Consider the following 228,087-nt stretch of genomic DNA (forward strand, 5'->3'; position numbering starts at 1 on the left):
CAGCGACGGTCCGGCCGAGGTGTGCACGATGGGCACGGCGTAGGCGACGGCGAACACCACGGCCAGTGCCAGCAGCGGCCGCTGCGTCTGCTGCTCCCACCGGTCCCGCACCGATTGCTGATCCATGCCCGCATCGTAAAGAGCGGGCAGGGGCGGCGGGACCGTCAGGCCCGCCGCCCCTGCCCGTCTGTCCGTCCGGTCGGCCGTCTGTCCGGCCGGCCGGGACCGGCGGCTACGCGTCGCCGCCCGCCGCCCCCGGATCGGCCGACGCCACGTCCAGCAACTGGTACCGGTCGATGGCCTGCTTCAGCGCCGACCGGTCGACCTTGCCGTCCTTGGCCAGCTCGGTCAGCACCCCGAGCACCACCGACTGCGCGTCGATGTGGAAGAAGCGGCGCGCGGCCCCACGGGTGTCCGCGAAGCCGAAGCCGTCCGCGCCCAGCGACTGGTAGCGCCCCGGCACCCAGCGCGCGATCTGGTCCGGTACCGACCGCATCCAGTCGGAGACGGCCACGAACGGCCCCTGCGCCCCGGTCAGCTTGCGCGTCACGTACGGCACGCGCTGCTCCTCCTCCGGGTGCAGCAGGTTGTGCCGCTCGACCTCGACGGCCTCGCGCCGCAGTTCGTTCCAGGAGGTCGCCGACCAGACGTCGGCGCGCACGTCCCACTCCTCGGCGAGGATCCGCTGCGCCTCCACGGCCCAGGGGACGGCCACGCCCGAGGCGAGGATCTGCGCCGGGATCGACCCCGAGGTGCCCCGGCTGAAGCGGTGGACGCCCTTGAGGATGCCCTCGACGTCCACGTCCTCCGGCTCGGCCGGGTGCTGGATCGGCTCGTTGTAGACGGTCAGGTAGTAGAAGACGTCCTCGCTGTCCGGGCCGTACATCCGGCGCAGGCCGTCCTGGACGATGTGCGCGATCTCGAAGCCGAACGCCGGGTCGTACGCCACACAGCCCGGGTTCGTCGAGGCGAGCAGCTGCGAGTGCCCGTCGGCGTGCTGCAGACCCTCACCGGTCAGCGTCGTACGGCCGGCGGTCGCGCCCAGCACGAAACCGCGCGCCAACTGGTCCGCCATCTGCCAGAACTGGTCGCCGGTGCGCTGGAAACCGAACATCGAGTAGAAGACGTACACCGGGATCAGCGGCTCGCCGTGCGTGGCGTACGCCGAGCCGGCCGCGATCAGCGAGGCCGTGCAGCCCGCCTCGGAGATCCCGTCGTGCAGCATCTGGCCGGTCGGCGACTCCTTGTAGGCGAGCAGCAGCTCACGGTCGACCGACTCGTACTGCTGGCCCAGCGGGTTGTAGATCTTCGCGCTCGGGAAGAACGAGTCCATGCCGAAGGTGCGGTACTCGTCCGGCGCGATCAGCACGAACCGCCTGCCCAGCTCCTTGTCCCGCATGAGGTCCTTGAGGAGCCGCACGAAGGCCATGGTCGTGGCGATGGACTGCTGGCCGGAGCCCTTCTTCACCGACGCGTACGTCTTGTCGTCGGGCAGCGGCAGCGGCCGGGCGCGCACGACCCGGGTCGGGACGTACCCGCCGAGCCCCTTGCGCCGGTCGTGCATGTACTGGATCTCCTCGGAGTCGCGCCCCGGGTGGTAGTACGGCGGCGCGCCGCCCTCCAGCTCCTTGTCGGAGATGGGGAGGTGGAGCCGGTCGCGGAAGCCCTTGAGGTCGTCGACCGTCAGCTTCTTCATCTGGTGCGTGGCGTTGCGGCCCTCGAAGTTGGGCCCGAGGGTCCAGCCCTTGACCGTCTTCGCCAGGATGACCGTCGGCTGGCCGGTGTGCTCCACGGCCGCCTTGAACGCCGCGTAGATCTTCCGGTGGTCGTGGCCGCCGCGGCCCAGGTGCAGGATCTGGTCGTCGGTCATGCCCTCGACCATCGCGCGCAGCCGGTGGTCGTCGCCGAAGAAGTGGTCGCGGATGTACGCGCCGGACTCGGTGGCGTAGGTCTGGAACTGACCGTCCGGGGTGGTGTTCATCTTGTTGACGAGCACGCCGTCGCGGTCCTGGGCGAGCAGCGGGTCCCAGGTGCGGTCCCAGATCAGCTTGATCACGTTCCAGCCGGCGCCCCGGAAGACCGACTCCAGCTCCTGGATGACCTTGCCGTTGCCGCGCACCGGGCCGTCGAGCCGCTGGAGGTTGCAGTTGACGACGAAGGTCAGGTTGTCCAGGCCCTCACGGGCGGCGATGGTCAGCTGGCCGAGCGACTCGGGCTCGTCCATCTCGCCGTCGCCGAGGAAGGCCCACACGTGCGACTTCGAGGTGTCGGCGATCCCGCGCGCGTGCATGTAGCGGTTCATCCGCGCCTGGTAGATCGCGCCGATCGGCCCGAGGCCCATCGACACGGTCGGGAACTCCCAGAAGTCCGGCATCAGCCGCGGGTGCGGGTACGAGGAGAGCCCGTGCGGCGCCTTCGACTTCTCCTGGCGGAACGCGTCGAGGTTCTGTTCGCTCAGCCGGTCGAGCATGTACGCGCGCGCGTAGATGCCGGGGGAGGCGTGACCCTGGAAGAAGACCTGGTCGCCGCCGTCGCCCTCGTCCTTGCCGCGGAAGAAGTGGTTGAAGCCCACGTCGTACAGCGACGCCGAGGAGGCGAACGTGGCGATGTGGCCGCCGACGCCGATCCCGGGCCGCTGCGCGCGCGAGACCATCACGGCCGCGTTCCAGCGGGTCGCGTTGAGGATCTTCCGCTCGATCTCCTCGTTGCCCGGGAAGAACGGCTCGGCCCGCGTGGGGATGGTGTTGACGTAGTCCGTGCTGCGCATCTCGGGCACGGCCACGCGCTTCTCGCGGGCCCGTTCGATCAGGCGCAGCATGAGGTAGCGGGCCCGCTCCCGGCCGCGCTCGTCCACTGCGGCGTCGAGGGAGTCGAGCCACTCCTGGGTTTCCTCGGGGTCGAAGTCAGGAACCTGACTCGGAAGGCCGCCAATGATGATCGGGTTGCGATCGGATCCGGAAGCCACGATGGTCCTTACCTGTCAGAGGGGCTGTGGGGCTGTGGGGCATGTACGGCAGGCTGGTGTCCCGTTCGTTCTCCCGTACCTGCACCGCCCCCATCGTGTACCTAGGCGCCGCAAACGTCATCTCTACCCCGAGGTAACCGGCACCTGTCCGAGTCTCGTACCCTTGGATGGTTCTCAAATACGCAAACGGGGCACATAGGTGTGGTGCACGTCACCTACCGTTCCGATCGCGTGCCTGGAGTTGCGGCGACACCGCCAGGATCGTCACCGTTTCGGCGGTCCGAACCGCCGGGTACTTGCGCGATCCGTCCCGCCCGTGTGGACTACGGCCAATGCTTCGCGCACGCGCGTGGCTGAGTTATTCCCGAAACATGATCAGGAGGCAACCCGTGAGCGCGACCGCGGACCACGCGGAGGAGCGGACGAGCCCTGCCGTCAGGCTGGGGTTCCAGCCCGAGCAGGTGGTCCAGGAGATCGGCTACGACGACGACGTCGATCAGGAGCTCCGCGAGTCCATCGAGGAAGTCATCGGCAGCGACCTGGTGGATGAGGACTACGACGACGTTGCCGACGCCGTGGTGCTCTGGTTCCGCGACGATGACGGCGACCTGACGGATGCGCTGGTGGACGCCACCACGTACATCGAAGAAGGCGGCTCGATCCTCCTCCTGACGCCGAAGACCGGCCGGACGGGATACGTGGAACCGAGCGACATCTCCGAAGCCGCGACGACGGCGGGCCTGTCGGCCAGCAAGAGCGTCAGCGTGGGCAAGGACTGGAGCGGCAGCCGGCTGGTGACGCCCAAGGCCGCCAAGTCCAAGAAGTGACCTCGTCCCCCGAAGTGACCTCGTCGAGGTAGCGGAGATCCGCGACGACCTCTCGACCCCCGTGGACGGGCCGATTCCCATCGGCCCGTCCACCGGTGCGTGGGGGCCGCTGCGTAGGGTGGTTCCCGGCGTTCCGGGCGGGTTCTCACCCGAATGCCGCAACCGGCTCCGGCGAAGCCCCAGGAAAGGGTTCCAGACGATGGCGATCCAGGTCGGCGACAAGGCCCCCGACTTCGAACTCAAGGACAACCACGGCCGTTCCGTGAAGCTGTCCGACTTCCGCGGCAGCAAGAACGTCGTCCTGCTCTTCTACCCCTTCGCCTTCACCGGTGTGTGCACCGGCGAACTGTGCGAGGTGCGCGACAACCTGCCGAAGTTCTCCGAGCGCGACACGCAGGTGCTCGCCGTCTCCAACGACTCCATCCACACCCTGCGCGTCTTCGCCGAGCAGGAAGGCCTGGACTACCCGCTGCTGAGCGACTTCTGGCCGCACGGCGAGGTCTCCCGCGCCTACGAGGTCTTCGCCGAGGACAAGGGCTGCGCGGTGCGCGGCACCTTCGTCATCGACAAGGAGGGCGTCGTGCGCTGGACCGTCGTCAACGCGCTGCCCGACGCCCGCGACCTCGGTGCCTACGTCTCGGCGCTCGACGCGCTCTGATCCCGGTCGCCCCGGCCGCCCCGACCCCATCGAACGCCCCGCACCCGGTGCCGGGCCGGGGCCGGCACCCGGTGATTCTTCGGCTCCAGGGCCTGCGGGGGGCGGGAACCCCTCACTAGGATCGAATCGTTGATCCGATATCCGACGCACGAGGGGCTCCCCGCCCCCGGACACCAATGGAGGACTCGTGGGAGTCAGCCTCAGCAAGGGCGGCAATGTCTCGCTGACCAAGGAGGCCCCGGGCCTGACCGCGGTCATCGTCGGTCTGGGGTGGGACGTGCGCACCACGACCGGCACCGACTTCGACCTGGACGCCAGCGCGCTGCTGCTGAACAGTTCCGGCAAGGTCGCCAGCGACGCCAACTTCGTCTTCTTCAACAACCTCAAGAGCCCCGACGGCTCCGTCGAGCACACCGGCGACAACATCACCGGTGAGGGCGAGGGCGACGACGAGCAGATCAAGGTCAACCTCGCGGGCGTACCGGCCGAGGTCGAGAAGATCGTCTTCCCGGTCTCGATCTACGACGCCGAGAACCGCCAGCAGTCCTTCGGCCAGGTGCGCAACGCGTTCATCCGCGTCGTGAACCAGGCCGGCGAGGCGGAGATCGCGCGGTACGACCTGAGCGAGGACGCCTCGACGGAGACCGCCATGGTCTTCGGCGAGCTGTACCGGCACGGCGCGGAGTGGAAGTTCCGGGCCATCGGCCAGGGCTACGCCTCGGGCCTGCGCGGCATCGCGCAGGACTTCGGCGTCAACGTCTGAGCCGATCCCCTGGGACGCCGTCTCCCGTGACCTGACGGCTTCGTCCGGCGCCGCACCGTTTACGGGCGGCGCCGGACGCGCAGGACAACCGAAGAAGCACGACCAAGGGGAGGACCAGCACATGGGTGTCACGCTCGCCAAGGGAGGAAACGTCTCCCTGTCCAAGGTCGCGCCGAATCTCACTCAGGTGATGGTCGGCCTCGGCTGGGACGCGCGCTCCACGACCGGAGCCCCCTTCGACCTGGACGCCAGCGCGCTGATGTGCACCGGCGGACGGGTCATGGGGGACGAGTGGTTCGTCTTCTACAACCAGCTCACCAGCCCCGACGGCTCGGTGGAGCACACCGGCGACAACCTCACCGGTGAGGGCGACGGTGACGACGAGTCGCTCCTCGTCGACCTCGGCAAGGTGCCCGCCCAGTGCGACAAGATCGTTTTCCCCGTCTCCATCCACCTGGCCGACGAGCGCGGCCAGGCCTTCGGCCAGGTCAGCAACGCCTTCATCCGCGTCGTCAACCAGGCCGACGGCCAGGAGCTCGCGCGGTACGACCTCAGCGAGGACGCCTCCACCGAAACGGCCATGATCTTCGGCGAGCTCTACCGGTACCAGGGCGAATGGAAGTTCCGTGCGGTGGGTCAGGGGTACGCGTCAGGACTTCGGGGCATCGCTCTAGACTTCGGAGTCAACGTTTCGTAAAGCCGCGTACGGCGCGGGGGAAACCCACCCCCAGGTTTCGCTTGGGGGGACCGGGGCCCAGAGACAGGATTGGGTAACCAGTGGTTCTGAAAACCTTCGGGTGGTCGTTCGCGGTCACCGCGCTCGGCCTCGTCGCAGCGGTGTTCTACGGGGGGTGGACCGCTTTCGGTGTCGTGGCGATCCTGTCCATCCTCGAGATCTCGCTGTCCTTCGACAACGCAGTCGTCAACGCCGGAATCCTGAAGAAGATGAACGCCTTCTGGCAGCGCATCTTCCTCACCATCGGCATCCTGATCGCCGTCTTCGGCATGCGGCTGGTCTTCCCCGTCGTCATCGTCGCGATCAGCGCCCAGCTCGGTCCGATCGAGGCCGTCGACCTCGCCCTCACCGACAAGGACCGCTACCAGGAACTGGTCACCGACGCGCACCCCGCGATCGCGGCCTTCGGCGGCATGTTCCTGCTCATGATCTTCCTGGACTTCATCTTCGAGGATCGGGACATCAAGTGGCTCGGCTGGCTGGAGCGCCCGCTGGCCAAGCTGGGCAAGGTCGACATGCTGTCGGTCTGCATCGCCCTGATCGTCCTGCTGGTCTCGGCCATGACCTTCGCCACCCACGCACACCAGCACGGCGGCACACACGTCGACAAGGCCGAGACCGTCCTGCTCTCCGGCATCGGCGGCCTGATCACCTACATGATCGTGGGCGGTCTCTCCGGCTACTTCGAGGGCAAGCTCGAGGAGGAGGAGGAACGCGAGCACGAGGAGGAGGAAGAGGCCAAGCGCACCGGGAAGAAGAAGTCCCCGGTCCTCCTGGCCGGCCAGGCCGCCTTCTTCATGTTCCTCTACCTCGAGGTCCTGGACGCCTCCTTCTCCTTCGACGGCGTGATCGGTGCCTTCGCCGTCACCAACGACATCGTGCTGATGGCACTCGGCCTCGGCATCGGCGCCATGTACGTCCGGTCGCTCACCGTCTACCTGGTCCGCCAGGGCACCCTCGACGACTACGTCTACCTGGAGCACGGCGCGCACTACGCGATCGGCGCCCTCGCCGTACTCCTGCTCGTCACCATCCAGTACGAGATCCACGAGGTCATCACCGGCCTCGTCGGCGTCATCCTGATCGCCTGGTCCTTCTGGTCCTCCGTGCGCCGCAACCGGGCGTTGGCGGCGGCAGGGGGAGACGCGGGCTCGGACGACAAGACCGAGGTCTCGTCCGGAGTGTGATCAGCTTCCCGGTGAGGAACGCTCTGAGCGGGGCGGTCGTCGAGGACGAGTCCTCGGCGCCGTCCCGCCGGTCGTTTCCGGGGGGACTGTGCGGTCAGACGTTTTTCGGGCGTGGAACTTGGGGGCGGTAATGGGCTTCTTCGACGGACTCCGGCCGGGTCGGGCCGCCGACTTCGACTCGGGCAGTGCGGCGAGCAACGCGATAGAGCTGACCAAACGGCACAGCCAGGTCTCGCTCACCAAGCAGGGCGCCGCCACCGGGCACCTGCGCGTCAACCTGGCCTGGCGGATGCGCACCTCCGACTTCGGCGGCTCCCCGCGGGAGAGCCTGCTGCGCCACCCCCTGAAGGCGCTGCGCCCGCCGGAGGTCATGGGGCACAGCCAGAGCATGGTCAACGTCGACCTGGACCTGGGCTGCCTGTACGAGCTGGCGGACGGGACCAAGGGCGTCGTCCAGCCGCTCGGCGGCCTGCTCGGCGAGATCAACGCGGCGCCGTACGTGAAGCTGAGCGGTGACGACCGGTTCGGGTCGGGGTCCGGCGAGACGATGTATGTCAACCTGGACCACCGGGACGACATCAAGCGGCTGCTGGTGTTCGTCTACATCTACGACCAGACGCCGGCCTTCGACCGCACGCACGCGGTCGTCACGCTCTACCCGAGCAACGGGCCGCGCATCGAGGTGGGCCTCGACGAGCGTCACCCCCAGGCCCGCTCGTGCGCGGTGGTGATGATCGAGAACGTGAAGGGGGAGCTGACGGTCCGGCGCGAGGTGAGGTTCGTGTACGGGTTCCAGGGCGAGCTGGACCGGTTGTACGGATGGGGACTGCAGTGGGGGCGGGGCTACAAGACGAAGGCGGAGCGCTGACTTCCGGCCGCCCCGGCTGCCCCTGCCACCCCGGCCGCGCGCGGTGCGCGCAGCGCCCTCGCCGCCCCCGCGGTCCGCGCCGCCCTCACCGCCCGATGAACTGTGGGCCCTGCGGCGGCATGCGGAACTCCGCGGCGGGGGCCGCCCCGGCCGGCTGGGCGTCCGGGTAGCCGTAGCCGTACGTCGGCAGGGAGGCCGGGTAGCCGTAGGCCGCGGCGGGCTGCTGCGGGACGGCCGTCGTGGGCTGCTCGGGCGGCAGCGGCTGGGAGGCACTGGGCGTGGAGCCCGGCTCGGCGTCGGCGGCGGCCTCCTCCGACTCGTCCACGGAGATGCCGAAGTCCGTGGCGAGGCCCTTGAGGCCGTTGGAGTAGCCCTCGCCGAGCGCCCGGAACTTCCACCCCTCCCCGCGGCGGTACAGCTCGCCGCAGATCAGCGCGGTCTCCTCGCCGGTCTCGGGACGGATGTCGAAGGTGGCCAGCGGCTCACCCTCGGCGGCCGTGTCGTACAGCAGGATGCTGAGGGCCCGTACGCGGTCGAAGGCGACGCCGTCCGCCGAAGCGACCAGCAGAATCTGGCTGACGTCGGACTCGACACCGGCCAGATCCGTCTGGATGGTGTCGGTGAGACCCTCGGCGCCCTGCTTCTTGCCGAGCCGCCAGACCTTCCCGGAGGGGTGCCGGGGCTGGTTGTAGAAGACGAAGTCCTCGTCGGATCGCACGCGGCCCTCGGGGCCGAGGAGCAGCGCGGAGGCGTCGACGTCCGGGACCCCCTGCCCGGGTGTCCAGCGCAGCACGGCCCGCACCGTGGTGGTCTTCAGCGGGACGTTCGACCCTTTCAGCATCGCGTGCGTCATGCGCTCATCCTGCCCTCTCGGTTCTGCTCACGACAATGCGGGTACACGGCAACCGGTGGTCCGTAGCGGACGAAGCCGGGCCGTGCCGGGTTGTGTCGCTCTGCGTTACCTGAAGTTCATGACCGGCGGGAACCCACGACACGGGTCTCTACGTACTATTACCGGCCACCTCTTGCCGAATCCACACGCTCGACTTGCACCACGGGGGAGATATATGCGTCATTTCGGGCACCTTGCCCCTGAGGTGCGGCAGCGCCTGTTCCACCGGGAGCCGTGCGCGTTCGACGCGGACTCGCCGGCCCGGACGCTGTCCGCCGCCCTCGGGGCCACGCTCTACAGCCCGGCCACCCGGCCCCGGCTGGCCGAGGACATCCTGAAGCAGACCGGGCGTGGCGTGGTGTCCATGGTGCTCTGCCTGGAGGACTCCATCGGTGACGAGGACGTGGCACGGGGCGAGGAGAACCTCGTCCGCCAGTTCGCCGACCTGGCCGCCCGCCCCGGCGTGGAGCCGCCGCTGCTGTTCATCCGCGTCCGCACCCCCGAGCAGATCCCGGACCTGGTCCGGCGCCTCGGCCCGGCCGTCCGGCTGCTCAGCGGGTTCGTGTTCCCCAAGTTCACCGAGGAGCGCGGCATCCCCTTCCTGGAGGCCCTGGCCGCCGCCGAGCTGGCGAGCGGCCGGCGGCTGTTCGGCATGCCCGTCCTGGAGACGCCCGAGCTGATGTACCGCGAGTCGCGGGTGGACGCCCTGGAGGGCATCGCCCGCGCCGTCGAGAAGTACCGCAGCCGCGTCCTCGCGCTGCGTCTCGGCGTCACCGACTTCTGCTCCTCCTACGGTCTGCGCCGGGCGCCCGACATGACCGCCTACGACGTCCAGATCGTCGCCTCCGTGATCGCCGACGTGGTGAACATGCTGGGGCGGGCGGACGGCACCGGGTTCACGGTGACCGGGCCGGTGTGGGAGTACTTCCGCGTCCCCGAGCGCATGTTCAAGCCGATGCTGCGGCACAGCCCCTTCCTGGAGGGACAGGCCGTCGAGCTGCGTGAGAAACTGATCGAACACGCGATGGACGGACTGCTGCGCGAGATCTCCCTCGACCACGCCAACGGTCTGCTGGGCAAGACCTGCATCCACCCCTCGCACGTACCGGCGGTGCACGCGCTGTCCGTGGTCAGCCACGAGGAGTACAGCGACGCGGCCGACATCCTGCGGCCGGAGCGCGGTGGCGGGGGCGTGATGAGGTCGGCGTACACGAACAAGATGAACGAGGTGAAGCCGCACCGGGCCTGGGCCGAGCGGACGATGCTGCGCGCCGAGGTCTTCGGCGTCGCGCGCGAGGACGTCAGCTTCGTCGACCTGCTCACCGCGGGCATACCCGGCTGAACCTCGCCCCACCTCCTCACGACATAGGGACGCATGAACAACGCAGTGAACAACGGGGTCTGGTCCGGGAGCTGGGTCGCCGAGCGGCTCGGCGTCCACCTGGTGGGCGACGACCGGCTGACCGATCTGCTGGGGCTGGCCCTGCGCCGCAACCCCAAGCGGGCCCACCTGCTCGTCTCCCACGTACTGGGCAAGCACGTCCCCCAGTCGCCGTCGGTGGTGTACGGCCACGGCCTCACCCTGGGCCGCCGGGTGGCGGAGCTGCTCGGCGAGGAGGCCGCCGAGGCCGTCGTCCTCGGGTACGCGGAGACGGCCACCGGTCTCGGGCACTCCGTCGCCGACGGCGTCGGCTCGGCGCCCTACCTGCACTCCACCCGGCGCCCCGTCCCCGGCGTCGTCCCGGCGGGCGGCTTCGAGGAGTCCCACTCGCACGCCACCTCCCACCTGCTGCTGCCGGAGGACCCGGCGCTCCTGGTCGGCGACGGCCCGCTCGTCCTCGTCGACGACGAGTTCTCCACCGGCAACACCGTCCTGAACACCATCCGCGACCTGCACGAGCGCTACCCGCGCCGCCGGTACGTCGTCGTCGCCCTCGTCGACATGCGCTCCCCGGCCGACGCGGGACGCCTGGAGGCCTTCGCCCGCGAGATCGACGCCCGCGTCGACCTGGTGACGGCGGCCTCGGGCACGGTCCATCTCCCGGAAGGGGTGCTGGAGAAGGGCCGGGAACTGGTGGCGCGCCACGAGGCGGACTCCGCGCGGACGCGGGACGGCTCGGCCGGTGGCGTGGGACCGGCCCCCGCCGGCGAGCACCCGGACGACGGCCGCACCCGGCCGCGGCCCGCACGCGTCGATCTGCGCTGGCCCCGCGGCCTCCCCGACGGCGGCCGCCACGGCTTCACCCCGCAGCACCGCGCCCGGCTCGAGGACGCCCTGCCCGCGATGGCGGCACGGCTCGCCGAGGCCCTTCCCGAGGGCGCGCGCCGCGTGCACGTCCTCGGCTTCGAGGAGCTGATGTACGCGCCGCTGCGGCTGGCCCGCGAGCTGGAGCAGGTCACGGCCGCCGAGGTGCGCTTCTCCACCACCACCCGCTCACCCGTCCTCGCGGTCGACGACCCCGGTTACGCGATACGCAGCCGGATCGTCTTCCCCGCGCACGACGATCCGGCCGACGGCCCCGGCGAGCGCTACGCCTACAACGTCGCGGGCGCCGGCTTCGACGCCGTGGTCGCCGTCGTCGACTCCGTCGCCGACACCCCGGCGCTGCACGCACCCGGCGGTCTCCTCGACCGGCTCGCCGCGCACAGCCCGCACGTCGTCCTCGCGGTCGTGCCCAGTTACGTCCCCGAGCCGCTGTACGTACCCGAAAGGCCCGCCATGCTGCCCGACCCCCTTCGTGGTCCCGCCTTCTCCTCGTACGCGCCCGAGGAGGTCGGCTGGCTGCTCCAGGACCTCTCCGACGTGACGCTGGAGGCGCCGACCGAGGAGCGCGAGGAGGCCATCCAGAGCGGCGGCGCGCACTACGCGGAGTCGCTGCCGGTGGAGTACCAGCCCAGCGAGCAGTACCAGGCGCTGTTCCACACGGCCCTGGAGGCGTCCGCGGCCCGGCTGGCGCAGGCGGTCGGCGCGGTGACGGAACTGGTGATCGCCGAGCGCTCCCCCCGCCCGGTGCTCGTCTCCCTGGCCCGCGCCGGCACCCCGGTGGGCGTGCTGATGCGCCGCTGGGCGCAGTACCGGCACGGCCTGGAGCTGCCGCACTACGCGGTGTCCATCGTCCGCGGCCGGGGCATCGACGCCAACGCGCTGCGCTGGCTGGCCGAGCACCACGACCCGGCGGACGTCGTCTTCGTCGACGGCTGGACCGGCAAGGGCGCGATCACCCGAGAACTGGCGGTGGCCATCGAGGAGTTCGAGGCGGCCGGCGGCGCGGCCGGCTTCGACCCGGAGATCGCGGTGCTGGCCGACCCGGGCTCCTGCGTACGGACGTACGGCACCCGGGACGACTTCCTGATCCCGTCCGCCTGCCTCAACTCCACCGTGTCCGGCCTGATATCGCGGACCGTGCTGCGCGCCGACCTGGTCGGACCGGACGACTTCCACGGCGCGAAGTTCTACCGCGAGCTGGCCGGTACGGACGTGTCGCGCGCCTTCCTGGACGCCGTCTCGGCCCGCTTCCCGGAGGTCGCGGACGCCGTGGACGGGGCGGTCAAGGAGCTGCTCGCCGCCGACCGGGCGCCGACCTGGGAGGGCTGGGCGGCGGTCGAGCGCATCAGCGAGGAGTACGGCATCCACGACGTGAACCTGGTCAAGCCGGGCGTCGGCGAGACCACCCGGGTGCTGCTGCGCCGGGTGCCGTGGAAGATCCTGGCGCGGGCCGGGGCGAGCGCCGACCTGGACCACGTCCGGCTCCTCGCCGACCAGCGCGGGGTCCCGGTGGAGGAGGTCGGCGACCTGCCGTACTCCTGCGTGGGGCTGATCCACCCGCAGTACACGCGCGGCGCGACCGGTGCCGACGGCAAGGCGGTGACCCTCTGATGCCGGTGCTGGTGGCGAGCGACCTCGACCGTACGCTCATCTACTCCGCGGCGGCCCTCGCGCTGACCATGCCCGACCCGCGGGCGCCCCGGCTGCTGTGCGTGGAGGTGCACGAGAGCCGTCCGCTGTCGTACCTGACGGAGACGGCGGCGCAGCTGCTGACCGATCTCGGGGACGCGGCGGTGTTCGTGCCGACGACCACCCGGACCCGCAAGCAGTACCAGCGCATCAACCTGCCCGGCCCGCCCCCGAAGTACGCGATCTGCGCCAACGGCGGGCACCTGCTGGTCGACGGGGTGTCCGACCCGGACTGGCAGGCCGTGGTGAACGCGCGGCTGGCCGACGAGTGCGCGCCGCTCGCGGAGGTGCAGGCGCACCTCGCGGCCTTCGCCGACCCGCTCTGGCTGCGCAAGGAGCGCATCGCCGAGGACCTGTTCGCCTACCTGGTGGTGGAGCGCGAGCTGCTGCCCGAGGAGTGGGTGAAGGAGCTGGCGGCCTGGGCGGAGAACCGCGGCTGGACCGTGTCGCTCCAGGGCCGCAAGATCTACGCCGTGCCCAAGCCGCTGACCAAGAGCGCGGCCGTGCGCGAGGTGGCCCGGCGCACCGGCGCCGAGCTGACGCTGGCGGCCGGCGACTCCCTGCTCGACGCCGATCTGCTGCTGGTGTCGGACCGGGGCTGGCGCCCCGGTCACGGCGAGCTGCACGAGGCGGCCTGGACGGCACCGCAGGTCACGGCGCTGCCCGAGCGCGGGGTGCTGGCGGGGGAGCGGATCCTGCGGGAGTTCCTGAAGGGCGTCCGCGAGAAGTAGGGCCTGTCGCCCGGATCAGGTCGCAGGGCGGCGGCAGGCCCTGGGTGTCAGCCGCAGCAGCCCCCGCCGCAGCAGCCGCCCCCGCCGCCCGCCTTGGGTGCGGGGGCGGAGACCGTGCCGCCGACGGCTACGGTGGACAGGAGCTTGACCGTGTCGTCGTGACCGGCGGGGCAGTCGGCGGGCGCGGCGGACTCCGCCATGGGACGGCTCAGTTCGAAGGTGTTGCCGCAGGTCCGGCAGCGGTACTCGTAGCGAGGCATGCGGACAGATTAATCCCTCTATGTGAGCAACCGGCTCCCGCTGTTTCGGCGGGGTTCACTTCTGTCGATTTCTTATGTGGAGAAGTTGCGAAGGGCGCTGGTAATTTGAGGGCGCCGCGATGAACCGCGAGGTTGGGGGATTCAGGGTTTGCTGCCGCCGCGACGGCAACCATGTCAGACCCTCGTACGTCTGTACGTCTGCCTACGCGAGCAATACCTAGTGCGGAGGGAGACATCGTGACCCAGGCGGGGCAGGGGGAGGAGCCCCAGGAGCCGGCCGACGCCACCATGCAGTTGAAGGTTCCCGCCTCTTTCAGGGCGGACGAGACCATGCAACTGCGGGTGCCTCCGGAGGGCATACCGGGCAGTGCGGACGGGCCGGTCATACCGGACCCATCCGGCAATTCCTCCATATCGGGAGACCGGCGGAAGGGCAGAAAAGCCCCCCGCCCCTCCGCGCGTTCCCGGTTCACCGCCGCCGTCGGCCCCCGGCTGGCCCCCCTCGTCGCCTTCCTCGCCCCGTACGTGACGCGCCTGGCGGCCTTCCTCGCCCCGTACGCGCGCCGGATGCGCCCGCAGTACCCGCGGCCCGGCCGCACCGACTGGCGCCGCTGGATACCCTCCTGGCGGCAGTCACTCGGAGGCGTCCTCGCCTCCCTGGGCCTGAGCACCCTCTTCCTGGCCGTCGCCTACGCCGCCACCGACGTCCCGGACAACCTCAACACCTACGCCACCCAGCAGGACAACGTGTACTTCTGGGCCGACGGGACCCCCATGGCCCGCACCGGCTGGGTGCAGCGGCAGGCGATGCCGCTGAAGGACATCCCCGAGGACGTCCGCTGGGCGGTCCTCGCCGCCGAGAACGAGAGCTTCTACAGCGACCCCGGCATCTCCTTCAAGGGCATCAGCCGCGCCGTCTTCCGCACCTTCGGCCAGGGCGACACCCAGGGCGGCTCCACGATCACCCAGCAGTACGTCAAGAACGTCTACCTCAACCAGGACCAGACGGTCCGGCGCAAGTTCACCGAAGCGATGATCGCCCTCAAGCTCGACAACCAGATGAGCAAGGACGAGATCCTCGAGGGCTACCTCAACACCAGCTGGTTCGGCCGCGGCACCTACGGCATCCAGCGCGCCGCCCAGGCCTACTACGGCAAGGACGTCAGCGAGCTGAACGCCAGCGAGGCGGCCTTCCTCGCCGCCCTGCTCAAGGGCGCCGGACTCTACGACCCCACCCTGAGCAGCGCCAACCGCGCCCGTGCCACGGAACGCTGGACGTGGACCCTGGACCGGATGGTCGCCATCGGCAAACTCTCCAGGGCCGAGCGGGCCGGCTACACGAAATTCCCCGAGCCGCTCAAGAGCAATCCGCTGTACGACACCGGTGAACAGAGCGACTACCTCGTCGAACTCGCCTCCCAGTACGCCAAGAAGTCCGCGAAGATCAGCGACAAGGACTTCGACCTGGGCGGCTACCAGATCTACACGACCTTCGACAAGGACCGCGAGACCCAGCTCACGGACGCCGTCACCAAGGCCCGCGAAAAGACCCTGAAGGAAGACCCGAAGAACGCCAGGACCGCCCACTACGGCGCCGCCTCGGTGGCCGCCGACGGACGGATCCTCGCCGTCTACGGCGGCCCCGACCACCGTACCCAGGGCTACAACGAGTCCAACGCCACCACCGTCCCGGCCGGCTCCGCCTTCCTGCCCTTCGTCTACGCCGCCGGCCTGGAGCACGGCGTCCACAAGGCGCGGGACGGCGAGGCCACCCCGGTCACCGGGGAGTCCGTCTACGACGGCGACGACGACGTGCCGGTGACCACGCCGGAGGGGCCGTACTGGGACCGCAGCGGCAAGAAGGTCGCCGCCAGCAACGACGGAGACAAGTCCTACGGACAGATCTCCCTGCACCGGGCGCTGGCCCTGTCGGTGAACACGCCGTTCATGCAGCTCGGCATGGACACCGGCCTGGACAAGGTGCGCGACACCGCGAAGGCGGCCGGACTGCTGCCCTCCAGCCTCGGAGCCCAGGTGCCCGCACTGTCCCAGGGCAGCTCCACCCCCAGCGCCATCCGCATGGCCAGCGGCTACTCCACCTTCGCCGCGGCCGGCAAGCACACCGAGCCGTACTCCGTGCGGCAGGTCACCCACAACGGCACCAAGGTCCCGCTGGCCCTCCCCAGGCCGGCCCGCGCGATCGGCGCCGACACGGCCGAGGAGGTCACCTCCGCCCTCACCGACGCCTTCCGCACCGCCCACCCCGGCGCGGCACCCGAGGGCGCCCAGGTGGCCGGGAAGGCCGGGACCACCCAGGACGACAAGGCCGCCTGGTACGTCGGCACCCACAAGGCCGTCTCCACCGCGGTCGTCGTCTACCGCATCGACCTGGCGAAGAGTCTCGAACCGCTGCCGCTGAAGGGCATCGACGGCACAGCGGACGACAGCGTCCCCTACGGCATCTGGTCCAGAGCCATGAGCCCGCTCGGCTGACCCCAGGCCGCACCGCAGTCCCCGAACCCCTCGAGAATGAGCCGCACATGACGCCACCGTCGGGCCGCCGCCGCAAGGCCCGGGCAACGAACCGCCCCGCCGCCGCCCACCCGGGCTTCCTGAGCCTGGCGGCCTTCCTCGTCGTCGCCTCGCTGGTGGCGGGCTACCTGGTGCTCAGCCGCACGGACAACACCGCGCCGACCGCCTCCGCCGGCAAGGGGGGCAAGGCGACGGCGTCGCCGGGCGAGGAGCCGGAGTGGGACGGCAAGACCAAGGTCCTCGGGGACGGCTCCACCTCGTACACCGGCCCGCAGAAGGGCGGCCTCAAGCCCCTCCCCCTCAAGCCCGGTGAGAAACCGCCCCAGTTCGTCGTCTTCTCCTGGGACGGCGCCCTGGCCGGCGACGACGGGCTGTTCACCCACTACCGGGAGATGGCGCGGGAGTACGACGCGCACATGACCTTCTTCCTCACGGGCATCTACCTGCTGCCCAAGAGCAAGGCCGACCTCTACAGCCCGCCGCAGCACCCCAAGGGGTCCGCGGCGATCAGCTTCCCCACCGACGAGCACGTCCGCACCACCCTGGAGGACCTCGCCAAGGCCTGGGAAGAGGGGAACGAGATAGGAACCCACTTCAACGGCCACTTCTGCGGCGCCAAGGGCGGCGGCGACTGGAGCGTCGAGGAGTGGAAGAGCGAGATCGACCAGTTCTTCGGCTTCGCCGAGAAGTGGAAGACGAACACCGGCTACACCGACATGGACCCGCTGCCCTTCGACATCAGGAAGGCGGTGGTGGGCGGCCGCGCCCCCTGCCTGGAGGGCCAGGCCAACCTGCTGAAGGCCGCCAAGAGCTACGGCTGGCGCTACGACGCCAGCTCGGCCGGCGACTTCCAGATCTGGCCCACGAAGAAGAACGGCATCTGGGACTTCCCGCTCCAGATGCTCCCCTACGAGGGCGGCAAGTACCAGGGCCTGTCCATGGACTTCAACTTCCTCTACAACCAGTCCGAGGGCGAGACCGAGGGCGACCCGGCCAAGTACCCGCAGTGGCAGCAGGAGACCCTCGACACCTACATGGCCGGCTTCAACCGCGTGTACTACGGCAGCCGGGCCCCGCTGTTCATCGGCAACCACTTCGAGGAGTGGAACGGCGGCATCTACATGAAGGCCGTCGACGAGGTCATCAGGACCGTGTGCGTGAAGAAGGACGTCAAGTGCGTGTCCTTCAAGGAACTGGCCGACTGGATGGACGTGCAGACGCCCGCCACCCTGGAGCGGCTGCGCACCCTCGACCCCGCCCAGTCGCCGGACTGGTCGACCGTCGTCCAGTAACCGGGTTGACACGGGGCGGCGTTGTGCAGTGACGGTCCTATAACTCCCGTGCCCGGACTGCCGCCCCCTCTTCACACGAGCCACACACGGCATGCAAAGATGCGCTACCCCGGCATCCAGCCGCCGGGGCAAGAGGGGAAGCATCAGTGAAGTCAAGGAAATTGAGCCGTACGCGGCGCCGCGCCGCGATACTCGGGGCGGCCGCCACCTCCGTCGTCGCAGGAGTGGCCCTGCTGCCCAACTGGAGCGCCGGCGCAGCGGTCGTCGACGATCCCAAGGTGGACGCCAGGACCAAGGCCACCTTCCAGCGCCTCGCCGACGCGGTCTTCACCGACCGCACCGAAGCCCTGGTCGACGGCAAGCGGGACAAGCACGGAAAGCCGCTGACCGACGGCTTCTCCGGTGACGTCAAGCTGTCCTCGAAGCAGAACCGTGCCGAGGACGCCGCGCTGTCCTCGCTGGACCAGCGCAAGGAGCGGCTCGCCCAGCTCGGCGAGAAGTACAGCAAGGGCAGCACCACCGTCACCCTGGACGCCACGAACGTGAAGGGCCGCAAGGCCAAGGTCGCGGTCACCGAGACCACGACCCTCACCTACGAGAAGGTCCGCGGCGACGAGCCGAAGGCCACCGGGTTCCAGGCACACCACGAGCTGACGTTCACAGCCGACCGGCACGGCGACTGGCAGCTCACCGGCATCCGCGACACCGACGAGGGCCTCGCGGTGAACCAGACCGCCAAGCCGTCCGTCGCGCCGATGGTGGCCACCACCACCAGCACCACGCCGTCGGCCCCCAAGGCGTCGACCTCCTACCCCGGCCCGGCGAACGCGAAGAACTTCACCGCCAGCGGCCTCGACTACAAGGCCATGGCCGCCTACGCCAAGCAGTACTGGTCGAACTACAACCCCGCCTACCCGAACTACAACGGGCAGGGCGCGGGCGGGGACTGCACCAACTTCGTCAGCCAGGCCCTGAAGGCCGGCGGCTGGAAGCACGTGCCCGGCTACGTGTACGACTACACCCGGTGGTTCGGCAACGCCGACATCCAGTCGCACTCGTTCGTCGGCGTCAACGAGTGGTCCTGGTTCGCCCAGAACTCCAAGCGGACGACCCCCCTCGCCAACGTCTACCAGATGGACGTCGGCGACGTCCTCCAGGTCGACTTCGACAAGGACGGCTCCAAGGACCACACCATGATCGTCACGTCCCGCAGCCGGGGCGTGCCGTACGTGACGTACCACTCCACCAACACCTACAGCAGGTCGGTGGCGAGCATCGTCGCGTCGTACCCGACCGCCGCGTACTACGCCTACCGCACCTGACGGGTGCGGCACCCGGTCAGGTCCCCGACGGGCCCTGACCGGGCCGGGACGTCCGCGGGGACGCCTCCCGGGACGTGATCCGGGGCGCTCCCGGGTGCCCCGCCGGGAACTGCTCCCGCCGCTCCTGGTGGCGATCCCGGTCCTCCGCCAGGTCGGGGTGACGGGCCCGCCAGTACGGGTTGTCGTGCGGCAGGGCCGAGCCGACCCTGCCGTACATCCCGAACACCAGCAGCAGGATGCCGATCACGAAGCTGAGCATGCAGTTCTGGATCTCGAACGCCAGGAAGTTGTAGTCCGTCTCCAGCAGCCCCATGTTCAGGAAGCCGCTGGCTATGAACAGCACGCCGAGGACCATGTTCAGCGTGGAGGCGAAGTTCCCGCCGATCACCATCCCGACCAGGAGCAGCAGACCGACGGCGACCGACAGCCAGCTGAGCGCGCCGTTGGTGTTCAGGCTCCAGACGGTGTCACCGCCGGTGTCGAAGAAGCCGATCCGGTCGATGATGCCGAGGATCCCGAAGGCCAGCAGCCCGAGGCCCATCAGACCGGCGCCGATCCGGTAGACCATGTTCAGACGGTGATCGACGGGCAGGTGGTCGTCCAGCCTGATCCGTCGCCGGGTCTCCGAGTGCGTGAGGTGGGTGGCCATCTCCGCCTCCCTCCGGAAAGCGTTGCGCGAGCCGAGTCGTACGCACCTCCAATATCCGCCCGACGCGCGCCGGCGGCAACGCCGGCGGTGCTGGGCGGGCCGCGCTCAGTGTCCGGCGCCGCGGTCCTCGCGGATCCGGGTCACCACGCCGGACACCGTGTGCCGGACGGCCTCCGTCTCCGTCAGGAAGTGCCAGTAGTCCGGGTGGCGGCCCTCCAGCGTGGCGATCGCCCGCTCCAGCCGGGCCACCGCCTCGTCCAGCGGCCGTGCGTCCCGCGGGTCCGGGGTGTTGCGCCCGGCCATCGCCAGCCGCTGCGCGTCCCGGATCGCGAAGCGGGTCCGCTCGATCTCCTGCCGCGGGTCCTTCTGCACGGCGTTCAGCCTGGTCAGCCGGTCACCGGCGGCCGAGACGGCCTCGTCGGTGGAGTTCAGCAGGGCGCGCGCCGTCGACAGCAGCGCGGTGGCGTCCGGCCAGCGCTGGGCGTCGCGCGCGCTCTGCGCCTCGGCGAGCTTGGCCTCCGCCCGCCGGACGTGCTCCACGGACTGGTCGGGGACGTGCTGGAGGTCCTGCCAGCAAGCCGCCGTGAAACGCCGGCGCAGCTCGCTCAGGATCGGCTCGACCTGCCCCGACCGGGTCGTCAGCGCCTGCGCGCGCGTCCGCAGGGACACCAGCCGGTGGTCGATCTCGGCGGCCTTCTCCGGCAGCCGCTCGGCCTCCGTCCGGACCGCCCGGGCCTCGCGGGAGACCCGCTCGGCGCGCTCCAGGGTGCCCGGCACGCCGTGCTGTCCCGCGCCCTGGTTCAGCTTGGTCAGCTCCGGGGCGAGCGCGGCCAGCCGGGCGGCGAGGTCGTCCGCCTTCAGCCCCGTCTCCCGGACGGCGTCCAGCGCGTTCGACGCGGCCAGCAGGCTCTGGCGGGCCCGCTCCACGGCGGGCGCCAGCCGGGCCAGCTGGGTCTCCGCCTTGCCCAGCAGCGGCCCGAGACCGTCGGTGAAACGGTCCAGCTCGCCCTTGACGCGGACCAGTTCGTCCTTCGCGCGGGCCAGCTCGCCGCGCGCCCGCGTGGCGGCGGAGGCCTCCAGGTCGTCCCGGTCCAGGTCGTGGGCGTCGACGGCCTGGATGTACTGGTGGCTGGCTTCGTCGATGCGCCGGCCGAGGGCCTCGAAGTCGGCCATCGCGCGCCGGGCGGCCGGCGAGGCGTCGACCGCCGTGATCGTCTCGATCGAGATCCGCAGGTCCCGCTGGGCGGTGTCCAGTTCGTAGAACGCGGCCGCCGCGGCGTCCTTCGCGGCCTGGGCCTCCGCCCGCTGGCCCTCCGCCCGTCCGCCGAACCAGCGGCGGGTGCCGCCCCCGGCGAACGCGGCGGGCAGCAGGAGGAGGGCGGCGAGCGGGAGGGCGGCGAGTGCGAGGGCGTCGCCGAGCACCCGCGGACGCGCGTGCGGCACCGACGGCGAGTACGGCTGCGCTGGTGTCGCCGTCACATCCCTCTCCCGTGCTGTGATCCGCCCTGCCCGGTGTCATTCTCCCACCGGTTAATGACGAACACACGGGCCGGTTAGTTCGCGTTCCGCACGGTGACTTTCCCGTCGCCGGTGCGGGCGGACACGACGTGCTCGCTGGAGTCGTCACGCGGCACGGACACGTCGACCGAGCCGTCCCCGGTGTGCGTCGTGACCTTGTAGGCGGCCCGCGGCAGCTCGATCGACACCGACCCGTCGCCGGTGACCGCCTCCACCCGGTCCGGTACGGCCTCCAGACCGAGGCGGACCGAGCCGTCCCGCGTGTGCGCGCTGACACGGCGCGAGGAGACCCGCGCCCGCACCGAACCGTCGCCGGAGCGCAGTTCCAGCGGCCCGCTGGAGTCGGTGACCCGTACCGAGCCGTCGGTCGTGCGGATACTCAGGGCGTCCCGGAAGCCCCGCGCGCGGACGCTGCCGTCGTCGTCCTCGACCTTCACGGCGACCCCGCGCGGCACCTCGACGCGGTGCTTGGCCGAGCAGTCTGCGACCACGCCCGAGCAGTGCATCCGCAGCACCAGCCGGTCGTCCTCCATCGACCAGGTGACCTCCGGCTCGTCGCCGACCACGACCGAGCCGTCGAACCAGCGGGTGACCCGGACCGTGCCCTCGCGGTACTCGTCCGACGCGACGATCTCCAGGGCCGAGTCGTCGGAGTCCACGGTGAGGGTGGCGCCCGCCAGCGCGAAGGTCCGGTGTTCGGGACGGGCGTCGTCCCCGGCGGAGGAACACGCCGTCCCGGTGGCGGCGAGCGCGACGACGGCACCCGCGGCGAGCACCGTACGGACCTGGGCGGTGAAACGGGCCATGATGATCTCCCCCTGGGACGGCCCCCGGGGGCCCGTGTGGATGCCGCTGTTCCCGACCCGTACGACGCTAGACAGCGGCGGTCCGCCGGACGATCCGGCGCACTCCCGGATCCGGGGTGGGGATAACCCCCGGGCGCCGCCCCGCACCCTTCGCCGTCGATACGGGTTTGCGGGGCACGGCCCCGGACAATGTAGGCTGTCGACTCGTCCTGGGTGCGTAGCTCAGGGGTAGAGCGCCTGCCTTACAAGCAGGATGTCGGCGGTTCGAAACCGTCCGCGCCCACCAGGCAGTGGGGGGGGGGGGGCGGGCGGGGGGCGGGGCCCCCGCGCCCCGCCCCCCCGGGCCGCCCCCCCCCCCCCCCCCCCCCCCCCCCCCCGGGGGGGGCGCGGGGGGGGGGGGGGGGCCGGGGCCCCCCCCCCCCACGTCACGGGCGCGCGCCGCACCCCGCCGGTCAGGCCTCCTCGTCGGGCGGGGCCTCGTGGGCGTGCTTGAGGCGCATGCGGGCCTCCACGCGGTCGGCGGCGGCCACCTCCGCCCAGAAGCGGTGGCCGGACACGAACACGGCCAGCTCGTGCTCGCGCCGGCGGAGCTTCTCCACCTCGGCCTGCTCGTCGGCCGTCCAGCCGGGGGAGGCGGGGCGCTCCACCTTGCGCCAGCCGCCGTCGTCGCTGAAGCCGTCCAGCGGCTCGACCGACCAGGGCAGCCGCTTCAGCAGGGCCGACAGCTCGGTGCGGACCTGATGCAGCTCCTCCTGACCGGCGCGCAGGTCGCTGGGAAATTCATAGGTCGTAGCCACACGGCAATGGTACGCCTGTTCGATTTTGAGTCGCGAGTTTCCCAGGGTGGTTCATCCGTTCGAATGAACCAGGGGGCACTGTCGGACCCCTGTCCTACGGTGGCGGCATGGACGTCACCGGTGTGCGGCAGGAGCGGCAAGTGCGGTTGGTTCCTTGGGCGGAGGGCGACCTCTGGCTGCTGGAGCGGAACAACAGCCCGGAGATGACCGGTCATCTGGGCGGCCCCGAGTCGGCGGCGCAACTGATCGCCCGTCACCGGCGTTACCTGGAGCTGGACTCGGGGCGGATGTACCGGGTCGCACTGGCCGGGAGCGGCGAGACCGTCGGGTCGATCGGCTACTGGGAGCGGCCCTGGCAGGGGGAGCCGGTCTGGGAGACGGGATGGGCAGTGCTGCCCGAGTTCCAGGGCCGGGGGCTGGCCGCGCGGGCGGCCCGTGCGGTCGTCGAGGTCGTCCGGCAGGGCGCGCGGGACACCGGTGGGCCCCGGACCCTGCACGCCTTCCCGGCCGTGGACCACCCCGCCTCCAACGGGGTGTGCCGCAGGGCGGGGTTCACCCTGCTCGGCCGGTTCGACTTCGAATACCCGAAGGGGCACTGGATCACGTCCAACGACTGGTACGTCGACCTCGGTCACTGGCCCGCTTCCCGCAACTCCCCCACCAGGCGCGCCGCCACCGGCACCGGCACCCCGTGAAGCTCGGCCGCGCGGAGCAACGCCCCGCCGATCGAGTCCAGTTCCAGGGGGCGGCCGGCCTCCGCGTCGCGCTGCATGGACGACCTGGTGGCCGCCGGGAAGGCGTCGTAGCGGGCGAGTGCCGCCGCCGGGTCGGCGGGGGCGCCGCAGGCGCGGCTCACCGCGGCCGTCTCCGCGACCAGGGCGGTCAGGTCCTCGCGATGACGCGTCCGGACCTCGCCGAGGGGCAGTGCGTGACGGGTCGTCAGGAGGGCGAAGGGGGCGAGGAACGCCATCTTCGCCCAGAGCGCGGCCGTCTCGTCCGGCAGGACCCGGGTCGTCGGGCCGGCCTCCGACAGCGCCCGCGCGAGGCCGTCGAGTCGCGGGCGGGGGACCCGGTCGCCGGTGAGGTCGATCTCCGCGAAGGGGCTGGTGTGCTCGATCACGCCCGCGGCGACGCGCGTGGACTCGACGCGGATGACGGCCGGGGCTACCGACTCCGGACCGTACCGGGCGCGCAGGGACGCCGGGTGCTCGACGCCGTTGAGGAACGGCACGAGAAGGGCGTCGCCGACGGCCGCGGCCGGGACGCGGGCCAGTGCCGCGTCGAGGGCGGTGTGCTTGACGGTGATCAGGACGGCGTCGACGGGAGTGCCGAGTGCGGTGTCCGCCGCGACGGGCGCGGTGAAGTCGCCGAACCGCGCGCTGCGCACCCGTACGCCGTGGGTGCGCAGACGGGTGGCCGTGTCCTCGCCGGCCAGGCAGATCACGCGGTGGCCGGCGCGGGACAGGAGCCCGGCGAGGAGACCGCCGATGCCGCCGGGGCCGAGGATCGCCAGAGTGAGCTTGTTCGTCATGGTGCCGCTGTTCCTCTCGTCGGTCGGCCCCGGACCCGGTGGCCGCCTCGGGGTGATCATGGCAGGAGGCGGGGGAGGGGGGAAGGGGCGACGGATCGGGCCGGGTGGGGCGAGACTGGGGGCATGTGCCGGAGTATCAAGACGCTTCGTCCGCCCGCGCTGCCCGAGGAGGCCACGGAGGACGAGATCAGGGCCGCCGCCCTCCAGTACGTGCGCAAGGTGTCCGGCTTCCGGGCGCCGGCCCCGCACAACCGTGAGGTCTTCGACCGGGCGGTGGAGGCCGTGGCCGGGGCCACGGCGGAACTGCTGGCCGGGCTGGAGGTACGCGGAGCCGCGCCACGCGCGGCCGCGCCGGGCGGGGGCTGACCTCGGGGGTCGACCGCGTCGCGCCGGGCGGTGACCGTGCGGGGTCGGCCGCGCCGCGCCGGGGCCGGGGCCGCGGCGGTGCTGCGGTCGGGACGGGTGGTGACCGTGCGAGGGGCGGCTGCGCCGGGGGCGTGGTGGCCTGCGGCCGGGCGGTGACCGTGCGGGTCGGCCGTGCCGCGCCGGGGCCGGGGCCGCGGCGGTGCTGCGGTCGGGACGGGCGGTGACCGTGCGGGGAGGGCTGTCCCGCCGGGTGCTTCACGTGTCCCGGCGCCGACGGCCGCCTCCCCCTCCCGGCTTCGCCCGGCCGGGAACTCCGGTGCCCGCCCGTGTCGTCGCGGGGGCGGGCGGCCGCGGGACGGCCGGTGCTCCCGGTGCCGGCACGCCGACCCGGCCCGTCCGGGGGTGCCCCTGGGGGAGGTCGAGGGCCGGGCCCCCGGCGGCTACGCCGGCTGCCGGCGCATCAGGTACGCCGCTCCCGAGCCCGCGGCGAACAGGGCCAGGAAGGACACCCCCGCCGCCAGCCAGGTCGCCCCGAGCCAGTGCGCGCCGAAGTAGCCGAGGGCGACGCTGTAGGCGGCCCAGGAGAGACCGGCCAGGGCGGACCAGGGCAGGAAGTCGCGGACGCGGCGCTGTGCGGCGCCCGCGATGAGTGAGACGACGGACCGGCCGGCCGGTGCGAACCTGGCCAGGACGACGAGCGCGCCGCCGCCCTCGGCGATGGCCCGGCCGAGACGTTCCTGCGCGGTGGTCAGCCGCCGGGAACGGGAGATCGCGCGGTCCAGCCGTGCCCCGCCGCGCCGGGCGAGGCGGTAGGCGGCCAGATCGCCGAGGACGGAGGCGGTCGCCGCGGAGAGGATCAGCGCGAGGATGTCGGGCACCTCGTGCGGCAGCCGCCCGGTCGCCGCCCCCGATCCCGCGGCCGCGGCCGTCGCCGCCGTGATGACGAGCACGCCGCTGGGCAGCACCGGCAGGAACACGTCAAGGAGGACCGACAGGGCCACCAACGCGTAGATCCATGGGGCGCCGATCAACGCCCCCACACTCTCGAACACCGCGGAACTCCCCGTCGTCTCCCCCGTGCGGCCGAACCGTGCCGCTGTGTCGCGGGGGAGCGGCAGGTGCGGCCAATGACAGCCATACAGCGTACGCCCGAGGTGTGACAGGAGCTTCACGGGGGGCTCGTGTGTTCACCACGACGTGTTCACACGAGTGCGGTCCGTACGCGCCGCGGGCGCGCTCCCCGCGGGCCGGGGTGCGCGCCCGCCGGCCGGGGTGCGCGCGAGGTCAGGCGGCGACGGTGGCCTGCTCGGTGGCCGACTTCCGGTCCGAGGCCGCGCGCCGGGCGAACAGCCGGTCCACGCCGAGCGCGCCGGAGCCGGTGAACACCAGGAGCAGGAAGGCCCAGCAGAACATGGCGGAGGCCTCGCCGCCGTTCTCCATCGGCCACAGCGCCGTCGGCTGGTGGACGTCGAAGTACGCGTACGCCATCGAGCCCGAGGCGAGGAAGGCGGCGGCCCGGGTGCCGAGGCCGAGCAGCACCAGGCTGCCGCAGACCAGCTGGATCACGGCCGCGTACCAGCCGGGCCAGGTGCCGGCGTCGACGGTGCCGCCGTCGGTGCCGGCCGCTCCGCCGAGGACGCCGAAGAGCGAGGCGGCGCCGTGGCAGGCGAAGAGCAGGCCGACGACGATGCGGAACAGGCCGATCGCGTACGGCTGTGCGCTGTCGAGACGAGCGGACATGTGAGGGGTACTCCTTCGGTGGCGGACGTGCGGCGTGCCGTGGGGCGGGCAGGCCGCGTGGGGACGGCGGTACCGAACGAGTGACCTACGCTAGGCGGACCTCGATGATGCTTGCAAGTTCAACATTTGGCCATGGCTTGGATTCCGCCGGTGGCGCCGTCTCCGGCGCCGCCGCGCGGTGACGGCCGGGCGACCTTTACCGGGAGGTCAGTTCGGACTCCGTCACGAGGGCGAGCCCTTCGCCCTCACGGGCCTGTTCCAGCCGCAGCCGGGCCGAGCGTCCGCGCAGCGTCAGCGTCATCAGCTGGTTGCCGAACCAGGGGCCACCGGTCCTGCGCCAGTCCACGGGCGGCCGCGGCGAGCGCCCGTGCCGCCGGAAGCGGCGCCCGAGCGCGCGGGCGAGGGCGCTCCACCCGAAACGGAAGCCCAGTCTCATCGACCGGGGGATGGAGTTGTGGACCGGGGAGCAGGTGAGTTGCAGCACCCGCGCGTCGGGGGCGTCGCCGGGCCAGCGCGTCTCGGCCACGTAGGCGTGGTGCACGTCCCCGGACAGCACGAGCACGCTCGCCGGCGCCTGCGGTCCCGTGCCCACCTCGGCCAGCAGGCCGGTCAGGTCGGCGAAGGACTCCGGGAACGCCGCCCAGTGCTCCAGGTCCGCCGCCCGCCGCACCTTCTCCCCGAACCGCGCCCAGCGCGGCCCGCGTTCACCCCGGCACAGGGCCGCGTTCCACGCCTCCGCGTCGTGCACCAGGTGCGGCAGCAGCCAGGGCAGCGAGGTGCCGACCAGGAGGTGGTCGTACGACCCCGGCGCGTCCAGGGCCTGTTCGCGCACCCAGGCGGCCTCGCCCGGGTCGAGCATGGAGCGCTCGTCCTCCTTCAGGACCCGGGCGGCCCGTGAGTCCACCATCAACAGCCGCACCCGTCCGAAGTCGCGCCGGTAGCTCCAGCGCACCGAGGCGGGTTCGCTGTCGGCCCGGCGGGCGAAGTCGCGTACGAGGCCGGTGGCGTCGGAGGTGTCCCGGACGGCCGCGTAGAGCGGGTCGGCCGCCAGGGCGGCGGGGGAGAGGTTCCCGAGGTGCTGGTACACCCAGTACGACATCAGGCCGCTCAGGATCCGCTCGTGCCACCAGTCGGTGGCCCGCATGTCGGCCAACCACGCGGCGGAGGTGTTCCAGTCGTCGATGACGTCGTGGTCGTCGAAGATCATGCAGCTGGGCACGGTGGACAGCAGCCAGCGCACCGTCGGGTCGAGCCAGGACTCGTAGTACAGCCAGGTGTACTCCTCGTAGTCGGCCACCTGCCTGCCCGGCGGTTCGTCCGGGTCGCGGCGGGCCGCGATGCGCTCCCCGGTGGCGTCCGAGGTCTCGTCCGCGTAGACCTGGTCGCCGAGCAGCAGCAGGACGTCGGGCCGCTCGCCCTCCGGGTCGGCGGCGATCCGCTCCGCCAGGCTGTCCAGGGCGTCGGGTCCCACCGGGTCGTGCTCGCCGGCCGGGGGCGACGCCCACCGGCAGGACCCGAAGGCCACCGTCACGTCCGCGTCGCCGGCCGGGGTGCGGATGGCCGAGGGCGGGAAGCGCGAGTCGGGGGGCGGCCACGCGCGCGTGTCGTCGAGGAACACCTCGTACGAGGTGGCCGTGCCCGGCGTGAGGCCGGTGACCGGGATCAGGGCGTAGTGGTGGTCCGCCACCCGGAAGGTGCGGGCCGTGCCGCCGGAACCGTCCGCGCACCGCACCTCGGCGGAGCACGGACGGCTCGCCTCGATCCAGACCGTCGCGGACGTGCCGTCGGCGTACCTCAGCAGGGGTCCCAGCCGTAGTTCGGCCACGTGATCGCCTCCTCCGTCGTCCCGTACGGTACGGAACGCCGGAGGAGGACGGGGAGATTTCCGCACGGATTTCCGGATCAGCAGCTCGCGAGGTGGCTGGTGAGGGCGCTCTTCTCGGCGGAGTCCACGGAGAGGCCGTAGTAGTACTTCACCTGGACCCAGGCGCGGACGTACGTGCAGCGGTAGGCCGTGCGCGAGGGCATCCAGGTGGCGGGGTCCTGGTCGCCCTTGGCCTGGTTGACGTTGTCGGTGACCGCGATGAGCTGCGGGCGGGTGAGGTCGTTGGCGAAGGCCTGGCGGCGGGCGGTGGTCCAGCCGTCGGCGCCGGAGTCCCAGGCCTCGGCGAGCGGCACCAGGTGGTCGATGTCGAGGTCGGAGGCGGCGGTCCAGGTGGCGCCGTCGTACACGGAGTACCAGCTGCCGCTGGTGGCGGCGCAGGCGGAGTCCTGGACGACGTTGGTGCCGTCGCGCTTGAGGACGACCTCGCGGGTGTTGCAGGTGCCGGACTGGGTGATCCAGTGCGGGAACAGGTCGCGGTCGTAGCCGGTGCGGTCCTCGGCCGTCACGGTGAGCGAGGCGAGGTAGGTGCGGGCGGTGGCGGCGCTGACCGGGGTGGGGAGGGCGGCGGAGGCGCTCGGGGAGTTGAACAGGGCGACGGAGGCTATCAGTCCGGAGAGCGCCGCGAGTATGCTGACCCGTCGACGCGCGTAGACCTTCGACATGCGTGACATGCGAACTCCCTTGAGGGGTGGGGGTGTTGCGGTGCGAGCGAGGGAATGCTCGCGGGGCCGCGTTGCGGGGAGGTGTGCGCGCGGTAAGAAGTTAGTGACGTGGACATGACACTGCAAGGTGTGTGGCGGGACTTTCGGTCCGGCGGCCCGGCCCCGGGGGCCGGTGCGAGGGTCGCGTACCATGGACGGCGCAGAAGGGGAGTAGCTCTTCGCCGGACCGTCGACATACTGCTCAGCTCGTCTGAGCCGGCGCCCGGAGGCGGACCGTTCCGCGGTCGGCCAGCGAGACCTTCGGCAAGCAGTGCACCTCCGTGCCGTACGGCACGGAGCAGACGTGTGCTGCCGTGCCGAGGCGTCCTGCGCGAAGGAAGCAGCACTCTCGGTGGGGCGGCCCCCGACCGATTGAGGACCCTTGATCAGCCTGACCGTGACGGCGCTCGTCTTCGGCGTCGTCTTCCTCGCCGAACTGCCGGACAAGACCGCCCTCGCCGGCCTCGTCCTCGGCACCCGCTACCGCGCCTCGTACGTCTTCGCCGGTGTCGCCGCGGCCTTCGCGCTGCACGTCACGCTCGCCGTCGCGGCCGGCAGTGTGCTGACCCTGCTGCCGCAGCAGATCCTGCACGTGCTGACCGGCGTGCTGTTCCTGGGCGGCGCGGCCGTGCTGCTCAGGAACAAGCACGAGGACGACGAGGAGATCCGCAAGCCCGAGAACCAGTCCTTCTGGAAGGTCTCGGGGGCCGGCTTCATGCTCATCCTCGTCGCCGAGTTCGGCGACCTGACGCAGATCATGACGGCCAACCTCGCCGCCCGCTACGACGACCCGCTCTCCGTCGGTCTCGGTGCGGTGCTGGCGCTGTGGTCGGTGGCTGGGCTCGGCATCGTCGGCGGAAAGGCCCTGATGAAGCGGGTGCCGCTGAAGCTGATCACCAGGATCGCGGCGGCGCTGATGCTGGGCCTCGGGGTGTGGAGCCTGTGGGAGGCGGCCACCGGCTGAGACCCGCGCGGAGCTGAACGGACGGTGAACCTTCCCGGGGGCGGCTGGCGCGAGGGCCCGACAGTTTTGTACCGTGAGGAAACAAAGTGGCTCCCGCCCGTTCTCCCTGACCGGCGGGCGGGGCCGCCTTGTTCCCCGCGTGCCCGCGCACGTGCCCGTCCGCACTGGGAGTCGCCGATGCCGGCCGCCGTGTCCCCCACCGTCCTGACCGCCCGTGCCCTCCTCCTCGACATGGACGGCACCCTCGTGAACTCCGACGCCGTCGTGGAACGCGTCTGGCGGCGCTGGGCCGAGCGGCACGGGCTCGACGGCGACGAGGTCATGAAGGTCGTCCACGGCCGCCAGGGGCACGCGTCGATGGCCGTCCTGCTGCCTCACCGCCCCATGGAGCAGAACCTCGCCGACAACGCCCGGATGCTCGCGGAGGAGACCGCCGACCTGGACGGCGTCGTCCCCGTCCCCGGCGCCCCCGGCTTCCTCGCCGCCCTGCGCGGCGTCCCGCACGCCCTGGTCACCTCGGCGGACGCCCCCCTGTCGACGGCGCGCATGGCCGCGGCGGGCCTGCCCCTGCCGGAGATCCGCGTCACCGCGGAATCGGTCGGCGCGAGCAAGCCGGACCCCGAGGGTTTCCTGAAGGGCGCGGCCGAGTTGGGCGTGGACCCGGCGCAGTGCGTGGTGTTCGAGGACTCCGGGGCGGGCATCGCGGCGGGGCGCGCCGCGGGCATGCGGGTGGTGGGCGTCGGGCCGCGGGCGGTCGCGCACCGGCCGGACGCGGTGGTGGAGGACCTGACGGGCGTGCGGGTGGAAGCGGCCGGGACCGAGGTGCGGATCCACGTGGGGTGAGGCGGGCGGACCCCCCGGGGCGACCCGCCCCGTGCGGCGGCGCGCGCTCCGGGGGACCGGGGGCGGTGCCCCTCACGGGGCCGACACGGAGAACCGGCGGTCGCGAACCCCGGCGACGCCCGTACTGATGTCCCCGTACCGGCACCCGTGCTGACGCCCCCGCTGAAGCCGGCGCCGGCACCGGAGGCCGCGCGGCCCTGTCCGGCCGCCCGTCGCCGGACGGGTCCTCAGGGTTCCTTCGTCTCCGACTCCAGCCGTGTCCGGGTCGTCGCCCCGTACGTGCCGAGTTCGTCACCCTGGATGCCCCGCGACCACTGGTAGTTGCGCAGGGCGTCCTCGACCCGGTTGCTGAACACCCCGTTCGCCTCGTCGTTGTAGAGGTACACCTGCCGCAGCCGCAGCTGGAGTTCGGTCACCTCCGGTCCCCGGTCCCCGCGGCGCAGGACGGTCGCTTCGTCGCTGCCGCCGTCGGCCCCGTCCCCCGGGGCCAGGGACGGCGTGGCCTGGGTGGCCGACGCGCTCGGGCTCGGCTCGGTGGTGCGGGAGGGTGACGGGGAGGCGCTCGACTCCGTGGCGGAGGGCGACGGGGAGGCGCTCTCGGAGGGCGACGGCGAGGCGCTCGACGCCGAGGGGGACGCGGACCGGCTCGTGGACGGCGACGCCGGGGGCGCGCTGGTCGAGGTGTCGGGAACGGCCGCCCGGACCCCCTCGGGGGCGGCCTGGTCCCGGGCCGGCGGCTCGTAGGAGAACATCCCGCTCGCGAACCCGGCCGCGGCGATCACGGCGACGGCGGCGCCGGTGGACGCGATCAGCAGCGTGCGGCGCCGGCGTCCGCGCGGGGCCCCGTCGTCGTACGGGCCGCCCCCGGTCTCCCCGCCCGCCTCGAACAGGCTCAGGTCGGTGTCGCTGGGCACGGAGCCGGACGGCGCGAGCGGTGTCGGCACCGGAGCCGTGGCGGACGGGGGGACGGCCCGCAGGGGCATCGTCGCGTCGGACACGGCGATCCCGTCGGGCACGGCGGCCGTCGGCAACGGCATCGTCGCGTCACCGGCCGCCGCCTCCCCGGCCTCCGGGCGGGCGTCGGACCCGGCTCCGGCTCCGGTTCCCTGCCCGAGTTCCACGTACGGCCGTATCCGCAGGGGATCGAAGTCCTCCGCCGCCGCCACCTCCGCCTCACGGGTGTCGCGCAGGGCGTCGGAGGCCTGCCGCGCGCAGGCGCAGGACGGGGTGTTGTCCGCCGCCCTGGGCGCACCGCACCGCGGACACGGATGCCCGTGCCGCTGCGGCCGCACCGGTTCCCCCGGTCGCCCCTGCCCGTCCGTCGGATCGTTCACCCGTTCGCCCCTCCCCATCCAAACTCCAAGGATTATGCAGATCCTCCACACAACCGGCTGTCCGCCACCCCCGGAACGGAAGGTTCCGGCAGGACTCGACAGGCCATAACGGGACACAGCGATCACCATGGAGAGGTCCACGCGAGCTGCAGGAGGCATCCATGGCCTTGGACGCGCAGGCCCTGACGGGGGATCCCCGCCAGGAGCACGTGCCCGGCAACGTCCTCGTGTCGATCGGCGCGCTGCTGCTCGGCCTGCTGCTCGCCGCCCTCGACCAGACGATCGTGTCGACGGCGCTGCCCACGATCGTCAGCGACCTGGGCGGCCTGGACCACCTCTCCTGGGTGGTCACGGCCTATCTGCTGGCATCGACCGCCGCGACCCCGCTGTGGGGCAAGCTGGGCGACCAGTACGGGCGCAAGACGCTGTTCCAGATCGCCATCGTGATCTTCCTGATCGGCTCGGCGCTGTGCGGGACGGCGCAGAACATGCCGCAGCTCATCGGCTTCCGCGCGCTGCAGGGCCTGGGCGGCGGCGGACTGATCGTGCTGTCGATGGCGATCGTCGGCGACATCGTCCCGCCCCGTGAACGCGGCCGCTACCAGGGCCTGTTCGGCGCGGTCTTCGGCACGACCAGCGTCCTCGGCCCCCTCCTGGGCGGCCTCTTCACCGAGCACCTGAGCTGGCGCTGGGTCTTCTACGTCAACCTCCCGCTCGGCGTCGTCGCGCTCGGCGTCATCGCGGCCGTCCTGCACATCCCGCGCAGGTCGACCAAGCACGTCATCGACTACCTCGGCACCTTCCTCATCGCCTCGGTCGCCGCCTCCCTGGTGCTGGTGGCCTCCCTGGGCGGCACCACCTGGGCCTGGGGCTCGCCGCAGATCGTCGGACTCGCGGTGCTGGGCGTCGTCCTGGCCGTCGTGTTCGTGGCCGTGGAACGCAGGGCCGCGGAACCCGTCCTGCCGCTCAAACTGTTCCGCATCCGCACCTTCACGCTGTCCGCGGTGATCAGTTTCATCGTCGGCTTCGCGATGTTCGGCGCGATGACCTACCTGCCGACCTTCCTCCAGGTCGTCCAGGGCGTCTCGCCCACCCTGTCCGGCGTGCACATGCTGCCGATGGTGGCCGGTCTGCTGCTGGCGTCGACGGCGTCGGGGCAGATCGTCAGCCGCACCGGCCGCTGGAAGGTGTTCCCGGTCACCGGCACCGCCGTGACGGCCGTCGGGCTGCTCCTGCTGCACCAGCTCGACGAGAACAGCTCCACGGCCGAGATGAGCGCGTTCTTCTTCGTCTTCGGCACGGGGCTCGGTCTGGTGATGCAGGTCCTGGTCCTCATCGTGCAGAACGCCGTCTCCTACGAGGACCTCGGCGTCGCCACCTCCGGCGCGACCTTCTTCCGCTCCATCGGAGCCTCCTTCGGCGTCGCCGTCTTCGGCACGCTCTTCACGACCCGCCTCGGCGACAAGCTCGCCGACGCCTTCCGGGGCGTCGACCTCCCGCCCGCCGTGTCCCTCGACGCGCTGGAGGCCGACCCGCGCGTCATCGCCGACCTGCCGGCCGCACTGCGCCCACCGGTCCTGCACGCCTACGCCTCGTCCATCACGGACGTCTTCCTGTACGCCGCCCCGGTCGCCGTCCTCGGCTTCGTCCTCGCCTGGTTCCTCAAGGAGGACCCGCTGCGCGCCTCGGTCACCGCGCCGGACGTCACGGAGACGCTGGCCAGCAACCCGGTCGAGCGCTCCTCGCACGACGAGGTCTGCCGGGCCCTGTCCGTCCTCGGCACCCGCGAGGGCCGCCGAGAGATCTACCGGACGATCACCGAACGGGCCGGCTACGACCTGCTGCCCGCCACGAGCTGGATGCTGCTGCGGATGAAGCGCCACGGCAGCGTCGAGCCGAGCCGGCTCGCCGAACGCGGCCCCGTCCCGCTGCCCGTGATCCTGGAGGCCGTCCGGCAGATAGAGGAACGCCGGCTCGCCGTGCGCGAGGGCCTCGACCTGGTGCCGACCGACGAGGGCCGCGAGGCCGCCGAACGTCTCTCGCGGGCCCGCGAGGAGTCGCTGGCCGAACTGCTCGGCGACTGGTGGGGCCCGGACCGCCCCACCGACCTGACGCAGCTGGTGAAGGAGCTGAACGACGAACTGTGCGGCTCCGACCGCGAACAGCCGCACGGAGAACGCCCGGTGACCCGCTTCAGCTGAGTCGCCTGCTTCGACCGAGGCGCCCGGTTCAGTTGAGCCGCCTGCTTCGGCCGAGGTGCCCGGCGCCGCCGGGCGCGCAACCGGATACGCGCTGCCGGGACGACGGGGGGTCCCGCCTCTCCCGTCCGTCCGGCGCGCCCGGCACGACACGGATGCCGTTTGTCCGCCGCGGTCCGGGCAACCCGGACTGTGAGCCGGCCCGAGGGGCCGAAACACCGGAAGGCAACCATGTCCACAGGCGTGATCATCGCTCTGATCGTGATCGTGGCGGCCGTCCTCGCCGTCGCGGCCGTCCTGGCCGTACGGGCCCGAGGGTCGTCACATGGAGGACGGGGCCTGAAGCGCCGCTTCGGGCCCGAGTACGACCGGGCCGTGGCTCGGCACGGCGGGGACGTCAAGGCGGCCGAGCGGGAACTCGGCGGTCTGGTGGAGCGTCACGGCGGGCTGCGGGAGCGGCCGTTGGAGCCCGCCGAGCGTGAGCGGTTCGAAGCCCGCTGGGCCGCGGCCCAGGAGCGCTTCGTCGACTCCCCGCGCGAGGCGGTCGCCGAGGCGGACCGGATCCTGTCCGAGGCCGCCGGCGCCCGCGGCTACCCGGACGGCGGACAGTACGACGAGCAGGTCGCCGCGCTCGCCGTGCACCACGCCGACCACGTGCAGGGCTACCGCCACGTGCACCACGTCACCCGCTTCCACCAGGACGGCGGCGCGCGGGGCGGCGAGGCCCCCGGCACCGAGGACCTGCGGGCCGCCATGGTCGAGGCCCGCGCCCTCTTCGACGACCTGGTGGGCGAGGGCCGCCACCGGGCACTGACGACGACCCGGCCCACGGAGGACCGGCGGGCCGCGCGCCACGAGGGCGGCTCCGGGATCCACCTGCCGGGCTTCCACCGGCACCAGACCAAGGAGGGGTGAACAGGCATGGCCGACGTGACTTCCGGCGGCGAGTACCGCCGCGCGGCGCAGGAGCAGGAGCAGCCTCGAGTCGTACCGCTGGGGGAGAGCCAGGGGTACGGCCAGGAGCCGGGACCGGGAACGGAACAGGGGCGGGCGCAGGGACAGGGGCTGGGACAAGGGCGGGGGCAGGGGACGCGGAGCCCGGCGGCCGAGCCCGCCGACCCGGCCGTCAGTCCCTCCGCCAACCCGTCCGTGGACCCGGTCACCGGTGACCGGGACCCGCGGGCCGCCGCGTCCGGCGGCGTTCCGGCCGGGGCCGTCGAGGACAGCGGTGGCTTCGGCACCTCCCGGGGTACCGGCGCCCCTCACGGCACCCACGGCACCTCCCGGGGCACCGGTGCCGCTCATGGCGTCCACGACGCCGACGGCGCCTCGCTGCTCCCGCACGACGAGTGCGACAAGCTCTCCGAGCGGATGCGGCACGCGGTCGCCGGGTTCGTGGACCGGCCCCGTGACGCGGTCGAGGAGGCCGACCAGGTCCTGGAGGAACTCGCCGCCCGCTTCACCGACGCCGTGAACAGCCGCCGCCGCACCCTGCGCGGCTCCTGGCAGCTCGCGGACGGCAAGAAGGGCGCGGCCGCCGAGACCGCCGGGACCGCCGACACCGAGCAGCTGCGGCTGGCCCTGCGGGACTACCGCGAACTGACGGACCGGCTGCTGCACCTGTAGCGGCCGGGACTCCCCGGGGTCCCTCCTCTGGAGCCGGAGGGTCCTTCGTCCGGATCAGGCCGGAGCCCGGCCGGATCCGGACGAAAGACCCTAGCCGTCCCCGGCCGCCGCCCGGCGCTCCCGCCACTGCCGTACGACCTCTTCGACGTCGTACGGCTTCATGCCCAGCGGGGGGCCGGGCGGCGGCTTGAACATCATGTCGCGGAGCTTGACGTTGACATCCGTGACGATCTTCCGGACGGTCCGCTCCGACGGCGCCGCGTACGCCGCGGCCAGGGCGTCCTCCGCCTCCTTGCGCAGGGCCAGCGCGGGAGGCAGGACCGAGAGTCCCTCACGTGCCATCTTGCGCCTGACCCACCACAGTTCGTCGTAGGGGCTCTCGAGCTCCGGGTCCAACGGTCTTCCCGCGCCGGCAAGTTGATCGAACTCACCGCGCCGCTCCGCGTCCTGGATCTGCTTGTCGACCCAGGACTCGAACGGGACGCCGGGTGGCTTTCGCTCGGTCATGCGTCCATTGTGCCGGACGCGGCGGGGCCGGGCGATTTAGTATGCGGCGGCTGTGCACGCACAGTTCGGACGCCGTCGGACAGACATCTCTTGAGGAGCGCACGTGCTCGAACTCACCATGGCCACCGTCTCCGGGACGGAAGAGGGTGCCACGGCCGGCATGCTCATGGCTGACGCGCCCAGCGAGCCGGGCGCCGTGCTGCGGGTGGGGCGGGACAAGTCCGTGTGCCGCCTCGTCACGCCCGAGGAGTGGCTGTTCGTCTCCCGGGTCCACCTGGAGTTCCTGTGCGGCCCCGAGGGCGTCTGGCAGGTCAGTTGGCTGCGCGGCTCCCAGCCGGACCCGTCCTCCGAGGTCCGGCTGGTGGTCGGCGAGTACGCCCAGACCATCGCCTACGGCGGGATCGTGCAGCTCCCGCGGGGCGGCAACGGGGAGATCGTCATCACGGACCGCACCGGCCCGCGCAGCGTCAACGTGGGCTTCTACCACGAGGCCTGAGGGCGGGGCCTGATCCCACCGGTCCGGAGGAGCCGGGGGCGGAAGGCGGGGCGGAGGTCCGGGGCGGGGATCCAGGGCTCACGCCAGCACGCGTGCCAGGGCGAAGCCGTCGTAGCCCTTGGCGCCCACCGTCTGGATCGCCGTACCGCTCAACCTCGGGTGCGCGCCGATGAGTTCGAGCGCCTCGCGGCTGCCCCGCACGTCCTCCGCGTCGCTGTCCGCGTCCACCACCCGGCCGTCCCGTACGACGTTGTCGACGACGATCAGGCTGCCGGCGCGGGTGAGTCGCAGCGCCCACTCCACGTAGCGGGCGCTGTTGACCTTGTCCGCGTCGATGAAGACCAGGTCGAAGGGCGGCGGGTTCTCGTCCGCCAGCAGCGGCAGCGAGTCCAGGGCCGCGCCCACCCGGACCTCGACCCGCTGGTCGAGGCCCGCCCGCGCGATGTTGCGTACGGCGACCTCCGCGTGCCTCGGGCTGTACTCCAGGGAGACGAGCCGGCCGTCGGCCGGGAGCGCCCTGGCCAGCCAGATGGTGCTGTACCCGCCGAGTGTGCCGATCTCCAGGACGGTGCGGGCGCCCTGGATCTCCGCGAGGAGCTGGAGCAGCTTGCCCTGGTTCGCCGTGACGTTGACCCCCGGCAGCCCGGCCGCCTCGCTGTCGCGCAGCGCGGCCGCGGTCACCTCGTCGTCCGGGGCGAGGTGGGCGGTGACGTAGGCGTCGACGGCGTCCCAGATCCGCGACCCGTCCATGATCCGCGACTCGTCCATGCGCTCTGCCTCCCGGTCACGACGGCACTCGTCGGAAACGCTGATCAGTTCGTCAACGCCGCGCACCGCGCCCGAGTTCCCGTCCGCCCGGACCCCGCGGGACCGGCGGCGGCGGGAACCGGCCGGTCAGCGCCCTCACCGGCCCCCGTCGCCCGGTCCGGCCCGGCGGATCACCACGCGGCCCGCGGGCTCGGCCCCCGCCCCGCGCACTATCGTCTTCCGGACAAAAGGAGAACGGACGTCAGGTGAAGGCGGGACGGCCCGCGTCTTCGTCGGGGGGTGCCGCGAGCCTCATAGGGTGGGTGAGGAGTGCTCGTGAAGCGACCCCACGAGGGAACGCGTGGGACCTACGGGGCGGGAGGCCTACGAGGCGTGGCGAATGCGGAGCACAGCGGGCAACCGGCGAAACCCTTCGGAGCGACCGCGGCCGGCACGGCGGGAGCACGCCTGCGCGTGGCCCGCCTCGGCCTCTGGCTGGTCGCGGCCGTCCTCGCCGTCCGGCAGGTGGCCGTCGTCCTCGGCCCCCCGCGCGGAGAGCGGCTGACGGACCTGGAGACCTGGGTCGGACCCGACGGCGTCCTGCACGTCAACGGTTCGCTCTACGACTCGACACGCTTCACCGGCACCCCGTTCGGGGGACTCGTCCTCAAGCCCCTCACCCGGGCGGCCGAACAGGCCCTCGGCTGGGGCTGGACCTTCGGCACCCTGCTGCTGGTCGTCGCGCTCGGCCTGGTCGTCGCGCGGGCCCTGCCGCAGCCGGTGAGCAGACGCACCTCGCTGCTGGCCGCGCCCGTCGCGATCAGCCTGCTGATGCTGTCCCTGCCCGTCCGCAACACCCTCTGGCTCGGCCAGACCAGCATCATCCCCGTCCTGCTCGTCCTGCTCGGCTGCTTCGTCGTGCGGGGACGGCACGCGGGCGGCGCGCTGATCGGCCTGGCGTCGGCCCTGCAGCCGACCGTCCTGCTGTTCGCCCCGCTGCTGTGGTTCACCGGCCGGCGCCGGGCCGCCGCGACCGCGGGCGCGTCGTTCCTGGCCTGCACGCTGCTCGCCTGGGCGGCGATGCCGCACGACTCGTACACCTACTGGGTCCACCACATGGCCGGCGCGGGCCTCGGCGGCGAGGCGGACGCCCTCGGCAACCAGTCCCTGCACGGCGCCCTGCTGCGCCTCGGCCTGTCCGGTCCGCCGGAGATCGCGCTGTTCCTGACGCTGGGCGCGGCCGTGGCCGTCCTCGGCGTCCGCCGGGCGGTGCGGTACGCCCGCGACGGCCAGCTCCTGCTCGCGGTGTCGATCACCGGCTGTGCCGCCATCGCCGTGTCCCCGACGACCTGGCAGCACCAGCTCCTGTGGCTCCTGCCTGCGGTGGTCGGCCGGGTCGGCAGGCGGGCCTCGGACCGTTACGTCTGGCCGGTCGCCGTCGTCCTGGTCATGACCCTCCCGGCGACGATGATGCTGCCCGACATGGCGGCCCTGTACCCCCTGCGCGACAACGTCGTCCTGCTGACCGCGCTGGCCGCCGCGACGGTCGTGCCCTTCCTGCCGCGCACCTCCCCGTACCACCGCACCCCGGTCCCGACGGAGTACGCCGCCCCCGTCCCGGCCCGCTGGAAACGCGTCCCGCCGCCGTTCCCGCGCCGGGTCCTCACCCGCCCCAACCTCCTCCTGGAACTGCTGCTCATCCGCGTCACCTACGCGGCGTACCAGCAGGTCCGGCTGGCGGCGACGGGCGGCACGATCTCGGGCGGACGGCAGCGGGCGGAGGCCCACGGCCGGCAGATCCTCGACATCGAGCGCTTCCTCCGCATCGACATCGAGCTCTGGGCCAACCACGCGGTCGTCGAGATCGGCCGGCTCCGCGACTTCTTCGACTTCTACTACACGTCGTTCCACTTCGCGGTCCCGCTGTCGGTGCTGGCCGTCCTCTACTGGCGCCGCCCCGTGGACTACCGCTGGGCCCGCTCCTCCCTCGGCCTCGCGACCCTGCTCGCCCTCGTCGGCTTCTGGCTCTACCCGCTGGCCCCGCCGCGCCTGATGCCCGGCCTCGGCGTCGTCGACACCGTCCACGGCGTGCAGGACTTCACCCAGCCCGACTACGGCACGCTGACCTCCCTGACCAACCAGTACGCGGCGATGCCCTCCCTGCACTTCGGCTGGTCCCTGTGGTGCGGCATGGTGATCGCGATCGTCGCCCCGAAGGGGTGGATGAAGGCCCTCGGCCTCCTGCACCCCCTCTTCACGGCCTCCGCGATCGTGGCCACCGGCAACCACTGGGTCCTCGACGCGGCGGGCGGCGCCGTCGTCGTCCTCGCCGGCTTCGGACTGGCGTACCTGCTGCAGGGACCGCGGGCGGGGGCGGCGAAGGCGCCGCCCCCGGGGGAGGGCCGCCGGGTGGAACCGGAGAGGGAAGGGGCGGAACGTACCTGAACGGGGCCGGGTCCGGGTCAGTTCGGGCTATCTGCAGGCGGGCCTCGACGGCCGCAGCTTCCGATGCTTCAGCCCGTTCAGGATCAGGCGACCAGCGACGGCGGCGCGATCGTCCGTGCTCGGTCGTAGAGGTCGCGGGCCACCGGGTTCTTCAGGTGAGGGCGCAAGAGGCCGAACATCGACTTCACGCGGTCGTCGGCGCGGCCGGACTGCACCTTGGGGTAGTCGTCGAGGGCCTGGTGCCAGGTTGCACAGGCCGCTTCCAGGTGGCCGAGTTCCAGCTGTCTCTCGGCCGGTAGGCCGCGACGGTGTACCCGGGAGCGTTGGTAGGAGCTGGGGCGAAGCCGGTCCGTTCGTTGCATGGCTTCGACGGCTCCCGCCTTGTCGCCGAGTTCGTAACGGACCTGGCTGACGTGGTAGTTGAGCGAAGAGGGGTCGTACGAGCCGAACGCCGTGCCGCGTGACTCGGCGCGGTCCATGGCCGCCTCGGCCTCCCTGATACAGCGCAGCGCGCCGGTGCGGTCGCCGGTCCGCGCGGCGGCGTGTGCCTGCTGGCCGACGAGGAAGGCCAGCATCCGGGGGCCGGCTTTCGGGGAGGCGGCGGCAGCGGCATCGGCCAGTTCCGTGGCCTTTGCCCCGTGGTGAAGGTCGACAGCCTGGACGCTCATACCTCGCAGGGTGGTGCAGTACGTCAGGTGGTCCTCGGCAGCGCCCGCCAGTTCCAGGGCCTTGACGTAGTAGCGCTGCGCGAGACCGTGCAGTCCTTCGTCCACGGCCACCCTGAGGGCTCACCGGTCCAACTGCTTACACGGTGGCCCGATACACCCGGCGGTGACCGGCAAAGGCGCTTTGGGAAACCGTGCTGGACATGCGTGAGGCGACGGCCCCCGGGGATCGGGGGGCCGCCGCCTCACGCGTGCGGGGTCGGCTCGGCTCAGTACCAGCCGTTGGCCTGCCAGAAGGACCAGGCGCCGGCCGGGCTGCCGTAGCGGGAGTTCATGTAGTCGAGACCCCACTTGATCTGGGTCTTGGCGTTGGTCTTCCAGTCGGAGCCGGCCGAGGCCATCTTGTTGCCCGGCAGGGCCTGGACCAGGCCGTAGGCGCCGGACGAGGAGTTGGTGGCGTCGACGTCCCAGTTGCTCTCGTGCTGCACGATCTTGCTGAACGCGTCGAACTGCGCGGCGTCCGGGATCATCTGGTGCGCGATCGCCTTGGCCTGGGAGGCGGAGGTCACGGTCGCGGCCTGGGCGGGAGCCGCGGACAGCGCCATGCCGGCGGTCGCGGCGGCCAGGGCGGCGGCGGTGAGGGCCTTCTTCGGGGAAGCGATGCGGCGGATGACGGAGACGGACACGGAGAACCTTTTCCTTCGGGGGCAGATGCGTCGCGGTGCATGCCGGAGTCACGCGGTGCGTGGCCGCACCGCGTGATGTGCGGCGGGGGCTGCATGCGTCGGCGCCGGGGGCCCGGGGGCTCGTCGGCACCGTGCGACGTCATCCAGAGAAACAGGCTCGGAGGGGGTCCGCAATGACCCCTTTTACTAGTTGTGGCCGCATGTGGGGTGAAGACCCTCGGTGTGACCTGGCTCTCAACGTGCAGGTCAGGACGGCAATCTGCATGGACATGGCGTCCGAAATATCCCACTAGGGCGGATAGTAGGTGATGCGGGTCATGTGGGGTGCTTCACCGGACGGGGGTCCTCGAATGTGACCGCGGTCTCGAAGGCCGCGCGCCGGGTGGCTCTGCGTAGCGCCCTGAGCACGGCCGGACCCAGCGTCAGCGTCAGCACGACGGTGACGACGGCCCGGCCCAGGTCCCAGCCCAGCGAGGTGGCCGCGCAGTACGCGAGGAAACGGGCCAGGTTCTCCGGTACGGCCGCCTCCGGATCGAAGGAGATGCGCGAGGCCAGCTCGCCCAGGAACGGCCAGCCCGCCATGTTCATCGCCGTGCCGTAGGCGAAGGCGGCCAGGAAGCCGTAGACCGCGAGCAGGGCCAGTTCGCCCCGGCCGCGCAGCCGGTCCGGGCCCGGCAGCAGGCCGGCGCCCATCGTGAACCAGCCCATGGACAGCATCTGGAACGGCATCCACGGGCCCACCCCGCCCGTGAGCAGGGCGGACGCGAACATCGTGACCGAGCCCAGCACGAAGCCGAAGCCGGGGCCGAGGACCCGGCCGCTGAGCACCATCAGGAAGAACATCGGCTCGATGCCCGCCGTACCGGCCCCGATCGGGCGCAGGGCGGCGCCGGTCGCCGCCAGCACGCCGAGCATCGCGACCGCCTTCGCGCCGAGCCCCGACTCCGAGATGGTCGCCGCCACCACCGCGACCAGCAGCACCAGCAGCCCCGCGAACAGCCAGGGGGCGTCCTGCGCGTGCGCGTTCAGCGCCGAGGCCGGCGGGGCCAGGAACGGCCAGGCGAAGGCGACCACCCCGACCGCGCCGACGAGCCCGAGCGCGGCCACGGAACGGGGGCCCAGACGGACCGCTCGCGCCTGCCGGGCCGGCGCCGCGCCGGATCGGTGGGCCGCGGTCACCGCAGCGCCTCCCGCACCTGGGCGACGGTCAGCCACTCCTGCGGGGCCAGGATCTTGGTCACCTGCGGGGCGAAGGACGGGGAGGAGACGATCACCTCGGCCGTCGGGCCGTCCGCGATCACCTCGCCCTCGGCCAGCAGCACGACCCGTTGGGCCAGCTCCGCCGCCAGCTCCACGTCGTGCGTGGCCAGGATGATCGCGTGCCCCTCGGCGGTCAGCCCGCGCAGGATGCCGACCAGGCGGGTCTTCGCCGCGTAGTCCAGGCCGCGGGTGGGCTCGTCGAGCAGGAGCAGCGGCGGACGGGCGGCCAGCACGATCGCCAGCGCCAGCGTCAGACGCTGGCCCTCGGACAGGTCGCGGGGGTGGGTGCCGTCGGAGATGCCGGGGAGCAGGTCGCGGACGAGGGCGCGGCAGGTGCCGGGGGCGGCCCGCGCGTCCCGGTCGGCGGCCGCGCACTCGGCGGCGACCGTGTCGGCGTAGAGCAGGTCGCGGGGCTCCTGCGGGACGAGGCCGACCCGGCGGACGAGGTCGCGGGGCGCGGTGCGGTGGGGGAGCGCGCCGCCCGTCAGGACCGTGCCTGAGGACGGCTCGACCAGACCCACGAGGGTGTTGAGCAGGGTGGACTTGCCGGCGCCGTTGCGGCCCATGAGGGCTACGGTCTCGCCGGGGGACACCGTCAGGTCGACGTTCCGCAGCGCCTGGACCCGGGCGCGGCGCACACCGAGGGAACGGACCTCCGCCGGGGGCGCGGACGCGGCCGGGACGGGTGCGGCGCGCCGGCGCAGGCGGGCGAGCGCCGGGCGCGGCACCGGCGGCCCGGCGGTCGCGGCCGGGGCGTGCTCCGGCTCGTGGCCGGCCGGTCGGCCGCGCGGGTCCCCCGCCGGAACCGGTACGGCGCGCCGGCGCCACCGGGGCAACGCCGGGTGCGGTGCCGGTGCCGGTGGCTCGGCGACGGCGGGCGGGGTGTGCCCCGGTTCCCGCCCGGCCAGCCGTCCGCGCAGCTCAGCCGCCATGCGCCGGGCGTCGCGGACGGTCAGCGGCAGCGGGGACCAGCCCGCCAGCCGGCCCAGCTCCACCACCGGCGGACACACCGGGGACACGGCCATGATCTCGGCCGGGGTGCCCAGCACCGGGGCGGCACCGGGCGCGGGCAGCAGGGCGACCTGGTCGGCGTACTGCAGGACGCGTTCCAGACGGTGTTCCGCGAGCAGGACGGTCGTACCGAGGTCGTGGACCAGGCGGAGCAGGACGGCGAGCACCTCCTCGGCGGCGGCCGGGTCGAGCGCGGAGGTCGGCTCGTCCAGGACGAGGACGCGGGGGTGCGGGGTGAGGACCGAGCCGATCGCGACGCGCTGCTGCTGGCCCCCGGAGAGCGTGGCGATCGGACGGTCCCGCAGGCCGGCCAGGCCGAGCAGGTCGAGGGTCTCCTCCACGCGGCGGCGCATCACCGCTGGAGGCAGGCCCAACGACTCCATGCCGTAGGCGAGTTCCTCCTCCACGGTGTCCGTGACGAAGTGCGACAGCGGGTCCTGGCCCACCGTCCCCACCACGTCGGCGAGTTCGCGCGGCTTGTGGGTGCGGGTGTCGCGGCCGGCGACCGTCACCCGGCCGCGCAGGGTGCCGCCCGTGAAGTGCGGGACGAGACCGCCGACCGTGCCGAGCAGCGTCGACTTGCCGACCCCGGACGGACCGGCGAGCAGCACCAGTTCCCCTTCCGGGATCTCGAAGTCGACGTCCCGCACGGTGGCTTCGGGGCAGCCGTCGTACGTCACGGAGACGTTCTCGAAGCGGATCACGGCGACGGCTCCTTCGGGAGCGGGGCGGGGAGGAGGGCGGGCAGCAGGCCGACGAGTACGGCCGCGGCGGGCCACAGGGGGAGGGCGGGCGCCGTGAGCGGGATCACGCCGGGGTGCAGGGCCGCCGGGTCGGCGGAGGCGGCGAGCGTCAGCAGCGCGGCGACCGCGGCACCGGACCCGGCGACCAGCCAGGCCCGCGGGGTCCAGCGGTCCGGGCGGTAGCGGGTGCGCGGCGAGCGGCGCCCGCCCAGCCGCAGACCGGCGAGCGCGGCGGCGACGCCCGCGACGAGCACCGGCAGCCCGTACGTGCCGCCCGCCGCGGTGAGCAGGCCGTACGTCCCCGCGCAGACGCCGAGCAGGCCGCCCAGGGTGAGGACGGCCGTCGTACGGCGGACGCGGGAGGGGACGTCGGCGGTACGGCCGTAGCCGCGGGCGTCCATGGCGGCGGCGAGGGCGACGGAGCGTTCCAGAGCGCCTTCCAGGACCGGGAGCGCCACCTGGAACAGGCCGCGCAGGCCCCGGTCCGGACGGCCGCGCAGCCGGCGGGCGGCCCGCAGCCGCTGGACGTCGGCGATGAGGTACGGCGCGAAGGTGAGCGCCACGACGACGGCGACCCCCGCCTCGTACAGGGCGCCGGGGAGGGCCTTCAGGAGACGGGAGGGGCTCGCCAGGGCGTTCGCGGCGCCGACGCAGACGAGGAGGGTGGCCAGGCGCAGACCGTCGTACAGCGCGAACACGACACCCTCGGCGGTGACCCTGCCGCCCAGCCGGATGCCCTGCGCCCAGTCGGGGAGCGGGACTTCGGGGAGGGTCAGGACCACGTGCGTGCCGGGGACGGGGGAGCCGAGGACCACGACGAAGAAGAGGCGGACCGCGAGGACGGCCAGGGCGAGGTGGAGGAAGGCGGAGTAGGAGCGGGACCAGGGGGTGTGGGGGCGGCAGGTGAGGACGACGTAGGCGGAGGTGGCCAGGAGGAGGGCCAGCAGGAGCGGGTTGGTGGTGCGGGTCGCGGCTGTGCCGAGGCCCAGGGCCCACAGCCACCAGGCGCCGGGGTGGAGCGGGGACGCGGGCGCGCTCGCCGGCGTCGGCCGGGTGCGGTGTTCGGTGGGACGGACGCGGTTCCCGGTGGGACGGACGCGGTTCCCGGCGGGGGCGGGCGCGCTCGCCGGCGTCGGCCGGGTGCGGTGTTCGGCGGGAGGGGTGCCGTTCCCGGCCGGGCGGGTACCGCTCCCGGGGCGGGAGCCCTCAGTCATTCCGGCGCCGCCGGGCCTGCCACACCGCCGCCGAGGCCAGGGCGGCGACCAGCGCACCGCCCGCGTAGACGCCCACGGACGGGCCGCCGTCGGCCCCGTCGTCCGCAGCGGCCGACGGGGCCGACGGGGAAGCCGAGGGCTCCGCCGCGGGGCTGTCCTGCTGCTCGTCCCCGTCCGTCGTCACCTGGTCCCCGCAGCCCTTCCGCGGGTACCCCGCGATCGCGCACAGCAGCGCGTTCGTGTCGTAGCGCAGGGGCTTCGCGGTCGAGGCGAGGGCCTCGGCCGTGGTCGCGTCGTCCGGGACGCGGGCGCAGGCCGTGCGGGCGGCGGGCGGCCTCTCGCCGGACGGCGCGTCCGCGGCGGTGCCGAAGTCGAGGACCAGGGCGACCCGCTTCATGCCGTCCCGCTCCGGGGTCCGCGCGCAGACCGACGCGAACGAGGCGGTGCCGCGCGGCCGCGACGCGTCCTGCGAGTCCGCGCTGACCGCGAAGCGGAAGCCCTGCACGGCGCCGTCGGAGGGGCGGGCCGTGGCGGGGCCCTCGGTGGCGTAGACCCAGCGGTCGCCGTCGCGGTCCCAGAACGACCAGTAGCGGTAACCGGCCGCCCCGGCCGCCCCGGCCGGGCCGGTGCCGGCCAGAGCCAGGAACAGCGCGGCGGCGAACAGGGCGGTGAGACGGCGTGTCACGGCTGCTGCTTCCTGCGGCCGCTGATCAGGAAGCCGATGCCGACACCGGCGACGAGGAAGACGCCGACGGTCCACCAGACGCCGAAGCCGTCCTCGGGGTCCTCCTCCGCCCCGTCCGTGTCGTCGGCCTCGCCGGCCTCGTCCGCGGTGCCCTCCTTCGCGGAGTCGGTGGCCTGCGGGGCGGGGCCCGTCGCGTTCAGAGCGGCGACCAGGTCCGTGCCGCCGAACGCGCGCGGGTCGGTGCCCGTCGCGTGGGCGGCGAACACCAGCTGGGCCCAGGCGGCGGGGCCGCTCTGCTTCGCCCAGGCGGAGGCGTTGCGCTGAAGCCAGGCCAGCGGCTTGCCCGCCTGCCCGGCGCCGCCCTGCGCGGCGAGCGCCACCACGGCGTCGGCGGTGTTGCCGTAGTCCGGCTGGTTCTCGGCGCCGGGGAGCACCGAGGTCAGGTACCCGTTCTTCGCGACGGCCTTCGCCAGGTGGGCGGCACCGTTGGCGGCGGCCTGCCGCGGGGTGTCGGGGGCGGCACAGGCGGCGTCGTCCGCCTTCTTCCCGGCGCCGGCCGCCAGGCCCGCGCCGAGCGCGCCGAGGACGCCGGCGGCCGTCGCGTCCGCGTTGGCCGTCAACGTGCCCTGCTTGTCGGGCTGGTAGGCGAAGGCGCCGCCGTCGTCACAGGGCAGCGCGAGCCCGACCAGGGCGTCGTACGGCGACTTCCCGCCCTTGACGACCTCCGCGGGCTTCTCCCCGGCCGCGGCCAGCGCGCCGACGACGACGGCCGTCGAGTTGGTGTCGCTGGCGCCGCCGGGGGTGTACCCCCAGCCGCCGTCCGCGTTCTGCACGGACTTCAGCCAGCCGACGGCCTTCTTTGCCGCGGCCTCGTGGCCGCCGAGGGCCGCGAGGGCCTGTACGGCGGCGGCCGTGCTGTTGGTGTCGACCATCGACTTGGCGTCGCAGGCCGTGGCGGGATCGGCGCGGAACGCGGCGAAGGAGCCGTTCGCGCACTGCTGGCCGGTCAGCCAGTCCACGGCCTTCTCCGCCGGCCTCACCCCGACCGTGTCCTGGGCGAGCAGCGCGAGCGACTGGCGCCAGACCCCGTCGTACGTGGGGTCGGTGGTGCCGTACAGACCGGACGGGATCGCCACGGACGGGGTCGGCGACGGGGACGCGGCCACGGCGGGCGTGGCGGCGCCGATCACTGCGGTGGCGGCCAGGACGGCGGCGCTGCGGCGGACGTTCATGATCGGCGGGTGCCTCTCCCTGTCAGGGAGCCGGGCAGCGCGGGACATCCCGGCGGCCCGGCTCCGCATACCTCGACGGTGCCCGTGCGGCGGCGGCGCCGGCGCACGTGAGCCGGTCACGTTCCGTCCGGGGCGGTCCGGCCGGCCGTGGAGGGGGGTCTGCACGGCTCACGGACAGGGGTCTCCCCGGGGCGAGCGGAGCCGAGGCCCGGGGAAGGGTCAGCGCCGGAACTGCACCGGCTTTCCCCCGTACGGGTGTGATGACGACTGGGCCACTGTACTCGGCCGTAGGAAAGGCCCTGAGGGCCGCCTGTGGGGCCCGTGAGCACGGGCGGGCGCCGGGGTGAGCGGCGGTGAGCCCTGGGAGGAGAGAGGCGGTGAGTGGTGGTGAGCCCAGGGGGAGCGGCGGTGAGCCCTGAGGGGGCCCTACTCCCGTCCCCCCGGATCCGGCACGTCGATCAGGCGGCAGGCCGTCTCGATGTCGACGCGGACCTGGGCGATGGAGGCGCGGCCCGAGAGCCAGGTGATGAGGGCCGAGTGCCAGGTGTGTTCGATGACGCGGACCGCGGAGAGCTGGTGCGGGGTGGGGTCGGCCAGGCCCGTCGCGTCGAGGATGATCGCGGTGGTCTGGCGGGAGACCTGGTCGACCTCGGGCGAGACGCTGCGGTCGGCGAAGGTGAGGGCGCGGACCATCGCGTCGGCCAGGTGGGGCTCACGCTGGAGGGCCAGGAAGGCGCGCATCAGGGTCTCCGCGACGCGGGCGGCCGGGGTGTTGCCCACCGGGGGCTTCTTCCGCAGCGTGCCGTGCATGCGCTCCAACTGGTCCTGCATCGTGGCGACCAGCAGGTGCACCTTGGACGGGAAGTAGCGGTAGAGCGTGCCCAGGGCCACCTGGGAGGACTCGGCGACCTCCCGCATCTGCACCGCGTCGAACCCGCCCCGGCTCGCCAGTCGCGCGCTCGTGTGCAGGATGCGGCGGCGGCGGGCCTCCTGCCGCTCGGTGAGGGGGGCGGCGGAGGGGTGCCGGACGCTGGTGTCCACCTTGTCCCCGTTGGCTTGCGCAGGCATGGGTCCCGTTCCGTGACGGTCGGTGAGGGCGCGGGATCGCTCAGCGGACACAGGGCGCCGGGCCGTGGCGCGAATCACCTGATCCACTGCTCACAGCGTCCTTACCTGCCGGTAGATTCGGAGCCTCCCGGACGATCAAGTCTGAAACTTGTTCTAGATTAGCGTCCCGTCGTAGTCTCGCGGGACAGTGCAGGCAGAAGGGGGCCCGGAGTGACCGCTGAGGCCAGTCAGGCGGGGTCCCAGGACCTCGCCGCGGACGGCGGGCGACCGCTCGACATCGCGCTCCTCACCTACAAGGGAAACCCGTTCTGCGGCGGCCAGGGCGTCTACGTCCGCCACCTCTCCCGTGAACTGGCCCGGCTCGGCCACCGCGTCGAGGTCATCGGCTCCCAGCCCTACCCGGTCCTCGACGGGGGCCACGACGGCCGGCTGTCCCTCACCGAGCTGCCCAGCCTGGACCTCTACCGCCAGCCCGACCCCTTCCGCACCCCGAGGCGCGACGAGTACCGCGACTGGATCGACGCCCTCGAGGTGGCGACGATGTGGACCGGCGGCTTCCCCGAACCGCTGACCTTCTCCCTGCGCGCCCGCCGCCATCTGCGGGCCCGCCGCGGCGAGTTCGACGTCGTGCACGACAACCAGACCCTCGGCTACGGCCTGTTGGGCGACGTCGGCGCACCCCTGGTCACCACCATCCACCACCCCATCACCGTCGACCGGCAGTTGGAGCTGGACGCCGCCGAGGGCTGGAAGCGGCGCGCCTCGGTGCGCCGCTGGTACGCCTTCACCCGCATGCAGAAGCGCGTCGCCCGCCGCCTGCCGTCCGTGCTCACCGTCTCCGGGACCTCCCGCCAGGAGATCGTCGACCACCTCGGGGTCCGCGACGACCGCATCCACGTCGTCCACATCGGCGCCGACACCGACCTGTTCGCGCCCGACCCGTCGGTGCCCGTCGTGCCGGGCCGCATCGTCACGACGTCCAGCGCGGACGTGCCGCTCAAGGGCCTGGTCTTCCTCGTCGAGGCGCTGGCCAAGGTCCGTACCGAGCAGCCGGACGCCCACCTCGTCGTCGTCGGCAAGCGCCCGCAGGAGGGCCCCGTCGCCGCCGCGGTGGAGCGCTACGGCCTCGACGGCGCCATCGAGTTCGTCAAGGGCATCTCCGACGCCGAACTCGTCGACCTGGTCCGCTCGGCGGAGGTCGCCTGCGTGCCCTCCCTCTACGAGGGCTTCTCGCTGCCGGCCGCGGAGGCCATGGCGACCGGCACCCCGCTCGTCGCCACCACCGGCGGCGCCACCCCCGAGGTCGCCGGACCCGACGGGCAGACCTGCCTGGCCGTACCGCCGGGCGACGCGGGAGCGCTGGCCGCCGCGCTGGGCCGGCTGCTCGGCGACCCGGCGCTGCGGGCCCGGCTGGGCGCGGCCGGACGCCGGCGGGTGCTGGAGCGGTTCACCTGGGCGCGCGCCGCCGAGGGCACCGTCGAGCGGTACCGCGAGGCCGTCGAACGGGCCGGCGACGGACGGTCCCGCCCGTCCCGCGCGCGGCCGGCACCCCGCACCTCCGCCTCCCCCTCCGCCTCCGCCTCCCCCTCCGCGGACGTCGTCCCCGACGCCGACGTCGCATCCGATCGCGAAAGCAGGGCCACGTGCTGACCGTCGACTTCTCCCGGTTCCCGCTCGCCCCGGGCGACCGTGTCCTGGACCTCGGCTGCGGGGCGGGACGCCACGCCTTCGAGTGCTACCGGCGCGGTGCCCAGGTCGTGGCGCTGGACCAGAACGGCGAGGAGATCCGCGAGGTCGCCAAGTGGTTCGCGGCGATGAAGGAGGCGGGTGAGGCCCCCGAGGGCGCCACCGCCACCGCGATGGAGGGCGACGCCCTCGCGCTGCCCTTCCCCGACGAGTCCTTCGACGTCGTCATCATCTCCGAGGTGATGGAGCACATCCCCGACGACAAGGGCGTCCTCGCCGAGATGGTGCGGGTCCTCAAGCCCGGCGGCCGCATCGCGATCACCGTCCCGCGCTACGGCCCCGAGAAGGTCTGCTGGACCCTGTCCGACGCCTACCACGAGGTCGAGGGCGGTCACATCCGCATCTACAAGGCGGACGAACTGCTCGCCAGGATCCGCGAGGCCGGCCTGCGGCCCTACGGCAGCCACCACGCCCACGCGCTGCACTCGCCGTACTGGTGGCTGAAGTGCGCGTTCGGCGTCGACAACGACAAGGCGCTGCCGGTGCGGGCGTACCACAAGCTGCTGGTCTGGGACATCATGAAGAAGCCGCTGGCGACCCGGGTCGCCGAACAGGCGCTGAACCCGCTGATCGGCAAGAGCTTCGTGGCGTACGCGACCAAGCCCCACCTGCCCCGGGTGGACGCCAAGTGACGACTCCCCGGACGGAACACCTGGTCCTGCCCGGGGTCCTCACCGCCGAGCAGGCCGTCGAGACCGTCCGCGGCATCCTGGCCGAACAGCGGGAGGACGGCGCGATCCCGTGGTTCCGCGGGCACCACCTCGACCCGTGGGACCACACCGAGGCCGCGATGGCGCTGGACGCGGCGGGCGAGCACGAGGCCGCCGGGCGGGCGTACGAGTGGCTCGCCCGGCACCAGAACGAGGACGGTTCCTGGTACGCCGCCTACGCCGACGGTGACTTCGCCGACGTCACCGACCGCGGCCGGGAGACGAACTTCGTCGCCTACGTCGCCGTCGGCGTCTGGCACCACTACCTGTCCACGGGCGACGACACCTTCCTGGACCGCATGTGGCCGGTCGTCCACGCGGCGGTCGAGTACGTGCTGCGGCTCCAGCAGAGCGGCGGACAGATCGGCTGGCGCCGAGACGACGACGGCACGCCCACCGCGGACGCGCTGCTGACCGGCTCCTCCTCCGTCCACCACGCGCTGCGCTGCGCCCTGGCCATCGCCGAGCAGCGCGAAGAACCGCAGCCGGACTGGGAGTTGGCGGCGGGCGCGCTGCGGCACGCGATCCGCCGGCACCCGGAGCGGTTCCTGGACAAGTCCCGCTACTCCATGGACTGGTACTACCCGGTCCTCGGCGGCGCGCTCACCGGCGTGGAGGCCAAGGCCCGCATCGAGGAGATGTGGGACCGGTTCGTCGTACCGGGTCTCGGCGTGCGCTGCGTCGTGCCCAACCCGTGGGTGACCGGCGGGGAGTCGGCCGAACTCGCCCTGGCGCTCTGGGTGGTGGGCGAGTCCGACCGGGCGCTGGAGATCCTCCAGTGGATCCAGCGGCTGCGCGACCCGCAGTCCGGGCTGTACTGGACGGGGTACGTCTTCGAGGACGCGGCCCTGTGGCCGCAGGAGTTGACGACGTGGACCGCCGGGTCGCTGCTGCTCGCGGTCGCCGCGCTGGGCGGGCACGAGGCCACCTGCGCGGTGTTCGGCGGCGACCGCCTGCCGACGGGGCTGGACCCCGACTGCTGCGGCTGAGACGGTCGCCGGTGAGGTCTGCGGGAGGTCGGGCGAGGCCTGCGGGAGGTCAGTGGCGGACCCGGTTCGCGATCGCGTGCCCGACGAACAGGTACACGACCGCCGCCAGGCCGTAGCCCGCCACGACCCTCGCCCACGCCTCGTCGAACGTGAACAGGTCGTACGACCAGCCCGCCAGCCAACGGGCCACGTCGTGCACGAACTGCACGAGTTCGTTGCCGCGGTTGGCGTCCAGCAGGTACATGACGATCCAGAGGCCCAGGATGAAGGCCATCACGTCGGCGACGACGGCGATGGCCGTGCCTGCCGAATGGGAACCGTTCCGGTATCGAGGGGACATGCAGTCCGGCTTGCCGTTCGTGACGGGATGAAACACGGCCCGTTCACGACTTCTCCGCTCTCCGCTCTCCGCCGGCAAGTCTCTTGACGGTGCGTCAGGTGCAAAGAGGGGCGACCGTACGGCAACGGCCCCCCGCCCGCGAGGGCGAGGGGCCGCAGGACGCGGGGTGCGGACTCGGTCAGCCGCGCTGGATGCCGGAGGTGTCCCGCAGCACGCCGCGACGACCGTCCTGGGTCTGCGCCACCAGGCCCTGGGCGCCCTGCTCGACGGCCAGGTACCAGGTGCCCGGCGCCAGCTCGGCGATCGGCATGGGCGCGCCGTCCTCCGCGTACAGCGGACGCGGCACCGGCACGGCGAACCAGAACGGCGAGAAGTCGGCGGCCGGCGGCTGCGCCGGAGCGGGCTGACCGCCCGTGAACGGCGGCTGGCCCGGCTGCTGACCCTGCTGCGGCTGCCCGCCGAACGGCGACGGCTGCTGCTGCGCGCCCGGGTAGCCGTAGCCACCGGGCGGCTGCGCGCCGTAGGGCAGCGGCGCCGGCGGCTTCGGGGCCGGGATCAGCGCACCCTGGAGGGCCGGGACCACGGAGGTGGCGACGGCGCCGCCGGCCAGCACGAGCGTCGCGATGAAGCCGAGGATGAGACCGGCCCCCCGTTCCACGTCCGCGCTGCCGAAGGTGTCACTGAACGCGCCCAGCGGGTCGATGATCGACCAGAACGCCGTCCACGCGGCGAACACCGTCAGCGCGACCCCGAGCTGTCCGAGGTCCAGGCCGACGATCTTGCGCGGCTGGGGCAGCGCGCGGGCGAGGACGATCAGGGCCGCACCGATGATGCCGCCGACGTACATGCTCATCAGCAGACCGAGGTTGTCCCAGGCCGTGGGGACGTCGCCGCCGGAGCCGTCGAACGTGTCCAGGAACGACGCGATGAACAGCAATACCGCTGCTCCGATCACCACGCCGTCGCCTCGAGTGAGGGAGCGGATATTCACTTCAGGTCCTTCGTCAGTCGTCTCGTCGTCGATACACGCGTCGGTAGAGGCGTCGCTGTCACCATGTCGCCGTCAGGCCCGGGTGGGAAGCGCGGAGGTGACCCCTCATGGTGGGGACGACACTATCGTCCACACGATCGGGCTGTCCCCGGGGATCAGCGCGTCGGTCACCGTCCGCGCAGGAAACTCACGATTCCCTCAGAGATCCCCTGCGCCGCCTTCTGCCGCCAGGCGCCGCTGGTGAGCAGTGCCGCGTCCTTGGTATCGCGCATGTTCCCGCACTCGATGAACACCTTGGGAACCGTTGACAGATTGAGACCGCCCAGGTCCTTACGCGTGACGAGACCGGTGCCGTCCCCGACGTAGTCCGAGGGCGAGGTGTCCGTGGCGTCCGCGAAGCCGCCGGCGACCAGTTCCCCGAGTTCCCGCGAAGGACCCACGATGGCACGGGTGTCGGCGGCGCCCGCGTGCACCGCGCCCGGCAGGATCACGTGGAAGCCGCGCTGCCCGGCGCCCGCCCCGTCGGCGTGCACCGACACGACGGCGTCCGCGCGGGCCGAGTTGCCGATCCGGGCCCGCTCGTCGATGCAGGGCCCGTAGGGACGGTCGGCGTCCTGCGTCAACTTCACGGTGGCGCCCCGCTGTTCCAGCAGGGCGCGCAGCCGGTGCGCCACGTCGAGCGTGAACGCGGCCTCGCTGTAACCGGAGTCGGTGGCGGTGCCGGTGGTGTCGCACTCCTTCTTGTGGGTGCCGATGTCCACCTGGCGGCTGATCTCGGCCGTGTGAGTGGAGTTGGCGGGATTGTGGCCCGGGTCGATGACGACGACCTTGCCCGCGAGAGTCCCGGCGCCGCCGGGCGCGGACGCCGTCGGGGACCGCGCGGCCGAGGCGCCGGGCTTGCCGTCCGGGTCACCGCCGGCCGAGGCCGTCCCTCCGGCGCCGGAGGCCGCGACCCGGCCGGGCCCGCTGTCCTGCGACCCGCCCAGCGCCTCCCACGCCAGCCAGCCCAGCAGCGCGCCCGGCACGAGCACGGCGAGCAGCACGGTGAGCGTGCGCCGCAGCGGGGAGCGGCGGGGACGCGGGGGATCGAAGTCGGGGCCTACGTACGACACGCCTGCCACCCTAGGGCCTGTCGTGACCTTCCCGCCCGCCCGCGCGTCTCGGTCCGGGGTGCCGCACGTGGCCTCCTCCCCCAAGAGAAGGTCAAGATTTCGTTAGTGTGCCGAAGCATCGGAATAGTTGCTCGTGCATACGAGGTTCAAACTGCACGTACCTGCACGGCCAAGCTGCACGTACCCGCGCGGTTCAGCCGTTCACCCGTCCACTCCCAGGCCTGGAGGCCTCGCTTCATGACGCACACGTCGACCGACCGGCCCGGACGCAGGGCGGGCGGTGCCGTCGTCCCGGTGCTCGCCTTCGCGGGCATCGTGGTCGCGGTGATGCAGACCCTGCTGGTGCCGGTCATCAAGGACCTGCCGCAGCTGCTGGACGCCGCCCCCAGCAACGCCACCTGGGTCCTCACCTCGACCCTGCTGTCCGGCGCCGTCGCCACGCCGATCATGGGCCGCCTCGGCGACCTGTACGGCAAGCGGCGCACGCTGGTCCTCAGCCTCGCCGTGATGGTCGTCGGCGCCCTGGTCAGCGCCGTCACCAGCGACCTGCTCACCATGATCGTCGGCCGTACCCTCCAGGGCTTCGCGATGGGCGCGATACCACTCGGCATCGGCCTGATGCGCGACATGCTGCCCCGCGAGAAGCTCGGCTCGGCGATGGCGCTGATGAGCTCCTCCATCGGCGTCGGCGGCGGCCTCGCCCTGCCCGCCGCGGCCCTCGTCGCCCAGCACGCCGACTGGCACGCCCTCTTCTACGGCGCCGCCGGTCTCGGCGTCCTCGCCATCGTCCTCACCCTGCTCGTCGTCCCCGAGTCCCCGGCCCGCGCCGAGGGCTCCTTCGACCTGCCGGGCGCGCTCGGCCTCTCCGCCGGCCTCGTCCTGTTCCTGCTGCCGATCACCAAGGGCAGTGACTGGGGCTGGTCCTCGGGCCTCACGCTCGGTCTGTTCGCCGCCTCCGTCGTCGTCCTCCTCCTGTGGGGCCTGATGGAGCTGCGCGTCAAGGCGCCGCTGGTCGACCTGCGCACCAGCGCCCGCCCGGCGGTCCTGTTCACCAACCTCGCCTCGATCATGGTCGGCGTCTCCTTCTACGTCGTCTCCCTCGTCCTGCCCCAGCTCCTCCAGCTGCCCGAGAGCACCGGCTACGGCCTCGGCCAGTCGATGGTCACCGCCGGCCTCCTGGTGGCACCGCTCGGACTGACGATGATGATCACCGCGCCGGTCTACGCCCGCCTCTCCGCGAAGCACGGCCCCAAGGTCACCCTGATCCTCGGCCTGCTGATCATCGCGATCGGCTACGGCGCCGGCCTCGGCCTGATGAGCGCCGCCTGGCAGAGCCTCGTCATCTCGGTCGTCCTGGGCGCGGGCATCGGCCTCGCCTACTCCTCGCTCCCCGCGCTGATCGTCGGCGCGGTCCCGGCCTCGGAGACGGGCGCCGCCAACGGCCTCAACACCCTGATGCGGTCCATCGGCACGTCGGTGTCCAGCGCCGTCATCGGCATGGTGCTGGCCAACACCGCGAACGACGTGGGCGGCGTGGCCGTCCCGACCATGCACGGCTTCCGGGTCTCCTTCCTCATCGCCACCGCAGCCGTCGCCGTGGGCCTGCTCCTCGCCCTGTTCCTGCCCCGCCGCACCCCCGCGGCGACGCCGCAGCTGCGTGCCAGCAGCGAGGAGGACGCCAACCTGGCACACGCCGAGGCGGTCCTGCGGGGCTTCAGGGGCCGGGTCCTGGACGCCGACGGCGCCCCGGTCGCCCACGCCAAGGTCACCCTCATCGACCACCGCGGCCGTCAGGCCGGCGCCACCCTCTCGCAGGCGGACGGCAGCTACGCCGTCGCCGTCCCGGCCCGCGGTTCCTACGTCCTGGCTGCCAGGGCCGGCGGCCACGGCCCCCTCGCGTCCGCCGCGACCCACGCCGGCGACGGACGCCCGGTCGACCTGGACCTGGCGCTGCCGGGCGAGACGGTCACCGCCTGACCGCACCCCGCCGCATCCCCCCCCGCACCCCCCGTCGCTCCTCCGGCGGGGGGTGCGGCACCATGGGCGGGCCCAGACGCACGTACGACCGGAAGGACCCCCATGCCCGCGGCACCCGAGCCCGAGATCCTGGCCGCGTTCGAGGCCGCGAAGGGGTTCATGCCCCTCGACGAGGGGCTCGCGCTGTACGCCGCCGCCGTGGAGGCGTCCGGTCTGGGGCTGCCGCTGCTGGAGGTGGGCACCTACTGCGGCCGTTCGACGATCCTGCTCGCGGACGCCGCCCGGCGGGCCGGGGTCACCGCGCTCACCCTCGACCACCACCGGGGCAGCGAGGAGCAGCAGCCGGGCTGGGAGTACCACGACCCGGAGACCGTCGACCCCGAGATCGGCCTGATGGACACCCTGCCCGCCTTCCGCCGCACCCTGCACCGGGCCGGCCTCGAGGAGCACGTGGTGGCGCTGGTCGGCCGGTCCCCGCAGATCGCCGCCTTCTGGAACTCGCCCCTCGGCCTGGTCTTCGTCGACGGCGGCCACACCGACGAGCACGCCGGCTCCGACTACGAGGGCTGGGCCCCGCACGTCGCCGAGGGCGGCCTGCTCGTCATCCACGACGTCTTCCCGGACCCGGCCGACGAGTTCACCGGCCAGGCCCCCTACCGCGTCTACCTGCGCGCCCTGGAGTCCGGCGCCTTCACGGAGGTCTCGGACACCGGCTCCCTGCGGGTCCTGCGCCGCACGGGCCCCGGCCTCTAGGTGTGCTGTTCGGACAGGTGGGTGACGCGGCTGGCTGGTGGTTGGCCGCTGATGCCGGTGGGGTCGGTGGTAGCGGCTCGCCCACCGTGCGGCGGTGGTGTGGCTGACCTGGAAGCGTTCCGCGGCCCGCCGCAACGGCCGACCGTCGTCGACGACACACCCTGTTCAAGCACCCAGCACGCGTGTCACCGATGTCCCGGGACAGCACACCTGGGGCCCGAGGCCGCTACGCCCTCGCCCTGTCGGAGGTGCCGAGCTGAACCGGCCGGCACCCGAGGGGACCGAGGGGACCGAGGGGACCCGAGGCGACCTGAGGGGGAGACGTCCGCGGCGACGGAGGTGCGGGCGCCGCGGTGGAAGGGGCAAGGGGCAAGGGGAGAGGCGTAAGGGGAGAGGCGTAAGGGATGACGGAAACAGCTGTGGGCCCGGCCCGCCGGAACGGCGGACCGGGCCCACGGGCGTGACCGTCAGGCAGCGGCGTCGGCCTTCTCCTCGGCCGGCTTGCGGTGCCGGCCGCGGGGAGCGGACTCGCCGTCGTGGGACGAGACCGGGCCCCGGTGCCGGCCGTGACCGGTGTCCTCCTGCGTGTCGGTGGACCACGGCTGCATCGTGCTTGTGTCGCTCATCGGAAGTGTTCACCCCGTCAACATGATCTTTTTCAGCCGGGAGAGTTTATCCGGCGGACCTCGGGGTGGATCCAGGCGGCCACGCCAACCGCCGCTACTTCGTTACCAGCTGTGTCAGGGGCGCCTGTTGGAGCGGTACGGGCCGGGGCGCGACAGGTTCCGGAGGTTCCGGTTCCAGGGCCCCGGCGGCGGTGTCGGGGACGCCCCCCGCGGTGCCGTCCGGGGGATGTTCCGCACACGCGGCCGGCACCGTCACCCGCGCGACCCCGCAGGGCTCCGCCTCCGTCGCGTACGGCAGCCGCAGCACCCCGTCCTCCGTCCACAGGCCGCTGCCCGCCAGCCAGCCCCGCGGCGCCGCGAACTCAAGCAACCGCCGGTCCGCCGGACGCCACACCCCGACCCAGCTCCCGAACGGGTCGTCCACGCGCAGGGCCACCGCACAGCTCTCCGGCGCCAGCATCTGACCCGGCTGGACCGCGAACGGCGTCAGCGCGCGGCCGGCGAGCCGCAGCGACCGGGGGAAGCGCACCGGCAGGGTGCTGCCCAGCACCCCCCAGCCGAGCCGGGGCTCACCGGGCGACGGCGCGTCCGAGCTGATCAGGACCAGTCCGCTGTCCGGGGCGGCGAGCAGCAGCCGGTCGTCGCTGCCGGCGGTGATCTGGAGCAGCGGGGACACCTCGCCGCCCCGCTCCAGGTCCACCACGACCGTCTTGGTGCGGCCCTCCGTCTCACGGTCCAGGGCCAGCATGCGGCCGGTCCGGTCCAGCCACACCCCGCCCGAGCAGCGGCCCGGGACCTCGGCGAGGTGCTCGGGGCCGAAGCTGCCGCCCGCCACCAGCCACAGCGCCGTCGAACGCCGGCCCACGGCGACGGCGTACGCCCGCCGCCCGCCCGGGGCCGGGGGCAGCAGCCGCAGGACGGTGTCCCCGTCCGGGCACTCGACCGCGCCCAGCGGCAGCTCACCCGTGCCGGGGCCGGTCGGGTACAGCAGCGAGAAGGCGTGCCGCCCCTGCGACAGCCGGCGGATCAGGACCCGCCCGTCGGCCATCGGCTGCACCTCCGTGCCGGGCTCCTCCGGCTGGTGGGCGGGCAGCGGTACGGCGTACGGCTCGGGGCCGTCCAGTGTCCAGCGCTCCGGGAACCAGGAATCGCCGTCGCGGGCGAGACGTGCGGCGTAAGTGCCGTCCGCCGTGATCGCGCAGGGCGCGGGCGGCGTCGGGTCGTCGTCGTCCCCGGTCTCCGCGGTGGGTTCGATCGCACAGGCCGTCATCGTTCGGTCACCTCCGGCGACGAAGCTAGTTTTCGTACGCGCGGGCGGGGGGTCGGCGGGCGGGGACTTCGCTCGTACGAGTGGCGCAGAAGCGATTCTGCTTCGGGCGTTGTGGGAGGTGTGCATGGGCTTGGGGCGGTGTGTCCCCCCGCCTGCCCGTCGACCGGCGGCGGTACGGGGGCACGGGGCGGCCAGGTAGCCTTTCCCCGTGCCCCGTCTGTCTGAAGTCATCGCCGCGCTGGAGAACCTGTGGCCCGCCGAGCGGGCCGAGTCCTGGGACGCGGTCGGCACCGTCGTGGGCGACCCCGACCAGGACGTCGAGCGGGTCCTCTTCGCCGTCGACCCCGTCCAGGAGATCGTCGACGAGGCGGTGGAGCTGGGCGCCGACCTGATCGTCACCCACCACCCGCTCTACCTCCGCGGGACGACGACCGTCGCGGCCTCCACCTTCAAGGGGCGCGTCGTGCACACCCTCATCAAGCACGACATCGCCCTGCACGTCGCCCACACCAACGCCGACACCGCCGACCCCGGTGTCAGCGACGCCCTCGCCGGCGCCCTCGACCTGCGCGTCGTCGGACCTCTCGTGCCCGACCCCGGCGACCCCGAAGGGCGCCGCGGCCTCGGCCGGATCTGCGAACTCGACCACCCGCTCACCGTCCGCGAGTTCGCCGCCCGCGCCGCCGAGCGGCTGCCCGCCACCGTGCAGGGCGTCCGGGTGGCGGGCGACCCGGACGCGACCGTACGGACCGTCGCGGTCAGCGGCGGGTCCGGCGACAGCCTCTTCGACCACGTCCGCGCCGCGGGCGTCGACGCCTTCCTCACCGCGGACCTGCGCCACCACCCGGTGTCCGAGGCCCGCGAGCACGGCGCCCACGGCACCCACGCACCTCTCGTGCTGCTCGACGCGGCGCACTGGGCCACCGAGTGGCCCTGGTGCGAGCTGGCCGCAGCCCAGCTCGACGAGATCTCCGACCGCCACGGCTGGGGTCTGCGGGTCCACGTCTCGAAGACGGTCACCGACCCCTGGACCAGCCGATTCCCTTCACCTGGAGCCCCCAACTGAACGCCGCGCCCGCCGACCAGATCCGACTCCTCGACGTCCAGGACCTCGACGTCCGCCTCCAGCAGCTCGCGCACAGGCGCCGCTCGCTGCCCGAGCACGCCGAGATCGAGTCGCTGACCAAGGACCTCACGCAACTGCGCGACCTCCTGGTGGCCGCGCAGACGGAGGAGAGCGACACCGCCCGCGAGCAGACCAAGGCCGAGCAGGACGTCGACCAGGTCCGTCAGCGCGCCGCCCGCGACCAGCAGCGCCTCGACTCCGGCGCCGTCACCTCCCCGAAGGACCTGGAGAACCTCCAGCGCGAGATCGTCTCCCTCGCCAAGCGCCAGGGCGACCTCGAGGACATCGTCCTGGAGGTCATGGAACGCCGTGAGGCCGCCCAGGAGCGGGCCGCCGAGCTGACCGAGCGCGTCGGCTCCGTCCAGGGCCGGATCGACGACGCGACCGCCCGCCGCGACGCCGCGTTCGAGACGATCGACGGCGAGATCGCCTCCGTGACCAAGGAGCGCGAGGTCATCGCCGCCACCGTCCCCGCCGACCTGCTCAAGCTCTACGACAAGCTGCGCGAGCAGCAGGGCGGCGTCGGCGCGGCCAAGCTCTACCAGCGCACCTGCCAGGGCTGCCGCCAGGAGCTGGCGATCACCGACATCAACGACATCCGCAAGGCCGCGCCCGACACCGTCGTACGGTGCGAGAACTGCCGCCGGATCCTGGTGCGGACCTCCGAGTCCGGCCTGTAGGGGCGGCCGGGGTGCGGGAGTTCATCGTCGAGGCCGACGGGGGGTCCCGGGGCAACCCGGGGCCCGCGGGCTACGGCAGCGTGGTCATCGACGCGGCGACGGGGGAGACCCTCGTCGAACGGGCCGAGTACATCGGCGTCGCCACCAACAACGTCGCCGAGTACCGGGGGCTGCTGGCCGGCCTGCGCGCCGCCCGGGAACTGGACCCCGCCGCCCCGGTGCGGGTCCGCATGGACTCCAAGCTCGTCGTCGAGCAGATGTCGGGCCGCTGGAAGATCAAGCACCCCGACATGAAGCCGCTGGCCACGGAGGCCGCCCGGATCCACCCACCGGGCCAGGTCACCTACGAGTGGATCCCCCGGGAGCAGAACAAGCACGCCGACCGCCTGGCCAACGAGGCGATGGACGCCGGCAAGCGGGGCGAGCAGTGGGAGGCCGGGGCGTCCACGGCGGCGCTCGCCACCCCTGCCGACCGTTCCCGGACCGCCCCGGCCGACCTCCCGCCCCCGGGGCCGCCCGGAGACGCGGCCGCCGGCGCGGCGAGGGCCCGCGAGGCGCTGGTGAAGGGACGCACGGCCGCCACCGCGGCGGTTTCCCCCACGCAGTCCGGCGACACGGCCGCGGCCGGTACGGCGACGCGCGCCGCCCCCGCCGACGGCGCGGCGGTCACGGCTCCCGCCGGGGAGCCTGCGGGCGCGGCCGACGGGACCGGCAGGGCTGACGGGACCGACAGGGCTGACGGGGCATCGGGCTCCGCTTCGGCCACCGGCCCCGAAACGGCGGCCGAAGCCGCCCGTGGGGAGACCGGCACCGCCACCGGCTCCCCGGAGGCGGAGGCGGACCACCGAGCCGCCCGCACCCTCGCCGCCGCTCCCGCCACCTCTGTCGCTCCCGGCGTCCCGGCCGGGCAGGCGCGGCCCTCCGTCGGCTGGGGTTCCGCCCCCGACCTCGGGGCGCCCGCCACCTTCGTCCTGCTCCGGCACGGCGAGACGCCGCTCACGCCCGAGAAACGGTTCTCCGGGAGCGGGGGGAGCGATCCCGCGCTCTCGGCCGTCGGGCGGGAGCAGGCCGAGCGGGTCGCGGCGGCGCTGGCCCGGCGGGGCACGGTCCAGCACATCGTCGCCTCGCCGCTCGCGCGGACGCGGGAGACCGCCGCCGCCGTCGCGGCCCGGCTGGGGCTGGAGGTCACCGTCGACGACGGGCTGCGCGAGACGGACTTCGGCGCCTGGGAGGGTCTCACCTTCGGTGAGGTCCGCGAGCGCCACCCCGAGGACCTGAACGCCTGGCTGGCCGACCCGGAGGCCGAACCGACCGGCGGCGGCGAGAGCTTCGCGACGACGGCGACCCGGATCGCCGCCACCCGCGACCGGCTGGTCGCGGCGTACGCGGGGCGCACGGTCCTGCTGGTCACCCACGTGACCCCGATCAAGACCCTGGTCCGGCTCGCCCTGGGTGCCCCGCCGGAGTCACTGTTCCGGATGGAGCTGTCGGCGGCCTCCCTGTCGGTCGTCGCGTACTACGCGGACGGCAACGCCAGCGTCCGCCTCTTCAACGACACGTCCCACCTGCGCGGTTGAGCCGCGCGGCGGCCCGCGCCGGCGCCGCCACCCGCGCCCGGCCGCGCGTCGCCACCGTGCCCGTGGGCTCCGTCACCCGCGCCCGGCCGCGCGTCGCCACCAGGCGCGCGGGTGCCGTCACCTGTGTCCGGCCGCGCGTCGCCACCGCGTGCGCGGGTGCCGTCCGACCGCCGTCGACACAGCCGGCGTCGGGCAGGGCCGGGTACGACGAGGGTCAGGTCACGCGCCTCGGCCCGCCCCCGGGGTGCGCCGTGCGCACAGGGCGTTCCGCGGGGAGCAGCGCCCCTGACCGGCGTCAGTGGACCTCGTCCACCAGCACGTCCAGCGTCCAGGCCGCCCCCGCCCGTACCGGAGCCTTCTCCTCCACCGTGTAGCCGAGGTCCCGCAGCGCCACCACCAGGTCGGCCGGGTCCTTCGGGGCGGTGCCCGCCGTCAGCAGGCTCCGCACGATCCGGCCCTTCGTCGCCTTGTTGAAGTGGCTGACCACCTTCCGGGTCGGCGCGTGCAGCACCCGCACGCTCGCCGTCCGCGCGGCCACCTCCCCCTTCGGCTTCCACGCCGCCGCGTACGCCGCCGACCGAAGGTCCAGCACCAGCCCCTCCCCGGCCACCTCGGGCAGCACTTGAGCCATCGGCGCCCGCCAGTACGCGCCCAGCGCCCCCAGTCCCGGCAGCCGCACCCCCATCGAGCAGCGGTACGACGGGATGCGGTCCGTCACCCGCACGGCACCCCACAGCCCCGAGAACACCAGCAGCGAACGAGCCGCCCGCCGCCCGGCGGCCGCGTCGAGCGACGCCAGGCCGAGGGCGTCGTACAGCACGCCCGTGTAGACCTCCCCGGCCGGCCGCGTGCCCGCGGTGCGCAGTGCGGCGTTCTTCGCGATCTCGCCCCGCAGCCCCTCGCTCAGCCTGAGCACCTCGCGCGCCTTCTCCTCGTCCCCGGCGCACAGCTCGACCAGCTCGTCCAGCACCGCCTCCCGCGCGGCGGCGAGCCCCGGCAGCGACAGCGACTCCGGTTTCAGCGGGACGCCACGGCCGGGAGCGGCCTTTCCTTCGGACGGGGGCAGCAGGACCAGCACGCGCGTTTCTCCTTCGGACAGAACTCCACGCCAGCGTAAGGGGTGCCGCTTCGCGTCCCGGCGGGGTCGAGCGAGCGGTGTCCCGACGGTGGTGATGATCCTGTGCCACGATCGAGGGAACGGTTCCCGATCCCACGGACAGGTGATCCACCGATGCCCCAGTCTGGCGAGCGACCGAAGGAGGGGCGTGACGTGACTGCCATGGCCCACGAGCCGCTCACGCAGGAAGAGGTCCTGCTGGAGGGCTTCCTCGCCCTGGACACCCCGGAAGGCTTCCGGGCGGAACTCGTCGAGGGGGAGATCGTCGTGACACCGCCGCCGGACGGGGATCACGAGAAGTACATCAGCCGGATCGTGCGGCAGGTGATCAGGCGTTCCCGGACCGACATGGACTTCTCCGGGAACAAAGGGCTGAAGCTGAGGAGCGGAGGCGCGTGCCCGAAGAACCACGTGGTCCCGGACGCCACCTTCGCGCCCCTCGATCTCGACGTCTTCGGGAACGCCGGCCCCTGGATGCCCTGCGACGGCATCGCCATGGTGCTGGAGGTGACGTCCACGAAGCCGACCGCGGACCGCGAGGCCAAACGCCGCTGCTACGCCCGCGCCGGCATCCCCCATTACCTCCTGGTCGACCGAGACACCTCCCAGGTCACGATCTTCGGCGACCCGAGGCGCGACGACTACCGGGAGCACACCACGCTCCCCTTCGGTAAGCCCCTCCCCCTCCCCGATCCCTTCGGCTTCGACCTGGAGACCGCGGACTTCCTCTGAGCCGTCGCCCGGTACCATGGTCCCCACGGCAGACGAGCCGGGCGGACGGCCGCGTGAAGCCCCCAGGGCTTCCCGAGGAACGTCCGGGCTCCACAGGGCAGGGTGATGGCTAACGGCCACCCGGGGTGACCCGCGGGACAGTGCCACAGAAAACAGACCGCCCGGTGCTTCGGCGCCGGGTAAGGGTGAAACGGTGGTGTAAGAGACCACCAGTGCCCAGGGCGACCTGGGCAGCTAGGTAAACCCCACCCGGAGCAAGGTCAAAAGGAGCGCCGTGAAAAGCGCTCTGCGCGGACGTTCGAGGGCTGCCCGCCCGAGTCCGCGGGTAGACCGCACGAGGCCGGCGGCAACGCCGGTCCTAGATGGATGGCCGTCTCCCCGGCCGCCGCGAGGCGACCGGGCGACAGAACCCGGCGTACAGCCCGACTCGTCTGCCTTTTTCTTTTCGGCTGGTGCCGATTTCCCATCCACCTGTGCTGACGAGGGCACGAGTCACCCACGCTCTACATGCAGCGGACGCGAGCCAAGCTCTGGCCAGCCGCTGGCCGAAAACGGTCCGGAACAATCAGATCGGCTGCATATGCTGATGCAGGGCTGGGGCACGCTGTGCGTCGCTTCGATAGTCTGATCAGTTCTGTCGAGAGCGGTCGCGGGGAGTACGGATGGGCAAGGGCGCGCAGGACATGCCTCTTGAGGTTCAGCACATTAAGAGGGCGCTGCTGCGGGAGTTCCAGGATCGGATCTCCATGGACGACTTCGAGAAGAAGGGCGCCAAGGAGCGCGAGACAGCCCTGCTGTCGAGGGCCGTGTCCGCGAAAGCCGCCCGCATCCTCGCGGACTGCACCTCGGACGAAGCAGCGGCGTGGGTGATCGATGGCAGGGACGACTTCGGCATCGACTGCGTCGCGTTCTCTGCCTCGGGATCCGAACTCTGGCTCATCCAGGCCAAGTGGAAGGACAAGGGGACGGCCGGCTTCGACACGGAGGCGGCACTCAAGCTGGTACACGGTCTGAAGAAGCTCGACAACCGGGATCTCGACCACTTCAACGAGCGGTTGCAGCTGCTCGCGGATCGTGTGCACGGCGTCCTCCGGCTGCCCACGTGCAAGGTGAACCTGGTCATCGCCCTCATGGGGGACGGCTGTCTCTCCGTCGAGACCCGCAACATTCTGGACGAGGCGGCCAACGAGTTCGGTGGACGTGGCAGGAGCGTGGAGTACCGGGTCCTGGACCAGAGGGACCTCCACCGGGCGATACGGGAGGATCTGGAGCCGCAGCCGATTACTCTCAAGGCGACCATGGACCGCGAGTGGTACAGCCGGGAGACTCCGTACAAGGCAGTGATCGGTGAGGTCAGCGCCGATCAACTGGCCTGTTGGTACGGCGGCAAGAGCGATGAAGAGGGGCACGGCGAGCGTCTCTACGACCGCAATGTGCGCAAGTCGCTGGGGCTCACCGGGGTCAACCAGACCATGGTGGAGTCGATACTGGAGGACCCGGAGGGCTTCCTTTACCGCCACAATGGCATCACCGTGCAGTGCGACAGGATCGAGCAGGAGTACCACGCCAAGAGAGCAGTTGGCCAGCCCACTACCCTCACCCTGCACAACGCCAGTGTGGTCAACGGCGCACAGACGGTGTCCTCCTCCTTCCGGGCATACGAGAGAAACCCAGAGGCGGTCGCGGAAGCCTATGTCCTGGTGCGGATCATCTCCCTGGAAGGAGCGCCGGAGGGCTTCGGACACTCCATTACCAAGGCCACCAACACGCAGAACCACATGGAGCGCCGGGACTTCATCGCCATCGACACCGTCCAAAGTGAGATCCAAAAGGACTTCAGTCTCTCGCTCGACAAGGAGTACGTCTTCCGGCGGGGCGAGCTGGACCCGGCTCCTGAGTCAGGCTGTTCGGTCACGGAAGCTGCCACGGCCCTGGCCTGCATGCACCGGGACCCGTCGCTTGCCGTGCGGGTCAAGGGTTCCACGAACGCGCTGTGGGAGGAGGGCCCGGGAGGGGCCTACATCAGGCTGTTCGGTCAGCAGCCGACCGCCCAGCAGATCTGGCGCGCGGTGCAGGTCTTCAGGCGGGTGAGGGATCAATTGACCGAATTGAGAGCCAAGTTTACTGGACGGCCGGCCGCGGTGGTGGACAGCGGGGCGCTGCTGGTGGTCCATCTGGTGTTCCAGCGCATCGGCAAGGACCGGTTCGACGAGCCGGATGACGAGTGGGCCGCGGTGCTCGCCGACGTGCCGAGGCAGGTCAACGCCGTGGCTCTCTGCCTCATCACCATGGTCGACACCCTTTTCACGAACAAGAGCTACGTCACGAGCACCTTCGCCAACGAGGAGCGTTGCGCGCGGCTGGTTGCCGCGGTCCGGGGGGTGCTCGAACGCGGCACCGGTCCGGACTCGCCCATGAACCTGAAAGCCCTCATGGAGAACACCGCGGAGAAGCGGCAGCGACGACCCCAGACGGTTCGCCTGCTCGTCGACCACGACGCCATCAGCGACGGCACGCCTCTCGTCTACGCCCCCAGCACCGTGGAAGAACTGGCCATCGGGGCCTGGCTCGACGAGGACCTCCGGCGCCGCAGGGCGACTTGGGTGAACGACCGGAAGGCCCCCATCCTCTGGGAGGCCGACGGCAAGCGGTACTCCCCGACCGGACTGGTCTCCCAGATGTGGAACGCGGCCGACTGGAAGGAGCAGTGGAGCGCCGTCCAGGGCCCGAAGCAGTGGAGGGTTCCGGGTGACGGGACGCTGGTGGAGATCGCCGAGCGGCTCTGGCAGGAGATCGCGGACCAGGGTGAGCCGGGGGAGGAGAGCCCGGCGTAGTGTCCGGTACGGTCTGCCCGCCATTGAGCTGTGGCCAGGGTACCCCGGCCGGCCGCCTATCACCTCCGACGGTCTGGCGGGCTGCGCTCTGCGTCGACGTCCGAGAGCGCCGGACTGGCGCCACACGGGGAGCCCGGCGCTCAGCTCAGTAGGCGACTGTGGGCGGGGGAAGAGGAGCGATCTCCCTGTCGAAGAAGCTGTGAAAGTCTTCCCCACACCCGTACAGCGCATCGAATCCGGCCAACGTTTCCCGGATCAGTGCTCGGTCGGCGAAGCGATTGGCTCCCGCCGCGTTTCCGTCATCGTCGTAGCACACCTCGTACATGACGACGTCTCCGAGGATCACCACCTCCGGAACAGGGCGGTCCTTCTCAACGTCCGCGATCTTGCGGGCATCGAGCACTCTGATGTTGTCGCCCAGCTCCACGCGCAGGCGCAGAACGAACATCTCCCACTGGACGTATGGGGTGACTGGGAACTCCACCACGCGAAGGCGGCGTTCCAGGATGTTCAGCCGGGCCGCCTCGCGAAACTGCAATGTGTAGACGTCGCGCTTCTCCTCGACGAGAGACAGTGCTCTTTCCCATTCTCCGGCAGCGAAGGCCTCCCAGCTGGCAAACCCTCGTTCCTTGAAGCTCTGCCCCCGTTCGAGCTTGTTCAGGCAGCGAACGCCACTTTCGTAGATTCGACGGAAATCCGCATGATATGTGCGACGATCCATATGTTCGAAAAGGGCACTTGAGAAGGAATCAAACACTGGGGATGTCCGGTTTCGCCGCAACCAACATGTTCCTTGGGATGACAATGAGCCGCTCGTCGGACCCTACCGAGACGCCCGTCGGCAGTTTCCTGCCGAGTGACTCCGTGAGGTCTCGGCCGATGATGGCGATGTCCCCGTTCTCAAGCTCCCAGATGTCGGGGCAGTCGGGGTTGTCGGTTGTGTTTCCCAGTTCCTGGGGTGACTTTCCCAGGCGTCGCTTGAAAGTTGTGGTCGGATCGGCTTCCCAAGGCCTACTCATGGCCATCGCCCCCTTGATTGAGCAAAAGTTTCATTAACTTAGCACTCGACGAATCTGCTTGACCATGCCTGAACCGGACTTATCGATGATGGCGTGGATGGCTCCATGCTGTTCCATCCGGCCCGAGAGTGCGACGATAGGTGGTCACGAAGCGGCAAGCTATCAAATCATGGCGGATGCTGCAGATTCGAACAATTGGCGTATAGTCGTGAAATTTGGAATTCTTGCTCAGGGGGAACTGTGGACCCGGATACAGCATTACTCGCACAGAGCGCGGGAGTCACGCTGGTCACCTTGATGACAACTGACGCCTGGCACCGCACCCGGGAAGGGATCACACAACTGTGGCGTCGAACTCAGCCCCACCGCGCCGAGGCCGTCGTCGCGGAGTTGGAAGCCACCCGCGAAGACGCCCTGGCTGCCAGCGAGGCCGGCGACCAGGAGACACTCGGCGAGCTGCACCTGGAGTGGCAAGGACGGCTCCGGCGGCTGCTCGCCGCCCAGCCCGGCGTCGCTGTGGAACTACGCGCGCTTCTCGACGAACTTGAGCCGAGGGGCTCGACCGGCCCCGCGGTCGCCCAGCACGCCAGCGCGTCCGGCCGGGCCCGGATCTATCAGGCGGGACGAGACCAGCACAACGCGCAGCAATGACAGGCGCGATGGAAGGCCACGCCGAGGATCGTGGCCGTGTCTACCAGGCGTCGGGCGACCAGCACATCAGCGAACACCACCACTACGGCGATGAAGCGGCCACGCCAGATGGTCCCGACTCGGTTCGCCGTCCGGCAGTCGGCCGGCCTCCGGTCGTGCTGCGAGATCGTGTCGAAGTGCTGGAACGTCTGCGAGCAGGTGTGCGTGCGGGGTGTGGTGGTGAAGCCTATGTGCTGTACGGCATGGGCGGCTGCGGCAAGACCGCGGTCGCCTACACATTCTTCCAGTTGGCCATCAACGAGTGCGGCAGGGTGGGCTTGTGGATCAGCGCATCCGACCGCGCGAGCCTGCGTGCCGGCATGCTCGCGGTCGCAGCCGACCGAGGTGCGGGCGACGGCGAACTGCTGGCCGCCCGCAATGGGCTCCGCGCCGCCGCCGATCTCGTCTGGCACTACCTCGACCGCTCCGCCGAGCCCTGGCTGCTGGTGCTCGACAACGCCGACCAGCCGGAGATCCTCCGTGACGGCAACTGGTTGCGCACCAGTCCCCGCGGCACGGTCCTGGTGACCACACGCCGGTCGGCTGCCCGCTGGTGGCCCGGGGCAGAGCTGCAGCACATCGGGGTACTACCGCGTGAGGACGCCGCGAGGGTACTGCGCGACCTAGCCCCGCACAGCGGCACGCAGGAGGAGGCGGTGGAGATCGCGGAACGACTTGGACGGTTGCCGCTCGCCCTCACGCTGGCAGGCGGCTTTCTCTCCCAACAAGTGCTCGATCCCTGGACGATGGAGACCTACGGGCGCCATCTCGACGAAGGGCAACGAGTCACGCTCATCGACCAAGGAGCCGATGTCATGTCTCAAAAGGACCCACGGCATATGGTGGGGCTGACGTGGCAACTGACACTTGACGCGTTCGAGGCACGAGGGCTGCCCGAAGCGACCGCACTGCTGAGGCTGCTGGCTCGCTTCGCTCCCGAACCGTTGCCACTGTCGCTGCTCAACCGACCCGAGATCGACGCTGTTCTTCCTCGCGCGAGCTGCGAAACCGCGCTGAGAGCGCTGCTCGACCAGTCGTTGACCGAACTGGTCGACGTCGGTGCACGGTGCGTGCAGAGCCACGGGGTGTTGCTCGACAGCGTCGCGACGGCGACTCCGGCGGAGACGGTTCCGGTTCTCGACACGACGGCCGTCCGACTGTTTGACGCGGCCGTTCCCGATCTCCCCGACGCGGGTCCGCACGATCCGCTGCTCCGGCTGCTCGTTCCCCATGGGCTCGCCTTGCTGCGACGCATCGATGACCCGTCGACATCGGCGGACGCTTTGGCCATGGTGATCCGGTTGACCGTCGCTCTGCATCGCACCGGAGACTACGTCTCTGCCTGGGAGACCGCCCGAGCCGCAGCGGACTTCGGCGAGCGGCGACTCGGCGCGGAGCACCGGTCCGTACTGGCCGCCCGTTCCAGGGCAGGCCGCGCGCTTTTCCGTCTGGGTAGGTACGCCGAGGCCGAGTCGCTGCTCGAGCGCGTCCGCGCCGCTCAGGACCGTCTGTTCGGGGCCAGCGATCCCGACACCCTGGACAGCGGCCATGGCCTTCAGCTCGTGCTGGGAAATCTCGGCAGACGGGACGAGGCCCTCTCGCTCCTCCGGTCCACGGTCGTCGGCCGACGTATGGCGCTGGGCCCCGCGCACCCTTTGACCTTGCGCTCACGCTCAAGCCTGCTGGTCCTGCTGTCCGCCTCCGAGGTCGTCACTGAAGAAGACGGCGCCCTTCTTCACCTGCCCTCGGAATGCGACCGGCTTCTCGGCCAGGACCACACGGTGACCTTGGGAGCCCACCACAACCGCGCCTGGGCGCTCTACTCGTTGGGTCGCTTCGACGAGGCCGACCAGGAGATACGGCTGGTTACCGAGGCCTACCGGCGACGCTTCGGCCCCGACCACCCGATCGCGCTTTCGGCCCAGCAGCTTCTCTCCCGAGCCCGGGCCGCGCTCGGTCATGTGGACGCGGCGACAGAGTTGATGATGGATGTCGTGGCCAGACGGGAACGCAGCCTGGGTTCCGACCACCCGTTCACGGTTGCCGGCCGGGAGCTGTTGAGCGCTTTCGCTTCGGGGCAGTGGGGCCCACCCGCGGCGGAGGCGTGACGGGCGTGCTTCTGCGACGGGTGGGCGCGGCATAGATGGGGGCGGGCGCGCCCATGGATGGGTCCAAACCTTCACTGTTTGAGGTTTCGGCCTCCGGTCACTGCAGGTGATTGACGAAGGCGGCCCATGCGGTCTGCGAGAAGGCGAGTATGGGGCCGGCGGGGCGCTTGCTGTCGCGGATGGGGATGAGGGTGGGAAGGTTGTCGGCAATCTCGACGCATTCGTTGTTGCCGCCGCTGTAGGTGCTGCTGCGCCACTTCGCGTCCGACAGGTCCGGCGTGCTGAGGCGTGCGCGATTCATGCTCTATGCTCCTTGGCCCTGCGTTGGATGACGGCGCGGGATTCCATCGGGGAGAGCGCGGACGTGCGAGCATCGTCGAACAGATCCTGGTAACGGGCGACTTCCGCCTCCCGCTCCAGCCAGATAGAGCCGGTCGGGTTGTCCGCCAGCACCACGTCGAGCGCTGCCTCCTCGGGGAAACCCAGTACTACATACGGGCCGAACATACTCGCGTGTGCTCCCCGCGAGAACGGCAGGACCTGGATGGTGACGTTGGGATGCTCGGACGTGGCAAGAAGGTGTTCCAACTGTGCCTGCATTACCTGAGGGCCCCCGACCTGTTGGAGGAGAACCGCTTCTGAGAGCACGGCCCAAAGGTGCAAAGGAGTGCCTCCGCTGAGCCGTTCCTGGCGGGCGAGGCGTACCTGGACGAACCTTTCGATCTCGTCTGCCGTCTGCCACTGTCGCGAGGCTACCGTCACGGCACGGGCGTACTCCGGGGTCTGGAGCAGGCCGGGAACAAGTTGCGCCTGGAACGTGCGGATCTCCCCGGCCATGGCTTCCAGCGCGATGTAGTCGCGGTACGTGTCGGCGAGGACGGATCCGTACTGGTTCCACCATCCTTGCCTGCGGCGACGGTTGGCCTGGCGAGCCAATGTGCTCAGTCGCTCATGGAGCTCAGGGTCCGCCACCTCGTAGGCATGCAGCATCGCGGTCAGGTCCGGAAGGCGGACCGCCACCCGACCGTTCTCGATCCGGCTGATTTTGCCTTTGGTGCAGTCGAGGGCTTCGGCTGCCTGAGCGGTGGTCAGTCTTGCTTTCTCCCGCAACCGACGAAGTTCGTCGCCAAGTTGGCGACCGAGCACGGTTGAAGGATTCGGAGCGGTGGTCTTCGTAAGCATGCCAACACCTCTAGCAGAACCGCGCAGGAATCAGGGTGGGCTTAACCCGAAAGGGCGAAGATTGCAACCATCCTAGTTGGCAACGTTGCAGATTCGAATGGTGCGCGTACATCCTGCTGGGCATGGACATCGGAGTCCTGCGGCCCAAATGGCCGTCTCTGTGTGGCTCCGATCGGGCATCGACCCTCTGGAGGCTGCCATGGCTGCACAGGACGAAGTCATCTTCCGGCTGTCCCGGTCCCGTCGAAGTGTGCCGAGGTCCCGGGCCGCGTTACACGCAGTGCTCGGCGGATGGGGGATTGCTCAAGGTGCTTTGGAATCAGCGGAGTTGGTGCTCTCGGAACTGGTGACCAATGCACTGCGTGTACCTGTACCAAGGGACCGACAGGTGGGTGTACGGATCGCTCGCTTGCCGGCAGACGGGCTGCTGCGACTGGAAGTCAGCGACGCGGGCTCGGGCAGGCCTGAGGTACGGGCGCCCAGGGATGAAGAGACCGGCGGGCGCGGGCTGCTGCTGGTGGAGGCGTTGGCTCACCGTTGGGGCGTCGAGGAGCGAGCGGGCGGGATCGGGAAGACGGTTTGGGCCGAGCTGAAGGCGCCGGACATCGTGGCCGGGCCTTTCGGGAGGTATGCAGGTAGCATCCGCGCCTTCAGCCACCCTGAGTTCGACGATGCGCTGCAGGAAGGGCTCGACCTCATTGCCGAGGCCAAGGACGGTGACCAGGAGTGAGTCGAGCCCTATATCCGGGTCCGTGACCTGGGGACCTGCGCCCGATTGTGAGGCTGTGGAGACACTTGCCCGGGCCCCGGACCGGTACACACTGGGTTCCTGGACATGACCTCTACGCAGCGATGCGCCGCCGGTCAAACTCATCCGGCGGCGCATCGTCCTTGGGCTCACTGTCCCGGCAGCGCCTCCGCGACGTGCCGGAAGTGGGCAGCCGCCTCGTCGAGCCGGTCCGCCACCTCGAAGGCGATCTCCTTGGGGGAACCGAAGTCGCCCAGTTCCGGGGTGAGATGGGCCATGAGGTTGAGGCTCGTCTTCGGGCGTGCGAGGAGTTCCTTCACCGGGTAGCGACGGAAACGTTTCGACGTCGACTCGTCTCGTGCGGTGAAACCCCCCTCAGGGAGGCAGGAGGCGACGAAGTCGTCGAAGTCGGCCTCGGTGACTGGGTTGCCGGTGTCTGTGTGGTGGTTGCCCGTGCGGGCGTCGTACACCCACAGGTACCTGGTGGCGGGCTCACCGGTCGGCTTGGGGGCGGACTTCGTGAAGAAGAGAATGTTCGATCTCACGCCCTTGCGGTGGAACAGCCCGGTCGGCAGCCGCAGAAGTGTGTGCACATCGCAGGTCTTTAGCAGGTTCTGACGTACGGTGGCTGCCGCGCCGCCGCCGAAGAGGACTCCGTCCGGGACGAACACGGCTGCCCGCGCGCCCTGGGGCAGCGTGATCGCCAGATGCTGCAGAAAGTTGGTGGGGAAGTCGCCATAGGCCCAGAAGTCGTCGCGCATGGTGGCGTCAGGCTGTACGCCGTTGCTTTTGAACGGCGGGTTGCAGATGGCCACGGTGGGCACGACACCGGACTGGGAGCGGACCACCGGGCTCTTGCGTTTGAGCGTGTCCGCGAGCTGGACGGGAGCGGGGTCGCCGAACGGACGGCCGGTGTGCAGCAGGATGTTCAGCATGGCCAGTCGGCACATCTGCGCGTCGAGGTCGGCGCCCGCCAGGGCGGACGGAGCCAACTGACGGTTCGCGGAGAGCATCGCGTTGTAGGCGGCGACGAGCGTCGTACCCGTGCCGCACGCCGGATCGATCACGATGTCTTCGGGGCCCACGGCGAGCACTTTGGTGATGGCGTTCAGGATGGGCAGGGGCGTGAGAGTCTGGCCCGTCTCGATCTTGAGGTCGATGTCGTCGCGGCAGTCGCGCAGCATCAGCGAGAAGGCGCGGCCCAACTCGGCCTGGCGGACCGCCAGCCACTGGTAGGGGTCGATCTGCTCGATGATCAGCTTGTTGAGCTCGGCCATGCGGTCAAGACCCCAGAGCTGGGCGTCGCGGAAGACAACGCTCGCGGTCTGCCGGTCGGGACGGTCGGCGAGGTCCTGGTTGCCGAGATCGTCCATGAGCTTGGTCAGCCTGGTGTGTAGGGCGTCACCGTTGAGCAGGGCCAGGTTCGGCCAGGCATCGGCAGGCGCTACAGGCTGGTGCGCAAACCGGGACGAGCGCTGGGCGCGTTCGTGGTCCAATTTGAGGAACAGCAGGTAGCCGATGTGCTCCACGAACTGGAGGCGGGTGATGGCGCGGGTGTTGGTTCCCTCGCGGTAGAACTTCCAGAGGCGCTCGGCTATCGCCTCGCCGCCCCAGAACCTCTCCGGTCGTACGGTTGCCGCTGCTGCGCCGTTGCCTCGGCCGAGCCCGTTGGCCATGTCACCCAGTCCCTGTGTCCAGTCCCTGGCGGGCCGCCTGTGTCCGTACTGTCCGCACGGATGCAGGGGGCCGCGCCTCCCGTTCCCGGAGCAGGCTCCGGCGGGCCCCTAACCTCCAGAGCCCGTACGAGGCTTGGCGGGGAGGGACGGAGACCGGGCTACCGCTCCTGGGCTGTGTCGTCGTCGAAGTTGCCGTCTTCGGAAGTGCCGGTGGCGTTCGTCGTGCCTGTCGTGCCTGTCGTGCCAGTGGGGCCCTCAGCCGTGTCAACTGCAGCGTTCGGGGCGGAGTTGGCCGCCGTGGTGCGTGCGGCCTTCTTCAACGCCTGTGCTACGGCGGTGAATTCAGCCAGGGCCGTTTCCAGGTCCTCCACGATCTCCTGTGCGATCACGTCCGGAGGCGCGAGCGAGGCGGAGGACGCGGAGGCGGACTGAAGCACCGTCAAGTCGAGGTTGACCTTGTCGCGTGCGATGAGTTCATCGTACTCGTATGCACGGAAGCGCTCACTCGGCTTTCGGGCAGAGTGGTCCGTACCGCCGGAGTGGAACGCGGCGACGAACTCGTCGAGGTGCTCGCGGCGTAGGGCGCGCTGCTTGAGGGTGAAGCGCTGGTCGGTGCGGAAGTCATAGACCCAGAGCTGCTTGGTGGCGGGCCCCCCGCCGGGGCGGGGCGGGCGCTTGTCGAAGAACAGGACGTTCGCCTTGACACCGTTGGCGTAGAAGATGCCGGTGGGTAGGCGCAGCAGGGTGTGTACGTTGGTGAGGTCCAGCAGACGGCGGCGGATCTCCGCGCCCGCGCCCCCCTCGAACAGCACGTTGTCGGGCAGTACCAGGGCGGCCCGGCCGTTCGTCTTCAGCAGGGTGTAGATGTGCTGGACGAAGTTGAGCTGCTTGTTCGTGGTCTGCGTCCAGAAGTCCTTGCGGGAGGTGTACGCCTCGCCGGTGACCGAGCCCACGCCGAAGGGCGGGTTGGCGAGCACGATGTCGTAGAACTTGTGCGGCGACTTCGCCAGGGAGTCCTGGATGGTGATCAGCGGACGGGCCTCGGACGTGCCGATGCCGTGCAGCAGCATGTTCATCAGAGCCAGCCGAGCTGTCTCCCGGACCAGTTCATAGCCGGTGATGGCGCCCGTCTGGAGCTTGCGCGCCTCGTCGCCGTACAGCTGCTCCTCATAGCGCTCGACGATGTGGGCGTGTGCGGCGATGAGGAAGCCGCCGGTGCCACAGGCGGGGTCGGTGATCGACTCGCCGGGGCGCGGCTGTACGCAGTCGACCATGGCGTCGATAAGCGGGCGGGGCGTGAAGTACTGGCCTGCGCCTGTCTTGCGGTCCTCGGCGCCGCGCTGCAGCAAGCCTTCGTAGGCGTCGCCCTTGAGGTCCTGGTTCTCGCGGGTCCAGGTATAGGGGTCGATCAGGTCCTTGATGAGGCGTTCCAGGACGGCAGGCTCGTGGATCTTGTTCTGCGCCTTGGTGAAGACCTCACCGAGCATTGTGCCGCCGTTGCGGCCCAGCTGCCGCAGGACGTGCTCGTAGTGATCCACGAGATCCTCGGCCGACCGGCTGGTGAGGCTCTGCCAGTCCAGGCCCGGCGGGACGAGCGGCTCTTCCGGCAAGTTCTGGCGGAATTTGGCCGGCCGGTTGGCACGCTCGTCGGCCATCTTCAGGAAGAGAAGGTATGTCAGCTGCTCGACGTAGTCGAGGGTAGAGACACCAGAGTGGCGCAGCAGCTCGCAGTATGACCAGAGCCGGTTGACGAGCGTCGAAGTCGTCTCGCCGGCGGACCGGCGGGGGCCTGGGGTGGTGGCGCTGTTCATGAGGGCGGGGATGGTGCTCATTGCGGCAGTTCTTCCTGACCGGGCGGGGTGGAGCGCGGCTTGCGGGGGGCACGCTTGCGGGGTGCCTTCTTGGCGGTCGCGCCTCCGGCACGGATCCGGTCGAGCAGGAGCGAGGCGGGCTCGTCGGAGGGGTCCTGAGGGACCAGGGCGCCGGTGAAGGCGGCGTGGAGGAGGGCGGCGCGGAGTTCGGCGCTCTCAGCCTGTGCCTCGCTGACAGATGCTGCAAGCGGGTCTATGGCTGCACCCTGCTGCTTCACCCACTCAATTGCCTGGCGCTGTTGGGGAAGCGGGGGCACCGGGAAATCGACGTTCTCAATCGTCGCTTGGTCGATCTTCGGCATGGAACCGGAAAGGCCGCGCGCATTCTGGCGGAAGTAGAAGAGAATCCGGTTTGTGCGCAGAGCCAATGCCGTATATTCGGGCAATACGCGGGACTGGTCGACGCGAACGCGGATGAGGAGATCGGGGTAGATTGCCCAGTTCCTCTCGCCCTGGTAGATCGCAGACGTGCCGACCAGTTCGGCAGAGTTGGAGCGTTGGACGAAAATATCCTGGTCTTCGAGCCAGAGATTCTTTATCCGCTTCGGGTCTGCGCTGGTGACCTTGGTGAATTGCGAACTGAAGTCGTTCCGTGTGACCGCAGTTAGGGTGAGCGTTCGAACGCCGGTTCCGTCGGTCGTTGCCTTTGCTGAAACGCCGTTGCGCAAGGGTTCCCTCAAGAGGCCCTGCAATTTTTCCCAAGGGGACTCGGAATGTTGTGAGATGGCCGCATCGGCGATGCTGGAGCGGAGGTCTGATACCCGTCTAGCCGCTTCAGCCAGCGCTTCTTCGCCTGCCTCGATGTGGCTGATCTGCTGCTCAATCTCGGTAACGATGCGGCGCTGTTCGGCAAGCGGTGGCACAGGAATCTCAAGGGATTCCAGATAGGGTCGCGGCACGCGGCGTTGACCAACTGCGCCGGACATATTTTGTTCCGCGTTCGCTCGCACATCGCGTTGCAGCAAGTAGTGCATCAAGTATTCGGGGAGAACGGCCCCACGGCTGCGAAGCACGTGGAACTCGGTGCTGCCAAGGGCGCGACCGCCCAGCAACCCTTGGGCTAGCGCAATCTTGCCGTTCTCCATGCAGGGCGTGATCTTGGCGAAGAGAACGTCGTTCTCCTGGAAGTGTGTGAGGGATTTCTTCTTGAAGTCGCCGTATCGCACATGGGTAGACGCATCAATGCGCCCAGATTCGGCCTCAACAGAAGCCATGGGGACCTGTGAGATGTCGTCATCGTCTCCGGGTTCATCGTCGAAGGCGCGAGGATTAACAATGCACAGTTCCCTCAGCGTCACCCGAGCCCACCCCCGTGGAAGCTCCTCGCTATCCTTGCCCGGAAAATCCTCCCTACCGCCCCCGGAATCCTCCCCCAGTCCCAGAGTCACGCGCCCAGCTCCCTGTCCAACTCGTCGAGGATCTCTTCCGCCCTCGCCTCGCCGAATTCGGCGAGGAATCCGTCCGTGCCGTTCATCTTAGTGAACGGGGCGTAATCGAGGTCGGCGGTGTCGAAGCGTACACGCTCGATCGTGGCACCGGCGATGTGGTCGAGCCACCACCGCTCGGTGTCGGTGAAGGTCACGCCCGCCTGTTCCTGCCTGGTCAGCCAGGCTGCGTACCGCTCCTGTACCGCCTCTTCGTGCGGACGGGGCGGCGTCGCCCTCCCCTCCGCACCGCCCGCCAACTCGTACCGCATCAGGGCCAGCAGGTCGGCCGCCGTACGGGCGGCGGAACGGTTCGTTGCCACCGCCTCGCCCACCTGCTCGTACGACCGCCACAGCTTCTCCGCAGTCCAGGCGCGCGGCGGGCGGGCCACGGCCCGTGCCAGGTCCTTGAGGCGTCGGAGGGCCTCGCGGGGCGGGACCGGTGAATCGGCCGAGAAGGCAAGAGCGAGCGCCGCGATCTCGTCCCGGTGCTCCTTGACGTACGCCTGCCAGTCGCGGACGGTCTCGCGTGCCGTCGACTCGTCCTCCGGGACGGCGCCGGCCGACACGAGGGCGTCGCGGCTCGTCTCGTCGTACAGGATGTCCTTCGCGCGGCGCATCTCCAGCAGTCGGTTGCGCAGCTCGGGGTTGGAGGCCAACGGCCGCAGCGCTCGTTCGGTGACGTCCTTGACGGCCTGGTCGGAGTCGAGGCCGAGGCGTTCGGCGGCCTCGCGGGTCTTGCCCTGCTCGTCGATCGAGACGGCGTCGACCATCTTGTGCACGATGTGCTTCAACGGGACGCCGTCGGTGAGGCCCTCAATCTCGGCGCGCTCGTCGTCGGTCATCTGGATGTCGAGCTTGGCCAGACGTGACGCGAGGGTGGAGATGTGGGTGTCCTCTGCGACGCCCCGGGCGGTGAGGCGGAGGAGTTTCTCAAGGTTGAGGTCCTTCTCCGTGTGCTGCTCCAGCGGACTGGCGTCCACCTTCGGCTTCCGGGTCACGCCCACCGCGTCGACGATCACGAAGTGCGTCTTGGGGCCGACGCCGGGGGTGACACGCTCGAACTCGGTCAGCGACAGGGTGCGGGCACCGCGGCCCTTCATCTGCTCGAAGTAGGCCCAGCTCTTGACGTCCCGCAGGAAGAGCAGGCATTCGAGCGGCTTGACGTCTGTGCCGGTTGCGATCATGTCCACCGTGACCGCGATGCGCAGTTGCGGCAGGTTGCGGAAGTCGGAGAGCCGTTCCGCCGGTTTCTTCGCAGCGTGCGTGATCTTCGCGCAGAAGTCGTTGCCCTTGCCGAAGACGTCGCGGATGACCTCGACGACCTCCTCGGCATGGTTGTCGTTCTTGGCGAAGACGAGGGTCTTGGGGACATACATCTCGCCCCACAGTAGTTCGCCGGTCTCTTTGTCGCGCTTGGCGCGCTCGGGGAAGATCTCGGTGAACAGCCGGTTGCGGAAGGTGTGTACGACCGTACGCAGTTGGTCCTTGCTGATCACGCCGACGCCGACTTCCGTCGCGCCGTAGGAGACATCCTCGTCGAAGTCCTCGTAGCGCTGACGACGGGTGCGACGGTCGCGGACAGGGATGACGCCCCGCGCGATGACTCCGCCCTCACCCGTTATCCGCGTCACGATCTCGTACACCTTGAAGTCGACGTTGACCCCGTCGGCGACGGCCTCCGGGTAGGTGTACTCGCTGACCAGGTTGCCGTTGAAGTAGCCGAAGGTCTGGGCGACGGGTGTTGCGGTGAGGCCGACGACGGGGGCATCGAAGTACTCCAGGACGGAACGCCACTTGCCGTAGATGGAGCGGTGGCACTCGTCGACCACGATCAGGTCGAAGGACTCGGGCGGGATGCCGGGGTTGTAGCCGACGGAGATGTCGCCCGGTGTGTCGTACGAGTACTCCTCCTCGCCGTCCTCGCCCTGCGTGGCGGGGACGGTCGCGCCCGTCAGCTCCATGTACAGGCGCTGCACAGTGGAGACGACGACCTTCGCGGAGGGGTTCATGCCCTCGGCACCCAGGCGCTGCACGTTGAACAGGTCGGCGAAGGTGCGGTTGGTGTCGGGCGTCGTGAAGTTCTCGAACTCGTTCTGCGCCTGGGCGCCCAGGTTGTTGCGGTCCACCAGGAACAGGACGCGCTCGGCCTGGGCGTACTTGAGCATCCGGTACGAGAACGTCACCGCCGTGTACGTCTTGCCGGCGCCGGTCGCCATCTGGACGAGGGAGCGGGACTGGCCCGTGCCCTGCTGGCCCTTGCCCAGTGCGACTGACTCCTCGACGCCCTGCACCGCCTTGATCTGGGCAGGGCGAAGGGGCCGCTCGTCCAGCTCTGGCATGCGCAGGCGCAGCCGGGCACGGTAGGAGGGTGCCTGTGGGTCCTGTTCGGCCTGGCGGATCCAGCGGGACAGGGTGCGAGGCTGGTGGAAGGAGAAGATTCTCCTGGTGCGCGAGTCGGGGTCCAGAGTGTTGCGGAACCGGGTCTCGCCGCCGTCCGACACATAGCGGAACGGCAGAGGGGTACGCCAGGCGATCAGGCGCTGCTGTGCCTCGGTGGGGTGGTCGGCGTACCGGTCGGCCTGCGCCTCGGCGGCCGTCAGGTCGGCGCCCTCGCGTTTGGCCTCGATCACGCCCACGAGCTTGCGCTCCACGTACAGGGCGTAGTCGGCGCGGCCCGTGGCGGTGGTCGTCTCACGGACGGCGACACCGCTGCCGCGCCGGTCGCCCTGCACGTACAGGTTGAGGCTGCCCCCCGCGTCCTGGACGCTCCAGCCCGTCTCGGCGAGCATCTGGTCGAGGCGCGTGCGCACCTGCGCCTCGGTGAGGGGCTCGCGGGCCGCCTGCTCGGCGTTCTCCAGGAGACGGGCGCGCTCGGCCACGGCCTCGGACGCGGCGGCGGGGCTCGTGACCTGCTCGCGCAGCAGCCGGGCGTCGGCCGTGGACTGGGCCTGTTGCAGCGCCGCGAGCTGATCGTGCATGGCGGCAACCCGGCGGGCCAGTTCTTCGCGCTCCGCCGCGGCGTCGGCGAGCTCCTGCTCCGCCGCGAGGCGAGCGGCCTGCTCTGCCTGTGCTTGGGATGCCTTGCCCTCGTAGGTGAGCCGGGCTTCCTCCAGCGCACGCCGAGTCTCTTCCACCTGCGCGCGCAGGGCCAAGTTCTGGGCGGCAGGTGTCCGGGCCGGGTCCGGCGGAACAAAGGTTCGCTGTTCCCGGGATCCGGTGATCAGGCGGTGGTACCAGACGCCGAGCCGGTGACAGGTCCGCAGAGCACGGAAGGCGTCGTCCGGGTCGTCGTAGTCGTCGTGGTTGGCCTTGTTGCCGAGCACGCGGACCTCGTGGAAGGCCGGTCCCACGTTGCCGTGCAGATAGCCTTCCCTGTCGAGGGCGGCCAGGCGCTCGATCTGCTTGGTCCCGGTGAACGGGACACGACCCCGGCGCACCAGATCGGAAGCGAGGGCCTCACCGAACTGCCGGGACTTGATGAGTGACGTGTTCGGGTCGGTGAAAACATTGGCCTCGGCACCCGAGCCGTAGGCGACAAGTAGCGGCAGATGGCCGTACAGGAAACCGAAGTTGCGTGATGTGCGGGCGAGTTCGGCGAGTCTGGGGTCCGGCGTCTGTGCCGCGCCACCTGCGCTCATCAGAGAGGTACCGCTCTTCCTGGGCTGCTGTACGACGTAGGGCGCACGGGCTGTACGAAGTGCACTGAAGGGATCATTGAGCCTAGCGTCGGGGGTGTTCAGGCGCCAGGAGTTTCGCCATCGCGGGTGGCTGACCGGAAAGCACAGACCTGGTCGCAGCAAGACCTCCCCTCTGCCGTTACCAGGTTGGTTCCAGATGCTGCTCCTTCCACCGGGATCTCGGCTCCGCCGAGTTCGACAGGAAGATTGCCAGCCGGCTGGAGACCGGGACCGGCGTGGTCAGGGAACCAGCCCACTCCGTTTCGGCCTAACACGTGCCAGGCGCCGCGCCTGCCGGTCGGGAGACGAAGGCGTCACCCCGTAGTAGCGATGAGCTCGTCGAGCACCTGCTCCAACAGGCTGTTGTCGCCGAGGAAACTCTTCACCGAGGCGTCCTCGTTGCGCCGGGCGTCCATGCCCGACCAGTTCAGGTCGTATCCCGCGTCCGCGCTCAGCTGGGCCAGGAACGCCTTCTGGGCACGGCCGTTGCCCTCGCGGAACGGATGGAGGACGTTCAAGTCGCCGTACAGCTCGGCCAGTCGGACGACGAATTCCTGCCGAGGGAGGCCTCGCAGATGACCGGAGGAGGCGAGGCAGCCGAAGACCTCTCGGCGTAGGGCAGCAGGTTTCTCGCCGGGTAGAACGGCGTGCGCCTGGCGATGTTGACGGTGCGTAACTCGCCTGCCCACGGATAGATGTCGCCGAAGACCGCGGCGTGGAACGCCTGGAGATGGTCGAGGTCGTACGCGCCCGGCAGGGGGCGTTCGGCGAGCAGGACGAGGCGCGCCCGGGTGATGTCGGCTTCCGCCGCCGCGAGCAGCTGTGATCGGTGATGCCGAGCTTGTCGCGCAGCACGCCGTTGGGCATGGCGTGCGGATCGGTTACCCCACCCGCCGCTCCGAGGTCTGTCGGTGGCGGGCGATCGCGCGGGCGACAAGGGTGTCCGCGTCGAGGTCGCCCTTCACGTATGCCTCGGTGTCGCGGTCGGAGGCCTCGGAGGCGTGGAGCCCTTCGGCCTCGATGGAGCCGGTGGCCGAGGAGACGGCCGCACGTCGTGCCGCTCGGCCGCTCAGTGCCTCGAAGGCCTCGACGGACAGGAGGACGCCCTGGGGCTTGCGGTGGGCGCCGATCAGGACCGGGTCGGCATCCGCTCCGGACTCTGACAGGTCTGTCAGGATTCGCGACAGTCTCGCGCGCGCGTCGCTGACGGTCACGACCTCGGGGATCTCCATGCTGTCACCGTACCCATATTGAGCCTTGATCCTGTACAGATTCCAGTACGGATTCCGGTGGGCTCCGATCCGTGGCCGCGGCACTTCGGCCGCCTGCGGTCACCGCGGGCGGGTCGTCCCGGCCCCGAGGCCGTGCGCCTGCTGTGCGGGGCGCGACTTGGCGGGGGCTCGGGTCGGTTGGCGGTCGTCGAGCCCGGGGCCCGTGACCACGGGTGTTCGGCGTCGCTGCATGGCGGTACCGGGGGAACCGGCGTCGGCGCGTATAGGTGCCGACGCCGGACCGTCCCGTCCGGCGGCGCCGTCAGGACAGCGGAGCCGTGTCAGCCGTGTCCCGCGCCCTGTTCCTGCCCGACAGCCGCTGCCGGGCCACCGCGAAGACCACCACCGCGATGGCCACCGCCGTGGACAGGACCACCTGGTCGCGGCCGCCGCCGTCGGCCGTGTCGGTCAGCATGTAGCCCAGGACGAAGGTGATCAGGGCGATGGTCGCCCAGGTCAGGTAGGGGTAGAGCCACATCCTCACGACCAGCTTCTCCGGCGACTCCCGCTGGATGATCTTGCGCATCCGCAGCTGGGAGAAGCAGATCACCAGCCAGACGAACAGGGCGATCGCGCCGGAGGCGTTGAGCAGGAACTGGAAGACCGTGTCGGGCCAGAGGTAGTTGAAGGCGACCGCGACGAAGCCGAAGACGACCGAGGCCAGGATGGCCGTACGGGGGACGCCGCGTCCGGTGGTCTGGCCGAAGGCGGTCGGGGCGTCGTTGCGGCGGCCGAGCGAGAAGGCCATGCGCGAGGCGGTGTACAGGCCGGAGTTGAGGCAGGACAGCACCGAGGTCAGCACGATGGTGTTCATGATCTGCGCGGCGTGCGGGATGCCGATGGAGCTCAGGGCGGCGACGTACGAGCCGTCCTCGAGGATCGCCGGGTCGTCCCAGCGCAGCAGCGACACCACGACCAGGATCGAGCCCAGGTAGAACACCGCGATCCGCCAGATCACGCTGTTGGTGGCCTTGGTGACGGCGGCCCGCGGGTCGGCGGTCTCGCCCGCCGCCAGGGTGACGATCTCGCTGCCCATGAAGGAGAAGACGACCATCAGGACGCCGGTGAGGATCGCGCCGGGCCCGTTCGGCAGGAAGCCGCCGTGTGCGGTGAGGTTGGAGAAGCCGCTCGCCGGGTGGTCGGAGCCGGGCAGCAGTCCGAAGACCGCGAGGCCGCCGAGCACGATGAACCCGGCGATGGCGACGACCTTGATGCCGGCGAACCAGAACTCGAACTCGCCGTAGGAGCCGACCGAGACCAGGTTGGTGGCGGTGAGGACGATCATGACGATCAGGGCCCAGCCCCACTGGGGCACCCCGGGGATCCAGCCGGCCAGGATCTTGGCCCCGGCGGTCGCCTCGACGGCGAGCACCACGACCCAGAAGAACCAGTACAGCCAGCCGATGGTGAAGCCGGCCCAGCGGCCCAGCGCGCGGTCCGCGTAGGCGGAGAACGAACCGGAGCTGGGGTTGGCCGCGGCCATCTCGCCGAGCATGCGCATCACGAGGACGACGAGGACGCCGACGAGCGCGTAGGAGACGAGGATGCCGGGGCCGGCGGCGGCGATGCCGGAGCCGGAGCCGACGAACAGGCCGGCGCCGATGACCCCGCCGATCGCGATCATCGACAGGTGGCGGTTCTTCAGTCCGGCCTGCAGGCCGCCGGACTCTTCCGCGGGAGGACTTTTGGGGAGGGTTGTGGTCATCTCGACATCCATGAGGGTGGGTGGACAGGGAGTACGGACCAGGGGGGGCGTCTGGAAATTAGTTCAGTACGATCGAAAAGAACAAGACTTGTTTAACTGTTCACCTTGCTCTATTTTTCGTGCAGCGCGGAACCCTCACTTCCGGGAGCCCTGGGAGCCCTCTGTGGACCACAGCGTGACCCCGCTCGGCAGGCCGTTAAGGTGGCGCCGTGGCGAATGCAGCGGGCAAGTTCGGCCCCTACACCGGCTGGGACACGCGCGTCCTGGCCGGCCGGGGTCCCACGGGAGCGGAGCTCGTCCGGTCCCGGATCGCCCTGCGGGTGCGTCTGCGGTCGGTGTCGCCGGGGGACCGGCTGCCGGACGCCGGCGTCCTCGGCGAGGAGCTCGGGATCAGTGAGATCACCGTGCGCCGCGCGCTGGAGGCCATGTGCCAGGACGGCCTGCTCGACCGGCGCCGGGGCCGGGCGGGCGGAACCTTCGTCGCGGCGGACTGGGACGCCGTCGTCGCCGTGATGCACGACGCCGACGAGGCGGCCTCGCTGGACGCCTTCCACCTGCTGCTCGAGTGCGGGCTCGTGGCGCACGCCGCGGGCGAGCTGCCGGACGGCCGGCTCGACGGGCCGCGGGCGCTGGTCGAGGAGATGGACCTGGCCGACGACCCGGCGCGGCTGCTCGAACTGGAGACCCGTTTCCACCTCGACCTCGCCCAGGTGCTCGGCGGCGCCGGGATCCGCGGGTTCGCCGCCGACCTGCTCGGACGGCAGTGCCTGCTGGAGCCCGCCCCGGGCCCGGCGGTGGTGCGGGCCCGCAACCGCTGCCACGCCGACCTGCTCGACGAGCTCGCCCGGGGCGCTATGGACCCGGCGGTACGAGCGGTGAAGGCACACCAGCACGCCGAACCGAACTGACTTCTCGGAAGGGAGCCGTCGCCATGCCCGAGTCCGGAACCGCCGGACCGTCGTCGACGCAGGGCCCCGCCGGTGGCACCCCCCAGCGGCTGCGCGGCGGCGTCCTCGGCATGGCGGACATCGCCGCCGCCACGATGGCCAACGTCGGCCCGGCCATGAGCTTCTTCTTCGGCTTCGCCTTCCTGGCCACCACCGCGGGCGTCGCGTCCCCGCTGACCATCGTGGCGGCGGGCGTGGCGGTCGCGCTGTTCGGCAACACGTTGGCCGAGTTCTCCCGGGCACACCCCTCGGCGGGCAGCTTCACCACCTTCGTGGGCAAGACCTTCGGGCCGGTCAGCGCGGTGACCACGGCCCTGCTGGCCGGACTCGGCTACATCATCGCGATGGCCTCCGTCATCGCGATCTCCGGCGGGTTCATGCAGATCACCCTGCACCACTACACCGGCATCGACCTGCCGTGGATCATCTGGACGCTGCTGCTGACCGGGCTGTCGGTGGTGCTGATGCTGCGCGGCATCGTGGTGTCCACCAAGTGGGCCGGCTACTTCTTCGGCGTGGAGATGCTCGTGCTGGTCGTGGTCTCGGTCGCGGCGATCGTCGAGCACCGGGGCGACCTCTCCGCCGCCCCCTTCCTGCCCTCCCACCTCACCCACGGCGTCAAGGGCCTCGCGGCGGGCTTCCCGCTGGCGGTGTACCTGTTCATCGGCTGGGAGAACTCGGCGGCACTGGCCGAGGAGACCGAGAACCCGCGGCGCAACGTCGGCCGCGCCGTGTTCTCCTCCGTCGCGATCATGACGGCGAGCTACATCCTCTTCTCCTACGCAACGGTCACCGGCTTCGGCTACGACGTCCAGCGGCTCGGCGACTCCCGGATCCCGTTCGTCGACGTCGCCCAGCACACGCTGGGGGCGCTCGCGTTCCTCGCCTACGTCGGCGGCCTGACCTCCACCCTCGGCGTGCTGGTCGCGGGCATCAACTCCCAGGCCAGGCTGGTGTTCAACGCGGGGCGGGAAGGGCTGCTGCCGTCCTTCTTCGGGTACGTCCACCCCACGCGCCGTACGCCGAACAACGCGATCGTCACCTTCGCCGTCACCGCGCTGCTGATCATCGCGGGCTGGGGGCTGGGACACCTGCTCGGGGACGGCGGCCAGATGAACCCCGTGGTCTTCTTCGCCGAGTCCTCCAGCCTGGGCGCCATCCTGATCCTGCTGGTCTACCTGGCGTCCAACATCGCGCTGCCGCTGTACTACCGCAGGTACCGTCCGCAGGAGTTCCGGATCGGGCGGCACCTGGTGCTGCCCGCGGTCGGCGCCCTCACCATCCTGATTCCGCTCTACTACCTCGCCAAGCCCGGCCAGCCCGCCCCGTACAGCTGGTTCCCGTACGCGGCGCTGGCCACCCTCCTCGCGGCCGTCTGCTACGCGGCCCTCCTGGTCCGACGCGACCCGGGGCTGGCCGACCGCGTCGGGGCGGTCGTCGCCGACGCGGAGTGAACGCGGCGGCCGGACGAGGGCACGGGAACGGTCCTTTGCCGCGACCGGGCCGGGTCACGCGGGCAAGCGGCCGGGCCGGGCGGCACCTGCGGGCCACCGGTCGTCCCGCCGAGCGGGCGGGAGAGGCGTTCCCCCTCAGGAGACAGCTGCCTCCTGGTACTGCCCCAGGTACCGGAACGCCCCGTCCGCGGCGCGGAACAGGAACATCGCGTCGTGGTTGTAGCCGTACCCCTCCTCGAACCGGACGGTCCTGGTGATGCCCTCGTACGTGATCTCGGGCATCCGACGGGCGATCGCGCCCCGTTCCGTCAGCGCCGAGCCGTCCCTGCTGCAGGCCCGCGCCAGGAACATGACGGCGTCGTGGGCCTCTGCCGCGTACCGGCCGGGGTCGGTGCCGTGGCGGGCGCGGTAGGCCTTCGTGAAGGCCCGGGCGGCCGGGCGGGCCGTCGGGTCGGTGAAGGCGGTGGCGAAGACCCAGCCGTTCGCGGCGGCGCCGGCCGAGGTCAGGAACCGCGGGGCGAAGGCGCGTTCCGTCGCCATCCGGGTCCCGGTGAACCGGGCGGTGCGCAGCGCCGACGCGAGCCCGGCGGCCCGGGCCGCGTCGCCGGTGAAGACGACCGCGTCCGCGCGGGCGGACATCACCGCGGCGGCGAGCGCGGCGTGGTCGATCCTTCCGGCGGCGACACCGGTCACCGTCGCGTCGCGGCCGCCCTGCCGCAGCGCCCGCTCGATCTGGTCGCACAGGGTCCAGGCGAAGTCGCCCTGCGCCCGGTCCTCCACGAGGAGCACCCTGCGGGCGTCCACGTGGTTGCCGAGGTAGCGGACGCAGGGGGCGGCGAGGAGGTCGCTGGTGACGCTCAGTGCCGCATGGCACTGGAAGACGTTCGTGCCGGTCCTCCTGCTCCGGGTGTCGATGCCCACCGACACCGACACGACGGGCATCACCGCCTTCGTGTACGCGACCTCGGACGCGAGGAAGCAGGCGTCGGTGGTGGGGCCCAGCACGGCGAGGACGTCGGCGTCCTTCGCCAGCCGGGCGGCCAGCTCAGCGGCCCGCTCCGGGGCGCCGCCGTCGTCGTACGTCCGCAGCCTCAGCCGGAAGGGATGACCGCTCCCGGCGTTGATCTGCTCGACGGCCAGCCGGGCCGCCTCGAGCTGGGCGTTCCCGGTCTCCTTCCGGGCGCCGGTCAGATCGCCGTGGAACGCCACGACCAGCTCGGGGCGCGGACGGCCGCTCCCGGACGGCGCGGCCGTCCCCGACGCCGGCCGGGTGCTCCACCACCAGGCCCCGCCACCGCCCGCCGCCAGCACGCCCGCGGTCGAGCCCAGGAGCAGGAAGCGGCGGCGGCCGACGGCGCGGGCGGAGGGCGGGATGGCCGTGACGGCCGTCAGCGTCGCGGCCTGCGGTGACGGTGACGCCTTGTCCGCCGCGTCCGCCGTGCTCGACGGCGCGGACACCCGGGTCGGCTCGATCGGGCCGATGGTGAGCACGGCGGCGGAACGGTCGTTGATCAACCGGGTGACCGGCGCGGGCAGCCAGTCCGACCCCTCGGCAGAACCGGCTTCCGTCCCTCCCGCTCCCTCCCCGAGCGCCTCGCGAAGTCGCGCGAGGAGGGGGCGGCCGGGCGGATCCTTGTGCAGGCAGGCTCTCAGTACGGGGGCCAGACCGTCCGGGATCGCCGCCGGGTCCGGTTCGTCGTAGACGGTGCGCAGCAGCATGCCGGCGGCCGCCCCGTCGCCGAACGGCCGCACCCCGGTCGCGGCGAACGCCAGCACGCACCCCAGGGAGAACACGTCGCTGGGCGGGCCGATCTCGCCGCCCCGCGCCCGCGCCTGCTCCGGCGACAGGAAGCCGGGCGAGCCGACGATCACGCCGCTGGAGGTGAGCGCGGTGGCCTCCGACGCGCGGGCGATCCCGAAGTCGATGAGCCGCGGCCCGTCCGGGGCCAGCAGGACGTTGCCCGGCTTCACGTCGCGGTGCACGAGACCGGCCGCGTGCACCGCCTCGAGCGCCTCGGCGAGCCGCACGCCCAGCACCCGCACGGAGGCGAGCGGCAGCGGCCCGAAGGTGTCCACCGTCTCGGCGAGCGAGGGCCCCGGTACGTACGAGGTCGCCAGCCACGGTGTCTCCGCGTCGGCGTCCGCGTCCAGCAACGGGACCACCCAGCGGCTGTCCACCCGCCGGGCGGCCTCGACCTCCCGGTGGAAACGGGCCCGGAAGCCCGTCCCGTCGGCGTACGAGGAACGGACCGTCTTCACCGCGGCGATCGCCCCGCCCGGCGCGCGGGCCAGGAAGACCACGCCCATGCCGCCGGCGCCCAGCCGGCGCAGCAGACGGTAGCGGCCGATCCGGGACGGGTCGCCGGTCCGCAGCGGCTCCATCAGTCGGGCTCCATCAGACGGTGAGCGGCGCGGGGCCGTCGTACACGAAGTCGCCCTGGGAGACCCGCCAGAGGTAGCAGCCGTTGCCGTCGATGGTCATCAGGCCGATCGGTTCGGTTCGCTGGAAGGCGAACGGTTTCGTGACGCCCTCGTACTTCCCCGCCCGGACGGCCGCGAGCAGGTTCGCCCGGGTGCGCTTCTTCGCCGGCAGGCCGGACAGGGCCTTCAGCAGCATCCCGGTCACGTCGTAGGCCTCCGCCGCGTACCGGGGTGGTGCTTCCTCCCAGCGCTCGCGGTAGGCGACGGCGAACTCCCTCGCCTCGGGCTTGCGGGTCGCGTCGATGACCGGAGCCACCATCACCCAGCCCTCGGCCGCCTCCTGAGCCCCTGTCAGGAAACGCCCGTCGAGCAGTGCCGGACCGGACACCCGCGCCCCCTGGAAGGCGCGCTCCCGCAACGTCCCGGCGATCGACGCTCCCCGGTCGGGCAGCCCGGCGAAGAACACGGAGTCGGCGCCGGCTGAGAGCACCGCGTCCACCGTGCTGCCGAAGTCGCGGCGCATCGCGCTGACCACTTCCGGAACCGGTGGCTGCCGCGCGTTGCCGAGCTGCGTGCTGAGGGAAGTGCCCAAGTCCGTGCCGTAGTTGCCGGCCGGGCGATCGACGACGAGGCCGACCTTGCGCGAACCGGCCCTCCCGCGAAGGTAGTTGCTGGCGTACACGGCGAGCACCGAGTCGGGCAGCCGTCCGAGCAGGAACGAGCGGTACCCCTGGGTGAGGAGGCTGACACTGCCGGGGGACACGGCGACGACCGGCAGCAGTCCTGCGTCGTACTTCGCGAGCGCCGTCTGTGCCGTGGCGTCGGTGGTCGGGCCGACCACGGCGAGGACCGCCGGATCGTCCGTGAGCTGCGCGGCGAGCCGGGCCGAGGCCGCCGGATCGCCCCCGTCGTCGAGGGCTCTGACCTTCACGGTGAACGGGGCGTCGCCGCGCGCGTTGAACTCCTCGACGGCCAGCCGCAGTCCGCGCTCCTGCGCCCTGCCCGTGTCGCGCTGCGGGCCGCTGAGGTCACCGTGCAGCGCGACGGTGTGCACCGGGCGGCGCGAGGAGGAGGCGGCCGCGGGGCCGTCGCCCCCGGAACGGCCGTCCCGGGCCACCGCCCACCACGCCCCGCCCCCGCCCGCCGCCAGCGCCACGGCCCCACCGGCGAGCAGCAGGAAGCGGCGCCGGCCGGCCGGACGGGCGTCCCGCGGCTCCGGCGAGCCGGACGTCTCGCGCGTGTCGGGCTCGGCCGGCCCCGGTGCGGCCGGCGCGTCGGCCGGCGCCAGCGTGTGCTCGATGTCCGGCAGCGCGAGGGCGGCGGCCGAACGCTCGGCGATCAGCCGGGTGACCGGCCCGGGCAGCCAGTCGGCCGCCTCCCCGTCCTGCGGGGCGTTCCCGTCCTGCGGGGCGTCGTCGGCCGTCAGCTCCCGCACCAGTTCCCCGGCGTCCGGCCGCCGGTCCGGGTCCTTCTCCAGGCAGCGGCCCAGCACCCCCAGCAGGCCCGCGGGCACTCCGTCGAGGTCCGCCGGATCGTGCACGGCCCGGTACAGCAGGGCGTCGACGGTCCCGCTGCCGAACGGCGCCCGGCCGGTCGCCGCGAACGCCAGGACGCACCCGAGGGAGAACACGTCGCTCGCCGGGCCGATGCCGTCCCCGCCGCTGCCCCCGGCCTGCTCGGGCGACAGATAGCCGGGCGTGCCGACCACCATCCCGGTCGCCGTGAGCGTCCGGTCCTCCGGGGCCCGGGCGATGCCGAAGTCGATGAGCCGCGGCCCGTCATGGGCGATCAGCACGTTGCCCGGCTTCAGGTCCCGGTGGACCAGCCCGGCCCGGTGCACCTCGCCCAGCGCCTCGGCCAGCCGGGCGCCGAGCAGCCGCAGCCCTCGCTCCGTCAGGGGCCCGTACGCGGCCACCGCCTCGCCCAGCGACGGGCCGGGCACGAAGGCCGTCGCCAGCCACGGAGCCTCGGCGTCCGGGTCGGCGTCCACCAGCGGCACCACCCAGGGACTGCCGACCCGCCGGGCCACCTCGACCTCGCGGCGGAACCGCTCCTTGAAGCCCGGCTCCTCGGCGTACTCCGCGAGCAGGACCTTCAGCGCCACCAGTGCGCCGCCGGGGGTGCGCGCCAGGTAGACCACGCCCATGCCTCCGGCGCCGAGCCGCCCGAGCAGGCGGTGGTCCGCGACGCGCGCGGGATCGGACGAACGCAGCGGTTCCATCAGCCCTTCCCCCCGAGCTCGGACTGCACGCGGTTGAGCATCGTGACGGTGGCGCGCGCCCCGTACTGGTTCAACTCGGTGTTCGAGTAACCCTCGGCGCCCTTCACCGACACCGCCAGGGTCACCGTGCCCAGCCGGGTCACGTACCAGAAGTACGTCTGCTCGCTGCCCCCGGTGACGTACGAACCGATCTCCACGACCTGGTCGTCGGAGGTGTTGTTGCCCTGGCCGTACGGAGTGGCGGCCGACATGAGTCCGGAGATCCACTCGCCGGCACGGACCTGCTGCTCCCGGCAGCGCAACGGCTCCTCCAGTGTGGTGGCCAGCCGCTCGTCGGCGTCGCGGACCGTGGCGTGCACGGTGACCCCCGCGGTCACCTTGATCTCGCCCTTGCCCGCGGTGCCGGGAAGCCTGCTGTAGCGGGACAGCGAGGCCAGGACGCTCCCGGGGAGCGGTTGCCGCTGCCACCGGCACTGTTCGTCGAGCACGGCGACGGTGTCCGGGTCGCCGGCTTCGGGCCGCTGGGCCCGGAAGCCCGCGCCCCACGCCTTCGGCTCCAGCGCGACCACCTCCGCCAGCGCCTCGGCCTGCCGCCTCGTCCGGGGCACCCGGGCGGGGTCCGCCTCGAACGGCGTCAGCGACGCCGTGTCACCACCCGAGGAGGACGGAGACGCGACGGCCGAGGGGGCGCCGGAAGCGGTCGCGGACCGGGAGGTCGCCGGAGGGCTCGGCTCGGCCGCCTCGTCGTCGGCCCCGGAGCCGCAGCCTCCGAGCACGAGGGCCGCCCCGGCCATCGCCGCCCCGACCCGCCACGGCCAAGCCGCCCTGCTCCCCACGCAGTTGCTGTCCATCCCGCCCCCTCCGCCGGCCCCCGCCTCGCGTGCGGTGATCGTACAGAGGGACATACGGCCGGGGCGGGCGGTTCCGCGAACAGGAGGAACAGTAGGGAGCAATAGGGAACAGCAGGAGCAGCAGGAGCAGCAGGAGCAGCAGGGAACAGTCAGGGGCGCGGAGTCAGTGCGCGTCTGTTCCGACCCCGTCGGCATGTCCCGACGACCGCTTCGCCACCCGCGCCAGGTGTCCCGCGAACACCGCCTCCGCCTCCGGGGTCAGTGTCCGCAGCGCCACCAGCGCCGTGATGGCCACGTCACACAGTTCGCCCCGCACGTCCTCCCACGTGTGGCTGACGCCCTTGCGGGGGTTCTGGCCGGTCGCGCCGATGACCGCCTGCGCGGCCTCGCCGACCTCCTCCGACAGCTTCAGGACGCGCAGCAGCACGGCCTCCCGGCCGGTGACCGGCTGAGCGGCGTCGAGCCAGGCCCACAGGGCGTCGACGGTGCCCCAGAGATCCGTCCCGGTGGAGGTGGAAGGGGAGGCGGAGGTGGAGGGGGACAGGGGCGGGTGCTGGGGACGCGGGGCGTCAGGACGGCTGTCGCTCATGCGCGCAGCCTGCCCAGCGCGGTCTTCTCCCGAACAACGGCGTCGACCCGGGCGCTCACTCCTCGAACGACGGCATGGACCCGGCGGGCGCTCACTCCTCGAACAGCGCCTCCTGCTCGCCCTCCTCGCGCCGCCGCAGCCGCTTGGTGCGCAGGCCCACGACGACCGCGGTGGCCGCCGCCGTCACGCCCAGGGCTGCCGGGACCATCCAGTTCCGGTTGACCGTGTGGCCGAGGGCGTGGTCCAGGGAGAGGCGGCCGGGGCCGGTGACGGCGAGGCCGGCGGCGGTCAGGCCGAGGGAGGCCGCGTGCTCGTAGCCGCCGCTCTGCGCGAAGAAGCCGTTGGGCACGTGGACCGCGGAGGCGCCGGTCATCGCGCCGGCCGCCGCGGCTCCCGCCGCCGGGGTGGCCAGGCCCAGCGCGAGGAGCGCGCCGCCGCCGGCCTCCGCCAGGCCCGCCGCCGTGGCGCTCGCCCTGCCCGGCGCGTACCCGACGGACTCCATGAACTGGCCGGTCCCTTCCAGACCGTGGCCGCCGAACCAGCCGAACAGCTTCTGCGCGCCGTGCGCCATCAGCACCCCGCCGGTTCCCAGCCGGAGCAGCAGCAGGCCCAGATCACGTCGGTCGTAGCAGGTCACGATGACTCCCGGAGGGACGAGCGGACGAGGGGGCGGGCGGACGGGCGGCAGGCGGACGACGGGAACACCCCTTCCGCGTATCCACCGTGGCACCCCGCACACCCGACCGCCCCGCCCCGGCGGCCGTTCGGGTGGCGGGGCGGGAGCGGGGCGGGAGTGGGCAGGGCGCAGGGCGGGAGCGGGGCAGGAGTGGGCAGGGCGGTCGGGTGCGGTGCGGGGCGGTCGGGCGCGGTGCCCTCACCAGGTGGCGGTCGCCGCCCGTTCCGTCAGCGTGATCCTCCCCGCGTCGATCGTCGCCAGCCGCGGTGCCCGCCGGGCGATCGACGAGTCGTGGGTGACCATGACGAAGGTCAGCCCGTACTCGTGCCACAGCCCTTCCAGCAGGCCCATGATGTCGTCGCGGGTGCCCTCGTCGAGGTTGCCGGTGGGCTCGTCGGCGAGCAGCACCTTCGGCTTCTTGACCAGCGCGCGGGCGATCGCCACGCGCTGCTGCTGGCCGCCGGAGAGTTCGGCGGGGGCGTGGCCGAGCCGCTCGCCGAGCCCCACCGAGCGCAGCGCCTCCGCCGCCCGCTCGCGCCGCTCCGCGGGCCTGACCCCGAGCGGCACCAGGGCCGTCTCGACGTTCTCCTGGGCGGTCAGCGTGGGGATGAGGTTGAACGACTGGAAGATGATGCCGATCTTCTCGGCGCGCATCCGGGTCAGCTTCGCCTCGCTGATGCGGGCGAGGTCCACGCCGTCCAGTTCGACGCTGCCCTCGGTCGGCCGGTCGAGCGCGCCGATCATCTGGAGCAGCGTCGACTTGCCGCCGCCGGTGGGGCCCTGGATGACGAGCTGGTCGCCGTCCTCGATGGTCAGGTCGACGCCGCGCAGTGCCTCGACCGTCTCCTTGCCGCGCGTGTAGCGCTTGGTGACACCGGTGAGCTGGTACATGAAGGTTTCTCCGTAAGGAAGATGACGAAGACGTCGACGGGTCAGGAAACGCTGCGCAGGGCGTCCGCCGGGCGCATCCGGGAGGCACGCCAGCCGCCCATGGCACCGGCGATCAGTCCGCCGGCGACCGCGAGGCCCACCGCGAGGGCGACCGTGGTGAGGGAGACGGGCGCGGACAGCGCGATCTCCATCGTGTTGCCCGCGGTCTGCCCGCCGGGGCCGCCGCCACCGGGGCCGCCCATGCCGCCCCCGCCGCCGGTGCCGCCGAGTTCCGCCGTCAGCGTCGGGCTGATCGCGGTCACCGTGTACGCCGCCGCGAGGCCGAGCGCGATGCCGAGGACGCCGCCCAGCAGGCCGTTGACCATGGACTCGCCGACCACCTGCCGGGTGACCCGGCGGCTCGGCCAGCCCAGCGCCTTCAGCGTGCCGAACTCCCGTACGCGCCGGGACACGGCGGAGGAGGTGAGCAGCGCGGCCACCAGGAACGCCGCGGCCAGCACCGCGACCGACAGCCACTTGCCGACGCCGGCCGCCAGGTCCGAGGCGGTGGACAGGGAACCGGAGACGGTGTCGGCGAGGTCGGCGGAGGTCGTCACGGTCGTACCGGAGATGTTCTTCTGGATGGCCGCCTTGACGGAGTCGATCTGCTGCGAGTCGGTCGCCTTGACGTAGATCGTGGTGACCTGGCCGGCCGCGTCGGCGAGCGTCTGGGCCTGCTTCAGCGGCAGGTAGACGTCGGTCGTGGACTCGCTGCTCTCGGGAGTGGCGAGGCCGATGACCTTGTACTTCGTCCCGGAGATGGTCAGTGTCGAGCCGACCTTGTACGAGTTCTCCTTGGCGTACGACGTGCTGACGACCGCGACCTTCGCGTTGCTCTGCGCCGAGGTGAAGGTCACGCCGGAGCTGATCGCGGAGCCGGCCAGCGGGCCGAGGTCCTGTTCGCCCACGTCGACGCCGGCGACGGAGTAGGAGTTGACGTCGAAGGAGGCGCCGCCGCCCTGCACCTGGGGTGCGGCGGTGCTGCCGCCGCCCCCGCCGGGACCGCCCTGCCCCTGGGTCTGGCCGCCGGCCGAACTCTCCGCCTTGCCCTGCGTGAAGGAGCCGTCGACCTTGGTGACGTTCAGGGTGAGGGCGCCGACCGCGCTCGCCACCCCCTTCTGTTCGGCGACCTCGGCCACCAGCGAGGACTTCAGGGCCTGACCTCCCTGCGTCATCACCCGGTCCGAACTCTGCTCGGAGTCCTCGTCGTCGTCGGACTTCGCGTCGAACTCGAATCTGGGACCGCCGGAGCTGTCCGCGGTGGGCGCCGTCCGGGCCTTGGTGACGGTCATGTCGGTGCCGAGGCCGTACAGCGACTGGAGGACCTTGTCCTGTGCCTGTGTCATGCCGGCCGACACCGAGTTGACGGTGATGACCAGGGCGATACCGAGCGCCAGACCCAGGGCGATGACCAGGGCGGCCTTCTTGCGCCGGCCCAGCTCGCGCTTGAGATAGATGCCAAACATCCCGTTCCTCAGAGGTTCTTGGCGCCCGCTGTGGGCGCGGCCTCAAACTAGGGAGGAACCTTTGAGTGACCCTGGGTGCGGGATGTGGGGAAGCTGGGAAAACGCTTCCGAGACCGAATCTTCATCCGGACGGGCCGCCGTGACGCGCACCACCGTGGCGCGGCCGCCGTGATGCGCACCGCCGTTATGTGGCAGCCGTTCCGCGGTCCGGTGCGCACCTCGCGCATCACGCGAGGTCCACCCCCATCCGGTGCCGCGGAACGGCTGCCGCCCCCCTCGGTGTGGTCGACGGAAGTCCGGCTCCCCAACTGTGAAGCTCCTGTGGAGGAGATGCCGAGCATAGTTCTCCGAACGGCGCTTATGGTGCGGACTGTTCAAGTCCGCTTGTGCAGGTTGAGGGTTCACCCACATCCCGGTGGTACGGCCGCCGGCGGTCGCGCGGAGTGCGGCGTCCCGCGGTGCGCGCGGACGAAAGCCGACGACCCGTCATGCGGCTGTACCGCCGCCCGCACCTGCGGTTCTGCAACGGCCGGCGCGGCTACGTGACCGTCACCCTCGGCCGCGACCTCGCCCGCGCCGACTTCAGGACCGTCCCCTGCGTCACCCGGCCGGGCGCCCCGTCACCACCGCCGCCTCCTTCGTCACCGAGGTCGGCGACCAGGGGCTCAGGCCCGCCTGAGCGGAGGCCGTCCGGGTCAGGCCGGCGGCCAGGCGTCGCCCCAGTCGGCGTCCCGCGCCGCCTTGTACAGGTCGCCGTGCCGCTTCGTCACCGTCGTCCGCGCCAGCCGCTCCCCGGCCTCGCACAGGTCGAGGAGCACCTGGCCCTTGCGGATCTGGGGCCGCCGCACCACCCGGGACGGGGCCGGGGCGACGGGGAAACGCGCGGCCGCCACATAGCCGAACTTCTCGTCCTCGTACGGCAGTGAGCCGCCCTTGACCTGCCGGTGCAGGGACGAACGGCTCACCCGCGCCGAGAAGTGGCACCAGTCCTCGCCGGGGACGATCGGGCAGGCGGCGCTGTGCGGGCAGGGGGCGGCGATCCGGAAACCGGCCGCGATCAGGCGGTCCCGGGCCTCGATGATCCTGGCGTAGCCGTCCGGGGTGCCCGGCTCGACGATCACCACCGCCTGCGCGGCCGCCGCGGCGGCGTCCACCAGGGCGGCGCGGTCGGCGGCGGGCAGCTCGTTGAGCACGTACGAGACGGTGACCAGGTCGGTCGCCTCCAGGGTCAGCGCCGAGCCGATCCGGGCCCGCTGCCAGCGCACCTGCTCCAGGGCCGGGTTCGACGCCGCGAGCTCGCGGCCGACGGCCAGGGCGGGCTCCGCCCAGTCCAGCACCGTCACCGGACGACGGCCCGGCCAGGTCGCGCCGACCGCCCAGGTCGCCGCGCCCGTCCCGCCGCCCACGTCGACGTGGCTGCCGGGCGTCCAGTCCGGCACGGCGTCCGCGAACGCCCCGAGCGCGGAGCGGACCGCCTCGAAGGTGGCCGGCATGCGGTACGCGGCGTACGCGGCGACGTCCGCGCGGTCGCGGAGGATGGGGGCGTCGGTCGGGGTCGCCCCGCGGTAGTTCGCGATGAGCCGCTCCACGGCCTGACCGGCCTGCCGGGCCGGAAGCCCGTCGAGCAGCTCGCGGAGGGCGTCCGCCGGAGATACGGGGTCGTTCACCCACGAATTCTAAGCGCGGCCCACTTGCCCGGACATCCACCCGGGCCTCCGCCCTCCGGACCTCGACGGTGGGCCTGCCCCGGACCCTGCCAGGGGGCTCCGACCTCCGGCCTGTGCCCGCCCACCACCCGACCCGGTCACTCGAGAACCGCCCGCCTGAGACGCGTGGCCGCCGCCGCGCGGGGCGCGCTGTCCGGCGCCCGCCGCCGTGGGTGCACCGTGTTGGCCAGCAGCACGAGGAACGTGTCCGTCGCCGGGTCGAGCACCAGCGACGTCCCGGTGAACCCCGTGTGCCCCGCCGCCCCCCTCCCCGCCAGCTCCCCCATGAACCACGCCTGGTCCACGGCGAAGCCCAGTCCGGGCGGCGCCAGCAGCAGCTCCACGAAGTCGGGCCCGAGGATCCGCGCGGGCCCGTACGAGCCCCCCGCCAGCAACGTCCGGCAGAACACCGCGAGATCGCGCCCGGTCGAGAACAGCCCCGCGTGACCCGCCACCCCGCCCAGCGCCCACGCGTTCTCGTCGTGCACCTCGCCCCGCAGCGGCCCCCGGTCCGCCTTCGCCCACGGCCGCCGCTGGTCCTCCGTGGCGGCCGCGCCGGGACACGGCCCGAAGCGGGTGGCCGCCATGCCCAGCGGACGGGTGATCCCGTCGTGGATCAGGACGTCGAGGGTCCGGCCGGTGAGCCGTTCGAGGAGCTGCTGCAGGAGCAGCATGTTCAGGTCCGAGTAGACGTACGTGCCGGGCTCGTCCGCCGGGGCCTCCTCGCGCAGCAGCTCCAGCCGCCCGGCGTCGTCGGCGCAGTCGTACAGGGGCAGCTCGGGCCGCAGCCCCGAGGTGTGGGTGAGGAGCCGGCGCACGGTGATGTCGTGGGCGGCGGCCGCCCGGAAGTCGGGCAGGTACGCCCCCACGCGCGCGTCGATGCCCAGCGTGCCGCGCTCGATCTGCTGCACCGCGGCCACGGCCGTGAACAGCTTGGTGAGGGACGCGAGGTCGAAGGGCGTGTCGACGGTCATCGGGACGCGGGACGCGGGCGGCAGTTCCACACCGGCGTCGGCCTCCCGGTCGTAGCGGGCGTAGCGGACCGCCCAGCCCGCCGCCTCCTGCACGGCGATGACGGGCCCGCGCCCGGCGACCACGACGGCGCCGGCCGCCCAGGGCCGTTCCCCGGCGGTCAGTCCGTGGACCTCGCGCACGAGGCGGCACAGCTCCTCGGGGTCGAGCCCGGCCCGTTCCGGGGTGTCGACCCGCAGTCTCGGCGCGCTCAGCTGTCCTCTCCCACTTCCGACCTCGCCCCAGCGGAGAGCCCCGTGCCGGGACCTCCGTCCGGTGCCCCCGCGTCCTTCGGGCCCTTCTCGTCCCGCACGTCCCGTGTGTCCCGCACGTCCCGCGCGTCCCGTGCGTCCTGGGTGTCCTGGGTGTCCTGGGTGTCCTGCGTGTTCTTCCAGGGGCGGCACATTCCCACGAAGCAGGCCACCGCCACCACCGCGGCCACCAGCTGGACCACCGCCATCGGGACCGCCGTCCCCTCGCCGGCGACGCCGACGAGCGGGGAGGCGACCGCGCCGATCGCGAAGGAGGTGGTCCCCAGGAGCGCGGAGGCGGACCCGGCGGAGTGGCGGACCCGCAGCAGCGCGAGGGTCTGCGCGTTGGGCAGGACGACGCCCATCGCGGACATCAGCACGAACAGGGCGGCCGCCACCGGCACCAGCCCCACCGCGCCGAACACGCCCGTCGCCATCAGCAGCAGCGCGGTCGCCGCCAGCACGACGACCCCGAGACCGGCGGCCAGCACCCGCTCCAGCCGGACCCGTCCGACCAGCACCCTGCCGTTGACCTGCCCGACGACGACCAGCCCGATCGAGTTCACGCCGAACAGCAGGCTGAACGTCTGCGGCGACGCGCCGTAGATCTCCTGGATCACGAACGGCGACGCCGAGATGTACGCGAACAGCGCGGCGAACGCGAAGCCGCCGGTCAGCAGGTAGCCGGCGAAGGGCGGGTCGGAGAGCAGCGCGCGCATCGAGCGCAGGGCCTCCCCGACACCGCCGGAGTGGCGCGCGGCGCGCGGGAGCGTCTCGGGCAGCCTCGCCGCGACGACGACGGCCAGCAGCAGGCCCACCACGGTCAGGACCACGAAGACCCCCCGCCAGTCCGTCACGCGCAGGATCTGCCCGCCGATCAGCGGCGCCACCACCGGGGCGACGCCCGAGACCAGCATCAGGGTGGAGAAGAAGCGGGCCATGGCCACGCCGTCGTACAGGTCGCGCACCATGGCCCGCGCGATCACGATCCCGGCCGCGCCCGACAGGCCCTGCGCCAGCCGGCAGGCGACCAGCAGCTCCACGGTCGGCGCCAGCGCGCACAGCGCCGTCGCCACGACGTACACGGCGAGCCCCGCGAGCAGCGGGCGGCGGCGGCCCCAGCGGTCGCTCATCGGGCCGACCACCAGCTGCCCCAGCGCCATCCCGGCCAGGCACGCGGTCAGCGTGAGCTGCACGGTCGCGGCGGGCGCGCGCAGCGCGTCGGTGACCTCCGGCAGTGCCGGCAGGTACATGTCCATGGCCAGCGGGGGAGTGGCGGTCAGCCCGCCCAGCACCAGGGTGACCAGCAGTCCCGCCCGGCGCCCCGCCCGCGGCGGGGCCCCCCGCCCGGCCCCGGCCGCCCTCGACACGTCCGGTATCGCCCCACCCTCGGGCATGTGGCCCCTCCCTCTGCGACGTCCGGCCACCTATGCTCTCAGCTCGTACGGAATGCTGGGACGGCACGAGGGTGGGCGCATGACGACGGACACGGTGCGGTGGGGGATTCTGGCGACCGGCGGGATAGCCGCCGCGTTCACCGCGGACCTGATCGATCTGCCGGACGCGGAGGTGGTCGCGGTCGCGTCCCGCACCGAGGACTCGGCGCGGGCGTTCGCCGAGCGCTTCGGGATACCCCGGGCGTACGGAGACTGGGAGAGGCTGGCCAAGGACGCGGACATCGATGTCGTCTACGTGGCCACCCCGCACTCCGCGCACCGCGCCGCCGCCGGGCTCTGCCTGGAGGCCGGCCGCAACGTGCTGTGCGAGAAGCCGTTCACGCTGAACCTGCGCGAGGCCGCCGAACTCGTCGAGCTGGCCCGCGACAACGGACGCTTCCTGATGGAAGCCATGTGGATGTACTGCAACCCCATGGTCCGCCGCCTGAAGGCGCTCGTCGACGACGGCGCGATCGGCGAGGTGCGGACCGTGCAGGCCGACTTCGGCCTGGAGGGCCCCTTCCCGCCCTCGCACCGGCTGCGCGACCCCGCGCAGGGCGGCGGAGCCCTCCTGGACCTGGGCGTCTACCCGGTCTCCTTCGCCCACCTGCTGCTGGGCGAGCCCACCGGCGTCTCCGCGCGGGCCGTGCTCTCCGCAGAGGGCGTCGACCTCCAGACGGCGGCCGCCCTGTCCTGGGACTCCGGCGCGCTGGCCGCCCTGCACTGCTCCCTGGACGGCGGGACGGGCACCACCGCCTCGGTCACCGGCTCGCGGGGCCGCATCGACATCCCCGCGGGCTTCTTCCACCCCGACCGCTTCGTCCTGCACCGCACCGGCCGCGACCCGGAGGAGTTCGCCGCCGATCCGGCCGACGGGCCCCGTGCGACGATGCAGCACGAGGCGCGCGAGGTGATGCGGGCGCTGCGGGCGGGGGAGACCGAGTCCCCGCTCGTCCCGCTCGACGGCACCCTCGCCGTGATGCGGACCCTGGACACCGTCCGCGAGCGGATCGGCGTGCGCTACCCGGGGGAGTAGCGCCCTCCCGAGAGCGTGGGACGGGCAGGCGAGACGGCCCGTCTCATGCTCTTGGTACGGTCGTCCCATGGTCACCCAGCCCGGAAAGCCGGCCCCCGACACCACCCGCCGCAGCGAGCGGTCCCGGCGCGCGATCTACGACGCCGCGCTCGCCCTGGTGGCGGAGGTCGGCTACCCGAGGACCACCGTCGAGGGCATCGCCGCCCGGGCCGGCGTCGGCAAGCAGACCATCTACCGCTGGTGGGACTCGAAGGCCGACGTCCTGCTGGAGGCGTTCCTCGACCTCGGCTCCCAGGCCTCCCGGGAGGCGGGCGGGGAACCGTACGCCATCCCGGACACCGGCGACCTCGCCGCCGACCTCAAGGCCGTGCTGCGGGCCACCGTCGACCAGCTGACGGACCCCCGCTTCGATGCGCCGTCCCGGGCCCTCGCCGCCGAGGGCGTGGTCGACGAGGAGGTCGGCCGCCGGTTCACGGCCCAGCTCCTGGAACCCAACCTCCAGCTGTACGTCGACCGGCTGCGCGCCGCCCAGCGGGCCGGCCAGGTCCGCCCCGAGGTCGACCCGCGCATCGCCCTGGAGTTCTTCGTCTCGCCGCTGGCCCAGCGCTGGCTCCAGTACACGGGCCCGATCTCCTACGAGTACACCGACACCCTCGTCGACTACGCCCTGTACGGCCTCGCCCCCCGCTGACCCCGTCCGCGCCCGGGGGGCACATCGGTACCGCTCGTCCCACCTGCCCCTTTTGGGGGTCCGGACCCCCGATGCGCCGGATGGTGGGACCATAGGGCATGCTGTCCGCACCACAGCGAGGCGAGGGGATAGATGAGCGCGGAGTTCGGCGGCCGGACCGGCAGGCAGGGCAGGATCTCCCAGTGGCTGCGGGGACGCCGCTCCAAGGAGGCCGCCGACGACGGCGGTCGTGAGGGCCTGCTGCTCGCCGCCGCCGCGGCGGGACTGCCGCTCGCGCCCGCCGCCCACCCCGTCTCCGGCTACCGCTGCTCCTGCGACCGCGTCGGCTGCCCGACGCCCGGTCGGCACCCCGTCTCCTTCGCCTGGCACACGCAGTCCACCACCGACCGCGCCCAGATCGAGCGCTGGGCCCGGCACCAGCCCGAGGCCAACTTCGTCACCGCGACCGGCACCACCCACGACGTCCTCGACGTCCCCCTGGAGGCCGGCCGCGAGGCCCTGGAGCGGCTGCTCGGCGCCGGCGTCGAGGTCGGCCCGGTCGCCGAGAGCGACGACGGCCGCATGCTGTTCTTCACCCTCACCCGCGGCACCCCCGAGGACGAGGACGAGTGGTGGCCCTGCGAGCTGGACTGCCACCCCGAGACGATGGACGAGCACCCCGGCCTGCGCTGGCACTGCCGGGGCTCCTACGTCATGGTCCCCCCGTCCCGCCTGCCCGGCGACGACGACCAGTCCGTGCACTGGCTCCGCGGCCCCGAACACCCGCTGCCCGACCCGCTGACCCTGCTGGAGCCCCTGACGGACGCCTGCGCCAAGTTCGCGGGCGAGGACCGGGCGACGGAGAACTGGCCCACCCGCCACTGAGCCGGGGCCGGCGCCGCTACTCCCCCTTGGCCGCCGTGAGCCCTTCGACCCGGCTCACCAACGACACCTTCCCCCCGCCGGAGGTGCCCGGCACCACGGCCATCTCGTTGGCCACGAACTCCATCGTCAGCGCCTGCTTGATCTCCCCGGTGGTCAGCGCGCGGACGTCCCTGTTGGGCGCCGGCACCGCCGCCCCCGCCGCCGCGGTCTGCTTCACGAAGTGGTGCGTGGAGAAGAACACCACCGCCCCGCCGTCCGCCGTGCGCAGCGCCAGCGGCGCGAAGTCCCCGGTCGTCAGCGGCTCGTCGATGTACTGCGTGGCCAGGCCCGGCTTGCTGGAGTTCTTCGCCCGCGTGGAGCGCAGCTCGCTGGTGTACGGGCCGTCCGCGAACGCGTCCCCGCCGTCCTTCAGGTACGTCGCGTAGTCACCGCTCAGTCCGGCGGGCGAGCGCGTCAGCCCGGCGCTGTCCACCGGCACGGCCTCGGCCCAGCCGTCCTCGTCCTTCGGGAACTCCGGCAGCGCGCCCGGCGCCACCAGCGTGAGGTACGCCGCCTGCCACGGCTCCGCCCTGCCGCCGCGCAGGAAGACCAGCACCCAGCGCGCGTCCCCGCCCTTGTTGGCCCGGGCGTCGGCGACGAACCAGCGGGGCCAGCCGGGCTTCTCGGGGATGGTGTAGTTCACGTCGGTCAGCGTCAGCGGCTTGTGCTGCGGGTTGCCGTCCGGGTGGTTGACGCGCCCCGCCCTCAGCCGTGCCGCGTCGATCGCGCCGAGCGCCCCGGTGGTGTACGCGGCGTCGAGGGAGGGGTCGTACGCCGCGTCGGCCTTGTTGTAGGCGGTCGTGAACTGCTCGACCGCCCTGGCGGCTTCCGCCTTCGTGGCCGCGGGGAGCACCGTCCGCTCCCCGTGCACCACGACACATCCGCTCGCCGTCAGTGTCACGACGGCGAGCGGGACGGCGATCAGTGCGTTCCGGTCACGCCCGCGGCGCCGTGGACGGCCGGTCGTCAGGCTGCGTTCCCTGCTCATCAGGTGCGTTCACCCTCCCCTTCCCGGAGGCGAACCCTACCGGGGCGAGGAAGAACGCGAGTGTCGGGACCAGGTACAGCAGCCACACCGTGACTTGGAGGACCGTCGGGTCGGGCTGGAAGTTGAACACGCCCTTCAGCAGCGTGCCGTACCAGCTGTCCGGCGGGATCGTGCCGCTGACGTCGAAGGCCTTGTCCGTCAGGCCCGGTACCCAGTCGGCCTCCTGGAGGTCGTGGACGCCGTACGCCAGCACGCCGGCCGCGACGACGACCAGCATGCCGCCCGTCCAGGTGAAGAACTTCGCCAGGTTGATGCGCAGCGCGCCGCGGTAGAACAGCCAGCCCAGCAGGACCGCCGTGGCCAGGCCGAGCGCCACGCCGATCAGCGGGCGCGGGGTGCCGTCACCGGCGGCGTGCACGGACGCCCACACGAACAGGGCCGTCTCCAGGCCCTCGCGGCCCACCGCGAGGAACGCGGTGGCGACCAGCGCGCCGGTGCCCATGGCGAGGGCCGCGTCCAGCTTGCCGTGCAGCTCCGACTTCAGGTGCCGTGCGGTGCGCCGCATCCAGAACACCATCCACGTCACCAGGACGACGGCGAGGATCGACAGCGAGCCGCCCAGCGCCTCCTGGGCCTCGAACGTCAGCTCCTGGGAGCCGAACTCGAGGGCGGAGCCGAAGCCCAGCGCGAGCAGCACCGCGACGGCGATGCCCGTCCAGACCGGCTTGAGGGCGTCGCGCCGCCCGGTCTTCACCAGGTAGGCGATGAGGATGCAGACGACGAGACTGGCCTCCAGGCCCTCGCGCAGTCCGATCAGGTAGTTGGAGAACACGGGCTAGGCCTCCTTGGCGAACAGGGTGCGGCCCCACCAGTCGTCCGCGTCCCGGACGCCGGGCGGGATCGCGAAGACGGCCGAACCCACGTGCTGGATGTACTCGTTGAGCGCGTCCGTCGCGAGGTTGCGCTGGACGGGGATGAACCCCTTGCGCACGTCGCGCTGGTAGGCGAGGAAGAACAGGCCCGCGTCCAGCCGGCCCAGGCCGTCGGTGCCGTCGGTGAAGGAGTAGCCGCGGCGCAGCAGCGTCGCCCCGTGGTTGGAGTCGGGATGGGCGAGCCGCACGTGCGCGTCGGGCTTCATGGCCTTCAGGAACGGTTCGTCGCGCTCCTTTGCCTTGCCGACCGGGGCGCCCTCGCCCTTGTCGCGGCCGAAGATGTCCTCCTGCTCCTGCAGCGGGGCGCGGTCCCAGGTCTCGATGTGCATGCGGATGCGGCGGGCGACGAGGTAGGAGCCGCCCCTCATCCAGGCGGGACCGTCCTTCTCGCCGACCCAGACGAACTCCTCCAGGCGGTCCTGCTCGGTGCCCGCGATGTTGCGGGTGCCGTCCTTGAAGCCCATCAGGTTGCGCGGGGTCTGCGCGTCGGGCGTCGTGGAGGAGGTCTTGCCGAAGCCGAGCTGCGACCAGCGGATGACGGCCTTGCCCATGCCGATGCGGGCCAGGTTGCGGATCGCGTGCACCGCGACCTGCGGGTCGTCCGCGCAGGCCTGCACGCACAGGTCGCCGCCGCTGCGGTTGGCGTCCAGGTTGTCGCCCGCGAACTTCGGCAGGTCCACCAGCGCCTCGGGCCGCTGCCCGGCGAGCCCGAACTTTGCGAACAGGGACGGCCCGAAGCCGATCGTCAGCGTCAGCCGGGACGGCTTGAGGCCCAGCGCCTCGCCGGTGTCGTCCGGCGGCGCCTCGGCGAGCCCGCCGTACGCGCCCTCCCCGACCGGCCTGCCCTCGGTCATCTGCCGGGCGGCCCGCGTCCAGTCCTTCAACAGCTGGACGAACGCGGCCCTGTCGGTGGTCTTCACGTCGAACGCGGCGAAGTGCAGCCGGTCCTGCACGGGCGTGGCGATGCCCGCCTGGTGGGCGCCGTGGAAGGCGATCGCGGCGCCCGCCGCGGCACCGGCCGGATCCACGTCGTTCCCGGCGCGGGTCATCGCGGCCGCGCCGCCGGCCGCGGCGGCGCCGAGCGCGAGGCCCGCTCCGCCCCAGCCGATCAGGGTCCGCCGGCTGGGCGCGGTCGAGGTGGTGGTCGAGGTGTCGTCCGTGTCCGTCATGTCGGTGGGCCTTCCGGCTACTTGGCCACTGCGGCGGCAAGCTTGGAGAGCGGCTCCGCGAGCGCGTTCACCGCGTCCGACAGCTCCTTGCGGTCGGCGGCGCCGACCTTGTCGTACGAGGTGAACGCGTAGGAGGACGTGTTCGGGCGGTACTCGTCGAGCAGCGTGTTCAGCGCCGTGAACTGCTTGTCCAGCTCGGTGACCAGCGCCGCGTCGTTCTCCTTGGCGACCGGTTCGAGCAGCTCGAACGCCTTCTCGGCGCCCTCGACGTTGGCCTTGAAGTCGACCAGGTCGGTGTGCGAGTAGCGCTCCTCCTCGCCGGTGACCTTGCCGGTGGCGACCTCGTCGAGGAGTTCCTTGGCGCCGTTGGCCATGGAGGTCGGGGTGATCTCGGCCTTGCCGACCCGGTTCTGCCAGTCGGTCAGGTCGGTGACGAGCTGGTCGGCGAGGGCCTTCTCCTCGGCGGTGATCTTCTTGTCCTGCCAGAGGGCCTTCTCCAGGCGGTGCCAGCCGGTGAACTTCTGCCCGTCCTCCAGGCCGTCCTCGCGGACGTCGACCTTCGGGTCGATGTCGCCGAAGGACTCCGCGACCGGCTCCGTGCGTTCCCAGCCGATGCGGGAGAGCGCGTACGCCTGCTTCGCGGCCTCCAGATCGCCGGCCTTCACCGCCTTCACGAAGGCCTGGACCTTGGGCAGCGTCTCGTCGGCCTGCTGCTGCGAGTAGGCCCGGTAGGCGGCGACGGCCTTGTCCAGGCGCGGGTCGCGCTCGGCGGTCGCGGTGCCGCCGGTGACCTTGAGGTCCTGGCGGATGCCGTCGCCCTTCATGCCCGGCTTGCAGGCGATCAGGTAGTCGCCGGCCTTCACCTCCGCGGTGACCCGCTGCTTGGTGCCGGGGCCGATGTTCTCGCGCTCGGTCACCACCCGGTCGTCGGGGAACAGCAGGTAGACCTCGGTGACCTTGGAGCCCTTGTTCTCGATGGCGAGTTCGACGTGTCCGGCGGCGATCTCCTTGGTGGAGGTCTTGCACGTGTCGTCGGTCGCGGTCACGCCGATCACCCGGTCGCCGGCGGCGGCGTCGCTCTTCTCGGTGCAGCCCGTGACGGCGGTCAGGGCCGCGACGGCAGCGGCGGCTGTGGCGACGGAGAGTCTGGCGGCGCGCATGAGGGCTCCCAGCGTGGCTGAAAAATTACGTGACGGGGTCACAGGTTTCAGTGAGGCTTACCTAACTTATCGAAGGCTTACCTGCGTCATACCCGTCCGGACCGTGATTCACCTCTCATGGACGCTGTAAGGGCACGGTTCGATCACGGTGGCTCAAAATGCATCCCAAGGATCGGTCAAGTTCGTCCACGGGAAAGTCGAAGCGCGCCCGAAGGCCGTACGCGCGCGGCCGGGGGCTCCCGTTTCCGCCCACCACCTGGCCGGGGCCGACGCGGCGGGCGGAGGCAGTGCTTCAATTCCCCGGTGACTGATTACGACGTGCTCCGCGTGTTCTGCGCACCGAACGGCGGATACGGCAACGAACTGGGCGTCATCCGCGAGGGGTCGGTGCTGCCCGACCGGGAGGACCGGCAGGCCCTCGCGGCGAAGCTCGGCTTCAGCGAGACCGTGTTCGTGGACGACCCCGAGCGCGGCGTCATCGACATCTACACGCCGACCCTGCGGCTGCCGTTCGCCGGACACCCCTGCGTGGGCACGGCCTGGCTGCTCGACGTGCCCGAACTCGTCACCCCCGCCGGAGCGGTGGGCGCCCGCCTGGACGGGGAGTTCAGCTGGATCGAGGCGCGGGCCGAATGGGTCCCGCCGCGCACGCTCCGGCAGCACGCCACCGCCGCCGAGGTCGACGACCTTCCCGTGCCGCCGCCCGGTGAGTGGATCTACGCCTGGGCCTGGGAGGACGAGCCCGGGGGGCGGGTGCGGGCCCGCGCCTTCCCCGGCCGCGACGACGGCATCGACGAGGACGAGGCCACCGGCGCGGCGGCCCTGCTCCTCACCGACCTCCTCGGCCGGGCCCTGAACATCACCCAGGGGACGGGATCGCAGATCCTGACCGCGCCGCAGCCGCACGGCTGGGTGGAGATCGGCGGCCGGGTCCTCCTGGAGCGCTGAACCGGTGGACGTCCCCGGCCGATCGCGCCTCCGTACGGGTGGTCCCGAGTGTGGCGGGGTGATGAGCGGGGACCACTCACAGTGACCGTTCAGTCACCGTGAGAGGAGCACCATGCGCATCCGTTCTGCCCTGGCCGCAGCCGTCCTGGGTGTCGCCCTGAGCGCCGCCGGCGCCGCGACCGCCACCGCCGACGAGGGCAAGCACTTCGGGGGCCGCGACGGCCACGCCGTCTGCAGCCCGTACTTCGGCGGGATCGAGACGGAGACCAGCAAGCTCTTCTGGGGCGGCGCCCAGTGCTCGGAGTACGCCGTCGGCCACGACAACTGACACGGCTCCCGGGCCCGCCTTCCTCGCGACCGAGGGGGCGGGCCCGTCCCGTGCGTGCGCCCAGGGGGCCTGCTCGGGGGCTCGGAGGGCTCACGCCGACCGCGGGAACTCCTCGCCCAGCGCCCGGAAGACGCCCGTGTTCAGGGCGAACGCCGTCCTGCACTCCGCCACGATCCGCTGCTTCTCCAGGTCGTCCGCGCGCACCGCGTCCAGCAGCTCCCGGTACTCCCGCTTGAAGGCCGCCGGGTTGCCGACCTCCTCGAAGACGTAGAAGCGGACGCCGTCGCCCTTCTTCTCGAAGCCCCACGCCCTCTCGGCCCGGTCGCGGATGATCTGCCCGCCGGAGAGGTCGCCGAGGTAGCGCGTGTAGTGGTGGGCGACGTACCCGCCCGGCCAGGACCGCGCGCACGCGCGCACCCGCTCCGCGTACGCCAGTGTCGCCGGCAGCGCGGAGAGCCCCGCCCGCCACCCGGCACCCCGCAGATGCGCCAGGTCCCGCTCCAGCGCGTCCCGCCGGAACAGCTCCGGCCGTATGAACGGCCCCGCCACCGGATCCGACGCCAGCCGTCCGGCCCCGTCCTCCAGCGCCTCGTACACGAACCACAGCTGCTCGGTGTAGCGCGCGTACGCGTCGACGCCGAGCCCGCCGCCGAGCAGGTCGCTCATGAACGTGGAGGTCTCCGCCTCCACGTGCTGCTCGTGGGACGCGGTCCGGATGACTGTCGAGAAGGAGTCCATGGGGCGAGTCTCATGGTGAGGTATGCCTGAGTCAATGTGTTGCCGACCTCCTGTCGGCAAGTTTTCCGACAGCTCGTCGGCAAAGAGCCTTCCGGACGGCACGGAGCCCGCCCTCGGGTCGGAGGGCGGGCTCGAGGCGGGAGCGCGGCGTGCTCAGGGGAGCGTGAGGATCTCCGCCCCGGTGTCCGTCACCACCAGCGTGTGCTCGAACTGGGCCGTCCGCCTGCGGTCCTTCGTCACGACCGTCCAGCCGTCGTCCCACATGTCGTACTCGTGCGTCCCGAGCGTCAGCATCGGCTCGATCGTGAACGTCATGCCGGGCTGGATCACGGTCGTCGCGTGCGGGCTGTCGTAGTGGGGGACGATCAGCCCGGAGTGGAACGACGAGTTGATGCCGTGCCCGGTGAAGTCCCGCACGACGCCGTACCCGAACCGCTTGGCGTACGACTCGATCACCCGGCCGATGATGTTGATCTGCCGGCCCGGCCGGACCGCCTTGATCGCCCGGTCCAGCGACTCCCGGGTCCGCTCCACCAGCAGCCGGCTCTCCTCGTCGACGTCACCCACCAGGTACGTCGCGTTGTTGTCGCCGTGCACCCCGCCGATGTACGCCGTCACGTCCAGGTTGACGATGTCGCCGTCCCGCAGCACCGTCGAGTCCGGGATGCCGTGGCAGATCACCTCGTTGACGGACGTGCACAGGGACTTGGGGAAACCGCGGTAGCCCAGCGTCGAGGGGTAGGCGCCGTGGTCGCACATGTACTCGTGCGCCACCCGGTCCAGTTCGTCCGTGGTCACGCCCGGCGCGATCCGCTCGGCGGCCGCCGCCATCGCCCGCGCGGCGATCCGGCCGGCGACGCGCATCGCCTCCACCGTCTCGGGGGTCTGCACCTCCGGCCCGGTGTAGGGGGTCGGCGCGGGCCTGCCGACGTACTCGGGACGGCGGATGTTTCCGGGCACGGAACGGGTGGGGGACAGCTCCCCGGGCGCGAGCAGCGACTGGCCAGACATGCCAGCGAGTCTAACCAGCGGCCGTGGGGGAACATGACGGTGGCGAGAGGAGCTGGTCATGGCCCTGTTCAAGAAGCGCACGGTCGGCAAGCCGGGCGAGTGGTACTACTGCCTGGAACACAAGAAGGTCGAGGAAGGGCCCGAGTGCCCGGCCAAGGACCGGTTCGGCCCCTACGCCGACCGCGCGGAGGCCGAGCACGCCATGCAGACGGCCCGGGAGCGCAACCTGCAGTGGGAGAACGACCCCAAGTGGCACGACGCCCCGGCGGGCGCCGCGGACGACGACTGACCGCACCCGCCCCGCCCGGGACCACCGCACCCGCCCCGCCCGGGACCGCCCGGCACGACGGCGCCCCGCCCCCGGCCTCCCCGCCTCACCAGGGAGCCGGGGGCGGCGCCGTCAGGCACTCCGCCAGCCGGGACAGCCGGTCGCGCAGGCGGCGGGGGCCTCTCGGGGAGGGCGCCGTCCGCTCGCCCGCCGCCGCGCTCACCAGGTGCTGCACCGTGTCCAGGTCCAGCTCCGAGCCGTCCGGCACGGCCAGCGCCTCGTGGGCCAGGTCCGTCAGCTCGCCCCCGCCGGGGCCCAGGGCCAGCACGGTCACCCCGGTCCGCCGGGCGTCCGACACCCGCTCCAGCAGGGGTGCGTCCCCCTCCGGCGCCACCACCAGCAGGGTCTCGCCCCGCCGGGCCGCCTCGATGCGGCCGAGGCCCACCGCGAGATGCGCCGGGTCCGAGGGACGGGCGCCGTGCCGCACCAGCGTGGGGGCCAGCTCCGGCGTACCGGACCAGGCGGCCTCGTCGACCAGGTGGGCGGCCAGGTGCCACGGCTCGTACGCGGCGGTGCCCACCAGCAGCAGCCCGCCCCCGTGCGACACCACCGACCCCCGCAGCACCCCGGCGAACCTGCGGGTGGCCCCGAGCCACTGCGTCCCGGCGAGCACGTCGCGCAGCAGCGCGACCCGTACGGCGTCCATGCCACCGCATCCTGCCCCAACCGGACGCCCGCGGCCGGGCGTTCGCCGCCGATTCCCCCGACCCGGGGACCCGCCCGGCGGCCGCGGGGGCCGCCACCCCGCCCGGTGGGACGGCCCCCGCGCACGTAAAGTCGGCCCATGACCTCTAGCGACAGTGCACACAACGCCCCCGTGAAGGCACCCGCCAAGGACCCGTGGGACCTTCCCGACGTCTCCGGGCTGGTCGTCGGCGTCCTCGGCGGGACCGGGCCGCAGGGCAAGGGACTGGCCCACCGCCTAGCCAGGGCCGGCCAGAAGGTGATCATCGGCTCGCGTGCCGCCGACCGCGCGCGTGCCGCCGCCGAGGAACTCGGGCACGGCGTCGAGGGCGCCGACAACGCCGAGACCGCCCGCCGCAGCGACATCGTCATCGTCGCCGTGCCGTGGGAGGGCCACGGCGCGACCCTTCAGTCGCTGCGCGAGGAACTGACGGGCAAGCTCGTCGTCGACTGCGTCAACCCGCTCGGCTTTGACAAGAAGGGCGCCTACGCGCTGAAGCCGGAGGAGGGCAGCGCCGCCGAGCAGGCCGCCGCCCTGCTGCCCGGCTCGCGGGTCACGGCCGCCTTCCACCACCTGTCGGCGGTCCTCCTCCAGGACCCGGACATCGACGAGATCGACACCGACGTGATGGTGCTGGGCGAGGAGCGCGCCGACGTGGAGATCGTGCAGGCCCTGGCCGGCCGCATCCCCGGCATGCGGGGCGTCTTCGCCGGACGGCTGCGCAACGCCCACCAGGTGGAGGCCCTGGTCGCCAACCTGATCTCCGTCAACCGCCGCTACAAGGCGCACGCCGGGCTCCGCGTCACCGACGTCTGAGCGGATGGGGGACACTGGACGCACCGGCCGTACGGCCCGCCACGCGACCGGCCGTACCCGCAGTGCAGCAGTGTCCCCCGACAGGAGCCAGCCCCATGCCCCGTCTCGCCGTCTACTCCCTGATCGTCTGCGTCCTCGCGGTCGCGGCGGCGGTCGTCGCGTTCGTCCAGGGCAGCTTCCTGGGCGTCGTGTGGGTGCTGCTGGCCGGCCTGTCGTCCAACATGACCTGGTACTACGTCAAGCGCGAGAAGATCCGCCGGTCCCTCACGGGCTGACGGCGCAGTACTCCGGGGTGCCCTCCCAGAAGCGGTACAGCCTCTCGCCGCAGTAGGTCTCCAGGTCACCGATGCCGAGACCGCCCAGCACCGAGTCGACCACGTCGAAGAACGCGCCGTTGACCGCCGGCACCCACAGCAGCGCGAACACGAACAGCAGGCCGAACGGCGCGAACGGCTCCACCTGCCGCTTCACGCCGTACGACAGCCAGGGCTCGATGACGCCGTAGCCGTCCAGGCCCGGCACCGGCAGGAAGTTCAGGATCGCCGCCGTGACCTGGAGGAGGGCGAGGAACGCGAGCGCGAACCGGAAGTCGGCCGGTACGCCGTCCAGCGCGTCCAGCCAGAACGGGGCGGTGCACACGACGGCGAACAGCACGTTCGTCAGCGGGCCCGCCGCCGAGATCAGGCTGTGCCGCCAGCGCCCCCGGATCCGGCCGCGCTCGATGAAGACGGCACCGCCCGGCAGACCGATCCCGCCCATGATCACGAACAGCACCGGCAGCACGATGCTCAGCAACGCGTGCGTGTACTTGAGGGGGTTGAGCGTCAGATACCCCTTCGTGCCGACCGAGATGTCACCGCTGTGCAGGGCGGTGCGCGCGTGCGCGTACTCGTGCAGGCAGAGCGAGACGATCCAGGCGCCGGTCACGAACAGGAACACGGCCACACCGGGCTGCTCGGCGAAACCGGTCCAGGTGGCCCAGCCGGTGACCGCCGTGACGGCCAGTATCCCGAGGAAGACGGGGCTGACCCGCCGGTCGCTGTGGCGGGAGAGGGCGGTGGTCATCTGCGGACGCTCCTGGGGTGCGGTGTCGGGACCGGGTCTCCGGCTGCCCGACCGTACCGGGCGCAAGGGGGGAACGTCTCGTGACCGGTCGCCGGTTCCGGGCGGACCGGGGCGAGGGTCCCGGGCGCGCCACCGTCCCGGGCGCCGTGACCCCGGCCGCCCCCAGCGGAGAGAATGACCCCGTGCGCTACCGCATCCTCGGCACCACCCAGGCCCTCCGGACCGACGGCACCCCCGTCGCCGTCGGCGGGGCGCGGCTGCGCGCCCTGCTGACCGTGCTGGCGCTGCGGGCCGGCCGCAGCGTGCCCGCGGGGCTGCTGGTGGAGGAGGTCTGGGCCGGCGGTGAGCCGCCCGCCGACGCGCCCGCCGCGCTGCAGGCGCTGGTCGGCCGGCTGCGCCGGGCCCTCGGCGCGGAGGCCGTCGCCTCGGTGGACGGCGGCTACCGGCTCACCGCCCCGCCCGACGACGTCGACCTGCACCGTTTCGAGCGGCTGACCGACGACGGACTGCGCGCGCTCGCCGACGGCGACCCCGCCGGGGCGGCCGCGCTGCTCGACGACGCCCTCGCCCTCTGGCAGGGCCCGGCCCTCGCCGACCTGCCCGACCGCACCGCCGAGGCGGTCCGCCGTCAGGCCCGCCGCCTGGACGCGATACGCGCCCGTCACACCGCGGCCCTCGCCCTCGGCCACGCCGGGCAGTCCCTGCCCGAGCTGACCGCCCTGTGCGACGCCCACCCCCTGGACGAGCCCCTCCAGGCCCTGCGCCTGCGCGCCCTGCGCGACGCGGGCCGCACCGCCGAGGCCCTGGCCGCCTACGAGTCCGTACGCCGCCTGCTCGCCACCCGCCTCGGCTCCGACCCCGGCCCCGAACTCCGCGCCCTGCACGCGGAACTCCTCACCCCGGCCGAACTCCCGCCCTCGGCGACCCGGCCGGCCCCGGCCGCCGCCTCTCCGGCCCCGGCCGCCGATTCCGGCCGGGTTTTCGTGCATCCCGGCCCGGCTGCCGCCGATTCCGGCCGGGTTTTCGTGCACCCCGGCCCGGCCGCCGCCGATTCCGGCCCGGCTCCCGCCCACCTCAACCCGGCCCCCGGCCACCCCGGCCCGGCTCCCGCCGATTCCGGCCCGGCTCCCGCCCACCTCAACCCGGCCCCCGGCCACCCCGGCCCGGCTCCCGCCCACCCCGCCCCGCCCCCCGGCAACCTCCGCGCCCGGCTCACCTCCTTCGTCGGGCGGGAAGGGGACATCGCGGCCATCCACGGGGACCTGGGCGGTGCCCGGCTGGTCACGCTGCTCGGGCCCGGCGGGGCCGGCAAGACACGGCTGTCGCAGGAGGCCGCCGAGACCGCGGGGGAGGCCGCCCGGGACGGTGTGTGGCTCGCCGAACTGGCGCCGGTCGCCGACCCCGACGCCGTACCGCAGGCCGTCCTCACCGCCGTCGGGGCCCGCGAGACCGTGCTCTACGGCGCCGGCGCCGAGGAGATGCGGGTGGCGGCCGCGGAACGGCACGACGACCCCCTGGAGCGCCTCGTCGAGCACTGCGCCCGCCGCCGCATGCTGATCGTCCTCGACAACTGCGAGCACGTCGTCGAGAGCGCCGCCCGCCTGGTCGAGCACCTGCTCAAGCGCTGCCCGGAGCTGACCGTCCTCGCCACCAGCCGCGAACCCCTCGGCGTGCCCGGCGAGTTGCTGCGGCCCGTGGAGCCGCTGCCCGAGCCGGCCGCGCTGCGGCTGCTCGCCGAGCGCGGAGCGGCCGCCCGCCCCGGCTTCCGCGTCGACGACGACCCCGGGGCCTGCGCCGAGATCTGCCGCCGCCTGGACGGCCTGCCGCTCGCCATCGAGCTGGCCGCCGCCCGGCTGCGCATGCTGTCGCCACGCCAGATCGCCGACCGGCTCGACGACCGCTTCCGGCTGCTGACCTCCGGCAGCCGTACCGTCCTGCCCCGTCAGCAGACCCTGCGGGCCGTCGTCGACTGGTCCTGGGACCTGCTCGGCGAGGACGAGCGCGAGGTCCTGGGCCGGCTGTCGGTCTTCGCCCGCGGCTGCGACCTCGACGCCGCCGAGGCCGTCTGCGGCCCGGCCGCCCTCGACGCGCTCGGCTCCCTCGTCGACAAGTCCCTCGTCGTGGCCGCCCCGGCCCCCGACGGTGCCATGCGCTACCGGCTCCTGGAGACCGTCGCCGAGTACGCCGCCGCCCGCCTCGACGAGTCCGGCGCCCGCCCCCGCGCCGAGCGCGCGCACCTGACGTACTACCGCGAACTCGCCCGCACCACCGAGCCGTCGCTGCGCGGCCGGGGACAGCGCGCCGCCGTCGACCGGTTCCAGCTCGAGTACGAGAACCTGCGCACCGCGCTGCGCCGGGCCGTCGCCGAGCGCGACGAACAGGAGGCGCTCTGCCTCGTCCTGTCCCTCACCACGTACTGGCAGATGCGCGACCTGCGCCTCGAGGCCCGCACCTGGTGCCGCGAGGTGATGTCCCTGGGACCCGACCCCTTCGCCGGTCCGGTGCGCCCCGCCGCCCCGGTCTGGAAACCCTGCACCGACGCCCCGCCGCCGATGACCGGCGAGGTCCTCGCGGAGGCCCGGCGCGGTGTCCACCTCGCCCACCTCGCCTGCATGGACACCGAGCTGGACGCCTGGCAGACCCCGGCGGCCCAGGCCAAACTGCGGGCGATCACCGACACCTACACCCCCGGCCTCCCGCAGACCTGCCGCAGCCCCGGCCTGCTCTGGTTCTACGCCGTCATGCTCACCGGCGACATGGCACGCATCCGCGTCATCGTCGACGCCAACATCCGCACCGCCCGCGAGACCCCCGGCTACGAGTGGGAGCTGGCCGCCTGCCTCCAGATGCGCGCCAACGTGCTGGCCAACCGCTCCGACTGGGCGGGCGACGCGACCCGGGACGCCGACGAGTCCCTGGAGATCTTCCGCCGCCTCGGCGACGCCTGGGGCACCGCCGAGGCCCTCTCCGCGCGCGCCGAGGCCCACGAGCGGATGGGCGCCTACCGCCTGGCCGCCGCCGACTACGAGGCGGCCATGGTCCACGCCGAGGAACTCGACGCCCGCAGCCAGTCGGCGGTCCTGGCGGCCCGGCTGGGCAGCGCGCTGCTGGAGGCCGGCGAGGAGGAGCGCGGCGAACGCGTCCTGCGCGAGGTCATCGACCGCTTCGACGGCACCGTCAACGAGGCCATGCCCGCCGCCCGGCTCTTCCTCTCCGGCCACCTCACCCTGACCGGCCGCACCCCTGAGGCCCGCGAGCAGCTACGCCTGCTGCGCAAGGAGTTCGCCCTCGCGCACTTCGTCGTATTCGACGCCCTGATCCTCGGCGCACAGGCCTGGCTGGACACGGTGGACGAGCGCTACGAGCAGGCCCTGGTCACCATCCGCGACGCCCTGGGCCGGGCGAACGACCCGCTGTCCAGGGCCATCGCCCCGTACCTGCGCTCCTTCTACCTGACCATCGCCGCGATCGCCCTCACCGGCACCGGGCGGACCGCCGGCGATGGCGCCATCGCCGGCGTCCGCGCCGAGGCCGCCGCCCGCTGCCTCGGCGCCGCCGACGCCCTGCTGCCGCCCCGGCACGTCTCGCCGCGCCTGGAGTCCGCGTGCCGGGAGCTGGCCCACGCCCGGGTCCGTGCCGTGCTCGGCGAGGAGGCGTACACCGCCGCCCGCGCCGAGGGCGGCGGCCTCTCCTACGAGGAGGCCGCCGCCCTGGTGTGAGACACCGGTCAGCTCTTGGTGCGGAACTTGTGGATCGCGACCGGCGCCATCACCGCGGTGAGCCCCGCCGACCAGGCCAGCGTCACCCACAGGCCGTGCGCGACCGGGCCGCCGATCATCAGCCCGCGCGCGGCGTCCGCGAGACCCGACAGGGGGTTGAACTCGGTGAAGGTGCGCAGCCAGCCCGGCATCGAGGCGGTCGGCGCGAAGATCGACGAGCCGAACTGGAGGGGCATCAGCACCAGGAAGCCCATCGCCTGCACGGACTGCGCGTTCTTCATCACCACGCCGAGCGTGAGGAACACCCACATCAGCGCGAACCCGAAGGCCGCGGACAGCGCCACGGAGGCCAGCAGGCCGGGCCAGCTGGTGATCTCGAAGCCGACCAGCACCGCGACGACCACCAGCACCACCGTCGCGAACAGCATCCGCATCAGCTCGACCGCGATCTTCGCGAACAGCACCGAGCCGCGCCCGATCGGCAGGGACCGGAAGCGGTCCATGACACCGGAGTTGAAGTCCTGGTTGAACCCGGTGCCCACGCCCTGCGCCATGTTCATCCCCATCATGGCCAGCAGGCCGGGGATGACGTACTGGACGTACTCCTCCTGCCCGCCGCCCAGCGACCGGCCGATGGAGCCGCCGAAGACGTACACGAACAGCAGGGTGAAGACGACCGGGAACAGGACCGCGTCGAACATCGACTCCGGGTCCTGCCGGATCCACAGCAGGTTGCGGCGCACCAGCGCGCCGGTGTGCCGCAGGTGGGCCCGCAGCGGGACGGGCGCGTCGGCGGCCTCGAGGCCTGCCGGGGCGAGTGGGGTGGCGGCGCTCATACGGCGACCTCCTCAAGGGGCTTGTCGGCGGGGACGGTGCCCTGCGGCGCACCGGCACGGTGACCGGTGAGGGACAGGAACACCTCGTCCAGGCTGGGCAGTTCGGTGGTGATGGAGGAGAGCGTGAAACCGCGCGCGGTGACCGCGCCGACCACGGCGGTGAGCTGCTCGTCGCTGAGCACCGGCACCAGCACCGAGCCGCGCTCGGCGTCCACGACGGTCGAGGCGAGGCCGGTGATGCCCATCTCGTCCAGTGCGCGGGCCAGCGGACGCAGGTGCACCGGATCGGCCGGGCGCACCCGCAGGCTCCGCCCGCCCACGCGGGCCTTCAGCTCCTCGATACCGCCCGTGGCGATGACCTTGCCCCGGTCGACGACGGTCAGCTCGGAGGCGAGCTGCTCGGCCTCCTCCATGTACTGGGTGGTCAGCAGCACGGTCACCCCCTCGCCGACCATCGACTTCACCTCGGTCCACACCTCGTTGCGGGTGCGGGGGTCCAGGCCGGTGGTCGGCTCGTCGAGGAAGAGGACGGCGGGCCGGCCGATCATCGACGCGGCGAGGTCGAGCCGCCGCCGCATGCCGCCGGAGTACGTCCCCGCCGGGCGCCGGGCCGCCTCCGTGAGCGAGAACCGCTCCAGCAGCTCGTCGGCGCGGGACCGGGCCTCCTTGCGGGGCAGGTCGAGCAGCCGGCCGATGAGGTACAGGTTCTCCCAGCCGGCGAGCTTCTCGTCCACGGAGGCGTACTGGCCGGTCAGGCCGATGACGCGGCGGAGCCGGCGGGGCTGGCGGACGACGTCGTGGCCGACGACGGTCGCCCACCCGGCGTCGGGGGCGAGCAGCGTGGACAGGATCCGCACGAGGGTGGTCTTGCCGGCGCCGTTCGGCCCGAGCACCCCCATGACGGTGCCCTCCCGCACGTCGAGGTCGACCCCGTCCAGTGCCCTGGTCTCCCCGTAGTGCTTGACCAGTCCCCGCACGGTGACGGCGTGGTCCGCGCCGCCGGGGTTGATGTCGATGCGTGTCATGCCCCCGAAGGTGCCAGCCCCCACCGACAGCCGACCTACACCGGACCGACAGCCCCGACAGCGCACCGACACGACGGCCGAGGTCTGGGGGCTCCGCCCCCGAACCCGGTGGGACGATCGGCGACGGTCGGGCGTCTCAGCCCGTCCGGCGCTTGAGGACGAGGCGCGGAGCGCCGACGGGGGTCCGGGGGCACAGCCCCCGGGGGGCGGGTCGGGAAGGGGCGGCGGGGGCGGGAGACGAAAGGGGGCAGCCCGCCGACGGGGGAAGATCGGCGGGCTGCCCGTGGTGCGGAGATGGCTCAGTGGGGCCGGGAACGGCTCAGTGGGGCCGGGAACGGCTCAGTGGACGGAGTGCTCCTCCAGCGGGAACGTTCCGCCGACGACGTCCTCCGCGAACGCCTTCGCCGCGTCGCCCATGACCTTGCGCAGGTCGGCGTACTGCTTCACGAACTTCGGTACGCGGCCGCCGGTCAGCCCCATCATGTCCGTCCAGACCAGCACCTGCGCGTCCGTCTCCGCCCCGGCCCCGATCCCGACCGTGGGGATGTGCAGCACGCGCGTGACCTCGGCCGCCAGCTCCGCCGGCACCAGCTCCAGCACGACGGCGAACGCCCCCGCGTCCTGGACGGCCTTCGCGTCCCGCAGGAGCTGCGCGGCGGCCTCCTCGCCACGGCCCTGGACGCGGTACCCCATGGCGTTCACGGACTGCGGGGTGAGCCCGATGTGGGCCATGACCGGGATGCCGGACTCGACGAGCAGCTCGATCTGCCGGTGCGACCGCTCGCCGCCCTCCAGCTTCACGGCGCCGACCCCGGCCTCCTTGACCAGCCGGGTCGCGCTGCGCAGCGCCTGCACGGGGCCCTCCTGGTACGACCCGAAGGGCAGGTCGCCGACGATGAGGGCGCGCCGGGTGCCCCGGACGACGGCCGCGGAGAGCACGGTCATCTCGTCGAGGGTGACGGGCACGGTGGTCTCGTACCCGAGGTGGCAGTTGCCCGCCGAGTCGCCGACGAGCATCACGGGGATCCCGGCCTCGTCGAAGACGGACGCGGTCATCGCGTCGTACGCGGTGAGCATGGGCCACTTCTCGCCCCGCTCCTTGGCGGCGGCGATGTCGCGGACGGTGATGCGGCGTGTGCCCTTGCCCCCGTACAGCGCCTTGCTGCCGTCGGAAGGCTTCGTCTGGGCAGCCGAAAGGTGCGTCATTGCAACGGCTCCTCATGTCATCTCGAGGCGCCCTCACGGCGTCCCCGGACCACATCCCATGGTGGCACCTCGTGCCAGGGAGGGCCAGAGCACCCCCTGTGGGTAAAACCTCAGTAGAGGATGTGATACGGGACGGTTCCGTATCGAAATGAGCCTACCCCCGGGTACATGACCACTCCTGCCGTCCCCGCGGCCCCCCGGGTACCGGAAGCGGTGCACCGGCGACCCTGGTCGCGTTCGCCACGCTGGACCAGGACACGCCGATCTGGCTGCTGGAGGTCGTCTTCTTCCTCATGGGCGCCGGAGTGGCCCGCATCATGACCCCGACCAGCGTCGTGATCATGCAGGCGCTGCCCCGCGGGAAGGCCGGGTCCGCGTCCGCGCTCAGCAACACCTTCCGCCAGGTCGGCGGCGCGCTCGGCATCGCCGTCCTGGGCTCCGTGCTGTCGGCGGCGTACCGCGCCGGCATCGAGGACGACCTCGGCGCGGTGCCGGCCGGGCTGCGCGACACGGCGGGGGAGTCCATCGAGGCGACCCTGGGCGTCGCGGCGAAGCTCGGCCCGCGCGGCGAGGCCCTGGTCGGCCCGGCCCACGACGCGTTCCTGCACGCCATGCACGTCACCGCGCTGTGCGGGGCCGGGATCGCGCTGGTCGGCGCGGTCGTCGTGGCGGTGTACCTGCCGGGCCGGCCGAAGGAGCCCGAGGAGGCGGCGGACGAGGGCGAGCTGGTGCGCACCGACTCGTAGACCGGAGGCGGCCGTGCGGGGGCGCGGTCGTTCCCCGGACCCCCTGGACGAGAATGCTGCGAGCGTGACGAAAGGACGGTCGTGAGTTCTGCCGAGACCTCTGCCGAGACCTCTGCCGACGACGGGACCGGCGACGGGGCCGCCGCGCGGCCGCCCGCGCAGCCCGCCAGGGGACGGCCGCGCAGCGAGGCCGTCGAACGGGCCATCATCGAGGGGACGATGAAGCTGCTGGAGGAGGGGGTGCCGCTCGGTGAACTGTCCATCGAGCGGATCGCCCGCACCGCAAGGGTCGGCAAGGCGGCCATCCACCGCCGCTGGAGCGGCAAGGAGGAGCTGTTCGTCGACGCCCTGCGGACCATCGAGCCGGACGAGCCCGAACTCCCCGGCACCTCCCTGCGCGACGACCTCGTGGCGCTGCTGGAGTGGCTGCGCCGGCGTGGACCGGCCAGCCGCTCCTCGGCGATCCTGCGCACCGCCCAGGCCCAGATGAAGAGCAGCCCCAGGATCTGGGAGGCGTACCACAACGCGGTCGTCGCGCCCCTGCGCCGACTGGGCGTCGAGGTGCTGCGGCGCGGTCAGCGCGCCGGCGAACTCCGCGCCGACCTCGACCTCGACCTGGTCAACGACCTGTTCGTCGGCCCCATGCTGGTCCGTTCCGTCCTGCGGCCCGACGCCGACCTCACCGAAGGGCTCGCGGAACGGATCGTCGACACGCTGCTCGAGGGTCTGCGGCCCGCCGGCACCCTCGCCCCTCCGCGGTCCGGTGGTTCCCCCGCTGGCGCACGGTCCGTCAGTTCCCCGCCGGGCTCGCCCGAATGTGCGCGTTTCGTCACAGACCACCCCTGACGGGACGCGACCGGAACCCGTGGCGGCGCTCCGTTCGTCCTCGTGCCCGTCGGGCCGTCACGGGACGGCGGGAACTGAGCCGTTCATCCCCTAGGGTCGTACGCACGGGGGAGAGACGGTGTGCACGGCAGGTAGTGAGGCGACGGTATGGCGCAGCAGGCGTATGCGACGGAGACGGACAACGGCGACCCGGGTCCCGAGCCTCGGGGAGCCCGGCTCCGGCGCCTGTTCGTCCGGCTGGCCGGACGTCTGTCGGCCGGCTGGCGCGGTGATCCGCGGATCTGGCGCCGCGGTCTCGTCGTCGCCGCGCTCGCGCTGCTGCTCGCCCTGGTGATGCTGCTGCACGCGCGCATCCCCAACCGGTTCGGCAACCTCGGCAGCCTCACCGAGACGTTCCTGCCGTGGCTCGGCGTCTTCGTCCCGCTGCTGTTGCTGCTGGCGGTCGTGCGCAGGTCGGCGACCGCGCTGATCGCCCTGGTGCTGCCGGCGGTGGTCTGGCTGAACCTCTTCGGGGGGCTGACCGGCGACAAGACCGGCGGCGGCGGCGACCTCACGGTGGCCACGCACAACGTCAACGCCGACAACGTCGACCCCTCCGGCACCGCGCACGACGTGGCCGCCTCCGGCGCCGACGTGGTGGCCCTGGAGGAGCTGACCGAGTCGGCGGTGCCGGTGTACGAGAAGGCGCTCGCGGCGACGTACCGCTACCACTCCGTGCAGGGCACGGTCGGGCTGTGGAGCAGGTATCCGCTGAGCGACGTGGCGGCCGTCGACATCAAGCTGGGCTGGGTCCGCGCGATGCGCGCCACCGTGGCCACGCCGCAGGGGGCGGTCGGCTTCTACGTCGCCCACCTCCCCTCGGTCCGCGTGAAGCTCCAGGCCGGGTTCACCGCCCGGCAGCGCGACAAGAGCGCGGACGCGCTGGGCGAGGCGATCGCCGCCGACCCGCTGAGCCGCAAGGTCCTGCTCGGCGACCTCAACGGCACGATGAACGACCGCTCGCTCAACGCCGTGACGTCGCAGATGCGTTCCGCGCAGGGCGCCGCGGGCAGCGGGTTCGGCTTCAGCTGGCCCGCGTCGTTCCCGATGGCGCGGATCGACCAGATCATGGTGACGGGGGTGGAGCCGGTCACCTCGTGGACGCTGCCGCGGACGAGCAGCGACCACCTGCCGGTCGCGGCCCGTGTGAAGGTCACCACACCGTAACCTGCCGGAATACCGGGCGGGAGAGGCTTTGTTCCGTAGTTGAACATACGATGGACGGAACTCCTCTCCTGAAAGGCACAGGCTCTTCCATGCCCCTGGCCCTGCTCGCCCTCGCCGTGGGTGCCTTCGGCATCGGCACCACCGAGTTCGTGATGATGGGCCTGCTGCCCGACGTCGCCGACGACCTCGGCGTCTCCCTCCCGGCCGCCGGGCACCTGGTCTCCGCCTACGCGCTCGGCGTCGTCATCGGCGCCCCGCTGCTCGCGGCCGTCACGGCGCGGATGTCCCGCCGCACGGTCCTCATCTCCCTCATGGCGCTGTTCGTGGCCGGCAACGCGCTGTCCGCGTTCGCGCCCGGCAACGACTCCCTGCTCGCCGCCCGCTTCCTCAGCGGCCTCCCGCACGGCGCCTTCTTCGGCGTGGGCGCGGTGGTGGCCACGAACATGGTCGCGCCCGAGCGCAAGGCGCGCTCGGTGTCGCTGATGTTCCTCGGCCTGACGGTGGCCAACATGGCGGGCGTCCCGGTCGCCACCCTCATGGGCCAGCACCTCGGCTGGCGGGCGACCTTCCTGGGCGTGAGCGCGATCGGCGTGGTGGCGATGGCGTCGCTGGCCCTGCTGATCCCGCGCGACCGGGCCGTCGCCGCCCCCACGACCGGCCTGCGCGGCGAGCTGGCCGCCCTGCGCTCGCTGCCGGTGTGGCTGGCGCTCGGCACGACGGTCGCCGGGTTCGGCGCGCTGTTCTCCGCCTACAGCTACATCACGCCGATGCTGACGGACGCCGCCGGCTACGCCGACTCCAGCGTGACCCTGCTGCTGGCGCTGTTCGGCGTCGGCGCGACGATCGGCAACCTGCTGGGCGGGCGGCTCGCCGACCACGCGATGCGCGCGACCCTGTTCGGCGGCCTGACGTCACTGGTGGTCGTCCTGGCCCTGTTCCCGCTGCTGATGACGACGGCGTGGGGCGGTGCGCTGGCCGTGCTCCTGCTGGGCGTGGCGGCGTTCGTGACGGGTTCGCCGCTCAACATGATGGTGATGGAGAAGGCGGCCGCGGGCCCGTCGCTGGCCTCCTCCGCCAACCAGGCCGCGTTCAACCTTGCCAACGCCGGCGGCGCCTGGATCGGCGGTCTGGCCCTCGCGGCGGGCTTCGGCGCGACGTCGCCCGCGCTGGCGGGTGCGATGCTGGCGGCCCTGGGCCTCGGGGTGGCCGCAGTGGCGTACGCGGTGGACCGGCGCCGGGAGTCCGCCCGGGCGGGCCGCGTGGTCGCCACCCACACGCCCGAGCGGCCGGGAGTGCTGCACCACTGAGCGTTTTCGGCGTCGGCGCTCCAGGGTGAGGACGGCGGCGGAGACGGACGACAGGCGGTCGGGGCCGCAACGGGCTCCGCGGAAGATCCGTGCGGACGAGCAGCGAACGACGGCAGCAACAGGGCGGCCGGCTCGCGGAGTTCATCAGGAACCAGACGCTTCGACAGATCAGCCCCCGCGACCGGCATCATGCCGCACGGACATCACGTCACGTGAGAAACCTTCCGGGCCCTGATCGGTGCGGCCGACCCGGCGGCCTGCTCGATCTTGGCGCAGTAGGCGGCACGGGCTTTCTCGTCGATCTGCTTCTCGTGCTCGGCGCGCACACCGGTCCTGCCGTCGAGGCCCTCGCGCAGGATATCGGCGTGCCCGGTATGCCGGATGGACTCGCCGAGGACGTGGACCATGACGGCGAACAGGTTCGTGTGGGGACAAGGCTCCGGCCACCACGGCACGTGGCCGGGGGCAACGAGGCTCCTGTGCCGACGGGTTGAGGCGTCGAAAACCTCCTCCAACGGCACGGGAGCCTCATGCTTCGCGGTCCCTCGCCCCCGGCGGCACCGTCACCCGATCAGTGACCACACGGAAAGGCTCACTGATACCGAGCCGGCATGTCACACCCTGTGGAAAGGAGGCCGTCCCCACGGCGTGGTCACATGTCGCACGTCAGGTCCCTGCTCGCAGGGAAGGTACCTCTATGGCCGGCTCCCGGTCATGCAGAATTCGTTGGAAGAGCATATGGTCCCGCCAGGCGCCGTTTACATAGAGATACTTCGACGCCCTGCCGTAGAGAGCAAATCCACATTTCTCCAATACCCGCTGCGAGGCACGATTCTCCGGTAGTGTTCCGGCCTCTATTCGGTGCAGAGAAAAATCTTTCTTGGCGGCCTTGCATACGACTTCGACAGCTGCAGTGGCGATCCCTCGTCCCGCACATTCACGGTCGACCCAGTACCCAATGCTGGCGCTGCACAGAGGCCCCAGGATGATTCTGGAGAGCGAAATCGCACCGATGAGCTGACCGTGCTCGGTGAGTAACCATTGCATGGCCCGGCCGGTATCGCGCAGCTCGATCAGGTCGGCCAGCCGGGAGCGTTGCCCTTCTTCAGTGAAGAATCCCTCGGGCCGGTCCGGCTCCCACGGAAGCAGATACGCACGGTTCCGGGTGAGGGCTTGGGCGAGTTCTCCGGCGTCGCCCAAGCCCGCGACTCTGATCGTCACGCCCGGTGGCATGGAGTCCCTTGTGGTCATTCCAGTGCATCACGAGCGGGCGGCACGTGCGGGTCGGATCTGCTCCTCGACGGACCGGCCACACCGGATTCGAAATCGCGCCGTGGGTGAGCTGTGCCGGAAATCAAGGAGTACGGTCCGCTCATCAGTCCAGCCCTGGAGCCTGAACTCGGCATTACCGATGTGGACAAGCCCGAATCGGGGTTCACCCTCGATGCACAGGACAAGCCGTCCGTCTTTGATCTCGATGGATCCCGGGAGGCTGTCTTCGGGGTCTGATCCGCAGTCGTCCGACCAGTCGGGGAAGTTTGCCGGAACGTCGAGTTCGCAGGTGAATCCCTCCTGCTCGAAGGGTTGCAGCGGAACGGTTTCCCTGGCCAGCAGGACATCGCTCCACGCCAGTCGGGCAAGGTACTCGTCAGGGAAGAGCCGCATGAGGGGGAGGGTGGGGACAGTGTCCACCACAAGATGGATACGGCGTTCCTCACCTCTGTTCCTGGCTGTGTGGAGGCGATCGAAGTCCGCGTACCAGAGTCGTCCGGCTTCCCAGTGGTACGTCCTGCCGTCCACGATGAGCTCGGCTCCGGGCTGGGTCACGACAGGGATGTGCAGGCGCAGGAATCCCCAGGGGAAATTGGTTTGCCCGTCGCTGTGCTCATGGGTCTCCGCGCCCGCTCCGAGCGCCATGAGGCGTGCGCTGTGGAGTGGGGCGGGAATGCTTGCGAGGACCTCGGCGTGGTAGGGGCAGCGATCCAGTACGGAGGTGTTCAGGTGGTCTTCCAGGCCGGCACCACCGGGATCTGTGCGCAGCACGTCTCCGTTCGGTGCCCGCAGGGGGATGATCTTCCAGTCGAAGGTGTCTTCCTGACCGAGTCCCTCCTGACGAACCGGGCGGTTCGGTCGCCAAGTGAGGTCGGAGAGACCTTGGACTTCGGCAGCGAGCCGTGCGGCGTCGAAGCTCAGCCCGAGCGGGACGGCTGGCGGTAGCTGCCGCCAAGTTGCTTCGGACGCAGGAGTCTGGACGGGGGCAGACATGTAAGTGTCCTATCTTTCGGCGCTGGGGGTGGGCTGATGAGGGCAGCTCGGGACTTTGCTCCCAGTGGTCTCGAGGTCGGGCTCGGGCATGGGAAGCGTCCGTGCCGGCCGCCAGGGGCGTTTCCGTCCCGTGACCACCGCCGCCGTCAATGCGGCCGTTCCCGCGCCGGCGAACACCCAGTGCATGGGCATCCAGTCGGCCATCACCCCGCCCAGGGCCAGGCCCGCGCCCTGGGCGGCGATCGATCCCGCCCCGGTGAGCGTCATGGCACGGCCTCGGAGCGAGGTGGGCACGCGCTCGATGAAGAGTTGGTCCAAGGGCAATGCGAAGGCCGTCCCGACACCGCTGACGAACAGCAGCGCCAGCGCCATGGGGAGCGACGGCGTGAAGGCGAAGAACAGCAGAGGTATCACGGCGACGAGGACGAGTGCTGGAACCCACCTGGTGCGCACTTGGGGTCCTAGGAACCGTGCGACCACGGCCTCGCCGATCACTGTGCCGACAGCGGGGAAGGCCAGCAGGAGGCCCACCGCCTCGGGGCCTCCGCCCAGGTGTGCCGCGTACGGCGCGGCAAGTCCTTCCGGCAGCACGACGAAGGCTGTCGGTACCCACTGCAGAAGCAGAAGGCGGCGCAGTTCGGAGTCACCAAGGATCGAGCGGTTGCCCCGGACGGTCGCGCGCACGATTCCCGATGGGTGAGCGAGCCGGCCGGCTGCGGCTGCTGGTCTCGGTCGCACCAGCAGAGCGACTGCCGCGATGGAGAACGCGAACGTTGCCGCATCGATGAGCAACGCGGTGCGTGGTGTGAAAACGACCAGCAGCATTCCCCCCAGGCCGAAGCCGAGTGTCTGGCCGATCTGAACGGTGCCCGAGAACATGGACCGGCCCAGTGCGTAGCCGTTCATACCGACGATCTCTGGCAGCAGAACCTGCCGGACGGCACGGAACAGTGGTGACAACGCACCGGACACGGCCACCAGAAGGAGAAGTACGGGGACGGGCATGCCTGGCACTGTCATCGCCAGGACACAGACCAGTCGGCCCAGGTCACCGATCAGCATCAGGCGTCGTGCCGGCACCAGGTCGACCACGGCTGATGCCAACGCTGCCGTGAGGATCTGCGGCAAGAAGCCGAACGCATACGTGAGCGCGGTGAGGAGCGCAGAGTCGGTGCGATTGTAGATGAGGACCGACAAAGCGACCTTGGTCAGGACATCGCCCAGAATCGACACGGTGTGTGCAGCGAAAAGTCCGCTGAACTCACGGTTGCGCAGCAGTTGGCCGTACGTGGCCACCCGTTCTTCACTCGATGCCATCGGCTACCGGGCACCTCCTCGCATCAGGGGCAGGATTACCGACGGGAGCGGGGTGAGCTGCTGATGGAAATAGATGTCCGGCCGTCGGGCGCGTGTCCAGCCGTACCGTCAAACCGGTCGGGGCGAGCCCGCGGGACGGATCGGGAACCACCCTCGTGCCCGGGGGCTGCCGGACTCGGAAGGACCGGGCCAGAAGAGCCGCGGCAAGTGTCATCTCGATGAGACTCCACGACATCCCCATACAGATCAGCGGCCCTGCGCCGAAGGGCAGATACGCGTTCGGCGGGGCAGCGGTCGCAGAACCGTCGGGCAGCCAGCGGTCCGGGTCGAAGCGTTCAGGTTCGGGGAACCAGCGGGCATCGCGTTGAATGACGTATGCGGGGACCATCACCTTGGTGCCGCGCTCCAGGGTGTATCCACCGAGCGTCGTCTCGTGAAGCACGTGACGAGCCACCATCCAGTTCGGCGGCCACAGGCGCAGTGCTTCTTTGACCACCCTCGTCGTGAAGGCGAGTTGGCTGTAGTGGGTGTGGGAGATGGATGCGGGATCGGGGAGAACCGCTGCGGCCTCCTGTGCGACTCTCTCCTGGACTTGAGGATTCCGCGAAAGCTCATGGACGATCCATCCGAAGCCTGCGGCTGAGGTGTTCTCCGCCGCCAGCAAGGTGGCCGCCACCGTCTCCCTGATGATCGCCTCGGGCAGGTCGCCGTGGCGGGCGGTGGGTTGCATCAGCACATCGAGCAGGTCATGCGTTCCGTCTCGCGTTTCTTCCCGTCGCCGGTTGATCACGTGCCCGATGACTCTCTCCATCCGACGGTTCGCGCGCATGACACGCCGATGGCGTGGCGTAGGCAGCCAGAGGGGCAAAGGCATGGTGCTGCTGACAACCGGTGTGAGGGCGTCGAAGAGCTCCCGTGCCAAACCGGCCACCAGGTGTGCGTCCGCAGAGAGACAGAACAGCGCTCCCACTCCGGCAGTCACCGCTCGCATGCGGTCGACCACGTCGATATCGCCCGTGCCCCATCCCGAGATCCCGCCGCTTATCTCGGCAGCCATCATCGGAACCTGCGCCTGCATGGCAGTGGGCCGCATGGCGCGCATGCGAGCCGCTCGTGACGACGCCCACTGTCGTCGGGTCTCGGCATCGTCCTTCTGCCTACGGTGGAGGAAGTCGACCTCTGCCCCGAAGTCGGTGTTGGTGCGCAGCAGGACGTCTCCTGCCAGAGCGGGGTCGGCAACGACGACGATATGACGATCGAACGACCAGACGGCGCCATACTTCTCCGACATCCGTACCATGAAGCCGAGGCGGTCCTGCTCGTAGGCCGGACCGTTGCCGGCGAGGCGTTCACCAAGCGGGCCTGGCGGTCGGATCATCGGCTTCCCCCTGGAGTGTGAGACGTCTGGCCCTCGGGCCGGGGCGAGATAGCGCCTCGCCCCGGCCCGAGGAAACAGTGCGACCGGCGATGCGGCCTGCTTTCTCAGTACTTGTAGAAGCCGGCCAGGGCCGTCATCTTGGTGCGGCGGGCAATCGCGTACGAGAAGGTCCTGAGCTTGGCCATCGTCGTCCCCCTTCTAGGTAAAGGCCGTCATTACTGAAAAACGGCGCAATGCGACTCCTGGATTTTCCGGGAGCCCTTGGTGCACTTAAAGACTGCCGAACGCACATGACCCCCGTCCAGGGTGATCGACTTGCACTATGCTGCATGCAGCATCTTCCCTGGGGGCAAGAAGTGGAAAACCATCCCATAGAGGACATGGAGCAGCTGGGCGAAGCGGAGATCGAAGTCTTCCGATTAGGAGCTCGGCAAGGATCCCTGAGGATCGAACCGGCAGCCCGTCAGCTCAACCTGCCGGTGGAAGTAGTGCGAGAAGCGGCCGATCAGCTCATCGCCAGGCACCTGCTGAGGCGACAGCCAGGTCAGGACGGGTGGCTGGCTCCCGTTGCCCCCGATACCGCGGCGGCGGTCACGCTCACCCCCGTCGAGAGATCGCTGCACGCGCAGCTGGCGCGCGTCGAGGAGCTACGAGCCGAATTTGCATCACTTGGCTCCCTCTACGCGGAGACGCAACACGAGCAGCGCCACGAAACTCTCATCGAGGAAGTCCATGGCGAAAATTCCGCCATTGAACTCATCGACAATGCGGTGAGCCGCGCAGAACGAGAGATACTCACATGCGACGCCAGTCGAGCGAGTTCAGCGGGATCATTGGAACGCGCAAATGAACGCGAATTAACTGCCATTCAGCGGGGTGTGCAGATACGCACTCTTTATCGACACGCCGCCCGTCATGAGGTTGCGACACAGCAGTACATCAAACACCTTGCTTCGACCGGTGCCCAGGTGCGCACACTGCCGGAGACATTCGGGAGGGCGGTCATCATCGACAAAAAGATCGCTTTCATTCCTCACCATGACGACGCCGGCGGTGCAGTCGTCGTCCGCGATCCCTCCACCGTGGGTTATCTCTGCGCCGCCTTCGAGCACTTATGGGCGCAAGCCACACCCTTCAATCCCGGCCACTTCGGGACACCCGCCATCAGTACGGAGGCGAAGCAGGCGATCGTTCGCCTCCTCACCGAAGGTATGAAGGACGAGGTGATCGCCCGCCGATTGGGAATGTCCTTGCGGACATGCCGCAAGCACATCGCGGAAATGATGGAAATATTCCGAGCCGAAAGCCGCTTCCAGCTCGGTTACTTGATACGCGCACGGCTGGGAGACGCCAACAAACTTCCTTCAGGGACCATTGACGATACAGTCGCCGATGTTGTGTCCTCAACCAAGAAGGACGAATGAAAGGTCACTTGACCTTTTCAGTGTGGCCACCAGCGAGGCGTGCACGAATCCGATCCAGTCGTTGGCCTTGTTGGACTGCACCGTAGAGGAGAACCAGCGGTTACTGATCCTCTTTCACCCTCCAGCACAGGATGAAAGAGGCTCATCGAGTCAGGGGGGGCGCCCCGGGCCGGGACCCTCGTGACGCGTGGTCGTCAGCCCTCGTTCAACTTCTCCGCATCCGCATCCGCATCCGCGTCCTCACCCGGCTCGGCCGAGGCCGGCGGCGAGACGTCCCGCACGTCTCAGCGGGCACTCCGTCCGGGGATCGTCGGCAGGACCTTCTCGGCGATGCCGAGGAGGGCGTGGTCGGTGGGAAGGGCTCCGGACTCGCTCCACACGGTGATGTCGTAGTAGCCGCCCCGGTCCTTGCCGTCGAGCGCCACGGACAGCGTCCTGGCCAGAGGACCCTGTTCCACCGGCCCGCTGGACCCCTCGCCCCCGAGGTCGATCTCGAACTTCATGGTGTGCTCCGAGGAGAGGAACGCGGGCCGGCCGAGGACCGTGAGCGTCCTGAGGTCCTTCTCGCCCTCGTCGCCCGCGATCTTCACCAGCTTCACGTACTGGGCGGTCGACAGGTCGTTGTACGTGGCCGAGAGGTTCACGGTGTACGTGTCGAACGCGACCTCGGCCTTCGGCTCGGCGACCCTCCCGTCGGTCAGCGCGGCGGTGCTGTTGCTGCCGGAGGCCGAGGTCGCGTTCTCCGCGGGCGTTCCGAGGAGCCGCGCCAGGTCGGGCCGGTTGAGCGCCTCGCACAGCTGGTCACCGGTCACGGGCCGGGGTTTCTTCTCGTAGGCCGCCGGCAGCGTCTCGTCCTCCGTCTCCGTGTCCGAACACGAGGCGGCCTGCGGTGTGTCGTCGTCGGTCGGCAGCACGCGGGGGCCCAGCCACAGTGCGGCCGCGAGTGCCGCGAACACGGCCACGGCCGCGACCGCCTGGCCCCACGCGTTGGGCTCCTTCTCCGGAGCGGCCGGGCCGGGACGCGGGCCGGCTCCGGCCTGGGTCGGTGCCTGATTCGGTGCCGGTGCCACCTGTGCCTGTGCCCAGGCCTGGGCGACGGCGTCGGCCGGCGGCGTCCCATCCGCGGGGGGCGCCGGAAGCGGGTTCCGGCGCGCCCGCAGCGCCCGGACCACCACGCGGACGCGTATCGCGGTGAACCCGATGAACACCGCGCCGAGAACGGCCGCGACCCGGTCGTGGTCGTGGACGGCGAGGTACGTGACGCGTACGCCGAGAACGGCCCCGAGGGCGATGAGCAGGGGTTCGCGGACCCAGAAGGGCAGAACGCGCAGGAGTAGACCGAGCATTCGGTGATCTCACCAGGTCGAACCCGTGTTCGCCGTGGTGGAGGCCACAATTCCGGAACCCCGGGTCCCTGCCGGAACCCCGGGTCTCTGCCGGAACCCCGGGTCCCTGCCGGAACCCCGGCCCCGGCGGAGTCCTGAACCAGTGGGGCGGCGTCGCCGCGCGCCGTTGCCGTGCTGCCGAACCAGGTCGTCGAAGGCGGGGCTCCACCGCCGCAGGTGCTCGTCGCTGTCACCCGCAGCTGTCATGTACCGGGATACACTGCCCCGCTCCACGCTGACTGGAGGTCGCCTGAGTGTTCCCCGCACGGGTACGTGCCGGTGCCCCGTTGGCTCTGGCGATTCTCGCCCTGTCCGGCTGCTCTTCCCTCTGGAGCTGCACCGACACGACCACGGAGCGCGGTGAGGCCGGTGTCAGGGTGCAGGTCGAGGGCAAGTCCGGGCGGCCTCTCGGCGTCACCGCCGAGATCGTCGACTGGCGCCTTGAGCCCCACCCGCAGGTGCCCTCCGAAGGCGACCGGGTCCACTTCCACTACCGCTTCGACGGCGCCGACGAGAACTCCGGCCCCGCGGTGGACGCCTGCGCGGTCGACGAGGAGCGCGTGGCGTTGGGATGCCAGACGGTCTACTCGTCCCAGGCGTTCGGGCCGGGCGGTACCCGCACGGGCGACGACTGGCTCTCCGTCGAGCACCCCGAGCAGGTTGCCGTAGTGCTGTTGGTCCCCAACGACCAGTCCCACCACGGACGAACCTGCGAGCAGGACGTCAAGGACGGCGGCGGGCCGCATCCTCCGGAACCGGCAGGCAGGGGGGACCGACTGTGAGCCGTCCTCCGGTTGATGAGCCGGCGGGATCACCTGCCGGAACGACGCCCACAGGGTTTCCGGTGCCGGCCGTTCGACAAGCGCGGCGATGTGGAGGAAGACATACGCCCGCTTGCTGTACCCGGTCGCCACGGCCCGCCACTCCTCACGGACTCCGACGAACCGATCCCCGAGGCGATGGCACCTCCGACTGACCTGCCGGTAAGGCCAGTTCGCACCAGACCGTCTTGTGGTCCGCTCCCTGATCCACGCCCCAGCGCCGGGCGAGCGCGTCGACCAGGGCCAGGCCGCGGCCCGACTCGGCGGTGCCGGTGGCCGACAGCAGGACGGGGAGGGCGCGGGCGTCGGGGTCGGTGACCTCGACGCGGGTGTGCCCGTGGGGGGTGCCGGTGACGCGGACCGTCACCGGGGTGCCCTCGCCGAGGTGGTCGATGACGTTCGTCAGCAGCTCCGTCGCGCACAGGAGGACGTCGAAGTCGAGTGTGCGCAGGTGGTGGCGCAGTTCGGGCACGGACTTCGGGGTGGCGAGCAGGGCGAGTTCAAAGGTCATCGTCCGGTCGCCGTCCCGCGCAGGGCGACCGCGAGCGCGTGGGCCGTGGCGGTGTCGCAGTTCCCGAGCGCGACGAGGCAGGCGGGCGGCGCGTACGCACCGGTGAGGCTCGGCAGGTCCGCGCGCAGGGAGGGCAGCGTGACGCCGTGCAGGGCGAGGGCGGTGCGGAGGTTCTCGACGCAGAGGGTGACGTCGTAGGCGGTGGGGGAGCGGTCGGGCATGGGGGCGGCCACCTTCTGTGCGGTGTGTGACGAACTCCTCACAGAATGTCGCCGCGCTGGCTACGGTGGAAGGGGTCGCGCGTCCGCGACCGGTACGGCGGAAGGTGTGCGAGTGGCACGGCGCAAGGACATCGACGGCTCGATGAGCGTCCCGACGTTCTACGGCAAGGAGTTGAGGTGGAAGCGGGAGGCGGCGGGACTCTCGCTGGAGGGACTGCTCCAGGGCAGCTTCTACGGCAAGACCTACCTCAGCGACATCGAACGCGGCGAGCGCCGCATGCCGTTGGACCTGGCCCGGCACGTGGACCGGGCGCTGGGGACCGACGGGTTCTTCGAACGGCACTGTGAGGACGTGCGGAAGGCGCGGCGGGCCGGGCACGCGGAGTACTTCGAGAAGGTCCTGGAGGCGGAGAAGCACGCCAGGACCATCGAGGAGTGGTGCCCCACCGTGTTTCCGGGGTTGCTCCAAACACCTTCGTACGCAAGGGCCGTGGTGCGGGCCACGCACCCGCTGTCGCTGGACGACGAGGTGGAGGAGAAGGTCAGCGCGCGAATGGCGCGAGCCGTCCTCTTCGAGAAGGACCATCACGTCCCGTCGTACTGGGTGATCCTGAACGAGCTGCTGCTCACCGACGCGATCCTGCCGCCGCCCGAGATGGCCGAGCAACTCGCGCGCATCCTGGAACTGGCCGAACGCCGCCGCATCGTTACGCAGATCGTCCTGCGGACGTGCAGCCCGCATCCGTTCATGCTCGGCAGCGCCAAGATCATGACTTTCCCAGATGCGCCACCGCTGTTCTACACGGAGTCGCTGCACAGCGGTGACACCATCGATGATCCGGCCCTCGTGGAGGAGTACCGCAGGTCGTACGATCTCCTCAGGGCCGTCGCACTGTCACCGGGCAGGTCCCTCGCCATGATCAAGGCAGCCGCAGAGGATTACCGAATTGGCAAGCATCCGGATCGACTTGAGTGACGCGCTCTGGCTCAAGAGCAGCTACAGCAATGGCAGCGGTGGCGACTGCGTCGAAGTAGCCACCGACTTCCCCGGCGCCGCCCTCTGGCGCAAGTCCACCTACAGCAACGGCGACGGCGGCGACTGCGTAGAGGTCGCCGACAACATCCCCGGCCTCGTCCCCGTCCGGGACTCCAAGGTCCCCCACGGCCCCGCCCTCGTCCTCGGTGCCGCCGCCTGGGCGCCCTTCGTCGCGTCGCTCAAGGGCTGAGTGAGGGACCGGGCGCCGGGGAGCAGTCTCCGGCTCCCGGCCCCTCACCAAGGGACGGTCAGCCCTCCGCCACCGCCTCGTCGACGCGGGCGAGGTCGCGCAGCCAGGCCTCGGCCGTGCTGTCGGACGGTGCGCGCCAGTCGCCGCGCGGGGAGAGCGAACCGCCCGCCGAGACCTTCGGCCCGTTCGGCATGGCCGAGCGCTTGAACTGCGCGAACGCGAAGAAGCGGCGGCAGAACACCTCCAGCCAGCGCCGGATCTCCGGCAGGTCGTACGCCACCCGCTTGGCCTCGGGGAAGCCCGGCGGCCAGGCGCCGGCCTCCGCGTCGTGCCAGGCGTGCCAGGCCAGGAAGGCGATCTTCGAAGGCCGGAAGCCGTAGCGCAGCACCTGGAAGAGGGTGAAGTCGTGCAGCGCGTACGGGCCGATCTTCGACTCGGTGGACTGCATCTCCTCGCCCGGCACCAGCTCGGGGCTGATCTCGGTGTCGAGGATGGCGGTCAGCACCTCGCCGGTCTCCTCGTCGAACTGGCCGCTGCTGACGACCCAGCGGATCAGGTGCTGCATCAGCGTCTTCGGCACGCCGGAGTTGACGTTGTAGTGGCTCATCTGGTCGCCCACGCCGTACGTGGACCAGCCGAGCGCCAGCTCCGACAGGTCGCCGGTGCCCAGCACGATGCCGCCGCGCTGGTTGGCGAGCCGGAACAGGTAGTCGGTGCGCAGGCCCGCCTGCACGTTCTCGAAGGTGACGTCGTACACCGGCTCGCCGGAGGCGAAGGGGTGGCCCATCTCCTTCAGCATCAGCCGCGCGGTCGGCGTGATGTCCAGCTCGGCCGCCGTGACCCCGAGGGCCCGCATCAGCTTGTGGGCGTTGCCCTTGGTGTGGTCGCTGGTGGCGAAGCCGGGCAGGGTCCAGGCCAGGATGTCGCTGCGCGGCCGGCCCGCGCGGTCCATCGCGCGGGCGGCGACGATCAGCGCGTGCGTGGAGTCGAGGCCCCCGGACACCCCGATGACGACCTTCGGGCCGCCGATCGAGGCCAGCCGCTGCTGGAGGGCGGCGACCTGGATGTTGTACGCCTCGTAGCAGTCCAGGGCGAGCCGCTCGGCGTCGGCGGGCACGAACGGGAACCGCTCGACGCGCCGGCGCAGCCCCAGGTCGGCGACCGGCGGGGCGAGCGCGAAGGACACCGTCCGGAAGTCCCCGGTCCGCGCGGCGTGCGTACGCCGGTTCTCGTCGAACGTGCCCATCCGCATCCGCTCCTGCCGCAGCAGGTCGAGGTCCACGTCGGCCACCGCGTGACTCTCGCCGAGCGCGAAGCGGTCGGACTCCGCCAGCAGCATCCCGTTCTCGTAGATCAGGGTCTGCCCGTCCCAGGACAGGTCGGTGGTCGACTCGCCGAGCCCGGCCGCCGCGTAGACGTACGCGGCGAGGCAGCGGGAGGACGCCGAACGGCACAGCAGCTTGCGGTCCTCGGCCCTGCCGACCGTGATCGGGCTGCCCGAGAGGTTGACGAGGACGGTCGCGCCCGCGAGGGCGGCCTCGGCGCTCGGCGGCACCGGCACCCACATGTCCTCGCAGACCTCGGCGTGCAGCACCAGCCCGGGGACGTCCGCCGCCTCGAACAGCAGGTCCACGCCGAACGGCACGGCCCGGCCGCCGACCCGGATCGTCCCGCCGCGCTCGTCGTCGCCCCCGGCGATCTGCCGGCGCTCGTAGAACTCGCGGTAGTTCGGCGGGTACGACTTGGGCACGACGCCGAGCACCCGGCCGCGGTGCACGACCACCGCGCAGTTGTAGACCCGGTTGCGGTGGCGCAGCGGGGCGCCGACGACCAGGACCGGCAGCAGCTGTGCCGACCCCGCCACCACCTCCTCCAGCGCCTCCTCGACCTGGTCGAGGAGCGCGTCCTGGAGCAGCAGGTCCTCGATGGAGTAGCCGCACAGCACCAGCTCGGGGAACACGGCGACGGCGACCCCCTCCTCGGCGCACCGGCGGGCCTGGCGCAGCACCGCCTCGGCGTTGGCGTGCGGGTCCGCGATGACGGTGTGGCCCGTGCACGCGGCGACGCGTGCGAAGCCGTGCTGGTAGATCGACCAGAAGTTCAACGGAGCTTCCTCGGGTGAAGGGGGCGGGCACGGCGGACGAGCGCCCGGGGTCTTGCCGGCACAGGGCGGATTCCGGACACACGGGCAGTGTAATCGTCAGAACGACGCGATGGGGGGTGCGGGGCACGGGGGCACCCCGCGCACGGCGCGAGGGGCGCGGGATCCGTGTTCCCGCGCCCCCTGGGAGCTGTCCTCCGGGGCCCGTACCGCACGCGCCACGCGTTTCCCGGGTTCCCGCCGTGAAACGCCCGGAGGCCGGCTTCCGGGGTGAAACGCCCGGAAGCCGGCCTCCGGGCGGGCGGCCCCGTGCCCTACGGGCGCGGCGCGGCCCCGCGTGCCGTGAGCATGCCGGCCATCAGCTCGATCTCCGACTCCTGCGCCTCGACCATGCCCCGCGCGAGCCGCTTCTCCACGTCCACCGTGCACTTGTCGGCACAGCCCTCGGCCATGTGGACGCCGCCCCGGTGGTGGTCCGTCATCAGCTGGAGGTAGAAGACCTCGGCCTGCCTGCCGTCCAGCGTGCCGAGCTTCTTCATCTCGGTGTCGGTGGCCATGCCCGGCATCAGCGCCCCGTCCTCGCCGGAGGCCATGCCGGCCATGTCCATCCAGGCCATCGGCCCGTCCGAGGACACCTTGGGCAGCTTCCACAGGTCGAGCCAGCCGATCAGCATGCCGCGCTGGTTGGCCTGCGTCTGCGCGATGTCGTAGGCGAGCCGCCGCACCTCCTCGTCCTTCGTGCGGTCGCGCACGATGTACGACATCTCGACGGCCTGCTGGTGGTGCACCGCCATGTCCCGGGCGAAACCGGCGTCCGCGGAGGAGGCGGAGGGCACCTCGGAGCCGTTGTCCCCGGCCACGGAGCAACTGATCGCCCCGGCGGCGACCAGCACCCCGGCGACGGCCACGGCGACTCCCGCGTACCTCACTCGGACAGACCGCCCGTGCACGCGGCGCCCGGCTCCGGGGTCTGCTCGCCCTGCACGTACTTCTCGAAGAACTTGTCCACGTTCGGGTCGCTCGCCCCGGTCACCGTCCGCTGGTGCCCCCAGGCGGTCAGCATGATCGGATCGGCCTGCTTGTCGTCCGGGCTCATCAGCGTGTACGGCGTCTTCTCCACCTTCGCCGCCAGCGCGTCCACGTCGGCCTTCGGCGCCTTGCTGCTGTACGTCACCCAGACCGCGCCGTGCTCCAGCGAGTGCACCGCGTTCACGTTGTTCAGGGCCTCGGTGTAGACGTCGCCGTCGCAGTTCATCCACGCCTGGTGGTGGTCACCGCCGACCGGCGGCTCCATCGGGTAGCTGACCGACTTGGTGACGTGGGTGCGGCCCAGCGTGCCCTTCCACGTCTTCACGCCGTCCGAGCCGGTGACGAAGCTGCCCGAGGTCTTGGCGTCGGCGGCGGGGGTGTCGTCGGACTGCGACCGTACGAGGAACACGGTGCCGGCGACGAGGGCGGCCACCACGAGGGTGCTCGCTGTGATCGTCAGGATCCGGTTGCGCCGCTCGCGCGACCGCTCGGCACGGCGCATCGCCTCTATGCGCGCCTGGCGCGCCGCGCTGATGTCCTTCTTGGCGGAACCCATGGGGCCTGTCCTTCGGGGGAAAGGGGGGGCGGAACGGTCGGAACGGTCGGGGCGTGCGGGGCGTGCGGGGCGTGCGGAACGATCGGGGCGTGCGGTGCGTGCGAGTGGTCGCGGTGTCCGGGCGGTTTCCGAGTCGTTCGGTTCCACTGATCGTAGTGCGGCAACCGGGTGAACCCGTAGGCAGGTCACAGCCAAGGACGGGCGCGGACGCCGCCGGGGCGGCCCGCGTAATCGGAAGTTGAAATGCGCATTATGCGCGCGCCTCCTCTACCCTTCACTCCATGCGGCTCTTGCGATCCACCGACCTGGCACTGCGCGTGCTGATGCGGCTCGCGGTGGTGGGCGGGACCACTCCGACGACCCGGGACGTGGCCGCCGCCATGGAGGTCCCGTACACCCACGCGGCCAAGGTCGTCGCGGAACTCCAGCACATGGGCCTCCTGGAGGCCCGCCGCGGCCGGGGCGGCGGCCTCGCCCTGACGGAGAAGGGCCGTACGGCGTCGGTGGGCGCCGTGGTCCGCGCCTTCGAGGGCGACGGCGACGTCGTCGACTGCGAGGGCGCCACCCCCTGCCCCCTGCGCAACGCCTGCCGCCTGCGCGGCGCCCTGCGCCGGGCCCAGGAGGCCTTCTACGCCTCACTGGACCCGATCACGGTCGCCGACATCGTCGCGACCCCGACCGGCCCGCTGCTGCTGGGGATCTCCGGGCGGGCCTGACGGGTCCGGCGGGGCCGTCGGCCGGGCCCGCCCCGCGCCGCCCCCGTTCCGGGCGGCCGGAAAACCTCGTGGCGGGGTGACGGATACGCCTGCCGGGTGAAACACGTGTCCAACTGCCGCGTTGCGCAACTGACGGGGCGTTGATCGTTTTATCAGTGGAAAAGAAAAAGGGTGCCATACGGGCAAATCGGACACGGCTTCACTGGAGGACTCCTTGCGCAACACACACGTCGGTGTCGGCATCGGACTGCTGGTCGGTGCCCTGACGCTGCAGATCCCGGTCGCCGCCGCAGCCGGTGACTCAAGTCTCCACATCCGCTCGCGGGCGGCCTCTTCCGGCTCCACGGTCACCGTCAGCACCGAAGCCTGCGGCGCGGACGTGACCTACGGCAAGGGCGAGTCCGAGCTGGCGGGGTCGTTCCACCTCTTCGAAGGGGAGCGCAAGGGCGTCCTCACCGGCCGGTTCACGGTGCCCGAGGGGACCGGGGCCACCACCGACACCGTCACCGTCAAATGCCCGCCGCGGATCAAGCTCACGAAGTCGTACACGCTGACGGCGGGCCGGCCCAACGGCGCCGTCGAGGCCGGTTTCGGGGACGGCGGCAGCACGGCTCCCCAGCTCGCCCTGGGCGGAGCGCTGCTGGCCGCGGGTGCCGCCGGCTGGCTGGTGCGCGCACGTCACCGCTCGTCCGCGAACCGCACCTGACCGCTGGTGCCGCACCGGCTCCTGGTGCGTCCCGCACCGGGAGCCGCGCGGCACGGCCGGCCGTCTCTCCCTCCCCCGGTCGTCAGCGAGAGGCTCGAACACGATGCCCCCCGGGCACCCCACCCCCACCCCCACCTCCACCTCCGCGCCCCCGTACATTCCCTCGGCCAGACTTCTGGCCTGGATCCTGGTGGCCGGCACGCTGCTGGTGACCGGTGCGCTGCGCGACGGACGGCCACCGCAGCCTTCGGCGGGCCAGGCCTTCTCCGCCCCGGCGGCTCCCCCCGCCGGCCGCACCGCCCCGACGGCGGGCTCCGCCGTCCAGCCGCTGCGGCCCTCGCCGCCGCAGCGGCTGCGGATCCCCGCCATCGGCGTGGACGCGGCGGTGGGCGAGCTGGACCTCGACGCGTCGGGGGCGCTGCGGCCCCCACCGGCCGACGCCCCCGGCCTCGCCGGCTGGTACGGCGGGGGCACGGCTCCCGGATCCGTCGGGACGGCCGTCACCGCCGGACACGTGGACCTGCCCACCGGTGCGCCCGGGGTCTTCTACCACCTCGGCTCCGTCACCAAGGGCAACACGATCGAGATCGACCGGGCGGACCGGCGCACGGCCGTCTTCACCGTCGACGCCGTGGAGGTCTACGACAAGGAACGGTTTCCCGACGACAAGGTCTACGGCAGTTCCGACCGGGCCGAACTGCGCGTGATCACCTGCGGCGGCGGTTACACCGAGCGCACCGGATACCAGGGCAACGTCGTCGTCTACGCCACCCTCACCGCGGTGAGATAGACGGGAGCCGGCAAGGACCGGCCGCCTTTCCCCCGTCCAGCGCCGCGCGGCCCCGGCCCCCTGTGCCTCGTCCTCGTCCGCACGCCGGATCCGCACGCCGGAGGGGAGCTCCACGGGACCGTCGACCGCGGTTCCGCGGAGCTCCCCTCCGGCGCACCGGCCGTCGTCAGGCCGCCGCCAGCCACAGGTCCGGGCCGAACACCTCGTAGTGCACGTCCGCCGGGGCGACCCCCTTCTCGATCAGCTGGGCCCTGACCGCGCGCATGAACGGCAGCGGGCCGCACAGGTACGCGCGCGTACCGGGCAGGACCGGGACGTCCGCGAGGTCGGCGAGGCCGGTGCGGGCGCCCTCGGGGGCGTCCTGCTCGTACCAGAGGTGGACCGTCGCCCCGGGGAGCTTCTCCGCGTACGCCGCGTGCTCGGAGCGCAGGGCGTGCTCGGCGGGGGAGCGGTCGGCGTGGACCACGGTGACCGGGGCGCGGTGCCCGGCGGCCGCCAGGTGGGCCAGCATCGCCGTGATCGGCGTCACGCCGATGCCGGCCGAGGCGAGCAGCAGGGGGCTGTCCGGGGCGCCGTCCAGGACGAGGTCGCCGTACGGCTCCGACAGCTCCAGCACGCCGCCTTCCGTCACGTGCGCGTGGAGGTGGTTCGAGACCTCGCCCTCCGGCGTCGTACCGCCCGGCACCCGCTTGACGCTGATCTGGCGCAGCGCGTCACCGGGTGCGCCGGAGAGGCTGTACTGGCGTATCTGGCGGGCGCCGTCGGCGAGTTCGGCGCGGACGGAGACGTACTGGCCGGCGCGGAAGCCGCGGACCGGGCCGCCGTCCACCGGGCGCAGCCGGAAGGTGACGACGTCGCTGGTCTCGGGGACGCGCTCGACGACCTCCCAGGCACGCCAGTCGGCGCCGCCGCTCTCCTCGTACAGCCGCTTCTCGACGGCGATCAGCGCGTTCGCCATCAGCCAGTAGACCTCGTCCCAGGCGGCCGCCACCTCGGGGGTGACCGCCTCGCCGAGCACGGCGACGATGGCGGCGAAGAGGTGCTCGTGCACGACGGCGTACTGCTCGGGCGCGATGCCGAGCGAGGCGTGCTTGTGCGCGATGCGGGAGAGCATCGCGTCGGGGCGGCTGTCGGGGTGCTCGACCAGGTGCGTCGCGAAGGCGGCGATGGAGCCGGCGAGGGCCTGGCGCTGGGTTCCGGCGGCCTGGTTGCCGCGGTTGAACAGGTCCCGCAGCAGCTCCGGGTGGGCCTCGAACAGACCGGCGTAGAAGCGCTCGGTGATCTCGCCGATCGCGGCGCCGACCACGGGGAGCGTGGCTCGGACGGTCGCTGCGGATTGTTCGGACAGCATGAGGTCTCCTCGGGCTCGCCTGCGCCACCGGTCGGCGCTCGACTGGACGGCACGGTAGTAAAACTTTCATATGAGATGCAAATTAATCGGCCCGGGGTGCGGTGGAGGGGGGCGGGCATTACGGATGCGGGTGCGAACGGGCAAGATGGGCGGGGAGCGGTACACCTGCCGCCCGCGAGGCGTTCACCCCGGGGTCGGTCTCACGATCAAGGTGCGCAACGCGCATGAAATGGTGTTGTGGTGGGATGCTCAGGTGCCCGACCGCCTCCCGCGATGCGGGAGACAGGCGGCCTGACCGGCAAGGATGGGGAAGCGGAAGATGGACAAGCAGCAGGAGTTCGTGCTCCGGACGTTGGAGGAGCGCGACATCCGGTTCGTACGCCTGTGGTTCACGGACGTGCTGGGCTTCCTCAAGTCCGTCGCCGTGGCGCCGGCGGAACTCGAACAGGCGTTTGACGAAGGCATCGGTTTCGACGGCTCCGCCATCGAGGGCTTCGCCCGGGTGTACGAGTCCGACATGATCGCCAAGCCGGACCCCTCCACCTTCCAGGTCCTGCCCTGGCGCGCGGAGGCCCCCGGTACCGCCCGCATGTTCTGCGACATCCTCATGCCGGACGGCTCCCCGTCCTTCGCCGACCCCAGGTACGTCCTCAAGCGCGCCCTCGCCCGCGCCTCCGACCTGGGCTTCACCTTCTACACCCACCCCGAGATCGAGTTCTTCCTGCTGAAGGACCGCCCCCTCGACGGCTCGCGCCCCACGCCCGCCGACAACTCCGGCTACTTCGACCACACCCCGCAGAACATCGGCATGGACTTCCGCCGCCAGGCGATCACCATGCTGGAGTCGATGGGCATCTCGGTCGAGTTCTCCCACCACGAGGGCGCCCCCGGCCAGCAGGAGATCGACCTGCGGTACGCCGACGCGCTCTCCACGGCCGACAACATCATGACGTTCCGCCTGGTGATGAAGCAGGTCGCGCTGGAGCAGGGCGTGCAGGCGACCTTCATGCCGAAGCCGTTCTCCGAGCACCCCGGCTCCGGCATGCACACCCACCTCTCCCTCTTCGAGGGCGACCGCAACGCCTTCTACGAGTCCGGCTCCGAGTACCAGCTCTCCAAGGTCGGCCGCTCCTTCATCGCGGGCCTGCTCAAGCACGCGGCGGAGATCTCGGCCGTGACCAACCAGTGGGTCAACTCCTACAAGCGCATCTGGGGCGGCTCCGAGCGCACCGCCGGCGCCGGCGGCGAGGCCCCCTCGTACATCTGCTGGGGCCACAACAACCGCTCGGCCCTGGTCCGCGTCCCGATGTACAAGCCCGGCAAGACCGGCTCGGCCCGCATCGAGGTCCGCTCCCTCGACTCCGGCACCAACCCCTACCTCGCCTACGCCATGCTGCTGGCCGCCGGCCTCAAGGGCGTCGAGGAGGGTTACGAGCTGCCGCCGGGCGCCGAGGACGACGTGTGGGCCCTCTCCGACGCCGAGCGCCGCGCGATGGGCATCGAGCCCCTCCCGCAGAACCTCGGCGAGGCCCTGACCCTGATGGAGCGCAGCGACCTGGTCGCCGAGACCCTCGGCGAGCACGTCTTCGACTTCTTCCTGCGCAACAAGAAGTCGGAGTGGGAGGAGTACCGCTCCGAGGTCACCGCCTTCGAGCTGCGGAAGAACCTGCCGGTGCTGTAGGGGCGGGGCGGTTGCCCCGCTGGAACGGGCTGCGGGGCCGACGGTCATGGACCGTCGGCCCCGGCGCGTCCCACCGCCCTTGGCTCGTCAGGAAGCCGCCCTCGTTCCCTTGAGGATCTCGATACCCGCCCGATCCGTTTCCTCCGGCGGGGCGTTGAGACGGTGGATCATCACCCAGCGGCCGTCGTCCGTCGCTCCGGCGAAGACCGAGGCGTGGCGGGTGGCCCCGTTGTGCCAGCGCAGGGGTCCTGCCGTCTGCCAGCTCGGGGCGGGGTCCCCCAGCCGGCGCTCCACCAGGAGGCGTACCACCAGGTCGGCCGCCGCACGGGGAGTGGCCCACAGCCCTCCCGCCGGCAGCATCGCGCCTGTCATCGTCCACGGCCTGCGGGGTCGTCCCAGGAGCCCCGGAGGCAGCAGGCGCCGGGCGGGATCAGGGTTCGAGGTGATCTCCGTGAGATCCAGCGGCCGCAGGACGTACTCGGTCACCAGCTCCTCGTACGTCGTCCCGGAGGCCGTGGTCAGGGCCGCGCCGAGCACGGCGTAGCCGAGGTTGGAGTAGTCCTCCTCCTGACCCGGGGGCCGTCCGGCGAGCGTGTCGAGGCGGGGCAGCAGCCGGTCCAGGGCGGGGCGGTCGAACGCCGCGTAGGGGTCCCGGCGGGAGAGGCGGCCGGGTGGCAGGCGGGGAAGGCCGGAAGTGTGCCGGGCCAGGTGCAGGAGCGTGATCCCTGTCCCGGGGGCCGCGGGAAGCCACCGTTCGACGGGGTCGTCGAGCGTCAGGACCCCGGCCGCGGCCATGCGGACCAGCGCCGTCCCGGTGACGACCTTGGTGAGGGAGGCGATCTGCACGAAGCGGTCGACGGCGTGACCGTCGCGGGCGGACGGCGGGGCCGCGCCGCTGAACACGCAGGTGGGAAGGCGCATGGCGGGCCTCACGCGCCGCGCGGCGGCACCGCGCACGCGGAGGTGCCGCCGGGAAGACGGTGGCGGTTGCGGGACACCCGGCGGTACACCGCGTGGGCGCAGGCGCGGATGCCGGGAAGACGGACCACGGCCGCGAGGACGCGGTACGTGCGTGAGGGCGAAGCACCCACATAGCGGGCCACGGCGTCCGCCCCGCCCGTGAGGACCGCACCGCCGCGCAGCAGCAGGACCTCACGGTCCAGACGTTCGCGGTGAGGCGCCGTGACCTCGGCGGGCAGGAACTGCCACGGCACCGCTTCCAGGGCCGGTGCGGCAAGGGCCCGGATGCGGTCGACGGACGCCTGGCAGAAGCCGCAGTCCCCGTCGTAGGCGAGTACGGGTGCCGACGGTCGTACCGAGGGCGATGGCCGGTGGCCGGGATGGGGCACGGGTTCTCCGTTCGGTGCGGCAGGAACGCGCCGTTCGACCCGCGGCGCGGCGGCGTAGCCGCCGGGGCCCCGGCTACTGCGGGCGCCGTCCCGCGAGGTCCGCCAGGACCCGGTGCAGCGGTTCCGTCTCCCGGCGGCGGTACTCCTGGATCGCCCAGCCGTTGCCGTCGGGGTCCTTGAAGTACATGAAGGTGGCGCCGTCCTGCGGGGCGAACTGCTGCGGCTCGCTCACCTCCAGGCCGCGGGCGGTCAGCTCCTCGTAGGCCGCCTTCGCGTCCGTCACGCACAGCTGCATCCCGTGGTACGTCCCCGGACTCGGCGTGCCCGTCGGGACCTGCATTCCGTCCACCAGGGCGATCGAACAGCCCGAGCCGGGCGGCGTGAGCTGCACGATCCGTACGCCGTCCATCACCTCGCCGTCGAGGTCCACGTGGAAGCCGACCTTGTCCCGGTAGAACTCCTTGGCCCGGTCCACGTCGGACACCGGCAACAGGATGACTTCGAGGGTCATGTCCATGGAGTGACTCCTTCGTCGCGACCGTCATGCGTGCGGTACGGCCACCCCGGGGGCGGCCCTGAAGGCGTGGCCGTCCCCACACAACCCGAAACCCGGCCCGGGCGCCACCGTGCCGACGCGGGTTACGCTCAAGCGCGTACGACCTTGATCGCAGTGGAGGAGGCCGGGGATGACGGGGCCGGGGCGCAGGAGCAGCACCTTCACGCGACTGCTGCGGCACGGGTTCACCGATGCCTCCGCCGCCGAACGTCTTCTGGACGGCGCCGAGCTGTCCCCGGTGCGCGACGACCCCGTGCTGCTGGAGGCCCTCGGCCGCACCGCCGACCCCGACCTCGCCCTGCGGGGACTCGTCCGGCTGCTGGAGGCGCAGCCCGGTGCGGGCGCCCGGCGCGAGCTGATCGACACCGTGATAGCCGCCAAGCCGCTGCGCGACCGGCTGCTCGGGGTCCTCGGCGCCTCCGCCGCCCTCGCCGACCACCTCGCCCGGCACCCCCGGGACTGGGAGGCGCTGGTCACCTACGAGCCGCACGACCTCCACCCCGGAGTGGAGGAGTTCGAACGCGGCCTCGCCGGCGCCGACGACCCGGTCCTGCTGCGGGTGGCCTACCGGCGCTGTCTGCTCTCCATCGCCGCCCGCGACGTGTGCGGGACCATCGACCTGGCCGAGACCGCCGCCGAACTGGCCGACCTGGCCACCGCCACGCTCCGGGCCGCCCTCGGTCTCGCCCGGGCCGCCGCCCCCGACGACGCCGCGCTGTGCCGGCTCGCGGTGATCGCGATGGGCAAGTGCGGCGGACACGAGCTGAACTACGTCTCCGACGTCGACGTCATCTTCGTGGGCGAGGCCCTCGACGGGGCCGACGAGGCCAAGGCGCTGCGCGCCGCCACCAAGCTGGCCTCGCACATGATGCGGATCTGCTCGGAGACCACCGTCGAGGGGTCCATCTGGCCCGTCGACGCCAACCTGCGGCCCGAGGGCCGCAACGGCCCCCTGGTGCGGACGCTCAGCAGCCATCTCGCCTACTACCGGCGCTGGGCGAAGACCTGGGAGTTCCAGGCCCTGCTGAAGGCCCGCCCGGTCGCCGGGGACCTCGCCCTGGGCGCGGAGTACGTCGCCGCCGTCGAGCCGCTGGTGTGGCAGGCCGCCGAGCGGGAGAACTTCGTCGCCGACGTCCAGAAGATGCGGCGGCGGGTCGTCGAGAACATCCCCGTCGCCGAGGTCGAGCGCGAACTCAAGCTCGGGCCGGGCGGGCTGCGGGACGTCGAGTTCGCCGTACAGCTGCTCCAGCTGGTGCACGGGCGGGCCGACGCCTCGCTGCGCAGCGGCACCACCCTCGACGCCCTGCGGGCGCTCGCCACGGGCGGCTACGTCGGGCGGACCGACGCCGTCCAGCTCGACGCCGCCTACCGGTTCCTGCGGTCCATGGAGCACCGGATCCAGCTCCACCGGCTGCGCCGCACCCACCTCGTCCCCGAGGCCGAGGGCGACCAGCGGCGGCTCGGACGATCCCTCGGGCTGCGGACCGACCCGGTGGCCGAGCTGAACCGCGAGTGGAAGCGGCACGCCGCCGTCGTACGGCGGCTGCACGAGAAGCTGTTCTACCGGCCGCTGCTGGACGCGGTCGCCCAGCTCCCCTCCGGCGAGGCGCGGCTGAGCACCGCGGCCGCCCGCGAGCGGCTCGTCGCGCTCGGCTACGCCGACCCGGCCGCGGCCCTGCGGCACCTGGAGGCGCTGGCGTCCGGGGTGACCCGCAAGGCGGCGATCCAGCGGACACTGCTGCCGGTGCTGCTCGGCTGGTTCGCCGACTCCGCCGACCCGGACGCCGGACTGCTCAACTTCCGCAAGGTGTCGGACGCGCTGGGGAAGACGCCCTGGTACCTGCGGCTGCTGCGCGACGAGGGCGCGGCCGCGGAGAACCTGGCACGGGTCCTGTCGGCGGGGCGGCTCGCGCCCGACCTGCTGATGCGGGCGCCCGAGGCCGTCGCGCTGCTCGGGGACGGCGACGGGGGCGGGCTGGCGCCGCGCGGCCCGGCCCACCTGGAGCAGGAGATCCTCGCCGCGGTCGGCCGCGCGGACGGCGCCGTGCAGGGGGTCACCGCGGCGCGCGGGGTGCGGCGCCGGGAGCTGTTCCGTACGGCCGCCGCGGACATCGTCGCCTCCTACGGCACGGAGGCGCAGCCCGTCGAGGCCGACCAGGGCGCCCTCGTCGACATGGTCGGCGGGGCCGTCTCCGACCTCACCGCGGCCACCCTGGCCGGCACCCTGCGGGCCGTGGTGCGGGAAGGCTGGGGCGACACGCTGCCCACCCGGTTCGCGATCATCGGCATGGGGCGGTTCGGGGGGCACGAGCTGGGCTACGGCTCCGACGCGGACGTGCTGTTCGTGCACGAACCCCGCGACGGGGCCGACGAGCAGGAGGCCGGGCGGGCGGCCAACACGGTCGTCGCCGAGATGCGGCGGCTGCTGCAGGTGCCCAGTGCCGATCCGCCGCTGCTCGTCGACGCCGACCTGAGGCCGGAGGGGAAGTCCGGGCCGCTCGTGCGGACGCTGAACTCGTACGCGGCCTACTACCGGCGGTGGTCGCTGGGGTGGGAGTCGCAGGCGCTGCTGCGGGCCGAACCGGTGGCCGGGGACGAGGAGCTGGGGCGGCGGTTCGTCGAGCTGATCGACCCGCTGCGGTATCCGCCGGCCGGGCTCGGGGACGACGCGGTGCGGGAGATCCGGCGGCTGAAGGCACGGATGGAGTCGGAGCGGATGCCGCGCGGGGCCGATCCCAAGCTGCACACCAAGCTGGGGCCGGGCGGCCTGTCGGACGTCGAGTGGACCGTGCAGCTGCTGCAGCTGCGGTACGGGGCGCGGGAGCCGGGGCTGCGGACCACGCGCACCCGCGCGGCGCTGGCCGCCGCCCGCGACTGCGGACTGCTGTCGGAGGAGGACGCGGCGACGCTGGACGAGGCCTGGGTGCTGGCCACCCGGGTGCGCAACGCGGTGATGCTGGTGCGCGGGAGGGCGGGGGACACCTTCCCCTCCGACCCCCGCGAGCTGGCCGCCGTGGGGCGGTACCTGGGGTACGGGCCCGGTCATGTGGGGGACATGCTGGACGACTACCGGCGCACCGGGCGGCTGGCCCGGCAGGTCGTGGACGCGCTGTTCTACGGGGCGTGACGGAGGGCTCGACGGGGGCGTGACGGCTCGGTTGCTCGCGCGGGCGCTCCGCGCCGCAGGGCACGGGGCCGCAGAGTGCGCGGCCGGGGCGGCCGGGACCGCGCCGTCGGAGCGGGCCGGGCGGGGACGGGGGGACAGGTCACGGCGGACGTCGGGCCGTCGGCGGAGTGCACGAACACGGGCGGAGTGCCTGGACGCCGTCGGAGCGGGCCGGGCGGGGACGGGCCACGGCGGACGTCGGGCCGTCGGCGGAGTGCACGAACACGGGCGGAGTACACGGACGCCGGCGGATTCCCCGGCTGCTGTCGGCCGGCGGGCCGCGGGGCGCCGGCCGCCGTGTGACTACGGTCTCGGCAGCGGGTGCCGCGGCAGGGCGTGCGGCAGGGCGCCGTACCAGAGGCGGGCCACCGCGTAGCCGAAGGCCAGGCAGATGAGGCCGCCCACCGCGTCCAGCCAGAAGTGGTTGGCGGTGGCGACGATGACGACCAGGGTGGCCACCGGGTAGACGAGGCCCAGGACGCGCACCCATGGCACCGCGGCCAGGGCGAAGATCGTCAGGCCGCACCACAGCGACCAGCCGATGTGCATGGAGGGCATCGCGGCGTACTGGTTCGACATGTTCTTGAGGTCGCCGGAGGCCATCGAGCCCCAGGTCTGGTGGACGACCACCGTGTCGATGAAGACGCCGCCGTTCATCAGGCGGGGCGGGGCCAGCGGATACAGGTAGTAGCCGACCAGGGCCACGGCGGTGGTGGCGAACAGGGCGAGGCGGGTGGCCGCGTAGCGGCCGGGATGGAGGCGGTAGAGCCAGACCAGGACGCCCAGGGTCAGCACGAAGTGCAGTGTGGCGTAGTAGTAGTTCATGCCGACGATGAGCCAAGTGACCGAGTTGACCGTGCGGTTGACGGACTCCTCGACGGCGATGGCCAGGTGGTGCTCCATCCGCCAGATCCAGTCGGCGTTGCGCAGGGCCTCGGTCCGCTGCTCCGGGACCGCGTTGCGGATCTGTGAGTACGTCCAGTAACTCACCGCGATCAGCAGGATCTCGAACCACAGGCGCGGACGGCGCGGAGTGCGCAGCCGCCGCAACCGACCAGAGCGCTGCGGGGCCGTGACAGGCCCCGAGACGGCCTGGTCATGGCCTTCCAGAGACGTCACGGTCGATTCACCCATGGACACAGAGTCTGCCAGAAAAGCCTTCTTCTCCGATCATCCCCTGGTCCTATACGGCTCGCATGTTCTCCCGCCCCCGGAACCAGCCGGGGGACACGGCGGACGTACCGCCCCGAACGCGGACGTCTCCGCCCTACGGACGACTCCGCTCGCCCGGCGCCGAGGCCGTCGAGCCGCGGACCACCAGCTCCGGCATGAACACGAACTCGCTGTGCGGGGCCGGCGTACCGCCGATCTCCTCCAGCAGGGTGCGCACCGCGGCCTGCCCCATCGCGGGGACCGGCTTGCGGACCGTCGTCAGGGGCGGGTCGGTGAAGGCGATCAGGGGGGAGTCGTCGAATCCGACGACGGAGATGTCGTGGGGGACGGACAGGTCGCGCTGGCGGGCCGCCCTTATCGCGCCGAGGGCCATCATGTCGCTGGCGCAGACCACCGCCGTGCAGTCGCGGTCGATGAGCGCCAGGGTGGCGGCCTGGCCGCCCTCCAGGGTGTAGAGGGAGTGCTGGACCAGCTCCTGCTCGACCGTCTCCGCGCTCAGCCCGAGGGTCTCCTGCATGGCGCGGACGAAGCCCTCGATCTTGCGCTGCACCGGGACGAAGCGCTTCGGGCCGAGGGCCAGGCCGATCCGGGTGTGGCCGAGGGAGGCGAGGTGGGTGACCGCCAGCGCCATCGCCGCCCGGTCGTCGGGGGAGATGAACGGCGCCTGCACCTTGGGGGAGAAGCCGTCGACGAGGACGAAGGGGACGCCCTGCGCGCGCAGCTGCTCGTAGCGCTGCATGTCGGCGGTGGTGTCCGCGTGCAGGCCGGAGACGTAGATGATGCCGGCGACCCCGCGGTCCACCAGCATCTCGGTCAGTTCGTCCTCGGTGGAGCCGCCCGGGGTCTGGGTGGCGAGCACCGGGGTGTAGCCCTGGCGGGTCAGCGCCTGACCGATGACCTGGGCCAGGGCCGGGAATATGGGGTTCTCCAGCTCGGGCGTGATCAGGCCGACCAGGCCGGCGCTGCGCTGGCGCAGGCGGACGGGGCGCTCGTACCCCAGGACGTCCAGAGCGGCGAGCACGGACTGGCGGGTGGTGGCGGCGACGCCGGGCTTCCCGTTGAGGACGCGGCTGACGGTCGCTTCGCTCACCCCCGCCTGCGCGGCGATGTCGGCAAGCCGTGTGGTCACAGGGTTGGACTGTACCGGCCAGGTGTCCCCTTGCACACCAAACGACCGCCGCGGGCGACCTGTCGGACGGCCCCGGCCGGGCTGCTGCGTCATCGCGCTCCCTCGTGAAAGTGATGGCAAGAGCTTGCAGAGTCTTGCACAACGCGCCCCTGACCGCTCCACCGTTGAAAACAAGCGTCTCATGACGGTCGCCGAGAGGTCACGCCCGAATAACTTCGGAGATCTCTTGCCCTTCTTTTCTGCAAGGTCTTTCGCAACGCTTACATCGCTGTTACGTTCTGGACGCCCGACGGCGGCAATGGCGCGGTCGGCAAGTCGACAGGGGCGGCGGACGGGGCCGCTCCCTGGGCTACCCGGGCTTTCACCCTCAAGGAGAACTCAATGCGGCGTGGCATAGCGGCCACCGCGCTGGTGGCGTCCCTCGCCCTCGCGGCGACGGCCTGCGGCGGAAGTGACGACAGCGGCGACTCGGCCGACGGTCCGGTCACCATCACCTGGTGGGACACCTCCAACGCCACCAATGAGGCGCCGACGTACCAGGCCTTGGTCAAGGAGTTCGAGGCCGCCAACAAGGACGTCAAGGTCAAGTACGTCAACGTCCCCTTCGACCAGGCGCAGAACAAGTTCGACACCGCCGCCGGTTCCAAGGGCGCCCCCGACGTGCTGCGCTCCGAGGTCGGCTGGACCCCCGCCTTCGCCAAGAAGGGCTTCTTCCTGCCGCTGGACGGCACCGAGGCCCTCGCCGAGCAGGACAAGTTCAAGCCGAACCTGATCGAGCAGGCGAAGTACGAGGGCAAGACGTACGGCGTGCCGTTCGTCACCGACACCCTCGCGCTCGTCTACAACAAGGCGCTCTTCGCCAAGGCCGGCATCACCGAGGCGCCCAAGACCTGGGACGACCTGAAGAAGGCCGCCGCCACGATCAAGGACAAGACCGGCGTCGACGGCTACTGGGGCTCCACCCAGGCCTACTACGCCCAGTCCTTCCTCTACGGCGAGGGCACCGACACCGTCGACGCCGACGCCAAGAAGATCACCGTCAACGCGGCGGCGGCGAAGAAGGCGTACGGCACCTGGCTCGGCCTCTTCGACGGCAAGGGCCTGCACAAGGCGGACACCACCGCGGACGCCTACGCCCACATCCAGGACGCGTTCGTCAACGGCAAGGTCGCGGCCATCATCCAGGGCCCGTGGGAGATCACGAACTTCTACAAGGGTTCGGCCTTCACGGACAAGGCCAACCTGGGCATCGCCACCGTCCCGGCCGGCTCCACCGGCAAGGCGGGCGCCCCGACCGGCGGTCACAACCTCTCGGTCTACGCCGGCTCGGACGCCGCCCACCAGAAGGCCGCGCTGAAGTTCGTCAACTTCATGGCCTCCGCGAAGTCCCAGGCGGCCATCGCGCAGAAGAACTCCACGCTGCCGACGCGCGACGACGCCTACACCGCCGAGGTCAAGGCCGACCCGGGCATCGCCGGCTACCAGACCGTGCTGTCCGCCGCCCAGCCGCGCCCGGCGCTGCCGGAGTACAGCTCCCTGTGGGGCCCGCTGGACGACGAACTGCCCAAGATCGCGGGCGGCAAGGTCACCCTCGACAAGGGCCTGAGCGCCGCCGAGACCTCCATCGCCAAGCTGGTGCCGGACTTCAGCAAGTGAGCCCCGCGTGGCCGCCGGATCACCCCGAGCACGGGGGAGTGATCCGGCGGCCACCGGCCTGTGCCCCAGCCCGCCCCTGATCTTCGAATTTCCAGAAGGTGTCGAACCATGACAGTCGCCATCGACCGCGCGACCGGCAAGCGCCGCGGTGACGCGCCGCGCCCCGGGCTGGGTCAGCGCCTGAAGCACGGTTACCAGAAGCACTGGTACGCCTACGTCATGATCATCCCCGTGGTGGTCGTCCTCGGCGTCCTCGTGCTGTACCCCCTCGGGTACGGCATGTACCTCACCCTCACCGACGCCAACAGCCTCAACACGGCCCGCACGATCGGCGTCAACGAGATCGAGGCCACCTACAAGTTCATCGGCCTGGACAACTACGCCGACATCCTGTGGGGCGAGACCGCCTACGACCGCTTCTGGTCGCACTTCCTCTGGACGATCGTCTGGACGGCGGCCTGTGTCGCCCTGCACTACACCATCGGTCTCGGCCTCGCCCTCCTGCTCGACCAGAAGCTGCGCGGACGCACCTTCTACCGGCTGATCCTGGTCCTGCCCTGGGCCGTGCCGACCTTCGTCACCGTCTTCGGCTGGCGGTTCATGCTCGCCGACGGCGGCATCATCAACTCCGCCCTGGAGAGCGTGCACCTGCCGGCGCCGCTGTGGCTGGAGGACAGCTTCTGGCAGCGGTTCGCCGCGATCATGGTCAACACCTGGTGCGGCGTGCCGTTCATGATGGTCTCCCTGCTCGGCGGCCTGCAGTCCATCGACTCCTCGCTCTACGAGGCGGCCGAGATGGACGGCGCCAATGCCTGGCAGCGGTTCCGCTACGTCACCCTGCCCGGCCTGCGCTCGGTCAGCTCGACCGTCGTCCTCCTCGGCATCATCTGGACCTTCAACCAGTTCGCCGTGATCTTCCTGCTGTTCGGCACCACCGCGCCGGACGCCCAGATCCTCGTCACCTGGGCGTACTACCTCGGCTTCGGACAGCAGCCGCGTGATTTCGCCCAGTCGGCGGCCTACGGCATCCTGCTGCTGGCCATCCTGATCGTCTTCACCTCGTTCTACCGCCGCTGGCTGAACCGCAACGAGCAGCAGCTCGCGATCTGAGGCAGGAGTTCCCATGAGCACCACCACCGTCGAGACCTCCTCCGACGTGACCGAGCCGCCCGCGGCCGCCCCCGGCAAGCGCCGGGGACGCGAGCAGCGCGGCGTCGCCGCCTCGCTCGCCTCGCACGGCGTGCTGACCGTCGCCTCGCTGATCGCGCTCTTCCCGATCGCCTGGCTGGTCTACCTCTCGCTCGGCCCGGACAAGGACGACTACCTCCACCCCGGGCGCATCTGGTCGAAGATGACCTTCGACAACTACGCGTTCGTCCTCCAGGAGACGAACTTCTTCGACTGGCTGAAGAGCTCGCTGATCGTGTCGCTGGGCACCACGGTGATCGGCGTGCTGATCGCCGCCACCACCGGCTACGCGGTCTCCCGCATGCGCTTCCCCGGCTACCGCAAGTTCATGTGGGTGCTGCTGGTGACCCAGATGTTCCCGGTCGCCGTGCTGATGGTGCCGATGTACCAGATCCTGTCGGACCTCCAGCTCATCGACACCTACCTCGGTCTGATCCTGGTCTACTGCTCGACCGCGGTGCCGTACTGCGCCTGGCTGCTCAAGGGCTACTTCGACACCATCCCGTTCGAGATCGACGAGGCCGGCCGGGTCGACGGGCTGACGCCCTTCGGCACCTTCGCGCGGCTGATCCTGCCGCTCGCCAAGCCGGGCCTCGCGGTGGCCGCGTTCTACAGCTTCATCACGGCCTTCGGCGAGGTCGCCTTCGCCACCACGTTCCTGCTGGACGACGAGAAGTACACCCTCGCCGTCGGACTCCAGAGCTTCGTCAGCGAGCACGACGCACAGCGCAACCTGATGGCCGCCACCGCGGTGCTGATCGCGATACCGGTCTCCGCGTTCTTCTACCTCGTGCAGAAGAACCTGGTGACCGGCCTGACCGCGGGCGGCACGAAGGGGTGACCCCGCGCCGGGAGAGCGGTCGTGCGACCGCCGGCCGCACACCCGCGGCCGCTCCCGCGCGGCGCCGGACCACGCGGCGAGAGCCGCGGACCGGCGACCCCGCGCCCCCCTCGGGGGGCCGTGCCCACCGAAGACCCGAGGCGGCCGCGGTCACCATCCGACCCCGCTGTGACCGCGGCCGCCTCGTCAGCCACCGCCGTACCTCCGCCCGAACCCGATGACTCCGCTCCCCTTCCCGGCCTCGCCCGGACGGGGGACCCCACCGCATCAAGGAAGCCATGAGCCAGCAGCACTCCGCCGCCCCGGCCCCGACCACCCGGCCCGTCCCGGCCGTCGCCACCGTCGCGCAGCGCGGCGACTGGTGGCGGGACGCGGTCATCTACCAGGTGTACCCGCGCAGTTTCGCCGACAGCAACGGCGACGGCATGGGCGACCTGGAGGGCGTACGCTCCCGCCTCCCGTACCTGCGCGACCTCGGCGTGGACGCGGTGTGGCTGAGCCCGTTCTACGCCTCGCCGCAGGCCGACGCCGGCTACGACGTCGCCGACTACCGTGCCGTCGACCCGATGTTCGGCAACCTCCTGGACGCCGACGCCCTGATCCGCGACGCCCACGGACTGGGCCTGAGGATCATCGTCGACCTGGTCCCCAACCACTCCTCCGACCAGCACGATTGGTTCAAGCGGGCGCTCGCCGAGGGCCCCGGCTCCGCGCTGCGCGACCGCTACCACTTCCGCCCCGGCAAGGGCGCGGACGGTGAACTGCCGCCCAACGACTGGGAGTCCATCTTCGGCGGCCCGGCCTGGACCCGGGTGACCGAACCCGACGGCACGCCCGGCGAGTGGTACCTGCACCTCTTCGCGCCCGAACAGCCCGACTTCAACTGGGAACACCCGGCCGTCGGCGACGAGTTCCGCTCCATCCTGCGGTTCTGGCTCGACATGGGTGTCGACGGCTTCCGCATCGACGTGGCGCACGGCCTGGTGAAGGCGGAGGGCCTGCCCGACCTGGGTTCCCACGACCAGCTCAAGCTGCTGGGCAACGATGTCATGCCGTTCTTCGACCAGGACGGCGTGCACGAGGTCTACCGGCAGTGGCGCCTGGTGCTGGACGAGTATGCCGGAAACCCATGGGGGCCCGAAGGGCCTTCCTCGCAAGGGCGGGGGCGGGAGACGGGCGGGCGCATCTTCGTCGCCGAGGCGTGGACCCCGACCGTCGAGCGGACCGCCAACTACGTCCGCCCCGACGAACTGCACCAGGCCTTCAACTTCCAGTACCTGGCGACCGAGTGGGACGCCAAGGAGCTGCGCCAGGTCGTCGACCGCACCCTGGAGGCCATGCGTCCGGTCGGTGCCCCGGCCACCTGGGTGCTCTCCAACCACGACGTCACCCGGCATGCCACCCGCTTCGCCAACCCGCCCGGTCTCGGCACCCAGATCCGTACGGCGGGCGACCGCGCCCTCGGCCTCAGGCGCGCCCGCGCGGCCAGCCTGCTGATGCTGGCGCTGCCCGGCTCGGCGTACGTCTACCAGGGCGAGGAACTGGGGCTGCCGGACGTCGTCGACCTGCCCGACGAGGTCCGCCAGGACCCGGCGTACTTCCGGGGCGCAGGCCAGGACGGCTTCCGCGACGGCTGCCGGGTCCCGATCCCGTGGACCCGTGAGGGCTCGTCGTACGGCTTCGGCGGTGGCGGCAGCTGGCTGCCGCAGCCCGGGGGCTGGGGCGAGCTGAGCGTCGAGGCGCAGCAGGGCGTGCCCGGCTCGACGCTGGAGCTGTACCGCTCGGCGCTGGCGCTGCGCCGGTCCCGGCCGGACCTCGGCGCGGGCGACTCGGTGGAGTGGCTGCGCGCGCCCGAGGGCGTCCTGGCGTTCCGGCGCGGCGCGTTCGTGTGCGTCGCCAACACCACCGGCGAGCCGGTGACCACCCCGTCCTACGGCCGTGTCCTGCTCGCCAGCGGCGAGCTGACCGAGGCGGACGGCGGGACGGGGCTTCCGGCGGACACGACGGTGTGGTTCGCGACGGACTGACGGATCGCCACGGCCTGCCGGTTCGCCACCGCCCGCCGGTTCGGACCGGACCGATTCGGTCCGGTCCGGTCCGACGTGACCTGACGGCCCGGTCCGCCACGGCCTGACGGTCCCGCGAAACTTCTTGCATCAACTTCTCCCGGCCCGCTGCCTTTTCAGGCAGCGGGCCTTTAACATCTGCGTCACCGCAAGGTTGCTGGAATCTTTCAGCAAGAATCTTCAACAACCTTCAACGTCGAAGGAAACCCCACATGGCACGCAGAACCCTCTCCGGGGCGCTGGCCCTCTCGGCCGCCGCCCTTGTCATGACCCCGTCGTTGGCGCAGGCCTCCCCGCCCGGCACCAAGGACGTCACGGCCGTCCTCTTCGAGTGGAACTTCGCCTCCGTCGCCAAGGAGTGCACCACCGTCCTCGGCCCGGCCGGCTACGGATACGTGCAGGTCTCCCCGCCCGCCGAGCACATACAGGGCTCCCAGTGGTGGACGTCGTACCAGCCGGTCAGCTACAAGATCGCCGGACGTCTCGGCGACCGCGCGGCCTTCCAGAACATGGTGAACACCTGCCACGCGGCGGGCGTGAAGGTCGTCGTGGACTCCGTCGTCAACCACATGGCCGCGGGCGGCGGCACCGGTACCGGCGGCTCGTCGTACACGAAGTACAACTACCCCGGCCTGTACTCCTCGTACGACTTCGACGACTGCACCTCCCAGATCACCAACTACGGTGACCGCTGGAACGTCCAGCGCTGTGAACTGGTCGGCCTCGCCGACCTGGACACGAGCGAGGAGTACGTCCGCAAGACGATCGCCGGGTACCTGAACGACCTGCTCAGCCTCGGGGTCGACGGCTTCCGCATCGACGCGGCCAAGCACGTCGACGCAGCCGACCTCGCCGACATCAAGTCCCGGCTGACGAACCCGAACGCCTACTGGAAGCAGGAGGCCATCCACGGCAGCGGCGAGGCCGTCCAGCCCACCGAGTACACCGGCAACGGCGACGTCCAGGAGTTCCGGTACGCCTACGACCTCAAGCGGGTCTTCAACAACGAGAACCTCGCCTACCTGAAGAACTACGGCGAGGGCTGGGGCTACATGAGCAGCTCCGCCGCCGGCGTCTTCGTCGACAACCACGACACCGAGCGCAACGGCTCCACGCTCAACTACAAGGACGGCGCCACCTACACGCTGGCCAACGTCTTCATGCTGGCCTGGCCCTACGGCGCCCCGGACATCAACTCCGGTTACGAGTTCTCCGACACGGACGCCGGCCCGCCCGGCGGCGGCTCCGTGACCGCCTGCTGGCAGAACGGCTGGAAGTGCCAGCACGCCTGGCCCGAGATCCAGCGCATGGTCGCCTTCCGCAACGCCACCCGCGGCCAGTCGGTGACCAACTGGTGGGACAACGGAGGCGACGCGATCGCCTTCGGCCGGGGCTCCAAGGGCTACGTCGCGATCAACCACGAGAGCGGTTCCCTGACCCGGACCTACCAGACCTCGCTGCCCGCCGGGACGTACTGCAACGTGCAGAACAACACGACGGTGACGGTCAACTCCAGCGGCCAGTTCACCGCCACCCTGGGCGCGAACGCGGCGCTGGCCGTCTACGCGGGCAAGTCCAGCTGCTGACCGTCTGACGTGACCGCGTGACCTGACCGCGTGACAGCAAGGGTCGTGAAATTTCTTACCGAGTCTTTCACGACCCTTGCTGTAAGCCTTTCGCCGGGGTTACGGTCGCGCCGGCGCCCGGCGACGCAGCCGTCCCGTGGCGCAGGGGTCGGACCCAATGAGCCGTAATCGCAAGGAGTTCACACCTGTGACACCGAGATGGCCGGCGCCCGGGACGCGCCGCACCCACCGCGTCGGGCGGGTCGCCGCGGTCACCGCGGCAGCCCTCGCGGCAGCCCTCGTGCAGCCGCTCGCGGCCCGCGCCGCGACCCCGCCCCCGCCGCCCTCCGACGCGGCGCTGGCGAAGACCGCCGCCCGGCACGACCTCACCCGCGAGCAGTTCTACTTCGTCCTGCCGGACCGTTTCGCCAACGGCGACACCGCCAACGACAAGGGCGGCCTGACCGGTTCCCGTCTCGCCACCGGCTACGACCCCACCGACAAGGGCTTCTACCAGGGCGGCGACCTCAAGGGCCTGACCCAGCGCCTCGACTACATCAAGGGGCTCGGCACCACCGCCCTGTGGCTGGCTCCCCTCTTCAAGAACCAGCCCGTCCAGGGCACCGGCAAGGACGCCTCGGCCGGTTACCACGGCTACTGGATCACCGACTTCACCCAGGTCGACCCGCACTTCGGCACCAACGAGGACCTCGAGACCCTCATCGACAAGGCGCACGCCAAGGGGATGAAGGTCTTCTTCGACGTCATCACCAACCACACCGCCGACGTCGTCGACTACGAGGAGAAGTCCTACGGCTACCTCGCCAAGGGCGCCTTCCCGTACCTGACGAAGGACGGCGAGCCCTTCGACGACGCCGACCACGCCGGCACGAAGGACTTCCCCGAGGTCGACGCCGGCTCCTTCCCGCGCACCCCCACCGTGCCGCCGGCGAAGAAGGACCTCAAGGTCCCCTCCTGGCTCAACGACCCCACGATGTACCACAACCGGGGTGACTCGACCTTCGCCGGCGAGAGTTCGACGTACGGCGACTTCTCCGGCCTCGACGACCTGTGGACCGAGCGTCCCGAGGTGGTCCGGGGCATGGAGCGGATCTACCAGCGCTGGGTGCGGGACTTCGGCGTCGACGGCTTCCGCATCGACACCGTCAAGCACGTGAACATGGAGTTCTGGACGCGGTGGGCCACGGCCCTCGACGCCTACGCGGCGAAGCGGGGCCGCGACGACTTCTTCATGTTCGGCGAGGTCTACTCCGCCGACACCGCCGTCACCTCTCCGTACGTCACCCGGGGCCGCCTCGACGCCACCCTCGACTTCCCCTTCCAGGAGGCGGCCCGCCAGTACGCCTCCCAGGGCGGCAGCGCGAAGAAGCTCGCCTCCGTCTTCGGTGACGACTACCGGTACACCACCGACAAGGCCAACGCCTACGAGCAGGTCACCTTCCTCGGCAACCACGACATGGGCCGCTTCGGCACCTTCCTGAACCAGGACAACCCGAAGGCCACGGACGCCGAACTGCTCGCCAAGGACCGGCTCGCCAACGAGCTGATGTTCCTCAGCCGCGGCAACCCCGTCGTCTACTACGGCGACGAGCAGGGCTTCACCGGGGCCGGCGGCGACAAGGACGCCCGCCAGACGATGTTCGCCTCGAAGACCGCCGACTACCTCGACGACGACGAGATCGGCACCGACCGCACCCACGCCAGCGACGCCTACGACACCGGCGCCCCGCTCTACCGGCAGATCAGCACCCTCGCGGGGCTCCGCAAGGCCAATCCGGCCCTCACCGACGGAATCCAGACCGAGCGGTACGCGGCGGACGGGGCGGGCGTCTACGCCTTCTCCCGCACGGACGCGAAGACCGGCACCGAGTACGTCGTCGCCTTCAACAACGCGGGCGAGGCCAAGTCGGCGACCTTCGCGACCGGTTCGGCGGGCACGGCCTTCCGCGGGCTCTACGGCACCTCCGCGACCGTCACCTCCGACGCCGGCAAGAAGATCACCGTGACCGTCCCGGCGGGCTCGGCGATCGTCCTCAAGGCGGCCGGGAAGCCCGCCGCGCCGGCCACGAAGCCCACCGTCACCCTCCGGGCCCCGGCCGCCGGCGCCACCGGCACCGTCGAGCTGAGCGCCGACGTGGACGGCGGCGGACTCAACCGCGTCGTCTTCGCCGCCCAGGTGGGCAACGGGAAGTGGCGCACGCTCGGCTCCGCCGACCACGCCCCCTACAAGGTCACGCAGGTCATCGGCGAGGACGTGCCCCCCGGCACCGCCCTGCGCTACAAGGCCGTCGTGATCGACTCGGCCGGCCGCACGGCGAGCGCGACCGCCGCCTCCGCCACCGGCACCCCGCCCGCCCCCGAGATCCCCACCGCCTCCTCCCGCGACCACGCGGTCGTCCACTACAAGCGCACCGACGGCGACTACGCGGACTGGGGCCTGTACGCCTGGGGCGACCTCGCCGACGGCGAGTCCACGAACTGGCCCGACAGCCACCCCTTCACCGGCCGCGACGCGTACGGCGCCTTCGCCTACGTCAAGCTGAAGCCGGGGGCGTCCACCGTGGGCTTCCTCGTCATCGACGGACAGGGGAACAAGGACGTCTCCGCCGACCGCACGATCGACGTCACGAAGACCGGCGAGATCTGGATCGAGCAGGGCAAGGAGACCGTCCTCACCGAACGGCCCGCGTACCCGGCGCAGGACAAGAGCAAGGCCGTCCTGCACTACCACCGGGCCGACGGGAACCACGACGGCTGGGGCCTGCACACCTGGACGGGCGCCGCGAACCCCACCGAGTGGTCGAACCCGCTGAAGCCGGTACGGACCGACAGCTACGGCGCGGTCTTCGAGGTGCCGCTCACCGAGGGCGCCACCAGCCTCGGCTACATCGTCCACAAGGGCGACGAGAAGGACCTCCCCACCGACCGGTCACTGGACCTCACGGCCGACGGCCACGAGGTGTGGCTGCTCAGCGGCCAGGAGAAGCACCTCCTGCCGCAGCCGGCCGGCTCCGCCGCGGCCCTCGACCTCACCACCTCCAAGGCGGTCTGGATCGACCGGGACACCATCGCCTGGAACGGCTCCGACGCGGCCGCCTCCACCCAGCTGCTGTACTCGCGCACCGGCTCGATCACGGCGAAGGACGGCACGCTCACCGGCGCCGACCAGCGCTGGCTGCGGCTCGCGAAGAGCACCCTCACCGACGCCCAGAAGGCGAAGTTCCCGCACCTCAAGGACTACACCGCCTTCACCGTCGACCCCCGTGACCGCGACCGCGTCCGCGAGGCCCTGCGCGGCCAGCTCGTCGCCTCCCAGCGGGCGGTGAACGGCGCGGTCCTCGCCGCCACCGGAGTGCAGACCGCGGGCGTCCTCGACGACCTCCACGCGGGCGCGACCGGGGCCGACCTGGGTCCGACGTTCCGCGACGGCCGTCCCACCCTGGCCGTCTGGGCGCCCACCGCGCAGCAGGTCTCCCTGGAGATCGGCGGCTCCACCGTCCGGATGAAGCGCGACGACGCCACCGGCGTCTGGTCCGTGACCGGCCCGAAGTCCTGGAAGAACAAGCCGTACCGGTACGCGGTCACGGTGTGGGCGCCCGGCGTCCGCCAGGTCGTCACCAACAAGGTCACCGACCCCTACTCGGTCGCCCTGACCGCGGACTCCGCGCGCAGCCTGGTCGTCGACCTCGACGACAGGGCGCTCGCCCCCGAGGGCTGGTCGAAGCTGGCCAAGCCCGCGGCCGTCCCTCTGAAGGACGCCCAGATCCAGGAACTGCACGTCCGGGACTTCTCGGTGGCCGACCCGACCGCCGACGACCCCGGCACCTACCTCGCCTTCGCCGACAAGGACAGCGACGGCTCCGCGCACCTGCGGCAGCTGGCGAAGTCCGGCACGTCGTACGTGCACCTGCTGCCCGCCTTCGACATCGCCACCATCCCCGAGAAGAAGGCCGACCGGGCGACCCCCGACTGCGACCTCGCCTCCCACCCGGCCGACTCCGACAAGCAGCAGGAGTGCGTGGCGAAGACCGCCGCGAAGGACGCCTACAACTGGGGCTACGACCCCTTCCACTACACGGTTCCCGAGGGCTCCTACGCCACCGACCCGGACGGCACGGCCCGTACCGTGGAGTTCCGCAAGATGGTCAAGGCGCTGAACCAGGACGGCCTGCGGGTCGTCATGGACGTCGTCTACAACCACACCGCCGCGGCCGGCCAGGCCTCCACCAGCGTGCTCGACAAGGTGGTGCCCGGCTACTACCAGCGGCTGCTGGCCGACGGCTCGGTCGCCACCAGCACCTGCTGCGCCAACACCGCCACCGAGAACGCCATGATGGGCAAACTGGTCGTCGACTCCATCGTCACCTGGGCGAAGGAGTACAAGGTCGACGGCTTCCGCTTCGACCTCATGGGCCACCACCCCAAGGCCAACATCCTCGCGGTCCGCAAGGCCCTGGACGCGCTGACCCCCGCCAGGGACGGCGTCGACGGCAAGAAGATCATCCTCTACGGCGAGGGCTGGAACTTCGGCGAGGTCGCCGACGACGCCCGCTTCGTCCAGGCCACCCAGAAGAACATGGCCGGTACCGGCATCGCCACCTTCTCCGACCGCGCCCGCGACGCCGTCCGCGGCGGCGGCCCCTTCGACGAGGACCCGGGCGTGCAGGGCTTCGCCTCCGGCCTCTACACCGACCCCAACCCGAACGCCGCCAACGGCACCCCCGCCGAACAGAAGGCCCGCCTGCTGCACTACCAGGACCTCATCAAGGTCGGACTCAGCGGCAACCTCGCCGCCTACCGGTTCACCGACACCACCGGCAAGCAGGTCACCGGCGCGGCGGTCGACTACAACGGCGCCCCGGCCGGCTACGCGGCCGCCCCCGGCGACGCTCTCGCCTACGCCGACGCCCACGACAACGAGTCGCTGTTCGACGCCCTCGCCTTCAAGCTCCCGGCGGACACCTCCGCCGCCGAGCGGGCCCGCATGCAGGTCCTGGCGATGGCCACGGCAACCCTCTCGCAGGGCCCGGCGCTCTCCCAGGCCGGCACCGACCTGCTGCGCTCCAAGTCCCTGGACCGCAACTCCTACGACAGCGGCGACTGGTTCAACGCCATCCACTGGAACTGCGCCGACGGCAACGGATTCGCCCGCGGACTGCCCCCGGCCGCCGACAACGCCGCCAAGTGGCCGTACGCCAAACCCCTGCTGACCAGCATCGGCGTGGGCTGCGCCCAGATCACCGGCGCCTCCGCCGCCTACCAGGACCTGCAGAGGATCCGTACGACGGAGAAGGTGTTCTCCCTCGGCACGGCCGCACGCGTGCAGTCGGCGCTCTCCTTCCCGCTGTCCGGCGAGGACGAGACACCCGGCGTGATCACCATGCGACTCGGCGACCTGGTCGTCGTGTTCAACGCGACGCCCGACGCACAGGACCAGCGGGTCGACGCGCTCGCCGGGACCGGCTACCGCCTGCACCCGGTGCAGGCCGCCGGAGCCGACGGCACCGTCAAGGCCGCCGCCTACGCGGCGGGCACCGGCACCTTCACCGTTCCGGCACGGACCGTCGCCGTGTTCACCCGCACTCCCTGAAAACCGCACTGCCTTGGTGGAGCAGACCTCGAACCCGGGTCTGCTCCACCGGGGTGTCCGGTGGGCGACACGCCGGCTGCCGGCCCGCGGCCCGCCCCATAGGCTGACCCCCGTCGCCCACCACCGGGCCGTCCAGAAGGGGTGCCCATGCCGCAGATCACCGTCGACTACTCCGACCGGCTCGCCGACGACTTCGACCGGCCCGGCTTCGCCACCGCGCTGCACCGGGCCGTGGTCGAGATCGCGGCCGCCAAGCCGCCGGCCTGCAAGACGCGGTTCCGCCGCACCGAGGACGCCGTCGTCGGCCCCGACACCGGGGGCCACGCCATCGTGCACGTCCACATCGCCCTGCTGGCCGGCCGCACCGAGGAGACCAAGGCCAGGCTCACCGAGACGGTCCTGGAACTGCTCCGGCAGCACGTGAAGCCCGCGGCCGAAACGGTCCTGCACGCCTCCGCCGAGGTACGCGACCTCGACCCGTCGTACCGCAAGTACGAGGCCTAGGAAGCCGCAAGCACGAGGCCCGGGAAGCCGCCCCGGCCCGTCCTACGACGCCAGCGCGACCAGCCGGGTCAGCAGGTCGCCGAACGGGCCGTCGCCCGGTTCCCCGCTCAGGGCCGGACGCAGCAGGGCGCGCAGTTCCTCGTCGTAGGCGGCGGTGACGGCGGTGAGGGCGGCGAAGTCGCGCACGAGCTTGACCTCCAGCTCCTCGCGGGGGACGCGCCGCCCGTCCAGCCAGATCAGCGCGGTCGACTCGGCCAGCGAGATCCAGGACCGGACGATCAGTTCGAGCCGCGCGGGTGCCTCGGTGACTCCCAGATGCGACAGGATCTGCTCGTAGGCGGCCTGGCGCACGGAGTCGACGAGCGCGTTCGTGGTGGAGGAGCCGACCGCCGGGCCGCCGCGCATCAGGGCCGAGAAGCCGGGGCCGTGCGCGTCCACGAAGTCGAAGTACCGGCCCATCACCCGCAGCAGCCGGGCCCCCAGCGGCCCCTCGCGCGGCTCGGTGAACCGGCTCGCCAGGTCCTCCGAGGCCCGCTTCAACGCGGCCTCGTACAGGCTGAGTTTGCCGGGGAAGTAGTGATAGACGAGCGGCCGCGATATGCCCGCGGCCGCGGCTATCTCGTCGATGGAGACCTCGTCGGGGGAGCGACGGGCGAACAGCTCGAGAGCGACGCCGATCAGCTGCTGCCGCCGCTCCTCCACGCCCATCCTGCGGCGAACCCCGGTAGTCATACGAACACCCTACCGATCGAATCCGGACGCGAACGGACGGGACCGGCCACGGTATTCGCACGGTGTTCCCCTCTGTCGGGCGCGGGCCGGCCGCTCAGCCCAGCCCGTCGATCGACCGCCCGCCCTCCAGCGTCCCCTCCAGCGCGGCCCGCGCGTCCTGCCGCGCCGGCACGGCCAGCAGGTTGCCCGCACCGGACCCGCTCACCCCGCCCGTAGCGCGCACCGACTCGGTGTCCTCGTCACCGGCGGCCAGGAGGTACCAGGTGCCCGGCTCGGACTTCCACAGCACCCCGGCCAGGACGTGCGGGTCACGCGGACCGCAGGCCGGCACGTCACCGGCCTGTGCCGTGACCGTCCCGAACAGGCCGCCCGGCGTGTGGAACTGGGCCAGCACCCGGCTTCCGGTGCCCCGCCAGGTGTCGGCGCGCGTGCACGCCCAGTCGGCCTGCCCGCCCGCGTCGGGCAGTTGCTGGCGCGCGTACGCCCAGGCGTTGACCGACCGCACGCCCCGCGCGCGCATCTCGCCCAGGGAGCAGGCGAACGGCGCCCAGGTGCGCAGCGCCTCCGCGCCCGTCGCCTCCTTCGGCGCGGTCGGCCGGCCCGCGGTCAGCCGGGCGGGCACCAGCTCACCGAGATCGCTCAGCAGGTACGAGCCGGAGGCGTCGCTCACCTGGAGCACGTTCCACGTGGTGCAGGCGCCGGAATGGGTGGCGGGGCTGGACAGCGGCGAGGTGATGCCCTCGGTCAGGGTCAGGTCCATCAGCCCGGCCCCCGGCTTCGACAGGTCCCGCTCGGCCGCCGCGGACACCCAGGGGGCCGTCAGGTAGCGGACGTTGCCGTCGGCCCGGTCCAGGACCACCGCCGCGGCCTCGGCGCCGGTCGCGCCGTCCACCCGCGCGAAGTCCAGCGCCGCGCCCGTCGTGCCGTCCTTCGGCTCCGCGTAGCGGGCGATGCGCAGACCGTCGTACAGGAGGACCACGCGGGCCGTGGCCGCGTCGCCCGCGTACAGCAGCTGGGGCGGGCCGGCCGGGCCGCCGGACGGGGTGCCGGGCGTCGACGAGACGCGGACCCGCTCGCCGGGGCGGGCCCAGACGGCGAGGGCACGGCGCAGCAGCGCGTCGTCGCCGGTGAGGTCGCCGCGCGCGGGCCAGACGGAGAAGTCGGTGCGCGCGGAGGTCTTCCAGGCGGCCGCGGGAACCTTCACCAACTGCCCTGGATCGAGGGCGGCTTCGGCCGCCGGGTTCTGCGCGTACGCCGGGGCGGCCGCACCGTCGGGCCCCCAGCCGTCACCGGGCAGCGCGACCAGTGCGCCGCACACGGCGAGCGCGGCCGCGGCGGCGAGCGCCGCCTTGGTGTGCTGGCGTCGCCGCAGCAGGTCGGTGGGGCGGGCCTGGAGGGCACAGGGGTCGAACTCGGGGGACGCGAGCAGCGCGTACCGTGCGGGGACGGTGTCGGCCTCCCGCAGCGCGGCACCCACGTCGTCGACGCCGGCTTCGGTCAGCACCTCGCGCACGTCGCCGTCGGGGAGCCTCTCCAGTCCGCGCAGGACGTAGGCGGCGCGGGCCGGGCCCGACATGGTGGACAGCCGCTGGTCCAGCGCGAGTTCATCGGCCCCGCCGGAGCGCGGGAAGAGCCGCAGTCCCCACACCCGGGGCAGCAGCGGCGGCAGTTGGGCGCGCCCGGGCCGGGCCCGGCGCCTCAGTGGCAGTCCCGCCTCCAGCGCCGCGCGGACGACGTGCAGGCGGACGTAGGCGTAGCCGGTGTCGCCGTCGCGGGCGCCGGACCGGGACGGGACGGCCGCGGCCGGGGTGCGGCGGCGGGGGAGGGCCCGCTGGACGAGGGCGTGGGCGGCGAGGACGCGCCTGCCGCGGCCGGGGCCGGGGGGCAGTACCAGATAGGCGAGCCGGACCAGACGGGGGTAGTGCTCGACGAGCGCGGCCTCGGCCTGCTCGACCTCGACGGTCCGGTCGGCGGGGGAACCGGGTGCGGGGCGCGGGGCGACATCCTGTGACTGCACGTCCAGCAGAACGAGCGAGCCGGGCGATGGTCACCGCCGGCCGGGCCGCTCCGGGACGGCTCCCCGGCTCCCGCGAGGTCCCCGGAGCTCCCCGCGGGTGTCTCCGGGACGCGGGTAGGTTGAGCGGACCGGGCGCGGGAGCCGTATCCAGGGCGAGGCTCTCGCAGGGAGGAACAGATGAAGGTGACCCGACCGATGCTCGTGGTGGCCGCTGCCGCCGCGGCGGCAGCGCTGGTGCTGACGGGCTGTGGTGCCGGTGAAGGCACGGAGAGCGGTGTGCCGGCGACCGCGACCGGCAGCCTGGAGCACCTGGCCGCCGAGGTGAAGTGCACGCCCGACATGCAGACGGACGCCGACGAACTCCGGCAGGCGATCTGCAAGAACGCCGACGGCAAGTTCATCCTGCTGACCTTCGCCACCGACCGCGGCCAGCGCGAGTGGATCAACGGGGCAAAGGACTACGGCGGCCACTACCTGGTCGGCCGCAAGTGGGTGGCCGTGGGCGAGGAGACCAGCACCGTCACGGCGCTGCGGGACACGCTCGGCGGCGACATCGAGGAGGGCACGGACCACTCCGCGCACGAGCCCTCGGCAGGCGCGACGCACTCGGGGCACTGAGTTCCCGGTCACGGGGGCGCGGACAGCGCGAGAGGCCGGCGGTGGGGATTCCCCACCGCCGGCCTCTTTGCGCGCGGTCAGGCCGCCGGCCGCTCAGCGGCCGGTCGGACCGTCGCTCACTTGCACCTCTTGCCGGTGTTGATGCAGTTGACCATCTTGTTCATCGTGTTCTGGGAGAAGAAGTTGATGAAGTCGTTGTGGTCGGTGATCGGCTTGTGCAGGTTCTCCGGGAAGCTGTCCACCGCGTACGGGTTCACGACCTGCCCGTTCTGGATCTTGGGCGCCGGGACGTTGTAGACCAGCCGGACCTGGAGCTGCGGGATCGCCTTGAAACCGTTCGCACAGGTGCCGTTCGCCTGCACGAACGCCACGTGCGTGCGGTGGTTGGCGCTGTCGATGTTCTGACCGTCCCAGCAGCTCTGGAAGTTGGTCGTGCGGACGACCTGGCTGCCCTGCGGGCAGATCGGGTACTTGTCCTCCAGCTGCACCTTGTTCTCGAAGCCGGTGCAGCTCCAGTTGACGTTGGCGTTGGCGTTGCCGTTGACGAAGGCCTTGGCGTCACCGGTGATGATGCGCAGCGCCGTCGGCATCGCGACGACCTTGCCCCGCTTGTTGCCGACGAACTTCAGCTGGGCCTGGGCCGGCTGGAGGATCTTGCCGACGTTGCCCTCCTTGCCGCCGCCGTCGTTGTTCTGGTCGAAGTCCTGCGAACCGTCCTGCAGGCGCAGCACCGGCCAGAAGTACGACGACTTGTCGCCCTGGTTCTGGCAGCTGGTCTCGGCCGCGGCCAGTTCCTGGTCGCTGGCGAACGCGTCGTTGTTCTGGTTGCCGACGTAGTCGTGCAGGTGGTGCGCGCCGTTGGTGACACCGGGGGCGACGATCACGTTGTCCGTGTTGTGGTTGTCGTTGCCGTTGGTGCCGCAGGAGGTGGTGAAGGTGCCGCGCGATCCGCCGTTGCCGTTCGCGGACAGGCCGTTGGCCCCCACGCCGAGCTGGGCGTTCCGCGGGGCCTTGGTGATGTCGACGAAGTCCGCCGCCGTCGGACCGTTGCCGCCCTGGCCGCCGTTGCCCTGCTGGCCGCCGTTCTGCTGGCCACCGTTGTTCTGGCCGCCGTTCTGCTGGCCACCGTTGTTCTGACCGCCGCCGTTGTTCTGACCGCCGTTCTGGCCGCCGCCGGCATTGGTCTGCGCGCCCTGCGTGGTGCAGGCGGCGAGCTGGCTCAGGTCCTGGACCTGACCGCCGGCGCGCTGGATGTTGATGCGGATGCGGTCGATCGTGGCGGCCCGCTTCTCCTTCAGGGGGCCGACGATCGCGTTCTGCACGAAGCCCGCGTCATTGGCCTGCGCCTGGCGGGTGGAGGCGAGCCGGGCGTAGGCCTCGGTGATCTGCTTGTCGAGGTTCGCCAGCTCCCTGTCGACCCCCGAACGCGCCCCGCCGGGCACGTTCGTCAGCTTCTGCCCCACATCGGGGCAGGAGACGGTGGCCACCTGCCCGGCAGCGGCCTTGGTCTGGTTCTGCGACGAGTTCTTCGACTCGTGCGCCGAAGCGTAGAAGTTCGCCCAGATCAGCCCGCCCCCACCGAGCGCTAGGGCCGCCGATGCTGCCACGGCCTTCGTGGCCATCGACGAACGGCGTTTACGTGTGTTGCGTCCCATGGAACTCCTCTGACTTCCTTGCGGGGCAGCATCGAGGCGCCCGACAGGAGTGAAGCGGCGCCTCTCCATACGCACGCCGCCCCGCAGGTGTTCAGCGGTCTCGGAAATCGATGAGAGATCCGCGGGACAATTCCACTTCAACTGTCTTACAAGCAAGGGTGGTTGTGGCGGTCACCGGTCCCGGTCCAGATAGGCCAGCACGGCGAGGACCCGCCGGTTGTCGTCGTCCGAGACCTCGAGGCCCAGCTTGATGAAGATGTTGGCGGTGTGCTTCGCCACGGCCCGCTCGGTGACGACCATCTTCGCGGCGATCGCCGTGTTCGACCGGCCCTGCGCCATGAGTTCCATCACCTCCCGCTCGCGCGGCGTCAGCCGGGCCAGCGGCCGGTCGTCGCCGCGCCGGGCCAGCAACTGCTGGATCACCTGCGGGTCCATCGCCGTCCCGCCCGCCGCGACCCGCCGTACGGCGTCCACGAACTGCTCCGCGTCGAAGACCCGGTCCTTCAGCAGGTAACCGACCCCGCCGCTGCCGTCGGCGAGCAGCTCGCGCGCGTACAACTGCTCCACGTGCTGGGACAGGACCAGCACCGGCAGTCCGGGCCGCTCCCGCCGGGCCCGCAGCGCGCACTGGAGGCCCTCGTCGGTGTGGGTCGGCGGAAGCCGGACGTCGACGACGGCGACGTCCGGCTCCAGTTCGGCGAGGGCCCGTTCCAGTTCGGGTCCGCTCTCGACGGCGGCGGCCACCTCGAAGTCGAACGCCTCCAGGAGCCGGACGAGTCCGTCCCGCAGCAGGAACAGGTCTTCGGCTAGGACAACGCGCACGGAATCTCCATGGTCACCATGGTGGGGCCGCCCGCAGGGGAGCTGACGGCCAGGACGCCGTCGAATGTACCCAGTCGCCGCTCGACCCCGGTCAGCCCCGACCCGGCGCCGATCGCCGCGCCGCCCTTGCCGTTGTCCGTGACGGAGATCCTCAGGTGGCCGTCCGCGTGGTGCACGTCGATCCAGATCCGGTCGGCACCCGAGTGCTTGACCGCGTTGGTGAGCACCTCGCTGACCGCGAAGTACGCCGCCGACTCCACGGGGGCGTCCGCCCGGCCGGGCAGTTCCACGGTCACCTCGGTGGCCGTCGGCATCCGCAGCGCCAACGCCCGCACGGCGTCGCCCAGTCCGCGTTCGGCGAGCACCGGCGGATGGATGCCGCGCACCAGGTCGCGCAGTTCGGCGAGGGCGTCGGCGGAGGACCGGCGGGCCTGCGCGAGGAGCTGCTTGGCCTGCTGGGGGTCCTTGTCGACGAGCATCTCCACGGTCCCGAGGTCCATGCCCATCGCCACCAGACGGGCCTGGGCGCCGTCGTGCAGGTCGCGCTCGATGCGCCGCAGCTCGGAGGCCGAGGTGTCCACGGCGTCCCGCCGCGTCTGCGTCAGCACGCGGACCCGTTCCGCGAGTTCGGCCTGGCTCGGGGCGAGGACGGCTCGGGTCAGGCCGAAGTGGAGCCGGAGGGTGCCGACCGCGTACCGGTGGGCGAGGACGAGCACGACGGCGCCCAGGGCGGCGGCGCCGAGCGCGGAGGTCTGGTCGGAGACGGGCACGAACGCGTACCAGTACGGGTTGTCGTCGTACACGCGCCACAGTCCGAGCGCCAGCGCGAACCCCTCCAGCGGGAAGAGGACCAGGACCGCCGGCAGCAGCGCCGTCACGAACCCCGCCGTCATGTCCACCTGCAGCCACCGCAGGTCCCGCCAGGTCGCCGGATCCCGCAGCAGCGCGTGGGTGCGCGTCCACGGGTTGGCGGTGTCGGGCACCGGCCGGTACGCCGACGGGATGCGCACCCCGCCCCACCGCTCGGCGAGCGCACGCCGCCGGTCGGCGAAGGCCCGCACCCCCTTGACCACGTACGGCGTGGTGAAGACCCCGACCCCGATCGGTATCAGCGCCAGGGACACGAGGGAGAGGCAGAGGCCCAGGACGGCCAGCGGCAGCGATCCCACGGCCAGCACGAGCCCCCGCCCGGCGGCGAGCACCATCCCCCGTGCCCTCGAATCGACTTCGCCGCTCTTCGTGTTGGTGTTCATGCCGTCAGTCTGGCCGACCCGCCGACCGGCGGTCACTGGCGCGAAGCCCCCGATCAGGGGGTGGTGCCAGCTACACCTTCCGCCCGCGCGCCCGCCGCCAGCACCTTCGCCTCCACCTCCGGGTCCAGCCCCTTCCTCGTCCGGTCCGGGCGCTGCGGCGCCTCGCCGCCGATCTCCCGCAGCCACCGCCAGGTGTCGGCGACGGTCTCCCCGACCGGCCGGCAGCCCAGTCCGGCGGCGAGGGCCCGGGAGACGTCCGCCGCGTGCAGGGCGTCGTGCAGGTCGCTGTCCGGCGGCACCCACACGGGCAGCTGGGTCCACGGCTCGATGCCCGCGGCGAGGACGGTCTCCGGCGCGGTCCAGCGCAGTTCGGCCGGACCGCCGGTGACCCGCACGCACGCCTCCAGCAACTCGCCCATGGTCGCGTGTCCCTGAGGACTCATCAGGTTGAACGGCCCGCTCAGTTCCCGCTCCACCGCCCCGAGGACCCACTCGGCGAGGTCGCGGACGTCGACGTACTGCAGGGGCAGTTCGCGCGGCCCCGGCGCCAGGACCGGTCCGCCGCGCGCGATCCGGGTCAGCCACCAGGGCAGTCGGCCGACGTTCTCGTACGGCCCGAGGATCAGTCCGGCCCGCACCAGCACGGAGTCCGCCGCCCCGTACGCGTCCACGGCCGCCAGCTCGCCGCCCCGCTTGTCGCGGGCGTAGTCGGTCTGCTCCGCGCCGGGCCCGGCGCCCTCGACCAGGGGTGCGTCCTCGGCGTACCCGGCGGGCGGGGCCCAGGCGTACACCGAGCAGCTCGACACGTACACGTACCGGCCGGCGCGGGCCCGCAGCAGCCGCGCCGCCTCGTGCACCGCGCGGGGCGCCGCCGACCAGGTGTCGACGACGGCGTCCCACTCGCCGTCCTCCAGCGCCGCGAGACCGCCGGGCGCGGTCCGGTCGCCGACCAGGGTCCGTGCGCCGGGGACGGACGCGTGCCGCCCCCGGTTGAAGGCCGTCACCTCCCAGCCGCGCCCGAGGGCCGCCTCGACGACGGCCCGCCCCGCGAACTCCGTACCACCCAGCACCAGAAGTCTCATGCCGGTGACTGTGCCCTGTCGGCCGCCGGGAGGGAACCGTGCTCTGCCGTCAGCAGAGGATCACGAACCGGTCGGCGGCGTGTACTTGTAGCCCACCCGGCGCACCGTCTGGATCGCCCCGCGGTGCTCCGCGCCCAGTTTGCGGCGCAGCCGGGCGATGTGGACGTCGACGGTACGGCCGTCGCCCACGTGCCCGTAGCCCCACACGGTGGTGACGAGCCGGTCGCGGGTGTGCACCCGGTTCGGGTGTGCGACGAGATGCGCGAGCAGCTCGAACTCCAGGTAGGTCAGGTCCAGTTCCCGCCCGCTCACCCACGCGGTGCGCTGCACGGGGTCGATCCGCACGACTGCCTCGCCGACGGCCGCGGCCTCGTCGGGTTCCCGCCGGGCGGGCGCCGCCGCGAACGGGAACGGCGGCTGCTGGTCGGCCGGGACGAGCACCAGGTAGCCGATCATCGGCGGCTGCCCCGGCAGGGCGGGCAGGGTGTGCTCGGGAGCGGGCAGCCAGGTGGCGCCCGGCGGCAGGAAGTCCGTGACGTCCACGACCTCGTCGCGGTCCACCGCACGGAGGCGGTGCCGGGCCGGGGCGGGGAGGGCCGGGGCGGGCAGGGCGGAGGCGGGGAGGGTGGAGGCGTTGTAGAGGGAACGAGTGGTCGCCATGAGAGGTCAGCTCTTTCGCGCGAGAGGTTCGTCAGGAGGCGACGGCCGCGATGTGTGGTCGGGCTCGTCGGGGGACGTACGTCGTTCGCGCCGGCCGAAGACCGGGGTGTACGGCTTTAGAGGGCCGGCGCGTTCGTCGCGCGGCGACAGACCCGGTCGAAGTCGTGGTGCTGACGGGAAGGCCAGAACGGCTCGAGGTTGTGACGACCCGTCGCGGTGTGCTGCTGGAAGCCGGCCATGGGCTCATTGAAGCAGACACCGGCCCCGGACAGGAGACTCCTCTCACCGCTTGGACGCCTCCCCGGCCGGAAACCGGACAAGGGGCGCCCGCCGGGTCGGCGGGCGCCCCTTCCGGGCGCACTGCGGGGTCGGACCCGCGGGAGATCCGGGATCCGGTTCCGGCGGGAGCGCGGGATCAGACCTGGCCGGCCTTCTCCAGCGCGGAGCAGCAGGTGTCCACGATCAGGCGGGTCACCAGGTACGGGTCCACGTTGGCGTTCGGGCGGCGGTCCTCGATGTAACCCTTGCCGTCCTTCTCGACCTGCCACGGGATGCGGACCGAGGCGCCACGGTTGGAGACGCCGTAGGAGTACTCGTTCCACGGGGCGGTCTCGTGCAGACCGGTCAGGCGGTCGTCGATGCCGGCGCCGTAGTTCTTGACGTGGTCGAGGGGCTTGGAGCCCTCACCGAGCGACTCGCACGCGGTGATGATCGCCTCGTACGTCTCGCGCATCGCCTTGGTGGAGAAGTTGGTGTGCGCACCGGCGCCGTTCCAGTCGCCCTTGACCGGCTTGGGGTCGAGGGTGGCGGCGATGTCGAAGTCCTCGGCGGTGCGGTAGAGCAGCCAGCGGGCCACCCACAGCTGGTCGGAGACCTCCAGCGGGGAGAGCGGGCCGACCTGGAACTCCCACTGGCCGGGCATGACCTCGGCGTTGATGCCGGAGATGCCCAGGCCCGCCTTCAGGCAGTTGTCCAGGTGCGCCTCGACGACGTCACGGCCGAAGATCTCGTCGGCGCCGACACCGCAGTAGTAGCCGCCCTGCGGGGCCGGGAAGCCGCCCTTGGGGAAGCCGAGCGGGTAACCGTCCTTGAAGAAGGTGTACTCCTGCTCGATGCCGAAGATCGGCTCCTGCGCGGCGAACTTCTCGGCGACCTCGGCCAGCGCGGCGCGGGTGTTGGACTCGTGCGGCGTCATGTCGATGTTGAGGACCTCGCACAGCACGAGGATGTCGTCACCACCGCGGACCGGGTCGGGGCAGGTGAAGACCGGCTTGAGGACACGGTCCGAGGCGTGGCCCTCGGCCTGGTTCGTGGACGACCCGTCGAAGCCCCAGATCGGCAGCGCGTCCAGACCCGCGGGCTCACCCGTGATGATCTTGGTCTTGGAACGGAGCTTGGCCGTCGGCTGGGTGCCGTCGATCCAGATGTACTCAGCCTTGAAGGTCACGGGCCACTTCCTTCGGGGGTGGGTCAGACGCACTTGCGGGTGCTGCGGCGCTGCGGCACTGGGGCGCCGCACTCGATGCCGGGCAGCCTGTCAACAGGCGATTTCCCGGTCATTGCTCGTATGTGAACCCCGTGTTACCTGGTGGTTCTGTGGTCCGGCTCACGGTGTGAGGACGACGGCCCGGCCCGGAGCCGCCGTTCGCGGCCGCGGTCGCGGGTGCGAACGGCGCGGGCGCGAGGGCCTCGTATGCGAGGGGAGTGCGGGGGCCTCGTGCGCGAGGGGGGTGACGGCGCCGCCACGGGGCGGCCGGCGGGCACCCCGCCGTCCCGGCCGCGGGCCCGGACGCGCCGGTCCCGCCGTCCGTGGCCGCGGACAGCGGGACCTGTGACACGTACGTTTCTTCCGGACGTCACCCCACCTTCTCGATCAGGGCCCGGCGGATGAGGAACTTGCCGGGCTCGCGTACCTGCTCGAAGGCCGCGTTGTTCAGCAGCGCGCAACTGCCGGAGACCGAGGTCACCTCGACGGTCGTGGACTTGTCGTTGTCCAGGTTGGTGACCCTGAGCTTCGTCCCCGGCGGGAACTGGTTGCTGGACGCGGCCGGGGCGCCCGCCTCACCGGAGAGGGTGACGGTCGAGCCGTTGCAGACCTGTTGGCCGGAGGCGGCCCCGGCGTTTCCTGTATTGCCCGCGTTGCCCGCGTTGCCCGCGTTTCCGGCCGGGGCGCTCTGCGGCGGCTGGGCGGGCTGGGGGGCCTGCTGCCCGCCGCCCTGCCCGCCGTCCTGCCCGCCGCCCTGCTGGTCGCCCTGCGCCGGCCGCGTCGCCTGGGAGCCCTGAGCCGACTCCCCAACGACGCAACCCGACGCCTTCTGCTGCACCTCGATCTGCTCGACGACCGCTTCCCGGTTGGCGATCCGGGCCGTGGACTGCGCGTCCGGGTTCGCCCGCTGGTCGGCGATGAACCGCTGGTTGTTGCCGAGGGCGGTGGCGAGCCCCTGGCAGACGGTCGACTCGGCGGCCGTCTGCGGGCTCTGCGCGGCGTTGGAGGTGGCCGCCGTGACGAAGGCGCCACCTCCCGCCACCGTCGCGGCGCCCACCAGCAGCGCGACCTTCTTCTTCGTGCCGAGAGTTCTCCTGCGCGACATCCGCGCCTCCTGAGGGGTAGGGGAGCGTACGCCGCTATGTACGAGATACCGAACGAGGCTGCTCAGTGATCACCGGCGCCAGTTGACGTGGCGTGCGTCACACGCGTGTCCGCCCTGCCCGGTGACCCGCTCAGCCGTTCTCCCCGTCCTCGTGATCCACCACCGTCTCGTTGACATGCCGCAGCAACCCTTCGGTCTGGGCGGTGAGTTCGGCCTCGCCGGTCTCCGAGCCGTCGCCCCACTGGCCGTTGGCGAACACCACCGAACGGACCGTCATCACCCGCCGGAACACCCCGGCCGAACCCGGCGGCACCGTCGGCATGCCGGCCTCGGGCGGCGGGTCCAGCGAGACCACCTGGTAGGTGACCGGGTCCATCGACGCCATCATGAACACCCTGGTGGCGTCCTCGGCGCGGGCGAAGCTCAGCACGCTCACCGTGATCTGCGAGCGCCGGTCCGCGTCCGTGAAGAGCGCCGCCGTCAACCGGGAGCACGGCTCGCCCTGTTCGATCAGCGCGGCCAGCTCCGCCGACATGCCGCGGGCGCAGTCGGTGGTGGTGGCGAGGTCGACCCGGGTGTACCGCGAGCCGTCCCCGACGCGGACGTTCTTCGCCGGGAACGCCTGCTCCGGCCGGATGACCGGCCGGGCGAGCAGTGAGGGCAGGGCGCTCGGGGCGTCGGAGGGCAGGGACGCGTCGACGGACGGGACGGCCGGCCCCGAACCGGTCGCGTTGGCCGCCGGGGGAGCGGCGGTCGGGCCGTCCCCGCCGTCCCGGTCCGCCGCCGTCACGACACCGGCCGCGACGGCGGCGGCCAGGACGGCACCGGTCCCGGCGGCCGCCAGGCGCCGGTTGCGCCGGCGCCGGCGCAACCGGTCCTGCTCGATCCGGTCCTGCTCGGCCGCGAACGGGGCGTACGGACCGGGTGGTCCGTACGGGAATCCTTGATCATCGAAGGTCATGGCGGCGGAGGGTAACAGCGTGGCCGCCCCAACTCCCGCCGCCCGACGAATCGTTCGCAGGTGGACTAACGGGACAGAGCGTCCCGTACGGCCTCGTCCGTACGGGCCACCACCGCCGTGCCGTCCTCGGCGGTGATGATCGGGCGCTGGATGAGCCGGGGATGCCCGGCGAGCGCCGCGATCCAGCGTCCGCGCGCGGCGGCGTCCCGCGGCCACTCGCCCAGCCCCAGTTCCTCGGCCTCGGCCTCCTGGGTGCGGGTGATGTCCCACGGCTCCAGCCCGAGGCGGTCGAGTACGGCGCTGATCTCGTCCTGGCTCGGTACGTCCTCCAGGTAGCGGCGGACGGTGTAGTCGGCGCCCTCGGCGTCGAGGAGGGTGAGGGCGCCGCGACACTTGGAACAGGCGGGATTGATCCAGATCTCCATGCCGGTCACGGTAGTCGGAAGCAGGGCCGAAAGCCCTTCTGGCCAGGGGCGTTTGTCAGTGGTGGGCAGTAGAATAGAAGCAGTGTTCGAGGGTTCCGCCGGAGGTGCCGGCCGGGGCCCTGACCGCGACAGGAGGATGCCCGTGCCCGCTGCCGCACTCAAGACGAAGCGACCTGTCCCACTCGACCTGCCCTACGTGCCCGTGGAGAAGCGGCCGCTGCCGCCCGGCCGGCCCCGCGACTGGTACGTCACGCACAACCGGCGCCTCAAGGCCATGCGCCTCGCGATAGCCCTCCTCGACCTGGGCGTCTACCTGCCCAGCCAGGCCCGCAACGAGAAGATCCGCAGCACGGCCCGGCTCGTCGGCATACACCCGCCGTCGGACACCACGTGCCACATGGTGCGGGCGCTGATGCGCTACAGCAGGTGAGGGCGGCGCCGGGTGCCGCCCCGCACGGCACCCGGCGCACCACGCACCCTTCCCTCCGAGGGCTCCGCCCGCTCCCACCGCCCCGGAACGGGCCTCGCACCCCTGCTCCCCGCCCCCACCGGAACCGGCCCCGGGTCACCCGTTCGCCGGACCCGGAGTGCGCAGGCCCCCTTCCGGGCCTTCACTGCGATCAAGCCCCCGCACGCGCGGTCGTAGGCACCCGTGCACAGCCGTACGCACGCGTGGGGGCGCACGCCCTCGCCTACGCCGACCAGGTTGCCGCCGACCACGCGGCCCTGGGCGCGGCGATCGCGGCGGGGGTCGTGCCCGCCGCGCCCGGAGCGTGAACGTCCCTCACGCGTACGCCTCCGGCAGCCCCGCCACGTACGCCTCCAGCCGCCCGCCGCCCGCCTTGGCCGTCAAATCGGTCCGGCCCGGCTCGCGCCACGGCCCCGCCGGCTTCGCCGCGTCGGGGCAGTGGGCCAGGGCGTCCGGCGGCCGTCAGTACGGGTGGCCGGCGCCGCCGGAGACCCGGTCTCCGCTCGGGCCGCCTCGATCGCCCCTCGCAGGTGCTCCTCCTCCGCCTCGCTCAACGAGGCCTGCACCCACTGCCCGCCGAACGGGGCGATCCGCGGAATCACCTCGTCCTCGGCCGCGTGCTCGGCCAGGTGCCGCCCGGACGGCTCGAACAGCTTGTCGCGCACCTTTCGGTCCCACTCCGGGCGCCGGGAAAAGGAGATGCACGTCGAGTGACCGCCTCCCTACTCTGGGGAGACACCCCACCCCTCACCCCCACCACCCGGCACACCCGTCCGTCCCCGCCCAGGAAGGAGGCACCCCATGGGTACCGTCGTCCTCTCCGGGACCGTCGTCCTGGTGGTCCTGGGATTCGGCAACCACCTGTACTGGCTCGCCGCGGTCGCCGCCCTCTACCTGTACGCGCGCCGGGGCCGCGGCTCGTCGTCGGCGTCGGCGGCGTCCGGCCCGGTCGCCGGATCCGCGCAGGGCTCCGCTCCCGCGTCCGCGCCGACGTCGTACAAGGCCTACCGGGCACGCCGCGACCAGCAGGCCAAGTGGGAGCGCCGCTACGCCCGCGAGCGCGGCGGCAGGTAGGAGGCGGGGGCCGCTTCGCGCAGGGGCGTCCCCGCACCGGCCGGCGCGGTCCCGGGCGGTCAGTAGGGCGCCTGGAACCGCGTGTACCCCAGCAGCAGGATCACCGCGGCGACGCAGCCCAGGACGATCGCCGTCGACACCCAGGACGACCGGCGAGGGGTCCGCGGGCCGGGGGCGGCCCGGAAGGGCTGGGGCTCGGGCGGGTTCTCCTTCCAGCGGGCGGCCAGCATCCGGGCGCGCGCCGACGGCTCCTTGTGTTCCGCGCTGTCGGCCCACTTGAGGTCGAACTCCCGCTCGGCGTCGTCCTGTCGGGACATCCCCGTCTCTCCCCGTCACCCTTGTCGAACAACCGTGCCGGAAACCATACGACGGCGCCCCCGCCCGGAGAAACCAGGAACGGGGGCGCGGTCCGGCAGGCGACGGCCTGCCGGGACGATCACACGTCGAAGTACAGCTCGAACTCGTGCGGGTGCGGACGCAGCTGGAGCGGCGCGATCTCGTGCGTGCGCTTGTAGTCGATCCACGTCTCGATCAGGTCGGGCGTGAAGACGTCACCGGCGAGAAGGAACTCGTGGTCGGACTCGAGGCGGTCCAGGACGGCCGACAGCGAGGTCGGGACCTGCGCGACGTTCGCGTGCTCCTCGGGAGCCAGCTCGTAGAGGTCCTTGTCGATCGGCTCGGCCGGCTCGATCTTGTTCTTGACGCCGTCCAGACCCGCCATGAGGAGGGCGGAGAACGCCAGGTACGGGTTGCCGGAGGCGTCGGGCGCGCGGAACTCGACGCGCTTGGCCTTCGGGTTCGAGCCCGTGATCGGGATGCGCATCGCGGCGGAGCGGTTGCGCTGCGAGTACACCAGGTTGACCGGGGCCTCGAAGCCGGGGACCAGGCGGTGGTACGAGTTCACCGTCGGGTTGGTGAAGGCCAGCAGCGACGGGGCGTGCTTGAGGATGCCGCCGATGTAGTAGCGGGCCATGTCCGACAGGCCCGCGTAACCGGCCTCGTCGTAGAACAGCGGGGAGCCGCCGCTCCACAGCGACTGGTGCACGTGCATGCCCGAGCCGTTGTCGCCGAAGATCGGCTTCGGCATGAAGGTCGCGGTCTTGCCGTTGCGCCAGGCGACGTTCTTCACGATGTACTTGAACAGCTGGAGGTCGTCCGCCGCGGCGAGCAGCGTGTTGAACTTGTAGTTGATCTCGGCCTGGCCGGCGGTGCCCACCTCGTGGTGCTGGCGCTCGACCTGGAGGCCGGACGCGGCCAGCTCCAGGGAGATCTCCGCACGCAGGTCGGCGAAGTGGTCGACCGGCGGGGTCGGGAAGTAGCCGCCCTTGTAGCGGACCTTGTAACCGCGGTTGTCCTCCAGCGCACCGGTGTTCCAGGCGCCCGCCTCGGAGTCGATGTGGTAGAAGGACTCGTTCTCCGACGTCTTGAAGCGCACGGAGTCGAAGACGTAGAACTCGGCCTCGGGGCCGAAGTAGGCCGTGTCGGCGATACCGGTCGACGCCAGGTACGCCTCGGCCTTCTTCGCGACGTTGCGCGGGTCACGGGAGTACTGCTCGCCCGTGATCGGGTCGTGGATGAAGAAGTTGATGTTCAGCGTCTTGTCGCGGCGGAACGGGTCGAGACGCGCCGTCGACAGGTCGGCGCGCAGCGCCATGTCGGACTCGTGGATGGCCTGGAAGCCGCGGATCGACGAACCGTCGAACGCCAGCTCCTCGTCCGGGTCGAACGCCTCGACGGGCAGCGAGAAGTGCTGCATGACACCCGGCAGGTCGCAGAACCGGACGTCGATGAACTTGACGTCCTTGTCCGCGATGAACTTCTTGACCTCGTCGGCGTTCTGGAACATCCAGCTCCTCCTACTCCCGGCCGTCGAGCCGGGGTGGTAGTTCGTTCGTGCGGCCAGTGCGGTGGCACACGCTGTCGTCGACCCTAAGGACGGGTGGTTTCTCGGGCGTGACCCGTTTGTTTCGCAGAAGTTAACGGGCCCGGTTCCACCGTAACGCCGCCGCACCCCACCGTCCCGCCCGCGAAAGGGGGCGCAGTACCGTGGGCGGGTGGACAACAGGCAAGCAATCGGATCGTGGCTGTCCGGGCCCCGCGCGGCCATGGAGGACGCCGGTGCCGACTTCGGGTACCGGGGCGAGCAGCTGGGCCTGCCGGAGGAGGGGCCGGGGTCGATCGCCCGCCCCGGCCGGCGGCTGGGCGCACTGGCCGTGGACTGGGGCCTGTGCGTCCTGATCGCATACAGCTTGATCACACACGGCTACGGCCCCGCGACCAGCAACTGGGCCCTGCTGATCTTCCTCGTGATGAGCCTCCTCACGGTGGGCACGCTCGGCTTCACACCCGGCAAGCGGCTGTTCCGCCTGCGCGTGGTGGCCCTCGGAACCGGCACCGTCAGCCCGCTGCGCGCGGCCGCCCGCACCGTCCTGCTCTGCCTCGCCGTCCCCGCCCTGGTCTGGGACCGCGACGGCCGCGGTCTCCACGACCGCGTGGCCCGCACGGTCGAGGTCCGCTTCTGAGGAGCGGAGAAGCGCGCCCGGACGGCACGACCGCAAGCACGACAACGCGACGGAGCGCGACGGTACGAGCGCGACGAAGTGCGACGGTACGACGAAGGGGGCGCCCGGATGATTCCGGGCGCCCCCTTCGTGTGGGACGTTCGTGGCGGCGGGGATCAGCGGGGCCGCTGTCCGCCCCTCGGCAGGCGCATGCCCTTGGGCATCGGGCCCTTCGGCAGCGGCATGTTGCTCATCAGGTCACCCATGGCGCGCAGCCGGTCGTTGGTGGTGGTCACCTGGGGACCGGTCAGCACCCGCGGCAGCTTCAGCATGGTGGTCCGCAGCTTCTTCAGCTCGACCTGGCCCTCGCCCGTGCCGACGAGCAGGTCGTGCACGGGGACGTCCGCGACGATGCGGTTCATCTTCCTCTTCTCGGCGGCCAGCAGGCCCTTCACCCGGTTCGGGTTGCCCTCGGCCACCAGCACGATGCCGGCCTTGCCGACCGCGCGGTGCACCACGTCCTGGCTGCGGTTCATCGCCACCGCGGGGGTCGTCGTCCAGCCCCGGCCGATGTTGTCGAGCACCGCCGCGGCAGCGCCCGGCTGGCCCTCCATCTGCCCGAAGGCCGCCCGCTCGGCCCGGCGCCCGAACACGATCGCCGTCGCGAGGAAGGCGAGCAGGAAGCCCAGGATGCCGAGATAGATGGGGTGACCGATCAGGAAACCGATCGCGAGGAAGACACCGAAGGTGACGATTCCGACAGCCGCGAGTACAAGACCGATCTTCTTGTCGGCCTTGCGGGTCATCTTGTAGGTCAGGGCGATCTGCTTCAGTCGCCCGGGGTTAGCGGCGTCCGCCGCCGTGTCCTTCCTCGCCATGCCACGCAGTCTACGTGGCTCCGGGAGCGCCGACGACGGCAGTGCCCCGGAGATGTCCGGCGGGCGGCCCGGAGGTGTCCCGGAGGAGGGGCGGGGGGGGGTCAGAGGCGGACGGAGATGACCTCTTCGAGGACGCGCTGCGCCTCGAAGCGGTCCTTGGCGCGACGGCGGTCCTCCAGGACGGAGGTCCAGGCGTTGCGCCGGGCGGTGCGCTGGCCGCCGCTCATGAGCAGGGACTCGACGGCGCGCAGGGCGTCGGTGATGGACGGGATCGCGGTGGCGCGAACGGGCGCGGCCTGCATGGCGGGGGTCCCCTCGGGAGCGGCTCGGCACGGATCTGCGTTTGTCTGCGCTGGTCTGCATCGGTCTACGTGATGTGACACCAGCGTCACTGTTTGGTGTTACCAGGGCATGACCGACCGGTCAAACACCCATGAAGCCTCGGTGCGGGGGGCCGAAATGCTGACGCGGCCCTGACGTACGCCCTCATCTGCGAGGACGGTCAGGACCGCGTCGTATCGGACTCTACTGGCGGGTAATCGCTTGTGCGCGAATTCACACACTGGCGCTCCCGGCCCGGCGCGAGGGGCGCTTGACGGAGTGTCAGACGGCCTGGACGGCCACGAAGGAACCGCGCTTCTCGACGGCCATCTGGTACAGGCGTCCGGCGCGGTAGGAGGACCGTACCAGCGGTCCGGACATGACGCCCGAGAAGCCGATCTGCTCGGCCTCCTCCTTCAGCTCCACGAACTCGTGCGGCTTCACCCAGCGCTCCACCGGGTGGTGGCGCACCGAGGGGCGCAGGTACTGCGTGATGGTGACCAGCTCGCAGCCCGCCTCGTGCAGTTGCCGGAGCGCCTCGCCGACCTCTTCACGGGTCTCGCCCATGCCGAGGATCAGGTTGGACTTGGTGACCAGGCCGAAGTCGCGGGCCTCGGTGATGACCTTCAGGGAGCGCTCGTAGCGGAAACCCGGACGGATGCGCTTGAAGATCCGCGGGACCGTCTCGACGTTGTGCGCGAAGACCTCGGGGCGGGCGGAGAAGACCTCCGCCAGCTGCTCGGGGACGGCGTTGAAGTCGGGCGCCAGCAGCTCGACCTTGGTCCGGCCGCCCTCGCGGCCGGCGGTCTGCGCGTGGATCTGGCGGACCGTCTCCGCGTACAGCCAGGCGCCGCCGTCCTCCAGGTCGTCGCGGGCGACGCCGGTGATGGTGGCGTAGTTCAGGTCCATGGTCACCACGGACTCGCCGACCCGGCGGGGCTCGTCGCGGTCCAGCGCCTCGGGCTTGCCGGTGTCGATCTGGCAGAAGTCGCAGCGCCGCGTGCACTGGTCCCCGCCGATGAGGAAGGTCGCCTCGCGGTCCTCCCAGCACTCGTAGATGTTCGGACAGCCGGCTTCCTGGCAGACCGTGTGCAGGCCCTCGCTCTTCACGAGGTTCTGCATCTTCGTGTACTCGGGGCCCATTTTCGCCCGGGTCTTGATCCACTCGGGCTTGCGCTCGATGGGGGTCTGGCTGTTGCGGACCTCCAGGCGCAGCATCTTGCGTCCGTCGGGTGCGACTGCGGACACGACCGGCTCCCTGTAGCTTCGATTCTTCGGCGTACACCAGGGTACGCCCGTGTTTGTTGAGCCCTACCGGTGAGGCCAACCCGGAGACCGCGGGGGCCATTCCCCCCGGGGCGGGCGCCGTCCGGCTAGACGGCCGCCTTCTCGATCTCCCGCGGCTTCAGCTCCGCGTTCTCCAGTACGTCCCGCAGGTGCCGTTCGGCGACCGGCAGCACCTCGTCGATCGTGACGTCCCGGCCCAGCTCGCCTGCCAGAGACGTGACGCCCGCGTCCCGGATCCCGCACGGGATGATGCGGTCGAACCAGGCGTTGTCCGGGTTCACGTTCAGGGCGAAGCCGTGCATCGTCACGCCCTTGGCCACCCGGATGCCGATCGCCGCGAGCTTGCGGTCCTCGCGGCGCTGGCCGGCGTTGGAGGGCGCGTACTCCGGGCCGTTCAGCCGCGGGTCGAACTCCTCGTCGTGCAGCCGGGGGTCGAGGTCGAGGGAGAGGCCGCCGAGCGCGGGCCGCTGCTCCACCGGGTCGCCCAGCACCCACACCCCGCTGCGGCCCTCGACCCGCGAGGTCGCGACGCCGAACTCCGCGCACACCCGGATCAGGGCCTCCTCCAGCCGCCGCACGTGCGCCACGACGTCCACCGGCCGCGGGAGCTTCTGGATGGGGTAGCCCACCAGCTGGCCGGGGCCGTGCCAGGTGATCTTGCCGCCGCGGTCCACGTCCACCACCGGGGTGCCGTCCAGGGGGCGCTCGCTCTCGGCCGTGCGCCGGCCCGCCGTGTACACCGGCGGGTGCTCCAGCAGCAGCACGGTGTCGGGGACCTCGTCCGCGAACCGCGCCGCGTGCACCCGGCGCTGTTCGTCCCACGCCTCCCGGTACTCCACGGCGTCCGCTCCGAAGCCCATGCGAACGAACCGCAACTCACTCACGGCAAGCGCCTCCCTAGGCGATACGGCGATACGGCGGTACAGCAGTGCGGCGGGGCTCCGTGCCGGCCGCCCGGACCTGCCTGTCAGGTCCCACCGCGCCCCAAGCCACTGTACGTCCGCCCGTCGCCCGTCAGCCCCGCGGGCAATTCTCACACGATCGGATGAATGAACGTCGAGATGTGCGATGGCGTGCTCACGCTCCGCTACATTCGCGCCGTTCACGAGGCCATCAGGGCTGCTCACCGCAATCAGGGCACTTCATCCGGGCACGTCACGGGCCCGGAAGGCAGGAGACCGCACCGCAGATGACGGAACGACCCGCGCAGCGCATTCCCAACCGTCAGCTCGCCGCGCTCATCGCAGAAGCGGGATTCTCCAACGCGGGTCTGGCCCGACGCGTCGATCAGCTCGGCCTCGAGCACGGCCTGGACCTCAGATACGACAAGACGTCCGTCACCCGGTGGCTGCGCGGCCAGCAGCCCCGCGGCACCACCCCCGCGCTCATCGCCGAGGTCTTCACCCGCCGCCTCGGCCGCCGGCTCACCGCCCAGGACCTCGGCCTGGACGCCTGCGCCCCGGTGTACGCGGGTCTGGAGTTCGCCGGCACCCCCGAGGAGGCCGTCGAGATCGTCAGCGGACTCTGGCGCAAGGACTCCGGCAGCCACGCCGAGCTGCGCAAGATCGCCTTCACCGCGGCCGGGCTCGTCGTGCCCAGCCGGGACTGGCTGATCGGCCGGGCCGACGAGAAGGTGGCCCACGGCGATCCGGCCGCCCGCGTGCCCGCCCAGGGCCGCCCGGCCTCCCGGCCCGCCCCGCCCAGGGCCGCCCCCGTGGCCGGCCCGCACACCCTGCCCGCCCTGCCCGCCGTGCCCCGGCAACGCGGCACGGCCGAGCAGGGCCCCGGCCGGCGGGTCACCGGCGGCGACATCGCCGCGCTCCGCTCGGTCGGCGAGCTCTTCCGCACCCTCGACGACATGTACGGCGGCGGTCACGCCCGGCAGGCGCTGGTGCGCTACCTGGAGCACGAGTGCGAGCCGATGCTGCGCGGCACCTACGGCGAGCAGACCGGCCGCCGGTTGTTCGGCGCCGCCGCCGACCTCACCCGCCTCGCGGGCTGGACCTCCTTCGACATCGGCGCGCACGGTCTGGCCCAGCGCTACTTCGTCCAGGCCCTGCGCCTCTCCCAGGCCGCCGCGGACCGGGCGTACGGCTCCTACGTCCTCGTCACCATGAGCCGTCAGGCCGTGTACCTCGGCCACGGACGGGAGGCCGTGCAGCTCGCGCGGGTGGCGCAGCAGGGTGTCGGCACCGGCGCGCCGCCCGCCGTGCAGGCGCTGCTGCACGCGGTCGAGGCCCGCGGGCACGCGGTGCTCGGGGAGGTGCGGGCCTGCACGGCGTCCCTGGTACGGGCCGAGCGGGCGCTGGAGGCGGCCAGGCCGGGGGAGGAGGTGCCGTTCTGGGCGCGGTTCTTCGACGAGGGGCAGCTGGCCGGCGAGTTCGGGCACTGCCACCGCGATCTCCAGCAGTTCCGTGCCGCCGCGCAGCACGCCGAACGCTGCCTGCGGCTGCGGCCCGCCGGGTACGCGCGCAGCCGCCTGTTCTGCCGGGTCGTCCTCGCCACCGCCCGCCTCGGCCTCGGCGAGCTCGACCAGGCCTGCCAGATCGCCGCGGAGGCGGCGGCGCAGGCCGCGGAGATGCGGTCGGTGCGGGCGGTGGAGTACGTCCGTGACTTCGAACGCCGCCTGGAGCCGTACCGCGACGCGGCCCCGGCCAGGGCGTACCGGGACCGGGTGGCGGCGCTGGGGTAGGGACACCGGCCGCCGCTCCCCGCCCGGTGGGGCAGGGGGCCGGAGGCGGGGGCGGCGTCCCCGGCCCCCCGCCCCTCGGCCCCCGTACGCTCACGCCGCCCGCTGCGCCGTCCCGACCGGCTCGGCCGCGTGGAGCGACCCCGCCCCCAGGTCGGAGACGATCGCCGCGGCCGCCCGGTGCGCCGAGTGCAGCGCGCCCTGGACCGTGCTGGTGTCCCGGTGGTCGCCGCAGACGTACAGCCCGGCCAGCAGCCGCACCGGGCGGCGCAGGTCGTGCGGCGGCCGCATGGCCGGCACGGCCTCGGCGGTGTGGTGCACGGCCAGCGTCTCCCAGCGCCCGGTCGGGGTGCCGTACAGCCGCGCGAGGTGCCTGCGGACGGCCGTGTCGACGCCGTCCGGCGGCGGCCCGAGCACCGTGGAGGAGATCAGCGTGCGGCCGGCCGGGGCCCGGCTCGGGTCCACCCCGCTGAGCACCGCCGTGTGGGCGACCGGTCCGCTCCGGTCGGCGTCCAGCAGCAGCGCGGCCCCGGTCGAAAGCGGCTCGTCCGTCGTGTGGTGGAGGACCGTGACGGGATGGAAGCCGGGCACCCGCAGGCCGGGCAGCAGCTCCGCCGCGGTGCGCGCGTCGGTCGCCACCAGCACCGCGCGGCACCGGAACTCGCCGTGCTCGGCGGTGGTCACCGAGGTCGTGGAGACGGCGGTGGCACGCACCCCGGTGTGCACGGTTCCCGGTGGCAGCGTCCGCGCGAGCAGTTCGGGCAGGGCGTCGGCCCCGCCCTCCGGCACGCACAGCCGCCCGGCCGCGAAGGCGCGCAGCGCCAGGTCGGCGCACCGGCTGGAGGTGGTCAGGTCCGGGTCGCACAGCAGCGCGGCGAGCAGCGGCCGCAGGAAGCCGTCGATCGTGCGGGTGGGCAGACCGCGCGCCGCGAGGGCCTCGGCCGCCGGTGCCTCGGGCCGGCGCAGCAGCCGTTCCGCGGGCGTGGCCGCGAGCCGGGTGAGCGCGGCGCCGAGCCGGGCCTGGTCCACGGCCGAGCCCAGCGGCGCCCCGGTCCGCATCCGTGACGATGCGGCGGCCGGGCCGGTGCGCGGCCGTGGCAGCGCCCCGCTCCGGGGAGCGCCGGCGAGGGCGCGTACGGCGTGGAGTGCGCCCCTTGCGCCCCTCGCCCCCGCTTGCGCGCCCGCGCGATGGTGGCGTCCGTCGCTGTGCAGCAGGACCCCCGGGGCGAAGGGACGCAGGGTGAGCGCGTCCAGCCCGGGGGTCAGGGCCAGTTCGGGATACGCCGTGGACAGCAGCTGTCCGATGCGGTCGAGCCGGAAGCCGTCGACCTTCTCGGTCGCCATGCGGCCGCCCACGCACGGGGCGGCCTCCAGGACCGTGGTCGTCACTCCTGCGCTGGTCAGCCGGTGCGCCGCGGAGAGTCCGGCGACCCCGGCCCCCACGATGACGACGTCCGTCCGGTACGCGGGCTCAAGCACGTGCCCCTCCTCGAGGTTGCGCGGCCGATGGAGACGTCATGCCCCCAACTGGCTTTCTGGATACCCGAGTTCGGATCGAGCGTAGGCCCGTGACCGGTCGGGGACAGTCGCGCATGGGCAGGGCACGGTCGCACGGCGGTCGCATACGGTCCCGCCGGGACCTCAGGCGGCTCGGAGGGCGTCCTCGATCCCGGGGAACGCGAAGGTGAACCCCGACTCCAGCAGCCGCTTCGGCACCACTCGTGCGCTGCCCAGCACGTCCCCGGCCATCTCGCCCAGGACCCCCCGCAGCACCGGCGCCGGCACGGAGAACAGCGTGGGCCGGCGCAGCACCCGCCCCATGGCCGCGGTGACCTCACGGTTCGTCAGCGGCTCCGGCGCGGTCAGGTTGAACGGCCCCGACAGGTCGTCACGGTCCAGCAGGTGCCTGATCGCCGCCACCTCGTCGTGCAGCGCGATGTACGACCAGTACTGCCGCCCGTGGCCCATCCGCCCCCCGAGGCCCGCCTGGAACAGCGGGAACAGCCGCCCCCAGGCGCCCCCGTCGCGCGACACCACCAGCCCGGTCCGGGGGAACACCGTCCGCACCCCGGCCGCCCGCGCCGGCTGTGCCGCCGCCTCCCACTTCACGCACAGCTCCGGCAGGAAGCCCCGTCCGGCCGGGGCGCTCTCGTCGACGACCCGGTCGCCCGTCTCGCCGTAGTAGCCCATCGCGCTGCCGTTCACGAACACCCGCGGCCGCTCGTCGAGCGAGGCGACGGCCTCGGCGAGGGCGGTCGTCCCGTGCACCCGGCTGTCGTGGATCCGGCGCTTGTACTCGTCCGTCCAGCGGTGGTCCCCGACCCCCGCGCCCGCCAGGTTGACCACGGCGGTGCACCCGGTGAGCCCCGCCGCGTCCACCTGCCCCCGCTCGGGGTCCCAGCGCACCTCGTCCGCCCCCCGGGGCGCGTGGCGCACCAGGCGGACCACCTCGTGCCCGTCGGCGGTCAGGGACCGCACCAGGGCGCTGCCGATGAGACCGGACGCGCCGGCCACCGCGATTCGCGTTCGTTCCATGGGCCCATCCTGCCCCGTGACCCCGCGGCACCCTCGCGGGGACGAGCCGCCCGACTCGTAGGATGCCGCTCATGACCGGCCCCCTCATACGCCCCGCCCGGCCCGACGACGACGCCGCGCTCGCCCTGATCGACGCCCTGACCTGGTCGCCCCTGCACGCCGTCATGCCGCGGCCGCAGCCGCCGTACGGCCCCTTCTTCGACGCGCGGCACCTTCCCGAGGACCACCTGGTCGCCGAGGTGTCCGGCCGCGTCGTCGGCTACGTCCGCGTCGTCCGCCCGACCGAACTCGCCTGCAACACGCACGTGCGCCAGATCCAGGGCCTCGCCGTCTCCGACGAGGCGCGCGGCCACGGCGTCGGACGCGCCCTGGTCCGGGCCGCCGTCGAGGAGACCCGCCGGCGCGGCGCCCGCCGCCTGACCCTGCGCGTGCTCGGCCACAACACCGCGGCCCGCAGGCTCTACGAGTCCGAGGGTTTCGCGGTGGAGGGCGTCCTGCCCCAGGAGTTCCTCCTCGACGGGGCGTACGTCGACGACGTGTTCATGGGCCGCTCCGTCCTCTGATCCCCCGGACGCCCCTGAGTGCCCCGGAGTCCTAGGAGCCGACCAGTTCGCCCGTGTCCACGGCCGCCGTCGCCGTCGCCGCCCGCTCGGCGTCCCCGGCCACCTCGGCGGCCGTCAGGACGTACCCCGTCCCGGCGTCGGAGGTGGACCGGGCGAAGACGACCCCGAACACCCGGCCGTCGGTGGTCAGCAGCGGACCGCCGGAGTTGCCGGGGCGGACGGTGGAGCGGATCGAGTAGATCTCCCGGGTGACGGTGGCGTCGCCGTAGATGTTCCGCCCCCTCGCGTCGATCCGGTTCGCCACCGTCGCCGCCCGCAGGTCCAGGTCGCCGTCCTCCGGATAGCCCGCGACGACCGCGGCGTCCCCGCGCGAGGCGTCGTCGTCGAACCGCAGCTCCGGCGCCCGCAGCCCCGGCACGTACAGCACCGCGACGTCCCCGGCCGGGTCGAACAGCACCACCCGCGCCTCGTACGACCGCCCCACCCCCCCGATCCGTACGGTCGGGTCGTCGATGCCCGCCACCACGTGCGCGTTGGTCATCACCCGCTCGCGCGCGTACACGAACCCGCTGCCCTCCCGGCCCTGATCGCCCGCGACGCCCTCGACCTTCACCGTGCTCAGCCTGGCGGCGTTCGTCGCGGCCGGGGTGACGCTGTCGCCGGTGGGCTCGGCGACCTGAGCCGTCGACTCGTTCTCGAACGGGTTGAAGACCTGCGGGAAACCCGCGTCGGTGAGTGCGGACGTGGCCCGCGAGAACCAGGACGGGGTGGTGTCCGGCATCGTGTCCTGCACCGCCCCCAGCAGCCGGGAGTCCCGGACCGCCGACGACACCACCGCCGTCGAGGACACGGCCAGCACGCTCGCCGCCACCCAGGCCACGATCAGCACCGCCACCGAGTTCGCCACCGCCCCGCCGATCCCGTCGGCCACCCGGAGCGGCCCGCGGTCCAGTTCCCGGCGCAACCGCAGCGCCGGCCGCCCCGCCAGCTCGTGTCCCACCGCCGCCGGGACCAGCACGGTGAGCACCGCGGTGACCGTCGCCGCCGTCGTCCCCGGCGCCACCAGGTCCATCACCCACGGCAGGATCCACACGCCCGCCGCCGCGCCGCCCACGAAACCGGCCAGCGAGACACAGCCGGCCACCAGTCCCCGCCGGTAGCCCGATCCGGCGTACCCCAGGATCACCAGCACCAGCGCGATGTCGAGCAGGTCCACGCAGCCGCCTTTCTCTCGGGCCCCTCAGTACGTGGGGGACGGGCCAGGTGATCAGCCTCGCGCGCGGGACCCGCCCTCGACCGGCCACGCACGCGTGCACCCGGAAAACGTCGCGGACCGGGAGGATGGTTCCACCGGGTGGCACAGCACACATCGCGGGCGGAACGGAACCGTCCGACAGTGGGGTCATGCGTGTCATCCGACAGGTCCCCCGCCCCGGGCGAAGGCCTGCCCCCCGCCCCGGGCGCAGACCCTGGGGGCGGCGCCCGGCGCGGCTGCCGCGCCCGCTCCTCGTGGCCCTGGCCTGCCTGCCCGGACTGGCCGCCGTGGCCGCCCTGGGCCTGTGCGCGGGCGGCGTCGAACACGCCGCCACGGCGTCCCTGGCCACCCGCCCCGTGCGGCGCGCGGCGCAGCTCCCCGCGCACTTTGCCGCCCGGCCGCGCATCGTGCCGCGCTCGGTCTGGGTGGCCGACGCCGGACGCGCCCAGCCGCCGCCGCGCTACGACGACAAGGTCGTCGCCGTCTTCGTCCACCACACCGACTCGCCCAACGGCTACGACTGCGCCGACGCGCCCCGCATCATCCGTCACCTCTACGCGGGCCAGACCGGCGGCCGCGACTGGGACGACATCGGCTACAACTTCCTCGTCGACCGCTGCGGCACCGTCTACGAGGGCCGGGCGGGCGGCGTCGGCCGGCCCGTCACCGGCGCGCACACCCAGGGCTTCAACCACCGCACGACCGGCATCGCCGCCCTCGGCACGTTCACCTCCGGCGTTCCCGTGCCGCAGGCGATGGTGGACTCGATAGCGGCCCTCGCCGCCTGGAAGCTCGGCCTGGCGGACGTCGACCCGCGCGGGAGCGTCCGGCTGACCTCCAGCAACAGCGGCAGCCGGTACGCCGCGGGCGTCACGGCCGCCCTGCCCGCCCTCGCCGGCCACCAGGACGGCTACATGACCAGCTGCCCCGGCGCGGCCCTCAGCGCCCGCCTGCCGGAGATCCGGCAGACGGCCGCCCGCCTCCAGGGCCGGACGTTCACAGGAACGCCTTAGGCGCCGTTCAGGGTTCTCCCATTCCCGCCTCCTACGGTCATGCACAACACAAGCCGACCGAGGTGGGGATCATGAACGGTACGAACGGCACCCTGAAGACCGGCAGCAGCACCGGCACCGACACCGGCACCACGCACCGCGGCCAGGAGGCGGCGGCCGCCGGGCGGCGGGCCCTCCGCAGCCCCTGGACGGTCCTCTGCGCCGTCGCCGCGGTCGTCCTCGGCCCCGCCGCGGCCACCGCGTCCGCCCTGGAGCAGGCCAACAAGGCGCCGCTGCACCACGCGGTGCGGGCCGAGCAGCAGGCGTACCTCCCGGCGGACGCCACCCGCCGCCGCACGACGGCCTGACCCGGGCCCCGGCCCGTTCGGCCGCCCGGCGGCACGGTCAGCCCCGGAAGCGCTCCCACAGCCGCGGGAACCGCTCCGCGAGCGCCCGCTCGCTCTCGAAGTCGACCGGCGCGCCCTCGGGTTCCGCCGGGGCGGGCGCGATGCCCAGGTCCGGGGCGACGGTCCCGGTGAGCTGCTCGTAGGCCTCGTCGGCCGCGTAGCCCAGCTCCTCGCCGTCGCCGTCGATCTCCTCGTCGAACTCGCCCAGCAGCTCCGCGAGCGAGTCCGGGTCGTGCACGGCCCCCTCGTACACCTCCCGGCCCTGACCGATCAGCCAGCACCGGAAGAAGTCGAAGGCGTCGTCGCTCGCCCCGTCCAGCAACACCCAGGCGGCGCCCCACAGGTCCCAGGTGTACGCCCGGTTGTAGCGGGCCTCGAAGTGACGGGCGAAGTCGAGCACCATGTCGGGGTCCAGCTGGAGCAGCCGCTCCACCAGCAGGTCGGCCTGGTCCTCCGGATCGCCGCCGGCGGCCTCGCGGGTGGCGTCGACCAGTTCCCAGAACTCCGTCTCGTCCATCACGCGTCCCAGCATCCTGCCTGGGCGGGTGGGCCGCACCTGGAGTGCGGGCGGTCTCGGGGACGTCGGTACGGCCTCAGGAGCGGTACAGCGCCGCCAGCCGGGCCGCGTCCTCGGCGAGACGCCGGCGCAGCGGCTCCGGGGAGACGACCTCGGCCTCCGGCCCCAGCGCGGTGAGCTGGCCGTGCGCCACCTCCTCGGACTCCACGCCCAGGGTGACCGTCACCCACCCCCGCGCGTCGGGCTCCCCGGCCCCCGCCAGGGCGTCCCGCGCGGCCACCGGGTCGACGGCGTACGGCAGCCGGCGCAGCCCCGCCGGCGTGAGCCGCAAGACGACCTCGGCCCGCAGGATCGACCGCGCGAACCGCTCCGCCTGCCGGGCCCAGAAACCGGGCAGATCGAAGTCCTCGTCCCTGCCGAACCGCTCCGCGCCCGGTCGCGCGTCCGTGAACCGGTCGACGCGGTACGTCCGGAAGGCCGCCGCGTCGGCCACCCGCGCGCACAGGTACCAGACGCCCGCCTTCAGCACGAGCCCGTACGGCTCCAGCTCCCGTACGGCCTCCGTCCCGCCCCGCAGGTACCTGGCGGTGAGCGGACGGTCGTCCCACACCGCCTCCGCGATCACCGGCAGCAGCGGTGGTGTCTCCGGCTCCTGGAACCAGGCGGGCGCGTCCAGATGGAACCGCTGCGCCGCCGTCCTCGGGGCGTCCCTGAGGGACGGCATCAAAGCGGCCGACACCTTCAGGCGGGCCGCCGAGGCCGCGTCCTGCAGGCCCATCTCCCGGAGCGCGCCCGGTACGCCGCTCAGGAACAGCGCCTCAGCCTCGCCGCGGGCCAGACCGGTGAGCCGGGTGCGGTAGCCGTCGACCAGGCGGTAGCCGCCGGCCCGTCCGCGCTCGGCGTACACCGGGACGCCCGCCTCCGACAGGGCCTGGGCGTCCCTGGTGACCGTGCGCTCCGACACCTCCAGCTCGCGCGCCAGTTCGGCGGCGGTCATGGCGGACCGGCCCTGCAGGAGCAGCACCATCTTGATGAGCCGGGCAGCACGCATACCCGCATGATGCCCGGTGGCACCGACAGGGCGTTCACGCCCCCGCTGCCCCGCCGCCCCGGCTGCCCCCGCCGCGGGGCCACGCGGGGCCACGTCACCCGCAGCCGCGGGCGGCCCGGACGCCCGGAGGGGCGCGGTGGCCGTGGCCACCGCGCCCCTCCGGGCGTACCCACCGGGCCCTACAGCCCGTACCGCTCCCGTGCTTCCTTCACCGCCGTCGCCCGGACCTCGCCGCGGCGGGCCAGCTGGGCGAGGGCCGCCACCACGATGGACTCCGCGTCGACGCCGAAGTGGCGGCGGGCGGCGTCACGGGTGTCGGACAGGCCGAAGCCGTCCGCGCCCAGCGACGAGTAGTCCTGCTCGACCCACTGCGCGATCTGGTCCGGGACCTGGCGCATGTAGTCGGAGACCGCGAGGACAGGCCCCTCGGCACCCTGGAGCGCCCGGCGGACGTACGGCAGGCGCTCCTCGCCGCGCAGCAGCGCCGCGTCGGCCTCCAGCGCGTCGCGCCGCAGCTCGGTCCAGGAGGTCGCGGACCACACGTCGGCGGCCACGCCCCACTCCTCGGCGAGCATCCTCTGCGCCTTCAACGTCCAGTGGATCGCCGTGCCGGAGCCCAGGAGCTGGATGCGCGGCGCGTCGGCCACCGGGGACAGACCCGCCGACTCCGCCGTGTTGAAGCGGTACAGGCCCTTGACGATGCCCTCGTCGATCCCGGGGGCGGCCGGCTTCGCGGGCTGCGGCATCGGCTCGTTGTAGACGGTCAGGTAGTAGAAGACGTTCGGGTCCTCACCCGGAGCCGCCTCCCCGTACATCCGGCGCAGACCGTCCTTGACGATGACGCCGATCTCGTACGCGAACGCCGGGTCGTACGTCAGCGCGGCCGGGTTGGTCGCCGCGATCACCGGCGAGTGGCCGTCGGCGTGCTGGAGGCCCTCGCCCGTCAGCGTGGTGCGGCCGGCCGTGGCGCCGACGAGGAAGCCGCGGCCGAGCTGGTCGCCGAGCTGCCACATCTGGTCGGCCGTGCGCTGCCAGCCGAACATCGAGTAGAAGATGTAGAACGGGATCATCGCCTCACCGTGCGTGGCGTACGCGGTGGACGCGGCGATGAAGTCGGCCATCGAACCGGCCTCGGTGATCCCCTCGTTGAGGATCTGGCCGTTCTTGGCCTCCTTGTAGTACATCAGCTGGTCGCGGTCGACCGGCTCGTACGTCTGGCCCTTGGGGGAGTAGATCCCGAGCGAGGGGAACAGCGACTCCATGCCGAAGGTGCGCGCCTCGTCGGGGACGATCGGCACCCAGCGCCGGCCCGTCTCCTTGTCGCGGACCAGATCCTTGACCAGCCGGACGAAGGCCATGGTGGTGGCGACGTTCTGGGAGCCGGAGCCCTTGTCGAACGCGGCGAACGCCTTCTCCGCGGGGGCGGGCAGCGGGGCCAGCGCGTGCGTGCGGCGGGCCGGGGCCGGGCCGCCGAGGGCGGCGCGGCGCTCCTGGAGGTAGCGGACCTCGGGGGAGTCGGCACCCGGGTGGCCGTAGGGGACCACGCCGTCGACGAACGCACTGTCGGAGATCGGCAGCTCCAGCAGGTCGCGCATCGCCTTGAACTCGTCCACCGAGAGCTTCTTCATCTGGTGGTTGGCGTTCTTCGACGCGAAGCCCTCACCGAGGGTGTGGCCCTTGACCGTCTGGGCCAGGATGACCGTCGGGGCGCCCTTGTGCTCGACGGCCGCCTTGTAGGCCGCGTACACCTTGCGCGCCTCGTGGCCGCCGCGGGAGAGGTGGAAGCACTCCAGGATCTTGTCGTCGCTCAGCAGCTTCGCCATCTCGACGAGCGCCGGGTCGGCGCCGAAGAAGTCCTGGCGGATGTAGGCGGCGTCGCGCGTCTGGTACGTCTGCACCTGGGCGTCGGGCACCTGGCGCAGGCGGCGTACGAGCGCGCCCGTGGTGTCGAGCCGGAACAGCTCGTCCCAGGCCGAACCCCACAGCGTCTTGACGACGTTCCAGCCGGCGCCGCGGAACTGGGCCTCCAGCTCCTGCACGATCTTGAAGTTCGCGCGGACCGGGCCGTCGAGGCGCTGGAGGTTGCAGTTGATGACGAAGGTGAGGTTGTCCAGCTCCTCGCGGGCGGCGAGCGCGAGGGCCGCCGTCGACTCGGGCTCGTCCATCTCGCCGTCGCCGAGGAACGCCCAGACGTGGGAGGCGGAGACGTCCTTGATGCCGCGGTTGGTCAGGTAGCGGTTGAAGCGCGCCTGGTAGATCGCGGAGAGCGGGCCGAGGCCCATCGACACCGTCGGGAACTCCCACAGCCAGGGCAGCCGCCGCGGGTGCGGGTACGACGGGAGGCCGTTGCCGCCCGCCTCCTGACGGAAGTTGTCCAGGTGGCCCTCGTTCAGCCGGCCGTCGAGGAAGGCGCGGGCGTAGATGCCGGGGGAGGCGTGGCCCTGGATGTAGAGCTGGTCGCCCGAGCCGTCGGCCTCCTTGCCCTGGAAGAAGTGGTTGAAGCCGGTCTCGTACAGCCAGGCCGCGGAGGCGAAGGTGGCGATGTGGCCGCCGACGCCGTGTTTCGCGCCCCGGGTCACCATGGCCGCCGCGTTCCAGCGGTTCCAGGCGGTGATGCGGGCTTCCATCGCCTCGTCACCCGGCGTGGCGGGTTCGGCGGCGGTGGGGATGGTGTTGACGTAGTCCGTCTCGAGCAGCTTGGGCAGCGCGATGCCGTTGCCCTCGGCCCGCTCCAGCGTGCGCCGCATCAGGTACGCGGCACGGTGCGGCCCGGCCGCCTGGGCGACCGCGTCCAGTGAGGCCTGCCATTCGGCGGTCTCCTCCGGGTCCCGGTCGGGGAGCTGGTCGAGCGCGCTCGGCTGGATGGCGTGGGGGTCGGTCATGTCGCCGCCTTCCTCAGTCGAAGGGGGTTCCCTCATCGGTAAGGGTTCGGGGATGCCCTTTGTCTTTGGCAGGACAGGGCGGTGGGGCCCTGCTGCGGAGTCGTGGTACGACACCGCCGCGCGGCCCGTCGGCGACTGTAACCCCCTGATCGATGATCGATCAAAGGGTTGAGGATGAAAATCTCTTGATCACGAGAAAGTCGGCACGCGGTGTCTCGCCAAAAGGCACCGGGTGCCGCGTTTTCGAAAGGTTTTCGCAGGTGAGGACACGTATGAGCGAATGCGCGCTCAGGGGCGCCCGGCTCCCGCGCCCGGCACCCGCGGCGCGCACCGCTCAGGCCCGCGGCGCGCAGCCCAGCACGTGCGCCTTCACGATCTCCGCGATCCGCGGGTCCCGCCGCTTGAAGGCCGCCACCAGCTCGTCGTGCTCCTCCGCGTACGACTGCTGCACCGTCCCCAGCCAGCGGATCGACAGCGCCGTGAACACCTCGATGCCCAGCCCCTCCCAGGTGTGCAGCAGCACGGAGTTGCCCGCCGCGCGGACCAGCTCGCGGTGGAAGGCCACCGTGTGCCGCACCTGGCCCGTCCCGTCCGACGCCCGGTCCGCCTCGTACAGCGCGGCCACGTGCGGCTCCAGCGCCGAGCAGTCCTCGGCCAGCCGCTGCGCCGCCAGCTCCGCGGCGATCGCCTCCAGACCGGCCCGGACCGGATAGCTCTCCTCCAGGTCGGCCGCGGTCAGGTTCCGCACCCGTACGCCCTTGTTCGGCGCGGACTCGATCAGCCGCAGCGACTCCAGCTCGCGCAGCGCCTCCCGCACCGGCGTCTGGCTGACCTCCAGCTCGCCGGCGATCCGCCGCTCCACGATCCGCTCGCCCGGCTTCCAGCGCCCGCTGACGATCCCCTCCACGATGTGCTCGCGGATCTGCTCGCGCAGCGAGTGGACGACGGGCGCGGTCATGAGGGCTCCTTAGGGAGGGGCCGCCCATCGGCCCCTGGGGCGTTCGACGTTTAGACAATAAGGCCGCGACGGGTTCGGGGAGCGGCTCACGGGGGCGCTTCCGCGCAGGTGAGACGAGACTTACACGCGGCTGACGACATGTCCGGTGTTCGGGGACGGGGCCCGTCGACGGCCGAAGCGGGGATCCGGGAGCGGCGGGGGTGCGGGAAGCTCCCCGGACGCCGACGCGCGGTGCCCCCGCCCAGAGACCCGGGCGGGGGCACCGTACGACACTGCGCGCTGACTACAGGCCGAGCTCGACCTCGAACTCGCCCGCCTCCAGGATCGCCTTGACCGCCGTCAGGTAACGGGCCGCGTCGGCGCCGTCCACCAGCCGGTGGTCGTAGGACAGCGTCAGGTACGTCATGTCGCGGACGCCGATGACCGTACCCTCCTCCGTCTCGATGACGGCCGGACGCTTCACCGTGGCCCCGATGCCCAGGATCGCGACCTGCCCCGGCGGCACGATGATCGTGTCGAAGAGGGCACCGCGCGAACCGGTGTTGGAGATGGTGAAGGTCGCGCCGGACAGCTCGTCCGGAGTGATCTTGTTGCCGCGGACCTTGCCGGCCAGCTCGGCCGTGGCCTTGGCGATACCGGCGAGGTTGAGGTCACCGGCGTTCTTGATGACCGGGGTCATCAGGCCCTTCTCGGAGTCCACCGCGATACCGATGTTCTCGGTGTCGAAGTAGGTGATGGTCCCCTCGGCCTCGTTGATCTTGGCGTTGATCGGCGCGTGGGCCTTCAGCGCCTGGGCCGCGGCCTTGACGAAGAACGGCATCGGCGAGAGCTTGACGCCCTCACGGGCCGCGAAGGAGTCCTTCGCCTTGGCGCGCAGCTTCATCAGCCGCGTGACGTCGACCTCGACGACCGACGACAGCTGGGCCTGCTCGTGCAGCGCCTTGACCATGTTGTCGCCGATGACCTTGCGGATGCGCGGCATCTTGACGGTCTGGCCACGCAGCGGGGAGGCCTCCAGCGCGGGGGCCTTCTTCGCGGCGGCGGGGCCTCCGGCAGCCACAGCGGCGGCCGGAGCCGGGGCAGCGGCGGCGGCCTTCGCGGCCTCGGCGGCGGCGACGACGTCCTGCTTGCGGATGCGGCCACCGACGCCGGTGCCCTTGACCGCGCCCAGGTCGACGCCGTTCTCGGCGGCGAGCTTGCGCACCAGCGGGGTGACGTAGGCACCCTCGTCGGTGGCCTGCGCGGCCGCGGGAGCCGGGGCGGCCGGAGCCTGCGCGGGGGCGGGCGCGGGAGCCGGGGCGGCCGGGGCCGGAACCTGCGCGGCCGGGGCCGGGGCGGGAGCCGGAGTCGGAGCCGGAGCCGGAGCGGGCTCCGGGGCGGGCGCGGGCGCCGGAGCGGGCTCCGGGGCGGGCGCGGGGGCGGCCGGAGCCGGGGCGGCGGGGGCGGCCTCGGCGGGCGCCGGGGCGGCCGGAGCCGGGGCAGCGGCCGGAGCCGCACCCGGAGCGCCGATGACGGCCAGCTTGGCGCCGACCTCGGCGGTCTCGTCCTCGCCGACCGTGATCTCGAGCAGCACACCGGAGGTGGGCGCCGGGATCTCGGTGTCGACCTTGTCCGTGGAGACCTCGAGCAGCGGCTCGTCGGCCTCGACCGAGTCGCCGACCGACTTCAGCCAGCGGGTGACGGTGCCCTCGGTGACGGACTCGCCGAGCGCGGGCAGGACGACGTCCGTGCCCTCGGCGGAACCGCCGCCGGAGGCGGCCTCGGCGGTGGGAGCGGGGGCCGGGGCCGCCTGCTCGGTGGAGGGCTGCGCGGCCGGGGTCGGCTCGGGAGCCGGCGGAGCGACCTGCTCGGCGGCCGGCGCCGGCTCTGCGGCGGGCGCCTGCTCGGCGGCCGGAGCACCGGAGCCGTCGTCGATGACGGCCAGCTCGGCGCCGACCTCGACGGTCTCGTCCTCGGCGACCTTGATGGACGCCAGGATGCCGGCGGCGGGCGAGGGGATCTCGGTGTCGACCTTGTCGGTCGACACCTCGAGCAGGGGCTCGTCGGCCTCGACGCGCTCACCCTCGGCCTTCAGCCAGCGGGTGACAGTGCCCTCGGTGACGCTCTCACCGAGCGCCGGAAGGGATACGGAAACCGCCATGGTTTCGGTTGCTCCTTACGAATTGCGGAAGTCTGTGTCGTCGCGTGGTCGCGGAGTCGCTTCGTCGACCGAGGGTCAGTCGTGCGAGTGGAGCGGCTTGCCGGCCAGGGCCAGGTGGGCCTCGCCGAGCGCCTCGTTCTGCGTCGGGTGGGCGTGGATGAGCTGCGCGACCTCGGCCGGCAGCGCCTCCCAGTTGTAGATCAGCTGGGCTTCGCCGACCTGCTCGCCCATGCGGTCGCCGACCATGTGGACGCCAACCACGGCACCGTCCTTGACCTGGACGAGCTTGATCTCGCCCGCGGTCTGGAGGATCTTGCTCTTGCCGTTGCCCGCCAGGTTGTACTTCAGAGCGACGACCTTGTCCGCGCCGTAGATCTCCTTGGCCTTGGCCTCGGTGATGCCCACGGAGGCGACCTCGGGGTGGCAGTACGTCACCCGCGGGACGCCGTCGTAGTCGATCGGGACGGTCTTCAGACCGGCCAGACGCTCCGCCACCAGGATGCCCTCGGCGAAGCCGACGTGCGCGAGCTGGAGCGTCGGGACGAGGTCGCCGACGGCGGAGACGGTGGGGACGTTCGTGCGCATGTACTCGTCGACCAGGACGTAGCCGCGGTCCATCGCGATGCCCTGCTCCTCGTAGCCGAGGCCCTGCGAGACCGGGCCGCGGCCGATGGCGACGAGCAGGATCTCGGCCTCGAACTCCTTGCCGTCGGCGAGGGTGACCTTGACGCCGTCCTGGGTGTACTCGGCCTTCTGGAAGAAGGTGCCCAGGTTGAACTTGATGCCGCGCTTGCGGAACGCCCGCTCGAGGAGCTTGGAGGAGTTCTCGTCCTCGACCGGGACGAGGTGCTTGAGGCCCTCGACGACGGTGACGTCGGTGCCGAAGGACTTCCACGCGGAGGCGAACTCCACGCCGATGACGCCGCCGCCCAGGATGATCGCGGACTTCGGTACGCGGTCCAGGACGAGCGCGTGGTCGGACGAGATGATCCGCTCGCCGTCGATCTCCAGGCCCGGCAGCGACTTCGGCACGGAGCCGGTCGCCAGGAGCACGTGGCGGCCCTGGATCCGCTGGCCGTTCACGTCGACGGAGGTCGGGGAGGACAGGCGGCCCTCACCCTCGATGTACGTCACCTTGCGGGAGGCGACGAGTCCCTGCAGGCCCTTGTACAGGCCGGAGATGACACCGTCCTTGTACTTGTGGACCCCGGCGATGTCGATGCCCTCGAAGGTGGCCTTGACGCCGAACTGCTCGCTCTCGCGGGCCTGGTCGGCGATCTCGCCCGCGTGGAGCAGGGCCTTGGTGGGGATGCAACCCCGGTGCAGGCAGGTGCCGCCGACCTTGTCCTTCTCGATCAGGGCGACGTCCAGGCCCAGCTGGGCCCCGCGCAGGGCCGCGGCGTAACCGCCACTACCACCGCCGAGGATCACTAGGTCGAAAACGGTGCTGGCGTCGTTCGCCACGTCACGTCCTCCATGCATGTGCGCCGTGCGCCGGTCGTCGCTGACCGCCGGCGGCTGGTGTCCGGCCGCTCTTTCTTCGGCCCTGTGGTGGGGGCCCTGTCCTGCCGAGCCCCATCTTCGCACCTGCGGGAGGCGAACGGGACGCCGGGCCGGGCTGTGAGACACCCCACGCTCACTTGTGTCCGGGAACGGACGCTCCTCACCGGGGTGCGGGGCCGTGCCGATCCCGGCGGGCCGCGTGACCGCGGTCCGCCACGTGATCAGGCGCACAGTCCCCGCACCCCGGGCGGTCAGCCGAGGTCGCCCTGCGCGGTCAGCTCCGCCAGCCGCACCAGCGTCCGCACGGCCGTGCCCGTACCGCCCTTGGGCGTGTACCCGAACGGTCCGCCCTCGTTGAACGCAGGTCCCGCGATGTCGAGGTGCGCCCAGGTGATGCCCTCGCCGACGAACTCCCGCAGGAACAGGCCCGCGACGAGCCCGCCACCCATGCGCTCGCCCATGTTCGCGATGTCGGCGACGGGGGAGTCCATGCCCTTGCGCAGGTGGTCGGGCAGCGGCATCGGCCAGGCCGGCTCGCCGACCTCCTCGGCGGCCTCGTGCACCGCGGCGCGGAACGCATCGTCGTTCGCCATGACACCGAACGTCCGGCTGCCCAGCGCCAGCATCATCGCGCCGGTCAGGGTCGCGACGTCCACGATGGCGTCCGGCTTCTCCTGGGAGGCGGCCCACAGCGCGTCGGCGAGGACCAGCCGGCCCTCGGCGTCGGTGTTGAGGACCTCGACCGTCTTGCCGCTGAACATGCGCAGCACGTCACCCGGGCGGGTGGCGGAGCCGGAGGGCATGTTCTCGGCCAGCGCCAGCCAGCCGGTGACGTTGACGTCCAGGCCGAGGCGCGCGACGGCGACCACGGCGGCGAAGACCGCCGCCGCACCGCTCATGTCGCACTTCATCGTCTCGTTGTGCCCGGCCGGCTTGAGCGAGATGCCGCCCGAGTCGTAGGTGATGCCCTTGCCGACGAAGGCGAGGTGCTTCTTCGCCTTGGAAGAGGTGTACGACAGCTTCACCAGGCGCGGGGCCGCGGCCGAACCGGCGCCGACGCCGAGGATGCCGCCGTAGCCGCCCTTGGCGAGGGCCTTCTCGTCGAGGACCTGCACCTTGATGCCGTGTTCCTTGGCCGCGGTCTGGGCGAGGGCGGCGAAGGCCTGGGGGTCCAGGTCGTTCGGCGGAGTGTTGATGAGGTCCCGGGCGCGGTTGAGCTCCTCGGCGACGGCGCCGGCGCGGGCGAGGGCGGCCTTGTGGGCGGCGTCGCGCGGCTTGCCGCCGAGCAGGACGGCCTCGGCGAGCGGGGCCTTGCCGTTCTTCGCCTTGGCGTCCTTGCCCTGCTCCTTGTAGACGTCGAAGGAGTAGGCGCCGAGGACGACACCCTCGGCGACCGCGCCGAGGTCGGCGGCGTCCGCCAGGGGCAGGGCGAAGGCGGCCTTCTTGGAACCGGCGAGGGTGCGGGCGGCCACGCCGGCGGCGCGGCGCAGCGCCTCGGCGTCGTAGGGGGCGTCCTTCTCGGGCTCCGCGCCCAGCCCCACCGCCAGCACGAGAGGCGTCTTGAAGCCGGCCGGGGCCGGCAGCTTCGTCACCTCGCCCTCGGCGCCGGCGGCACCGAGGGTTTCCAGGACGCCGGCGAGCCGGCCGTCGTAGGCCTTGTCCACGGCCTCGGCGCCCGCTGTGACGACGGGGCCGTTGGCGCCCTTGGCGACACCGATCACGATCGCGTCGGCCCGCAGGCCGGGCGCCGCGGCGGTGCTGAGAGTGAGAGCAGTCACGGTGGTGATTTCTCGCTTCCGATGTGGAGTTGCTGTGGCCGATATGAGTGGGTCGACCGGGCCCGACAGCCGACCCTAGATCCGGGCTGGGGGAGCGGTCGCTACCGGGGTCGGCCCCACCGGCGCGGCGTACCGGCGCGGCGACCCCGCGACGAGCGTACGCGTGCGTGGGCGTTCGCCCGTGCACGGCACTGTTCACCTGTCGGTGGCGTCGTGGCCACTGACCGATCCTCGCATCCGGCGGACGGGGCCACACCTCTCGGGTACGGGGGAGGGCGGCGTCCCGCGCCGGGCGGCGGCGGGAGATCATGGCGGCAGCCGCCGTCGCCCACCCTGGAGCCCGTCCGTGAGACGCATGGTCCTGCTGCCCGTCCTGCTGCCCGTCCTGCTGTCGCTGCTCGCGGGCTGCGCGTCCGCGCCGGACGAGGAGCCGGCGCGGGGGGACCGCTGGCGGCCGCCCCCCGGCATCGGCTGGCAGTGGCAGCTGAGGGGGCGTCTGGACACCTCCGTCGACGTGCCGGTGTACGACATCGACGGCTTCGACCAGAGCGCGGCGGCCGTCGCCGGACTGCACGAGGACGGCCGCAAGGTCATCTGCTACCTGTCCACCGGCGCGTGGGAGGACTGGCGTCCGGACGCGGGGAGGTTCCCGCGGGCGGTCCTGGGCGAGGGCAACGGCTGGGAGGGGGAGCGCTGGCTGGACATCCGCCGTACCGACATCCTCGAACCGCTGATGGCGGCCCGGCTCGACATGTGCCGGGACAAGGGCTTCGACGCGGTGGAACCGGACAACATGGACGGCTACCGCAACGAGACCGGTTTCCCGCTGACGGCCGCCGACCAGCTCCGCTACAACCGGCTGATCGCCCGGCTCGCCCACGACCGGGGCCTGTCCGTCGGCCTGAAGAACGACCTCGACCAGATCCCCGAACTTCTCGACGACTTCGACTTCGCGGTCAACGAACAGTGCGCCCAGTACGGCGAGTGCGCGAGGACGACCCCGTTCGTCGAGGCGGGCAAGGCCGTCTTCCACGTCGAGTACGAGCTCCCCACGAGCCGCTTCTGCGCCGAGTCCCGCCGCCTGGAGCTGAGTTCCCTGCGGAAGGAGTACGAACTCACGGCGTGGCGCGAGGCCTGTTAGGCGGAGCCGCCTTCGCCATCGGTGGAAGTCCCTAGCCGAGGCAGAGGACCACCAGTGCCGTCGTGGCCGCCGTCTCCGCCAGGCCGCCGAAGACGTCGCCGGTGACCCCGCCGAAGCGGCGCGTGCAGTGGCGCAGGAGCAGTTCGGCGGCGGCGACGGCGACGACGACCGCGACGGGCGTGCGGACGGCGTCGAACGGGCCGAGGAGGGCGCCCCCGGCCGCCGCGGCCGCGAGGCAGCCCGCCGCCGCGGCCAGCGCGCCGCGCACCGGGACCACCCCGGCGACCGCCGCGCCGAGCCCCTCCGGCCGGGCGGCGGGCACGCCGTCGCGGGCGGCGAGGGTGAGCGCCAGCCGGGCGGCGACCGCGGAGGCGACGGCCGCCAGGGCGCCCCGGGTCCAGGAGGAGCCGTAGAGCTGGGCCAGCGCGGCCACCTGGGCGAGCAGCACGAGGACGAGGGTGAGCACGCCGAAGGGCCCGATGTCCGACTGTTTCATGATCCGCAGCGCGTCGTCCGGGGGCCTGCCGCTGCCCAGCCCGTCCGCGGTGTCCGCCAGCCCGTCGAGGTGCAGGCCGCGGGTGAGGGCGGCGGGTACGGCGGCGGAGGCGACGGCGGCGAGCAGCGGACCCGCGCCGAGGAGCAGGAGCAGTAGCCCGAGTCCGGCCGCGCAGCCGCCGACGACCAGCCCGGCCAGCGGGGCCGCGAGCATGCCCCCGCGCGCGGCCCCGCGGTCCCAGCGGGTCACCCGGACGGGGAGGACGGTGAGGGTGCCGAAGGCGAAGCGGAGACCGTCGAGGCCGGTGGGCGGGGAGGGCGGGGTGGGCGGGGTCGTGGACACCGGCGCAGGTTACCCGGCGGTCGGACGGGCACCGCGGGGAGCCCGGGACGAAAATGCCCCCATGGGAGATTGGCTGCAGCGCAACATCGTCGAGCCGGGCAAGCTCCCGCTGCTCGTCGCCCTGGCCTCCTTCGTCCTGACCTTCCTGATCACCCGGGTCGTCACCCGTCTGATCCGCGCGGGCAAGGGCCCGTTCGGCAACATCAGCGCGGGCGGGGTGCACATCCACCACGTGGTCCCCGGCGTGGTCCTCACCGTCGTCGGCGGCTTCGGCGCGGTGGCCAGCGGCCGGCACGGCTTCGGCTCGTACGCCTGCGCGGCCCTCTTCGGCATCGGCGCGGGCCTGGTCCTGGACGAGTTCGCGCTGGTCCTGCACCTCGACGACGTGTACTGGACGGAGGCCGGCCGCAAGAGCGTGGAGGCCGTCGTCCTGACGGCGGCCCTCGTCGGCCTGGTGCTGGTCGGCTTCGCCCCGTTCGGCGTCAACGACCTCAGCGAGGAGGAACTCCAGGACCGGGGCACCGTGCTCTCGACCGTGGCCGTCAACTTCCTGATCGCCCTCGCCGTGCTGAGCAAGGGCAAGGTGAAGCTGGCGGTCTTCAGCGTGATCGTCCCGTTCGTCGCCCTGTTCGGCCTCGTCCGGGTGGCCCGCCCCGACTCGCCGTGGGCCCGCCGCTTCTACCGCAGGCGCCCCCGCGCCCGCGCCAAGGCGGTCCTGCGGGCCTACCACCACGACCGCCGCTGGGCGGGCCCGCGCCGGGTGGTCGGCGACTGGCTGGGCGGCAAGACCGACGCCGAGCTGAGCCGGGCCGCCGAGCACCGCTGACACGCCGCCGTGACGGCGGCCGGGTCCCGCTGACGCGTCGCCGTGACGGCCGCGGGCCCCGGTGGCTACTCCGTGCCGAGCGCCTCGGCGGACTTCTCGGCGGACACCTTCCCGGCAGACTGCCCGGACTCCCGGGGGGCTTCGGGCTTCTCCGGCAGCTCGGCGGCCAGGGCGGCGGCCGCCTGCACCAGCGGCAGCGCCAGCAGTGCCCCCGCGCCCTCGCCCACCGTCACGCCCTGGTCCAGCAGCGGCTCCAGCGCCATCCGGTCCAGTGCCTTCGCCTGCCCCGGCTCCCCGCTGCGCTGCCCGGCCAGCCACCAGTCCGGAGCCCGGAACGCGATCCGCTGCCCGACGAGCGCGCACGCCGCCGCCACGACGCCGTCCAGCACCACCGGCATCTTGCGCACGGCGCTCTGGAGCAGGAAGCCCGTCATCGCGGCGAGGTCCGCGCCGCCCACGGTCGCCAGCAGCCGCACCTGGTCCCCGAGCACCGGCCGCGCCCGCCGCAACGCGTCCCGGATCGCCGCGCACTTGCGCATCCACGCCAGGTCGTCGATCGCCAGGCCGCCCCGTCCGGTCACCACGGACGCGTCGGTCCCGCACAGCGCGGCCACCAGGACGCCCGCCGCCGTCGTCCCGCCCACGCTGACATCGCCGAGCACGACCAGGTCCGTCCCGGAGTCGGCCTCCTCGTCGGCCACCGCGACCCCGGCGAGGAAGGCCGCCTCGGCCTCCTCCGCGGTCAGCGCGTCCTCGACGTCGATACGGCCGCTGCCGCGCCGCACCCGGTGCCGTACGACGTCCTCGGGGAACATCTCCGGCGGGCAGTCCAACGCCATGTCCACGACGCGCACGGGGACGTCGAGCCGCCGGGCGAGCACCGACACCGGCCGGCCGCCCTCCCGCACCTGGCGCACCAGCTCCGCCGCGCTGCCCGCCGGACGTGCCGAGACGCCCAGTTCGGCGATCCCGTGATCGCCGGCGAACAGCACCACCCGCGGCCGTACGACCGGCCGTACGGGCACCGAACCCTGCGCCGCCGCCAGCCACTCACCCAGGTCGTCGAGGCGGCCCAGCGATCCGGGCGGCACGGCCAGGCGTTCCCGGCGGGCCTCCGCGTCGCGGCGCACCCCGCCGTCGGGGCGCTCGATCAGATCGGTGAAGTCGTCGAGATTCAGCGAGCTCATTCGCCGAACAGTACCGGCACCGATCGAACGGTCCGGCGCCACATCGGCACCCCACCCCCATGACGTCTTTGCACCCGGGATCGACATCCCATACGTTCCGTTTTGCTGCGAATTGACGCATCCCTCGACGCCCCTCCACGGAGCCGCTCATGCCCCCCAGGCCCATCCACGAGCCGCGCCGCGACAACTGCCCCTGGTGCGGCTCGAAACGCCTGCGCACCCGCCTGCGCGCGCCCGACCTGCTCCATCACCGGCCCGGCACCTTCGCCGTCGACGAATGCCGGGACTGCGCCCACACCTTCCAGAACCCGCGACTGACCGCGGAAGGGCTCGCCCTCTACCAGCGCCCCCCGGCAGGGGCCCCGCCCGGCGGCTCCGCCGCACGCGTCCTCGCCACCCGCACGCGGCGGCGCCGGCTGGTGGCCACCGCCCGTGCGATGCTGCCCTTCCCCGAGCCGGAGAGCTGGCTGGACGTGGGCACGGGTGACGCGCTGTTCCCCGAGGCGGCGAAGGAGGTCTTCACCTACACCTCCTTCGACGGGCTCGACCCCACCCCGCGGGTCGTCCGGGCCCGGGAGACCGGCCGTGTGGAGGAGGCCCACCAGGGGCAGCTCACCCACCTCGCCACCAGTGCGCGGTTGCGCGCCCGCTACGACGTCGTCAGCATGCTCGGCCATGTGGAGCACACCCTGGACCCCCGCGCGGAACTGCGTGCCGCGCTCGTCGCGCTGCGGCCCGGCGGACACCTGCTCCTCGAACTGCCCGAACCGCGCAGCGCGTTCGCGGCGCTGCTCGGCAAGTGGTGGGTGGCGCACGGGCAGCCGCGCCACCTCCACCTCATCCCGCTGCCCAACCTCCGCGCCGAACTCGAGTCGCGGGGCTGCACCGTCGTCACGGCCGACCGCGGCGGCGCCCACGTCCCCCACGACCTCGCGGCGGCCCTCGCCATGTCCCTGTCCCGCTCGGCCCCGGCCCCCCGTACGGCCCTCCTGCGAGCCGCCACCCCGTTGGTCGCCGCGGCGGGCGCCCTGGACCACGCGCTGGCCCCCCTGCTCCGCCACACCCGCTTCTCCAACACGTACCGGGTGATCGCCCGCAAGAACTGACCCCGGCCCCGGCGGTGCCCCGGCCCCGGCGGTGCCCCGGCCCCGGCCCCGGCGGTGCCCCGGCCCCGGCTCTCGTGTCCGGGCCTCGCCCTGCGCCCGGTCGCGCCCGCGCGGGGGGCCCACGTCCCGACGGGGCGGGCCGATCGCGCGGTCCGGAGGAGCCGCCCCCCTCGGGCGGCGACCGCCCGCCGCCACCCGCGGGCAGGCGTGCCGCCCGGGGCGCGGGGGGCGGCGCCCCGCCCGAGCCGTCCGGGAACGGAGGGGCCGCCCCGCGGATCCGGGCCGTGCCGTGCCGCCCACCCGGCGTCCACCGCCCACCGCCCACCGTGCGCCACCCGCCACCCGCCACCCGCCACCCCGGCGTCCGGCGTCCGCCACCCCGGCGTCCGCCACCCGGTATCGGCCCACCGCACCCGCAAGCGCGCCGGCGCGTCAGCCCTGTAGGCCCCGTAGCACCAGTACCTGCCCCGCCACCACCAGCAGCACCTCCTCGCACTCGCCCGCGACCGCCGCGTTCAGCCGTCCCAGCTCGTCCCGGTAGCGCCGTCCCGACGCCGTGGCCGGCACGATCCCGGACCCCACCTCGTTCGACACCAGCACCACCGGCCGCCGGGCCCCCCGCACCGCTTCCGCCAACTCCGCCACCCGGGAGCGCAGTTCGCGCTCGCCACCGTCCGCCCACACCGCGTCGTCCCAGGCGTCGACGGAGTCCATCGCGTCGGTCAGCCACAGCGACAGACAGTCGATCAACAGGGGCGGCGCCCCGTCCTGTGCGAGCAGCGGCACCAGGTCGCACGTCTCGACCGTCCGCCACGACCCCGGCCGCCGCTCCCGGTGCGTGGCGACCCGGGCCGCCCACTCGCCGTCCCCGCCCCGCGACCCGCCGGTCGCGACGTACAGCACGTCGGGGAAGGACTCCAGCCGCCGTTCGGCCTCCACCGACTTCCCCGACCGCGCGCCGCCCAGCACCAGGGTCCGCCGCGGCACGTCCGGCACCTCCTCGTACACCCCCACCGTCAGCGTCGATCCGTCCGGTACCGCGCGCGCCCCCGCCGCGGCCAGCCGGCGCCGCGACTCCGGCCCCGGGGGCACGTCGTGGTCCAGATGGACGGCGACGACGTCCGTCGTGGGCCCGACCGCGCCCACCGACCGCAGCTTCGCCAGCGCGTCCGGCCGCCCCACCACGTCGGCGAGGACCATGTCGTACCGCTCGGCCGGCTCCCCGCCCTCCTCCAGCCCGGCCGGCGCGCCGCCCGGCGGCAGGTACAGCAGCCGCTGCCCGTCCGGGCCGGTGACGGCGTACCCCGTACCGGGCGCGTCCATCGCCACCGCCCGCACCCGATGCCCCGTCAGCTGCGTCAACTCACGGCCGTCCGGCACCCGGACGGGTTGCGGCAGCCCGGCCGGCACCTCGACCGCGGGCCCGTCGTGCGGGTGCGAGAGCAGCACCTGCCGTACGCCGCCCAGGGAGTGCCCGGAGCGCGCGGCGGCGAAGGCCGCGCCCGGTGTGAGGTCGAGCAGCAGCGCCCCGTCCACGAGCACCGCGGTCGCCGCCCGGGCGTCCGTCCCGAGGGAGGTCGCGCAGACGGCACAGGAACAGTCGGGGCGGGGGAGTCCCGCGGGGGCACCGGTACCGAGCAGAGTCACTTCCACGGACCTGATTTTCGCGCGTCCGATCAGGTCTTGCGCATCCGGCTAGGCTGCGTGCCAGGAGCCGGACCATGATCCGGCTTCTGCTCTGCATGTGCTCACACGTTGGAGGCGTACATGGCGGCATGGACGTGGCGGTTCGAGAAGGCCGACGGGACGGAGGTCCAGCCCGCGGTGCAGCCGGAGGAGTTCACCACGCAGGGGGACGCCGAGTCCTGGCTCGGGGAACAGTGGAAGGCCCTGCTCGAAGGCGGCGCGGACCAGGTCCGGCTGTTCGAGGACGCCACGGAGATCTACGGCCCGATGAACCTGCACGCCGACGAGTCGTAGGACAGGCGGTCGTAGGACAGGCACCGGCCCGGGGTGGCCGGCCGACGGCCACCCCGCTCATCCCGCCCCGACCGTCCCCGTCGCCGCTCGCCCGGCGTCACGCAGCCGCCCCCGTCGCGGGTGAGAGCGGCCGGCCTCCGCCCGCGGGGCCGCGTCCCGCCCGCCGGGCCGCACCCGGACCGGCGTCTCCCGCGGCGAGGTCCCGCAGGCCGCCGGACGGCCGGGCCCCGGCACCCGACCGGTCCTCGGTGGAGCCTCTCAGCCCCGCACCCCGCACAGGTGCAGCAGTGCCGCCACGCCGCGGTACGGGTCCGTCCGGCCCGCCCGCTCCTCCGCCGCCAGCAGCGGCTCCAGGTCCTCGGGGACGTCCGCGCCGTCCGCCGCCGTGTCCGTGAAGATCCGTACGCCGTACCAGGCGTGCAGCGGCGCCCCGATGCCCGCGAGAGTCGCGGTCAGGGTCTCCCGGCGGTCCGCGCGGACGTCCAGACCCAATCGGTTGCGGTACGCCGTGGTGTCGAAGGCATCCAGGGCGCCCGCCCAGTCCCCGGCCAGCCCGGGCCGCATGGCCAGCGCGTCGGCGTTGCGGACCAGGAGGGACAGCAGCCCGCCGGGGGCCAGCACGCGTGCGAGGCCCGCGAGCAGGGGATCCGGCTCCTGGACGTACATGAGCACGCCGTGGCAGAGCACCACGTCGAAGCTGCCGGGCGGGAAGTGCGCACCGGTGTCCCGGCCGTCGCCCTCCATGATCCGCATCCGCTCCCGGATGCCCTCGGGCTCCCCGCCCAGGGCCTCGCGGGCCGCGGCGATCATCGTCGCGTCCTGTTCGAGGCCGGTCACCTGGTGGCCGAGCCGGGCCAGCCGCAGCGCCTGCGTGCCCTGGCCCATCCCCACGTCGAGCACGCGCAACCGCTGCCCGACCGGATACCGCCCGGCTATCTGTTCGTCGAGCTGCCGGGCCACCAGCTCCTGCCGTACGACATCACGCAGTCCGCCGAGCCTGTTCAGCCAGGCCTTCGCCGCGCTCCCGGAGAAAGAACCGGTGCTCAGGGCCGCTCTCCGCGCTTGACCTGCGGCTTGGGCAGCCGGAGCCGACGCATCTGGAGGGAGCGCATGAGCGCGTAGGCCACCGCGCCCCGCCGGTTCTGGTCGGGGAAGCGCTCGGCGAGCCGCTTCTTCAGACGGAACCCGGTCACGAGCGAGTCCAGCACGATCAGCACGATCACCACGAGCCACAGCAGCAGCGCGATCGTCTGGAGCGAGCCCACCCGGACCATGCTCAGCACCAGGATGACCACGGCCATCGGGAGGAAGAACTCCGCCACGTTGAACCGCGAGTCGATGGTGTCGCGCGCGAACTTGCGCACCGGACCCTTGTCGCGGGCCGGCAGGAACCGCTCGTCACCGCCCGCCAGCGCCTGGCGCTGGCGCTCCAGCTGGGCTCGGCGCTCCTCGCGCTGACGCTTGGCGGCGTCCTTGCGCGACAACGAGGTGTTGGCGACGCTGCGGCGCTGGGACTGGGCCTCACTGCGCTTGGGCGTGGGCCTGCCCTTCGGGGCCTGCGGGTCGCGGGTCTGCTTGGAGTCGGCCGGCGCCTTGTCGGCTACCGGGGCCTTCTCTTCCTTGGCACGGCTACGGAACACAAAACCCAAGGGTAAGCGCTCCCCGGGCATGGACCCCAGCCGGGCGGGGAACGATCCGGCAACACCAGTCGTCTGAAATGAGGACGGACCCGGGACGAACCGGTGGAGAGGGGACGAGCGGTGGCGCGGCGGTCACCCTGAAGGTCACCTACTCCTTACGCCGGAGCAAGGCCTTGGTCAGTCGTCCTTGGGGATGAGCGCATCTGTCCTCGAACAGTGCGTCAATGGAAGCAGGGCCCGTACTGTGGGTTCTGTCGCAGAGCTGGAGCTGGACGTCAGAAGGGGGCGCGCGAAGCCCATGAGCGGTGTCATGAAGCGTATGGGGATGATCTTCCGCGCGAAGGCGAACAAGGCCCTTGACCGGGCCGAGGACCCGCGCGAAACCCTCGACTACTCGTACCAGAAGCAACTGGAGCTCCTCCAGAAGGTCCGCCGCGGTGTCGCGGACGTGGCCACCTCGCGCAAGCGACTGGAACTCCAGCTGAACCAGTTGCAGTCGCAGTCCTCCAAGCTGGAGGACCAGGGCCGCAAGGCGCTCGCGCTGGGCCGCGAGGACCTGGCCCGCGAGGCGCTCTCCCGCCGTGCCGCCCTCCAGCAGCAGGTCACCGACCTGGAGACGCAGCACTCGACGCTCCAGGGCGAGGAGGAGAAGCTCACCCTGGCGGCCCAGCGCCTCCAGGCCAAGGTGGACGCCTTCCGCACCAAGAAGGAGACCATCAAGGCCACCTACACGGCGGCGCAGGCGCAGACCCGGATCGGGGAGGCCTTCTCCGGCATCTCCGAGGAGATGGGTGACGTCGGGCTGGCGATCCAGCGCGCCGAGGACAAGACGGCCCAGCTCCAGGCCCGGGCCGGCGCCCTCGACGAACTCCTCGCCTCCGGCGCCCTCGACGACCCCACCGGCATCGCCAAGGACGACCTCCAGGCCGAGCTGGACCGGCTCTCCGGTGGTACGGATGTGGAGCTGGAGCTCCAGCGCATGAAGGCGGAGCTGGCCGGTGGCCCCTCGTCCGGGCAGCAGGCCATCGAAGGCGGCGCCGATTCGGCGCAGAGCCGGCAGCAGCCGCAGGACACCCCGCGCTTCGACAAGCAGTAGCTTCGGGGCCGGGGCCGGAGCCGAGGAGGCCGACATGATCGTCCGGATCATGGGGGAGGGCCAGTGGACGCTGGCCGACTCCCACTTCGCCGAGCTGAACAAGCTGGACGAGGAACTGCTGGCCGAGATGGAGAGCGGCGACGACGACGGCTTCCGCCGCACCCTCGGTGCCCTCCTGGACGCCGTCCGCCGCCTCGGCGAGCCCCTTCCCGACGACGCCCTGGAACCGTCGGAACTGATCCTCCCGGCCCCGGACGCGAGCCTGGAGGAGGTCCGGGAGATGCTGAGCGGCGGCGGGCTGATCCCCAGGTGAGGCCGGGCCCCGGATGACGGCGGGCCGCTCCCCGGGTGGCGGCCCGCGTGTCGGGCCCGTCGGACGGCTGGGGACGAGGCCGCCCGGGCCGACCGCCGGTTCCGGGGGCGGCAGCCCCGGCGACGGCCACGAAAGTGACGGTACGGAAAGTGACCTCCCTTGACCCCCCTCGCCCGAGCCCGGCGCCGGCTGAAGGCCCACCCCCTCGCCCTGGACTCCGCCCTCGCCGCCGCCGTACTGCTGTGCATGCTGGCCGGTTCCTTCATCGACCCGCACGGCGATCGGGGGGTCAGCTGGAGCCTGCGCAGTCCTGACCCGCTCAGCCTGCTGCTGATCACCCTCAGCGGCGCCGCCCTCGTCCTCCGCCGCATCGCGCCCCTGCCGGTCCTCGCGGTCACCGGCACCTGCTCCGTGATCGAGAGCGTCACCGGCGACCCCCGCGCCCCCGTCGCGATGTCCGCCGTCATCGCCCTCTACACCGTCGCCTCCACCACCGACCGTCCCACCACCTGGCGGGTCGGCCTGCTCACCATGACCGTCCTCACCGGCGCCGCCATGCTCGCCGGACCGCTGCCCTGGTACGCCCAGGAGAACGTGGCGATCCTCGCCTGGACCGGCATCGGCGCCACCGCCGGGGACGCCGTCCGCAGCCGCCGGGCCGTCGTGCGCGCCATCCGGGAGCGGGCCGAACGGGCCGAACGCACCCGCGAGGAGGAGGCCCGCCGCCGGGTCGCCGAGGAACGCCTGCGCATCGCCCGCGACCTGCACGACGTGGTCGCCCACCACATCGCCCTGGTCAACGTGCAGGCCGGGGTCGCCGCCCACGTCATGGACAAACGCCCCGACCAGGCCAAGGAAGCCCTCGCGCACGTCCGCGAGGCCAGCCGCTCCGCGCTCAACGAACTCCGCGCCACGGTCGGCCTGCTGCGCCAGTCCGGCGACCCGGAGGCGCCCACCGAGCCGGCTCCCGGCCTCTACCGGCTCGACGAACTGGCCGGCACCTTCCGCAACGCGGGCCTCCAGGTCGAGGTGGCCCGCGCCGACCAGGGCACCGAACTCCCCGCCGCCGTCGACCTGGCCGCCTACCGCGTCATCCAGGAGGCCCTCACCAACGTGCGCAAACACGCGGGTCCGCGGGCCAGGGCCGAGGTCAGCGTCGTCCGCGTCGGCCCCCACATCGAGGTCACCGTCCTCGACGACGGTGCCGGGGACGTACCGGCCTCCGAGGACGTACCGGCTTCCGAGGACGGCGGCGGGCACGGCCTGCTCGGGATGCGCGAGCGCGTCACCGCCCTGCGCGGCGCCCTCACCACCGGTCCCCGCTACGGAGGCGGCTACCGCGTCCATGCGATCCTGCCCGTCAAGACCCGCTCCAGCGCCCCCGAGGACTCCGCATGACCATCCGTGTCCTGCTCGCCGACGACCAGGCGCTGCTGCGCAGCGCGTTCCGGGTGCTCGTCGACTCCGAGCCCGACATGGAGGTGGTCGGTGAGGCGTCCGACGGGGCGCAGGCGGTCCGGCTCGCCAAGGAGGAGCGTGCCGACGTCGTCCTGATGGACATCCGCATGCCCGGCACCGACGGCCTCGCCGCCACCCGTCTGATCAGCGCCGACCCCTCCCTCGCGCACGTCCGGGTGGTGATCCTGACGACCTTCGAGGTCGACGACTACGTGGTGCGGTCACTGCGCGCGGGTGCCTCCGGCTTCCTCGGCAAGGGCAGCGAGCCGGAGGAACTGCTCAACGCCATCCGGATCGCCGCCGGCGGGGACGCCCTGCTCTCGCCGACCGCGACCAAGGGGCTGATCGCCCGCTTCCTCGCCCAGGGCGACGCGGGGGACGACGGCGGTGACCCGGACCGGGCGCGGCGGCTGTCGGCACTCACCGGCCGGGAGCGCGAGGTCCTCGTCCAGGTCGCCGGCGGCCACTCCAACGACGAGATCGCCGAGCGCCTGGAGGTCAGCCCGCTGACCGTGAAGACCCACGTCAACAGGGCCATGGCCAAGCTGGGCGCCCGCGACCGGGCCCAGCTCGTGGTGATCGCGTACGAGTCCGGGCTGGTCCGCCCAAGGGTGGACTGATCTCCACCCGGCCGTACTGCACCCGGAGTATGCGCCGCGTAAGGAAACCGACCTGGGGCCTACGGATCGGGCTCTCTCCATGGCTCAGGGTGTAGGGGAGGGCGCTCATGTGTGCTCGCGTCATCCCTTTCCGTCCTGCCATGCCGCTTCTGCCGCTTTCAGAAGAGAGACCTGTAACCCATGTCCTGGCTGTCGAAGTTCAGCCTCGCGCAACGGGCCCTGATAGGCCTCGTGTCCATCATCGCGATCGTGTTCGGGGCGATCGCGATCCCGCAGCTCAAACAACAGCTCCTGCCCACCATCGAACTGCCGGTGGTGTCGGTGCTCGCGCCGTACCAGGGCGCCTCCCCCGACGTCGTCGAGAAGCAGGTGATCCAGCCCATCGAGGACAACCTCGAAGGGGTCGACGGCATCACCGGCGTCACCTCCACGGCCAGCGAGGGCAACGCGGTCATCCTGGCCTCCTTCGACTACGGCAACGACACCAAGCAGCTCGTCGCCGACGTCCAGCAGGCCGTCAACCGGGCCCGCGTCCAGCTCCCGGACTCGGTGGACCCGCAGGTCGTCGCCGGTTCCACGGACGACATCCCGACCGTGGTCCTCGCCGTCGCCTCGTCCGGGGACCAGCAGGCCCTCGCCGACCGCCTGGACACGACGGTCGTGCCCGCGCTGAAGGACATCGACGGTGTCGGTCAGGTCACCGTCGACGGTGTGCGCGACCTCCGGGTCACCGTCACCCCGGCCGACGCGAAGCTGGCCAAGGCCGGGCTGACCACCCAGTCCCTCGCCCAGGCCCTCCAGGCCGGCGGTGTCACCGTCGCCGCGGGCTCCTTCGACGAGGCCGGCGGCAACCGCACCGTCCAGGTCGGCGGCGGCTACACCTCCCTGCGGCAGATCCAGGACCTGGTGATCCCCGCGCAGCCGGGCGGCAAGCCGGTCCGTCTCGCCGACGTCGCCGCGGTGAAGCAGCAGGAGGCCCCGGCCGCCTCCATCACCCGCACCGACGGCAAGCCCAGCCTCGCCGTGGCCGTCACCATGGACCACGACGGCAGCGCGGTCGCCATCTCCGACGCGGTCCGGGACAAGCTGCCCGGTCTGCGCGAGGACCTCGGCGCCGGCGCGTCGATCACGGTCGTCAGCGACCAGGGGCCGGCGGTGTCGAAGTCCATCGAGGGCCTGACCACGGAGGGCGCGCTCGGCCTGCTCTTCGCGGTCCTGGTCATCCTGGTCTTCCTGGCGTCGATCCGCTCGACGCTGGTGACGGCGGTGTCCATCCCGCTGTCCGTGGTCCTCGCCCTGATCGTGCTGTGGACCCGTGACCTGTCGCTCAACATGCTGACCCTGGGCGCGCTGACCATCGCCATCGGCCGGGTCGTCGACGACTCGATCGTGGTCCTGGAGAACATCAAGCGCCACCTCGGCTACGGCGAGGAACGCCAGACCGCGATCCTCACCGCGGTCCGCGAGGTGGCCGGCGCGGTCACCTCCTCCACCCTGACCACGGTCGCCGTGTTCCTGCCGATCGGCCTGGTCGGCGGTATGGTCGGCGCCCTGTTCGGCGCGTTCAGCCTCACCGTCACGGCGGCCCTGCTGGCCTCCCTGCTGGTGTCGCTGACGGTCGTCCCGGTCCTGTCGTACTGGTTCCTGCGGCCCCCGAAGGGCACCCCCGAGGACGCCGAGGAAGCCCGCCGCGCGGCCGAGGAGAAGGAGGCGAACAGCCGCCTCCAGCGCTTCTACGTCCCCGTCCTGCGGTTCGCGACCCGGCGCCGTCTGACGAGCGTGGCGATCGCGGTCGTCGTCCTGATCGGCACCTTCGGCATGGCGCCGCTGCTGAAGACCAACTTCTTCGACCAGGGCGAGCAGCAGGTCCTGACGGTCAAGCAGGAGCTGGAGCCGGGCACCAGCCTGGCGGCGACCGACGCCCAGGCCAAGAAGATCGAGCAACTCCTCGCCGACACCGACGGGGTGAAGGACTACCAGGTCACCGTCGGTTCCTCCGGGTTCATGGCGGCCTTCGGCGGCGGCACCGACACCAACCAGGCCTCGTACCAGGTGATGCTGGAGGACTCGGCGTCCTTCGAGGACGTCCAGGACCACATCGAGGACGGCCTGAAGAAGCTGTCCGGCATCGGCAGCACCACGGTCGCCGCCGGTGACGGCTTCGGCAGCCAGGACCTGAGCGTGGTGGTGAAGGCGGCCGACGGCGAGGTGCTGCGCACGGCGGCCGAGCAGGTCCGCGCCGCGGTGGCCGGCCTGGACGACGTCACGGACGTCACCAGCGACCTCTCGCAGAGCGTGCCGCGCATCTCGGTCGAGGCGAACGCCAAGGCCGCGGCGGCCGGGTTCGACGAGCAGACGCTGGGCGCGGCGGTCACGCAGGCGGTCCGCGGGACGACGGCGGCGAAGGCGACCCTGGACGACACCGAGCGCGACGTCGTCATCACCTCCGCCCGGCCGGCCACCACGCTGGCACAGCTCAAGGCCCTGCCCCTGGGCCCGGTGAAGCTCGGCGACATCGCGACCGTGCGGCTCGTCGACGGCCCCGTCGCCATGACCCGCATCGACGGTCAGCGCGCGGCCACCGTCACCGCGCGGCCGACCGGCGACAACACGGGAGCGGTGAGCGCGGACCTGACGTCGAAGCTGGACGCGCTGAAGCTGCCGGCGGGCGCCACGGCCGAGATCGGCGGTGTCTCCCAGGACCAGGACGACGCGTTCAAGAACCTCGCCCTGGCGATGCTCGCGGCGATCGCGATCGTCTTCATGCTGCTGGTGGCGACCTTCCGGTCGCTGATCCAGCCGCTGATCCTGCTGGTCTCCATCCCGTTCGCGGCGACCGGCGCGATCGGCCTGCTGATCGCCACCGGCACCCCGATGGGCGTCCCGGCCATGATCGGCATGCTGATGCTGATCGGCATCGTGGTGACCAACGCCATCGTGCTGATCGACCTGATCAACCAGTACCGCGGACAGGGGTACGGCGTGGTCGAGGCCGTGATCGAGGGCGGCCGCCACCGGCTGCGGCCCATCCTCATGACGGCGCTGGCGACCATCTTCGCCCTGCTGCCGATGGCCCTGGGCGTCACCGGTGAGGGCGGCTTCATCGCGCAGCCGCTGGCGGTGGTCGTGATCGGCGGTCTGATCACCTCGACGCTGCTCACCCTGCTGCTGGTCCCGACCCTCTACGCGATGGTCGAACTGCGCAAGGAGCGCCGGGCGGCGAAGCGGGCCGCGAAGAAGGAGCGCGACGCCGAACCGGAGAGGAAGCCGGAACCGGCCGGCGTGTGACACCCCGCTGAGCCGTCAGCGGCACCGATGTCCCTTCCCCCGCCGGGCTTTCCTATCCTGTGAGCTCGAACTGCTCGGCGGGGGAAGGGGATCGGGGCAGTGCCTCTGAACAAGGACGACCCGAGGTCGCTCGGCGGACACCGGATCGTCGACCGCCTCGGCGCCGGCGGAATGGGCGTCGTCTACCGGGCCACCTCCCGCTCCGGGCGGGAGGTGGCCGTCAAGGTGGTGCACGCCCAGTACGCCGGGGATCCCGTCTTCCGCACCCGCTTCCGCCAGGAGATCGAGGCGGTCCGCCGGGTGAGCGGCGCCTTCACCGCGCCGGTGGTCGACGCGGACCCCGAGGCGGCCCGGCCGTGGATGGCCACCCAGTACGTGCCCGCGCCCTCGCTCGCCGACCGGATCCGCGCGGACGGTCCGCTGCGGGGCGAGGAACTGCGCCGCCTCGCCCTGGGGCTGGTGGAGGCGCTGCGGGAGATCCACCGGGTCGGGGTCGTCCACCGCGACCTCAAGCCCGCCAACGTCCTGATGGCCGAGGACGGCCCCCGCGTCATCGACTTCGGCATCTCCCGCGCGGTGGAGAACCAGACCCTGACCGAGACCGGCCGCATGATCGGCACACCGCCCTTCATGTCCCCCGAACAGCTGACGGACGCCCGCTCGGTGGGCCCGTCCTCGGACGTCTTCGCCCTGGGCGCGCTCCTGACCTATGCCGCGACCGGACGCGGCCCCTTCGACGCCGACAGCCCCTATCTGACGGCGTACCGGGTGATGAACGGGGAACCGGCGCTGGACGCGGTGCCGCAGCCGCTGCGCGAGGTCCTGGCCCGCTGCCTCCTCAAGGCCGCCGCCGACCGGCCCGGACTGGCCGAGCTGGCGGGGGAGTTCGCGCGCGTCCTGCCCGGGACGGGACCGGACGACAGCACGACGGTGACCCTGCGGCGGCCCGCCTCCGAAGAGGTGCGGACCCCCACCTCCGCGGACCCGGCGTCCGTGGACCCCGCGTCGGCCGGACGTCGTCCGCGCCTGGGCACGGTGCCGGCCGTCGTCGGCACTGTCTGCCTCCTCGTGGTCGCGCTCACCGCCTATCTCGTCCGCGGCCCGCTGAAGGGCGAGGGGACGACGGAGGGGGGCGGCGCGGCGGGACCCGCGCAATCCAGGTGGGGGACCCTCCCGGAGGGCTGGCGGCCCTGGCGGACGACGGTGCACGAGCCCGCCGCCGCCGGTGTCGTACGGGCGCCGGACGTCGCGGGAGGAGTGGGGTGGGGCGGATCGCTGTCCTGCGCGATGAGCGGGGCATCTCTCTACTGCGGGGGCGACGGCACGCTCCCGGTCCGGGTGGACGCACGGACCGGAAAGACGCTCTGGCGAGCCGACTCCGTCCCTTCCGGGAGGGGCGGGGACCGCTACGGAAGCACGGTCCTCGGGGAGCGCGACGGTGTGCTGCTGGTCTCGCAGACGGTCAGGAACGCCGCGAGTGACGACGAGAGAACCGACGTCGTCGGCCTCGACGCGGACAGCGGCCGGTGGCTGTGGTCCCATACGGTCGGCACCGGGAACTCCGAGCCCACTCTCGTCGGCGATCTGCTCCTGGTCCCGGCCGGCGGGGCCCGGGTGACCGCCCTCTCGCCGGGCGACGGCGCCGAACGCTGGACGGCGGCCTTCCCGGCCGGACACCCCTGCGTGTTCCACGAGGGCGGGAGCCGCCCGTACGCGGTGTGCACCGACTACGACGAGGACGGCGGTCCGGGCAGCGAGAGCGTCCTGCTCGCCGTCGACCCGGCGGACGGCGCCACGCGGAAGGTGACCTCGTTCGCGTTCGACGGCGTCCACCTCGGCACCCTCGGCGGCCGGCCGATCCTGGTGGAGTACGGCGAACGCGGCGGCGTGACCTCCGAGGAACCCTCGTACACCCGCGTGGTGACGATCGATCCGGAGACCGGATCCAGGCGGTCGGTCGAGCTGGCGGGCGAGCCCCGGGGCCGGGTGGCCCTGGCGCACGGCGTGCTCTGCGTCGCCTCCTCGGGCGGCCGGGTGACGGCCCTGTCGCCCGAGACCGGCGAGCGGCTGTGGCAGACCGCCACCACCCTGGAGCAGCCCGGTTCCCCGATGGCCGACGGCCGGGGGGACACCGTCTACACGGCCAGCGCGAGCGGACGCGTCGCGGCCCTCGACGTCGGCGACGGCACCCTGCTGTGGGAGTCCGCACCGCGCGCCGGGCGGATCGACGGCGGCTTCGGCCGGTCGGAGATGTTCCTCGACGAGGGTGCCCTGGTGGTGTCCACACCCGACGGCACGCTCTTCACCCTCGACCCGGCCCACCCGCAACGGAGACCGGCGTCGGAGTGAGGCTCCACTCCGACGCCGGTCCCGTACGGCCTGCCCGCGGCCTGCCTACGGCAGCGCCAGCATCCGCTCCAGCGCCAGCTTCGCGAACGCCTCGGTCTCCTTGTCGACCTCGATGCGGTTGACCAGCGTGCCCTCGGCCAGGGACTCCAGGGTCCAGACCAGGTGCGGCAGGTCGATGCGGTTCATGGTCGAGCAGAAGCAGACCGTCCTGTCGAGGAAGACGATCTCCTTGCCCTCGGGCGCGAAACGGTTCGCCAGCCGGCGGACCAGGTTCAGCTCCGTGCCGATGGCCCACTTGGAGCCGGCGGGCGCGGCCTCCAGGGCCTTGATGATGTACTCGGTCGAGCCGACGTGGTCCGCCGCCGCCACGACCTCGTGCCGGCACTCGGGGTGGACGAGCACGTTCACCCCGGGGATGCGGGCGCGTACGTCCTCCACCGACTCCAGGCTGAAGCGGCCGTGCACCGAGCAGTGGCCCCGCCACAGGATCATCTTCGCGTCGCGCAGCTGCTCGGCGGTGAGCCCGCCGTTCGGCTTGTGCGGGTTGTAGACGACGCAGTCCTCCAGGGACATGCCCATGTCGCGGACGGCGGTGTTGCGGCCCAGGTGCTGGTCCGGCAGGAACAGCACCTTCTCGCCCTGCGCGAAGGCCCACTCCAGGGCCTTCCTGGCGTTGGACGAGGTGCAGATCGTGCCGCCGTGCCTGCCGGTGAACGCCTTGATGTCCGCGGAGGAGTTCATGTACGAGACGGGCACGACCTGCTCGGCTATGCCGGCCTCGGTCAGCACGTCCCAGCACTCGGCGACCTGCTCGGCCGTCGCCATGTCGGCCATCGAGCAGCCGGCCGCCAGGTCGGGCAGGACCACCTTCTGGTCGTCGGACGTCAGGATGTCCGCGGACTCGGCCATGAAGTGCACACCGCAGAACACGATGTACTCGGCCTCCGGGCGGGCGGCCGCGTCCCGTGCCAGCTTGAAGGAGTCGCCCGTGACGTCGGCGAACTGGATGACCTCGTCGCGCTGGTAGTGGTGCCCGAGGACGAAGACCTTGTCACCGAGCTTCTCCTTGGCGGCGCGGGCCCGCTCCACCAGGTCCGGGTCGGACGGGGAGGGCAGGTCGCCGGGGCACTCGACGCCCCGCTCACTCTTCGGGTCGGCCTCGCGGCCGAGCAGCAACAGGGCGAGCGGAGTCGGCTGTACGTCGAGCTCCGTGGTCTGGGCGGTGGTCACGACACGCACCCTTTCTACTTTTCGTCGATCTGACGTTATCTATCATAACCCGCTTCACGTCACTTTGACGATGGTCATTGCGTCGATGTGACATGAATCCCGCGCGCCCCGGCGCGGGCTCGTCCGCGGGCGCCGAGGGGCGCTGTTCGCCGCTGCGCGCGTGTGCGAGCATGAAAGAACGGGCGGAAGACAACTCGCCCGGCCCGTGGAATGAATCCGCGGCCCCGCCGGTTGAAACCGTCGGCAAGCAGTCTCCGTACAACCCGGGAGAGATGTAGATGTCCGTATCGGACGAGACCAGCACCGTCACCGACGGCATCATCCTGTCCGACGCCGCCGCGGCGAAGGTCAAGGCCCTGCTCGACCAGGAAGGCCGTGACGACCTGGCCCTGCGTGTCGCCGTCCAGCCCGGCGGCTGCTCCGGCCTGCGCTACCAGCTCTTCTTCGACGAGCGTTCCCTCGACGGCGACGTGGTCAAGGACTTCGACGGCGTCAAGGTCGTCACCGACCGCATGAGCGCCCCCTACCTGGGCGGCGCGTCCATCGACTTCGTGGACACCATCGAGAAGCAGGGCTTCACGATCGACAACCCGAACGCGACGGGTTCCTGCGCCTGCGGCGACTCCTTCAGCTAGGACGTCCCGTGCCCGACGCGGAAGGCGGCGGTCCCCTCCGGGGGACCGCCGCCTTCCGCGTGTCCGGCGTCCAGGGCGCGTCCGACGATTCGCGTCGCGCGCCCGGCGGGAACCGCCGGACACGTTTCAGCGGGGCAGTCGCGCCCCCGGCTTCTCCAGGGGGACCTGCTCGCCGTCCGAGCCGACGACCGTCCGGTCGCCCAGCGGCTCGTCGAGCCGCACGGTCCGGTGGAAGAACTTGGCGATCTTGATGCAGACGGTGTCCGGCCACGGCGTCTCGGTCACGGTCACCTTCACCCGGCCCCCGCTCTCCACCGCCGTCGCCCGGTAGTCGGAACACACCCCGCCCGTGAAGCCGACGACCAGTTCGTCGCCCTCGGCCGTGTAGCCGTCGACCTTCACGTCACGGGTCTCGGTGCCCGAGGTCGGTGCCGCGGACGGCGTGGCGGCCGGGGGCGCGCTCAGGAACTCCGGCTCGACCGCCGGATGCGTCACCGTGTAGGCGTCCCCCGCCCCGGTCCCGCGCACCGAGAACAGCCAGGAGGGCACCAGCACCTGACGGCCGCCCGAGGCGTGCGGGGCGAGCCCGAACACCGCCTCCTCGACCGTGAGCGTCTCCTTCGGGGACGCGCCGGCCGACGTCCCGCACGGGCTCTTCGGCCCCTCCTCCGCCGGCACGGGCGTGGCGCAGCCGCCGATGCCCGCACGGGGATCGGTCCCCGGCGCCGCGTTCATCCGGTCCAGCGTCTCCCGCGCCCCCAGCACGGGGTACGTCGCCCCCTCGACCGGTGCCTTCACCTGGCCGCTGCCGGCGACGATCTCGCCCTGGGCGCTCACGGTGACGCCGGTCGTCCAGCCGTAGGTCGGCAGGCCGTCGATCCCGGGGTCGGCGTTCACGACCCGCCGCGCGCCCACGACCTGGCTCGCGTCGAGCGTGGCGTCGCCCTGCCCGACCGCCCTCAGGACCGGCGCCGCCGCCTTCTTCGCGGCCGCCTCGCCCACCGGGTCCGCGGACGAGGCCGTGGCCTCCGGCGCACAGACGTCGGAGCCGTTCTTGCAGGCGTCGGTGCCGGGGGAGTACCGGCTGAACGTCCACGGGCCCGGCGCCCCCTTCTCCACCCGGAGGACCGGGCCGGACCCGTCCTTCCCGGAACCGACCCGCCACGTCCGGCCCTCGGCCACCACAGTGCCCTCGACCCCCAGCGCGCCCGCCAGCCGGGCCACCTCGGCCTGCGCGACCTCGCCCTTCGCCCAGTACACGGACGCCGAGCCGGGTCCCGCCGGGAGGGTGCCGTCGGCCCGGTAGGTCACCCCGTACGGGTTCGGCTCCCCGGGCGCGATGCCCTGCGGGCTCCCCTGGGCCGGCGCCGGGGCGTGGTCGTCCAGCACGAGCACCGGCGGAGTGCCGTCCGCCGCGGGCGTCCGGCCACTGCTGCTTGTGCCGTCTCCCGCACGGGAGGCGAGATAGGCCCCGCCCCCGCCGACGAGCAGCACGGCGGCGGCGACGGAGGCGACGAGGGCGACGGAGCGCCGGCGGCCGCCTTCGGAGGCGCCGTGCCGCTCGCCGGCGAGGGAGCGGCCGACGACGCCGCCCTCGGCCTCGTCCCGCGGGTCGGGACCCGGGTGCGGCGCCGGGGCTGCGGGAGAGCCGTCGCCGGCCACCGGGCCGACCGCCGGCTCCTCCGCGCCGGCCGCACCGGCCGTGCCGGGAATCCCCGCTTCGGGGTCCGGGCCGGGGGCATCGGCGGGCACCTCCCCGCCGGACCGAGGCGCCCTCGCCCCGGCTCCGGACCCGGCTTCGGCTTTTCCGGTCTCCCCGCGCTCCCCGGCCCCTCCGGTCTCCCCGCGTTCCCCTGTCTTCCCGCCCTCCCCGGTCTCCCCGGTCTCCTCGACCGTGGTCTCCTGCGCACGCGCCTCCTCCGGCGTACCCCGGTCCTGCGGGGTGCGTCCGTCCTCCGGCCCGCGTGCGGCGTCGTCGTTGTCGGGTCGCTCGGTGTTCACCGCATCGCTCCTTCGGCTGCGCCGCTGTCGTACCTCACACCCCCTTGACGGGGGACAGCGATGGGACGCAGCGGGGGAGCGCACGGTTCCCCTGCTCGCGCCCCGGCCGAAAGAAGGGCCCGCAGAAGGCCCGCGTCAGTTGCCGTACTCCGGCATCGCCTCCAGCAGTCGGGCCGCGTTCGCGGGAACGGTCACGCCGTGGATCAGGGACAGCGGCACCGGACGGGCGACACGCTTCTCCGGGGCGGCCCAGTGCGGTGCCATCCGGGCGCAGTCGCCCCGCAGCGACGCCAGGTCGCCTTCGAGATCGGCCGGAGCGGGCGCGTGGACCTTGAGGTTCGTCATAACGGCACCGTACGCACGGGTGGGGCCGCGAAGAAAGATCTACTATCGGGTAGTTTCATCCGCTTCAACGGTCGCGGTCGACCGGGTAGCGTGAACTGTCAATCCCCCTCCCACAGGAGAGTCCACGCCGTGCGCATCGCAGTCACCGGCTCCATCGCAACCGACCACCTCATGACGTTCCCCGGCCGCTTCGCCGACCAGCTCGTCGCGGACCAGCTCCACACGGTCTCGCTCTCCTTCCTGGTCGACAAGCTGGACGTACGGCGCGGAGGGGTGGGCGCGAACATCGCCTTCGGCATGGGGCAGCTCGGCACGAAGCCCATCCTGGTCGGCGCCGCCGGCTCCGACTTCGACGAGTACCGGGCCTGGCTGGACCGGCACGGCGTCGACACCGCCTCGGTCCGCATCTCCGAGACCCTGCACACCGCCCGCTTCGTGTGCACCACGGACTCCGACCACAACCAGATCGGTTCCTTCTACACGGGCGCGATGAGCGAGGCCCGCCTCATCGAGCTGAAGACCGTCGCCGACCGCGTCGGCGGCCTGGACCTGGTCCTGATCGGCGCCGACGACCCCGAGGCGATGCTGCGCCACACGGAGGAGTGCCGCTCCCGGGACATCCCCTTCGCCGCCGACTTCTCCCAGCAGATCGCCCGCATGGGCGGCGAGGAGATCCGCATCCTGCTGGACGGGGCGACGTACCTCTTCTCCAACGAGTACGAGAAGGGACTCATCGAGTCCAAGACCGGCTGGAGCGACGAGGAGATCCTCGGCAAGGTCGGCCACCGCGTCACCACCCTCGGCGCGCGCGGCGTGCGCGTCGAGCGGGCCGGCGAGGAGCCGATCGAGGTCGGCTGCCCGCAGGAGGAGCGCAAGGCCGAGCCCACCGGCGTCGGCGACGCCTTCCGCGCCGGCTTCCTCTCCGGCCTGGCGTGGGACGTCTCCCTGGAGCGCGCCGCCCAGATCGGCTGCATGCTCGCCACCCTGGTCATCGAGACCATCGGCACCCAGGAGTACCAGCTCCGCCGCGCCCACTTCATGGACCGCTTCGCGAAGGCGTACGGCGACGAGGCCGCCGCCGAGGTCCAGAAGCACCTGAGCTGACCCGGGCGGACCGGCACCCCGGCCCGCCCGGACGACCCGGAGCAGACTCGGAACCGGCTCCGGGTCCGCTCGGACGACTCCGCGCCGACTCAGACGAGCCGGCGGACCAGATGGGCGGAGCCCCGGTCCGCCGGCTCCTCGCCGACGTACTCCTGCCCCCGCATCTGGCACCAGGCGGGGATGTCGAGCCGCGCCGCCTCGTCGTCGGCCAGGATCCGCACGGTGCCGCCGACCGGCACGTCGCCGATGACCTTCGCCAGTTCGATGACGGGGATCGGGCAGAGCTTGCCGAGGGCGTCGACGACCAGCTCGTCCTCCCCCGTGACGGCCGTCGGCGCGGGCGCCCCGAGCTTGTCCCGCACCCCCGCCACCGCGCCCGGCAGCACGGCGAGGAACCGTTCCACGTCCTCCCCGGCCGTCCCCGGCGGCAGCGACACCCGCACGTTGCCCTCGCTCAGCACCCCCATCGCCCTGAGCACATGACTCGGCGTGAGCGTGCTGCTCGTGCAGGACGAACCGGAGGAGACGGAGAACCCCTCCCGGTCCAGCTCGTGCAGCAGTGTCTCCCCGTCGACATAGAGACAGGAGAAGGTGACGATCCCGGGCAGCCGCCGCTCCGCGTCACCCACCACCTCCACGTCCGGCACGGCCCGCGCCACCCCGGCCCGGATCCGCCCGGTCAACTCCCGCAGCCGCGCCGCCTCGGCCGCCGCCTCCGTCCGCACCGCCCGCAGCGACGCCACCGCGGCCACGATCGCCGGGATGTTCTCGAACCCGGCCGCGCGCCCCGACTCCCGCTCGTCGGCGGGCCCTTGAGGAGCGAACCGCACCCCCTTGCGCACCACCAGCAGTCCCACCCCCGACGGCCCGCCCCACTTGTGCGCGCTCGCCGCCAGCAGCGACCACGGCCCCGCCACCGGCCCCCACCCGAGCGACTGGGCCGCGTCGACGAACAACGGCACCCCCGCCTCCCGGCACGCCTCGGCCACCTCCGCCACCGGCTGCTCGGTCCCCACCTCGTGGTTGGCCGACTGCAGACAGGCGAGCGCGGTGTCCGGCCGCAGCGCCCCGGCGTACGACGCGGGGGTCACCGCGCCGGACCGCAGCACCGGCACCCGGGTCACCGTCCCGCCGGCCGACTCGAAGACCTCGGCCGAATGGAGCACGCAGGAGTGTTCGACCGCTGACACGATCAGGTGGCGTCCGGCGCGCCGTCGGCCCGCCAGCGCGCCCGCGACACCACTGTGCACGGCGCGCGTCCCGGACGGGGTGAACACCACCTCGTCGGGCCGGCACCCCACCGCCTCCGCCGCGGCCTCACGGGCCGCGTCCAGCAGCAGCCGGGCCCGGCGGCCCTCCCGGTGGAGCCGGGCGGGATCGGCCCAGCCCTCGTCGAGCGAGGCCAACAGGGCCTGACGGGCCACGGGATGGAGCGGGGCGGCGGAGGCGGCGTCGAAGTAGGGCACACGGCAACGGTAGAGCGCGGGGGAGCGGGACGACGGTCCGGGGAACGGCGCGAGCGGCCACAAACCCGCACGCACACGTCCAACAGGCCGCATCCCCGAGCGATTAGGGGCCCTCTCCCACCCCTGGGCGTGACCCCCGGCGCGTTGCCCACCCCTCCCCGCGCGACCCCAAAACGCGTCCAGTAGGGTTTGGTCCGCATAAACATCCAAACCCCTGCCCGACGCAGGGCGGCGACCTACCAGCGAGAAGGCCGCAGCC

General features: G+C 72.1%; 197 protein-coding genes, 1 tRNA gene, 1 other RNA gene and 6 pseudogenes (1 of these 205 cut by a window edge). 88 read left to right on the top strand and 117 right to left on the bottom strand.

What is annotated here, in order from left to right:
• Positions 1-126, bottom strand: the beginning of a protein-coding gene (locus tag ACGFQC_RS03115; protein ID WP_363086977.1) for a potassium channel family protein. The gene continues 639 nt to the left of window position 1, outside the view; 126 of the gene's 765 nt are visible here — the first part of the coding sequence; it begins with the start codon at positions 124-126; its stop codon lies beyond the left edge, outside the window.
• A gap of 106 nt (positions 127-232) precedes the next feature.
• Complete coding sequence (gene aceE, locus ACGFQC_RS03120) at positions 233-2,965, bottom strand: pyruvate dehydrogenase (acetyl-transferring), homodimeric type (RefSeq protein ID WP_363086978.1); 2,733 nt, start codon at positions 2,963-2,965, stop codon at positions 233-235.
• Positions 2,966-3,354: 389 nt separating this feature from the next.
• Here aceE (ACGFQC_RS03120) and ACGFQC_RS03125 point away from each other — a divergent pair, with 389 nt between their 5' ends.
• From ACGFQC_RS03125 to ACGFQC_RS03150, 6 genes are all read left to right on the top strand, one after another.
• Positions 3,355-3,792 carry a DUF3052 domain-containing protein gene (locus ACGFQC_RS03125; RefSeq protein WP_057583034.1) on the top strand — a complete coding sequence of 146 codons (438 nt, stop codon included), beginning with the start codon at positions 3,355-3,357 and terminating at the stop codon, positions 3,790-3,792.
• A gap of 199 nt (positions 3,793-3,991) precedes the next feature.
• Positions 3,992-4,450, top strand: coding sequence for a peroxiredoxin (locus ACGFQC_RS03130; protein ID WP_363086979.1), 459 nt, complete (start codon positions 3,992-3,994; stop codon positions 4,448-4,450).
• A gap of 187 nt (positions 4,451-4,637) precedes the next feature.
• The gene (locus tag ACGFQC_RS03135) at positions 4,638-5,213 is read left to right on the top strand and encodes a calcium homeostasis/redox stress adaptation protein (protein ID WP_363086980.1); all 576 of its coding nucleotides are present in this window, start codon (positions 4,638-4,640) and stop codon (positions 5,211-5,213) included.
• A 121-nt stretch (positions 5,214-5,334) separates the two neighbouring features.
• Positions 5,335-5,910, top strand: coding sequence for a TerD family protein (locus tag ACGFQC_RS03140; RefSeq protein WP_363086981.1), 576 nt, complete (start codon positions 5,335-5,337; stop codon positions 5,908-5,910).
• A gap of 80 nt (positions 5,911-5,990) precedes the next feature.
• Positions 5,991-7,136 carry a DUF475 domain-containing protein gene (locus ACGFQC_RS03145; RefSeq protein WP_363086982.1) on the top strand — a complete coding sequence of 382 codons (1,146 nt, stop codon included), beginning with the start codon at positions 5,991-5,993 and terminating at the stop codon, positions 7,134-7,136.
• Between the two features lie 130 nt (positions 7,137-7,266).
• Entirely contained in the window at positions 7,267-8,004 is a 738-nt protein-coding gene (locus ACGFQC_RS03150) for a Tellurium resistance (protein WP_363086983.1), read from the top strand.
• A gap of 85 nt (positions 8,005-8,089) precedes the next feature.
• Here ACGFQC_RS03150 and ACGFQC_RS03155 read toward each other — a convergent pair whose 3' ends face one another.
• Positions 8,090-8,857 carry a TerD family protein gene (locus ACGFQC_RS03155; protein ID WP_363086984.1) on the bottom strand — a complete coding sequence of 256 codons (768 nt, stop codon included), beginning with the start codon at positions 8,855-8,857 and terminating at the stop codon, positions 8,090-8,092.
• A gap of 214 nt (positions 8,858-9,071) precedes the next feature.
• Between ACGFQC_RS03155 and ACGFQC_RS03160 the strand changes: the two genes are divergently transcribed.
• Genes ACGFQC_RS03160 through ACGFQC_RS03170 form a run of 3 tightly spaced genes read left to right on the top strand, consistent with a single transcriptional unit; the run spans position 9,072 to position 13,582 of the window.
• Positions 9,072-10,238: an HpcH/HpaI aldolase/citrate lyase family protein gene (locus ACGFQC_RS03160; RefSeq protein ID WP_363086985.1), complete on the top strand. Its 1,167-nt coding sequence runs from the start codon at positions 9,072-9,074 to the stop codon at positions 10,236-10,238.
• Between the two features lie 33 nt (positions 10,239-10,271).
• Positions 10,272-12,773 (top strand): phosphoribosyltransferase, encoded by a 2,502-nt coding sequence (locus tag ACGFQC_RS03165; protein WP_393287643.1) that lies wholly within the window; start codon positions 10,272-10,274, stop codon positions 12,771-12,773.
• Positions 12,773-13,582: an HAD family hydrolase gene (locus ACGFQC_RS03170; RefSeq protein WP_363086988.1), complete on the top strand. Its 810-nt coding sequence runs from the start codon at positions 12,773-12,775 to the stop codon at positions 13,580-13,582. The genes ACGFQC_RS03165 and ACGFQC_RS03170 overlap by 1 nt, the downstream gene beginning before the upstream one ends.
• Positions 13,583-13,629: 47 nt before the next feature.
• Here the strand turns inward: ACGFQC_RS03170 and ACGFQC_RS03175 are convergent, their stop codons facing one another.
• Positions 13,630-13,842 (bottom strand): zinc ribbon domain-containing protein, encoded by a 213-nt coding sequence (locus ACGFQC_RS03175; RefSeq protein ID WP_363086989.1) that lies wholly within the window; start codon positions 13,840-13,842, stop codon positions 13,630-13,632.
• 288 nt (positions 13,843-14,130) lie between these two features.
• Between ACGFQC_RS03175 and ACGFQC_RS03180 the strand changes: the two genes are divergently transcribed.
• From ACGFQC_RS03180 to ACGFQC_RS03190, 3 genes are all read left to right on the top strand, one after another.
• The gene (locus ACGFQC_RS03180) at positions 14,131-16,335 is read left to right on the top strand and encodes a transglycosylase domain-containing protein (protein ID WP_363087359.1); all 2,205 of its coding nucleotides are present in this window, start codon (positions 14,131-14,133) and stop codon (positions 16,333-16,335) included.
• Between the two features lie 47 nt (positions 16,336-16,382).
• On the top strand, positions 16,383-17,666 hold the full coding sequence (locus ACGFQC_RS03185) for a hypothetical protein (protein WP_363086990.1): 1,284 nt from the start codon (positions 16,383-16,385) through the stop codon (positions 17,664-17,666).
• A 161-nt stretch (positions 17,667-17,827) separates the two neighbouring features.
• Positions 17,828-18,988, top strand: coding sequence for an amidase domain-containing protein (locus ACGFQC_RS03190; protein WP_363086991.1), 1,161 nt, complete (start codon positions 17,828-17,830; stop codon positions 18,986-18,988).
• 16 nt (positions 18,989-19,004) lie between these two features.
• Here the strand turns inward: ACGFQC_RS03190 and ACGFQC_RS03195 are convergent, their stop codons facing one another.
• From ACGFQC_RS03195 to ACGFQC_RS03205, 3 genes are all read right to left on the bottom strand, one after another.
• Positions 19,005-19,637 (bottom strand): DUF4383 domain-containing protein, encoded by a 633-nt coding sequence (locus tag ACGFQC_RS03195; protein WP_363086992.1) that lies wholly within the window; start codon positions 19,635-19,637, stop codon positions 19,005-19,007.
• A 105-nt stretch (positions 19,638-19,742) separates the two neighbouring features.
• Positions 19,743-21,116, bottom strand: a complete 1,374-nt coding sequence (locus tag ACGFQC_RS03200) for a hypothetical protein (RefSeq protein WP_363086993.1) — start codon at positions 21,114-21,116, stop codon at positions 19,743-19,745.
• A 74-nt stretch (positions 21,117-21,190) separates the two neighbouring features.
• Positions 21,191-21,961, bottom strand: coding sequence for a DUF4097 family beta strand repeat-containing protein (locus tag ACGFQC_RS03205; RefSeq protein WP_363086994.1), 771 nt, complete (start codon positions 21,959-21,961; stop codon positions 21,191-21,193).
• 211 nt (positions 21,962-22,172) lie between these two features.
• Between ACGFQC_RS03205 and ACGFQC_RS03210 the strand changes: the two genes are divergently transcribed.
• A tRNA-Val gene (locus tag ACGFQC_RS03210) sits at positions 22,173-22,247 on the top strand.
• A gap of 166 nt (positions 22,248-22,413) precedes the next feature.
• Here the strand turns inward: ACGFQC_RS03210 and ACGFQC_RS03215 are convergent.
• Positions 22,414-22,758 (bottom strand): hypothetical protein, encoded by a 345-nt coding sequence (locus tag ACGFQC_RS03215; protein WP_363086995.1) that lies wholly within the window; start codon positions 22,756-22,758, stop codon positions 22,414-22,416.
• A 107-nt stretch (positions 22,759-22,865) separates the two neighbouring features.
• Here ACGFQC_RS03215 and ACGFQC_RS03220 point away from each other — a divergent pair, with 107 nt between their 5' ends.
• Complete coding sequence (locus ACGFQC_RS03220; protein ID WP_363086996.1) at positions 22,866-23,453, top strand: GNAT family protein; 588 nt, start codon at positions 22,866-22,868, stop codon at positions 23,451-23,453.
• On the opposite strand, the gene ACGFQC_RS03225 is transcribed toward ACGFQC_RS03220, so the two are convergent.
• Positions 23,390-24,289 carry a 2-dehydropantoate 2-reductase gene (locus ACGFQC_RS03225; protein ID WP_363086997.1) on the bottom strand — a complete coding sequence of 300 codons (900 nt, stop codon included), beginning with the start codon at positions 24,287-24,289 and terminating at the stop codon, positions 23,390-23,392. The genes ACGFQC_RS03220 and ACGFQC_RS03225 overlap by 64 nt on opposite strands.
• 123 nt (positions 24,290-24,412) lie before the next feature.
• Between ACGFQC_RS03225 and ACGFQC_RS03230 the strand changes: the two genes are divergently transcribed.
• Positions 24,413-24,655 carry a DUF2277 domain-containing protein gene (locus ACGFQC_RS03230; RefSeq protein ID WP_363086998.1) on the top strand — a complete coding sequence of 81 codons (243 nt, stop codon included), beginning with the start codon at positions 24,413-24,415 and terminating at the stop codon, positions 24,653-24,655.
• A 440-nt stretch (positions 24,656-25,095) separates the two neighbouring features.
• Here the strand turns inward: ACGFQC_RS03230 and ACGFQC_RS03235 are convergent, their stop codons facing one another.
• The 4 genes from ACGFQC_RS03235 to ACGFQC_RS03250 all read right to left on the bottom strand — a co-directional run bounded on the left by ACGFQC_RS03235 (position 25,096) and on the right by ACGFQC_RS03250 (position 28,942).
• On the bottom strand, positions 25,096-25,707 hold the full coding sequence (locus ACGFQC_RS03235) for a VTT domain-containing protein (RefSeq protein WP_363086999.1): 612 nt from the start codon (positions 25,705-25,707) through the stop codon (positions 25,096-25,098).
• A 232-nt stretch (positions 25,708-25,939) separates the two neighbouring features.
• Positions 25,940-26,395 (bottom strand): DoxX family protein, encoded by a 456-nt coding sequence (locus ACGFQC_RS03240; protein WP_363087000.1) that lies wholly within the window; start codon positions 26,393-26,395, stop codon positions 25,940-25,942.
• 196 nt (positions 26,396-26,591) lie between these two features.
• Entirely contained in the window at positions 26,592-28,220 is a 1,629-nt protein-coding gene (locus ACGFQC_RS03245; protein ID WP_363087001.1) for an alkaline phosphatase D family protein, read from the bottom strand.
• 77 nt (positions 28,221-28,297) lie between these two features.
• On the bottom strand, positions 28,298-28,942 hold the full coding sequence (locus tag ACGFQC_RS03250) for an HNH endonuclease family protein (protein ID WP_363087360.1): 645 nt from the start codon (positions 28,940-28,942) through the stop codon (positions 28,298-28,300).
• Positions 28,943-29,363: 421 nt separating this feature from the next.
• Here ACGFQC_RS03250 and ACGFQC_RS03255 point away from each other — a divergent pair, with 421 nt between their 5' ends.
• Together ACGFQC_RS03255 and ACGFQC_RS03260 are read left to right on the top strand one after the other, a co-directional pair.
• Positions 29,364-29,945 (top strand): TMEM165/GDT1 family protein, encoded by a 582-nt coding sequence (locus ACGFQC_RS03255; RefSeq protein WP_363087002.1) that lies wholly within the window; start codon positions 29,364-29,366, stop codon positions 29,943-29,945.
• 177 nt (positions 29,946-30,122) lie between these two features.
• Positions 30,123-30,788: an HAD-IA family hydrolase gene (locus tag ACGFQC_RS03260; RefSeq protein ID WP_363087003.1), complete on the top strand. Its 666-nt coding sequence runs from the start codon at positions 30,123-30,125 to the stop codon at positions 30,786-30,788.
• 227 nt (positions 30,789-31,015) lie between these two features.
• Here ACGFQC_RS03260 and ACGFQC_RS03265 read toward each other — a convergent pair whose 3' ends face one another.
• A complete protein-coding gene (locus ACGFQC_RS03265) occupies positions 31,016-32,122 on the bottom strand; it encodes a peptidoglycan-binding domain-containing protein (RefSeq protein ID WP_363087004.1) in 1,107 nt (368 codons plus the stop codon).
• 161 nt (positions 32,123-32,283) lie between these two features.
• On the opposite strand from ACGFQC_RS03265, the gene ACGFQC_RS03270 reads away from it, so the two are divergent.
• The 3 genes from ACGFQC_RS03270 (at position 32,284) to ACGFQC_RS03280 (ending at position 35,946) form a co-directional block, all read left to right on the top strand.
• Positions 32,284-34,323: an MDR family MFS transporter gene (locus tag ACGFQC_RS03270; RefSeq protein ID WP_363087005.1), complete on the top strand. Its 2,040-nt coding sequence runs from the start codon at positions 32,284-32,286 to the stop codon at positions 34,321-34,323.
• A gap of 228 nt (positions 34,324-34,551) precedes the next feature.
• Entirely contained in the window at positions 34,552-35,235 is a 684-nt protein-coding gene (locus tag ACGFQC_RS03275; RefSeq protein WP_363087006.1) for a hypothetical protein, read from the top strand.
• 6 nt (positions 35,236-35,241) lie between these two features.
• Entirely contained in the window at positions 35,242-35,946 is a 705-nt protein-coding gene (locus ACGFQC_RS03280; protein WP_363087007.1) for a hypothetical protein, read from the top strand.
• 90 nt (positions 35,947-36,036) lie between these two features.
• On the opposite strand, the gene ACGFQC_RS03285 is transcribed toward ACGFQC_RS03280, so the two are convergent.
• Positions 36,037-36,453 carry a DUF1992 domain-containing protein gene (locus ACGFQC_RS03285; RefSeq protein ID WP_363087008.1) on the bottom strand — a complete coding sequence of 139 codons (417 nt, stop codon included), beginning with the start codon at positions 36,451-36,453 and terminating at the stop codon, positions 36,037-36,039.
• Positions 36,454-36,556: 103 nt separating this feature from the next.
• On the opposite strand from ACGFQC_RS03285, the gene ACGFQC_RS03290 reads away from it, so the two are divergent.
• Positions 36,557-36,949 carry a hypothetical protein gene (locus tag ACGFQC_RS03290; RefSeq protein WP_363087009.1) on the top strand — a complete coding sequence of 131 codons (393 nt, stop codon included), beginning with the start codon at positions 36,557-36,559 and terminating at the stop codon, positions 36,947-36,949.
• Between the two features lie 78 nt (positions 36,950-37,027).
• On the opposite strand, the gene ACGFQC_RS03295 is transcribed toward ACGFQC_RS03290, so the two are convergent.
• Entirely contained in the window at positions 37,028-37,699 is a 672-nt protein-coding gene (locus tag ACGFQC_RS03295) for an O-methyltransferase (RefSeq protein WP_363087361.1), read from the bottom strand.
• Between the two features lie 390 nt (positions 37,700-38,089).
• On the opposite strand from ACGFQC_RS03295, the gene ACGFQC_RS03300 reads away from it, so the two are divergent.
• The gene (locus tag ACGFQC_RS03300) at positions 38,090-40,141 is read left to right on the top strand and encodes a bifunctional glycosyltransferase 87/phosphatase PAP2 family protein (protein WP_363087010.1); all 2,052 of its coding nucleotides are present in this window, start codon (positions 38,090-38,092) and stop codon (positions 40,139-40,141) included.
• Between the two features lie 83 nt (positions 40,142-40,224).
• Here ACGFQC_RS03300 and ACGFQC_RS03305 read toward each other — a convergent pair.
• From ACGFQC_RS03305 to ACGFQC_RS03340, 8 genes and pseudogenes are all read right to left on the bottom strand, one after another.
• A pseudogene (locus ACGFQC_RS03305) lies at positions 40,225-40,920 on the bottom strand (transcriptional regulator); the annotation flags it as partial.
• Between the two features lie 155 nt (positions 40,921-41,075).
• Positions 41,076-41,492, bottom strand: coding sequence for a transglycosylase SLT domain-containing protein (locus tag ACGFQC_RS03310; protein ID WP_363087011.1), 417 nt, complete (start codon positions 41,490-41,492; stop codon positions 41,076-41,078).
• A gap of 315 nt (positions 41,493-41,807) precedes the next feature.
• A complete protein-coding gene (locus ACGFQC_RS03315; protein ID WP_363087012.1) occupies positions 41,808-42,671 on the bottom strand; it encodes an ECF transporter S component in 864 nt (287 codons plus the stop codon).
• The gene (locus tag ACGFQC_RS03320) at positions 42,668-44,467 is read right to left on the bottom strand and encodes an ATP-binding cassette domain-containing protein (RefSeq protein ID WP_363087013.1); all 1,800 of its coding nucleotides are present in this window, start codon (positions 44,465-44,467) and stop codon (positions 42,668-42,670) included. The genes ACGFQC_RS03315 and ACGFQC_RS03320 overlap by 4 nt, the downstream gene beginning before the upstream one ends.
• A complete protein-coding gene (locus ACGFQC_RS03325) occupies positions 44,464-45,720 on the bottom strand; it encodes an energy-coupling factor transporter transmembrane component T (RefSeq protein WP_363087014.1) in 1,257 nt (418 codons plus the stop codon). Before ACGFQC_RS03325 ends, ACGFQC_RS03320 begins: the two co-directional genes overlap by 4 nt.
• Positions 45,713-46,405 (bottom strand): SCO2322 family protein, encoded by a 693-nt coding sequence (locus ACGFQC_RS03330; protein ID WP_363087015.1) that lies wholly within the window; start codon positions 46,403-46,405, stop codon positions 45,713-45,715. The genes ACGFQC_RS03325 and ACGFQC_RS03330 overlap by 8 nt, the downstream gene beginning before the upstream one ends.
• On the bottom strand, positions 46,402-47,637 hold the full coding sequence (locus ACGFQC_RS03335) for a prenyltransferase/squalene oxidase repeat-containing protein (protein WP_363087016.1): 1,236 nt from the start codon (positions 47,635-47,637) through the stop codon (positions 46,402-46,404). The genes ACGFQC_RS03330 and ACGFQC_RS03335 overlap by 4 nt, the downstream gene beginning before the upstream one ends.
• Before the next feature lie 426 nt (positions 47,638-48,063).
• Positions 48,064-48,705 (bottom strand): TetR family transcriptional regulator, encoded by a 642-nt coding sequence (locus ACGFQC_RS03340; RefSeq protein ID WP_363087017.1) that lies wholly within the window; start codon positions 48,703-48,705, stop codon positions 48,064-48,066.
• A 210-nt stretch (positions 48,706-48,915) separates the two neighbouring features.
• Between ACGFQC_RS03340 and ACGFQC_RS03345 the strand changes: the two genes are divergently transcribed.
• The 3 genes from ACGFQC_RS03345 to ACGFQC_RS03355 are packed head-to-tail and all read left to right on the top strand — an operon-like array spanning position 48,916 to position 52,150.
• Entirely contained in the window at positions 48,916-50,355 is a 1,440-nt protein-coding gene (locus tag ACGFQC_RS03345; protein ID WP_363087018.1) for a glycosyltransferase family 4 protein, read from the top strand.
• Positions 50,349-51,083, top strand: coding sequence for a class I SAM-dependent methyltransferase (locus ACGFQC_RS03350; protein ID WP_363087019.1), 735 nt, complete (start codon positions 50,349-50,351; stop codon positions 51,081-51,083). The genes ACGFQC_RS03345 and ACGFQC_RS03350 overlap by 7 nt, the downstream gene beginning before the upstream one ends.
• Positions 51,080-52,150 (top strand): prenyltransferase, encoded by a 1,071-nt coding sequence (locus ACGFQC_RS03355; RefSeq protein ID WP_363087020.1) that lies wholly within the window; start codon positions 51,080-51,082, stop codon positions 52,148-52,150. Before ACGFQC_RS03350 ends, ACGFQC_RS03355 begins: the two co-directional genes overlap by 4 nt.
• Positions 52,151-52,199: 49 nt before the next feature.
• Here ACGFQC_RS03355 and ACGFQC_RS03360 read toward each other — a convergent pair whose 3' ends face one another.
• From ACGFQC_RS03360 to ACGFQC_RS03370, 3 genes are all read right to left on the bottom strand, one after another.
• Positions 52,200-52,490: a hypothetical protein gene (locus ACGFQC_RS03360; RefSeq protein ID WP_363087021.1), complete on the bottom strand. Its 291-nt coding sequence runs from the start codon at positions 52,488-52,490 to the stop codon at positions 52,200-52,202.
• A gap of 178 nt (positions 52,491-52,668) precedes the next feature.
• Positions 52,669-53,481: a hypothetical protein gene (locus ACGFQC_RS03365; protein ID WP_363087022.1), complete on the bottom strand. Its 813-nt coding sequence runs from the start codon at positions 53,479-53,481 to the stop codon at positions 52,669-52,671.
• 167 nt (positions 53,482-53,648) lie between these two features.
• A complete protein-coding gene (locus ACGFQC_RS03370; protein ID WP_363087023.1) occupies positions 53,649-54,593 on the bottom strand; it encodes an N-acetylmuramoyl-L-alanine amidase in 945 nt (314 codons plus the stop codon).
• 237 nt (positions 54,594-54,830) lie between these two features.
• Between ACGFQC_RS03370 and ACGFQC_RS03375 the strand changes: the two genes are divergently transcribed.
• Positions 54,831-56,570 (top strand): MFS transporter, encoded by a 1,740-nt coding sequence (locus tag ACGFQC_RS03375; protein WP_363087024.1) that lies wholly within the window; start codon positions 54,831-54,833, stop codon positions 56,568-56,570.
• 102 nt (positions 56,571-56,672) lie between these two features.
• Positions 56,673-57,323 (top strand): class I SAM-dependent methyltransferase, encoded by a 651-nt coding sequence (locus ACGFQC_RS03380; protein WP_363087025.1) that lies wholly within the window; start codon positions 56,673-56,675, stop codon positions 57,321-57,323.
• On the opposite strand, the pseudogene ACGFQC_RS03385 reads toward ACGFQC_RS03380, so the two are convergent.
• The 3 genes and pseudogenes from ACGFQC_RS03385 to ACGFQC_RS03395 all read right to left on the bottom strand — a co-directional run.
• Positions 57,306-57,482: pseudogene (locus ACGFQC_RS03385) on the bottom strand (IS481 family transposase); the annotation flags it as partial. The gene ACGFQC_RS03380 and the pseudogene ACGFQC_RS03385 overlap by 18 nt on opposite strands.
• 308 nt (positions 57,483-57,790) lie before the next feature.
• Positions 57,791-57,949 carry a hypothetical protein gene (locus ACGFQC_RS03390; protein WP_363087026.1) on the bottom strand — a complete coding sequence of 53 codons (159 nt, stop codon included), beginning with the start codon at positions 57,947-57,949 and terminating at the stop codon, positions 57,791-57,793.
• Positions 57,950-58,043: 94 nt separating this feature from the next.
• Positions 58,044-59,219 (bottom strand): hypothetical protein, encoded by a 1,176-nt coding sequence (locus ACGFQC_RS03395; RefSeq protein WP_363087027.1) that lies wholly within the window; start codon positions 59,217-59,219, stop codon positions 58,044-58,046.
• Between the two features lie 208 nt (positions 59,220-59,427).
• Between ACGFQC_RS03395 and ACGFQC_RS03400 the strand changes: the two genes are divergently transcribed.
• The 3 genes from ACGFQC_RS03400 to ACGFQC_RS03410 are packed head-to-tail and all read left to right on the top strand — an operon-like array spanning position 59,428 to position 62,602.
• A complete protein-coding gene (locus tag ACGFQC_RS03400; protein ID WP_363087028.1) occupies positions 59,428-60,285 on the top strand; it encodes a Nif3-like dinuclear metal center hexameric protein in 858 nt (285 codons plus the stop codon).
• Positions 60,282-61,025 (top strand): C4-type zinc ribbon domain-containing protein, encoded by a 744-nt coding sequence (locus tag ACGFQC_RS03405; protein ID WP_363087362.1) that lies wholly within the window; start codon positions 60,282-60,284, stop codon positions 61,023-61,025. The genes ACGFQC_RS03400 and ACGFQC_RS03405 overlap by 4 nt, the downstream gene beginning before the upstream one ends.
• 11 nt (positions 61,026-61,036) lie before the next feature.
• Positions 61,037-62,602, top strand: coding sequence for a bifunctional RNase H/acid phosphatase (locus ACGFQC_RS03410; protein ID WP_363087029.1), 1,566 nt, complete (start codon positions 61,037-61,039; stop codon positions 62,600-62,602).
• Positions 62,603-62,897: 295 nt separating this feature from the next.
• Here ACGFQC_RS03410 and yaaA read toward each other — a convergent pair whose 3' ends face one another.
• The gene (gene yaaA / locus ACGFQC_RS03415; protein ID WP_363087030.1) at positions 62,898-63,680 is read right to left on the bottom strand and encodes a peroxide stress protein YaaA; all 783 of its coding nucleotides are present in this window, start codon (positions 63,678-63,680) and stop codon (positions 62,898-62,900) included.
• A 201-nt stretch (positions 63,681-63,881) separates the two neighbouring features.
• Between yaaA and ACGFQC_RS03420 the strand changes: the two genes are divergently transcribed.
• The 3 genes from ACGFQC_RS03420 to ACGFQC_RS03430 all read left to right on the top strand — a co-directional run bounded on the left by ACGFQC_RS03420 (position 63,882) and on the right by ACGFQC_RS03430 (position 67,285).
• Positions 63,882-64,451, top strand: a complete 570-nt coding sequence (locus ACGFQC_RS03420) for a Uma2 family endonuclease (protein ID WP_363087363.1) — start codon at positions 63,882-63,884, stop codon at positions 64,449-64,451.
• Positions 64,452-64,484: 33 nt separating this feature from the next.
• Positions 64,485-64,885, top strand: an RNA gene (rnpB, locus tag ACGFQC_RS03425) — RNase P RNA component class A.
• 228 nt (positions 64,886-65,113) lie between these two features.
• A complete protein-coding gene (locus tag ACGFQC_RS03430; protein ID WP_363087031.1) occupies positions 65,114-67,285 on the top strand; it encodes an AIPR family protein in 2,172 nt (723 codons plus the stop codon).
• 145 nt (positions 67,286-67,430) lie between these two features.
• Here the strand turns inward: ACGFQC_RS03430 and ACGFQC_RS03435 are convergent, their stop codons facing one another.
• Together ACGFQC_RS03435 and ACGFQC_RS03440 are read right to left on the bottom strand one after the other, a co-directional pair.
• Positions 67,431-68,042 carry a DUF6879 family protein gene (locus tag ACGFQC_RS03435; protein WP_363087032.1) on the bottom strand — a complete coding sequence of 204 codons (612 nt, stop codon included), beginning with the start codon at positions 68,040-68,042 and terminating at the stop codon, positions 67,431-67,433.
• Positions 68,035-68,304: a hypothetical protein gene (locus ACGFQC_RS03440; protein WP_363087364.1), complete on the bottom strand. Its 270-nt coding sequence runs from the start codon at positions 68,302-68,304 to the stop codon at positions 68,035-68,037. The genes ACGFQC_RS03435 and ACGFQC_RS03440 overlap by 8 nt, the downstream gene beginning before the upstream one ends.
• Before the next feature lie 240 nt (positions 68,305-68,544).
• Between ACGFQC_RS03440 and ACGFQC_RS03445 the strand changes: the two genes are divergently transcribed.
• Positions 68,545-68,955, top strand: a complete 411-nt coding sequence (locus ACGFQC_RS03445; RefSeq protein ID WP_363087033.1) for a hypothetical protein — start codon at positions 68,545-68,547, stop codon at positions 68,953-68,955.
• The gene (locus ACGFQC_RS03450) at positions 68,952-71,102 is read left to right on the top strand and encodes a tetratricopeptide repeat protein (RefSeq protein WP_363087034.1); all 2,151 of its coding nucleotides are present in this window, start codon (positions 68,952-68,954) and stop codon (positions 71,100-71,102) included. Before ACGFQC_RS03445 ends, ACGFQC_RS03450 begins: the two co-directional genes overlap by 4 nt.
• 97 nt (positions 71,103-71,199) lie before the next feature.
• Here ACGFQC_RS03450 and ACGFQC_RS03455 read toward each other — a convergent pair whose 3' ends face one another.
• Entirely contained in the window at positions 71,200-71,403 is a 204-nt protein-coding gene (locus ACGFQC_RS03455; protein ID WP_363087035.1) for a DUF397 domain-containing protein, read from the bottom strand.
• A complete protein-coding gene (locus ACGFQC_RS03460) occupies positions 71,400-72,284 on the bottom strand; it encodes a helix-turn-helix transcriptional regulator (protein WP_363087036.1) in 885 nt (294 codons plus the stop codon). Before ACGFQC_RS03460 ends, ACGFQC_RS03455 begins: the two co-directional genes overlap by 4 nt.
• Positions 72,285-72,483: 199 nt before the next feature.
• Here ACGFQC_RS03460 and ACGFQC_RS03465 point away from each other — a divergent pair, with 199 nt between their 5' ends.
• A complete protein-coding gene (locus ACGFQC_RS03465) occupies positions 72,484-73,014 on the top strand; it encodes an ATP-binding protein (protein ID WP_363087037.1) in 531 nt (176 codons plus the stop codon).
• Between the two features lie 167 nt (positions 73,015-73,181).
• On the opposite strand, the gene ACGFQC_RS03470 is transcribed toward ACGFQC_RS03465, so the two are convergent.
• The 7 genes from ACGFQC_RS03470 to ACGFQC_RS03500 form a co-directional block, all read right to left on the bottom strand.
• Complete coding sequence (locus tag ACGFQC_RS03470) at positions 73,182-74,708, bottom strand: N-6 DNA methylase (protein ID WP_363087038.1); 1,527 nt, start codon at positions 74,706-74,708, stop codon at positions 73,182-73,184.
• A gap of 158 nt (positions 74,709-74,866) precedes the next feature.
• Positions 74,867-76,540 (bottom strand): class I SAM-dependent DNA methyltransferase, encoded by a 1,674-nt coding sequence (locus ACGFQC_RS03475; protein ID WP_363087039.1) that lies wholly within the window; start codon positions 76,538-76,540, stop codon positions 74,867-74,869.
• The gene (locus ACGFQC_RS03480) at positions 76,537-77,967 is read right to left on the bottom strand and encodes a restriction endonuclease subunit S (protein WP_363087040.1); all 1,431 of its coding nucleotides are present in this window, start codon (positions 77,965-77,967) and stop codon (positions 76,537-76,539) included. The genes ACGFQC_RS03475 and ACGFQC_RS03480 overlap by 4 nt, the downstream gene beginning before the upstream one ends.
• Complete coding sequence (locus ACGFQC_RS03485) at positions 77,964-81,644, bottom strand: DEAD/DEAH box helicase family protein (RefSeq protein WP_363087041.1); 3,681 nt, start codon at positions 81,642-81,644, stop codon at positions 77,964-77,966. Before ACGFQC_RS03485 ends, ACGFQC_RS03480 begins: the two co-directional genes overlap by 4 nt.
• Positions 81,645-81,997: 353 nt before the next feature.
• Complete coding sequence (locus tag ACGFQC_RS03490; protein ID WP_363087042.1) at positions 81,998-82,372, bottom strand: Fic family protein; 375 nt, start codon at positions 82,370-82,372, stop codon at positions 81,998-82,000.
• Positions 82,373-82,564: 192 nt separating this feature from the next.
• A complete protein-coding gene (locus ACGFQC_RS03495) occupies positions 82,565-82,915 on the bottom strand; it encodes a type II toxin-antitoxin system Phd/YefM family antitoxin (RefSeq protein ID WP_363087043.1) in 351 nt (116 codons plus the stop codon).
• Between the two features lie 301 nt (positions 82,916-83,216).
• Positions 83,217-84,659, bottom strand: a complete 1,443-nt coding sequence (locus ACGFQC_RS03500) for an amino acid permease (RefSeq protein ID WP_363087044.1) — start codon at positions 84,657-84,659, stop codon at positions 83,217-83,219.
• 209 nt (positions 84,660-84,868) lie between these two features.
• Here ACGFQC_RS03500 and ACGFQC_RS03505 point away from each other — a divergent pair, with 209 nt between their 5' ends.
• Both ACGFQC_RS03505 and ACGFQC_RS03510 read left to right on the top strand, forming a co-directional pair.
• On the top strand, positions 84,869-85,567 hold the full coding sequence (locus ACGFQC_RS03505) for a FadR/GntR family transcriptional regulator (protein WP_393287667.1): 699 nt from the start codon (positions 84,869-84,871) through the stop codon (positions 85,565-85,567).
• A 23-nt stretch (positions 85,568-85,590) separates the two neighbouring features.
• A complete protein-coding gene (locus ACGFQC_RS03510; RefSeq protein ID WP_363087045.1) occupies positions 85,591-87,060 on the top strand; it encodes an APC family permease in 1,470 nt (489 codons plus the stop codon).
• 135 nt (positions 87,061-87,195) lie between these two features.
• Here the strand turns inward: ACGFQC_RS03510 and ACGFQC_RS03515 are convergent, their stop codons facing one another.
• The 7 genes from ACGFQC_RS03515 to ACGFQC_RS03545 all read right to left on the bottom strand — a co-directional run bounded on the left by ACGFQC_RS03515 (position 87,196) and on the right by ACGFQC_RS03545 (position 96,214).
• Positions 87,196-89,442, bottom strand: a complete 2,247-nt coding sequence (locus ACGFQC_RS03515; protein WP_363087046.1) for a bifunctional serine/threonine-protein kinase/ABC transporter substrate-binding protein — start codon at positions 89,440-89,442, stop codon at positions 87,196-87,198.
• A 13-nt stretch (positions 89,443-89,455) separates the two neighbouring features.
• Positions 89,456-91,702 (bottom strand): bifunctional serine/threonine-protein kinase/ABC transporter substrate-binding protein, encoded by a 2,247-nt coding sequence (locus ACGFQC_RS03520; protein ID WP_363087047.1) that lies wholly within the window; start codon positions 91,700-91,702, stop codon positions 89,456-89,458.
• Positions 91,702-92,553 (bottom strand): hypothetical protein, encoded by an 852-nt coding sequence (locus tag ACGFQC_RS03525; protein WP_363087048.1) that lies wholly within the window; start codon positions 92,551-92,553, stop codon positions 91,702-91,704. Before ACGFQC_RS03525 ends, ACGFQC_RS03520 begins: the two co-directional genes overlap by 1 nt.
• Before the next feature lie 163 nt (positions 92,554-92,716).
• Positions 92,717-93,142, bottom strand: coding sequence for a MazG-like family protein (locus tag ACGFQC_RS03530; protein ID WP_363087049.1), 426 nt, complete (start codon positions 93,140-93,142; stop codon positions 92,717-92,719).
• A gap of 91 nt (positions 93,143-93,233) precedes the next feature.
• The gene (locus ACGFQC_RS03535; protein ID WP_363087050.1) at positions 93,234-93,779 is read right to left on the bottom strand and encodes a DoxX family membrane protein; all 546 of its coding nucleotides are present in this window, start codon (positions 93,777-93,779) and stop codon (positions 93,234-93,236) included.
• A 237-nt stretch (positions 93,780-94,016) separates the two neighbouring features.
• Positions 94,017-94,709 carry an ABC transporter ATP-binding protein gene (locus tag ACGFQC_RS03540; protein WP_363087051.1) on the bottom strand — a complete coding sequence of 231 codons (693 nt, stop codon included), beginning with the start codon at positions 94,707-94,709 and terminating at the stop codon, positions 94,017-94,019.
• A gap of 41 nt (positions 94,710-94,750) precedes the next feature.
• A complete protein-coding gene (locus ACGFQC_RS03545; protein WP_363087052.1) occupies positions 94,751-96,214 on the bottom strand; it encodes an ABC transporter permease in 1,464 nt (487 codons plus the stop codon).
• 506 nt (positions 96,215-96,720) lie between these two features.
• Between ACGFQC_RS03545 and ACGFQC_RS03550 the strand changes: the two are divergent.
• Positions 96,721-96,893: pseudogene (locus ACGFQC_RS03550) on the top strand (alkaline phosphatase); the annotation flags it as partial.
• A 16-nt stretch (positions 96,894-96,909) separates the two neighbouring features.
• On the opposite strand, the gene ACGFQC_RS03555 reads toward ACGFQC_RS03550, so the two are convergent.
• The 3 genes from ACGFQC_RS03555 to ACGFQC_RS03565 all read right to left on the bottom strand — a co-directional run bounded on the left by ACGFQC_RS03555 (position 96,910) and on the right by ACGFQC_RS03565 (position 100,579).
• On the bottom strand, positions 96,910-97,881 hold the full coding sequence (locus tag ACGFQC_RS03555; RefSeq protein ID WP_363087053.1) for a small ribosomal subunit Rsm22 family protein: 972 nt from the start codon (positions 97,879-97,881) through the stop codon (positions 96,910-96,912).
• Positions 97,882-98,018: 137 nt separating this feature from the next.
• Positions 98,019-99,146, bottom strand: a complete 1,128-nt coding sequence (locus ACGFQC_RS03560) for a serine hydrolase (RefSeq protein WP_363087366.1) — start codon at positions 99,144-99,146, stop codon at positions 98,019-98,021.
• Positions 99,143-100,579 (bottom strand): multidrug effflux MFS transporter, encoded by a 1,437-nt coding sequence (locus tag ACGFQC_RS03565; protein ID WP_363087054.1) that lies wholly within the window; start codon positions 100,577-100,579, stop codon positions 99,143-99,145. Before ACGFQC_RS03565 ends, ACGFQC_RS03560 begins: the two co-directional genes overlap by 4 nt.
• Positions 100,580-100,658: 79 nt before the next feature.
• Here ACGFQC_RS03565 and ACGFQC_RS03570 point away from each other — a divergent pair, with 79 nt between their 5' ends.
• The 3 genes from ACGFQC_RS03570 to ACGFQC_RS03580 all read left to right on the top strand — a co-directional run bounded on the left by ACGFQC_RS03570 (position 100,659) and on the right by ACGFQC_RS03580 (position 103,209).
• Positions 100,659-101,654 carry a Gfo/Idh/MocA family oxidoreductase gene (locus tag ACGFQC_RS03570; protein WP_363087055.1) on the top strand — a complete coding sequence of 332 codons (996 nt, stop codon included), beginning with the start codon at positions 100,659-100,661 and terminating at the stop codon, positions 101,652-101,654.
• 67 nt (positions 101,655-101,721) lie between these two features.
• The gene (locus tag ACGFQC_RS03575; protein WP_363087056.1) at positions 101,722-102,345 is read left to right on the top strand and encodes a TetR/AcrR family transcriptional regulator; all 624 of its coding nucleotides are present in this window, start codon (positions 101,722-101,724) and stop codon (positions 102,343-102,345) included.
• Positions 102,346-102,477: 132 nt separating this feature from the next.
• A complete protein-coding gene (locus ACGFQC_RS03580; RefSeq protein WP_363087057.1) occupies positions 102,478-103,209 on the top strand; it encodes a bifunctional DNA primase/polymerase in 732 nt (243 codons plus the stop codon).
• A gap of 16 nt (positions 103,210-103,225) precedes the next feature.
• On the opposite strand, the gene ACGFQC_RS03585 is transcribed toward ACGFQC_RS03580, so the two are convergent.
• From ACGFQC_RS03585 to efeO, 4 genes are read right to left on the bottom strand one after another with little or no spacing between them, the layout of a single operon-like run.
• Positions 103,226-104,236 carry a hypothetical protein gene (locus ACGFQC_RS03585; RefSeq protein WP_363087058.1) on the bottom strand — a complete coding sequence of 337 codons (1,011 nt, stop codon included), beginning with the start codon at positions 104,234-104,236 and terminating at the stop codon, positions 103,226-103,228.
• Complete coding sequence (gene efeU, locus ACGFQC_RS03590; RefSeq protein WP_363087059.1) at positions 104,184-105,068, bottom strand: iron uptake transporter permease EfeU; 885 nt, start codon at positions 105,066-105,068, stop codon at positions 104,184-104,186. Before efeU ends, ACGFQC_RS03585 begins: the two co-directional genes overlap by 53 nt.
• Positions 105,069-105,071: 3 nt before the next feature.
• Complete coding sequence (efeB, locus tag ACGFQC_RS03595) at positions 105,072-106,337, bottom strand: iron uptake transporter deferrochelatase/peroxidase subunit (RefSeq protein WP_363087060.1); 1,266 nt, start codon at positions 106,335-106,337, stop codon at positions 105,072-105,074.
• A 17-nt stretch (positions 106,338-106,354) separates the two neighbouring features.
• The gene (gene efeO / locus ACGFQC_RS03600; RefSeq protein ID WP_363087061.1) at positions 106,355-107,497 is read right to left on the bottom strand and encodes an iron uptake system protein EfeO; all 1,143 of its coding nucleotides are present in this window, start codon (positions 107,495-107,497) and stop codon (positions 106,355-106,357) included.
• 303 nt (positions 107,498-107,800) lie between these two features.
• On the opposite strand from efeO, the gene ACGFQC_RS03605 reads away from it, so the two are divergent.
• Both ACGFQC_RS03605 and ACGFQC_RS03610 read left to right on the top strand, forming a co-directional pair.
• Positions 107,801-108,445 carry a PhzF family phenazine biosynthesis protein gene (locus tag ACGFQC_RS03605; protein WP_363087062.1) on the top strand — a complete coding sequence of 215 codons (645 nt, stop codon included), beginning with the start codon at positions 107,801-107,803 and terminating at the stop codon, positions 108,443-108,445.
• A 112-nt stretch (positions 108,446-108,557) separates the two neighbouring features.
• A complete protein-coding gene (locus ACGFQC_RS03610; RefSeq protein ID WP_363087063.1) occupies positions 108,558-108,773 on the top strand; it encodes a hypothetical protein in 216 nt (71 codons plus the stop codon).
• Positions 108,774-108,863: 90 nt separating this feature from the next.
• On the opposite strand, the gene ACGFQC_RS03615 is transcribed toward ACGFQC_RS03610, so the two are convergent.
• Positions 108,864-109,511 (bottom strand): biliverdin-producing heme oxygenase, encoded by a 648-nt coding sequence (locus ACGFQC_RS03615; protein WP_363087064.1) that lies wholly within the window; start codon positions 109,509-109,511, stop codon positions 108,864-108,866.
• Between the two features lie 153 nt (positions 109,512-109,664).
• The gene (gene map, locus ACGFQC_RS03620) at positions 109,665-110,522 is read right to left on the bottom strand and encodes a type I methionyl aminopeptidase (protein WP_363087065.1); all 858 of its coding nucleotides are present in this window, start codon (positions 110,520-110,522) and stop codon (positions 109,665-109,667) included.
• 58 nt (positions 110,523-110,580) lie between these two features.
• Here map and ACGFQC_RS03625 point away from each other — a divergent pair, with 58 nt between their 5' ends.
• Positions 110,581-110,811, top strand: coding sequence for a hypothetical protein (locus ACGFQC_RS03625; protein ID WP_363087066.1), 231 nt, complete (start codon positions 110,581-110,583; stop codon positions 110,809-110,811).
• Positions 110,812-110,896: 85 nt separating this feature from the next.
• Here ACGFQC_RS03625 and ACGFQC_RS03630 read toward each other — a convergent pair whose 3' ends face one another.
• Positions 110,897-111,496 (bottom strand): hypothetical protein, encoded by a 600-nt coding sequence (locus ACGFQC_RS03630; RefSeq protein WP_363087067.1) that lies wholly within the window; start codon positions 111,494-111,496, stop codon positions 110,897-110,899.
• Between the two features lie 138 nt (positions 111,497-111,634).
• Between ACGFQC_RS03630 and npdG the strand changes: the two genes are divergently transcribed.
• Together npdG and ACGFQC_RS03640 are read left to right on the top strand one after the other, a co-directional pair.
• The gene (gene npdG, locus ACGFQC_RS03635) at positions 111,635-112,351 is read left to right on the top strand and encodes an NADPH-dependent F420 reductase (protein WP_363087068.1); all 717 of its coding nucleotides are present in this window, start codon (positions 111,635-111,637) and stop codon (positions 112,349-112,351) included.
• A 95-nt stretch (positions 112,352-112,446) separates the two neighbouring features.
• Positions 112,447-112,626: a hypothetical protein gene (locus tag ACGFQC_RS03640; RefSeq protein ID WP_363087069.1), complete on the top strand. Its 180-nt coding sequence runs from the start codon at positions 112,447-112,449 to the stop codon at positions 112,624-112,626.
• On the opposite strand, the gene ACGFQC_RS03645 is transcribed toward ACGFQC_RS03640, so the two are convergent.
• Positions 112,616-113,416: a site-2 protease family protein gene (locus ACGFQC_RS03645; protein ID WP_363087070.1), complete on the bottom strand. Its 801-nt coding sequence runs from the start codon at positions 113,414-113,416 to the stop codon at positions 112,616-112,618. The two genes, ACGFQC_RS03640 and ACGFQC_RS03645, sit on opposite strands and share 11 nt — an antisense overlap.
• A 182-nt stretch (positions 113,417-113,598) precedes the next feature.
• Here ACGFQC_RS03645 and ACGFQC_RS03650 point away from each other — a divergent pair, with 182 nt between their 5' ends.
• Positions 113,599-117,135 (top strand): BTAD domain-containing putative transcriptional regulator, encoded by a 3,537-nt coding sequence (locus ACGFQC_RS03650; RefSeq protein WP_363087071.1) that lies wholly within the window; start codon positions 113,599-113,601, stop codon positions 117,133-117,135.
• A gap of 8 nt (positions 117,136-117,143) precedes the next feature.
• Here the strand turns inward: ACGFQC_RS03650 and ACGFQC_RS03655 are convergent, their stop codons facing one another.
• From ACGFQC_RS03655 to panB, 3 genes are all read right to left on the bottom strand, one after another.
• Positions 117,144-117,971, bottom strand: coding sequence for an ABC transporter permease (locus tag ACGFQC_RS03655; protein WP_363087072.1), 828 nt, complete (start codon positions 117,969-117,971; stop codon positions 117,144-117,146).
• On the bottom strand, positions 117,968-118,996 hold the full coding sequence (locus ACGFQC_RS03660) for an ATP-binding cassette domain-containing protein (RefSeq protein WP_363087073.1): 1,029 nt from the start codon (positions 118,994-118,996) through the stop codon (positions 117,968-117,970). The genes ACGFQC_RS03655 and ACGFQC_RS03660 overlap by 4 nt, the downstream gene beginning before the upstream one ends.
• Before the next feature lie 339 nt (positions 118,997-119,335).
• On the bottom strand, positions 119,336-120,202 hold the full coding sequence (gene panB, locus ACGFQC_RS03665) for a 3-methyl-2-oxobutanoate hydroxymethyltransferase (protein ID WP_363087074.1): 867 nt from the start codon (positions 120,200-120,202) through the stop codon (positions 119,336-119,338).
• Positions 120,203-120,396: 194 nt separating this feature from the next.
• Here panB and ACGFQC_RS03670 point away from each other — a divergent pair.
• The 4 genes and pseudogenes from ACGFQC_RS03670 to ACGFQC_RS03685 form a co-directional block, all read left to right on the top strand.
• A pseudogene (locus tag ACGFQC_RS03670) lies at positions 120,397-120,948 on the top strand (MFS transporter); the annotation flags it as partial.
• Positions 120,949-121,029: 81 nt separating this feature from the next.
• Positions 121,030-121,794 (top strand): TetR/AcrR family transcriptional regulator, encoded by a 765-nt coding sequence (locus tag ACGFQC_RS03675; RefSeq protein ID WP_363087075.1) that lies wholly within the window; start codon positions 121,030-121,032, stop codon positions 121,792-121,794.
• A gap of 147 nt (positions 121,795-121,941) precedes the next feature.
• A complete protein-coding gene (locus ACGFQC_RS03680; RefSeq protein ID WP_363087076.1) occupies positions 121,942-123,000 on the top strand; it encodes an endonuclease/exonuclease/phosphatase family protein in 1,059 nt (352 codons plus the stop codon).
• An 89-nt stretch (positions 123,001-123,089) separates the two neighbouring features.
• Positions 123,090-124,307 carry an MFS transporter gene (locus tag ACGFQC_RS03685; RefSeq protein ID WP_363087077.1) on the top strand — a complete coding sequence of 406 codons (1,218 nt, stop codon included), beginning with the start codon at positions 123,090-123,092 and terminating at the stop codon, positions 124,305-124,307.
• Positions 124,308-124,316: 9 nt separating this feature from the next.
• Here ACGFQC_RS03685 and ACGFQC_RS03690 read toward each other — a convergent pair.
• The 6 genes and pseudogenes from ACGFQC_RS03690 to ACGFQC_RS03715 form a co-directional block, all read right to left on the bottom strand.
• A pseudogene (locus ACGFQC_RS03690) lies at positions 124,317-124,418 on the bottom strand (IS5/IS1182 family transposase); the annotation flags it as partial.
• A 92-nt stretch (positions 124,419-124,510) separates the two neighbouring features.
• A pseudogene (locus tag ACGFQC_RS03695) lies at positions 124,511-124,780 on the bottom strand (DUF664 domain-containing protein); the annotation flags it as partial.
• 193 nt (positions 124,781-124,973) lie between these two features.
• A complete protein-coding gene (locus tag ACGFQC_RS03700) occupies positions 124,974-125,558 on the bottom strand; it encodes a GNAT family protein (RefSeq protein ID WP_363087079.1) in 585 nt (194 codons plus the stop codon).
• Positions 125,559-125,567: 9 nt separating this feature from the next.
• On the bottom strand, positions 125,568-126,572 hold the full coding sequence (locus ACGFQC_RS03705) for an aspartyl/asparaginyl beta-hydroxylase domain-containing protein (RefSeq protein ID WP_363087080.1): 1,005 nt from the start codon (positions 126,570-126,572) through the stop codon (positions 125,568-125,570).
• Between the two features lie 9 nt (positions 126,573-126,581).
• On the bottom strand, positions 126,582-127,889 hold the full coding sequence (locus ACGFQC_RS03710) for an MFS transporter (protein ID WP_363087081.1): 1,308 nt from the start codon (positions 127,887-127,889) through the stop codon (positions 126,582-126,584).
• On the bottom strand, positions 127,876-129,267 hold the full coding sequence (locus ACGFQC_RS03715) for a cytochrome P450 (RefSeq protein WP_363087082.1): 1,392 nt from the start codon (positions 129,265-129,267) through the stop codon (positions 127,876-127,878). Before ACGFQC_RS03715 ends, ACGFQC_RS03710 begins: the two co-directional genes overlap by 14 nt.
• 329 nt (positions 129,268-129,596) lie before the next feature.
• Here ACGFQC_RS03715 and ACGFQC_RS03720 point away from each other — a divergent pair, with 329 nt between their 5' ends.
• Positions 129,597-130,691 (top strand): hypothetical protein, encoded by a 1,095-nt coding sequence (locus ACGFQC_RS03720; RefSeq protein WP_363087083.1) that lies wholly within the window; start codon positions 129,597-129,599, stop codon positions 130,689-130,691.
• Positions 130,692-130,975: 284 nt separating this feature from the next.
• On the opposite strand, the gene ACGFQC_RS03725 is transcribed toward ACGFQC_RS03720, so the two are convergent.
• Entirely contained in the window at positions 130,976-132,037 is a 1,062-nt protein-coding gene (locus ACGFQC_RS03725) for a DUF6215 domain-containing protein (RefSeq protein ID WP_363087084.1), read from the bottom strand.
• Between the two features lie 293 nt (positions 132,038-132,330).
• Between ACGFQC_RS03725 and ACGFQC_RS03730 the strand changes: the two genes are divergently transcribed.
• Complete coding sequence (locus tag ACGFQC_RS03730) at positions 132,331-132,858, top strand: hypothetical protein (RefSeq protein WP_363087085.1); 528 nt, start codon at positions 132,331-132,333, stop codon at positions 132,856-132,858.
• Positions 132,859-133,003: 145 nt separating this feature from the next.
• Here ACGFQC_RS03730 and ACGFQC_RS03735 read toward each other — a convergent pair whose 3' ends face one another.
• Both ACGFQC_RS03735 and ACGFQC_RS03740 read right to left on the bottom strand, forming a co-directional pair.
• Positions 133,004-133,408 carry an ATP-binding protein gene (locus tag ACGFQC_RS03735; RefSeq protein ID WP_363087086.1) on the bottom strand — a complete coding sequence of 135 codons (405 nt, stop codon included), beginning with the start codon at positions 133,406-133,408 and terminating at the stop codon, positions 133,004-133,006.
• Positions 133,405-133,629 (bottom strand): hypothetical protein, encoded by a 225-nt coding sequence (locus ACGFQC_RS03740; protein WP_363087087.1) that lies wholly within the window; start codon positions 133,627-133,629, stop codon positions 133,405-133,407. The genes ACGFQC_RS03735 and ACGFQC_RS03740 overlap by 4 nt, the downstream gene beginning before the upstream one ends.
• A 112-nt stretch (positions 133,630-133,741) precedes the next feature.
• Here ACGFQC_RS03740 and ACGFQC_RS03745 point away from each other — a divergent pair, with 112 nt between their 5' ends.
• Complete coding sequence (locus ACGFQC_RS03745; protein WP_363087088.1) at positions 133,742-134,605, top strand: helix-turn-helix transcriptional regulator; 864 nt, start codon at positions 133,742-133,744, stop codon at positions 134,603-134,605.
• The gene (locus ACGFQC_RS03750; RefSeq protein ID WP_363087089.1) at positions 134,598-134,855 is read left to right on the top strand and encodes a DUF397 domain-containing protein; all 258 of its coding nucleotides are present in this window, start codon (positions 134,598-134,600) and stop codon (positions 134,853-134,855) included. Before ACGFQC_RS03745 ends, ACGFQC_RS03750 begins: the two co-directional genes overlap by 8 nt.
• 58 nt (positions 134,856-134,913) lie before the next feature.
• Here ACGFQC_RS03750 and ACGFQC_RS03755 read toward each other — a convergent pair whose 3' ends face one another.
• The 3 genes from ACGFQC_RS03755 to ACGFQC_RS03765 all read right to left on the bottom strand — a co-directional run bounded on the left by ACGFQC_RS03755 (position 134,914) and on the right by ACGFQC_RS03765 (position 138,541).
• Complete coding sequence (locus tag ACGFQC_RS03755; RefSeq protein ID WP_363087090.1) at positions 134,914-136,959, bottom strand: NAD(+) synthase; 2,046 nt, start codon at positions 136,957-136,959, stop codon at positions 134,914-134,916.
• A 311-nt stretch (positions 136,960-137,270) separates the two neighbouring features.
• Entirely contained in the window at positions 137,271-137,885 is a 615-nt protein-coding gene (locus ACGFQC_RS03760; protein ID WP_363087091.1) for a DUF305 domain-containing protein, read from the bottom strand.
• Positions 137,882-138,541, bottom strand: a complete 660-nt coding sequence (locus ACGFQC_RS03765; protein WP_363087092.1) for a DUF3105 domain-containing protein — start codon at positions 138,539-138,541, stop codon at positions 137,882-137,884. Before ACGFQC_RS03765 ends, ACGFQC_RS03760 begins: the two co-directional genes overlap by 4 nt.
• A gap of 281 nt (positions 138,542-138,822) precedes the next feature.
• Here ACGFQC_RS03765 and ACGFQC_RS03770 point away from each other — a divergent pair, with 281 nt between their 5' ends.
• The 3 genes from ACGFQC_RS03770 to ACGFQC_RS03780 all read left to right on the top strand — a co-directional run bounded on the left by ACGFQC_RS03770 (position 138,823) and on the right by ACGFQC_RS03780 (position 140,753).
• The gene (locus ACGFQC_RS03770; protein WP_363087093.1) at positions 138,823-139,257 is read left to right on the top strand and encodes an Rrf2 family transcriptional regulator; all 435 of its coding nucleotides are present in this window, start codon (positions 138,823-138,825) and stop codon (positions 139,255-139,257) included.
• 214 nt (positions 139,258-139,471) lie between these two features.
• Complete coding sequence (locus ACGFQC_RS03775) at positions 139,472-139,963, top strand: sortase (RefSeq protein ID WP_363087094.1); 492 nt, start codon at positions 139,472-139,474, stop codon at positions 139,961-139,963.
• A 103-nt stretch (positions 139,964-140,066) separates the two neighbouring features.
• On the top strand, positions 140,067-140,753 hold the full coding sequence (locus ACGFQC_RS03780) for a class F sortase (protein WP_363087095.1): 687 nt from the start codon (positions 140,067-140,069) through the stop codon (positions 140,751-140,753).
• Positions 140,754-140,919: 166 nt separating this feature from the next.
• Here ACGFQC_RS03780 and ACGFQC_RS03785 read toward each other — a convergent pair whose 3' ends face one another.
• The gene (locus ACGFQC_RS03785; protein ID WP_363087096.1) at positions 140,920-142,104 is read right to left on the bottom strand and encodes a globin domain-containing protein; all 1,185 of its coding nucleotides are present in this window, start codon (positions 142,102-142,104) and stop codon (positions 140,920-140,922) included.
• Between the two features lie 319 nt (positions 142,105-142,423).
• On the opposite strand from ACGFQC_RS03785, the gene glnA (ACGFQC_RS03790) reads away from it, so the two are divergent.
• Positions 142,424-143,785 (top strand): type I glutamate--ammonia ligase, encoded by a 1,362-nt coding sequence (gene glnA / locus ACGFQC_RS03790; RefSeq protein ID WP_363087097.1) that lies wholly within the window; start codon positions 142,424-142,426, stop codon positions 143,783-143,785.
• An 87-nt stretch (positions 143,786-143,872) separates the two neighbouring features.
• Here the strand turns inward: glnA (ACGFQC_RS03790) and ACGFQC_RS03795 are convergent, their stop codons facing one another.
• The 3 genes from ACGFQC_RS03795 to ACGFQC_RS03805 form a co-directional block, all read right to left on the bottom strand.
• Positions 143,873-144,706 (bottom strand): serine hydrolase domain-containing protein, encoded by an 834-nt coding sequence (locus tag ACGFQC_RS03795; protein WP_363087098.1) that lies wholly within the window; start codon positions 144,704-144,706, stop codon positions 143,873-143,875.
• 8 nt (positions 144,707-144,714) lie between these two features.
• Positions 144,715-145,134, bottom strand: a complete 420-nt coding sequence (locus ACGFQC_RS03800) for a DUF393 domain-containing protein (protein WP_363087099.1) — start codon at positions 145,132-145,134, stop codon at positions 144,715-144,717.
• Between the two features lie 73 nt (positions 145,135-145,207).
• Entirely contained in the window at positions 145,208-145,651 is a 444-nt protein-coding gene (locus ACGFQC_RS03805; RefSeq protein WP_363087100.1) for a VOC family protein, read from the bottom strand.
• Between the two features lie 169 nt (positions 145,652-145,820).
• On the opposite strand from ACGFQC_RS03805, the gene ACGFQC_RS03810 reads away from it, so the two are divergent.
• The gene (locus ACGFQC_RS03810) at positions 145,821-148,817 is read left to right on the top strand and encodes a bifunctional [glutamine synthetase] adenylyltransferase/[glutamine synthetase]-adenylyl-L-tyrosine phosphorylase (RefSeq protein WP_363087101.1); all 2,997 of its coding nucleotides are present in this window, start codon (positions 145,821-145,823) and stop codon (positions 148,815-148,817) included.
• Between the two features lie 342 nt (positions 148,818-149,159).
• Here ACGFQC_RS03810 and ACGFQC_RS03815 read toward each other — a convergent pair whose 3' ends face one another.
• Together ACGFQC_RS03815 and ACGFQC_RS03820 are read right to left on the bottom strand one after the other, a co-directional pair.
• Complete coding sequence (locus ACGFQC_RS03815; protein ID WP_363087102.1) at positions 149,160-149,990, bottom strand: phosphatase PAP2 family protein; 831 nt, start codon at positions 149,988-149,990, stop codon at positions 149,160-149,162.
• Between the two features lie 133 nt (positions 149,991-150,123).
• Positions 150,124-151,158, bottom strand: a complete 1,035-nt coding sequence (locus ACGFQC_RS03820; RefSeq protein ID WP_363087103.1) for a LacI family DNA-binding transcriptional regulator — start codon at positions 151,156-151,158, stop codon at positions 150,124-150,126.
• A 381-nt stretch (positions 151,159-151,539) separates the two neighbouring features.
• Between ACGFQC_RS03820 and ACGFQC_RS03825 the strand changes: the two genes are divergently transcribed.
• The 7 genes from ACGFQC_RS03825 (at position 151,540) to ACGFQC_RS03855 (ending at position 164,589) form a co-directional block, all read left to right on the top strand.
• Positions 151,540-152,814 (top strand): extracellular solute-binding protein, encoded by a 1,275-nt coding sequence (locus ACGFQC_RS03825; RefSeq protein WP_363087104.1) that lies wholly within the window; start codon positions 151,540-151,542, stop codon positions 152,812-152,814.
• Positions 152,815-152,922: 108 nt separating this feature from the next.
• Entirely contained in the window at positions 152,923-153,924 is a 1,002-nt protein-coding gene (locus ACGFQC_RS03830; RefSeq protein WP_363087105.1) for a sugar ABC transporter permease, read from the top strand.
• A gap of 13 nt (positions 153,925-153,937) precedes the next feature.
• Complete coding sequence (locus tag ACGFQC_RS03835) at positions 153,938-154,843, top strand: sugar ABC transporter permease (protein WP_363087106.1); 906 nt, start codon at positions 153,938-153,940, stop codon at positions 154,841-154,843.
• Between the two features lie 278 nt (positions 154,844-155,121).
• Positions 155,122-156,870, top strand: a complete 1,749-nt coding sequence (locus ACGFQC_RS03840) for a glycoside hydrolase family 13 protein (RefSeq protein WP_363087107.1) — start codon at positions 155,122-155,124, stop codon at positions 156,868-156,870.
• A 251-nt stretch (positions 156,871-157,121) separates the two neighbouring features.
• Entirely contained in the window at positions 157,122-158,495 is a 1,374-nt protein-coding gene (locus tag ACGFQC_RS03845) for an alpha-amylase family protein (RefSeq protein WP_363087108.1), read from the top strand.
• Positions 158,496-158,682: 187 nt separating this feature from the next.
• Entirely contained in the window at positions 158,683-164,085 is a 5,403-nt protein-coding gene (pulA, locus tag ACGFQC_RS03850; RefSeq protein ID WP_363087109.1) for a pullulanase-type alpha-1,6-glucosidase, read from the top strand.
• Positions 164,086-164,232: 147 nt separating this feature from the next.
• Positions 164,233-164,589: a 5-carboxymethyl-2-hydroxymuconate Delta-isomerase gene (locus ACGFQC_RS03855; RefSeq protein ID WP_363087110.1), complete on the top strand. Its 357-nt coding sequence runs from the start codon at positions 164,233-164,235 to the stop codon at positions 164,587-164,589.
• Between the two features lie 42 nt (positions 164,590-164,631).
• Here ACGFQC_RS03855 and ACGFQC_RS03860 read toward each other — a convergent pair whose 3' ends face one another.
• Together ACGFQC_RS03860 and ACGFQC_RS03865 are read right to left on the bottom strand one after the other, a co-directional pair.
• Positions 164,632-165,321, bottom strand: a complete 690-nt coding sequence (locus ACGFQC_RS03860) for a TetR/AcrR family transcriptional regulator (protein ID WP_363087111.1) — start codon at positions 165,319-165,321, stop codon at positions 164,632-164,634.
• A gap of 94 nt (positions 165,322-165,415) precedes the next feature.
• Positions 165,416-167,338, bottom strand: a complete 1,923-nt coding sequence (locus tag ACGFQC_RS03865) for a hypothetical protein (protein ID WP_363087112.1) — start codon at positions 167,336-167,338, stop codon at positions 165,416-165,418.
• Positions 167,339-167,515: 177 nt separating this feature from the next.
• Between ACGFQC_RS03865 and ACGFQC_RS03870 the strand changes: the two genes are divergently transcribed.
• Positions 167,516-167,956: a hypothetical protein gene (locus tag ACGFQC_RS03870; protein ID WP_363087113.1), complete on the top strand. Its 441-nt coding sequence runs from the start codon at positions 167,516-167,518 to the stop codon at positions 167,954-167,956.
• 116 nt (positions 167,957-168,072) lie between these two features.
• Here the strand turns inward: ACGFQC_RS03870 and ACGFQC_RS03875 are convergent, their stop codons facing one another.
• The 9 genes from ACGFQC_RS03875 to ACGFQC_RS03915 all read right to left on the bottom strand — a co-directional run bounded on the left by ACGFQC_RS03875 (position 168,073) and on the right by ACGFQC_RS03915 (position 177,405).
• The gene (locus ACGFQC_RS03875) at positions 168,073-169,611 is read right to left on the bottom strand and encodes a DUF1996 domain-containing protein (RefSeq protein WP_363087114.1); all 1,539 of its coding nucleotides are present in this window, start codon (positions 169,609-169,611) and stop codon (positions 168,073-168,075) included.
• Between the two features lie 171 nt (positions 169,612-169,782).
• Positions 169,783-170,433, bottom strand: a complete 651-nt coding sequence (locus tag ACGFQC_RS03880) for a response regulator transcription factor (RefSeq protein ID WP_363087115.1) — start codon at positions 170,431-170,433, stop codon at positions 169,783-169,785.
• Complete coding sequence (locus ACGFQC_RS03885) at positions 170,418-171,686, bottom strand: sensor domain-containing protein (RefSeq protein WP_363087116.1); 1,269 nt, start codon at positions 171,684-171,686, stop codon at positions 170,418-170,420. The genes ACGFQC_RS03880 and ACGFQC_RS03885 overlap by 16 nt, the downstream gene beginning before the upstream one ends.
• 53 nt (positions 171,687-171,739) lie before the next feature.
• Positions 171,740-172,768, bottom strand: a complete 1,029-nt coding sequence (locus ACGFQC_RS03890; RefSeq protein WP_363087117.1) for an NAD-dependent epimerase/dehydratase family protein — start codon at positions 172,766-172,768, stop codon at positions 171,740-171,742.
• 60 nt (positions 172,769-172,828) lie between these two features.
• Positions 172,829-173,428, bottom strand: coding sequence for a winged helix-turn-helix domain-containing protein (locus tag ACGFQC_RS03895; protein WP_363087118.1), 600 nt, complete (start codon positions 173,426-173,428; stop codon positions 172,829-172,831).
• A 415-nt stretch (positions 173,429-173,843) separates the two neighbouring features.
• Entirely contained in the window at positions 173,844-174,875 is a 1,032-nt protein-coding gene (glnII, locus tag ACGFQC_RS03900; protein WP_363087119.1) for a glutamine synthetase, read from the bottom strand.
• A 409-nt stretch (positions 174,876-175,284) separates the two neighbouring features.
• On the bottom strand, positions 175,285-176,019 hold the full coding sequence (locus ACGFQC_RS03905; protein ID WP_363087120.1) for a hypothetical protein: 735 nt from the start codon (positions 176,017-176,019) through the stop codon (positions 175,285-175,287).
• 130 nt (positions 176,020-176,149) lie between these two features.
• A complete protein-coding gene (locus ACGFQC_RS03910; RefSeq protein WP_363087121.1) occupies positions 176,150-176,980 on the bottom strand; it encodes a hypothetical protein in 831 nt (276 codons plus the stop codon).
• Positions 176,981-177,045: 65 nt separating this feature from the next.
• Entirely contained in the window at positions 177,046-177,405 is a 360-nt protein-coding gene (locus ACGFQC_RS03915) for an ArsC/Spx/MgsR family protein (RefSeq protein ID WP_363087122.1), read from the bottom strand.
• Between the two features lie 142 nt (positions 177,406-177,547).
• Between ACGFQC_RS03915 and ACGFQC_RS03920 the strand changes: the two genes are divergently transcribed.
• On the top strand, positions 177,548-177,835 hold the full coding sequence (locus ACGFQC_RS03920; RefSeq protein WP_393287706.1) for a hypothetical protein: 288 nt from the start codon (positions 177,548-177,550) through the stop codon (positions 177,833-177,835).
• 840 nt (positions 177,836-178,675) lie between these two features.
• A complete protein-coding gene (locus ACGFQC_RS03925; RefSeq protein WP_363087124.1) occupies positions 178,676-178,948 on the top strand; it encodes a hypothetical protein in 273 nt (90 codons plus the stop codon).
• Between the two features lie 59 nt (positions 178,949-179,007).
• Here ACGFQC_RS03925 and ACGFQC_RS03930 read toward each other — a convergent pair whose 3' ends face one another.
• A complete protein-coding gene (locus ACGFQC_RS03930; RefSeq protein WP_363087125.1) occupies positions 179,008-179,265 on the bottom strand; it encodes a hypothetical protein in 258 nt (85 codons plus the stop codon).
• Between the two features lie 119 nt (positions 179,266-179,384).
• The gene (gene glnA, locus ACGFQC_RS03935; RefSeq protein ID WP_363087126.1) at positions 179,385-180,794 is read right to left on the bottom strand and encodes a type I glutamate--ammonia ligase; all 1,410 of its coding nucleotides are present in this window, start codon (positions 180,792-180,794) and stop codon (positions 179,385-179,387) included.
• A 208-nt stretch (positions 180,795-181,002) separates the two neighbouring features.
• Between glnA (ACGFQC_RS03935) and ACGFQC_RS03940 the strand changes: the two genes are divergently transcribed.
• On the top strand, positions 181,003-181,470 hold the full coding sequence (locus ACGFQC_RS03940; RefSeq protein ID WP_363087127.1) for an RDD family protein: 468 nt from the start codon (positions 181,003-181,005) through the stop codon (positions 181,468-181,470).
• A gap of 155 nt (positions 181,471-181,625) precedes the next feature.
• Here ACGFQC_RS03940 and ACGFQC_RS03945 read toward each other — a convergent pair whose 3' ends face one another.
• The 4 genes from ACGFQC_RS03945 to lipB form a co-directional block, all read right to left on the bottom strand.
• Positions 181,626-182,327, bottom strand: coding sequence for a DUF4191 domain-containing protein (locus ACGFQC_RS03945; protein WP_363087128.1), 702 nt, complete (start codon positions 182,325-182,327; stop codon positions 181,626-181,628).
• Positions 182,328-182,428: 101 nt separating this feature from the next.
• On the bottom strand, positions 182,429-182,629 hold the full coding sequence (locus ACGFQC_RS03950; RefSeq protein WP_363087129.1) for a hypothetical protein: 201 nt from the start codon (positions 182,627-182,629) through the stop codon (positions 182,429-182,431).
• A 301-nt stretch (positions 182,630-182,930) separates the two neighbouring features.
• Positions 182,931-183,896: a lipoyl synthase gene (lipA, locus tag ACGFQC_RS03955; protein ID WP_363087130.1), complete on the bottom strand. Its 966-nt coding sequence runs from the start codon at positions 183,894-183,896 to the stop codon at positions 182,931-182,933.
• A 125-nt stretch (positions 183,897-184,021) separates the two neighbouring features.
• Entirely contained in the window at positions 184,022-184,819 is a 798-nt protein-coding gene (gene lipB, locus ACGFQC_RS03960) for a lipoyl(octanoyl) transferase LipB (RefSeq protein WP_363087131.1), read from the bottom strand.
• A 305-nt stretch (positions 184,820-185,124) separates the two neighbouring features.
• On the opposite strand from lipB, the gene ACGFQC_RS03965 reads away from it, so the two are divergent.
• A complete protein-coding gene (locus ACGFQC_RS03965; protein WP_363087132.1) occupies positions 185,125-186,627 on the top strand; it encodes a regulator in 1,503 nt (500 codons plus the stop codon).
• A gap of 90 nt (positions 186,628-186,717) precedes the next feature.
• On the opposite strand, the gene ACGFQC_RS03970 is transcribed toward ACGFQC_RS03965, so the two are convergent.
• Both ACGFQC_RS03970 and ACGFQC_RS03975 read right to left on the bottom strand, forming a co-directional pair.
• On the bottom strand, positions 186,718-188,103 hold the full coding sequence (locus ACGFQC_RS03970) for an NAD(P)/FAD-dependent oxidoreductase (protein ID WP_363087133.1): 1,386 nt from the start codon (positions 188,101-188,103) through the stop codon (positions 186,718-186,720).
• Positions 188,104-188,265: 162 nt separating this feature from the next.
• Positions 188,266-189,159 (bottom strand): TIGR01777 family oxidoreductase, encoded by an 894-nt coding sequence (locus ACGFQC_RS03975; protein WP_363087134.1) that lies wholly within the window; start codon positions 189,157-189,159, stop codon positions 188,266-188,268.
• A gap of 71 nt (positions 189,160-189,230) precedes the next feature.
• On the opposite strand from ACGFQC_RS03975, the gene ACGFQC_RS03980 reads away from it, so the two are divergent.
• A complete protein-coding gene (locus ACGFQC_RS03980; RefSeq protein WP_363087135.1) occupies positions 189,231-189,722 on the top strand; it encodes a GNAT family N-acetyltransferase in 492 nt (163 codons plus the stop codon).
• Positions 189,723-189,753: 31 nt separating this feature from the next.
• On the opposite strand, the gene ACGFQC_RS03985 is transcribed toward ACGFQC_RS03980, so the two are convergent.
• Positions 189,754-190,938: a MarP family serine protease gene (locus tag ACGFQC_RS03985; protein ID WP_363087136.1), complete on the bottom strand. Its 1,185-nt coding sequence runs from the start codon at positions 190,936-190,938 to the stop codon at positions 189,754-189,756.
• A 188-nt stretch (positions 190,939-191,126) separates the two neighbouring features.
• Here ACGFQC_RS03985 and ACGFQC_RS03990 point away from each other — a divergent pair, with 188 nt between their 5' ends.
• Positions 191,127-191,990, top strand: coding sequence for a peptidoglycan recognition protein (locus tag ACGFQC_RS03990; protein WP_393287714.1), 864 nt, complete (start codon positions 191,127-191,129; stop codon positions 191,988-191,990).
• A gap of 71 nt (positions 191,991-192,061) precedes the next feature.
• Positions 192,062-192,337, top strand: a complete 276-nt coding sequence (locus ACGFQC_RS03995) for a hypothetical protein (RefSeq protein WP_363087138.1) — start codon at positions 192,062-192,064, stop codon at positions 192,335-192,337.
• A gap of 37 nt (positions 192,338-192,374) precedes the next feature.
• Here the strand turns inward: ACGFQC_RS03995 and ACGFQC_RS04000 are convergent, their stop codons facing one another.
• The 7 genes from ACGFQC_RS04000 to ACGFQC_RS04030 form a co-directional block, all read right to left on the bottom strand.
• Entirely contained in the window at positions 192,375-192,893 is a 519-nt protein-coding gene (locus ACGFQC_RS04000) for a DUF4240 domain-containing protein (protein ID WP_363087367.1), read from the bottom strand.
• Positions 192,894-192,969: 76 nt separating this feature from the next.
• Positions 192,970-193,944 (bottom strand): WYL domain-containing protein, encoded by a 975-nt coding sequence (locus tag ACGFQC_RS04005; RefSeq protein ID WP_363087139.1) that lies wholly within the window; start codon positions 193,942-193,944, stop codon positions 192,970-192,972.
• 179 nt (positions 193,945-194,123) lie between these two features.
• A complete protein-coding gene (aceE, locus tag ACGFQC_RS04010) occupies positions 194,124-196,826 on the bottom strand; it encodes a pyruvate dehydrogenase (acetyl-transferring), homodimeric type (RefSeq protein WP_363087140.1) in 2,703 nt (900 codons plus the stop codon).
• 334 nt (positions 196,827-197,160) lie between these two features.
• Positions 197,161-197,784 (bottom strand): GntR family transcriptional regulator, encoded by a 624-nt coding sequence (locus ACGFQC_RS04015; protein ID WP_363087141.1) that lies wholly within the window; start codon positions 197,782-197,784, stop codon positions 197,161-197,163.
• 283 nt (positions 197,785-198,067) lie between these two features.
• On the bottom strand, positions 198,068-199,924 hold the full coding sequence (sucB, locus tag ACGFQC_RS04020) for a 2-oxoglutarate dehydrogenase, E2 component, dihydrolipoamide succinyltransferase (protein WP_363087142.1): 1,857 nt from the start codon (positions 199,922-199,924) through the stop codon (positions 198,068-198,070).
• Between the two features lie 75 nt (positions 199,925-199,999).
• A complete protein-coding gene (gene lpdA, locus ACGFQC_RS04025; protein WP_363087143.1) occupies positions 200,000-201,388 on the bottom strand; it encodes a dihydrolipoyl dehydrogenase in 1,389 nt (462 codons plus the stop codon).
• A gap of 290 nt (positions 201,389-201,678) precedes the next feature.
• Entirely contained in the window at positions 201,679-203,205 is a 1,527-nt protein-coding gene (locus ACGFQC_RS04030) for a leucyl aminopeptidase (RefSeq protein WP_363087144.1), read from the bottom strand.
• A gap of 355 nt (positions 203,206-203,560) precedes the next feature.
• On the opposite strand from ACGFQC_RS04030, the gene ACGFQC_RS04035 reads away from it, so the two are divergent.
• Positions 203,561-204,346: an endo alpha-1,4 polygalactosaminidase gene (locus tag ACGFQC_RS04035; RefSeq protein WP_363087368.1), complete on the top strand. Its 786-nt coding sequence runs from the start codon at positions 203,561-203,563 to the stop codon at positions 204,344-204,346.
• A gap of 31 nt (positions 204,347-204,377) precedes the next feature.
• Here ACGFQC_RS04035 and ACGFQC_RS04040 read toward each other — a convergent pair whose 3' ends face one another.
• Positions 204,378-205,184, bottom strand: coding sequence for an adenosylcobinamide-GDP ribazoletransferase (locus ACGFQC_RS04040; RefSeq protein WP_363087145.1), 807 nt, complete (start codon positions 205,182-205,184; stop codon positions 204,378-204,380).
• 61 nt (positions 205,185-205,245) lie between these two features.
• On the opposite strand from ACGFQC_RS04040, the gene ACGFQC_RS04045 reads away from it, so the two are divergent.
• Positions 205,246-206,010 (top strand): hypothetical protein, encoded by a 765-nt coding sequence (locus ACGFQC_RS04045; RefSeq protein WP_363087146.1) that lies wholly within the window; start codon positions 205,246-205,248, stop codon positions 206,008-206,010.
• Positions 206,011-206,075: 65 nt separating this feature from the next.
• Here the strand turns inward: ACGFQC_RS04045 and cobT are convergent, their stop codons facing one another.
• On the bottom strand, positions 206,076-207,197 hold the full coding sequence (gene cobT / locus ACGFQC_RS04050) for a nicotinate-nucleotide--dimethylbenzimidazole phosphoribosyltransferase (RefSeq protein WP_363087147.1): 1,122 nt from the start codon (positions 207,195-207,197) through the stop codon (positions 206,076-206,078).
• Positions 207,198-207,346: 149 nt separating this feature from the next.
• Here cobT and ACGFQC_RS04055 point away from each other — a divergent pair, with 149 nt between their 5' ends.
• On the top strand, positions 207,347-208,303 hold the full coding sequence (locus tag ACGFQC_RS04055; protein ID WP_363087148.1) for a class I SAM-dependent methyltransferase: 957 nt from the start codon (positions 207,347-207,349) through the stop codon (positions 208,301-208,303).
• 432 nt (positions 208,304-208,735) lie between these two features.
• Here ACGFQC_RS04055 and ACGFQC_RS04060 read toward each other — a convergent pair whose 3' ends face one another.
• The gene (locus ACGFQC_RS04060; protein ID WP_363087149.1) at positions 208,736-209,956 is read right to left on the bottom strand and encodes a bifunctional adenosylcobinamide kinase/adenosylcobinamide-phosphate guanylyltransferase; all 1,221 of its coding nucleotides are present in this window, start codon (positions 209,954-209,956) and stop codon (positions 208,736-208,738) included.
• A gap of 114 nt (positions 209,957-210,070) precedes the next feature.
• On the opposite strand from ACGFQC_RS04060, the gene ACGFQC_RS04065 reads away from it, so the two are divergent.
• The gene (locus ACGFQC_RS04065) at positions 210,071-210,283 is read left to right on the top strand and encodes a hypothetical protein (RefSeq protein ID WP_363087150.1); all 213 of its coding nucleotides are present in this window, start codon (positions 210,071-210,073) and stop codon (positions 210,281-210,283) included.
• Positions 210,284-210,541: 258 nt separating this feature from the next.
• Here the strand turns inward: ACGFQC_RS04065 and ACGFQC_RS04070 are convergent, their stop codons facing one another.
• Positions 210,542-211,243 carry a methyltransferase domain-containing protein gene (locus ACGFQC_RS04070; protein WP_363087151.1) on the bottom strand — a complete coding sequence of 234 codons (702 nt, stop codon included), beginning with the start codon at positions 211,241-211,243 and terminating at the stop codon, positions 210,542-210,544.
• 83 nt (positions 211,244-211,326) lie between these two features.
• Positions 211,327-211,953: a DUF3043 domain-containing protein gene (locus tag ACGFQC_RS04075; RefSeq protein WP_363087152.1), complete on the bottom strand. Its 627-nt coding sequence runs from the start codon at positions 211,951-211,953 to the stop codon at positions 211,327-211,329.
• A gap of 289 nt (positions 211,954-212,242) precedes the next feature.
• Here ACGFQC_RS04075 and ACGFQC_RS04080 point away from each other — a divergent pair, with 289 nt between their 5' ends.
• The 6 genes from ACGFQC_RS04080 (at position 212,243) to ACGFQC_RS04105 (ending at position 221,047) form a co-directional block, all read left to right on the top strand.
• Complete coding sequence (locus tag ACGFQC_RS04080) at positions 212,243-213,019, top strand: PspA/IM30 family protein (RefSeq protein ID WP_363087369.1); 777 nt, start codon at positions 212,243-212,245, stop codon at positions 213,017-213,019.
• A gap of 34 nt (positions 213,020-213,053) precedes the next feature.
• Positions 213,054-213,332: a hypothetical protein gene (locus ACGFQC_RS04085; RefSeq protein WP_363087153.1), complete on the top strand. Its 279-nt coding sequence runs from the start codon at positions 213,054-213,056 to the stop codon at positions 213,330-213,332.
• A 159-nt stretch (positions 213,333-213,491) separates the two neighbouring features.
• Entirely contained in the window at positions 213,492-214,730 is a 1,239-nt protein-coding gene (locus ACGFQC_RS04090) for a histidine kinase (protein WP_363087154.1), read from the top strand.
• Entirely contained in the window at positions 214,727-215,410 is a 684-nt protein-coding gene (locus ACGFQC_RS04095) for a response regulator transcription factor (RefSeq protein ID WP_363087155.1), read from the top strand. Before ACGFQC_RS04090 ends, ACGFQC_RS04095 begins: the two co-directional genes overlap by 4 nt.
• A 180-nt stretch (positions 215,411-215,590) precedes the next feature.
• Positions 215,591-218,698 (top strand): efflux RND transporter permease subunit, encoded by a 3,108-nt coding sequence (locus ACGFQC_RS04100; RefSeq protein WP_363087156.1) that lies wholly within the window; start codon positions 215,591-215,593, stop codon positions 218,696-218,698.
• A 99-nt stretch (positions 218,699-218,797) separates the two neighbouring features.
• Entirely contained in the window at positions 218,798-221,047 is a 2,250-nt protein-coding gene (locus ACGFQC_RS04105; protein WP_363087157.1) for a PQQ-binding-like beta-propeller repeat protein, read from the top strand.
• Between the two features lie 45 nt (positions 221,048-221,092).
• Here ACGFQC_RS04105 and nadA read toward each other — a convergent pair whose 3' ends face one another.
• Positions 221,093-222,277, bottom strand: coding sequence for a quinolinate synthase NadA (gene nadA, locus ACGFQC_RS04110; RefSeq protein ID WP_363087158.1), 1,185 nt, complete (start codon positions 222,275-222,277; stop codon positions 221,093-221,095).
• Positions 222,278-222,555: 278 nt separating this feature from the next.
• Between nadA and ACGFQC_RS04115 the strand changes: the two genes are divergently transcribed.
• Positions 222,556-222,912 (top strand): iron-sulfur cluster assembly accessory protein, encoded by a 357-nt coding sequence (locus tag ACGFQC_RS04115; protein ID WP_030794551.1) that lies wholly within the window; start codon positions 222,556-222,558, stop codon positions 222,910-222,912.
• A 126-nt stretch (positions 222,913-223,038) separates the two neighbouring features.
• Here ACGFQC_RS04115 and ACGFQC_RS04120 read toward each other — a convergent pair whose 3' ends face one another.
• Both ACGFQC_RS04120 and ACGFQC_RS04125 read right to left on the bottom strand, forming a co-directional pair.
• Complete coding sequence (locus ACGFQC_RS04120) at positions 223,039-224,913, bottom strand: hypothetical protein (protein WP_363087159.1); 1,875 nt, start codon at positions 224,911-224,913, stop codon at positions 223,039-223,041.
• 135 nt (positions 224,914-225,048) lie between these two features.
• A complete protein-coding gene (locus tag ACGFQC_RS04125; protein ID WP_363087160.1) occupies positions 225,049-225,258 on the bottom strand; it encodes a hypothetical protein in 210 nt (69 codons plus the stop codon).
• Between the two features lie 129 nt (positions 225,259-225,387).
• On the opposite strand from ACGFQC_RS04125, the gene ACGFQC_RS04130 reads away from it, so the two are divergent.
• The gene (locus ACGFQC_RS04130) at positions 225,388-226,362 is read left to right on the top strand and encodes a carbohydrate kinase family protein (protein WP_363087161.1); all 975 of its coding nucleotides are present in this window, start codon (positions 225,388-225,390) and stop codon (positions 226,360-226,362) included.
• An 89-nt stretch (positions 226,363-226,451) separates the two neighbouring features.
• Here the strand turns inward: ACGFQC_RS04130 and ACGFQC_RS04135 are convergent, their stop codons facing one another.
• A complete protein-coding gene (locus ACGFQC_RS04135) occupies positions 226,452-227,828 on the bottom strand; it encodes an aminotransferase class V-fold PLP-dependent enzyme (RefSeq protein WP_363087162.1) in 1,377 nt (458 codons plus the stop codon).
• Positions 227,829-228,087: the final 259 nt, after the last annotated feature.

Source organism: Streptomyces sp. NPDC048734 (genome assembly GCF_043198675.1).
Lineage (GTDB): Bacteria > Actinomycetota > Actinomycetes > Streptomycetales > Streptomycetaceae > Streptomyces.

Bases quoted from the DNA above. Each gene is read 5' to 3' on its own strand.
- ACGFQC_RS03130 (WP_363086979.1), top strand. From the start codon at position 3,992: ATGGCGATCCAGGTCGGCGACAAGGCCCCCGACTTCGAACTCAAGGAC.
- ACGFQC_RS03140 (WP_363086981.1), top strand. From the start codon at position 5,335: ATGGGTGTCACGCTCGCCAAGGGAGGAAACGTCTCCCTGTCCAAGGTC.
- ACGFQC_RS03150 (WP_363086983.1), top strand. From the start codon at position 7,267: ATGGGCTTCTTCGACGGACTCCGGCCGGGTCGGGCCGCCGACTTCGAC.
- ACGFQC_RS03155 (WP_363086984.1), bottom strand. From the start codon at position 8,857: ATGACGCACGCGATGCTGAAAGGGTCGAACGTCCCGCTGAAGACCACC.
- ACGFQC_RS03160 (WP_363086985.1), top strand. From the start codon at position 9,072: ATGCGTCATTTCGGGCACCTTGCCCCTGAGGTGCGGCAGCGCCTGTTC.
- ACGFQC_RS03165 (WP_393287643.1), top strand. From the start codon at position 10,272: ATGAACAACGCAGTGAACAACGGGGTCTGGTCCGGGAGCTGGGTCGCC.
- ACGFQC_RS03170 (WP_363086988.1), top strand. From the start codon at position 12,773: ATGCCGGTGCTGGTGGCGAGCGACCTCGACCGTACGCTCATCTACTCC.
- ACGFQC_RS03175 (WP_363086989.1), bottom strand. From the start codon at position 13,842: ATGCCTCGCTACGAGTACCGCTGCCGGACCTGCGGCAACACCTTCGAA.
- ACGFQC_RS03180 (WP_363087359.1), top strand. From the start codon at position 14,131: ATGCAGTTGAAGGTTCCCGCCTCTTTCAGGGCGGACGAGACCATGCAA.
- ACGFQC_RS03185 (WP_363086990.1), top strand. From the start codon at position 16,383: ATGACGCCACCGTCGGGCCGCCGCCGCAAGGCCCGGGCAACGAACCGC.
- ACGFQC_RS03195 (WP_363086992.1), bottom strand. From the start codon at position 19,637: ATGGCCACCCACCTCACGCACTCGGAGACCCGGCGACGGATCAGGCTG.
- ACGFQC_RS03205 (WP_363086994.1), bottom strand. From the start codon at position 21,961: ATGGCCCGTTTCACCGCCCAGGTCCGTACGGTGCTCGCCGCGGGTGCC.
- ACGFQC_RS03220 (WP_363086996.1), top strand. From the start codon at position 22,866: ATGGACGTCACCGGTGTGCGGCAGGAGCGGCAAGTGCGGTTGGTTCCT.
- ACGFQC_RS03225 (WP_363086997.1), bottom strand. From the start codon at position 24,289: ATGACGAACAAGCTCACTCTGGCGATCCTCGGCCCCGGCGGCATCGGC.
- ACGFQC_RS03230 (WP_363086998.1), top strand. From the start codon at position 24,413: ATGTGCCGGAGTATCAAGACGCTTCGTCCGCCCGCGCTGCCCGAGGAG.
- ACGFQC_RS03240 (WP_363087000.1), bottom strand. From the start codon at position 26,395: ATGTCCGCTCGTCTCGACAGCGCACAGCCGTACGCGATCGGCCTGTTC.
- ACGFQC_RS03250 (WP_363087360.1), bottom strand. From the start codon at position 28,942: ATGTCGAAGGTCTACGCGCGTCGACGGGTCAGCATACTCGCGGCGCTC.
- ACGFQC_RS03260 (WP_363087003.1), top strand. From the start codon at position 30,123: ATGCCGGCCGCCGTGTCCCCCACCGTCCTGACCGCCCGTGCCCTCCTC.
- ACGFQC_RS03270 (WP_363087005.1), top strand. From the start codon at position 32,284: ATGGCCTTGGACGCGCAGGCCCTGACGGGGGATCCCCGCCAGGAGCAC.
- ACGFQC_RS03275 (WP_363087006.1), top strand. From the start codon at position 34,552: ATGTCCACAGGCGTGATCATCGCTCTGATCGTGATCGTGGCGGCCGTC.
- ACGFQC_RS03280 (WP_363087007.1), top strand. From the start codon at position 35,242: ATGGCCGACGTGACTTCCGGCGGCGAGTACCGCCGCGCGGCGCAGGAG.
- ACGFQC_RS03285 (WP_363087008.1), bottom strand. From the start codon at position 36,453: ATGACCGAGCGAAAGCCACCCGGCGTCCCGTTCGAGTCCTGGGTCGAC.
- ACGFQC_RS03295 (WP_363087361.1), bottom strand. From the start codon at position 37,699: ATGGACGGGTCGCGGATCTGGGACGCCGTCGACGCCTACGTCACCGCC.
- ACGFQC_RS03325 (WP_363087014.1), bottom strand. From the start codon at position 45,720: ATGACTGAGGGCTCCCGCCCCGGGAGCGGTACCCGCCCGGCCGGGAAC.
- ACGFQC_RS03335 (WP_363087016.1), bottom strand. From the start codon at position 47,637: ATGAACGTCCGCCGCAGCGCCGCCGTCCTGGCCGCCACCGCAGTGATC.
- ACGFQC_RS03340 (WP_363087017.1), bottom strand. From the start codon at position 48,705: ATGCCTGCGCAAGCCAACGGGGACAAGGTGGACACCAGCGTCCGGCAC.
- ACGFQC_RS03360 (WP_363087021.1), bottom strand. From the start codon at position 52,490: ATGTCCCCTCGATACCGGAACGGTTCCCATTCGGCAGGCACGGCCATC.
- ACGFQC_RS03375 (WP_363087024.1), top strand. From the start codon at position 54,831: ATGACGCACACGTCGACCGACCGGCCCGGACGCAGGGCGGGCGGTGCC.
- ACGFQC_RS03380 (WP_363087025.1), top strand. From the start codon at position 56,673: ATGCCCGCGGCACCCGAGCCCGAGATCCTGGCCGCGTTCGAGGCCGCG.
- ACGFQC_RS03390 (WP_363087026.1), bottom strand. From the start codon at position 57,949: ATGAGCGACACAAGCACGATGCAGCCGTGGTCCACCGACACGCAGGAG.
- ACGFQC_RS03395 (WP_363087027.1), bottom strand. From the start codon at position 59,219: ATGACGGCCTGTGCGATCGAACCCACCGCGGAGACCGGGGACGACGAC.
- ACGFQC_RS03420 (WP_363087363.1), top strand. From the start codon at position 63,882: ATGGCCCACGAGCCGCTCACGCAGGAAGAGGTCCTGCTGGAGGGCTTC.
- ACGFQC_RS03430 (WP_363087031.1), top strand. From the start codon at position 65,114: ATGGGCAAGGGCGCGCAGGACATGCCTCTTGAGGTTCAGCACATTAAG.
- ACGFQC_RS03440 (WP_363087364.1), bottom strand. From the start codon at position 68,304: ATGAGTAGGCCTTGGGAAGCCGATCCGACCACAACTTTCAAGCGACGC.
- ACGFQC_RS03450 (WP_363087034.1), top strand. From the start codon at position 68,952: ATGACAGGCGCGATGGAAGGCCACGCCGAGGATCGTGGCCGTGTCTAC.
- ACGFQC_RS03455 (WP_363087035.1), bottom strand. From the start codon at position 71,403: ATGAATCGCGCACGCCTCAGCACGCCGGACCTGTCGGACGCGAAGTGG.
- ACGFQC_RS03460 (WP_363087036.1), bottom strand. From the start codon at position 72,284: ATGCTTACGAAGACCACCGCTCCGAATCCTTCAACCGTGCTCGGTCGC.
- ACGFQC_RS03465 (WP_363087037.1), top strand. From the start codon at position 72,484: ATGGCTGCACAGGACGAAGTCATCTTCCGGCTGTCCCGGTCCCGTCGA.
- ACGFQC_RS03470 (WP_363087038.1), bottom strand. From the start codon at position 74,708: ATGGCCAACGGGCTCGGCCGAGGCAACGGCGCAGCAGCGGCAACCGTA.
- ACGFQC_RS03475 (WP_363087039.1), bottom strand. From the start codon at position 76,540: ATGAGCACCATCCCCGCCCTCATGAACAGCGCCACCACCCCAGGCCCC.
- ACGFQC_RS03485 (WP_363087041.1), bottom strand. From the start codon at position 81,644: ATGAGCGCAGGTGGCGCGGCACAGACGCCGGACCCCAGACTCGCCGAA.
- ACGFQC_RS03495 (WP_363087043.1), bottom strand. From the start codon at position 82,915: ATGGAGATCCCCGAGGTCGTGACCGTCAGCGACGCGCGCGCGAGACTG.
- ACGFQC_RS03500 (WP_363087044.1), bottom strand. From the start codon at position 84,659: ATGACCACAACCCTCCCCAAAAGTCCTCCCGCGGAAGAGTCCGGCGGC.
- ACGFQC_RS03510 (WP_363087045.1), top strand. From the start codon at position 85,591: ATGCCCGAGTCCGGAACCGCCGGACCGTCGTCGACGCAGGGCCCCGCC.
- ACGFQC_RS03515 (WP_363087046.1), bottom strand. From the start codon at position 89,442: ATGGAGCCGCTGCGGACCGGCGACCCGTCCCGGATCGGCCGCTACCGT.
- ACGFQC_RS03520 (WP_363087047.1), bottom strand. From the start codon at position 91,702: ATGGAACCGCTGCGTTCGTCCGATCCCGCGCGCGTCGCGGACCACCGC.
- ACGFQC_RS03525 (WP_363087048.1), bottom strand. From the start codon at position 92,553: ATGGACAGCAACTGCGTGGGGAGCAGGGCGGCTTGGCCGTGGCGGGTC.
- ACGFQC_RS03530 (WP_363087049.1), bottom strand. From the start codon at position 93,142: ATGAGCGACAGCCGTCCTGACGCCCCGCGTCCCCAGCACCCGCCCCTG.
- ACGFQC_RS03540 (WP_363087051.1), bottom strand. From the start codon at position 94,709: ATGTACCAGCTCACCGGTGTCACCAAGCGCTACACGCGCGGCAAGGAG.
- ACGFQC_RS03545 (WP_363087052.1), bottom strand. From the start codon at position 96,214: ATGTTTGGCATCTATCTCAAGCGCGAGCTGGGCCGGCGCAAGAAGGCC.
- ACGFQC_RS03565 (WP_363087054.1), bottom strand. From the start codon at position 100,579: ATGCCCGAGGGTGGGGCGATACCGGACGTGTCGAGGGCGGCCGGGGCC.
- ACGFQC_RS03570 (WP_363087055.1), top strand. From the start codon at position 100,659: ATGACGACGGACACGGTGCGGTGGGGGATTCTGGCGACCGGCGGGATA.
- ACGFQC_RS03575 (WP_363087056.1), top strand. From the start codon at position 101,722: ATGGTCACCCAGCCCGGAAAGCCGGCCCCCGACACCACCCGCCGCAGC.
- ACGFQC_RS03580 (WP_363087057.1), top strand. From the start codon at position 102,478: ATGAGCGCGGAGTTCGGCGGCCGGACCGGCAGGCAGGGCAGGATCTCC.
- ACGFQC_RS03585 (WP_363087058.1), bottom strand. From the start codon at position 104,236: ATGAGCAGGGAACGCAGCCTGACGACCGGCCGTCCACGGCGCCGCGGG.
- efeB (WP_363087060.1), bottom strand. From the start codon at position 106,337: ATGACGGACACGGACGACACCTCGACCACCACCTCGACCGCGCCCAGC.
- efeO (WP_363087061.1), bottom strand. From the start codon at position 107,497: ATGCGCGCCGCCAGACTCTCCGTCGCCACAGCCGCCGCTGCCGTCGCG.
- ACGFQC_RS03610 (WP_363087063.1), top strand. From the start codon at position 108,558: ATGCGCATCCGTTCTGCCCTGGCCGCAGCCGTCCTGGGTGTCGCCCTG.
- ACGFQC_RS03615 (WP_363087064.1), bottom strand. From the start codon at position 109,511: ATGGACTCCTTCTCGACAGTCATCCGGACCGCGTCCCACGAGCAGCAC.
- map (WP_363087065.1), bottom strand. From the start codon at position 110,522: ATGTCTGGCCAGTCGCTGCTCGCGCCCGGGGAGCTGTCCCCCACCCGT.
- ACGFQC_RS03625 (WP_363087066.1), top strand. From the start codon at position 110,581: ATGGCCCTGTTCAAGAAGCGCACGGTCGGCAAGCCGGGCGAGTGGTAC.
- ACGFQC_RS03630 (WP_363087067.1), bottom strand. From the start codon at position 111,496: ATGGACGCCGTACGGGTCGCGCTGCTGCGCGACGTGCTCGCCGGGACG.
- npdG (WP_363087068.1), top strand. From the start codon at position 111,635: ATGACCTCTAGCGACAGTGCACACAACGCCCCCGTGAAGGCACCCGCC.
- ACGFQC_RS03640 (WP_363087069.1), top strand. From the start codon at position 112,447: ATGCCCCGTCTCGCCGTCTACTCCCTGATCGTCTGCGTCCTCGCGGTC.
- ACGFQC_RS03645 (WP_363087070.1), bottom strand. From the start codon at position 113,416: ATGACCACCGCCCTCTCCCGCCACAGCGACCGGCGGGTCAGCCCCGTC.
- ACGFQC_RS03655 (WP_363087072.1), bottom strand. From the start codon at position 117,971: ATGAGCGCCGCCACCCCACTCGCCCCGGCAGGCCTCGAGGCCGCCGAC.
- ACGFQC_RS03660 (WP_363087073.1), bottom strand. From the start codon at position 118,996: ATGACACGCATCGACATCAACCCCGGCGGCGCGGACCACGCCGTCACC.
- panB (WP_363087074.1), bottom strand. From the start codon at position 120,202: ATGACGCACCTTTCGGCTGCCCAGACGAAGCCTTCCGACGGCAGCAAG.
- ACGFQC_RS03680 (WP_363087076.1), top strand. From the start codon at position 121,942: ATGGCGCAGCAGGCGTATGCGACGGAGACGGACAACGGCGACCCGGGT.
- ACGFQC_RS03685 (WP_363087077.1), top strand. From the start codon at position 123,090: ATGCCCCTGGCCCTGCTCGCCCTCGCCGTGGGTGCCTTCGGCATCGGC.
- ACGFQC_RS03700 (WP_363087079.1), bottom strand. From the start codon at position 125,558: ATGACCACAAGGGACTCCATGCCACCGGGCGTGACGATCAGAGTCGCG.
- ACGFQC_RS03705 (WP_363087080.1), bottom strand. From the start codon at position 126,572: ATGTCTGCCCCCGTCCAGACTCCTGCGTCCGAAGCAACTTGGCGGCAG.
- ACGFQC_RS03710 (WP_363087081.1), bottom strand. From the start codon at position 127,889: ATGGCATCGAGTGAAGAACGGGTGGCCACGTACGGCCAACTGCTGCGC.
- ACGFQC_RS03715 (WP_363087082.1), bottom strand. From the start codon at position 129,267: ATGATCCGACCGCCAGGCCCGCTTGGTGAACGCCTCGCCGGCAACGGT.
- ACGFQC_RS03720 (WP_363087083.1), top strand. From the start codon at position 129,597: ATGCAGCATCTTCCCTGGGGGCAAGAAGTGGAAAACCATCCCATAGAG.
- ACGFQC_RS03725 (WP_363087084.1), bottom strand. From the start codon at position 132,037: ATGCTCGGTCTACTCCTGCGCGTTCTGCCCTTCTGGGTCCGCGAACCC.
- ACGFQC_RS03735 (WP_363087086.1), bottom strand. From the start codon at position 133,408: ATGACCTTTGAACTCGCCCTGCTCGCCACCCCGAAGTCCGTGCCCGAA.
- ACGFQC_RS03740 (WP_363087087.1), bottom strand. From the start codon at position 133,629: ATGCCCGACCGCTCCCCCACCGCCTACGACGTCACCCTCTGCGTCGAG.
- ACGFQC_RS03765 (WP_363087092.1), bottom strand. From the start codon at position 138,541: ATGGGTTCCGCCAAGAAGGACATCAGCGCGGCGCGCCAGGCGCGCATA.
- ACGFQC_RS03770 (WP_363087093.1), top strand. From the start codon at position 138,823: ATGCGGCTCTTGCGATCCACCGACCTGGCACTGCGCGTGCTGATGCGG.
- ACGFQC_RS03780 (WP_363087095.1), top strand. From the start codon at position 140,067: ATGCCCCCCGGGCACCCCACCCCCACCCCCACCTCCACCTCCGCGCCC.
- ACGFQC_RS03785 (WP_363087096.1), bottom strand. From the start codon at position 142,104: ATGCTGTCCGAACAATCCGCAGCGACCGTCCGAGCCACGCTCCCCGTG.
- glnA (WP_363087097.1), top strand. From the start codon at position 142,424: ATGGACAAGCAGCAGGAGTTCGTGCTCCGGACGTTGGAGGAGCGCGAC.
- ACGFQC_RS03795 (WP_363087098.1), bottom strand. From the start codon at position 144,706: ATGCGCCTTCCCACCTGCGTGTTCAGCGGCGCGGCCCCGCCGTCCGCC.
- ACGFQC_RS03805 (WP_363087100.1), bottom strand. From the start codon at position 145,651: ATGGACATGACCCTCGAAGTCATCCTGTTGCCGGTGTCCGACGTGGAC.
- ACGFQC_RS03810 (WP_363087101.1), top strand. From the start codon at position 145,821: ATGACGGGGCCGGGGCGCAGGAGCAGCACCTTCACGCGACTGCTGCGG.
- ACGFQC_RS03815 (WP_363087102.1), bottom strand. From the start codon at position 149,990: ATGGGTGAATCGACCGTGACGTCTCTGGAAGGCCATGACCAGGCCGTC.
- ACGFQC_RS03825 (WP_363087104.1), top strand. From the start codon at position 151,540: ATGCGGCGTGGCATAGCGGCCACCGCGCTGGTGGCGTCCCTCGCCCTC.
- ACGFQC_RS03830 (WP_363087105.1), top strand. From the start codon at position 152,923: ATGACAGTCGCCATCGACCGCGCGACCGGCAAGCGCCGCGGTGACGCG.
- ACGFQC_RS03835 (WP_363087106.1), top strand. From the start codon at position 153,938: ATGAGCACCACCACCGTCGAGACCTCCTCCGACGTGACCGAGCCGCCC.
- ACGFQC_RS03840 (WP_363087107.1), top strand. From the start codon at position 155,122: ATGAGCCAGCAGCACTCCGCCGCCCCGGCCCCGACCACCCGGCCCGTC.
- ACGFQC_RS03845 (WP_363087108.1), top strand. From the start codon at position 157,122: ATGGCACGCAGAACCCTCTCCGGGGCGCTGGCCCTCTCGGCCGCCGCC.
- ACGFQC_RS03855 (WP_363087110.1), top strand. From the start codon at position 164,233: ATGCCGCAGATCACCGTCGACTACTCCGACCGGCTCGCCGACGACTTC.
- ACGFQC_RS03860 (WP_363087111.1), bottom strand. From the start codon at position 165,321: ATGACTACCGGGGTTCGCCGCAGGATGGGCGTGGAGGAGCGGCGGCAG.
- ACGFQC_RS03870 (WP_363087113.1), top strand. From the start codon at position 167,516: ATGAAGGTGACCCGACCGATGCTCGTGGTGGCCGCTGCCGCCGCGGCG.
- ACGFQC_RS03875 (WP_363087114.1), bottom strand. From the start codon at position 169,611: ATGGGACGCAACACACGTAAACGCCGTTCGTCGATGGCCACGAAGGCC.
- ACGFQC_RS03885 (WP_363087116.1), bottom strand. From the start codon at position 171,686: ATGAACACCAACACGAAGAGCGGCGAAGTCGATTCGAGGGCACGGGGG.
- ACGFQC_RS03890 (WP_363087117.1), bottom strand. From the start codon at position 172,768: ATGAGACTTCTGGTGCTGGGTGGTACGGAGTTCGCGGGGCGGGCCGTC.
- ACGFQC_RS03895 (WP_363087118.1), bottom strand. From the start codon at position 173,428: ATGGCGACCACTCGTTCCCTCTACAACGCCTCCACCCTCCCCGCCTCC.
- ACGFQC_RS03905 (WP_363087120.1), bottom strand. From the start codon at position 176,019: ATGTCGCGCAGGAGAACTCTCGGCACGAAGAAGAAGGTCGCGCTGCTG.
- ACGFQC_RS03910 (WP_363087121.1), bottom strand. From the start codon at position 176,980: ATGACCTTCGATGATCAAGGATTCCCGTACGGACCACCCGGTCCGTAC.
- ACGFQC_RS03915 (WP_363087122.1), bottom strand. From the start codon at position 177,405: ATGGAGATCTGGATCAATCCCGCCTGTTCCAAGTGTCGCGGCGCCCTC.
- ACGFQC_RS03925 (WP_363087124.1), top strand. From the start codon at position 178,676: ATGGGTACCGTCGTCCTCTCCGGGACCGTCGTCCTGGTGGTCCTGGGA.
- ACGFQC_RS03930 (WP_363087125.1), bottom strand. From the start codon at position 179,265: ATGTCCCGACAGGACGACGCCGAGCGGGAGTTCGACCTCAAGTGGGCC.
- glnA (WP_363087126.1), bottom strand. From the start codon at position 180,794: ATGTTCCAGAACGCCGACGAGGTCAAGAAGTTCATCGCGGACAAGGAC.
- ACGFQC_RS03945 (WP_363087128.1), bottom strand. From the start codon at position 182,327: ATGGCGAGGAAGGACACGGCGGCGGACGCCGCTAACCCCGGGCGACTG.
- ACGFQC_RS03950 (WP_363087129.1), bottom strand. From the start codon at position 182,629: ATGCAGGCCGCGCCCGTTCGCGCCACCGCGATCCCGTCCATCACCGAC.
- ACGFQC_RS03965 (WP_363087132.1), top strand. From the start codon at position 185,125: ATGACGGAACGACCCGCGCAGCGCATTCCCAACCGTCAGCTCGCCGCG.
- ACGFQC_RS03975 (WP_363087134.1), bottom strand. From the start codon at position 189,159: ATGGAACGAACGCGAATCGCGGTGGCCGGCGCGTCCGGTCTCATCGGC.
- ACGFQC_RS03980 (WP_363087135.1), top strand. From the start codon at position 189,231: ATGACCGGCCCCCTCATACGCCCCGCCCGGCCCGACGACGACGCCGCG.
- ACGFQC_RS03990 (WP_393287714.1), top strand. From the start codon at position 191,127: ATGCGTGTCATCCGACAGGTCCCCCGCCCCGGGCGAAGGCCTGCCCCC.
- ACGFQC_RS03995 (WP_363087138.1), top strand. From the start codon at position 192,062: ATGAACGGTACGAACGGCACCCTGAAGACCGGCAGCAGCACCGGCACC.
- ACGFQC_RS04000 (WP_363087367.1), bottom strand. From the start codon at position 192,893: ATGGACGAGACGGAGTTCTGGGAACTGGTCGACGCCACCCGCGAGGCC.
- ACGFQC_RS04005 (WP_363087139.1), bottom strand. From the start codon at position 193,944: ATGCGTGCTGCCCGGCTCATCAAGATGGTGCTGCTCCTGCAGGGCCGG.
- aceE (WP_363087140.1), bottom strand. From the start codon at position 196,826: ATGACCGACCCCCACGCCATCCAGCCGAGCGCGCTCGACCAGCTCCCC.
- ACGFQC_RS04015 (WP_363087141.1), bottom strand. From the start codon at position 197,784: ATGACCGCGCCCGTCGTCCACTCGCTGCGCGAGCAGATCCGCGAGCAC.
- sucB (WP_363087142.1), bottom strand. From the start codon at position 199,924: ATGGCGGTTTCCGTATCCCTTCCGGCGCTCGGTGAGAGCGTCACCGAG.
- ACGFQC_RS04035 (WP_363087368.1), top strand. From the start codon at position 203,561: ATGGTCCTGCTGCCCGTCCTGCTGCCCGTCCTGCTGTCGCTGCTCGCG.
- ACGFQC_RS04045 (WP_363087146.1), top strand. From the start codon at position 205,246: ATGGGAGATTGGCTGCAGCGCAACATCGTCGAGCCGGGCAAGCTCCCG.
- cobT (WP_363087147.1), bottom strand. From the start codon at position 207,197: ATGAGCTCGCTGAATCTCGACGACTTCACCGATCTGATCGAGCGCCCC.
- ACGFQC_RS04055 (WP_363087148.1), top strand. From the start codon at position 207,347: ATGCCCCCCAGGCCCATCCACGAGCCGCGCCGCGACAACTGCCCCTGG.
- ACGFQC_RS04065 (WP_363087150.1), top strand. From the start codon at position 210,071: ATGGCGGCATGGACGTGGCGGTTCGAGAAGGCCGACGGGACGGAGGTC.
- ACGFQC_RS04075 (WP_363087152.1), bottom strand. From the start codon at position 211,953: ATGCCCGGGGAGCGCTTACCCTTGGGTTTTGTGTTCCGTAGCCGTGCC.
- ACGFQC_RS04080 (WP_363087369.1), top strand. From the start codon at position 212,243: ATGGGGATGATCTTCCGCGCGAAGGCGAACAAGGCCCTTGACCGGGCC.
- ACGFQC_RS04085 (WP_363087153.1), top strand. From the start codon at position 213,054: ATGATCGTCCGGATCATGGGGGAGGGCCAGTGGACGCTGGCCGACTCC.
- ACGFQC_RS04095 (WP_363087155.1), top strand. From the start codon at position 214,727: ATGACCATCCGTGTCCTGCTCGCCGACGACCAGGCGCTGCTGCGCAGC.
- ACGFQC_RS04100 (WP_363087156.1), top strand. From the start codon at position 215,591: ATGTCCTGGCTGTCGAAGTTCAGCCTCGCGCAACGGGCCCTGATAGGC.
- ACGFQC_RS04115 (WP_030794551.1), top strand. From the start codon at position 222,556: ATGTCCGTATCGGACGAGACCAGCACCGTCACCGACGGCATCATCCTG.
- ACGFQC_RS04125 (WP_363087160.1), bottom strand. From the start codon at position 225,258: ATGACGAACCTCAAGGTCCACGCGCCCGCTCCGGCCGATCTCGAAGGC.